This window comes from Desulfohalobium retbaense DSM 5692 (genome assembly GCF_000024325.1).
In the GTDB taxonomy this organism is placed as follows: Bacteria; Desulfobacterota; Desulfovibrionia; order Desulfovibrionales; family Desulfohalobiaceae; genus Desulfohalobium; species Desulfohalobium retbaense.
The window spans coordinates 2,656,521-2,864,304 of sequence record NC_013223.1 but is presented as its reverse complement, the minus strand read 5'-3'; the positions used below and the strand labels follow the sequence as shown (position 1 = coordinate 2,864,304).

The window sequence follows — 207,784 nt, the reverse complement described above, 5'->3', positions numbered from 1 at the left end:
GTTTGTCTCAGGTTTGGGCCGCAGGGAAGCGGGACAGAGTCCGGGGCCAGTACGTGCGCTCGTAGCGTTCGAGATCCTTTCCCGAGGCCTGAAACACGGCTTTCCACGGACTCTGGTCAGCAACCGCCCTGCCCTTTAGCTTTTGACCCCATAATACGACATATACCAGCTGACAAAATTGGCGACCCCCTCTTCGATCGGGGTGTTGGGACGAAACCCGACATCGGCCATCAGATCATCCACATCAGCATACGTGGCCGGGACATCCCCGGGCTGGAGCGGAAGATAGTCCTTTTTGGCCTTTTTGCCGAGGCACGATTCGACGACCTCAATGAAGCGTTCCAGTTCGACACTGTTATTATTGCCTATGTTGTACAATTTATACGGTGCCGGACTGCTGCCGGGATCAGGACGCGCCCCGTCCCATTCGGGATTAGCCCGTGCCGGGCGATGCAAGACCCGGACAACCCCTTCAACGATATCATCTATATATGTGAAATCGCGCTGCATTTTGCCATGATTAAAAACCTTGATCGGCTTGCCGGACAAAATGGCCTCGGTGAACAGGAATAGGGCCATATCCGGTCGTCCCCACGGACCGTAGACAGTGAAAAATCGCAGCCCTGTGGTCGGAAGCCCATACAGATAGCTGTAGGTATGGGCCATGAGCTCATTCGATTTTTTGCTGGCCGCGTAGAGACTGATAGGGTGGTCCACATTGTCATGGACACTAAAGGGCATGGCCGTGTTCAACCCGTAGACGGAACTCGAGGAGGCAAAGACCAGATGGTGGATGGAATGGTGACGGCAACACTCGAGAAGATGCGCAAATCCATTGATATTGCTATCGATGTAGGCTTTGGGATTTTCAAGACTGTATCTGACGCCAGCCTGAGCGGCCAAATTCACCACATGGGTAAAACCGTATTCGGCAAAGACGCGATCGAGTTCCGCGTCCTCGATCAGATCGAGCATGACAAAATCGAAATTCTCGTACTCCCGGAGCAGATTCAACCGCGCTTCTTTGAGTTCGGGAGAGTAGTAGTCGTTGAGATTGTCCAACCCAACCACCACATGGCCGTCATCAAGAAGTCGGCGACTGAGGTGAGAGCCAATAAACCCGGCCGCTCCGGTGACCAAAACACGCATTCAAGATACTCCTTGTCCACAAATGGGAGTTGCAACGCGACGCCTTCGCCGCCACGTCAGACTGTTTTGCCAATACACATTCTTGCCTAGAGGGGGCCACAGGAGCGGCTCACCCATTCAGGGCCGGCAGACGCTGTGAAAGGGACTGCAACCAACCCCAAACCAGGGCCTTGGCCCGTCTGTTATCCGGAAGCATGTCCTGGGCACCGGGCAGGGCCAAAACCGGTACGTTGGCGATGGATTCGTAAAGGCCGTAATCAAAAGCCGTACCAGGGTACAAGGCCTCAAAAGCACGCTGCCCGAAACAGACCACCATGCTGGGCCGGATCACGGCCAGACCGTTATGGAAATGGGAAGTTGCAGGCACGATACGGCCGTTGTCCATTGCGGACATGGGCCAAAAGGCGACGGAACCTTGAGGCCAGTCGCAATTGGCAAGGATCTTGGCCCACAACGTGCGCCGAAGGGGGTCGGGATTCGGGCCGAGATCGCAGGCCAGACGCCAATAGGTCCAGACAAGCGGCACCGGGGGGTGGAGTCCGGTCAAAATGCGGGACCACGGTTCGGGAAATTCCCCGTCTGCAGCAGAAGGGGAAGCCACATGGGTTTCTTGGGCTTCCTGGGAGGGTTCGGGGCGAAAAAGGTGACGCAGACCAAGGCGGTACCATGTCCCCCACGGTTCGCCCAGATTCACATCGCCAAAATCCAATCCCATATCCTCCAGGCTATATCGCCCTTGTCCATAAGGGGCCACTGTTCATGTCGACCATGTGCGTCAACCGCCACGACATGGTTCGTGGCCGAGGCAAAGCCAGCATCCGTCCGGTCGATCCGGTTGGCCAGAATCAGGTCAAGCTGCTTGCGGCGGAGTTTTTCCTCGGCGATTGACTGGATCGCGTCGCTGGTTTCGGCTGCGAAACCAATAAGCCGTTGCTGGGGGGTCTTGCGTGAACCAAGGGTCTGCAAAATATCCGGATTGGGAGCAAAAGCGATGTCCAGTCCTTGCTCCCCTGCTTCTTTTTTGAATTTCTGCTGCCGCTGGTTGTGGGGACGAAAATCGCACACCGCAGCGGTCAAGCAGGCCATATCCATGGACGGCCACAGGGAGAGACTCCGCTCATACATCTCCTGGGCCGATGTCACACTATCGACCTGTATCCCGGGAGGAAGCCAGGCAGGGCACGGACCTTGAACCACATGGACTTGGGCCCCGCGCAACCAGGCGGCCGTCGCTACGGCAGCGCCCATGCGCCCAGTGGACGGGTTAGACCAGAAACGGACCGGATCCCAGAATTCGCGAGTCGGACCGAGGGTGACCAGGATCTTGCGTCCGGCCAGATCCTGAGGAGCAAGGGCTTTAAGGATAGATGAGGTGATGGCCAGCGGATCAGCGAGTTTGCCGGTGCCCTCTTCGCCACAGGCCACGAGACCCGTGTCCGGCGGGACGATCGATACGCCGCGATCGCGCAAGCGAGTGATATTCTCCTGCGTAGCCGGGGCGTTCCACAACTTGGGGTTCATGGCTGGGGCGAGGACAAAAGGACCGGGAAAGGAAAGGGCTTGGCAGGAGAACATATCATCGGCCAGGCCGTGAGCCAGTTTCGCCAAAGCATTGGCCGTGGCCGGAGCGACGACAAAGACATCACCGTTTTGCCCCGGCTCCAGATGGCCATATAACGCTTCCTGCCCCACAAACAGGTCGCTGTAGACAGGATGGGCGTCCAGGGCTTCAAATGACAACGGAGTGATAAAGTGACGCGCCGCTGCTGTGAGCGTCACACCAACATGCAGACCCATGCGGCGCCACAGGCGCAACAGATCGAGGGCCTTATAGGCGGCGATACTTCCACAGACCGCCAGATGGAGCCTTCTGTGGCGGCTCAAAGAAAATTGGTACGGAAAATCCATGTACTGGCGCCCCTGGCGCCCCTGGTCTAGTTTTGCAGGATCATTTCATTATTGCGCATGCCGCCGCTGGATTTGGCCCCGGCGGTGGCACGCGGCGTCACCCAGATCTGGAGTTTGGTGGACAACGAAGATTCCGTCAAACTGATAATGCAGTCCTTGCCAGGTTTCTCATAGACCATAATGTACCGGCCATACTTGAAATAGCTGCGCAACTGCCAATTATCCTTCGGCATATTGGCCATGAAGAAATCAAACAGGGAAACGGGATCGACACGTCCCTTGAAAACCAGAACCCCGATTTTGACCGCCGGCGTCTCAAAGAGTAAAGATTCATCAGGGACAAGTTCCATTTCCTTGGGTACAAGGACATCCTCGAAATCGTAATAGAAATTCGATTGTTCTTCTGCCTCCCCTTGACCGAAGGAAAAAGGGCCGCTGCCAGGTTCACCGGGGGAAGCGCCTTCCGGTGTGCTGGCACATCCGGCCAGTGCCATAACCATCACCATCATCACGAGCAGTCGTTTCATCGTCGTTCTCCCGCCGCAGTCGGCCTCTTGTCTCTTGTGCTGGCGCACTGTGTTTCCAGTTTTGTAGCGAAAGGATTTTTCGAGTGCAACATAATCCGGCCGGCAAAGTCCTCCGAAGCTCGGAAAAATTGCGGCCAAATGCCCCGCGTCAAACACGGGTCATCAAACGCCAAAGGAGTACACGCCATGTCCCTTCCCGACACCAAGACCCTGGCTGCAGCCGCAACTGCCATCAGGGATTCCCGTTGTACGGTTGCCTTTACCGGGGCCGGGATTTCCGTGCCCAGCGGCATCCCGGATTTCAGGAGTCCAGGAGGGTTGTGGTCACGGTATGATCCGGAACAGGTCTGCTCGGAATGGGCCCTGCGAAAAAATCCAGTCGGGGTCTGGGAATTTCTGCGCGACGCATTGGAACTCTTTGACACGGCAACGCCGAACCAGGCCCATATCGCCCTGGCCGAACTGGAACAGCAGGGGCTTCTCTCCGCGGTGATTACCCAAAATATCGACAATCTCCATCAAGAGGCCGGATCACAGGAGGTCATCGAATATCACGGCAATTGCCGCCGGTACTACTGCCATGGCTGTGCTGCTTCATACCCCTCCGATCAGATTGCCGCCCAGGTCAGAAGGAAAATCCCTGTTTTGTGCGCCTCGTGTGAAGCGGTCATCCGGCCCGACGTCGTCTTTTTCGGGGAAGCCATCCCCCAGGAGGCCTTGTTCCGCAGCGCCGCGCTGGCCAGAGAGGCCGATGTGATGATCGTTGTCGGGACCTCCGGAACAGTGGCCCCGGCCAATATCATCCCCCAGGAAGTCGCCGCCCGGGGAGGAACCGTGATCGAGTGTAATATCGGTCCGACAGCCTATGCTGACGTGACCTCCATCCGATTTGACGGAGCCGCGGAAGAAATCCTCCCCCTCCTCGCTCAGCAACTCCTCGGTAGACAATGAGTTGCCCCGGTTTCCTGTCAGGACCGTTTGGAGGCCCGCAAACGCTGTAATCTCGTGAGCAGGCCCGTGGTGGAAGCGTCGTGATCCTGCAGCGGTGCTGCACCGGTGAGTTCGGGCAAAATCGTTTTGGCCAGCTGTTTACCGAGTTCCACACCCATCTGATCGAAAGAGTTGATATTCCAGATCGCTCCCTGAACAAAAACCTTGTGTTCATACAGGGCGATCAAAGCCCCCAGGGTTACGGGAGTCAATTGTTCGAAAATCAAAGCATTGGAGGGGATATTCCCCGGGAAGGTCTTGTGCAGCGCCAATTCAGCCGCACGCTCAGCGGCCAATCCCTGGGCCTCGAGTTGCGACTGCGCCTCGGCCACTGTGCGCCCGACCATGAGGGCTTCAGGCTGGGCGAGAAAATTGGCGAGCAGGATCTGGTGATGGTCATCCCAGCCATGATGGGAGCGGGCCGGTGCGATAAAATCGCACGGCACAAGGTGTGTTCCCTGGTGGATCAGCTGGTAGAAGGCGTGCTGGCCGTCGGTACCCGCTTCTCCCCAGACAATGGGACCGGTGGAATACTCGACCACCTCCCCGTCCACAGTGACCCGCTTGCCGTTGCTTTCCATGTCCAATTGCTGGAGATAGCGCGGCAAAAGCGACAAGGACTGGTCATAGGGCAACACGGCCTGGGTGCCCGCGCCAAAAAAATCGGTATACCAAATGCCCAACAAGGCCATGATAACGGGCATATTTCCGGCAAGCGGCGCCTGGCGAAAATGGCGGTCCATGCGCTGGGCGCCGTGGAGCAGATCATGGAAACGCTCCATGCCGATAAACAGAGCGATGGACAAGCCGATGGCCGACCACAGTGAATACCGCCCTCCGACCCAGTCCCAAAAGGCGAACATGTTCTGCGTTGCAATGCCGAATTCTCGGACCGCTTCCGTGTTCGTTGATAAGGCCACAAAATGATGCGCCACGGCCGCGTGGTCCCCGTAGTGATCGACAAGCCACCGCCGGGCAGAGGCGGCATTGACCAGCGTTTCCTGGGTCGTAAAGCTTTTTGAGGCCACAATGAACAGAGTCGTCTCTGGATCCAGCCCCTCCAGCGTGGTCTGCAGGTGAGTGCCGTCGACGTTGGAAACAAAATGGACCTTCAAACGCTCGTGTCCATAGGGACGCAAGGCTTGGCAAACCATTCGCGGACCGAGATCAGAACCGCCGATGCCGAGATTGACCACATTGTGGACGGGTTTCCCCGTGTACCCGGTCCATTGGCCCTGTCGAACCGCGTCAACAAAAACGGCCATCTTCTCCAGTTCTCCGTCCACATCACGGGTCACATCCTCCCCATCCACCAGGTACGCTTCGCCCGGTGCATGGCGCAGGGCGGGATGGAGAACCGCCCGGTCCTCGGTCACATTTATGCGTGATCCGGCGAAAAGGGCATCTCGCTTTTCGCGGACCCCGGCTTCCCGGGCCAAGGACACGAGCAAGTTCCGAGTGGATTCGGTCAAACGGTTTTTCGAATAGTCGAGAAAAAGATCTCCGGCCTGCACTGTAAATCGCGGAAAACGGTCCGGGTCTTCAGCGAACAGGTGCCGCATGTGTACATGCCGCATGTCCTCAAAATGGGCACTGAGCTGATGCCAGGCAGAAAGAGCGCTTGCTTTGGCCATGTAAGTCCTCCTGTGTCGGGCACCGTGACCACGGCCCCCTGTTCGAACTCGCAAACACATACATCGGTGACCGTCGCCGCAAGGGCCCAAAAAAAGCGCCCACGGTAGCGGTGCCACGAGGAGATCGGAAAAACAGATTTCTCTTTCCAGCTCTGCCCTTTGGCGAAGGTGACGTCAACAGAACCTGCCTCAGCCTCCACTGCATCGCCGGCGGCGTTCAGGCATCACCAATTTGCTGGACAATACAAGACCAAAAAAGCCCGGAGTCCAGACCTCCGGGCTTCCAATCGGTCTCTCACGTAACGGGTGCGTCCGCCGTCTACCGTACTGGCCAAAAGAATCGCCGGACTGTGCGCAGCCAATCAGGCCCAATAGTCGAGCACCCGGCGCTCAGCGACAACATCCTTGATAAACGCCACGCACTTCTGGTGTTCGGGATGGACCTGATAGGCGTCCAGGTCCTCCTGAGAATCAAATTCCGTATACAAAACACAATCACAGCCCGGGTCGGCCTGGGCGATACGGGTACTGACTTCAAGGTGGCGGATTTCCGGAATCAGCCCGGGCAGAGCCTGGAGCATATCGGTCATAACCTTGGCGTTGGCTGCCGCGCTCTGGCCATTAGCCTCTTCCTTGAGTGTCCACATTACAAGATGTTTCATCATACAGGTGCTCCTGGTCTAAAGGATTTGGCTCAAAAACAATTTCGTCCTCGGGTGCTGGGGATTCTGGAAAAAATGTTCCGGCGTCCCCTCTTCCACGATCCGGCCCTCGTCCATGAACAAGACCCGATCGGCCACTTCCCGGGCAAACCCCATTTCATGGGTCACGACGACCATAGTCATACCCTCTTTGGCAAGGGTTTTCATGACATCAAGCACCTCACCGATCATCTCCGGATCCAGGGCCGACGTGGGTTCGTCAAAGAGCATAGCCTTGGGATTCATGGCCAGGGAGCGTGCGATGGCCACGCGCTGCTGCTGACCGCCGGACAATTGTTCCGGGTGGGAACTGTGCTTGGCTTGAATCCCGACCTTGTCCAACAAAGCCATCCCCACCTGCTCGGCCTCTTTTTTGGGCCGTTTGCGAACGGTCATCTGAGCCATGGTCAGATTTTCCAAAACCGTCTTGTGCGGAAAGAGATGAAAATGCTGGAAAACCATGCCCACCTCGGCCCGAATGCGGTTGATATCGCATTTCGGTGCGAGGATATCCTTGCCGTCGATGCGGATCGATCCGGTATCAGCGTATTCCAAACGGTTCAGACAGCGCAAAAACGTCGATTTCCCGGATCCGGAGGGGCCGATGACCACGACCACCTCTCCGGCGGCCACAGTGCAAGAAACCTGAGATAAGGCCTGGACCTCTTCAGGGATATAAAAAAATTTATCGATGGAATGGACCTCAATCATGGCAACTACACCGCCTTGCGTTCAATGTACTGCACGACAAGCGACAAGGTAAACGTCAGCAGCAAATAGAGCACCGCACAGGTGATCCAGAGTTCAAAGGGTTGCAGCGAAGACGTCACCACTTCCCGAGTCGCTTTCGTAAGTTCCCGGACAGAGATGACCCCGAGCAGCGACGAATCCTTGATCAGGCTGATGAATTGTCCGGCCAGTGCCGGCAGGATGCGCTTGAAGGCCTGGGGCAGGATCACCTTGCGCATGGATTGGGTGTAGGTCATCCCGAGGGAGCGCGCGGCCTCCATCTGCCCCCTGCTGACCGACTGGATACCGGCCCGGACAATCTCCGCCACGTACGCGCCGGTGAAGACGGCCAGGGAAATAATCCCGAACCACAGCGGCGAAATCTGGCCCAGCCCGTTTTGGGCCAAAATCGAATTGACCAGAGTTCCAATCACAAAATACCAGAGAAAAATCTGCACCAGCAGGGGCGAACCACGGATGATCTCGATATAGGTGATGGCAGACCAGCGCAGGGCCGGGTTGGAGGATATGCGGGACAGGCCGGTCAAGACCCCGAGGACAATCCCCAGAATAATGGCGACCACCGATACTTTGAGCGTGATCCAGAGCCCCTGGAGCAAAATGCCCGGTTTGCCCTCCTGATAGGTCCCGAGCGTATCCCCCGGATAGATATAGTCCCCTTCATAAATCAGGACCTCACCACCAGGCACCGGATAGCGTTCTGTCTCCCCGGACAATCCCTCCAGCACGACCACAGGTTCCTTCTCCGTCGAGGTGATGGTCTCGACGGTGCCTTCAATCTCGGCATCGACCTGGACGTCGTCCTGAAAATAAAAATATTGGGGAACCCGATACCAACGCCACGTATACTCCACGGAGCTCGAGGCGAAATAAACGATACCGAGGACGCCGAGAACCAGGATAACGAAGGCGATTTGCCAAAAACGGGTGTTCATTTGACTGCGGGGTGAATCCAAACCTGTCTTCAAGGCCATAGCGGGTGTTCCTGCTGCACGTTCATGATCAGTGTCCTCTATCCGTGGCGCAAAAGGCCTTCACAGCACAGCTTCCCAAGAAACTGGGGGGCTTTGGCCGCTGTCACAAGCCGGAGCCCATCGCAGCCCGCCTGAACGAATCTCGTTTCATGTCCCAAAGGATCTTTTCGGGACGGCGCCGGCAACGTGACCGCGGCTTTGCTGCGCTTTGCCAAGCAAAACGCCCCCGGTACCGGGGGCGTTTTGAGCGCTCTCAGCTTACTGGACCGTATCGAGCCAGTCGTCGCTGTTGAACCATTTGTCGTAAATGCGGTCGTAGCGACCGTCGTTTTTGATCTGGCGCAAGAAATTGTTCAACCAGTTCAAGAAGTCGGGATCACCTTTGCGGATGCCAAAGGCCAACGGTTCATACGTGAAAGGCTCGTCCAGAAAGGCGACCTTCCCCTTGCCCTGCTGGGCATTGAAAATGGCGTTGAAGGGCAGGTCGTAGACAAAGGCGTCCACTTGACCGTTGAGCACTTCCAGGGCCCCGTCTGCTTCCTTTTCATACGATTTGTAATCAGCCTTGGGCATATACCGTTTGGCGGCCATTTCCCCGGTGGTGCCCAGACGTGAGGCAACAGTATACTGACCGTCATTGAGGTCGCGGTAGGACTCCACTTCCTCTTCCAGACCCTTGCGCAACAAAATCGTCTGTCCCACGACAATGTAGGGATCGGAAAAATTGATCTGCAGATTGCGTTCCTGGGTCACGGTGATCCCGGAGATGATGATATCAAACTTTTTCGTCAGCAAGGCGGGAATAATTCCGTCAAAATCCGTATTGACCGGGACGAATTTGACTCCCATGGACTTGGCCATCTCTTTGGCCAGAGCGATATCAAAGCCCACATAACGCCCCTTGGTGTCAGTCATCTCAAAGGGCATATATCCAGGATCAAACCCAACGCGGAGTTCGCCGGACTTCAAAATACGCTCCAGGGTCGATTTTTGTGCCAACTCAATATCCGCTGCCTGGGCAGACAATCCGCCAAGACATACAAAAACCACCACCAGTGCTGCCAACCATTGCTTCGCCATACACGCGTCTCCTTTTGTGTTCTACTCTGTTTTCCTCTTATTTTTTGCAGCGCGCTACACAGCCATGCCAGCGCTCCAGGCCTGGAGTCTGCTCCTGCAAAGGCTTGTTCTTCGTTGGGAGCACCGGACCGCGTCTCAGCAGCGTGGGCAAAAACACCGTGTGCGCTCTGTGGCCGTTTCCCTGGAAGATTTTGCTCCCATTGAGAAATGGGCACCGCCTGCTGGAACGATCCACCACGTGTTCACAAAAACTGTTCTCCAAATGTCTTTGCCCGCGATTGCAGCAAACACAGCGCAAAGAACGATTTGGGGAGCAGGTACCGCCTGCTAATATTTCCCTTCGGTGAGAACTTCTTTAATAACCATAGGTATTCGACAATACTCACATTTTGGTATTTCTTCCTCTGGAAGGGAAATCACCCGCGATCGCCTGCACTTCGGACATTCGACCTCAACAAATTCCCGCTTATACCGGTCTTTAAATGAGGAACGGTGCATATTCCTTCCTCCCGCACCCCAAGAGATGCTTCTGGTGTGACGAATTGGCGTACTTTGGTCCATGTCCGGGGAAAAATCAAGACACGATCAGTCCTGAGCGCGGGTTGGCGGAGGGGTCAGCGCTGCTCGACAGATTCTTGCAAATCCGAAGAAAAATCCATTCCTGCGGCAAACCAGTACAACTCGCCGTCAGGGCGGACTAGGGTGGCGGGCAGGCGGGGATCTGGCCTGGAGTGCAGAACTTCGGTGGTGATCGCGGCCTTGCGCTCTCCAGAGACAAGGAAGGCGATATTTTTGGCTTTGTTCAAAACCGGCAAGCTCAGACTCAGGCGCGGCAGATTGGGCACCGCGGCCACGGAAGGCGGTACGGTCACGACCCAATGGTTTTGTTCCTGCAAAAGCGGGGAATGGGGAAAAAGCGAGGCCGTGTGTCCGTCGTGGCCCAATCCGAGCAGGAGGCAGTCGAACACCGGCAGCGGCCCAGGACCGAAAAACCGCTCCAAAACAGCGGCATAGGCCTGGGTATCGGCTGCCGGATGACAGCCGCTGACTGGCATGGGGTACATGCCGGCCGGACCGTGGGGGGCTTGATTCAGAAAACGGCGCCTGAACTGACCGAAATTGCTGTCCTCCCGGCCATAGGCAACCCACCGCTCATCGACCCAAAAGAGCGCCATCTTGTCCCACGGCAACCGCGGATGCCATTGCGGTTGAGCCAAAAGGGAGAAAAGCTCCAAAGGAGTGCTTCCTCCAGAAATGCCAAGGACAAACGCACCGTGGTCCTCGACGGCCTCAAAAGCGCGCTGGATCAAAAATTCAGCAACGCTGGGAGCCAAATCAGCGGCGCGGGGGAAATGGCACAACCAGGTCGCGCTGTCCCGTTCCGGAAGGACAAGAGGCGTACAATCGGACATCAAGCCTCCTTCACATTCGCAGTTCCACGCCGAAAGCCAAAAGGGTCTCTGGTGACAGCGGCTCCGAGACTGGGCCCCGACCCGGGAATCCTCCCGGCGCCTGTGCAGGCCTTACGACCCTGCGCAGACAGGGAGGTTTCACATGAAACATCCGGGAGAGCTCACCTTTTTTCCCAAGGGGGCAAAAACCCCTCGGCTGCCTCAGGACCCCAGGATCCTGCGGTATAGAGGTGGGGCTGCTTGCCGGGATCGTTTTCACACCCTTGCAGAATCGGGTCCAGGAATCCCCAGCAGAGTTCCACCCCGTCCTGACGCCAGAACAAGGTCTGATCCCCGAGCAGGCAATCCAGCAAGACCTTTTCATAGGCCTCGAGGACTGGGCCGGCCGTGCCGTGGTGGTAGTCGAAATGCATCTGGACCGGTCGCAGACACATCTTGGCCCCGGGGCTTTTGGTCTGAAACTCGAGACTGACCTCCTCCCGGGGCTGGATGCCAAGGACCAGACTGTTCGCAGCAATATCCTCGCTCAAGACACCTCGAAACAACGAGTACGGCACATGTTTGAACTGGATCCGGATCTCGGTGCGCTTGGCTGCCAGCCGTTTGCCCGAGACAAGATAAAACGGCACTCCCTGCCAGCGCCAGTTGTCGATATACAGCCGCATTGCGGCAAAAGTGGGGGTCTGGGAGTCCTTGGCGACGCCGCGTTCCGTACGATAGGCAGGTACCGCTGCTCCGTCGATTTCGCCGGCCGCATATTGCCCGAGAACAAGATCCGACTGGACACGCTGCGGATGAAACGGACGAAGGCTCCGGTATATCTTGGTCTTTTCGTCGCGCACCCGGTCGGCCTCGAAATGCGATGGCGGTTCCATGGCGCACAGGGACAAAAGCTGCATCATATGGTTTTGAAACATGTCCCGTAAGACGCCGAAACTATCATAATAGCCAGCCCGGTGGCCCACACCGATGGACTCGGCGGCCAGGATCTGAACCGAATCGACATAGCGGCGGTTCCAGACCGGTTCGAAAATCGTGTTCGCAAACCGGAGCATGAGGATGTTCTGCACCGTTTCCTTGGCCAGATAGTGGTCGATACGGAAAATCTGGTGCTCCGCAAAATGGGTGTGCAGACTCGCATCAAGCGACTCGGCCGAAGCCAGGTCCCGGCCAAAGGGTTTTTCAACCACAAACCGGCTCCATCCGTGGTCTTCAGCCGCCAAACCGCTTGCCCCGAGGCCGTCGGCTATAGGGATGTACACCGTGGGGGGCACAGCGAGATAGAACAGCCGGTTGCCCTCGAGTCCGAGCTCGGCATCGATTTCTTCGAGGCGCTGTGCCAATGGGGCATAGTCGCCGGTATACTCCTGTTGGATGTACCGCAGACGCGGGGCCAATGTCTCCCAGGCAGCAGCGGAATAGGATGCGTTTCCGGCGACCTGGTTGTGCATATGCTCGCGAAATGCAGCGTCTGACCAGGACGAGCGGCCAACACCGATAATGGCCAGCCGTTGGGGCAGGACCTCTCCGGCAAAAAGGGAAAACAGAGCAGGAAAAAGTTTGCGGGAGGTCAGGTCCCCGGTGGCACCGAAAATGACGATGGCCACAGGTTCCTGGAGCGGATCCGGTCGGCAGGACATATGGGCCGTGGTTGCAGAGCGTATTTCGGTCTGGGGAGGGGGAATCTCTGGCATACGGCCTCCGTCTCAGGGGTGTTGGACTCCAATTGCGGTGCTCAAGAGGCACTCCGGCGGACAGCATGGCCGCCGAATTGTTCCCGCAAAGCGGCCAGCAATTTGTCCGCAAAACCGGCGTCGTCGCGGGACCGGAAACGTTCCATCACAGCGAGGGTCAAAACCGGAGCGCTGGTGGAGGAGCGCAAGGCTTCCTCTACGCACCACCGCCCTTCACCGGAGTCTTCGACATAGGGCTTGATATCGCTGAGTTTGGGACTTTCGGTAAACGCCCGCCCCGCTAATTCCAAAAGCCAAGAGCGGATAACGCTGCCGTGTTGCCAGACCCGACTGATGGCGGCATGGTCCAGTTCAGAGCCGTAATCAGAATGCTCAAGCAAGGCAAACCCTTCGGCATAGGCCTGCATCATGCCGTATTCAATCCCGTTGTGGACCATCTTCACAAAATGGCCCGCCCCACTTGGCCCACAATAGAGGAATCCGTTTTCCGGAGCCAGGGAACGCAACAACGGCACAATATGTTCATAGGCCCGCGGCGGTCCGCCGACCATGAGGCAGAAACCCTTCTCCAGCCCCCAGACGCCACCACTGACACCGGCATCAAGAAAATCGATCCCCCGGGCTGCGAACCGTTCGTGATGGGCCGGAGCATCGCGGTAGTTGCTGTTGCCCCCGTCAATCACGATGTCGCCCGATTCGGTCAATTCCGCCAAGCGGGACACATACTCGCCAAGAACCCCTCCAGCCGGGAGCATACACCAGATCACCCGCGGCGGTTCGAGCCGCTGCACACACTCCTCAAGGCTCTCGCAGGGCACCGCGCCGTAAGCAGCGAGTTCCTGACTACGGGCAACAGTGCGGTTGTAGGCCACCACCTGGTGCCCGGCTTGGAGCAGCCGGCGGCTCATATTCCACCCCATCCGACCAAGTCCGATCATGCCAACGTGCATAGCGCCTCCGGTGCCGTCGTTCAAAGTTCAAAGGTCATGCGTCGTTATCATATGTACGTGTTTGAACTGTGTGTTGCGTTGCGGCCAGGGGAACAATGGGTGGGGCGAGTTTCACTCCTCTTCCACTACAGCAAGTCCCTGGGTCAGAGTATACAGACACTCCCAGACCGCGTCGCGTTTGGCAAGCGGACACTTGAGCCGCCACTCGAGGTCGACGCCGAAATGTTCATCGACGATGTCCACCCCCAGGACCCCAAGGCGGTGGCGCAAGACTCCCGCACAATGGTGTGGGACGAGTACATGCCACAGGACACCGGGCACGTAATGGTGCAGGCCAAGCCCCCGCAAACCGAGCTGGACCAGGGAGGTGTAAGCCCGAACCAATCCCCCGGTGCCCAACTTTGTGCCGCCAAAGTACCGGCTGACCACCATGGTGAGCTCCCCCACCCCGCTGCAAAGAAGGGTCTGCAACATGGGGGCTCCGGCCGTCCCCGCTGGTTCGCCGTCGTCACTGGCACCGACGAAACGGCTGTCGCCTGCGGGCCCAGCCACGAACGCCCAGCAATTGTGCGTGGCGTGAGGATGGTCCTGTTGGACAAAGGACACAAATTCCCGGGCGGCCTCCGGATCCGGGGTGTGCCCGGCAGTGACCACAAACCGGCTGTCGCTGATCCGCTTTTCAGCACAATGTTTGGAAACCGCCGGAATGCAATAGCTTTGGCTCATTGCCGTTCTTCCTTGTTCCCTGGGGCTAAAAGCCAGGCGACCATTCCCCCGTGCAAGGAAAAAGCGTTCTCAAATCCGGCCCGACGCAGACGCCACGCCACAACCGGCGATCGGTGTCCGGTCAGACAGACCACCACAACGGGGCGGTCTTTGGGTAACGGCAGGGCACGGCTGCCCCAGAGAAGGTCTGGTCGGTGAATCGCTCCGGGGATATGGCGCCAGGAAAATTCCGGTCCGGTCCGCACGTCGAGAAGGAACACCCTGCCGTTTTGGCGCCATCTCCTGAGATGGCTCACGGAGACAGAGCCGCCACCTAGCAAAGACCACAAGGGTTCCCAGGCCAGGAACACTCCTGCAATACCCAGGGTCCACATCATCCACACCGGCACGATCCGCTCCAGGGTAAACAGTGTCCCGTCTTGAGCCTCGGTCCCAGCTCAGCGGACATTGGCTTGGCATTCATCAACGGGGTCCACGCCCCTTGAAAAGGCTTGGCACACAGCTCCATCGGCCTACGGCAGCGGTAACACCCGTTCGTCATAGAGATAGACCATGCCCTTCACCACTCTGTAGATCAGCCAGACTGTGGCAGCAAAGAGAATTGGGATGCCGATGAAGACCACAGCGGTAATCGACCCCAGGCTGATCCAAAGAAGTCCCCACCAGAAGGTCCGGATCTGCCAACGGAAATGGCTTTCTAGCCAAGTCCCTTTGACATCATCTTTTTTAATATAATTCAAAACGATAGCAACAATCGCCGTAATACCGAAAACCGGGGAGGCCGCGTAGAGAATATACGTCAACCAGGTCAGTTTTCGGGAAGTCTGCAGTGCCGCTCCCCTGTCAGGAATCGTTTCCCAACGTCCGCCGGAAAAAGCCATATCGTGTCTCCTCGTTCTCTGCCTCGGATACAGGTCGAATATGTACATTGCCGGGGAGGTGGCCACAAGGTCAAGATCGATCCGCTGCATAGCGCCGCGAACCAGACTTGGGCACCAAAAACCACAGCGCCTTGCCCCCGTTTGGACTTCGCGCTAGACAGGAAACTATCCTCGGACCAAGAGCAGGACCTGGCCCATGTATCCCTTGCGCTGCCTTCTTGCCCATCCGGTTTCTGAGATCCGGCAGACGCTGCGCGACCATTGTCAGCGCGTGGCCTGGCTCCGTGTCGTCGGGGAGGCTGCCCGGGCCAACGAGGCCCTGGAACTCGCCCAGAACATGGCCTACAACGCCCTATTCCTTGCCCCCGGACCTATGGGGGAGTGTACCGGACTGGAACTCGCGCGTCTTCTGAAGACCATGCCCTTGCCGCCGGCCCTGCTCTTTGTCGCCACGACCCAGGATCAGGCCTTGGAAGCCTTTGAGCTCGGTGCCCTGGACTACTTCCTCTGGCCCGCTTCAACCGAACGACTGGACCAGTGCCTGGAAAAAATACGCCGCATACCTCCGCCTCCCCACGCTGTCCAGAACACGACTGCAGGAAACAACGCGCCGCGCCCCGCGCATAAGCGCGAAACACTGCGACTCGATCTCGGTGATGACGACGAAGAGCACTTTGTTGAAGCCCTCAAGGCGACCTGGAGCGAACCGCTGGCCACGTCTGCGCAGAGGCCGGACAAACTTCCGGTCCAAAGCGCGGGCAAAACCCTGCTCATTCCCTATGTGCATATAATCTTTATTGCTGCCGAAGACGACTACTGCTTCGTCCACACCAGTTCAGGCAAATACTTGAACGCCTCCCGGCTCAAAAATCTGGAAGAACGTCTTGCCCAGCACCGTTTTTTCCGAATCCACAGAAAATACCTGGTCAATCTTGATATGGTCACAGAGGTCGCCAGCATGCCCGGAGCGAACCTCATGCTCCGCACAGCAGGCACGCCGCGAATCGAACTCCCGGTGAGCCGGCGGCGCATCCAGGAATTGAAATCGCTTTTGGGGCTTTAACCCAGCCGGAAACACAGGCTCAGTGCCCTGGAGAGCCCTGGTCGTTTGTCCAGGAACCGACAACCCCGAGGAAGTCCATGTCTGAACAGCACGCCCCGGAAGAACATCTTTTTCGCCCCGCGGCTCCCGTGCGCATGGGAGCGAATCTCTCGGCCCAGGAGATCGAGCAGGCCAGGGCCTGGTTCGCCGACAACCCGGAGGGGTTCTGGGAACAGGCGGCCAAGGAATTGCAATGGAACGAGCCGTGGCACACGGTGTGCGACGACGGGGACCCGCCGACCTGGTTTGCCGGTGCCAAGTGCAATATCGTCCACAATTGTCTCGACCGCCACGTCCACTCCGCCAACCGCAATAAATTGGCCCTTGTGTGGGAAAGTGAAGCCGGGGAAACCCGGAAATGGACCTATTTTGAATTGTCCCGAGAGGTGAACCGCCTCGCAGCGGGCTTGCGCCGGCTGGGGTTCCAAGCAGGATCGGTTTTCGTCCTTTGCCTCCCCCCGTTGCCGGAAACCGTGGCCCTGAGTCTGGCCATCGCGAAAATCGGGGCCGTACAGAGTCATGTCTTTGTCGGGTATGCGGCCAAGGTCTTGCGGGCCAGGATCGCCGCCCTGCAGGCCGAATGCGTCGTCTGTGCCGACGGTTTCGCCCGCAATGGAAGTGTTGTGGGCCTCAAAGAGATCGTGGACACCGCCTTGGACAGCCCGGAAGGCGACAGCGTCGAACTGACCATCGTCGTCCCGCGCCTGGGCATCAAACAAAGCCTGCGCACTGACCGCGACCTCGCCTACGATGATGTCCTCCATCCGGTCCACGGGAACGAGCCCACCACCGCTCTGGACAGCGACCACATCCTCTTCGTCCAGTACACCTCCGGGACGACCGGGACGCCCAAAGGGGTGGTCCATACCCACGGCGGATACATGGTCGCCTTGAATCGGACCATGAACTGGGTTCTGGATATCAAGGCCACGGACATCCTCTGGTGTCAGGCGGATCTGGGCTGGATCACCGGGCAGAGCTACGCCCTGTGGGGACCGTTATTGGCGGGCTCGACCACAATGCTCTACGAGGGACACCCTCTGTACCCCAAAGCCGACAGGATCTGGCGGATTGTCGAAAAGGCCGGTGTAAGTATCCTCTACACCACGCCGACGCTGATGCGCATGGTCAAACGCTACGGGCCGGGCTTCCCCGCCCAGCATGATCTGAGCGCACTCCGCCTCTTGGCCGCGGTGGGCGAACCCCTGGCGCCGGAGGTCTGGCTCTGGTGGCATGAACACATCGGTCAGGGGCAATGCCCCCTGCTCAACACCTGGTGGCAGACCGAAACCGGCGCCATCGTCATTTCCCCCTTGCCCGCCAATACCCTCAAACCCGGCTCTGTAGGACGCCCCCTGCCGGGCATCCAGGCGGCCGTAGTCGATCCCGAAGGGACCCCTGTGCCGGCCAACACCACGGGGCATCTCGTGCTCTACGGGTCGTGGCCCGGCTTCTTCAACGGCTTATTCCGCGAACACGACCAGAGCTTTGCCGGCTATTGGAGTCCCTCGCAAAAAACCTATTGGACAGGTGATCTGGCGCGGCAGGATGCGGACGGCCATCTCTGGATACTCGGCCGCCAAGACGAGGTCCTGAATATCGCCGGACACATTCTGGGAGCCACTGAAATTGAAAACGGTCTGCTCGTCCATCCGGGCGTCCACGAAGTCGCCGTGGTCCCTGTACCTGATAAGATCCGCGGTCAGGCGGCCAAGGCCTATGTGGTCCTCAAGGAGCCCCATCAGGCAGGAGACGCCTTGAAAACGGCCTTGACCGAACTGGTGCGCCAGGAACTCGGTCCCGTGGTCCGAATCAAGGACATCGTCTTTGTCGAGACGCTTCCCAAAACCGGGTCCGGGAAAATCCTGCGCCGTGCCCTGCGTGACAGCCCACCAGCCTGAATGTTTGCAATGTCGTTTGCCATCGTCCTGAAACCGGACTCGTCCCCTGCCCCTACCAGCGGGATTTTGCCCCAAGTCTGAACCCCACCTGATACGAGAGTCATCCTCTCCGCGCATGGCCTGAAAAGACGGCTCTGCGCAGGCGAATGGCACCGGTCTGTTTTTTCCCCCTTACCGCTTACCGCTCAAAGCGACCGCTTACCGAAAAAAAGCTGCCTTCTTGAAAACATCCGGGCATCTTCAATGCAAGAATCGTCCTCCGGCGTTCCGATGCCACTTTTCACCCTCAGGAGGCCACCATGAACACCGCTACCCTGTATTGGCGACAGAATCTGCGCCTGATGGCCGGACTTTTATCGGTCTGGGCCCTAGTTTCGTATGGCTGCGGCATTTTTTTCGTCGTTCCCCTGAACACCATCCGACTTGGAGGCTTTCCTCTGGGCTTCTGGTTCGCCCAGCAGGGATCAATCCTGGTCTTTGTGGTCCTCATTTTTGTCTACGCCTGGCGGATGAATCATCTCGACCGCAAATACGACGTCCATGAATAACCTGCCTGGGTGGTGCCCCAAGGCGCGAGACCTTGTATTCCGCTGGACCGGGACCTGATCAGAAGCACGCTTTACCAAGGGGAATTATGATGGATTCAGTCAAAATGTGGACCTTCATCATGGTCTTTTGCACCTTTGGACTCTACCTGTATATCGCCTGGCGTTCGCGGGTCAAAGACACCAAAGGATTTTATGTTGCCGGAGGAGGCGTTCCGGCGCTGGCCAACGGCATGGCTACGGGGGCCGACTGGATGAGTGCGGCCTCGTTCATCTCCATGGCCGGCCTGATTTCCTTCATGGGCTATGAGGGGTGCATCTATTTGATGGGCTGGACAGGAGGATATGTGCTTCTGGCCCTCTTTTTGGCCCCCTATTTACGGAAATTCGGTAAATTCACCGTACCCGATTTTGTCGGCGACCGGTATTATTCGACCACAGCCCGAGTTGTGGCCCTGATCTGCGCCATTTTTGCCTCCCTGACCTATGTCGCAGGGCAAATGCGCGGCGTGGGCATCGTTTTCAGCCGTTTTTTGGAAGTCGACGTAACCACAGGGGTGGTCATCGGCATGGCCATTGTCTTTTTCTACGCCAGTCTCGGGGGCATGAAAGGCATCACCTGGACCCAGGTCGCCCAGTATTGCGTGATGATCGTGGCCTTTCTGATCCCGGCGATCGCCATTTCCCTGAAAATAACCGGACAGGCGGTTCCGCAACTCGGCTTCGGCGGGACCATCGCCTCGGGAAGCAACGCTGGTCAGTACCTGCTGCAGACCTTGGACCAGATCAGCACGGATCTCGGATTTCGGGAATACACCTCGGCCTTTGGCGCAGGGAACAAATCGATGCTCGATGTGACCGCTATCGCCCTGGCCCTCATGGTCGGTACCGCCGGTTTGCCCCACGTCATCGTCCGCTTCTACACCGTGCCTTCGGTCCGTGCCGCACGGCTGTCCGCCGGATACGCCCTGCTGTTTATCGCCATCTTGTACACCACCGCCCCAGCCGTAGCTGGTTTTGCCCGCTACAACATGATCAACGCCTTAAACGAGACCCCGTACGCCGAAGCCCCGGCTTGGTTCGCCAATTGGGAGGACTCCGGGCTGGTCGCTTGGCTGGACAAAAACGACGACGGCCGGATCCAATACCGGGCCGGAGCCGCCTTTTCCGGCAAACCCGAATTTCGGGAAGCCAGAGGCTCCCATGGCCAGCGCCTGCTGAACAATCCCCCGGGCCCGACATCCAATGAACTCTATGTCGACCGGGACATCATGGTCCTGGCCAATCCGGAGATCGCTGATCTGCCGCCCTGGGTAGTAGCCCTGGTCGTGGCCGGAGGGTTGGCAGCTGCTCTGTCCACCGCTTCCGGGCTCCTGCTGGTCATCGCCTCCTCGATCTCTCACGACCTGTATTACCGGATCCTCAACAGGCAAGCCACGGAAAAACAGCGGCTGCGGCTGGGACGGATCATGATCGGCATTGCTGTCATCGTGGCCGGCTATTTCGGGATCAACCCACCAGGATTTGTGGCTCAGGTGGTCGCCCTGGCCTTTGGCTTGGCCTGTTCCTCATTTTTTCCGGTCCTGGTTTTGGGGATCTTCTCCAAGCGTGTTACCAAGCAAGGAGCCATCGCAGGCATGATCACCGGGATTGGGTTCACCATTCTCTATATTGTCCAAACCAAATTCCTGGGTATGGATCCCTGGCTGCTGGGCATCAGCCCGGAAGGGATCGGCAGTGTGGGCATGATCCTGAATTTCACGGTGACTCTGGGAGTTTCTGCGGTCACTCCCCCGCCGCCGCCAGAAATCCAGGAATTGGTCGAGCATGTGCGCACGCCTCGCGGCGCCGGAATGGCCATCGACCACTAACCAGACACAAACGGCCTGCGGGAAGGATGGCCCGCAGGCCGTTGCCGGGAGCGGAGCATGCCACGACACCACCGCCACAATTCCCTGGAAGCCCAGTCCATAGTCGACTTTTTGAGCCAGACCCTGCCCTTTGCCGATCTGCCGCGCGACACGGTGGCTGATTTGGCCCGGCAGTGTGAAATCGATTTCGCCCCGAACAAGACCTTGCTCTTTCGGGAAAATGTAACCGTTATCAACGCCCTGCTTATCATCCAAAAAGGCGGAGTCCGGCTCTTTATGCGCGATCAGAGCGGCATCCCCATCCTGACCGATTACAGAGGGGAGGGGGACACCCTCGGCGGCCTGGGGCTGCTGCGCGGCAGTAAAGCGACCATGAATGCGGAGACCGTTGAAGATACCTTTTTCCTCCGCCTGCCAGCGAAATACTTCCACCAGGTCCTCAACGCCTATCCGGCCGTGGCCAAGCATTTTCTGGACAAATTTTCCGGGGACTTTTTGAACCGGGCCCTGGACAGTCTGCGCCAAAGCACGCTGCATTCCGAAACCACCGCCCCCCTGCCCCTGTTCACCACCCGCGTCGAGGAATTGATCGCTCGGCCACTGGTCAGCATGCCGAGTCACATGCCCTTGTGGCAGGCCGCGGAAAAAATGAGCCGGGAAGGGGTCGGTGCTCTTTTGGTGTACTCAGAGGAAGGGATCCCAGCAGGGATCGTGACTGACAAAGATTTCAGGGACAAGGTGGTGGCCCAGAAACGGGACGGCAACGAGCCCCTCAGCGCGATCATGAGTGCGCCGGTTGAGACGGTCTCGGGGCAGACAACGAGCATCAACGCCTTACTCCAGATGATGGAAAAACATTTCCACCATCTGGTGGTCGAAGACAGTGCCCATACCCCTTGCGGCATGATTTCTTCGCACGATTTCATGCTCCTGCAGGGCCAATCCCCGTTTTCCCTGTTCAAGGAACTCCAACGAGCAACCCATCTCCATCAACTCCACGGGTTCGCGGCCAAACAGACCCGGCTTATGGCCAGCCTGTTCGGTCACGGCGCCACCACCACCCACTTGGGACACCTCAATGCAGCCTTATACGACCTTTTGACCGAACGGCTGGTGACCCTTTTGCAGGAGCATTTCGGACCGCCTCCGGCTCCCTTGTGCTGGATGTGCATGGGCAGTGAGGGACGACGGGAACAGGTTCTGCCGACAGATCAGGACAATTGCCTGGTCACGGCCGAATTGCCTCCGGAGCAACGCCAGGCCGGCAGAACATATTTTCGCCACTTCGGCGAAGCCATGGTCGAAGAGTTGATCGCCTGTGGCTTCCCGCCCTGCCCGGGCGAAATGACCGCGGCGAGCCCTCATTGGAACCAGAGCATCACCAAATGGGAGACCACCTTTTCCCATTGGCTCCGGGAACCGGATTCCAAAGAGATCATGTTGGCCACGATATTCTTCGATATCCGGTCGGTCACTGGACACCCGGGGCTTGGGGAACACCTGCGCGATCTGATCCAGAACAAAGTTCCCCGGGAGGATATCTTCCTGCGCCACATGGCTATGGACTGCTTGACCTCCCGCCCTCCCCTGACCCTGTTCAAACAATTCGTCATGGAAAAGGACGGGGCTTCTAAAAACCGCCTGGACCTCAAAGGACGCGGCCTGATGCCGTTGATCGACGGGGTTCGTATCCTGGCCCTGGCCGCAGGCATCCGGGCCACGGGAACCTTGGAACGGCTTGAAGCCCTCCGTCTCCAGGCTGAAATTTCGGATGAATTGTGCTCGGAACTCAGTGAGGCCTTTGAATTTATCAGCCATCTGCGCACAGCGCACCAATTACACCAATGGAAAAACGACCAGGCCCCGGACAATCTGCTTGCCCCGGAAACCTTGACCTCCTTGGAAAAACGGACCCTGAAGGAAGCATTTGCCGTCATCAGGCGCGAGCAGCAGTTCATCCGCGACCGCTTTCGGCTCCATATCTAGCTCGTCCTGTGGAAAAGGAGATTGCCAAGGCAAATGGCCAGGGGCGGGGAATACGAGGCAGGGACAAAGGGATTGAGGGATCCATGAAACGGTATACGATGGCCCAATTCGAGGCGGGCGAGAGGCTCAAGGCCCACAAAAAGGTCTTTCAGGGACTGGACCCGACCAAGCCGCTGTCAGAGTTCTCCTTTTGTGTCCTGGACACGGAACTGACCGGACTCCGGCGGCGCCACGAAATTATCTCTATCGGCGCTGTGCGGATCGAACATCTGGCCTTAAAACCCCTGGACCGGTTTTATACCGAAGTCTGTCCCAAGGCTTGGACCAAAACAGGAACCCTGATCCACCGCATTTCGCCCCAGCAATGCCAGGATGCCCCAAAGATCGGGAAGGTCCTGCCCGAGTTGATCGCCTATCTCGGCACCTCGCTGCTTATCGGGCACAATATCGCTTTGGACCTCCAATTTCTCCAAAAGGCATGTAAAAAACACCTCGGCCACCCACTGGTGCATCCTTGTATCGACACCCTGCGCTTGGCCCGGGTCTATGAGGAATCCCGTTGGGAATCGTATTATGACCGCTTCACCCTCCGGGTGTCCTACCAACTTCAGGAGTTGGCCCAGGCCTATGGCCTGCCCTGCTTCCCGGCCCACAACGCGGCTTCAGACGCCCTGCAGACCGCCTATCTCTTTGTGTATCTGGTCCATAAACTCCGGGAAACTCATCCGCTGGTGACCCTGGAGGAACTGTACCGCTGCGGTCGCGGCTGGAGGTGGTATTTCTGAGTTCCGCGCCACGGCCGGAGCGCTAGGGAACCTGGAGGTCCGTCTTCCACGCGGCTCAAGATCAAGTGATATGGAAGAACTTGGTGTTCAAAACGACCAGGACAAGAGCGGCCACCAGCCAGGCCAGGACGCCCCAGAAAAGCGCCCAGGTCACGGGCAGACGCTGCTGGAGAAAATAAAAGGCGAGCAGAAAGGCGATAGGGGTCGGCACAGCGTAAATGCTGAACAAAGCAACCTTGCCCACTGTTTCGCTCCCAGCGCTTTGACCGAGAAAATAAAAGCTGACCAGGGTCACTGCCGGAAAAAGCACGAACAGGCCTGATATCAGTTCGTATTTCAGACGACCCAGGGCGGAAATCAGCACGACTGCTGTTCCGCCGGCGATAAAACGTAAAAGAATTTCTTGCATCGACATACGATCCCTTCTCAGTATTCTGAGTCCGGTTGGCAATCACCATGAGCACCTGGATCCGTGCCTCTGATTTTCAAACCACAGCCCCGGTTGCGGCCTCCAGTCTGGGACCACGCTTTGCTACCGGTGACGGTGAAAACCCACTGCACACGAAAGCCAAATCTCACGCTTTGAGATTCGCACCTGGAATAAACAATTTTTCGTCACAACCCGTTTACCAGACCATGTTTTCTACATGATGTCGGGCCTTTTCTGTTGGTAGTGCCCGAATCTGATTGAACACCTCCCGACACGCTGCATACTCCAGCCCTTTGACCAAGCCAACAGCCCTGACCTCATCCACGGCATGAGGATATTCACCCGCGACGGTTTCGAGTTCCTCTTTGGCCACAATCTTGTTGTAGACCAGGGCCTGAGCCGCGAGACGGTCCAGATGGTTCCCTTGGGCCCGGGGATGGAAAAGATACCACCAGGTCAATATGTCTCCAGGGGCTAGGGCCTGGCGACGGCCACAGAGGCGACGGTAGACCGGTTCGAGAACAAAGCGGATTCGCGGACGTACCCCGCGGCGAAGCAATTCGTTGACCAGGCTGAAATGGATATACCCGGCCTCAACATACACCGATTTCCCGCTCACCGCTTTTTCGCAGATCACTGCGGCGCGCATGGTGTCGCGCAGACGCCCCCGGGCGGCATCAGCCCGGGCAAAGGACTGCACTGTAGCCACAATGCGATCGAATTCAGCCTGGGCACTGGCCTGATAAAAGGCGAGGAGCCGGCGGGTCCACTCCCGCTCCGCCTCATACACCGCCAGCGTTGGCTCATCCTGGATCTGCTCTGGAGTGCCACCGGAGGCGAAAAATTCATGGATACGCACCAGTTCGTCCATGAACGGGTCCACTTGGCTCACAGCAACCCCTTTGCCCGCCAGACGGCGCAGCAGCCGGCAATGATCCTGTGCATACTGCGCAAAGCCATAGTCCGTGAGCTGAAGGTAGGTGTCTATGTCCAGTTCACCGGACAGCATTTCGGAAAATCCTGGGGTCTGAGGCTCTTCCAGCCACACGCTGTCCGATTCGACCATACGGGCTTCCGTCAAAGGGATGGCTTCCGGACGATAGGTTGTCAAACCCAGAGTGATCATAGCGTAAGTCCTTTGCTGTTGACCCGGGGGGAGGCCGAGCCTACCGTTGCGGTCAATACATAGGTCGTCTTGGAGCAGGGGCAAGCCCTGTGAAGGATTTTTTTTCGGATAGCCTAACTTTTTTCCTGCTCACCACTACCGCCAGCGAGAGAGAAAATCATATGGGGGAAATAGTTGTTGCGGCGGCCACCTTGGCTGCTCTGGGCGCGGGATTGGGAGGACTGATCGCTTGCGCGGCCAAAATCTTTTACGTCCCGACCGACGAACGGGTCACAGCGGTCGAAGAGGCTTTGGCCGGGCTCAATTGCGGCATGTGCGGCTACGGGAGTTGTTATGCGTACGCTGAAGCCATTGTTCACGCTGGTGATGCTGTCGACAAATGTGTCCCCGGCGGAGCGGCCTCAGCCCACACGATCGCTCAGGTCATGGGCTACCCCGAGCCGGAACCCGGTGCCCGGCGCTGGACGCCACAAGTCCATTGCCGCGGGGGTGCCCACGCCGCGGCGCGCCAGTTTCACTACGGAGGCGTCGCCGATTGCCGGGCGGCAGCCCTGTACCACGGCGGTCCCAAACAATGTCGTTATGGTTGTCTGGGCCTTGGTTCCTGTGTCCGGGTCTGCCCGGTGGAGGCCATCGATTTCGACGGCAGTGATCTGGTCTGGGTGGATCAGGCGGCTTGTATCGGATGCGGGCGTTGCGTAGGCATTTGCCCTACCGGCGTCATGCGCTGGATTCCAGCGGACGCGGAGGTTATGGTCGCTTGCAATTCCCTGCATAAGGGACCGGTGGTCCAGAAACAATGCCGTGTGGGGTGTATCGGGTGCAAAAAATGCGAAAAGGCTTCCCCTGACGGCGGGTTTCGGGTCTCGAACTTTCTCTCCCGGATCGATTACGACACCGACGGCGACCGACGCCGCGCCGCTGAAACCTGTCCCACCGGCTGCATCCTGTCTCTTGCAGCCCGCTATTAGCCGTTCCTGCCTGGATTTCCTCGAAATCCGAGGCTTTTTCCAGAGCCAGACAGGACAGCCGGCGTCCGGGTATCCGGGCGCCGGCTGTCAAAAGGCCGTATCAGGTCGGTATCTCCCAATACCAGCGCAAGCTGCAATACGTTCAACCGGTTACGGAGAAATACGTGGCGGCGACCTTGAACTTTGTCTCGCCGTCCCTTGGGATTTTTAAACGACCTGCATTATGAGGACTTGTTCACCAGCCAGTTCTACGCACGACCAGTATCAGGAAGAAAGCGCCTCTTCACTGACAATGCGGTCAAAGCAGACCACGGTGGCCTCGCTGTCCAAAGAGACCAATTTGACTCCCTGCGTTGCCCGCCCGCAGATACGGATATCCGCGGTACCGATGCGCAGCATCTTGTGCATAGAAGTCAGCATGATCAGTTCGTCGGTTTCGTCGACCATCATCGCCCCCAAGACCCCGCCGGTCTTCGAGGTCAGGCGCATATTGATGATCCCTTTGCCGCCCCGCGATTGCTGCCGGTAATAGTCGATGGCCGTCCGTTTGCCATAGCCTTGTTCAGAAACAGTCAACAACTGATCCCGCCCGTCACCGTTGATGATCACACAAGAAACGACAGCATCCTCCTGGCGCAGGGCAATCCCTTTGACCCCGGCAGCGCCGCGGCCCATGGACCGCACCTCAGAGCAGGCAAAGCGGATAGCCACACCGTGATGGGTAATCAAAAAGATCTCCGATTCCTCGTCGACCTCGCGCACAGCGATAAGCTCATCACCGTCACGCAGATTGACGGCGATAAGGCCATGGGGCCGGTAATTGCGATACAAATGGACTGCAGAACGTTTGACCATGCCCTTTTTGGTCGCAAACAAAAAGGAGTGGTTGGCGTCAAAGTCCTTCATGCACAGGACGGTGGCCACATATTCTTCTTTGTCCAAAGGCAGGAGATTGGCGATGTGGGTCCCACGCGCCGTGCGCCGGCCTTCCGGGATCTGATAGACCTTCAACTGGTGCATGCGCCCCTTGTTGGTGAACAGCAACAGGTACTGGTGGTTGGTCCCAGTCATCAGATCGGTCACGAAATCCTTCTGAGCGACATTCGCCCCAGAAACCCCTTTCCCACCGCGTTTTTGCTGCTGGTAGGCCGACAGGGGGGTCCGTTTGATATACCCATTGCGGGTCAGGGTGATGACCACCTCTTCATCCGGAATCAAATCCTCGATATCGATCTCGTTGGGATCGCTTTCCAGGATCTCAGTACGCCGGGGTGAGGCGAAGGTCTTTCGCAACTCCTGAAGTTCATCGCGGACCACCCCGCGCAGGACTTCACTTTGTTCAATGATACTTTTGAGATATTCGATACGCTCCAGGACAGCCCGGTATTCCTCGAGCAGTTTGTCCCGCTCCAGGTTGGTCAACCGGTGTAAGCGCATGTCCAAAATGGCCTGACTCTGGACCTCGCTGAGCTCAAACCGCTGCATGAGCCCGGCCTTGGCTTCGGCCGGCGTGGCCGAGGCCCGGATCAAGCGCACGACCTCGTCGATATTATCCAGGGCGATACGCAGGCCTTCCAGGATGTGGGCCCGTTTTTCAGCCTTGTCGAGGTCATAGCGGGAACGGCGGAGGATAACCTCTTTGCGGTGTTCAAGGAAAAGTTCCAGGATCTGTTTCAGGCTCAACAATTGGGGCCGGTTATTGACCACCGCCAATAGATTGATGCCGTAGGAGGTTTCCAGGGCCGTATACTTGTACAAGGTGTTGATGACGATATCCGACAGGGTGTTCCGTTTGAGATCGATCACGATCCGGATGCCGTTACGATCGGATTCGTCGCGCAGATCGCTGATCCCTTCGAGTTTGCCCTCATTGACGAGCTGGGCGATTTTTTCGACCAGTGACGCCTTGTTCAGGGCAAACGGAATCTCGGTGATAACGATCGATTCACGCCCTTTCTTGGATTCCTCGACATGGAGACGGCTGCGGAGCTTGATGCTGCCGCGGCCGGTGGCGTAAGCCTGCCGCATCCCTTGCCGGCCGTACATCAACGCCGCGGTCGGAAAATCCGGCCCCTTGATATAGTGCAAGAGTTGGTCAAGCCCGAGGGAGGGGTCGTCCAGCAGGGCCAGCAAGGCATCGGTCACTTCGCCCAGATTGTGCGGCGGAATATTGGTGGCCATGCCCACAGCGATCCCCGACGCCCCGTTGACCAGCAGATTGGGGACCTTGGTTGGCAGGACTTCGGGCTCGTGCAAGGTATTGTCGTAATTCGCGCGGAAATTGACGGTCTGCTTGTCGATGTCCGCCAAAAACTCCCCAGAAATACGGGCCATTCTGGATTCAGTGTACCGCATGGCCGCCGGGGCGTCACCGTCCAGGGAACCGAAGTTGCCCTGCCCGTCGACCAGCGGATGGCGCATATTGAAGTCCTGAGCCATGCGCACCAGGGCGTCATAGACTGCCGCGTCGCCATGGGGATGGTATTTCCCGATGACGTCACCGACGATCCGGGCCGATTTTTTATACGGGCGGTTGTAAGTATTACCGAGGTCATGCATGGCGTACAGAATACGCCGATGTACCGGCTTGAGCCCATCGCGTACATCCGGCAAGGCCCGCCCAATGATCACACTGAGCGAGTATTCCAGATAGGACTTCTTGATTTCTTCTTCGATATGGATTGATTGCAACACGATTAATTCATCCTCCCGCTTGGGGCGTCAGTAGCGATAGCGTATTCACGCCGGCTAGATATCCAATTCATCGACACTCAAGGCATTGCGCTCGATGAAATCCCGGCGGGGTTCGACTTTATCTCCCATCAATTTACTGAAAATACTGTCGGCTTCCGCGGCATCTTCAATATCGACTTGAAGCAGCATGCGGTCATCGGGCTCCATCGTGGTCTCCCACAATTGTTTGGGGTTCATTTCCCCTAACCCTTTATACCGCTGGACATTTATGCCCTTGTCCGCTTCCGCAAGGACATGCTCCAGAAGGCCAAATGGGGAGTCGATATCCAGACTTGTACTCTTGCTGGTGACCGTGAAAATGAGTTCGGGACTGTGCGATTTGAGCTCATCAAGAATTTGGTAGGCAATTTTATAGAGCTTTGAGTTGAAGAACTCGATACCGAGATGGACCCGGTGGTCATTGCGATCGATAATATTCAAATACCAACGGCTTTCTTCTTCCTCTTCTTCTTCCTCAACCTCAAGATCGTAGCCGAGCTGCTCCATATATTCAAAAAACGGTGTATAGAGTTCCGAATCGCGCAACGTCTCTGGACGCAAGCGCTGTCCGTATTGGAGTATATCCCAAAACAGATCCTCTTGAACGCCGAAGTTGGCCACATCCCGCATTTTATCTTGCAAAGCGACAATAGAATCCAGCAATTGCACTAGGGCTTGCCCTTCAAAGGCGTGCTCAGAAGGTGTCGTGACCTTTAATTCATCGCTGATGCGTTGCATGAGGTATTGTTTGAGTTCGTTTTCCGTGGAAAGAAAACGTTCGAAATTTCCCTTATGCACCCGGTACAACGGAGGTTGCGCGATATACAGATAGCCATGCTCGATCAATTGCGGGTATTGCCGGAAAAAGAAGGTCAACAGCAGGGTCCGGATGTGAGCCCCGTCAACATCGGCGTCGGTCATAATGATGACTTTGTGATACCGCAGTTTCTCGAGGTTGATTTCCTCTTCACCGATTCCGGCCCCCATGGCGGTGATAAGATGCTTGATCTCTTTATTTTCAAGCATTTTGTCAAAACGGGTCTTTTCGACATTCAAAATCTTGCCCCGCAGAGGCAAAATGGCCTGGAATTTCGGGTCCCGTCCCTGCTTGGCCGAACCACCTGCCGAATCGCCCTCAACGATAAAGAGTTCACTCTCCTTGGGGTCCTTGCTCTGACAGTCGGCGAGTTTTCCAGGCAGGGCGTTGTCGCCCAAGGCGGATTTGCGGCGGACCAGGTCTTTGGCCTTGCGCGCTGCATCCCTGGCTCGGGCGGCATCAACGATCTTTTCGACGATTGCTTTGGCGTCCTTGGGGTTTTCTTCCAGATAGGTGCCTAGATGGGAGGAGATTACAGAGGCCACATGGCCGGCGACTTCGCTGTTACCGAGTTTGGTCTTGGTCTGCCCCTCAAACTGGGGCATGGGGAGTTTCACGGAGACCACGGCCGTCAGCCCCTCACGGACATCGTCGCCGGTAATCTTGGTCTTGAATTTCTTGGGAAGATCAGCGTGAAGAAGGTAGGTATTGATATTCCGGGTCAGCGCCGTCTTAAAACCTGAGAGGTGCGAGCCGCCCTCCTTGGTCCGGATATTGTTGGCAAAGGAATGGACATTTTCTTTGAACCCGCCGTTGTATTGCAGGGCGAATTCGATGGCCACATTCTCGACCTCCCCGTGCCCGTAAACGATCGAATGCAAAGCCCCTTCATCGGCGTTGAGATTTTCGATAAAGGACCGGATTCCCCCGTCGTATTTAAAACGTTGGCTTTCCTGGGTTCGTTCGTCGAAAAACGCGATTTCCAGACCACTGTTGAGATAGGCCAATTCTTCGAACCGCTTGGTCAAGGTTGCGGCGGTGAAATTGAGGTCGGCGAATATTTCTTCGTCAGGACGAAAACGGATGGTGGTCCCGGTACGGTGGGTCGGGCCGCGCTCTTCGAGTTCGCTTTTGGGCAGACCGCGTTCATAGCGCTGGTGGTATTTGGTTCCCGAGCGCTGGATAGTCACTTCGAGGTATTCGGACAAGGCATTGACCACAGACACACCTACGCCGTGCAATCCACCGGAAACCTTGTATGTTTCGTTATCAAACTTCCCACCGGCGTGCAGAACGGTCATAACGACCTCAACCGCCGGCTTGTTTTGTTTGGGGTGCATATCCACAGGAATTCCGCGGCCGTCATCGGAGATGGTCACGCTGTTGTCGAGGTGAATGGTCACCTTGACCCGGTTGCAATACCCGGCCATGGCCTCATCGATGGCGTTGTCGACCACTTCATAGACCAGGTGGTGCAACCCTTGCAGATCCGTGGATCCGATGTACATGGCTGGGCGCTTGCGGACCGCGGAAAGGCCCTCGAGAATCGTGATGCTGTCTGCGGTGTATTGATTTTTTTCCATAGGTTAGTCGTTTTCCGTTTCTTCTTCGACGTAATAGGTTTCCTCGGCGACATGCATGGGCATGACCACCACGAGATAGCCTGAATCCTCTTTCCCAGTGATCTTACAAGGGCCTTCAACCCCGGTGAATTCGAAGGTGATCATTTCGGATTGGAAATGAGAGAGGACTTCGATCAGAGTGGTTGTGGGAAAAGCGATTTTCTTGAGATCCCCGCTGTACTCAACGCCCAAGGATTCCGTCGCTTCCCCTGTTTCCTGCCCCTGACTATACACGATCATTTCGGTGGAATCAAAAACGAAGTAGGAGCAGCGCTGATTTTCGGTGTTAAACAGGGCCACCCGCTCAAGGGCATCCAGGATCTCGTCGCGCCCGATGTTCAGCTTCGAGGTTTCGTTCTGGAAATTTGATAAGAAAGTTTCATACTTGGGAAATTTATACGTACTCAGCGGGAGACTGAAAATTTCGTTTTTCTTGCCGTTGGTGAAAAAAAGGCGCTTTTGATCGATGGTGAAATAGATCTCATCGCTGCTGAGCCATTTTTTGAGTTCCAGGAGGTAGTTTTTCGCGATGAGAATGCCGCTGTCCTCCCCCTCATCGTCTTGAGGCAAGATAGCATGGATATCGGGATTTAAAAAGCGCATCAGCGCGAATTGGTGCCCATTGAGACCACAGGCCTCCACAGCCTCGCTGTTGGGCCAAGGGGTGATCTTGAGGCAATTCATGCCGTTCATGCTTTCGTCGTCCGCTACGCAATACGTGATACGGTTGATGATTTCCTTGAGGAAATCCCCGGACCACAGCACCGCCTCATCCTCGGGAAAGGCGGAAAAAGGTTGAAACCATGAGGCGTCGTTGGTCGGGAGTTTGTATTTGCGCCTTCCCTGCTCCAAAAGGACGTGGTCCTCGCTGTCCGCTGCATGCAGGGTGATCTCGCCGGGAGGAAGTTTCCGGAACAGGTCGTAGAATTTTTTCCCTGGGACTCCGATCAAGCCGGGAGTTTCGACCTGGGCCGGATAACTGCCGCTGAATTCGAGTTTGGAGTCCGTGGACATGATCGTGAGGTGGTTGTCTTTGGCCTCAAGCCAAATGGTGCGCAAAAAAGCCGCTCCAGTTTTCATGGGGATGATGCCGGCTGCCTTTTGAAATCCAGAGAGAACTTGTTCTTTACTGATTCTTACTAACATAGTTCTTCCTTTAGTCGTTGTAATTAGGGGCGGTTTCTTTGTGCATTTCTTATTTAAGTTCCTAAAAATATTTATTTTTTTCTTGTAAAAGATGTGAACAGTATGGTGACATATCGCACACCGGGCAAGGGGTCAGGGGTGTTGTTCAGCCAAACTGTGACATTGGTGTTTCAAAGTGTTGAAAAGTGTGTTCGTTTCATGGTTAATTTTCTGTAATTTTTGTACTTTTTTTATACCGTGCATGACGGTGGTGTGGTCGCGACCCCCAAAGAGTCGCCCAATCTGGGGGTAGGACAGCCCCAGTTCCGAACGACACAGGGCCATGGCTATTTGCCGGGCAAAAACAATGCTCCGCAGACGCCTTGCCCCGCGCAGGTCCTGGTAGGTGATCCCAAAATGGGTGGCGACGATGGTGAAGATGTGTTCGGGAGACACGGCTGTTGGTTTGCTGGAATCCAGGCTGCCGATGATCTGAAACAGCGCCTCGTCGTTGAGTTCAGGGGAAATGAGTTCCTTATAGGCGCAGAGCTTTGTTATTACACCTTGTAAGTACCTAAAATCTTTAAAGTGTTGCCCGAGGAGCAAGATGTGCCTCCGGCTGAGGCCGAGGCGCTTTTTTTGGTTAGCGGTGTGCAGATATTGGACGCGGAGCTCCAGGTCCGGGGTCTTGAGATGGACCATCAGCCCCCATTCCAGACGGGAAAGCAACGTTGGTTCCAAAAAACCGCATTCCGGGAGTTTGCCGCGGCAGGCAAAGGCGAGTTGGCCGCTTTGTTCGTATTGGGCGTTGAAAATGAGCAGCAATTCGGTTTGCAGGTAGTTGTACAACTGCAGCGACTGCAGGTCATCGATCAGCAAGAGGTGGGAGGCGATCAGGGAACTCCGGGCCATATCCCCACCGGCCTCTTTGTAAAAGGTGTGCAGATCGTCGACCGTAAAATAGAGAATTTTTTGTTCCGGAAACCGATCGCGAAAGGCCTGGGCCATCGCTTTTAAGAGATGGGTTTTGCCGGTTCCGGAGCCGCCGCTCAGGACGAGGGGGTTGTATTTTTTCCCCGGCGCAGCGATGGCCTCACGGGCCGAGGCGTAGGGAAAGTAATTTTTTTTATTTGTTAGAAAATTTTCAAAAGTGTAGCTGTCTGAACCATTGGTGGGAGGCGTGTGCTTGCGCGGGGCCACCAAAGAGACGTGCTGGGCCGTGGTGCTTCCTCCTGGTTGCGGGCAGGCGTAGCGCAGTGCCGTGGCGCTTCCCAACGTGTCGGCCACCGCCTGCTCGAAATCGGTCTGGAAGGCTGCAATGAAAGGGTCGTGGAAAAAGGCGTGGGGAAAGCCGATAACAAGGGTGAACGGTTGTGAACGGACGGTGAAATCGAGCGGGTCAAACCAGCGCCTGATTTCAGTTTCAGAGCGGGTTTGCGCCAGATGGGAACGCACGATGGATTTCAGTTCATGTGCAGGAAGATGCCAAACCGGTTTGTTTGCAGACATGAGTGCTTGATTGCTTCCTGGCCTGAATTGGGATAATTTGCCACGTTCCGCAAGGGGCACAGCGCTTTTTGCAGGCGCACGTCGCAGGCGGTCATGTAGACTTTATGAACAATGACGGGCTGTTTCATCCGAGAAGCAGCCCAGATTCGGTGTATAAGAGAATGTGTGGAGGAATCAGATGGCGACGCAAGTGACCAAAACGTTGCAAGAAATCAACGCGCGAATCGAGAAGGGCAAGGCTGTAGTGCTCAATGCCCGGGAAATGAGCAAACTAGTCCGGAGTGAGGGGAAGGTCAAGGCAGCCAAAGAGGTTGACGTGGTCACTACCGGAACATTTTCGCCGATGTGTTCTTCTGGCATGGTCTTTAATATCGGGCAGCAACCGCCGACGATGAAGGTTTCCCGGATGTGGCTCAACGGCGTGCCTGTCCATTGCGGCCTGGCGGCAGTAGACGCCTTTCTCGGCGCCACTGAACCAGCCGAGGACGACCCACTCAACAAAGTGTATCCCGGGCAATTCAAGTACGGCGGTGGCCATGTCATCGAGGATTTGATCCGTGGCAAGACTGTTCATATGAAGGCCGAAGCCTATGGAACGGACTGCTATCCCCGCACAGCGCTGGAAAAGGATGTCACCCTCTCGAGTTTCAAAAATTGCTGGATGTTCAACCCGCGCAACGCCTATCAAAACTACAATTGTGCCGTGAATCTGACCAGCCGGACCAAGTACACCTACATGGGACCCTTGAAGCCGAATCTGGGCAATGCAAACTTTGCCACAGCCGGAGAACTCAGTCCCCTGTTCAACGATCCCTACTTCAGGACCATTGGGCTGGGGACCAGGATATTTCTCGGGGGCTCGGTGGGCTATGTCCTTGGTTCAGGGACCCAGCACAATCCAAAGCCGTCGCGCAATGAGCGCGGTATTCCCCTGACCCCGTCCGGAACCCTTATGGTCAAGGGCGAAATGGCGGGCATGGATCCCCGTTTTGCCCGTGGTGTGAGTATTGTCGGTTATGGGTGCTCCCTGTCGGTCGGCCTCGGAATTCCTATTCCCGTGCTCAATGAGGATATTGCCTGGTATACCGGGGTATCGAACAGTGAGATCCACATGCCGATCGTTGATTACGGCCACGATTATCCCCAGGGCGTGGGCCGGATTCTGCAGCACGCCAGCTTTGAGGAATTGTTAGGGGGGGAAATTCAAGTCAACGGCAAGAGTGTTCCCACCGTCCCTGTCACCAGCGCCACGTATTCGCTGGAAGTGGCCGATACCTTGAAGTCGTGGATTGAAAAGGGCGAGTTCCTGTTGACTGAGCCCCAGGAGAAGATCTGCTCTGAGTGATGCTGCGGATGCAAACAGGATCCACGCCCTGCGTGACAGAATGCGGGGGCTGCAGCCCGGTGTCATAGCCGTTTCCGGCGGGATCGACAGCCGGTTCTTGTGGGCCGCCGCCTGCCGCTTCGAACTGGATTTCCAGCCGGTGTTTCTCGTCGGTCCGCACATGACCGCTTCAGAAACCGAGTGGGCCAAGGGGGTTTTGGGCCGGGCGGGGCACGTCCTGACGGTGGATCCTTTGGCCCATCCGGCTGTACGGCAGACCCAGATCTCACGCTGTTTTCACTGCAAGTACGAGAGCTTTGCCAAACTTCGGGCCTGGGGGCTGGCCCACGGCAGACCCTGGGTGCTCGAGGGCAGCCAAGAGTCCGATGGCCAGGCCTTTCGGCCAGGGCGTCGGGCCTTGCGTTTCCTTGGGATCAAGAGTCCCTTGGCTGATGTCGGATTGAGTAAAACCGAGGTGCGCGAAATCGCTCGTGACTGGGCGCTTGACTGGCCGGACCAGCCGTCGCGTCCCTGTTTGCTGACGCGCTTTGCCTACGAAACAGTGGTCACGTGTTCAGCATTGCGCCGAGTGGAGGCCATTGAAGACCGTCTTTTTCGGATCGGCCTGCGGTATTTCCGGGTCCGTGTGGTTCCAGAAGCTCCCTGGATCCTGCAAATCACCGCCGAGGAGACCGAGGTGTTTGAGCACAACCGCACCGCCATTGCCGATGTCTTTGCGGCACACGGGAATAGTCCGTGGCGTTTGGAACGCACGGCAACCCTTTCCGGGTATTTTGATCAACCATGACTGCTTCCGTGTATTTCTGGAATCTCAGAACGTCGCGCAAGGCGCCATATGACGTTCGATTGCGGCGGCTTTTGAAACGCGTTGGCCTCAACAGCTGTTTTGAGCCAGGCCACTTCGTTGCCGTGAAGGTCCATTTCGGGGAAAAGGGGGCCACCGGCTTCCTGTCCCCTCTATGGCTGAAGCCGTTTTCCAGATTCATCACCAAGGCCGGAGGGCGTGCCTTTTTCACCGACACCAATACCCTCTACGTCGGGCAACGCGGCGAGGCGGTTTCCCATAGCCTGCTGGCCGCCGAACACGGCTTCGATCCCAATATCCTCGGAGCGCCGGTTCTCATCGCCGACGGTCTGCGCAGCTCCCACGAGCAAGCGGTCCCTTTTTACGGCCGTCACATCCAGACCGCTTACATTGCCGGAGATATAGCCGCTGCTGACACTATGCTGGTTGCCAGTCACTTCAAGGGGCACGACCTGGCCGGTTTTGGTGGAGCGCTGAAAAATATCGCCATGGGCTGCGCCTCGCGTCGGGGAAAACTCCAGCAACACAGCGGATTGGCTCCTCGGGTCAATCACCATCTTTGCACAGGCTGCGGCCAATGCCTTCCGGTGTGTCCTGCTGGTGCTTTGACGATTGACAGCCAATCGAAGACTCTTTTATTGGACACGGCGCAATGTATCGGCTGTGCGGCTTGTATCCTGGCCTGCCGGCATAACGCGCTCCAGGTCGATTGGACGAGTTCGGTCACCGCTTTTCAGGAGCGTATGGCCGAATATGCTGCTGCTGTCGTGGGCTGTTTCAGCCAACCGCTGGTCTACGTCAACTTTGTCACCCAGGTCACGCCAGGGTGTGACTGCATCGGACACAGCGATGCCCCGATCTGTCCCGATATCGGGATCTTGGCCTCCAGGGACCCGGTAGCGCTGGACCAGGCGAGCTGCGATTTGGTGAACCAGTCCCCGGCCCTGACGTCGAGTGCCTTACCGGAATCCTGCGGTCCCGGAGACGATAAATTTCAGGCTGTGCACCCGGAGACCAATGGTGGCCATCTGCTTGCCTACGCGGCCGAACTCGGTCTGGGGACCCGGGGCTATGATCTGCATGTCGTTTCCTGATTCTGTCACGAAAAGCTCCTGGTGTTTTAAAGAGATATTGTTGAGGGGCAGGGATTTGGGGAGTATTGTGGACCCTGGTTGGGGTCACACCGTTAGGGACTGGACAAAAGACACCATTTCGGGATAAAAGACACTCTTATTTTTTGGAAAGGAGGAACTATGTCGCGCCATAAGAAAATCGAACGGAAACGAGAAATCGACCGCCGTCGCCAACGGCGCAAGAAACGCATGAAAATGCGGATCAAGGAAGCGAAGGCTGCCGCTGGCAAGGCTTAAGTCTTGACATCCGTTCCCTGTTGCTTATCTATGCGCACGTAGGGAAATTTTGTTCGAGGATGTGGAGGTAAGCCCAATGCCCATCTATGAATATTGTTGCGAGGACTGTCAGCAAGTCTTTGAGGAATGGCAAAAGGATTTTGAAGAGCGGCAGATGCCGTGCCCTGTTTGCGGAGGGAATTCGAAGCGATTGATTTCGAACACCTCTTTTATCCTCAAGGGCGGTGGATGGTATGTCACGGACTACGGTCAGGGGACAGCCAGCGCCAACGGCAACGGGAGCAAGCCGAGCGAATCCACGAGCGACTCCAGCACGGCGTCCACTGAGACATCGTCCAGTTCGAATACCTCGTCGGGAACGAGTTCGTCATCCGCGCCCGAATCCAGTTCTTCGTAACATCCCATACGTACCGCCAAAGGCAGCCACCGGCTGCCTTTTTTTTGCCCCCCTGTCGGATTGTTCATATTTTGGAGGCATCGCCCGATGATTGATCGCTATTCCCGTCCGGAAATGACCCGGCTGTGGAGTTTGGAGAACAAATTTCGTGTCTGGCTTGAGGTCGAGCTGGCTGTCTGTGAGGCGTGGCATGAACTCGGGATCATTCCCAGTGAGGAGATGCAACAGATACGCCAACGGGCGGATTTTGATCTCGAACGTATCCTGACGATCGAGAAAGAAACCAAACACGATGTGATCGCCTTTCTCACGGCTGTGGAGGAGAAAGTCGGCCCTGCGTCACGCTATATCCATCTCGGGTGCACCTCCTCGGATATTGTCGATACGGCCAATGGGGTTTTGCTCAGCCGTGCCGGACATATGGTTCTGCAGGCGTTGGATGAATATCTCAAGGCCTTGAAAACACTGCTTCAAAAGCATCGAGGACGGGTGGTCATGGGGCGCACCCACGGTGTTCATGCGGAACCGACCAGCCTGGCCTTGAAACTGGCAGGATTCTATGCCGAGGGCGTTCGGCACAAAAAACGGTGGCAGCGGGCCCTGAAAGGGATCGAAGTCGGCAAGATTTCCGGGGCCGTGGGGACGTATGCCCATCTTGGGCCCCAGGTGGAAGCCATTGCCTGCCGCCATTTAGGTCTCCGGGTGGATCCGATTTCGACCCAGATCATTCAGCGCGACCGGCACGCCGAGTATTTCAGCACCCTGGCACTTATGGCCGGGGGCATCGAACGTTTCTGTGTCGAGCTGCGCCATCTGCAACGCACCGAAGTCCGGGAAATCGAAGAGGGGTTCAGCAAAGGGCAGAAAGGGTCCTCGGCCATGCCCCATAAAAAGAATCCGATTTCAGCGGAAAATTTATCCGGCCTGGCCCGCCTGGTACGTACGAACGCCTTGGCCTCGATGGAGAATATGGCCCTGTGGCACGAGCGGGATATCAGTCATTCCTCGGTCGAACGGGTGATCATGCCTGATTCGACCACCGTGATGGACTATATGCTGCACCGGCTGACGGGCATGCTCCAACGGCTTCAAACCTTGCCGGAGAATATGGACCGCAATCTGGATCTTTCCCATGGGTTGTTTTTTTCGCAGCGGGTGCTCCTGGCACTGGTTGAAAGCGGATTGGAACGGCAAAAGGCGTATGAAATGGTCCAGCGCGTGGCCATGGCCTCCTGGGAGGCGGGCACGTCGTTTCCGGAACTGGTCCGGGGTGATGCGGAAATCACCGCCCACCTGACGCCGCAAACCCTCGATGAACTCTTTGATACCGGCTATTATTTACGGTACGAGTCCCTTATCCTTGATCGGGTCTTTGCCACTGAAGCGAGCGACGAGATTGAGTGACAGGACCGGCAGCATCGCGGTTTGCCACTGAGGCATCTTTCGACTCGCGATGTTCCCCCGGGAAGCGAAGTGGGGCGGAGGGCCTCTGAAGAAGCACAATGTTCGCCCTTGATTTTTTGGGGCCGAATCACGACGAGAGGAAAGGATTCCATAATGCACAACCCCAAGCAGCGTCTGGCGCAATTACTGCTCGAGAAATCGTACATCGAAGGGGAAGTGACCCTCACCTCGGGACGCAAAAGCGATTACTATTTCGATTGCAAACAAACCGCCCTGCACGCCGAAGGCGGCTATTTGCTGGGAACTCTCTTCCTGGATCTGTTACCCCTTGATGTTCAGGGGGTGGCCGGGATGACTCTGGGCGCCGACCCCTTGGTCAGCGCAGTGAGCGTCTTGTCGCATATCCAAGGACGTGGACTGCCAGCCTGTATTGTTCGCAAAAAGGCCAAAGGGCATGGGACCAATCAGTTTCTGGAGGGGATGGCCAATTTTTCCGATGGGATGCGCGTTGCAGTACTCGAAGATGTGGTCACCACCGGCGGGAGCCTGTTGACCGCCTGCGAGCGGGTTGCAGCGGCCGGGTTGGAGATTACCGGGGTCTATTGTGTCCTTGATCGACTTGAAGGCGGGCGGGAGCGGTTGCGTGATGCTGGCTATTCCCTGACGGCACTGTTTACCAGGGATGAATTGCTCCGCGCTGGCCGGGGGGAAGATGTATGAAGTGGAGCACTGCTCAATGCTGGGGAGGCATTGTCCTGATCCTCGTCCTTTTTTCAGCATGTACCTGGCGGCAGGCGGAACAGACCCTGTGGCCGGATGTGAGCCATTCGCATGCTGCAACCACGGCCGAGTGGACCAGGATGGGGCAGATCTATTCCGGGCTCCAGACCCGGATCCGCATCCGGGCAACGTATAAAAGTGAGCCGTGGAGGGATTCCTTTGTCCGCCGCTGGGAAGCGGAGTACGGCCTTTCTCCTCAGGAATCGGCGGCCATGCAGGACGCGCAGAGCCAGGAATACCGCCAGGGAGCGACCTTTGTCGTTGCTTTGTCGAGTAGTGATTCGAAGCTGGCCCAGCTGGATTGGTCTGACGGGTTATGGCGCTTGCAGCTGGTTCATTCCGGCAACCGGATCGACCCGGTGGACCTGCGCCCCCTGGAGTGGCCGCATCCCAAACTGGAAACCTTCTTTCCCTATGCCAAGCCCTGGCTCCAATTTTACGAAGTCCGCTTCCCTGTTGTCGTGGAGGACGGGCCGTTCCAACTTTTGCTTGGCGGACCGGGGGGGCCGATACGTCTGCAATGGGACACCGCTTCGCCCTCCTAGCCGGCGCTTGGACCACTTTTATCCTTTGTTTTTTTCCGTCACCAGCCCCTGGCTGGGAGGTGCCCCCCGTTTCGCCGGAGCATGGCCCGGCCTGTTTTTTGGTGGTCGAAAAAGCCGAGCAGCGGCTGGTGTGGACAAACGCCACATCAACGCAGTTGGTTTGGCAATGCTCCACCGGCAGCAGCGGCGGGGACAAATGGCGCGAAGGAGATCTCGCCACCCCGGAAGGGGTGTATTTCATGACCCGTCGTCAAACAGGACTGCCCGAAAAACTCTACGGCAACCTCGCCTTTCCTTTGAATTACCCCAATCCGGTCGACCGGTTGCGCGGGAAAACCGGGTACGGCATTTGGCTGCACGGTCGGGGAAAACCTCTTGTTCCCCGTGACACCCGGGGATGCATCGCCCTGCGGACCCCGATGCTCAAGCGACTTTCCTCCCTGTTCGCTCTGCAGCGCACGCCCGTGTTCATCGGTGAGACAGCCGCCTCCGAGTTCTCTGTGGCTGAGGCCAGCACCGAAAACGAGCTTGTCCGTCAGGTGCAGGCTTGGGCCGAGGCTTGGGAAGCACGCTCCGACACGTTTTTTTCCTTTTATGCCCCCTCGAAATTCAGCCGAGCCCACGATGCGCCTTTTGAACGCTTCCAGCGCCGCAAAGAGGACCTCTTTGAGCGCTATGACTGGATCGAACTCGAAATTGGGCCTGTTCAGGTGCTTCCCGGCCCAGGGTATTGGGTCACCGTCTTTGAGCAGCATTTCCGTAGCCCGAGCTATTCGGATATTGGGGTGAAACGGCTGTACTGGCAACATTCCTCGCAATGGAAGATCGTCGGAGAGGAATGGGTGCCGGGGACGTGGGAGCCCCCCAAGTGCAAAAATCCCCTGCCTTGAACTGACCAGATCCTTTTGTGTCCATTACGGCTCTGGCTTTGCGCAGCCTATGGGCATGACCAAGCTCTCCTCCTTTTCTGATTTTTTCCAACGCTCCGGAAATCTGGCGTCATGCAATGTTCTGCCGCTCTCCACGAACTGGCCCAGTACCGGCCCTGTCCCGGGCGGAAGGCAGCTACCATTTTGTCATTCGCGTATAAGTGTTTAGCTTTTTTTATTTTTTATTCAGGATCCAAACTTAACATTTATGCCACTTTTCGCTACAGAACGAATGGGGGACACAAAAAACGACAGGGCGTCTTTGACGCTGATGAAAAGGGGGGACTGTGGGGACCTATTTCGTGAACCTTCCCTTGCGGTATATACAAAGTCATCCAAAATACTTGGATTTTTTTATCGAGAACGGTCTGGCCCCGGAAATCGGGCTGGACACGGTCTCGTTGCAGTACGACCTCTCGTGGCACGCGGAGGTTGCCGATCAATTGGCCGCTGCCGGTCTCTCCTGTGCCGTCCATTTACCGTTCGTCGATCTCCAGCCCGGAAGTCTGGACCCGCTTATTCTGGAGGCTACCCGGACCAGGTTGCGTCAAGCCCTCGAAGTAACAGCTGTTTACAATCCTGAGCATCTCATTGGCCACGCCCACTTCACCCCGATGTATGAGGAGCATTTTTCTCAATGGCTGGGACGTTCGGTGGTGACCTGGACCCAATTTCTGGACGGCTGGCCGGATCATCCTCCGTTGTTTTTGGAAAACACCTGTGAGCAGGACCCGGGGTTGTTAAATGACCTCTTGATCGAACTCAGCGCCCACGATGTCGGATTCTGCTTGGATATCGGGCATTGGCACTGCTTTGGAGGGGGATGTCGCCGCAGCGATCTCGGACATTGGCTCCAATCCCTGAGCGCTTTTTTGCAACATGTCCATCTGCATGACAACGAAGGGGAGATGGACACCCATCTTGGTCTGGGTGACGGAGGGGTTCCTTGGGAGGAATTCTTCGACGGGCTCCAGTACCTTGAATTGGCCCCGGGCGTGACCCTGGAGCCGCATTGCCTGGAAGATCTCCAGCGCAGCCAGCGTTTTATGCAGGAAAATCCCTCCTGGTTCTCTCGTCTTGGAGTGACCGTCCCGGCCTGATGCGAGCGTGCAGGGCACTGGACGCGCAGCATTTCGTTTTGTGTTGAAACACCTTCTCTCCCTGCCCGTTTAAAAAGACAAGGGACCCTGCGAGCGCGCCAACCTCGCACTCGTGGCTTGAAAGAGTATTTTTCTGGGCCGCCTCCGGGAACGGGAGGGGGCCGTTGTCCGCTTTGTTGTCGAGCGGGGGATCGGCACCAGAGGGTTATACCAACGCCACATCCGCCGCAGTAACAGCGTACTCACCGTGCCAAGGTGGGAGATGGGTCCAGAGTGCCTCTGAGTACCCCAACCGCCAGGCATGGAGCATAAGTCCTGTTTTTTGCGAAGTCTGCCCGTATTTCCGGTCGCCGACCACAGGCAGTCCCCGGTTGGCCGATTGCACCCGTATTTGGTGCTTGCGACCGGTTTCCAACTGGATCGCCACCAAGATTTCCCCGAGACTGTTGCGGCGCAGAGGCCGCAGATGCAGGATTGCCTCCTTACCCCCTTCCGTACAGCACATTTTCTCACCGCGGTCGGTGTGACAAATCTCAATTCGGTCACGCCAGGTATGCCACCCCGGACCCACGTCATCTCCAGGAGCCAACCAGGCCAGATAGTCTTTCTGGACCTCGCCGCGCTGCCAGGCCTGTTGTATGATTTGAAAGACATCGGCGCGCTTTGCGACCAGAATGATTCCTGAGGTGTCTTTATCCAGGCGGTGGACCGGTTGGGGCGGCCAAGGGGTTTCTGGATATGCTTTGGCAAGTTCGCGCACCAGACTGGCGCCGTGTTTGCTGCCCGGTTGGACGGGAAGTCCGGCCGGTTTAGCGAGGACCAAAAGCGTCTCGGTTTCCGCGATCCGCTCGAGTTTGAGAGCGGGCGGGGGCCCAGGAGAGGATGCGGATTTGAGCGTCGCCTGGGGCGGTAGGCGGAGAATCTGGCCCGGCTGCACCCGGTCGAAGGGCTTGGTCCGCTTTTTATCGACCCGAACCTGTCCGGTGCGAATCCATTTCATGAGCGCACTGCGAGGGACCTGGCCGTCGAGGCGGTTTTGCAGCACAGACAGGACCTTGCTGTTGGCTTCTTCAGGAGTGATTTCGAGAAATTGGGGCGGACTCATGGGAAATGATGCCGTTTGAATCGTCTTTAGGGCTAAAAACTGTTCGGGAGATACAGGGCCAGACTCGGGAAAAGGGCAAGAATGGTGAGACAGAGGAAAAAAGCCGGGGCAAAAAGGGCTGTTCCCTTGTACACATTGCCAAGCGGTGTCTGACCCACAGAACTGATGATAAAGGCGTTGACCCCTACGGGAGGGGTGATGGCCCCCAAAGTGGTGACCATAGTGACCAGGACAGCGAACCAGAGAGGATCAAAACCCAACGTTTGCGCAGCCGGGAAAAAGATGGGCAGTGTGATCAGCAGCAGGGCCAGAGCGTCCATCAAGGCCCCCCCGATGACATAGATCCCCAGAATGCACAACAAGATGCTCGCCGCGGGCAGTTCCAATCCCGTGACCCACTGAGCCAGGGCAAAGGGGAGGCGGGTAACGGCCAGAAAACGACCGAAAATAACCGCCCCGATCACGATGGTCAGGATCATACAGGAGATCTTGAGCGTGTCCTGGACTGCCGCCAGAAAATCAGGCCATTTCAGGCGGCGCGTGAGGCAGCTCAAGGCCAGTGCCCCGCCTGCTCCGGCAGCTCCGGCTTCGCTCGGAGTGAACCACCCCCAGAACAGCCCCCCCATGACCAGTCCGAACAGGATGAGCATTTCGATTGAACCCGGTAAGCTCGCCCCTTTTTCGCGCCAGGTGGTCGGCGGACCGGCCGGGGCCATGTCAGGCCGGACGCGACAGGCGATCACAACCGTGACCAGAAACAGCAAGGTCAACAACGCCCCGGGGATCAGTGCGGCCCAGAACAGCTTGCCGATGGGCTGCCCGGTCTGCAGACCAATTACGATAAGGATCACACTGGGCGGAATAACGACTCCCAGGGTGGAGCCTGCGGCCACCGTGCCGCTGCCCAGGACCGGGTGGTACTTGTATTTATCCATCTCAGGCAGGGCCACCGTACTCATGGTCGCCGCGGTGGCGGTATTCGAGCCCGAAATGGCGGCAAAGCCGGCGCAGGCCAGGACTGTGGCCACTCCGAGGCCGCCACGTATAGGCCCGAACCAGGTGAAGGCGGTGTGGTAGAGGCGCTTATTGACCCCACTGTGAAAACAGATCTGTCCCATGAAAATAAACAGGGGAATCACCGTAAAGCCGTAGGAAGAAAAGATTTGCCAGGTTTCGGTGCCAGCCATGCCAAGCGCTGCCCGGAGGTTGATGGCCATCCAGAAGCCGGCAAACCCTACGAGGGCCAGCGCAAAGCCGACCGGCAAGCGCAGGACAAAAAGGAGGGCCAGCAGGGCCACGATGCCGCAGAAGGCCAGAGCCAGAGGGGACATCAGCGTTGCTCACGAAGTATTGCGGTTTCAAAGAGCAGGACCAGAGCGAGGCATGCTGTTCCAAGGGACACGGCCAGGGGGAAAATGGCGTAATTCAGGCGCAGTGTCTCCGAGACCTGGCCGCTATGCCACAAGGAGAAGGCCAAGAGCCCGCATTGCCAGCTGATGGCGCCAAAGAGCATAGCGGAGCAGAAAAGGCCGAGTCTGTCGAGAAGGCCACTGAGCCGCCTGGGCAGCCACCGGGCCAGGAAACCGATTCGGATGTGCCCTTTTTCAATCTGGGTGATGGCCAGAGCAAGGGAACCGGCCACAGCACCGAAATAGCCCATGAGTTCATAGGTGCCTTTGAGGGGGATTCCCACGGCGCGACCCAAGATATTGGCACAGCCGATGCCGACCATGAGCAGCAGGGCGCCACCGGCTATGACCATCAGGGCCGAGGAAATCCTGTTCAGCAAAGAGCCGTTCATAGCGGCTATTCCCCTTTCGCCTCAGCTTTGTCCAGACGGGCGCTGATATCGCGCAAAACCGCTTTGGCAGGAAGTCCTTTGGCCGAGGCGTCCTGGACCCATTCCTCAATGAGTTTGTCGAGCTTGGGTTGGACGGCTTCCAATGCAGTTGCCGACAAGGCGTGGGTGGTCAGACCGTGTTCCTTTTGGGCCCAGGCGAGCGCTTTCTGGACGTGATTGTCCATATACCGGCCGGTCCAGGCCGCCTGTTCCGGTCCAAGCTCGTTCAAAATCTTCTTGGTTGACTCGGGCAAATCCTCCCAAACCCGTTTGTTCATGATCACGGCAAAGGGATAGACCTGGAGATCGGTACGGGTCACGTGCTGGCAATAGGCGGCGAAATTGAGGTCTTTAAGGACTTCCAGCGAGGAGAAAAGGCCCTGGACAACACCTTTTTGCAAGGCCTGAGGGGTGTCCGGCATGGGCATGGAGACCGGGGTGGCCCCCAGGGCCTCGAGGATGCGGGACGCGGTACCGGAGCCACGCAATTCCACGCCCTGGAGGCTGGCCAGGTCGGGAAGCGGTTTTTTGCTCATGATATTAGAGGGGGCTGAGGTGAACATGGTCAGGACTTTGACCTTGTCGAACTCTTCGGGGGAATAGCTGGTAAAGAGATCCCACATGAGGGTACTCGCGGTTTCAGCTGAAGGAAGCCCGAGTGGCAGTTCCATAACGGACATCAAAGGAAAAAGACCCGGCTGGTAGGCCAGGCTGATGCAGCCGATGTCGGCCTGACCGTATTGGACGCCACGCCAGATCTGTTTGGCCCCGAGCAGGGTGCCACCGGGGAAAGTCTCGATGGTCAATGCCCCGTCGGTGCGTTTTTCGACTTCATCGGCCCAGCGCTCCATCTGAACGCAGGGAAATGTGGGGGCGGGAGGAAAATTGGCATAGGTCAATGTGGTGGCTGAGGTAGAGACGGCAGTGGTCCCCAGGAAAACCATGAGGAGCATCAGTGACAAGGCGATACGGCGTTGCATATGGGTTCCCCTCGTGTTGCAGGTCAAAAAAAGGCCGCAGGAAACGGTTTCCTGCGGCCCAGAGAAGCGATGGATTCCTACAATATCAGCGGCAGATTCCAGCCAGGCCACAGGATACACGCCACCATTGCCACCACCAAGCAGTGGATACGGGAGCGAGAAACGTGTGGCTGAATTGAGTCCTGCGCATGCTTTATGCCTAGTGGATGGTCTCTTGGTTTGTCAAGCGGGAAAGGGGATTGGTCGGCCTCTTGCAGGCGGTGTTCGCACGGGAGCGGACACTGGACAGGCCTTTTGACACCGTGGCCAGGGAGGTATAACAGCCCCAATCAACATGAACGCCCCTGGGGTGCGGCCCCTGTCCCGGTTTTTTTACGTTGCATGAGAGCCAAGGATCGTTTTGTGTCTGTGCCTGTGCGGTATTTTCGTCTGGTTTGCACACCGGAAGAGCAGCAATATGTGGACGGTATGCTGGCGGCAGAGAGATTTGCCGCCTTGCAGGAACCGGTGTTTTCTCTGGCCCGCCGTTTGTCGGAGGGCCCCTATGCCCTGGGCCGCTGTGTGGCGGCCAGATTCGGCCGGGTCTATATCCAGGACAAGTCGTCGATGGTGCCTCCGCTCTGTCTGGCCCCGGAACCCGGGGACACGGTCCTGGATTTGTGCGCCAGTCCGGGGAGCAAGACCGGGCTTCTGGCCCAGCTTGTCGGACCGCAAGGGGTCGTCCTGGCCAATGAACCCAACACGAGCCGGCTGGAAACGTTGCGGGCCAATATGCGCCATCTTGCCCTGCCCAATGTCCTCACGGTCTCGGAACGCGGTGAGGACTTGCCCCTCGCGCCTGAGACCTTTTCGCATATCCTGGTCGACGCCCCGTGCAGTGGCTGGGGGACCGCGGCCAAAAATCCCAATGTGCGCCAAGTCTGGCATGACGGCAATGTCCACGGCCTGGTCGAACTGCAGCGAAACCTTCTGCACAGAGCTGCCCATCTGGCAGTGCCGGGCGGTCGGATCGTCTACTCCACCTGCACCACCAATCCCCGGGAAAATGAAGAACAGATCGCCTGGGCTGTTGAGCACCTGGATCTTGTTGTGGACCCGTTATCGCCACTGCCCTCGGTGAGTTGCGCCCCGCAGGGCCTCAAGCAGGGGGTGTTACAGGTTCAGGAGGAGGCCTCGGAGAGCCAGGGATTTTTTGTGGCCCTGCTGCGAAAGAAAACTGCCGGCCAGCACTCCTTCCAAGAAACGGCTGCCTGGTCGGAGCTCGCTCCCAAAGGCGAGGAGGTCACGGCTGAAGTCCTCCGCCATCTTCCCAGTGAGTCGGCAGAGCATCTTCGCTATGGACGGGTTTTCGCCTTTGGGGAGAAATTGATCTATGCTTCAGACAAGGCGCGTTCGGTTCTCGCCCCGGGCCTGCGGTGGCAAGGGGCGTACGTCGGGCGGCGCAAGAAGGGGGGGATCCTGCTCGATCCCCGGGCCAGATGGCTCCTGCCTGCGGCTCCCGGCCCCCTGGGCGTGGATGTCGACACCCTCGCTCCGCTGGAGGCGCTTTTGAGGGGGCAGCGGCTGCCGCATGCCGAAGGGGGGAAACGGGTCGGTCTGTACTGGCGCGGCTTGCCCCTGGGCTGGGGGACAGTCAAAGGACGGCAGGTCTTGTGGACAGAGCGCTGAACAGGCGAGTTTGAACGTTTTGCAGCTTTGCTGCCATTGAAAGCATTTCCCACCCTGTTAGGCCCAGCAGATTTTGAACACTAGGTGAAGAATGCCGTCCTGACACGAAAGAGGAGTGTGGCTATGGCTGGTCTGCAACGCCGGTTTCGCCGGCTTTTCCATGCCCACAGTGGGCGCACGGTTCTTGTCCCTCTCGATCACGGGCTGACTGAAGGTCTGTTGCCGGGCTTGGAGCATACGTCGGCTTTTGTGGATCATGTGGCCCGCCATGCAGCAGTCCAGGGGGTCGTCCTGCATCAGGGAGCGGCCGAGGTTTGGGGCGCTCCGCGGCTGGCCCTGGACCAACGTCTTGTGGTCCATCTCTCAGGCGGGACGCGCTATGCCGAGCCTTCGTACCGCAAAACCGGGGTCTGCTCTGTGGATCAGGCGCTTCGCAGCGGAGCGGACGCTGTTTCCGTCCATGTGAATATCGGCAACCGCTTTGAGGGAGAGATGTTGTCGGATTTGGCCGCCGTGCGGGAGCGGGCGCATTCTCTTGGCATACCAGTGCTGGCGATGCTGTATGCCCGCGGACCGGCTGTGGCGGACGATCAGGATCCGGAATTGATCGGGCATTGTATCCGTGTCGGCGTCGAATTGGGGGCTGATGTGGTCAAGGTTGGATTTGGGAAGGATCCGCACGCCTTTGCTGCGCATGTCCGGGCGTGCCCTGTGCCTGTGGTTATTGCCGGAGGACCGGCCCAGCCAAACTGGTCAGCGTTTCTCGATATGGTCGCAACAGCTTTGGACTGCGGCGCGGCTGGCGTTAGCATCGGACGCAATCTTTTTCAGCATCCTGCCCCTGGACAGGCCATCGGGGATCTCTGTCAAATGGTCCACGGGCAAGCAGGGAACGACTGCCATGGCTAAACCTCCACTGTTTGCGCCGCGCTGTATAGGGACCTGCCGGTAGTTCTTACCCTTCTTTGCTTGTCGGTCTTCTCCCCTTAACGCTCTGAGTTGCCTTGGCGTTTCATCTTCGCCAGTTCATTGTTGTAAAAAGCGATCACTTCCCGCCGTCTGAGCATGCCGAGAAGATGGTTCGGGTTTTGGACATCGACGACGGGCAGACAGTCGAGGTTCTTTTTGGTGAATTTGGTCATCACCGTGCCCAGGTCCTCATCCGGGTTGGTGGTGATCAGGTCTGTCGTGGCAATGTCCTTGACCACAACCAGGTCGTCGACCTCCGGAGCAAAAAGGATAGTTCGGATATCGCGGTTGGTGAAAATGCCGCTGAGTTCATTGCGGGTATTGACCACAGGAAAGTAATCCTGGGTGGTGTCGGAGAAGAATTCTTTGAACTTGGCAAACGACATGCCCTCGGGAACGGTCACGAACTTGCGGATTTGACCGAGCAGATCGCGAACGCGGAAGGATTGGAGGACGTCCACGAAAAACTCGCCCGCATGGGCCGGAGACTGGAGCTTGTTGGCGTATTGTTCGACATAGATGGTCACCTTCTGCGCCAGGATCTGGCACAGGAAACAGACCAGGAGGCTGGGCAGAAGCAGGTGGTAGGACCCGGTCATCTCGCTGACGAAGATGATTGTCGAGACCGGGGTGTTGGACACCGCGGTGAAGAAACCGGCCATGCCAACGATGATGAAGGCGCCGGGGTCGATCAGGCCCGGAAGGAGCGCGTCCACTGTTTGCCCCACTCCGCCGCCCAACGCGCCGCCAATGACCACGGATGGTCCGAAGACGCCGCCACTGCCGCCGGAGCTGATGGTGAAGGACGTGGTCAGGATTTTGCCCAGGGCTACGCCGAGCAGGAGGGCAATGCCGAGTTCTCCATTGATCGCCTGTTGGACGACCCCGTAGCCGAAAGCCAGGGTCTGGGGCAGGAAAAAGCCGATGCCCCCGGTGAGCAGACCGCCAATGGCCGGCTTGAAGTGGTTTTTGATAGGGATTTTGGCAAACAGCGCGTGAACGCCGTGGAAGCATTTGACGTACACGAAGCCCCCGGCCGTCAGAACAAGGGCCAAAAGAGCGTACGGCCCTAGTTCAAGGGGATTGGTGAACGTGAAATTCGGGGCGTGGAAGAGGGAGCCCCAGCCGTAGACAAGGCAGAAAATACAATAGGCCACCGCCGAAGCGATGCCAGCGGGAATGATGACCTCCGACTCGAATTCCGGTTCACGGTAGAGCACTTCAGCCGCAAACAGCGCCCCGGCCATGGGGGCGCGAAAGATACTCCCGACACCGGCCGCTACCCCTGCGGCGAGCATGATCCGGCGCTCGCGTTCGGACAAGCCGAGCTGATTGCCCAGAAATGAGCCAAATCCGGCCCCGATTTGGGCGATCGGGCCTTCCCGCCCTCCGGAGCCACCAGTGGTCAAGGTAATGGCCGAGGCCACGGTCTTGATGATCGGTACCCGGCCCCGGATCTGTCCGCCTTTGTTGTGGTAGGCGTCGATGGCGCTGTCGGTACCGTGGCCTTCAGCTTCCGGGGCGTAGGTGTAAACCAGCCAGCCACTGACCAGTCCGCCCAGGGCCGGGAGGAAAAGTAAAATCCAGCGGGAAAAGGGGGTGTCTGTCGGGGGCAGCAAGGCATGCTCGCCAGCCGGAACAGGTGGACGATATCCGGCCAGGCCGTCCAGAAAAAAGTGCATGCCCAATTCGCAAAGCGTGTGGAACAGGATGGAACCCAGTCCGGCAATGACTCCGATCAGGATGTACACCAGGAGCCATTTTCCAGTGCGTTTCAGAGGCGAGGTTTCAGTAGTAAAGGTCAGGGTTTCACGCACGGTCCGGAGTATATCCATGGGCCGCTCACAATTCTTTTATGGCTTGAAGAGCCTTTTTATAGGCCATAAAGACATCCTCCCTGGCCAACAGCCCGAGAATGCGTCTGGGGTCCTCTGGAGAAACGACGGGAATCTGCCCCATATCCGTGTCCACGAATTTGAGCAGGGCGGTGTAGAGATCGTCTTCAGGATGCAGAAGAACCGGATTTCGCGCAACATCTTTCGCAAGCAACAGTTCGCAGAGACAATCCTCGAACAGGACCCGGCGCAAATCCTGAACCGCAACAATTCCGGTAACGAGCCCCTTCTGATTGCAGACCGGGAAATAGAGCTCGTTGGAGTTGGTGATCATTTCAGTAATTTCTTTGAAGGTGGTCGACTCTTCCATGGTCGTGACCTGGCCGCGTTGGTAATAGTCCTTGACCTGCAACCCTTCGAGGACATTGATAGTCGCGTCGTCGATGTGGGCCGGAGAGTCGAATTTATTATCGACCTGGTTTTCATACAAAGAGATATTGCGGTTGACGACCAGGCAGACGGCAGAAGCGAGCATGAGCGGGGCCAAAAGCCCATAGCCCTGGGTCAGTTCGCAGACCATGATCAGTGGGCCGATGGGGGCATTGGCCACGCCGGCGAAAAAGGCGGCCATGCCGACCAGGACATACCCTCCGGGCTGGCTGACGATCCCGGGATAGAAATTGTGGGCCGTGTAACCGACCATCCCCCCGCTCATACCGCCCACAAAGAGGGCTGGAGCGAACATCCCGCCGCTCATCCCCGAACCGAGGGTGATGGAAGTCGCCAACGTTTTGCCGACGAGAATGGCCCCCATGAAGCCGACCGACAATTGGCCGACCATAGCCATTTCCAGCCAGCCATAGCCACCGCTTAAGAGTTGGGGAAACTGCATCCCCAAAAGGCCCATGAGCAATCCGCCAAGGGTCGTGGTCCAGACCAGTCCGACCTTTTTCTTGATCTGTTCGAAAACGGAGTATTTGATGGCAAAGAAGGTGCGTACGTAAAACCAGCCGGTCAGGGAACAGACCAGGGCCAGGGCCGCATAGAAGAGCAGTTCACGAGGATCGTTGAAGGAAAAGCGGGGGATGCCGAAAATGGGGTCGGTGCCAAAGACCAGGGTGAACAGGGTATAGGAGACGACGGAGGAGATAACCGCGGGGAGCAGGGCTTCCGTTTCAAAGTCTTCGCGGTAGATGACTTCAATGGCTGTCAGGGCGCCGCCCAGAGGGGCGCGGAAGATGGCGCCCAGTCCGCCGGCAGCCCCGGAGAGCAGGAGGATGCGGCGCTCTTTGGCTGTCAGCCCCATTCTGGTCGACAGCCAGGAGCCGAAGCCAGCTCCCATCTGGGAGATGGGCCCTTCCCGGCCTGCTGAGCCGCCCGAGGCGATGGTCAGAATTGCTGTGCCGCTTTTGATGAGGGGAACAACCGGCTTGATCAGTCCGCCCAATCGGTGAAAGGACTTGATCATGGAGTCGGTGCCGTCGGTCCCGTTGGCGTGGGTGTCGGGAATCCATTTGTAGACCAGCAGCCCGGTGATGAGCCCCACGCCCGTAGTGAAGACGGGAATCAACCAGGGCCGACTGGGGCCGGCATGACCGTGGAAAAGTTCTTCGCCTGCCGGAGCCGGCAGGGACATCCCGGCCAGTTTGGTCAATAAGAGGAAGCGAATACCTTCTACACCGGCAAAAAAGACAATGGCACCAGCTCCGGAAAGCACGCCAACCACGATACCGAGTAAAAGAAGGCGGACCGTGTTCACGGTCCGATACGTTTTTATGGCCTCATGCCAGAGACGGCAAAATGGGCGCATGAGTATCACGGGATATCTCCGTTGCTGTGGACAACAGCTGCAAAGCAAAGAGCGGGTTCATAGGTTGCTGCGTCTTCGCGTCCGAAGGACACGAAAAGGGGACCCAAGTCCAAAAACACAAGCCAGACCAAGCAGGCAGGCTACAAAGCGTTGGCCGGACGATCAAGAAGTTCCCGCCCGGACGCGATATCCTGGTAGATTTGTTCCATCAATGCGTCCAAGGAGTCGAATTTGCGCTCAGATCTGAGGCGCTCGACAAAATGGACCCGCAATTCGCTACCGTAGATGTCCTTGTTGAAATCCATGATATGGACCTCAACCGACAAGGCGTCATTGCCAAAGGTCGGGTTGTAGCCGATGTTGGCCACTGCTTTATGGATTTGGCCCTGGAATTCGGCCCATACGGCGTAGACTCCTGGCTGTGGGGCCAATTCATCAATCAGTTTGAGATTTGCTGTGGGGAACCCAAGAAGACGCCCACCACGGTTGCGCCCCTCAACGACACTGCCAACGACCCGGTACCATCGGCCGAGAAGGGGGCGGGCTTCGTGGACGCGTCCTTGTTCAACCAGTTCCCGGATCCGGGTCGAACTGATGGTATCCCCGTTTTTTTGGACCGGACCGATTTGTTCGGCTGTAAATCCGTATTTGGTCCCCAATTCCTGGAGCAACGAGAAGTCCCCGCGACGTTTTTTGCCGAAGGCGTAGTCGTAGCCGATAACAAGGTGTTTGAGGTTGAGTCCTTTGATAAGGAAGGTGAGGACAAATTGCTCCGGCTCCATCCCCGCCATTTCACGGGTAAATGGGAGACAGAGCAGGTAATCCAACCCCAACTTGTCCATGATCTCAATTTTTTGGTCCGTAAGAGTGATAAACGGGGGGGTCTTGCCCAGGATAACCCGCAAGGGGTGTGGGTCAAAGGTGACGGCCACACTGGGCAAACGGCTGTTCCGCGCGCTGTCCATGACCCGTCTGAGCAGGGCCTGATGACCGAGGTGAACCCCGTCAAAGTTGCCGATGGTGGCGCAGGACCCTTGGGCCACATGGGGTTGGATGTCGGTCAGACTTCGAAAAATATGCATATATATCGTCCACTTGGTCTCTGTTATACAGCCCGTGGCAATGTGTTCAGTGGCAATCAGCGCCGAAACCCATTTCCGCGTGTTCGGAAAAAAGACCCGCTTCAACCCTGGGCGATTCGCCCGCCGTTTGTCTGGGGCATTGAGGCCCAGCGGGAGGGGAGGTTGCTCTTTCGGCGTGAAGGCATTCCGTCCTGAAAAGAGCCCTTTTACGTATCCCAAAACGAAGCGCGTCGCAAGAACGGGCCTTCTGGGAAATTAATAAAACATTTCAGATCGTTAAATGTACATATCGAGTTATAAGATCCAAAAAATTGGTGGAAGTCTGAAAAAAGGGGTTGCCAACCGGGCCTGATTTGGATACATCTTTCTCCCGCTGCCGAAGTGGTGGAATTGGTAGACACGCTAGGTTCAGGGTCTAGTGGGCACCAGCCCGTGGGAGTTCGAATCTCCCCTTCGGCACCATCCCGCTTTCGTACGGGAAAGCGCTTCCATGCGCCGAGGTAGCTCAGTCGGTAGAGCAGGGGACTGAAAATCCCCGTGTCAGCGGTTCGATTCCGTTCCTCGGCACCATGAATGCAAAGGGGTTACAGCTTAAGCTGTAACCCCTTTTTGCGTTAGTCTCCGCGGTCATTTTCGGTTGCTACACCGGCGACCTGTGAGATGAAACGCTTGGCAATACTCCCCAGTCGGCTCGCCGTTTGAGAGCGACTCCCTCTCCTGTCCCTATTCCACCCGTCTTGGCCCTTGATTCAAAGCGGTGCTTCTCCTTATCCGTCCAGCCCGAAGAGAATAGGCATACTCACCTGGAGGGTGACGTCCGGTGCGTCCTCGGAAAGCCCGGTGCCCAGGGAAACGCTGATACTGCGCTGCGGTGAGAGGGCGTAATTGGCGCCAAAATAGAGAGTGCTGACATTGAGATCGCTTCCGTCTATCCCTTCCCCATTTTGTTTGGTTTTGTCATAAATACGCTGCTGGTAAAAGATGCTGCTGGAGAGTCGTTCATTTAAAGCGTAGGCGAGGCCAAAGCCGTATTCTATGCTATCCCCTGGTTCTATTTCGCCAATGTCATCGCCAATATCTCGCTTTATATTATAGTAATAATTTAAAGAGGCAAAAAGGAGAGCAGGGTCGCTGCTTTTCGAGGCTGTTAATCCCCATGACACTCCCCAATGACCACTTCCTGTGGGAAGTTCTGTGGGATCATCGTCATCGTCTGTTTCCAGGTCATACGGATCTTGGCCGGTTCTGCTTTTGACTCTGGTGTTTATGATTAAATCCGGAATCGCGCCCCGTTCACGAAGAACCTGGGTATAAAGCGCAGCTTCTATATCTCCGAGGTTCGCGTCAGTTATGATTTTTTCGTCGTCATCATTGCTATCTGAAGTGATACGGTCACGTCTATATAAAAATGGAACTTTAATATCAAGTTGGAGATTCTTTAAAAGTCCTGCTTTGAAGTTCATATACGGCATGATGACATCTTTTTTTGAGTCTTCAGTTTGAATTCTTCCTAAGACAATAGCCTCAAAGATCGTGAAACCACTGATGGAAAGTCGTGTCCGTGATGTATGGGAGTACTGTATGCCGGGCTCCCAAATAAATTGACCAGGATCCAGGAGGGCTCCTCCCTGTTCGATTTCTGTTGTTTCATCCTTGGGAGAGGTTGTGGAGTTGGATTGTCCATAGACAGGGGAGATCGATGTCCAGAAAAAAAGGAAGCAGGCGATGTAAATGGTTGGTTTTATAACACGCAACATACCAAGCCCTCCATAGGTTGAAGTCCAGAATGGTCAAAATCACTTTTGAGAAATCAAGGCGGAGTTGTATTCTTGAATAACTTCTTCTGTGATATCGGTAGATTCTGGATAAACAACTATTCCGCACCCATTGGTTTCGAAGACAAAGGTCAACTTCATCTGTTGCGCTATGCGGTGAACGATGCCCTGTACGTCACGATTTATTGAGTTTGTCAATGCGGCATCTCTTTTTTGGAGTTCGCTGCGGTATTGCGAGCTGAGGCTTCGGTACTCATCAATCTGTTCATTTAATTGCTGTTGCAGTTTTTTCCGCTCACCATTGTTTTTTGGGGCATCTTGCAGCGCTTTTTGGGCCTTTTCGATGTTGTCACGCTTAGATCGCAGGAGGGCGTGCTGGGATTCAACAAACTGGCGCAATTCTTGTTGGGACTGCTTGCCAGCCTCAGAACTGCGAATGATTTCCTGCAGATCAAAAAAACCAATTTTTGCCTGTGCCAGAGCCAGTTGAGGGGCGAAGCATAGAACAAGCAAAAAAGCGGGGAGACATTTTTTCAGCATAGAACCACCCTCCTATCAGGTCGCTCAAGCCTTCCCAATGGCAACAAAACTGCAATATGTTCCAACACGTACCTTTGCATGTATACGCTGTGATCTGGAACGTTGTGTCGCCAACTCTGTGGGTTTTGTGAACAACCTGTGTTAAAAGGAATTTTTCAACAGTCAGCCCTCATAGAAGTCCGTACTCCCGTGTCAGTTTGTACAATGTCGGTCTGCTTATGCATAACCTTTTGGCAGCCAGGCTTTTGTTCCAACTGCATGCATCCAGCGTTTCAAGGAGGGTCGCTTTGTCAATTTTCTTTTTCCGTCCCTCATTTTGGGCGCCCAATGACGTGGGTTGGGATGTATGGAGCCCCAGATCTTCCGTGCTAATAGTATGCGAGTCGGCTATGACGACTGCCTTGCGGATTTTATTGATCATTTCACGGATATTGCCGGGCCAGGCATAGTCGTTGATGGCCCCAATCGCCGTGCTGGAAAAGACCATGGGGCGACCGGAATTGTATTTTTGACTGAATTTGTTGAGGAAAAATTTGGCGAGGATGGTCTTGTCGGCGCCGCGGTCCCGCAGGGCGGGAAGGGTAATGGTGAAGGCGCTCAACCGGTGGTAGAGGTCAAGTCGGAAGGTGCCGTTGTGGACTTTGCTTTCAAGGTCCTGGTTGGTGGCTGCCAGGATGCGGATATCAAGTTGTCGGGGGGTATTGGAGCCGAGGCGTTCAATGGTCCCTTCTTCAAGAAAGCGCAGGAGCTTCGCTTGAAGGGATTGGGGGAGGTCTCCGACTTCATCCAAAAGGATTGTGCCTTCGTCAGCGTGCTCAAATTTGCCGTGGCGGGTCGTGTGCGCGCCAGTGAACGCGCCGCGTTCGTACCCAAAAAGTTCAGCCTCGAGCAAAGTTTCGGGAATGGCTGCACAGTTGATGACGATAAATGGTTTCGATTTGCGGTCACTTCGTTCGAATATAGCTTTGCTAGCGAGCTCTTTACCGGTTCCGCTTTCGCCAAGAATGAGAACGGGGAGGTCGGTGGCGGCGACTTTGCGGATTTGTGAAAAGAGATTCAACATGGCTGGAGAGGTCCCTACGATCTCCAATTGTGCGGTTGTGGGCTGCACACTGAGTAATTGTTTGTCGAGGGAAGAGAGAATAGACCAGGCTTTGTCGCAATCAACATTGTGCAATCGCCAACTGATGCGTTTGAGGAGCGTTCGACAGACGTGGTCATTGAGGTAGGCGGGGTCGTAAATGTTCAAGCTTAACTGGGTATGAGGGCAGAAAAGACTTCCACTGGCGTGGGTTTGGCCGCAATAGGGACAGTAATTGTGGTTTTTGTGTTCGTAGTGTTTTCGTACTATCTCAATTATTTTTTGCGCATTTTCGACTGAGTCGTAATAAAAAACAACTATAGCCTGATTTTCTTTTTTAAATTTTACATAAGCCACAATTTCAATATTTGGAAAGTCTTCAAGCTTGAGAGTAAAATAGTCATTATTGAATGGGAGGGTGTTGAATACTAGTTTGGCCCCTCCCAAGCTTATATCGATTATCTTCACCGGGTAACGGCTTTCACAATCATCGCAATGGGGTGGCGAGAATGCTTGAGCAGCTAAATTGCATTCACAGCGAATGTCAATTCTATGCATCAGATTTCGCTCCGTGCTCTGCTTCTGATTTAATATGTTGATATGTATGGAATAAAAAACGGAGAGGACTATTTATGTCTCTTTTACAACGAAAATACGGTCTTTTCAACCAGGTTTTGTCATAAAGCACAAAAAAATGGAAGAGCAGCAAAAAAACAGGTAGCACGTTGAAAGCATTAGGTATCCGCTTCCCGTACTACCTGTCGTCAAAAGGGGAATTGAGTCTAGCCGGTGTCCTTCAAGTTCATTGTCGATCTTGTGAACGACTAGAATTGGAGAAAATCCTGAAGGACGCTTTGCATTTGCCCTATTTGTGATTCTTGGAGTGTAAAGATGGCTATATCAAGAACCAGACTGTTATTCACCAGATTATTGTTTCCAGGAACTTGGTTTATTTGGAAAATACCGCTTCCGCCCTGAAAATCGCCTATGACGGCGGTGCTCGTTCCCAAGGGGTTGTTGAGCTGGACCGAGGAATCCCCCGGAGCACGGACGAGATCCGTATTCGCCCCACCGGCCGCATCATTCAGGGCAAATTGGTTGCCGCTCGTATCCCAATACATGGAATAGTTCATGGAAAAATAGAACCCCATGAACTTTCCCCGTATCTCCTCAAGTTGTGTATCCGCGAGAGCCTGCGCCTGAATACTCTCGGGCAGGATCCCGGAACTCTGGGCCGGTTGGGCTGCGCCCAGAAAGACGAATACAAAGAAGAGGACAACGATGCTTTGTTTATATGTCCACATGTATTTTCCCCTTTTCGTGCAACATCAGTTACAATTCATTTCAAAAGGGCGAGTCATAAAGTGAAGCGGGAGAGCTGTCTGACGAAGACTCCAGGCATCTTTTTGAGAGACATTGAGTTGGTGGAGTTTATACAGATCTTTGTCCGGATTGGTGCCGAGAACGGCTAAAAAGATGTTGTTCCAGGATTTGGAAAATTCTTCCAACTTGACAACACGATGGCCATAGGCCGGATCGCCAAGATACACCTTATTGTTTTTGACTCCTTTGAGTACCACAAAGTGTTTATAATTTTTGACTTCCATCAGAACGATGATTGGAATACTCAGCTGCGACAATTGATCCGCTTCTATTTTGTACCCTTCAGCCCTGAAGCCTTGCCGTTCCGCGTATTGTTTGAGATCAAGCAATGAAAATCCTTTGTCTTTTATCCGCGCATCGTCCCCTTTTTCAAGGATATCTTTGACGATGTCCTGTTCAGTCAGCTTTTTTCGGCCGTAGTAGTATTTGATGATCGTCGCCAGGGCGGCTGAACCGCAACTGTAGTCCAGACCCTGCCTGACAATGTTTTTGTAGCGAAGCTCTTTGACGCTTTGGATTTCTTTGCGCATGAAACACCCGTTTGGCCCCACCTTGAGTTGCAACGTGCCTGAAAAGCCCGGGCTCGCCAGGCTTAGAGCAAAGAAGAGCAGGAGGGTACTTGCCAGTCCGAAATGCCATCTGCTTCTTTTCATGCGCGCTCCCCTGATATGGGTGAGGAGACAGCCGTTTTGACACGGCCGCCTCCTCTTTGTTTACAGGTCCATTTCCACTAGCGGTTATTGTTCCCCGCCGCCTCCATTGCCAGGAGTGGGGATATTGCCGTTCGCAGCCGGGACATAACTCACAGAGAGCGAATTGGCTTGCAGGTTGTTGGTGCCGGCAGCCACATTGACACCGACATTGCCCTCGGCGTTCATGAGTACTCGGTTGCTCAGGGTCGCGGTGTTGGTGGCGCCCACATAGCGGGTTACGACGACAGGGATATCACCGGTGACAGTGCCGGTCAGCTGGATTTGCTGGGAGCCGATGCCGCCCATGAACATACCGGATTCAGTGCCTTCGTAGTCGCCTTCAACCGTGCCTTCGTTGTCAAAGGCCATTCCGCCGACGCCCTCGCGGTTCGGGTTGTCGATGGCGCCTTGTGTGGCGGCGTCGAAGTCAACATGGCCCAGATGCTCTGGCGAATTGGGGTGTTGCTCGTCGATCGGGAAGTTCGGGTTGCGGGCCCAAACATCGGGGTAGAAGTTGCTGGCCTGGTAGCTCATGCCCGAGGTCTCGCCATTAAAGCTGCCCTGGGTATCACCTCCGTAGAATCCGATTTGGTTGGTGGATCCAGCGGTGCCGCCAGCATTAAGTCCCAGGTTAACAGGGACATTTTCGACGTATTCTTCTACAAGGGGCATGTTTCCCACGGTGTTGTGCATGTTTTTCTGTTGCACATAGGCGGTGGCCACCGAGACCCGGGATGGGGCCACTGTCGCCGCAAACATATTCGTCTGCCCGTTGTGGTTCCCAGCGGCGATATTCAATCCGATGTTGCCGCTGACGCCCATGAGCGCATCGCCCTTGGCCAAGGCTTTGTTGGTCACCCCTTCGTTGCAGGCGCTGTTGAACATTGCCTTTTGGACACTGAAGGATTTGGCTTCAGCCATACTCCGTTCCTGTTCGGAAGCGGCAACCGCGACGACCTGGCTTTGGGCATTGAAATCGCCAGCAGCGATATTGACACCAATATTGCCGGCAGCACCCTTCAACACTTCGCCGGAGACCGTAGCGGTGTTATCAACTTCGTAATTGTTCACCGAATTGATCATCAGGAATTGATCATTCTTCGCCAAACTGCGGGTGACCCCGTCGACATCGATATCGCCGTCGATTGCGACATCTGCGTCGACCATGGCGAAATAAACGCCGATGTTGGCTTCGGCCATCAGCTGCAGGGTCAGATCGAGATTGCCGCTGAGTTCCGCGTCAGCGACGAGGCCTGCGATGATGGCCGGATGGCCTTGAGCATTGGCTGAGGTGCCGAAGCACAACAGCATTGCACAACCGAGTACGACACTCATAAACCGTTTCATGGGAGAACCTCCTCTGGTTACACGTTGGGTTAGGGTGTGACGTCCATAAATCCCATGTCCATAAGAACACGATTGGACACACCATTGCCCGAGCCCGCGGACTGGTTGACCTGGACCACACCGCTGGCCCCGGAGAATGCCTGTCCGTCTATAATATCCGCCCGCTGACTTCCCACGTTGGGTCGTGAGGCAGTGGCGGAACCCACCGTCTGACGCAGATTGCTGGCCGAAACCGGTCTGGCGTTTGTGGCCATGCCGATTCCGATACAGACCTGGTTGCTCTCGGCGGACCCGCTCCCAGCGGCCTGGTTCACGCTCAGAAGTCCCGAGACCCCTTGGAAGGCGTTGTCTGTAATGCGGTCGATACTCAATTCTGGAGGCGTGCCGATGGAAAGGGTGGTCTGGTCAACATGTCCAAAATCTGCGGTTGTCCCGACACCAATACTCCATTGGTTCGCCTGGACGTGGTTGTCGCCGGCAGCTGTATTGACCCCGATCACGCCGGTGCTACCCGCCAGGGCGTTATCCTCGATGATGTTGACATTCACTCCGCCTTGCGGCGGTTGAGCAGCGACTGCCGTGGCCAACAGGATCCCGAGGACTGTTCCAAGTAGGCTTTTACAGAGATGGTGTGCGGAGCGGGATGGATGTCCAAGCATGGCTGTCCCCGTGGTGGTCTTAATGGTCGAAATGGGTCTGTGTCCGTTGGATACTGATATTGGTGCCCGAAGAGGAGCTGTGGGCAGCTTCACGGGAACTTCCCTTGGCCTCGTCCCACAAAATGATATCCCCTGGGGGATTCGGCATAGCGGCTGTGCTGGTCGCCGGAGAAAACCGCCCAAAAACCGCGTAGAGTTGGTCATCCTGCACACTTTGCCATGCCGTGGCCGACTGGGAGGTCTTCTCCTGAGGGCAAAGTGGTCCAGCGCTCAGCGGGCCTGGACCACTGAGGCTGGCAAGAAGGAACAAAAGGGAGGCAAGGGCGGCAGATGGCGTCTTCATGCGAGAGATACAAGCAAGAGGCGTGCCGATAAATAATTACCCGAAATGCAAGACTTTATTTAGGCAGGATGTAAAGCTTTCAGCGTAGGGAACGTAAAAAGCGAAGGAAATGGGGGGGAAGACAGTCTTTACAGCAATTAACGGATGGTCGCGAGGCCGTGGGCCCAACTGACTGTTCAAAAATCCTAAGGGACGGCGCAAAAAAGTTCGGTTCTTTGACGGATCCAGTGGATTTTTGGAGTTTGCCGTCTCTTCTGTGTGCCCACTTTCGGCCCGGTATTTTCTCAATCCCGCCAAAGGGGGATCCTTGCCCCCTCCGGACTCTCAAGTGGAACAGAACTCTAGGTGTCGAAGATGGCCCTTGTTGCACCGGAATCCGCCTGGGAGCATTCAGTTCGCGGTCCGGTTTCCCCCTTTTGGCGGGACCAAGAAAATGTGTGGGCCTTTCGCTCGAAGCACACAGAAGAGACGGCAAACTTTTGCGTCTGAAATTCCATGCCCTGTGACGAAGAGCCAAAAGTTCGCGGTCCTAGCGCGCGTATTCGTAGGTCCGAGTTTGAACGTCTCGCAGTTTTGCTGCCATTGGGGGCTTTTCAAGCACCTGCCAACTCCGGCAGCGTTGCGCGCAAAGGACCTTTACGAATGCAGGGGGGCTTCTGGATCTGGTGGCAGGGGTTGATCTGGCAAGAGAGAGGTGTGCTGGATGGCCACTTTTTTGTTCAGATCAGGGCCCAGCTTAGGCCGAGGGGCACGGTGATCAGTGAGGCTAGGGTGGTGGCCACGACCGTACTGGCGGCAAGCTGGGGGTCGCCACCAAAGCGGTGGGTCAAGATGGTCGAAATGGCCGCAGCTGGCATGAAGGCGTTGACGACAGCCATATTGTAGACGTCGTCCACGATGGGCAATTGACGCAGGATGAGGGTCAGCAAGACCGGGATACCAATGATGCGCAAGCAGGAGGTCAAGAGGACAAGCCGCCGGGGAGAGAAATCCGGCAGGGGATAGAGGCTGGCTCCCACGAGAAAGAGGACCAGCGGGATGGCGGCCGAACCGACAAAGGCGGTGGTCTGGGCCACTATGGTTGGTATCGCTTCGGTCGCTCCCAGAAGACACAGGGTGAGTGCCATGAGCAGGGCGAGGTGGGTCGGTGTGAGCAGATGGCGAACGCCATCGCGCCAGGAACCGCCGCCGAGCAGGACGACGCCGATACTCCAGAGCCCGAGTGCCGCTCCGAGGCTGAAGAAAAAGAGATTGGCTACCGCGGCGTCTCCCCACAGGTTTTCTACGAGAATCACCGGGAGAAAAACGGCGTTGTTCACCGCGCAGAGGTGGTGGACCGTCCTGCGTTGCGCCACTGTCCGTTTTTTGAGCAAAAGCCGTGCCCCAGCCCCCACACAGGTCCCAAAGACCACGATGGCGAAAGCGATGACCGGCAGGGGCCAGAGTTCGTGCAAGCGCTCGGTGGCAAAATGTTCGGTGGTGGCCGAAAAAACAAGGCAGGGCATCAGGAAATCGATGGCCAACCGGCTGAAACGCCCGATATCCATGCCTTGAAGGTAATTGAGATGCCTAGCCAGCCAGCCAAGGCCAAAGACGCAAAATATCTGGACCACCGCCCAGACGATATCAGTGACCAAAAAAGCCTCCTCTGCGATGCATGGTGTTATTCCCGAGGGGTCGGCACAAGGGGCTGTTGGTCGAGCAATTGCGGAAGCGCTTCCTTCTCAAGGGGGTAACTGAAGAGAAATCCCTGCGCGTACCGGCATCCCATCGCTGCTATCAGGGCGGCCTGTTCCTGCGTTTCAATGCCCTCAGCGACAACAGTTTTGTTCAAGGATTGGGCCATATCAATAATGGCCTGGGTGATGGCTTTGCTGTGCTCGTTGGTCAAAACGCTTTGGACAAAACTCAAATCGATTTTCAAGGTGTTGATCGAAAAACGGTGCAGATAGCTCAACGAGGAATATCCGGTTCCGAAGTCATCCACCGCCACTCCGATGCCGATCTCCTGGAGTTGGCCGAGGAAATTCTGGACCTGGGCGGCGTTCTCCATGAGCACGGTCTCAGTGAGTTCCAAACGCAGGGTCTGGGCAGGCAGGTTGTGAATCAGGAGCAGTTCATTGATTTCGCGAACAAAATCGTGCTGTTCCAATTGGCGGGCGGACACATTGACGTTGACATGCATGTGGTCAACTGCATTGGGGTCATTCGCCCGCAATGCGGCCAGTGCCGCACAGGCCGAATCCAGGACCCATTTGCCAAGCGGCTGGATCAATCCGCTTTGTTCAGCCACGGGAATAAAGCGATTGGGCGGAATGACCGTTCCGTCGGCCAGCCTCCAGCGGATCAAGGCCTCGAATCCCGCAATCTCACCGCTGCCCAGGTCGACGATGGGCTGGAAGGCCAGAAAGAGTTCCTGTTGAGCCGGGTCTCGGAGGTTTTTTCGAAGCTGATTCTCCAGGGACAGGGCTTCAAAAGCTTGGGTGTGCAGGGCTTTTTTGAACGCGGCGATCTGGTCGCCGCCCTGGAGTTTGGCCTGGCGCATCGCTGTGGCGGCATCGCGCAGAATATATTCCGGATTGTTGTAAGGATTGGCGTCGAAACAGGTCACCACCCCTATACTGGCCGTGATATTGATGTCATGCGGAGAGAGGTGCATCGGGGTTTTCAGGACCTCGAGAATATGGTGGGCGCTTCTCAGGACCTGGTCCTGGTCGTTGCTGGCCTGGAGCAGGATGCCGAATTCATCGGCACTCAGCCGGGCCAGGGAATCCGCTGGAGAGAGAAAGTTGGCCAATCGGCGGCTGGCTTCCTGCAATACAGCGTCGCCCACCCAGTGTCCGAGGCTGTCGTTGATTCGGCTGAAGCGGTCGATGTCCAAAAGCAGGACGGCAAAGGAGCAGTGCCCCAGGCGGCGCTGGGTTTGGAAAAGCTGTTCCAGGCGCTTGAGAAAGAAGGAACGGTTGAGCAGGCCGGTGAGACCGTCCCATTCGCTTTTATAGGCGAGTTCTTGCTCTGCCTGTTTGCGTTGGGTGATATCGCGGATGATGCCGCGCAAGTGCTGGGGCTTGTTCGTCGTGAGGTCGCGTTCCACCTCGCCCACGGCAAAAAACCACCGCGTATTGGCGCCCCGTTGCCAGCGAAATTCCAAGTGGAGTTCCTGGTCGCGCAGCAAGCTTTCCTGGACCGCTCGTTCAAAGTTCGGAATGTCTTCGGGATGAATGTGCCGGAGCACATCTTGATAGGTCCGGGGCAAAGGGGAGGTGCCGTCCCCTTCGGTTAGAAAACTGGAGACGTCGCCGGCCCAGGTGAAACGGTCTGCTTCGATATCCCAGTCCCAACTGCAGGCTTTGGCTGCGCGCTGGGTGAGACGGTTGTGCCGCTCTTTTTGGCGCAGACTTTCCGCATATCCCCGGATCAGGACGTAGAGCAAAATGCCGGTACCGGCGACAAAGAAAAGGCCTTTCAGGCTTTGGAGGGTCGTGCGCCAATGGCTTGATGGCGCTAATTGGGCGACAATGGAATCAGAAAAGACGATCCAGACTCCGGCGACAAGCACATAGATCAGGACGATCATCGCTGGTTGAAAGAAGCGCTTGTTCAGATTGCGTTGCATGCCTCTCCTTAGCAGATTGAAAGTCTCTCCCCTGTCCGCGTTGGTGGTCGGGGCAGGAGGAGATCGGGGAGCATCATGTCGAAGATGAGGAGGTGTTCAGGGGCAATCCCGTGGTCGTCAATGCCGGGCGCAAAAGCCCCATGGCGTTAAAAAGCTGGGCCATGGCCTGTTGATAGTCGGCCATCGCGGTCGTCAAACGGCCTCGGCTTTGCGTCAGTCTGGCCTGGGCGTTGAGGACGTCGGTATTGGTGCCGACCTGGTTGGCATACCGTTCCTGAGCAATACGGTACCCCTCTTCAGCCTCCTGGATCGCCTTGCGAGCGACACGGATCTGTTTTTGGGCCTGCTCCAGACGAAGGAATGCGGCTTTGACTTCGTATTGTGCTTCTGTATCCGCATTGCGCGCTTCTGCTTGCAATCCCTGGACCTGTTCCCGGGCCTGGGCAATTTGATACGTTGTGTTTCCAGAGTTGAAGATTTCCCATTGCATGCGGGCGGAAAGCCGCCACTCGCTCGGGTCCTGATATTCGTTGCCGTCAACGGCCGGGGTGTCCCCGGCTCGGTAATAATCGTAATTGGCACTGATCTGAGGGTACCTGGCACTGGCGATTTCTCGCACGGCTTTCTCCCCGATTTGAACGCTTTTCTGGGCCAGAGCGAGGTCGGGGCGGTGTTTTTTGGCGATGGCCATGCAGGTCTTCAAGGGCAGGGGAAAGGGGGTAAAATCCAGGCTGCCGGTATAGGTGACCTCGCTTTGAGCTGGACGGCCGAGAAGGGTGTTCAGGCGGGCCTTCTGGGTCTGTACTCTGTTTTGAGCCGCCAGCAGGTCCTGTTCGGCGCCGGCCACATCCACTTCAGCCTGAAGGACGTCGAGTTTGGGTTTGACGCCCACCTCGTAAAAGGATTGGGCCACATCGCGTTGGGCCCGGAGTTGTCTCAGCGCATCCTGGGCAATGGTCACATTTTCCCGGGCCTTGATCAGGTCCAGAAAGGCGGTTTGGACCTGTAGGGCGACAGTAAGCCTGAGGTCCTGGAGTTCGAGTCGGGCTCGGTCCGACTCGAGTTGCGCTTTCTGGTAGCCGCTTAACAGCCACAGGCCGGTGAAAAGGGGCTGACTGACATTCAAGTGGGCGTCCCACTGGTTCTGCTCCCCAGACTGGATTCCAAAGGCGGTCGGTTCCTCATCAAGTCGGGTATAGCCGTAATCGACCTTCGCTGAGGGACCCAAAGAGCCGCGTTTTGCCTTGACCCCGGCCTGAGCGCCGCGGACCCGGGCTCCGGCGGCCTCCAGGCGGTGGTTGTCCTCTAGAGCGGTTTGCACGGCCTGTCCCAGCGTCAACGCCGCATCGGTCGCGGCCATCGAAAGTGAGGGAAAGACGGACACACTGCCCAGAATGAGGACAAGAGAGACAAATGTATTCAATACGGCGGTCATGACCTCAATCCTTTCACGTTAGCAGCCCATCGGGAATCTCAAGGGGCACAAGGCGACAAGGACTTCGCACGGGTGTGTCTACTCGATACACTGCGGCTCTGAATGCGTTGCGCCATGCTTGCGAGATTTTTTGAACGGGATGCGGGGTACAGAATTTTCCAACAGTCAGCGGGATTCGCAAAAGCAATAACCTGCCCCCACACCCGCATCCTGTCAATGCCAGCCCTGAGGCGCAGACCGCCTCTGCAGCGGGCCGCAAAATACCCTTCGCCGTTATTCTTTATCCTTTATGAAGTCGATCCGTTCAGCACTTTTTCGCCGTGCCGTGCTTTTGGCTTGGGGGGTGCTCATAAGGCCAGTCGGAAGAAGGACGTTCACCCCTTGCGACCTCTGGTTTCTACAGTGACAGATTGTTGATCGTCTCCTCAGATTGGTGTCTTTTCAGAATTTTGCAAAAGCGCGCCAAAAGAGTCGGAGAGCTGGTCGTCTGGGCGAGTGGTAACGAGGGGCCACGAAACCAGCCTCATTATGTCGCCGGGAAAAAGGCTGACTGAAAAGAGGGGGGGGCAGCGGTGTGTTCCATATGGGCCAGAGCGGGGTCGTCTTGTGCCATATGGGACAGACCCTCTTCGGAATCCTTGTCCCTTTTGGGACAACTCCGAAATCCTTTTCTTTTTAGTTTTTTGAAATAATTCATTTTTATGTTTTGGAACATGTTTTGCTTAGGGGAGGCTAAACACCGACAGGTATCGGTGTCGTGTGGGAACGAGGTACTTCCAGTCCCGGGGTACCACCAAGCGGCCACTGGGCCGGAAGTTGAACATCATCTGATGAGAGTGAAGGAGAGGATGACCATGCACAGACAGTTTGCACGTGCCATGACCGCTGCGGCGGTACTCGCCTTGTCCCTGTTTCTCTGCGGCCCGCTCTGGGCCCAAAACGGGGTACAAGCCAGCCTTGAGTCCAAGGATCTCCAGGTTGGAGAGACCGTGACCATTAAGGGCAAGATCCAGCCGGGAAAGGACCTTTTTGTTACTGTGGCCTCCCAGGACAAGTTCGCGCCGCAAGACACGGACGGGGTCAATGAGAAGAAGTCTTTTGCCCGTGATGTTCAGGACAACGCCTTTGAAATGGATACCGAGGTGCCGGTTCTGTATTATGTCCTGACCAACAAGCCCGAAGAATTGGGGAATATCACCAAGAAACGTTTCGGCGGCCCTTCCTTTGCCAAGGGGATCTATGAAACGACCATGTTCAGGCTTGGTGATTATGACCAGCTCAACACTGAGCTCAAGCAATACCTCGGCCCGATCGATACCCAGCAGGAGTGGGATTTCTACCGCTATACCCACGAGACCTCTTACGGAATCAATACGGTGACCAAAGAGCGCACCCAGATCGGAAAGGTCACCATTTTCGCCCGTTCTGTCCTGGGCGACTATGAACAAACCGGCAATTACTGGGACGAAGGGACCTCCATTGAGCTGGACAAGGCCACTGGTGAATTCACCGCCAGCTTCAAGACCTTCCGTCACTCCCCGCCGGACACGAATTTCGACGTCTTTGTCAACGGCAAGGAAATCGGCTCCTATACCCTGGAAGGCAAAGGATTCTGGCTCTCCCTGGGCGGCCGGTACATGAACCCCTTGTGGATCATTCTGGGCGCGATTCTTGTCGGGGCCTTCTTTTCGCTGATCGGGGCCGCCGGCGGCATGCTCATGGCCGCCTACCAGGTCATGGTTGTCAATACCATGGGGCCGGTGGGGATCAACGCGGCCAACGTCCTGCGGCCTTCCAACGTCGCCTTGACCCTGTTCTCGCCCCTGGGGTCGTTTTACCGCTATGCGATCAAGGAACGCCGCGTGGCCTGGCCGGTCGGCCTCTCTTTTGGCGTGGGGATTTTGATCGGTTCTATCTGGCTCGGGAAATATGTCACCGAATTCCTGCCGCTGGCCTCGTACAAGGAATGGCTGGCCGTGCTCGTGGTCCTCATGGGCGCCCGGACCTTGTATGAATTGACTCCGAAGGTCATGGAAAAGCGGAAAAACATCAAGGCCATGACCCAGAAGTTCAATGAAGAAGTCCGCAAGGCCAAAGAAGAGGGCCGCGCCGCACAAATGGGCTCCATTGAACCTGTGAGCACCGGGCTGACCAACTTCCGCTTCAAGTTCTGGGGCGAAGAATTCAAGATCAACCCCTTGCTCTTTGGCATCATTGGCCTTGGTATCGGTATCGTGGCTCGCTGCTTCGGTATCGGTGGTGGCTTCCTGCTCGTGCCCATCATGACCATGGTCGGCGCCCTGCCCATGTACGTGGCTGTGCCGGTTGGTCTGGTCGGGACCTGTTTCTCCTCTATCGGGTCCTTTATTGGCTACCTGATGAATGGGTACCTCCCCGACTTCTGGATCGCCCTGGCGATCATCATCGGCGGCTTCGTCGGTGGCACGATCGGCAGCCGGATGCAGAAACTGTTTACTGAAAAGCAATTGAAGTGGATCTTGGCCGTTGTGCTCTTTTTCCTCTTCTTCCGCTTTTTCAAGATCGAGATCTGGCTCTAAGACTCGGTGCCCCTGGCCGGCGCTATAAAGCGCCGGTCAGGGGAATTTCCCTGCGTCTTGAGGTGGCTGCTCCAGCACGAGGGAGCCGACACCTCGAGACGTCGGGATCCTTCGAAAACCACCCCATCACGGGAGGAATGATATGCTCGACACAATCTGGATGAAGATCGTGGCCGTCCTGCAGGCCGTTCAGGGAGGCATGGATCAGCTTCTGGCCCCCGTGGACGCCACGGCTGGCCCGGCTGTCTCCATCTTTCTTCTTGCCGTCGGCGTTGTCTTGCTGACCTCCTGGTTCGGCCGGTTCAAGACCCGCCGCTACCGGGAATTGGAAGGCGAATTCTGGCATTGGTTTCATGTCCGTCAGGCGGCCCTGGAGGCCGGCGACGGGCAGGACGACCAAAAAAGCGCCCTGGCCAAGAACATCGACAAGGCCAAGCTCAATGAAGTCTATTATAATTATTTTTTCGAGGGCCTGCTCAACAATCTGTTGACCCGCTATATCCCGATCATGCTCGTGGCTGGGTATATCAACACCGCCTACCGTCCTGAGGCTCTTATGGCCTCCACAGGTCAAAAGGCACTATTTGCCCTGCCCTTGGGCAGCGACCCCGTAACCGTAGGCGGCGTCTTCTGGTATGTTTGCTGCCTTGGCCTTGCGGCTCTGCTTCGAGTGGGGCTCAAGCGGGCCCGTCGCCGTGGGAATGCCCCAGTGGGGGAGGTTGAGCATGCTGTCTCTCATTGAGCAGATTTCCGACTGGATCGAGGCGCGGTGGCCTGAACTCCTGCCTTGGATTGCAGGTCTGGCGACCTCTCTGCTGGGATTAGGGGCCCTGGTCATTTTGACCGTCGGGCTGGCCCCCGCCAAATTGGTTTCGCTCATGCCCCTGTGGCTCTGCCTGGTTGCGGCCAGCGGAGGGTATTCCCTGTGGCAGAAACGGCGCCAGGGGAGTTCAAGGTCGCTGCCAATTCTTACAGCGGGCCTGGCGCTTGTTCTCGCCGCGACTGGAGTGGGCGTGCAATACGGTGTGGAGCGTGTCTTTTTTCAGGCCCAATTGCGGCCGACATTGATGATTGTTTTTGCTGCCGCGGCTATCTTCGGAGCTGCTCTCGGAGGGTGGTTGCGGGTGCGTTACGAAAATGCGTGTACGACTGGGCAGTAGCTTGAGGGCTCACTATAAAGACTTGATTGGAAATAAGGAGCACATGCAATGGCCGGAATGAGTTATAAGGAAATGCAGGATGTCCTGATGGAAGAACTGCGGCTGTATCACTATCCGATAGCCGTTAAATTTTTCTTCAAGGACGAAGAGATCGAAGAATTCAAGGATAAAGCGGAGTTCTATCTTCCGGTGAAGCCGATGACGTTTTGCCAATGGGAGATTGCGGCGCGGATGAAAGGGCAAACCGTGCTCGCCGAGGAAGAAGGTCTGGGATGCAACAACGCCAAATGCGCCTTTGGTTGGAAGCCCATCGATGAGAATGAAATCAAGAGCCATTTGAAGTATGTACGGGATGAAAAGCAGGCCGAGAGCTTTGTTCGCACCAAGCCCCGCCTGCCCGAAGGAACATTGAAGGCCGTTGCCGTAAGCCCCCTGGCTGACACTGTCTTTGAGCCGAGCACCGTGCATTTTTATTGTGACAATATGCAGGCCTACCACTTGGCGGTGGATTGGATGGCCGCTTTGGACACCCATCCTTTACGGACCAACATCACGATCAACTCTTCGGCATGTGCCGGAAACGTCTTCTCCTACCTGGAAAAATCGGCCAACATGCTGCCAGCCTGCAGCGGCAGCTACAATGCCGGTAAAACCGAACGCGGTGAAATCAATTTCATCACCCCGGGCGACCATATCGGACTGGTGGTTCAGCGGTTGCTTGACCGCAAGGCTGAGCGGGGCAGCAGTTCGGTGACCCGTCCCGGGGACAATTTTCCCGGGGCTGACGTTTGTAAAAACTGTCCGCTTATTGTTTTCAAAAAGGACGGGAAAAAATAGTCTCACTCCTCCCCCGCGTTTGCCATACTGCCGCACGACACCCCCGGTCTCCCCGGGGGTGTCGTGTTTGCAGGGCCTTAGGCTTAATTGGGCATAAAAAAGGGGCAATCCCATTTCCTATTTTCAGGCCGTCACTGAGTTCCTGGCTCGGGAAGAGTTCCGGCCTGCCAACCCCAAGGAGGGCGCCATGCACAACAAAACCACCCGTGATCACATCCTGATTTTTCGCTTTTTTTCACAGATCTTGCGCGATGAAGTCCCGTCGACCTTGTTGGCCGCCATGCAGGCCCCCGCGGTGGCAGATCGCTTGCGCGATGTGCTGGAGCACAGCCACCTCCTGGAGGTCGAGCAGGCCGGCAAAGAATTCGTGGATTTCCTTGTCTCAGCCCCGGCGGCACAATTGGCGCATGGGCTTCGTTTTGACTACGCCGAACTCTTTCTCAATGTCGGCGCCAATCCGGTTTTCCCTTACGAATCCTGCCATATGACCGGACAGCCGGTGGTACGGCAGAAGAATATATTCGCCCTGCGCTCGGCCTACCGGGAAGCCGGGCTGCGCCCCGCCGGAGACTATTTTGATCTGGATGAACACATCGCGGTCGAGCTCGATTTTCTGGCGGCGTTACTCCAAAGGGGCCGGGAGGACCAATTCCAGGTCTTTTTTACCGATCATTTCTCCCCCTGGGCGCTTTGTTTTTGCGAGCAATTGGCAAGCGCCGCCGCATCGGTGTTTTATCGCGACGTGGGCATGATTCTGCGCGGCATCCTGCGGTGTACCCTGGGCTGTTTGGGCCAATCGGAAGGTCTGGCAGCGGACAAAGCCGCAGCCCAATGCCGCCAATTGGCGGAAGTCATTGAGCAACTCGGTCTCCAGGAAACGCCCGATCTGGTTGTCCCTGGAGAGGATGTTCCTTCAGAGACACAGGAAATTCCCACCCATTGTTACACCTGTGGGGCGCTGTGCGGTATGCGGGCCAAGGTCCAGGACGGAGTGCTCGTCTCGGTCAGTGGCTTGCCCGGCGACCCCAAAGGCGGCGGGCGTTTGTGTCCCAAAGGCGGGGCGGCTCCGAAGCACCTCTATTCGGCCTACCGCCTCAAAACGCCTTTGGTAAAGGAAGACGGCCGCTTCCGGAAGGCGAGCTGGGACGAGGCCTTGGACCGTGTGGTCCAAGGCATCCGCGAAACGCCGCAGGGTCAGTTGGGCTATTTTCGCGGCAATGATTTCTGCAATTGGATCCACGAAGCCTTGTTCGATCATCTGGGGTGCCCGAAAGGGACCCACCGGACCATGTGTGATAACGCCAACCGGATGTGGACCGAGCATTGCGTGAACGACAAGCGGCCGTGGCTCAATTACGAAGAGGCCGATTATATCCTCCATTTCGGTATGAACGAACTGGCGACCTCCTACGGGCAGCGGAAGACTGCGGAACTCAAACAGGCCCTGAAACGCGGCGCCAAACTTGTGGTCTTTGACCCTCGCAAATCCGACACCGCGGCCAAGGCGAACGAATGGATTCCGATCAAGCCAGGGACCGACGGCGCCGTGGCCATGGCCATGGCCCATGTCCTGCTGAGTGAAGCGTTGTACGATCAGGAATTTGTCCAGGAATGGACCTACGGCTTCGAGGCGTTCAAAGCCCGGGTCCTTGGACAGGAAGACGGTGTAGCGCGGACCCCGCAATGGGCCGAAAGCATCAGCGGCGTGCCGGCCGAGACCATTGCCCGCATCGCCCGGGAATTCGCCGCAGCCAAGGCCAAAGGGGCTTTGTCCTGGACCGGGCTGGCCCAGGTGCCCAACGGCTACTGGTCCACCGGCGCTGTCCAGGCCCTGAATGCGCTGTGCGGGACATACGATGCCCCGGGAGGGCCTTCATTGCCATTTAAGCGCAAGCTCAAACCGGCCTGGGGCGAGGGACAGACCAAGCCCCCGAAGACCGACGCGCCGAAACTGGACAGTTTCAGCATGTGGTCAGGATGGTCGCCCGCGGTTTTCGAACAGGATATCGATGCCGGCCGTCTGACCGGGATGGTCGGATACTGGGGAGATCCGGTGCTGTCCTGGGGCAATTCGGAATCGGTCCGCCGCGGATTGGACAAAATGGCCTTCAAGGCCATGATCGAGGCGTTCATGTGCGACACCGCTTTGCAATGTGACGTGATTCTCCCGGACGCCACCTGGTTGGAACAAAGCCAAGTCAAGCCGGATTGGCTGTATGAGGCCTTTATCGGCTATTTTGCCGAGGTCGTCCCACCGATGTACGACACCAAGCCGATGTGGCGGATCACCCAGCTCTTGGCCCAGCGGCTTGGATTAGGGCACTACTTCCCATGGAATGATGTGGAGGAAGCCTTCGCCAATATGTTCGCCGGGACGCCGTGGTCTTTTGAGGAGCTCAAGGCCAAGGGATTTCTCCTCACCGACCAGGCGGCGTACTACAAGTACAAGGAATGGGGTGGCTGCAATCCTCCTGAAGGATATGGTTCGTCTGGCACGAGCAAGACGGGGAAATTCAACCTGAAAAATCCGGTAGCCGAGGAGAAAGGGGTTGATGCTTTACCGGATTACAAGGCCCCCGCAGCCGAATTGACGGCAGATGAAAAGTATCCCTTTATCTTTGGCAATTTCCGTCTCTTCCAGCACGAACATTGTTCGACGTTCAACAATTTTCAGCTCATGAAATTGCAAGGGACCAATACGTTGTGGATCAATGACAGCGATGCCCAGGGGCTGCAGATCGTTCAGGGGGACCAAGTCCGGGTCCAATCGCCCTGGGGCGAGGTGGTCATGCAGGCCAATCCCACGGCGGACATTGCCCCCGGGGTTTTGGCGGCCGCTGGTGGGTTCGGGCACAAGCGGGGTCTGGAAGGCGATCCCAAATTCCCTCATGTTGGGGGCGTTAATGCCACCGGTGAACTCCAGAAGCCGAATACACCGGAAGCCGTTGGCGGGACGCCGCTTTTAAAATATATCAAGACACGAGTCGAAAAAGTCTGAGCGCTATCGGCCCGCCATTCGGGGGCCTGAGCATCTCCACATGACAACACCCCCGGCACAGCCGGGGGTGTTGTCATGTGGAGCCCGGCGCAGGATGGGTTGACTGATCAACCCCAACCCATTGCACTTTTTCCGGCCAAGGCCTAGACTTCCCCTGGATCATCACGTCGCACCCTGCCGGAGAGAAAAACTATGACCAAGATTACGGAATTCATGCGCACTGATGTGCACAGCGTGCACGAGAACACGAGTTTTGAGACCCTGATGTGCCAGGATATCTGTAACATTGCCGACCATGTCTATGTCCTGGATAGGGACAACCATCCAGTGGGGTTGATTACCACCCTGGAGTTGCTCAAGGCTTTGGTGCCGCCGTATCTCAATAGCCATTTGGCGCAGATGCTCCCGGAAGACCAGCGCTTAAACGAGAAGTGCTACGAACATGCCCGCCATTTGACGGCCAGGGATGTCATGTCCACCGATCTGCCCCTGATCAGTATCCACGACAGTTTTCTGCGCGCCAGCACCATGGTTCTGGACACGGCAGCCAATGCCCTGCCCGTGGTCGACGAACATGGGCGTCTGCTGGGAGAAATGACCCGCTGTGATCTGGTGCGCTATCTGGGGAGCAATTTCTGTCCGCTGCCCGATCTGCGCGGTACGGAAGGCGAACAGGACGGCCAGGCTCGCGTCCATTGATATCCGGTGGCGTGATTTTGGGACTTGGCATTCGCCCCGGAGGCTTCAAGACTAGGCATGGCCAGGGAGGTGGTCCCCATGGCAGATGGCCGAGAATGCCTGACTTGCGGCGTCGAAACGGGAGCGACATTGGAGAGCCAACATTGTGAAAAAGAACGTACTTGATTTTGAGGTCTTAGGAGGCTCTGGAGAGATTTCTTTTTTAACTGCCCAGTATGATTTGAAAATAAAATTTTCCGCTGCGGCGTGTCTCCGGGTTGACAGGAAAGGGGTGGCCCGGTAGGTGCCCTTACACCGCCTCCGGACGGAAGCGGTGTTTTTTTGATTTTGATATTGACTGCCTGTTCAAACAATACTCTGTGTTCCGTTTTTCCTGGGGAGGACGCCTGTCATGTGGACTGTGACCAAGTATATGAACACCAAAATCAAATCGGTCTACCCGGACACCCTTTTTGAAACCTTGTTTTGCAGTACCTTGTGTCCTGAGCCGGACCATGTCTACGTCACGGACCAGGAGGGGATTCTCATGGGCATGTTGACGACCTACGACATCTTGAAAGGACTGGTGCCCTCCTATCTCACGTCCCATCTGACCCGGGCCCTGGCCGATGATTTGAGTCTGAGCCAGAAAGCGTACACCAAAAGCAAGGATCTCACGGCGGCGGACATCATGACCTCGAATGTCATCTCCCTGCGCGAACAGGACAATCTGCTCAAGGCAGTGACCATCATCCTCGAGACAGGGATCAAGGCCCTGCCGGTTATCGATGGTCAGTCCCGGATTCTCGGGGAAGTGACCCGCTGCGATGCGGTCCGGTATCTCGGTCAGAACTTTTGTTCGCTCCACGAGACCCATTTGCAGGACCACCTCTTCCGCCAGGCCCAGAAGGCTTCGTAATCCCTCCACGTCTGTTCCGATCCCATCGGGAGCTGACCTGGTCAACGAAAGCCCCTGCAGGGGATGAGAGACACGTATGTATTGGGTATCCATTGCCATTTTTGTTCTCGCCTACGGCTTGATCGTCTCAGAGCAAATCGACAAGACCAAGGTTGCCTTGGCCGGTGCGGCCGCGGTCTTGTTGACCAAGGTTCTGGTCCAGGAAGAGGCCTTCCACGATCTCCATCTCGGTGTCGACTGGAACGTGGTCTTTTTGCTGATCGGAATGATGATCATCGTCAATATCCTGGCCAAAACAGGGGTTTTCCAATATCTGGCCGTACGGACCGCTAAACGGGCCAAGGGGGAGCCGTTTGCGATTATGGTCCTGCTGGCCCTGCTCACAGCCGTGGGCTCCGCCTTTCTGGATAATGTCACCACCATCCTGCTGATCGCTCCGGTGACCATGCTGATCGCCAACCAGCTCGATCTGGACCCGGTGCCGTTTATCATCACCGAGATCTTCGCTTCCAATATCGGAGGCACGGCTACGCTGATCGGCGATCCACCGAATATCCTCATCGGCTCCAAGGCCGGGCTGACGTACATGGATTTTTTAATCAATATGGCCCCTGCCGTGGTGGTCATCTTTGGTGCCTGGATCCTGGGCTGGAAGTGGCTTTACAAAAAACGGCTGACGGTTTGTCCCGAGGCCAAGGCCCGACTCATGGCCATGGACGAGAACCGCTTGATCAGCGATCACGGTCTGCTTCGCCGTTCCCTGGTCGTGTTGGCATTGACCATCGTGGGGTTCATGCTCCACGGCGTTTTCCATTACGAGCCAGCGACTGTGGCCTTGGGCGGCGCGGCAGTCATGCTCCTGATCTCCGGCCTGGAACCGGAAGGCATTCTGCGTGAGGTGGAATGGGAGACACTGTTTTTCTTTATCGGCCTTTTCATCATGATCGGGGGCCTGATCAAGACCGGGGTCATCAAGGATTTGTCCATCGGCATGATCGGGCTGACGGATCCGAGCCAACATTCCATGCAGGTTTTGTCTCTGGTCATGGTCTGGTTCTCCGGGATCTGTTCAGCCATTGTCGACAATATCCCCTTTGTGGCCACCATGAATCCGCTGCTGGTCGATGTGGCCCATGAAATTTTTCCGGGACAGGGCGGGGAAGTGTTGCGCCATCCGGTGATGTTGCCGGTGTGGTGGTCGCTGGCCCTGGGCGCCTGCCTGGGCGGCAATGGGACGGCCATCGGCGCTTCGGCCAATGTTATCGCTTTGGGGCTGGTGGAAAAATCCGGCTTTAAAGTCAGCTTTGTCCGTTTCCTGCGTTTCGGGGTGCCGGTCATGCTCGGTTCCCTGGCGCTCTCTATGGTTTACGTCTATCTGCGTTATTACCTCTTGGGCTAATCGAGGGTACGAGACAGGACCTTAGCGCAACGCAAAAGGCCCCGACCAGTTTGGTCGGGGCCTTTTGCGTTAGAAAGATAAAAACGGCCTGAATCAGTCCAGGCGGACCACCCGCTGGGCTTTGCCCTGGGTCTGGGGCAGAGAGTTGTGCTGAACGAGTTCCACTTTTGGTGTGATCAGGATTTCGTTGCGCAGCAAAGAGGCGATCCGCCGCTGCAGGGCTTGCAGGGCGCGCATGTCCTCCACGAAATACTCGTCCCGGATCTCGACCTTGATCCGCATCTGGTCCATTTCCCGGTCCTGGAAAATTTCAATAACGTAATTCTGTCCCACTTCCCGGATGTTCATAAGGACCTGTTCGATCTGCATGGGGTAGATATTGACGCCCTTGATGATCAGCATGTCATCGGCTCGTCCTTTGATGCGGTCGATGCGCCGGTGGGTGCGTCCGCAAGGACAGCGCCCGGGTATAAAGCGGGTCAGATCCCGGGTCCGGTAGCGCACAAGAGGCATCCCTTCCCGGGTCAAGGTCGTCATGACCAATTCGCCGATTTCGCCCTCATCCACCGGTTCCAGGGTTTCGGGGTTCAGGATTTCAGCCACAAAGGCGTCCTCCCAGACATGCATCCCGTTTTGTTCCTCGCACTCAAAGGCCACACCGGGACCGTTCATTTCAGACAGTCCATAGGAATTGAAGGCCTTGAGGCCCAAAAGAGATTCCACTTTGCTCCGCACCGCCTCAGTGTGCGGTTCGGCGCCGATAACCGCCCGAGAGATGGGCAATTCGCGGGGATCGATTCCTTCCTGGACCAGGACCGATCCCATATACAGGGCATAGGAGGGGATGATGTGTACCACACTGACCTGGAAATCGCGGATGAGTTTGAGCTGCCGTTTGGTATTGCCGGAACCGGCGGGGATGGTCAGGCAACCCAGCATTTCAGCCCCGTAATGGATGCCGAGGCCTCCAGTGAAAAGGCCGTATCCGGAGGTGTTCTGAAAGACGTCCTCGGGTCGAACCCCAGCGGCATACAAGCTCCGGGCCATCAGCGAAGCCCAGTTCTGGATGTCGTTTTTGGTATACAAAATCGCCGTGGGGGTGCCAGTCGTGCCGGAAGAGGCGTGGAGACGGATGAGTTCGCGGCTTGGCACACTGCACATGCCCATGGGGTAGGCGCTGCGCAGGTCGTCTTTGGTGGTCAGCGGCAGGCGCCGGATGTCCTCAGGGGAACGGATGGTTTCCGGAGAGACGCCGGCCTCGGCCAGCCGTGCATGGTAAAAGGGCGACTTGGCGGCCTGCTTCAAGGTTTCGCGCAGGCGGCTGACCTGCGTTGCGCCCAAGGCGTCTTGGGACCAGCCTTCTTTGGGGCTGTAGAACATGATCTGCGGCTCCTTGGCAAAAACACGGGGAAACGAGCGTCTGTGACGGGTGCGGCCTGTCACCAGGTCGCGAAGCGTAAGGACTGTATGCGGGAAAATCAAGATTTCCTTCTGTTCTTGGTCGCCTTGCCGCTTCTTCCTGCGCAGAAGCCACCGAGATCTGGAAAAGTGGCGCTGACTCGGGTATCCTGGCCAAGCAAGAACGCACCATTTCGGCCTATTGCGCAGCCTGGAAAACGCGAACCGGTTCGCGGGCGCGATTATCGCAGATTCAACAAAGCAGAAATACAGGGAGTATTCATGCATGAGATCAGTTTGGGCCACACCTTGACCGACTACTTAAGCGGTCAGGAGATCGAGGCCACGACCTATGAGGATATCCGGCAGGCTATTGTCCGGATGCTTGTCGAGGACAAAGGGTACCCGGCCTCGAATCTCCAGACCAAGGTCCGGATCGCGTTTGTCGTGGACGGACAGGAGTTTGAGCATTGGGTGGACACGGTCGTGAGTGATCCCTCCGGGGCGCCGTTGGCCGTGGTCGCCTTTTGCGCCGGTGATGTGACCAGCTATGTCCGGGAGACAGTGGCTGCCGCCCGGCTGCTGCCCCAGGGACCAGCCCCCCTGGCCCTGATCACCGATACCCAGTCCGCAATGTGCGTCTGTGTCGGTGACGGCAGCGTGGTCTATGAAGGTGGTTACCACGCCCTGCCCCATTGGCAGGGGCTTTTGGACCTTCTCCCCTCCTGCCCGGCTGTGGATCTGTCCGAGGGCAAGCGGGCCAAAGAGGAGCGATTGCTGTACACCTTCCGTTCCTTAACCGGGTGCTGTTCCGATGCCTGCCAAACCAGTTGACCGGGTGATGGTTGGGCTTGGGCGATGAACTGCCAGCAGGGGGATCGATCGTGGTTCGTGCTCTAGCACGGCGCTGGGCCCGCTTCACGGACGCCGGACGGGGCGTGCGTCTTTTTTTCGCCTCGGGGTTCCATCCTCGGGTGCACGGGTGCGCGGCTGCACTAGTCGTTGCGGCCGGATTTGTCCTGGACGTCTCCCGAAGTGAATGGATCGCTCTCGTGCTTGCAATGACGGCGGTCCTCGTCGCTGAGGCGGCGAATACGGCCCTGGAGGTCCTGGCCGACGCCGTGACACAGGAGTTCCATCCCCTGATCGGTCGGGCCAAGGATCTTGGCGCCGGCATGGTCCTCCTGGCCGTTGCTGGAGCCGTTGCCGTGGGGATATTGGTTTTTGCGCCGCATGTCTTTGGATAGCCGGCCCTGGCACGGCTCAGGAGGAGAGATATGGATCGAGAGGCCCTGATTGAACAATTGGATGCGGTGGCCACCTGGGATGTGCTCGTCATCGGCGGCGGCGCCACCGGGTTGGGCGTCGGCCTCGACGCTGCGGCCCGGGGATATCAGGCCGTCGTTCTTGAACAAGGGGATTTCGCGCAGGCAACCTCGAGCCGGAGCACCAAACTCATCCACGGCGGTGTGCGCTATTTACAACAGGGCAATGTGGCCCTGGTCATGGAGGCCCTGCATGAGCGGGGCAGGCTGCTGCATAACGCACCACATCTGGTGTACAACCAGGCCTTTGTCGTCCCCGATTACAAATGGTGGGAGCGTCCGTTTTACGGGGTCGGCCTCAAACTCTACGACATGCTGGCTGGCAAGCTCGGGTTTGGCCGCTCCAGGATGCTCAGCCGCAGCCAGACCCTGGAGTATATTCCCCAATTGCGACAGGACGGTCTGCGGGGCGGGGTCATCTACCACGACGGGCAGTTCGATGATACCCGGCTGGCTGTGACCTTGGCTCAGACTATGGTCGATCAGGGCGGGTGCGCTCTGAACCATGTGCAGGTGACGGAGGTGTGCAAGGATGCTGAAGGAGTGGTCCAGGGCGTTGTATGCCAAGACCGCATCAGCGGCCGGGAGTACCGGCTCAACGCCAAGGTGGTGGTCAACGCCGCAGGGATTTTTGTCGACGAGATCCGGCGTATGGATGTGCCAGACTGTACCCCGTTGATTGCCCCGAGCCAGGGCGTCCATCTTGTGCTCGATAACCGGTTCGATCCCGGGGAGACAGCGATCATGGTCCCCCATACAGATGACGGCCGGATCATTTTCATGGTTCCTTGGCATGGCCGCGTGCTTGTCGGGACCACGGAAACGTCGCTGGAGAGTGTGGCCCTCGAACCGCGCCCCTTGCCTGAAGAAATCGAGTTTCTGCTCTCCCATGCCAGCCGCTATCTGGACCAGCCGGTGCACCGGGAGGATATCCTTTCGGTGTTTGCTGGCATCCGTCCCCTTATCGCTGGCGAGGAAGCGGCCAAAACGTCTTCCCTGTCTCGAGGCCACCATCTGACCGTTTCCCATTCCGGTCTGGTGACCATCGGCGGCGGCAAGTGGACGACCTACCGCAAAATGGCCGAGGACACTGTGGACACCGCGGCCCAGTTCGCCGGCCTGGAGGAAAGGCCGTGCCCTACGCAGCACATGCGGTTGCACGGCTGGACCGCCGAAGCGGATTCCAACGATTTTTTGTCCCTGTACGGCACGGACAGGGCGGCCATAGAATCGCTGATGCGCACCGATCCGGACCTGGCGGATCGGATCCATCCACGTCTGCCCTATCGCAAAGCCGAAGTGGTCTGGGGCACCCGGCAGGAAAGCGCTCGTACAGTGGCCGATATCCTTGCCCACCGCACCCGCGCCCTGCTTCTGGACGCCAGGGCGAGCATGGAAGCCGCTCCTGAAGTCGCCCGGCTCATGGCCCGAGAGTTGAGCCGGGACGAAGAGTGGCAGGCTGCGGAAATCGCCCGGTACTGCGACAAGGCGGCCTTTTTTTACCCCGAATAACAGGGTCAGTCTGCGGTTGAAGCGAATTCGAGTCGCAGGGTCTGGGTTTTCTTGGTGTCCGTCTGTACGACCTGCAGCCGCAACGCCTTGGCGGCAACCGCTTCCTGTGGAAAAAACAGGAATCCCCTGGCAAGATCCCCGGGCTGGATCGTTGTATTGCGCAGATTCTTCTGGGCCAGGTCCTCGGAGATCTGCCGCGTCGCCTCGTTCGAGGTTCCCCCTTGGGCCCCGCCGAGAATTGCCCCGCCGGCCGCCCCGACTGCAGCGCCTTTGCCCAGGGCGGTTCCGAAATCCTCCCCTCCCAAAATGCCGATAGCCGCCCCGACGATAGCCCCGCCAGCGGCGCCCAGGAAGCCGGATTTTCCGGCACCTTTGGCGATCCGGGCGAACTCATCGCTTTTCTCCAGCCGGGCATAGGCCTTGTCCTGGGACAGCAAACTCCAGTATTGCTCCTTGGTATCGATCAGGAAGGTCTGTTCCGGGACCACCCGCAGGCCGTGAGGACTCTGGTTGTCGACGACCACCTGCACCGGCAGCAGACCGGCCTGGAGGATATCGAAGCCGAAGGCCTCCTTGGCCTGGGTGGAGGTGTCATAGGCCTGGGCCGCCAGAGCGGCCTCGGCGACCGTTGCCATGTTCGTATAGGCCTGGGGTGGCCGGAACGGGGTTTCTTGGCTCTTGTAGGGAGTGCATCCAAGACTGGTACAAAGAAGCGAGGTCAGGATGAGCCAGACGGCGGTGGTGTAGCGCATGGTTATGCCTCCTTGGCGCTTCTGCGGGGCGCCTGGATATGAAAGAACACTGCATAGAGTACCGGACACAGGACCAGGGTCAAGAGTGTCGAAAAGGCCAGGCCGAAGATGATGGTGTTGGCCATCGGGCGCCAGAGTTCCCCGCCTTGCAGGGACAAGGGGACCAGCCCGAGAATGGTTGTGCAAGCGGTCATAAAGATGGGGCGCAAACGTTTCTGGCAGGCCGTGACCAGAGCCGTTGCGGCGTCGTTGTGCCGGACGCGCTCCAACTCGATCTGGTCCAGAAGCATGATGCCGTTGTTGGCCAGGATGCCCACCAGAGAGATGAGGCCCAGCATGGCCATGAACCCGAAGGGCGCCTGGGTGATGATCAGGCCGGCCGTGACCCCGACGCTCATGGGTGGGATGGTCAAGACAATGATGCCCACTCGGCGCAGGGAGTTGAACTGGAGCATCAGGACTAAAAGCAACAGTCCGGCAGCCAGGGGAATATTGACCAGGATAGACCAGTTGGCCTCTGCGGACTGTTCGAATTCGCCGCCATATTCGAGAGTGAAGTCGGTGGGAAAGATCGCTGACCGGCGCAACGTGTCCAACTCGGGTTTGAGCTTTTCCAGGATCTGGCTGGCGAATGCGCTGTCCGTGATGTCGGCCTTGATGGTCATGGTCCGTTCGGTGTCCCGGCGCCGGATATTGCTCGGTTGCCAGGTCAGTTCCGGATTCGCCAGTTGGGCCAAAGGGACCGACCCTTGTCCCGAACGGGCATAGACATTGATATCTTCGAGGCGGTGGAGATTGTCGCGGATATCGTACTGCGAGCGGAGCACGATGGGGATGACCTCATCACCTTCGCGATATTGGGTGGCCTCGATGCCGGACATTTGGGCCAGCAGCGAGGTGGCGATGTCCCTGGAAGTGAACCCGGCCTTCTTGGCTCGTTCCTGGTCAACCTCGACGGCGATTTTTTTGGCCCATTCCCCCCAATCGTCCCAGACCGTGGTGATTTCTGGAACACGATGCAGGATTTTCACGATCCGGTCTCGGATCGTATAGACCCGTTCGATATTCTGACCGCTGAGCCGGATCTGGATGGGAGCGCCCACAGGGGGACCGTATTCGAGTCGGCGCAAAGAGAAGCGGGTGTCCGGAAAACGTCGTTGTAAGACCTCTTCCAGGCGGTTTTTGGCGGCAGCGGTTGTTTCGGTGTCCACAGTTTTGATGACGAAGAAAGCGTAGTTCGGATTGTCCTGCTTGATATCCAGGGAGAGATACCAACGCGGCCCGCCGCTCCCGATAAACGTCCCGACGGTTTCGATGGCGGGGTCGTTGTTCATCCATTGGGCCAGGGCGTCGGCCCGTTCGGCGGTGTTCCGGATGTCCGTGCCGTAAGGCTGCCAGAAATCCAGGGTTAGGACTTCGCGTTCGTTCGGAGGGAAAAAGACCGTGGGCACAAAACGAAATCCCCAGACGGCCGCAGCAACAAGGAGCACAACCACCGCGACGCTGAGTAAACGGTGGCGCAGGGCCGTATTCAGCAATGCACGATATCCTTGGTAAAACCGGTTGTGGAAGCGTTGCTCTTTTTTCTGGGGGTGCAGGAAATAGTACGCGCTCAGGGGAACGAAACTCAGGGACAGCAGCCAGGAGGCGAGCAAGGTCAGCGAGACCACAACAAACAGCGAAAAGGTGTATTCCCCGGTGTCCGATTGGGCCAGGGGGATCGGTAAGAAGGCGAAGATGGTGGTCAGCGAGGCGACCAGCAAGGGCAGCCAGAGCCGGGAGACGGTTTCCTTGACCGCTTCCAGCCGGTCCTGCCCCTGACGTAACCGTACCAGAAGATTTTCGCTGACCACGACCCCGTTGTCGACAAGGATGCCAAGGGAAATGATCAAGGCGGCAATAGAGATCTGCTGGAGTTTGACGTCAAAAAGGGGCAGCAGAAAGATACAGGAGAGCATGGCCAGAGGCACGAGCATCGCCGCGATGAGGCCGGTTCGCAGTCCGGTGAAGAAAAACATGACCACGACCACGAACACGAAAGCCTCCAGGAGGTTGAACGTAAAGTCGGTGATCGAGCGCTGGACGTATTTGGACTGGAACATGAGTTTGTGGACATCGAGTCCCAGGGGCAGGAAACGTTCGCTTTGGGCCAAAAGCGCATCCACTTTGTCGCCCAGTTCAACGATATTCCCGGATTCGGTCATGCTGACGGCCACAACAAGCGCCGGGCGACCGTTGTAACGGGTCAGCGAGGCGGGAGGGTCAGCATAGCCCCGGTGTACGGTGGCGATATCCTCCAGGGCGATGGATTCAGAGGCCCCCGGCAGCCGGATGGCGGTGCGGCGAAGATCAGCAACGCTCTGGAATTCGCCGCTGGTCTCCAGGATGACTCGTTCGGGACCGAGGCGGCTGCTACCGCTGGGTTGGACGCTGTTTTGCGCCTCCAGCAGAGTCAAAAGCTGATACGGGGAAAGCCCCAGGCGAGCCAAGCGGCTGTTGGAAAATTCGATGTAGATCCGCTCCTCCTGCACACCGTGGATCTCGACTTTGGCGACCTGAGGGAGTTGGCGCAGGGCGTCGCGCAGGGTCTCGGCATGGGTCTCCAATTCCCGGGGGGAATATTCCGAACCGGTCAGGGCGAGGAGTATGCCGTAGACATCCCCAAATTCGTCGTTGACCACCGGCGGGAGCGCCCCATCCGGCAGTGCAGGGCGGGCATCGCGGACCTTGTTGCGCAATCGCTGCCAGATGGGGTCCATATTCGAATATTTGTCTTGGAACTCTACATGGATGATCGAGACATTGGACATGGATTGCGAGGTGATGGTTTTGACCTCTTCCATGTCCCGGATCTCCTGCTCAAGTTTGTCGGTGACCAGGGATTCGACCTTGTACGGGGTCGCGCCGGGAAAGCGGGTCATGACCACGGCGGTGCGGATGGTGAATTCAGGATTTTCCAATTTGGGAATGGTCCAATAGGTCCATATCCCAGCGAAAATAAGAAAAAACAGGATGGCGGTAGCCGTGCGGCTGTTGCGGATGCAGGCCAGTCCGAGATTCATGCGTCTTCCTTTAGTCCCGGTCAAAAGCGGTGGTGTGCTTATTGAGAGAGGGGGCGGACCGCAACGCCGTCGCGAAGACGGTGCACGCCACGCGTGACGATCGTTTCACCGGGCGACACTCCTTTGAAGATCTGGAGGCCTGCTGCCACGAGTTCTCCTGTGACCACCGGTCGTTCTTCCACCTGCCCTGTATCGCGGTGGTAGACAAAGATCGTAGGCTGGTTTTCCTGTCCCCGGACTGCCTGCGGGGGAACAGCGATGTATGGGCGTTTCAAGGCGGCGACGAAGGTGACGCTGGCGGCCATTCCGGAGCGCAGGCCAGGGGCGGGCTGGTCCAAACGGACGGTGACCGGAAAAGCGGTTGTCGGCCCGGCCTGGATGCCGACTTCTGTCACCGTAGCCGAGTACACCGATTCAGGCTGGGCGTCGAAGCGGACGTTGGCCTTGTCCCCGCGATGCAGCCGGGAAAGAAAGGACTCGGGCACGCCAAGTTCGACCTCCAGCGGCCCCTGACTGGCAAGAACGACGACGGGGTGGCCTGCAGCCACATTCTGGTGGATCTCGACCGGGATACGCACGACTTCGGCCGCAATCGGGGCCTCCAGACGGCAATAGCCAACCCGCTTTTGGGCGAATGCCACCGCCTTTTCAGCCTTCTGGAGCTGGGCCTGGGCCGTTTCGAAGGCCGCTTTGGCGTCGTCCAACTCCTGGGTGCTAACATTTCCGGCCTCGTACAGGGAACGGACCCGGAAATAGGATGCCCGGGCCTGGTCCAGGCCAGCCTTGGCCTGGGCGAGATCCGCGCTTCGCTGCTGACGCTGCAGCCGGTAATCTGTTGCGTCCAACACAGCGACCACAGATCCGGCCTGGACTCTCTGGCCGGCGCTGACCGGCAAGCGAGTGATCTCCCCTTCGACACGAAAGCTCAGTGGAGTTTGCACCCCGGCCTGGGCCGTGCCAGCAAAGCTGCGCCTGGAAGCGTTGGTCCAGACCGGGGTTTCTTCGACGACCACCGCCTGAGGCGCGGTAGCGTTCGCATTGCCGGCGGCCCCGACAGGAGTTTCAGAGCATCCTCCGAGCATCAGGCCGAGGATAAAAAGCAGTGCCGCTGGGCCCCGGTATCTGGCCGCGTTCATGAGTGCTCTCCTGTGGGGTCAAAAGATCCCCCGGACAACCAATTCAGGGAATAGAGGTCAAGGCGTCTGTTTTTCATGTTCTGGACCGAGCCCTGGTGCCGCAGGTCCTTGAGCAGGTCGAGATCCAGATCGGCAATCAGGGTCATTTCCGTATTCGGGGTCGCCTCGTCGGCCACAGCGTCGTGGGGGAAGGCGAAGTCCGAGGGCGAAAAAATCGCGGCCTGCGAATACTGGATGTCCATGTTTTCGACCCGGGGGATGTTCCCGACACTGCCGGAGATAGCCACATAGCATTCGTTTTCGATGGCCCGGGCCTGGGCGCAGCGGCGTACCCGGAGATAGGCGTTTTTGGTGTCCGTCCAGAAAGGAACCAGCAGAATTTCCACTCCTTGAGCGGTCATGAGCCGCGGGAGTTCCGGAAATTCAACATCGTAGCAGATGAGGATGCCGATACGGCCGACGTCGGTATCGAAGACCTTGATCTGATTGCCCCCGCGCAGCCCCCAACTCGAGGTTTCTTCGGGGGTGATGTGGAGTTTGTACTGGGTGTCCCAGGTCCCATCGCGGCGGCACAAAAAAGAGACATTGAAGAGTTTGTTGTCCCGGTATTCCGGAACTGATCCGGAGACGATGTTGATGTTGTACCCCAGGGCCATGCGCATGAGTTCCTCGCGCAGCGGTTCGGTATATTCGGCCAGCGAGCGCATGGCATCGGCGGCGTCTTCCTGGTCGAAACGGGCCATGAGCGGGGCATTGAAGAGTTCGGGAAATAAAATCAGATCGCCCTGGTAGCGGGCCACAGTGTCCACAAAAAATTCGACCTGTTGCAGAAAATCGTCAAAGGAGCCGAACAGCCGCATCTGCCACTGGACTACCCCGAGACGGACGTAACTTTTGCGTTGGCTCAGGATTTCCGGCTGTTCCTCATAGTAGATATTGTTCCACTCAAGCAGGACCGCATAGCCGTGGGAGCGCTCGTCGATGGGCAGATAGCCCTTGATCAACTTCTTGATGTGGAAATCATTGGCCAATTGGAAGGAGAGCACCGGATCGTGCAACTCCTTGTTTTTGACCTGGGTCACGTATTCCTGGGGCGACATCTCGTGGCTGTACCGGCCGTAACCGGGGATGCGCCCGCCAACGAGAATGCCTTTTAAATTGAGTTGTTCGCATAACCCCTTGCGGCCGTCATACAAACGGCGGCCGAGACGCATGCCCTGGTAGTCCGGATGGACAAAGACCTCGATACCATAGAGGTAATCCCCATTGGGGTCGTGGTTGCGGAGATACCCTTCACCGATGATGTCCTGGTAGGTATGTGTGCTGCCGTACTTGGCGTAATCGATGATCAGGCTCAGCGCTACGGCCACAACCTTGCCGTTGTCTTCGATGCACAATTGGCCCTCGGGAAAACGGGTGATCATGGAGCGGATCTCGTCGCGCTCCCAGATCTCGTCCATGGCCCGGTAAGCGCGATCCATAATTTCCGTCAGGTCCGCATAATCCTCGATGCGCAGATTGCGCAGACTCAATTTGTGTTCAAAGATTTCCGGACTTTCTTCCATTGTTGTGTTTCCTTTGCGGTTCGCTTTCTCTGCAGGGGTCTGTGCACCCCTGATCAGGGTTGCAGCGGGGAGGCCGAGCGGGACTGCGAGGCGGGCGCTGCCGTTTTCGAGGCCCGGCGTTGCAGGGTTCGCAGCCATTGCTGTGCGCTCTGTTGCGGGGCGGTCCAGGCAAACCAGGACATGGCCCGTTGCAGGGCGACAAGGTCCTCGAAATACGCGTACAGGGCGAGATCCGCCTTTTTTTGCTGGGTGACAGCGTTGTGCTGTGCGTCGAGCAGGGCGACCAGAGAGGCCGTGCCTCGGGCATATTTTGCCTGCACAACGTGGAGATTCTTGTCCGCGCGGTCGGCGGCCCGCCGGGCCAGATGGATGCGGGGCCGGGAGCTTTCCAGGGCGTAGACCGCCCTGCGGACCTCCTCCTGGATCTGTTGGCGTATGCCCCGGCGCCGGGCTGCAAGGCGGGCGAGCACAGCCCGGGCCTCGGCCAGGGCATGGCCGCGCTCTCCCCCGGTGATCAGCGGCACCCTGGCCCTCAGGGCCAGGGTCCAATCGTCCTTGTTGGCCTGCGGCAGGTCCAGCCGCATCCCCTGCGGGGGATCCCAACTTTCGGACTCACTGGTCAATTCGTGCTCAAACTCAAAAGAAGCCGTGATTTCAGGGGCAAAAAAAGCCCGTTTTTTTTGGTCCCGCCGCAGTCGTCCCGCATGCAGCAGGGCTTCCAGGGCGTTCAGGGAGGGGGATTGCTCCAAGGCCGTGTCCTCGGCCTGGGCGATCAAGGCCTGCAAGGTCTGGGGCACGGCCCCGTCTGCCGGGAAGAAGGGGGCCAGAAAATGGAGTCTGTCCTGTAGACTGAGGTCGGCCGCGGTCCACGATGTCTGCGGCGGCTGGCCGAGGGCCCTGTTCAATGCCAACCGGGCCTGAGCAACTCCGGTCCGGGCTTTGAGCACCGCACTTTGCTGTTCGGCCTCCTGGGCCTCCCAGCGGTAGATGTCCTGCGGACCGGAGGCCCCTGCCCGCCGTCGGGCCCGGGCGAGTTCAAGGTGGTCCAGGGTAAGGGCGTGGTTGCGCTTGGCGCTCTCCAGTACTGCTTGGGCCCGCAAGACATTCAGATAGGCCCGTCCGGTCGCAGCAAGCACATCCAGTCGCGCCCGGGACTGTTCCTGTTTCCTGGCCTTGACGGTTTGCTCCGCTGCTGCCGCCTGGGTGAACAGGGGATCATTGAAGATGTTCTGGCGAACGGTGAATCCGGCCGAGGCCCTGCGCCACGGCTGCATCCCGAGGGAGGCCTCTGAACGGTCCTGGTCGATATGCGTTGTTTGCCAATACCCGGAAACCTGGGGCAGGAAAGCGGCCCTGGCTTGACCGGACTGGCCTCGGGCCCCTGCGACGCGGGCCGTTTGTTCCATGAGTTGCGGGTTGTGGCGCGCTGCCAGGTTGAGGGCCTGCGGCAGGGTCAACCGCGGCACGTCTGAGGAAGGCGGGTCGTGCAGGATCTCTGCGGACAGGGCCGCGGCCCGGGAAACTGGAATGCCAAGGTGCCGGGCTGTGGAGGCATTGACGCACAGCCGGCCGTGGGCGCCCAATTCCCTGGGCAGTTCACCCGGCAGCTCGCCCTGGAGCACTGCCTGGATGTTCAAGGCCATCCGGCGGGCGATGCGGGCCGGAGCGGGGCCGGCGTGCGCCGCCAAGGCCCCAGCGACAACGTCCTTGCGACCCCCGCCGGAAACGACCGGCCAGTGTTGGACGGTGCAAGCGCGAAAAAAAACGGCGCGGTCTTGCGCTCCCCATTGCGGTGTGGAGCCGAGATAGAGCGCGCCCGGGGCTGCGTCTCGAAGCTCCTGGATTGTTGCGTTCGGTGAATCCGCAACCGGGATGACCTTGATCTGGAGATCAAGCTCCCGGCCGAGGGCTCTAAGGTGTGGAGCAAATCCGGGGACCGCACGGAGCAGGGCCGCGTCGAACAGGCAGGTGATGGCGGAGGTGTGGCCGAGCCGGCGCAAAGCAGTCAGATCACGTTGCAGCTTCCCGGTGGGGGCGATACAATTCAGGTTGCCTCGGTCCGACACGCCAGGATTTTTCTGAGAGAGGCCGTACAGGCTGGAAGCAACCTCCAGCAGGCCCAAAACCGGTTTGGCCAAGTGTTCCCGGGCGCGGGCGGCCGCAAGAGTTCCCAGCGGTCCGCTGGTGACCACGATGTCCGTGCCTGGGGCGCCCAATGCGCGATTCAGGGCGTGCTGGATCGCCTCCGGGCTCGAGGCGGAGGCCGGTTCAGTCCTCCACTCCAGAGAGATTTCCGGAGCAAGCAGCTTGGCGGTTTCCTGTTTCAATTGCGAGGCAAAGGCCGTTTCGCCGTGTCCCGGCCCGTCATGGACAAGGGTCACGGCCAATTGTTCCGGCGCCCCACGGGCCGAGGTACAGCACAGGACCAGAATAACGCTGGCGAGCAGCAGGCAGAGAAACGGCCTATTCGTCCTTGAGTTCGCGACCCATGAGTTCACTGACACCCTCGGAGGGATTCTTTTCTTCATAGAGAATGCGGTACACCTGTTCGGTGATGGGCAGTTCGACATTGAGTCGTTGGCCCAGGCGGAAGACCGCCTCCGTAGTTTTGACGCCTTCGGCCACCATGCGCATGTCACTGAGAATGTCCATCAAGGAAAGGCCGTGGGCCAGCTTGAGTCCCACTTGCCGATTGCGCGACAGATCACCAGTGCAGGTCAGAACAAGGTCGCCCATGCCGGAGAGCCCCATAAAGGTTTGGGCCCGGCCGCCCATGGCCTGGCCCAAGCGTGACATCTCAGCCAGGCCGCGGGTGATCAGGGCCGCTCTGGCGTCGCTTCCGAACCCGAGCCCGTCGCTGATCCCGGCGGCAATGGCGATGATATTCTTGATGGCTCCGCCGAGTTCCACGCCGCGGACGTCAGAGTTGGTATAGACCCGGAACGCCTCGGTACTCAACGCTGCCTGGGCCATTTTCCCCCGTTTGGTGTCGGCACAGCCGAGACTGACGGCCGTGGGCAATTCACGAGCGACTTCCCGGGCGAACGAGGGGCCGGAGAGCATGGCGTAGGTCGGGTGCAATTCATGCAATGCCTCGGCGACCACCTCGGACATCGGTTTGAGGGTCTCGAGCTCGATCCCTTTGCTGGCACAGATGACAAACGGTTTTTTGGGCAACAAAGGGCGTGCCTCGTTCAGTACGCCGCGCAGAAACTGGCACGGGACCGCCACAACAATAAGCTCCGCGGATTTCAGCACCGTCTCCAGGTCCGGGTGGGCCTGGATTTCCGGGCTCAGGGCAATGTCCGGCAGATAGACCGGATTTTGGTGTTGCGTTCGTATAGTTGCGGCGAGCTTCGGCTCCCTGACCCAAAGCGAGGTCGATTCGCCTTTGCGGGCAAAGACGTTGGCCAATGTCGTGCCCCAGCTGCCTGCTCCGAGAACAGCGATGTGCATAGAAAACTCCTTGTGCAAAAGTGGCCGGTCCTTTGCGCCACGGCTGCGCTGTTGTGGTGGTAAGCCGGCCCTGACATAGTCGTGAACGGTTCGGCGATCTGCCTCTGCAGCCCCGTCTTCGATCTGCGGCATGTCGCGCAGGCAGCAGGCGACGTATGCCTGCCGCAATCACCGTGCAAACCTGCTGACGCGGGCCTCGAATTGTCATTTTTCTTGCCTGGCTAGAGAGGTATAGCGTTTTGCGCCCCTTCAGACAAGACAAAGGCCGTCGGCCCCTGTGTCTGCAGCGGTTGCAAGCTGAGCGCGAAAACGGTAACAGCTCTGAATTCCGAGAGACAGGGGGAACCATGAGTACAGTGTATGAAGAGTTGACGGCGAAAGACAAGGCTATTTTGCGTATCGTCCAGGGAACATTGCCGGATTCGGCAACCCCTTTTGCTGATATCGCCCGGGAAGTCGGGGTCGACGAAGAGGTCGTGCTCGAGCTGTTGCGCCGTTTGCAAGCCAACGGCAGTATCAGACGCTTCGGGGCTACCTTGCGCCACCAACAGGCCGGATACGGGCACAACGCCATGGTGGCCTGGTATGTGGAAGACGACCGCGATGTAGAGCAGGTCGGCAGACGCATGGCCGAGCGCACGGAGATCACCCATTGTTATCAGCGCCGCAATTGTCTGGACTGGCCGTATAATATGTATACCATGATCCATGGGCGCAGTCTGGAGGATTGCTTGCGCGTGGTCCATGAACTCCAGGCTGAGACCGGAGTAGAGCAATATGAGGTCCTGTTTAGCGACCAGGAACTGAAAAAAACCTCCATGCGGTATTTCTAACCCCTGCCGTGGCGTTTCTCGCGGGGCAAAAAAGCGTGGCGTCCGTCCAGCCGCCGCTGCCAAACCTCTTGCTTCTGGGCGGGCAGTGAAAAAGGCGCTCAGAGGGTGGCTGGAAGCGGGGCGTAACGAAAAAGGAGTAGCAGTATGCATGATTCCAAGGAACTCTTTCAAAAGGCCAGAGCGGTTATCCCTGGAGGCGTGAACAGTCCGGTGCGGGCCTGCCAAAGCGTGGGAATGGATCCGCTGTTCATTGCCAAGGGCAAGGGGAGCCATATTTTTTCCGAGGAAGGCAATCGCTACATTGACTATGTCTTGTCCTGGGGGCCGATGCTGCTCGGCCATGCCCATCCCGAAGTGACCGACGCCGTCCACCGCGCCGTGGACAACGGCTCAAGTTTTGGTGCCCCCTGCGTGCAGGAGATCGAGCTGGCTGAGGCTATTGTCGACGCGTTTCCGGGCATGGATATGGTGCGCATGGTCAATTCCGGGACGGAGGCGACCATGAGCGCGCTCCGGGTGGCTCGGGCGCATACCGGCCGAAACAAGATTCTCAAATTCGAGGGCAATTACCACGGCCATGTCGACGCTCTGCTGGCCAGCGCCGGCTCCGGGGTGGCGACATTGTCCATCCCTGGCACCCCCGGCGTGCCCGAACACACTGTGCAGGACACGATTATCGTCCCCTACAACGATCTGGAAGCCGCCCGAGCCGTCTTTGAACAGCAAGGCGATGAGATTGCCGCCATCATTCTGGAGCCGGTCGCCGGGAATATGGGCCTTGTACCGCCCCAATCCGGTTTCCTCCAGGGACTGCGTGAGTTGGCAGACAGCTACGGCAGTGTGCTTATTTTCGATGAGGTCATCACCGGGTTCAGGATGGATTATGGCGGGGCCCAGACCTTGTTCGGCGTGACCCCTGATCTGACCTGCCTGGGCAAGATCATCGGCGGCGGATTTCCGGTCGGTGCCTATGGGGGCAAGAAAGAACTCATGGAGCGTATTGCCCCTTGCGGTTCGGTTTACCAGGCTGGGACCCTGGCCGGGAATCCCGTGGCCATGGCTGCCGGGGTTGCGACACTACGGCTTTTGGCCAAGAGCAATTATACTGCCCTGGCCGAGCAGACCAGAAAATTGGCCGAACAGATGCAGCAGGTGCTCACGGACAAGGGCGTGCCTGTTTCCCTGAACGTCCTGGGCTCCGCGTTTACCCTGTTTTTCAGCTCTGAAGCGGTCACTGATTTCGCCAGCGCCCAGAAACAGGATCAGGATCTTTTCCGGGCCTACTATGCCCAGATGTTGGAGCAGGGAATCTATATCGCTCCTTCGGGATTCGAGTGCACATTTGTCTCCTTTGCCCATGAAAAGGCGGACTTCGAACAGACCCTGGAGGCCGTCCAGGCTGTCAAGTTCTAGGGATTATTCCCAAAAGCAGCGCTGGTTTTCCGCCGCCCCGCTTGACATAAGCTGTTGTTCTCCCGTAGTGGGAAATGAGCTAGTGCATTTTGTAACAACTTGGTAAGGAGGTGTAGCGGAATGAGGAAATCACTGTTTGTCGCTCTGGTGTGCTCCGCTTTGGTCTGCGCGTTTGTGCTGCCGAATCTGAGTGCAATGGAAGCCCCCGGGGACATGGTCCTGAAGGCTCCCGAAGGCGTGAAAGCCCGGTTCAGCCCGGTGGAGTTCTCCCACGATGCGCACAGCGCTCTGGATTGTGAGTCCTGCCACCATATGCTGGCTGAGAACCCCGACAACTACAACTGCATGACTGAAGGGTGCCACGATCTCTTCAACCCCACCAGCGTTGAAGAGAAAAAGGACATCGCCTATTTCTACAATGCATTCCATGACCGCCGCAGCGAACACAGCTGCCTGGGCTGCCACATGGCCAAGAAAAAAGCCGGCGAAACCACCGGTCCTTTGGCCTGCACGCAGTGCCACCCGAAATAAGCGACATCGCTTAGGGCCGCCTTCGGGCGGCCTTTTTTTTTTGCCCTTCCTTTCTTGCCCTTCTCCCTCTTTCCTTGCCCGGCGCGAGTTGACGGGATTCAGATCAGGTGCCAAAACCATTTCTGAGTCTGTGGCGAGGCCTGTGAACAGCCCGGGCCGTTGTCTTCTTTGGTTCGGCTCTTTTCGAGGACCTGACCTGTAAACACATGCGAGGCGTTATGTCCGACGACAAAAAGATGACCCCCAACACCGAGGATGTTTTGGATCTGACGGAGATCGTCAAAGAAGGCGATCCCGGCAAGCGGTTGCCGAGCGAGGAGGAGAGCGCCTCTTCCCAGAATGAGGGCATGGCGGATCTTGATGTGCTCTTTGGCGAGGACGGTAAGGAGACACCGGCCGCGGAAGACCGTGACCTGCAATCCCTGTTTGAGGAACTCGAAAGCGGTGGCGCGGCAGAGCAGGAGAGGCCTGCCGATACCACTGATCAACTCGACGATTTTTTCCTCTCGGCCGAGGAGGAGAGAGCACCCTCGTTTGATCAGGACCAGGCCCGCAATGAGGCTGCCGAATTGGACGCCTTCATCCATGGCCTGTCCTTTGAGCACGACGAAACGGAACCGGAACAGCTCACGGAAAATGTCCGCGAAAGCCTGGAAACGATCCTGACCCAGGATGGCCTGCCGGAAAGCTGGATCAGCGGCATCGCCAATCAGGTCAGCGAGCATCTGTGGCCGCAGCTTGAATCCCGGTTGCAGGCCGAGCAGACACCTGGTGGCGAAGCCGAAGAAGGCGCGGTTGAGGACGAACTGGCCGCCCTGCGCCGCCGTCTGGAGAGGCTTGAAAAACAATTCAGTGATGAGCAGGTCCTCCAGGAACAGGGCAAGGACCAGGCGGATCAATGGCGGCAAGAACTGGCCAGTTTTGAAAAACGGCTCTCGGAGCTTGAACAGCAGATGGTCAATCAAGATGAAATCAGCGAACTTGCCCAGAATCTGCGCCATGAAATGCGCGAAGTCGTGGCTCGTGAGGCGCCCCAGCTTGCCGCACAGGCGATCCGGGCTGAAATCCAGGCCTTGTCGGGTCAGGAATAGAGGGATGATGTCGTTTGAGCTGACCGCTGAGTGGGGAGAGGGTTTGGGAGACGTTGCGGTGCCCCCGGGGGAGAGCCGGTTCCCGGGCTCGACTCCGGATCGGGGGCGTGCTATAGGCCCATCGTAAAAAACGGGGGGTGGTTCCTCGCTTTCTCCCGCTTTTTCCCGTCCGGCGTTTTCCGGTACCCGGTCAAAACCATTTCCCCCCGGACGGGTTTTTTTATTTCTGGACGCCAAAGGAGGGCAACGTGACACAAGAAGAAAAACAGGCCCTGCAAATCACGAAAGAGATCGTCGTCAAGTTTATTGAAATCGGGAGGATCTCGCCCGGCACTTTTTCGGAATATTTTGCCTCCATTTATAGTGAAGTCTTGCGGACCATATCCTCCAATTCTCGTCCCCCTTCTGCTCATGACGCGGAGCAATGATGCCTTGTTCGAGGGGCACTCCCGCCGCGTGGCGTCCATGTTCGGCCGGATCGCTGGCTGGTATGATTTTCTCAACCATTTTCTCAGCCTCGGCCTGGACATGTATTGGCGGTACCGTCTGGTCCGCTTTGTTCGCACGGGCGACACCGGGCGGGTTCTCGACCTTGCTGCGGGAACGCTTGATGTGGCTCGGGAGATCCGGCGTCAAAAACCGGATGGAGCCGTCCTCGGGCTCGATCTGACACTCCCCATGCTCCGTCGGGGGCTGGGCAAGCTCCAGCGTCACGGTGAGACGCAAATTCTTCCTGTCGGCGGTGACGCCACAACCTTGCCCTTGCCCGAACGCAGCGTGGACTGCATCACCATCGCCTTCGGCATCCGCAATATCCAGCCCCGATCAGACGCCTACGCTGAGATGCACCGGGTCCTTGCCCCCGGAGGGCGAGTGTGCATCCTCGAATTTGGTTCCGGGCGCAACAGGATCTGGAAAGGGCTGTACAATGTGTATCTCAAGACCATTTTGCCCCTGACAGGGCGCCTTATTTCCAGAGATGCGGAGGCCTATGCCTATCTGGCCGAGACGATTCAAGCCTTTCCCGAGGCGCGGGAATTGGCGGGAGAATTGCTTGAGGCCGGCTTTACCCGGGTCGGGTATCTGCCGCTGCAATCCGGGATTGTCTATCTCCATGTGGCTGAAAAGGCGGCGGAGGAAAAAGGAACTCCACCCGACTGCTGAAGCGAAGGGGCGTGGAAGAGAGGCTTGGCCTTGAACGCGGCCGGGCGATTGAACAGCAATACCGGCGCAAGGGTCGTGCCGCAGCCCCCCGGTTACACCAGGGAGCGTCCGAAGGCGATAAGCGCCAGGCCGGCCAAAAGGGCAAAAAAACCGTAGCGACGCAAACGTCCCGAGGGTTGTTCCGCGAGCAGGGCCAGGACTGTGGGCATGCGTTCGGCCCAGATAAAATAGGGGAGGCCTTCAAGAATAAAGGCCAATCCGAGGGCGGTGAGGAAAAAGGTCACGTCAAATTGCATGGCCGGAAGTCTGCCACGCTCTATGCCCCTTGTCTAGCACACCGCCGCACGAAGACCCCCATCGAAACTGACGCCAGAAAGGATCAGAAAAATGCAATCACAGCTGCACCAGCTGCCAGAGTTGCGCTTGCTTCAGGACAAGAAGCAGGCTGTGGCCGTTGTGGGCCTCGGGTATGTGGGGCTCCCTCTGGCTGTGGCCCTGGCCCGCCATTTTCGGGTTATCGGATTTGATATCGCCCGGGAGCGGGTGGATGAACTTCAGGCTGGCCGGGATTCAACGGGTGAGATTGATCCCGCAGTGCTGGGAGAAGTGGACCTCGAATTGACCTGTGATCCAGAAATATTGGCTCAGGCCACGGTGTTTATCGTTGCCGTGCCCACCCCCATCGATGCCAACCGGCGCCCTGATCTCGGGCCGACCCGCGGTGCGACGCGGACCGTGGCCGGCGCCATGGGCCCGGGCAGTGTGGTGGTCTTTGAATCCACCGTCTACCCGGGGGTGACCGAAGAGGTCTGCGTGCCGCTTTTGGAAGAGGTCTCCGGTCTGCAATGCGGGCGTGATTTCCGGGTCGGGTATTCCCCGGAGCGGATCAATCCTGGGGACAAGGACAACCGGCTGGAAAACATTATCAAGGTTGTTGCCGGTCAGGACCAGGCGACCACCGACCTGCTGAGCGATCTCTACGGCAGTGTCGTGCACGCCGGAATCCACAAGGCCCCGACCATCAAGGTCGCGGAAGCAGCCAAGGTGATTGAAAATACCCAGCGCGATCTGAATATCGCCCTGATGAACGAATTGGCCCAGATGTTCCACAAAATGGATATCGACACCCAGGATGTCCTGGCCGCTGCGGGGACGAAATGGAATTTTCTGCCCTTTCGCCCCGGCCTTGTCGGGGGGCATTGCATAGGCGTCGATCCCTATTATCTGACGTTCAAGGCCGAGGCCCTTGGGCTGCACCCGCAGATCATCCTTGCCGGCCGGCGTATCAACGACGGCATGGGCGCTTATGTGGCCCAGACGGCGGTCAAATCCCTTGTGCAAAACGGCTCGCCTGTCCACGGTGCACGCGTGGCGGTTTTAGGGGTGGCCTTCAAGGAAAATGTGCCCGATCTGCGCAATACCCGGGTGGTCGACATTGTCCACGAGTTGCAGGACTATCAGATTGAAGTGCTGGTGCACGATCCCCTCGTTTCCGCTGACGAAGCTCGGGAGGAATACGGCCTGGAACTCGTCGACTGGGATGCCTTGAGCGATCTCGACGGACTTATCCTGGCTGTGGGGCATCGCCCCTACACTGCATTGTCCCCTCAGCGCATTGCCGAGATGTTCGCCTCCGGACAGGGATTGGTCATGGATGTCAAAGCGGCCCTGGACGGGGAGATGCTCCGGGAGCAGGGCCTGACCTATTGGCGGCTGTAGGATGCCCAGAAGTGATCCAGGCGAACGGGGAAGACCCGACCGCCACCTCGTCCTGGTCACGGCCACGGCCATGGAGATGCGGGCCTGTCTGGAGGGATGGCCTGGCGCGATTATTCCCGAGGAGGGGCAATGGTGCGAACAGCCGTTTGCCGAACAGACCATGGTCACGCTTGTCACCGGGGTGGGGCCAGTCAACGCCGCCTTGTCTCTGGGCCGATTGCTGGGAACGTTTCGGCCCCGTGGTGTCTGCAATCTCGGCGTGGCCGGCAGTTTTGACCTCCAGGCCCTTCGCCTTGAGACCGTGTGCTGTGTGACTGCAGAGAGCTGGCCTGAATTCGGCCTCAGAAAAACCGAGGGTATTGATCCTTGCGGGCTGGGGCTGGCCCACGGCAAGATCGGCGGGCAGGTCTACCGCGATCGCGTCCCACTCGATCCCGAAGGGGGGGCTCGGGCTATGGGGGTGTGTTTACCAGCCTGCTGCCGGGTCAAAAGCCTAAGCGTCGCGGGTGTTTCCGGGACCCTTGAGCAGGCCGCCTGCTACCGTCACCGTTACGACGCGGATATCGAAAACATGGAAGGATTTGCCCTGGCCTGGGCCTGTCTCACGCAAGAGGTGCCTTTTTTGGAACTGCGCACAATTTCCAACCGCGTCGGCTCCCGTGCCGCCGGAGATTGGAACCTTAAGGCCGCGCTTGCACGCCTGGGACCCGTTACGCAGGCCCTGTGGCCGGGGCGCGGCGACCGGAGGACGGACCAATGAGCAGCCTCTGCTCTACTGAGACATCCGCTCAAGCGGGGCCCCCGTGGCGGGTGGCGGTCTCGCCGTGCCCCAATGACACTTTTATTTTTGCGGCCTGGATGCTGGGGCTCACCGTCCCGGATTCTGGCCGTCCGGCCCGTTTTTTCTGGGCCGATGTCCAGGATCTGAATCAACAGGCCGCTGCCGGAAAACGTGATGTGGTCAAAGTGTCGGCCGTTCAGGGGCTAGCCCTGCGGCAGGAGTATGGCATTTTGCCTTGCGGCGGCGCGTTCGGACTCCAGGCTGGGCCCAAGGTGGTCAAACGTCCCGGCCGGCACCCTGTCCGGCGCGTCGGGGTTCCCGGTTTACAGACCACGGCTTATGCCCTGCTCCGCGGGGCCTGGGGGCCGGATTTCGAACCGATTCCCTTGCGCTACGACCGTATCCCGAAGGCGGTCCAGGACGGTGCAGTCGATGCCGGGTTGCTGATCCACGAGTCCGCCCTCGTCTTTGCCCGCTACGGACTGGAATGCGCCTTGGACCTGGGAGCGTGGTGGACGGCCCACAGCGGCGGCCTCCCCTTACCCCTTGGGGTCATCCTGGTCCACCACCGTTTGGGCGAAGCCGCCCAAGAGGCGATCGCGGCCGTGATCCAGGCCAGTCTGCGCCGGGCCCGAACGACCCCCGAGGCGGTCTGGCCCCTTGTGCAAGCCCTGGCGCAGGAGATGGACCAAGCGACCCTGCAGGCCCATATCGACGCCTATGTGAATGAATTCAGCCTTGATCATACCTCCAATGGGGGGGACGACGCCCTCGAATTGCTGGGACAACTTGTCGCGCCCCCGGAAGCGGCTGCACAGGAGCCGTTTCGTCCCTGATCGCGGACAAAACGGATTTGAACATCAGTCAGTGAGCTCTCATGGAAGCATTACACACCTATTTCGGTCTTCATCGACCGGCCATAGAAGACCATATTCAATCGGTTCTCGGGGAGCTTGATCCCCTTATCGTCCCGGTGGCCAGCCATGTGCTGGGGGCTGGGGGCAAACGGTTGCGGCCCATTTTATGCGTTTTGACCGCTGAAGCCTTCGGGTATCGGGATAAGGAGGTCTACCCCCTGGCCACGGCCCTGGAATTGCTCCACTCAGCGACCCTGATCCACGACGATATCCTTGACGGGGCGGCGCTGCGCCGGGGGCAACCCTCGGCCCATCTCGCTTTCGGGGTCCAGGAAACTGTTCTTGCCGGCGACGCCCTGTTGGCCATGGCCAATAAATGCATCGCCGGATACGGGCAGCCGGAATTGATGCGTATCGCCTCCGAGGCGATCATGGCCACCGCAAACGGGGAGATCATGGAAATCGCTCAACTCCGGGAGCCCAGGCTGTCTGAAGAGGATTATTTTCAGATCATTACCGGCAAAACCGCTGTCCTCATCCAGGCCTCCTGTGAATGCGGCGCGGTGCTGGCCGGGGCTAAGGGCCCGCAGCGCCAGGCGGCTCAGGACCTTGGTCGGAATCTGGGCATCGCCTTTCAACTTGTCGACGACGCCCTGGATTACACCAGTGCTGTAGAAGATTCCGGCAAGCCCATCGGGGGCGATCTGCGGGAAGGAAAGCTGACCCTGCCGCTTCTTTTCTACCTCAAGAGTCTGCCCCAAGAGGAGGCGGAACGGGTGTTGGCGGCTATCAAGCACGGGACCCTGGACGAAGTCGAACAATCGGCCATTATTACGGCTATCGGCCAGGCCCACCTGGCGGAAGCGACCCGGGAGGTCGCGGCCGGGTATCTCGAGCAGGCCCGAAAGGCTTTGCAGTTTTTCCCCGCAGGCCCGTGCCAAACGTTGTTGGGAAGTATCCTGGAATATGTCCAGTACCGCAATACATAGACGATCCGTACCGCAAGGAGTCGGCCCATGATCGCCCGATTGAGTGTGGGCATGCGCGAGCATGTCCAGGATGTGCAGGGAGCGAAGATCGCTCGTGAGATTCAGGAAACCTGCGGGATCACGGTCGAAGCCGTGTCCCTGGTCCAGATGTATACCCTCCAGGGACTGAGCGCTGAGGAGTGCCGGCAGATCCAGGACCAGGAAGTGCTCCACGACCCGGTATTGCACGAGATCCGGGAGACGCCGTGGCCGGCCCAGGGGGACTGGATCGTCGAAGTCGGCTTCAAACCGGGCGTGACCGACAATCCCGGACGGGTCGCCCTGCAGACCGTGCGCACGGTGCTCGACCTGCCGGCCGAACGCGCCGCCCGGGTCTACACATCGCAGGAGTATCATATCCGCGGGGCCCTTACCCGTGAGGATGTGGAGCGCATTGGCCGTGATCTTCTGGCCAATGAACTCATCCATCGTCTGCGGATCAAGGACCGCACCGCCTGGGAGGCCGATCCCGGCTTTCCCGCCGACCCCCCGGAGGTCACCGGACAGGCGACCGATATCGTGGAGACAGTTTCCTTGTCCGGCCTGGACGAGCCCGCCCTGCAGCAGCTCAGTCAGGATCGGGTCCTGGCCCTGAGCCCCAAGGAGATGCGGGCCATCAAGGCGTACTATCGCCGCGAAGATGTCCGGGCTTCCCGGGCCGGGTTGGGGTTGCCGACAGAGCCCACGGATGCCGAACTGGAATGCCTGGCCCAGACCTGGTCTGAGCACTGCAAACATAAGATTTTCAACGCCCGCATCGACTACACCAACCGGGAGACCGGGCAGAAGCGGATTGAGGACTCTCTGTTCGGGACCTATATCCAGGGCAGTACGAAAACCCTCCGGCGTCGCCTCGGTGCGGCCGATTTCTGTCTCTCGGTCTTCAAGGACAATGCCGGGGTGATCCGTTTTAATGACGATTACAGCGTGTGCATCAAGGTCGAGACGCACAATTCCCCTTCGGCTTTGGATCCTTACGGCGGGGCTCTGACCGGGATCGTCGGCGTCAATCGTGACCCGATGGGCACGGGCATGGGCGCCAATCTGACCTGCAACACCGATGTCTTTTGTTTTGCCTCCCCCTTTTACGATCAGCCGTTGCCGCCACGCCTGCTCCATCCGCGGCGGGTTCTGGAAGGGGTCCGCGAAGGTGTGGAGCACGGGGGGAACCAGTCCGGGATTCCGACGGTCAACGGCGGCCTCGTTTTTGACGAACGCTACCTCGGCAAGCCCCTGGTCTTCTGTGGCACGGTCGGGACCATGCCGGCCAAGGTCAAGGGACGGCCGAGCCATGAGAAAAAAGCCCTTCCCGGTGACGCGGTGGTCATGGTCGGCGGCCGGATTGGCAAGGATGGGATCCACGGGGCCACCTTTTCTTCGGAAGAACTCCACGCCGGTTCCCCGGCAACGGCGGTCCAGATAGGAGATCCCATCACCCAGCGCAAGCTCTATGATTTTCTGATGCGCGCCCGGGATCTGGGGATGTACAACGCCCTGACTGACAATGGGGCCGGCGGGCTCTCGTCCTCGGTGGGCGAGATGGCCGAAGACAGCGGCGGCTGTGAACTCGACCTGGCCCTGGCGCCCTTGAAATACGACGGGCTGGCTCCCTGGGAAATCCTGCTCTCCGAGGCCCAGGAGCGGATGACGGTGGCTGTGCCCCCGGACCAGCTCGAGGCCTTTTTGGCCTTGTCCCGGGAGATGGATGTCGAATCCACTGCATTGGGGCACTTCACCGACAGCGGCTATTTCCACGTCCGTTACAGCCAGGCCACGGTGGCTTTTCTGGAGATGGAATTTCTGCACAACGGTTTGCCGCAGATGGAGTTGGAGGCGGTCTGGGAACGCCCGGCACTCGCGGAGACCTCCGTCACCTTGCCCGGCGAGGAACAGGCCGAAACACTGCTCGTGGACCTGCTCGGACGATTGAATATTTGTAGTCGGGAATACGTCATCCGGCAGTATGACCATGAGGTTCAGGGCGGCAGCGTGGTCAAACCCCTTGTCGGCCAGTTCGCGGACGGCCCCGGTGACGCCGCGGTTATTCGCCCGGTGCTCGAGAGCCGTAAAGGGCTGGTGGTCTCCAATGGAATCGCCCCCAAGTACAGCGATTTGGACACCTATTGGATGGCCGCCAATTGTATCGACGAGGCCATTCGCAATGCCGTGGCCGTGGGGGGACGTCTCGATCATATGGCGGGGATCGACAATTTTTGCTGGTGCGATCCGGTCCAATCGGAAAAGACCCCGGACGGGCGGTACAAATTGGCCCAGCTGGTCCGGGCGAATCAAGCCCTGGCCCAGTACTGCCTTGCCTTCGGTGTGCCGTGCATTTCAGGCAAAGATTCCATGAAAAACGATTACTACGGCGGGGGGCGGAAAATCTCCATCCCGCCGACGCTTCTTTTTTCTGTCATCTCGGTCATGCCTGATGTCCAACACAGCCTGACGTCGGATCTCAAGCAGGCTGGAGACGGCCTGTATCTGTTGGGACGAACCCGAGCTGAGTTCGGCGGCAGTGAAATCGCTCAAATGCTTGGGCAATCAGGCGGGGCGGTGCCGGAAGTTGATGCGTTGGCGGCCAGGAAGCGGTACCAGACCTTCAACGAGGCCACGAGCGCGGGGCTGGTCAATGCCTGCCACGACCTTTCCGACGGTGGCCTTGGTGTGGCCGCAGCGGAAATGGCCATTGGGGGGCGCCTGGGAGTGCGTATTGATGTCGCTACCGCGCCTTGTGCCCCGGCGGATCTGACCCCGCTGGAACGGTTGTTCAGTGAGTCGGCGAGTCGATTGCTGGTCAGTGTGCCAGCCGAACGGCAGGAGACCTTTGAGGCCCTGTTTGCCGGCCAGGCCTGCGCTCGTATCGGTGAGGTGACAGCCGCACCGGAGATCGTCTTTACCTCAAGCGAGACGGCGTTGTGCCGGCTCAACGTTGAGCAGTGCGCTGAGGCCTGGAAGGCGACGCTGAACTGGTAGCCCTTGTTTTTCGTTGGGGGAAGCCGGTTCTGGAATTGCGCCCTCGGCCTGGAAAAAGAGCGTGGGCGGTGTCCCTGGGGTGACGCGGGTGCGATCCAGTCTGGTCTTTGGTGCCAGGCTGCGGCTCCTGGTGCGCTCAAGGCAGCTTCCAGGCCGGTTTCACAATCCCAGAACCGGTTCGGCGGCACCCAGGTTCTGTGTTCGCCCGGTTCTGGAATTGCGCTCCCGGCCTGAAAAAAGAGCGTGGGCGGTGTTCCTGGGGTGACGCGGGTGCGATCCAGTCTGGTCTTTGGTGCCAGGCTGCGGCTCCTGGTGCGCTCAAGGCAGCTTCCAGGCCGGTTTCACAATCCCAGAACCGGTTCGGCGGCAGCCAGGTTCTGTGTTCGCCCGGTTCTGGAATTGCGCCCTCGGCCTGGAAAAAGAGCGTGGGCGGTGTTCCTGGGGTGACGCGGGTGCGATCCAGTCTGGTCTTTGGTGCCAGGCTGCGGCTCCTGGTGCGCTCAAGGCAGCTTCCAGGCCGGCTTCGCAATCCCAGAACCGGTTCGGCGGCAATCCCGCGCTTGATTGCGGTGAGCAAACGCCATTTTTCACCGGCTGCCGTGTGGCGGCCGTTTTTTGTGGAACTCAGTCGTTGAGCAGGCCGCGATCAGGAGCCTGCATCGCGCAGGATGCGGTGGTGGGGGTCGGTGAACACGGTCAGGCGGTGTTCGCGGACAAAGCCGACCAGGGTCAGCCCGGCCTGCTGCGCTTTGTCCACGGCAAGCGTGGTCACAGCGGATTGACTGACGAGGATGGGGAATCCGGCGCGGACCGCCTTTTCAACCAGGGAAGCTGTGGCCCTGGCCGTGACCATCAGCACGGTGGTTCGGAGATTGACGTTTTCCGTAAGGGACCAGCCGGCAAGCCGGTCGAGGCAATTGTGACGACCGATATCCTCGGTGGTGGTCAGGAACCGGTGTTCCTGTGGATCATAGACCCCGGCGCGGTGGAAGCAGCCGGTGTGGTCCCATTTGCCGGGGCGGCGCATGAAGTCGTTGCGCAAGGCGAGGGTGGCTTCCGGAGTGAGTTGCGGCTCGGGGGCGTGCAAATCGAGGTCTTTACGGGCGTTGCGGACTGAAAGGTAAAAGGATTCCCCCTGCTGCGCGTCGAGGCCGGGAGTCTCGCCGGGGCGGCAGAGTTCGAGCCAGGCATGGCCGAGACAAAGAGAGGACAGCCCGGAGGGGAAAGCCAGCAGGGCAGCGGCGAGTTGGTCATGCCAATACAGGGAAACCTCCTGTTCCGGAGCGATAGTGTCCTGGATAGAGTGCCAATCCTCCTGGCGGTATTGCCAGCAGGCGATATTCTCCAAGGCGTGTGCGGCGCTTGACATGACGTTTCTCCTGGATGTCTGAGCCGTTTTTGTGATTGTGGCCACAATCCCGGCCCCGGATTTTGGCAGGGAGCTTTCCAACTTCAAGGCTACTTTGGATTTGTGTTTCCCTCCCTGTCAGCCCAGATACCATTGCAGAAGTGATGGGCCGAAGAGGATTGTCAGCATCCCGCCCAGGCTCAAAAATGGGCCGAAGGGGATGGCGGTCTGCATACCTTGGCTGCGGTCCCGGACAAGGTAGACCACGCTGACGCCCAGACCACTCAGGGCGCCGAGAAAGACCACCAGGGGCAGGGATTGCCAGCCGAGCAGTCCACCGAGCAGGAACATGAGTTTGATGTCCCCGGTGCCCAGTCCTTCGACCCCGCGCAGGAGTTTGTACCCCTGTTGCAGGATCCAGAAGGTGCCCGCTCCGGCCACGGCCCCGATGGCTGCCGAACTCCAGGACAGCCCCAGCAGCGTCGGTGCCGCGATCAGGGCCAGGAGCCCGCCGGGCAGCGTCAGACGGTCGGGGAGGATGAAGCTGTCCAGATCAATGAAACTGGCCACAATGAGCAGTCCGCCGAAGCCCATATACACCAGCCAGGCGGTGCCGGGACCGAATTGCCAGGCCAGGGCCAGGGCCCAGAGTCCGGAAAGGCCCTCGACCAGGGGATAGCGCCAGCTGATCGGGGTGCGGCAGGCACGGCAGCGTCCGCGCAAAACGAGAAAACTCACGAGCGGAATATTTTCCCACCAGCTCAGCCTGTGACCGCATTGCGGGCAATGCGAGCCGGGCCAGACAATGGATGTTTGGCTCAGGTAGCGGTGGATGCAGACGTTATAGAAGCTGCCCAGCACCAGGCCGAGAAAGAGCGCAAGCAGAGGAAAAAAAACCGAGGCAAGGTCCATGGGATGTCCCTTTTCTTGACAAATTCTGAATCAACCGCCCATAGTGCCGTTCGCACACCTGAGGAGACGACCATGACGCATGCATATTTTCCCCGGTTCAGCGCCGAGGAATTGCGGGCCCACCAGGAAGCGGGTCTGCGCTGGACTGTGGCCCATGCCTATAACGGCAACGAGCGGTACCGCAAGCGATTGCAGGATTCGGGGGTGACGCCCGAGGCTGTCCGCGGCCTCGATGATTTGCGCCACCTGCCGGTGACCACTGTGGACGATCTGCGGGCTGAGTATCCGTTGCCCCTGCTCAGTGTCCCGGAGGACGAGGTCGTCCGGGTCCACGCTTCATCAGGCACGACCGGAAAACGGAAAATTCTGGCCTACACCCAGAAGGACATCGAGACCTGGAAATCCATGATGGCTCGATGCTATGCCCTGGCCGGACTCACGCCCCGTGACCGGGTCCAGATCGCTGTCGGCTACGGGCTTTGGACGGCCGGTGTCGGCTTCCAACTCGGGTGTGAACATTTTGGGGCCATGGCCTTGCCCATTGGCCCGGGCAATCTGGACATCCATCTCCAGTTTCTGCTCGACATGCAGAGCACCTGCCTGTGTTCTACGGCTTCGATGGCCCTGCTCTTGGCCGAGGAGGTCGAGAAACAGCGCCTCCAGGACAGGATCCATCTCAAACGGATCATCTTCGGCGCTGAGCCCCATACGCCCAAGATGCGCCAACGGGTCGAAGAGGTCTTCGGCCTGGAAGGGTGCTACGACATCCCGGGGATGACCGAACTTTACGGTCCAGGCACCGGTCTCGAATGCGACGCCCACGACGGATTGCACTACTGGGCGGACCAATTCATCCTCGAAATTCTCAATCCGGTGACCCTGGAGCCGGTGGCCCCGGGCGAGATTGGCGAAATGGTCGTCACTACGCTGTCCAAGGAGGCCTCGCCGCTGATCCGTTACCGGACCCGGGACCTTTCCCGCCTTTTGCCCGATCCCTGCCCCTGCGGACTGGAACTCCCCCGCCACGACCGCATCCTCGGCCGCTCCGACGACATGATCATTTTCCGCGGCGTCAACATCTATCCGGGACAGATCGCCGAAGTCCTGGAGACCTTCCCCGAACTCAGCTCGGAATACCAGATCCGGCTGACCCGTCAGCACGGCGTCGATGTCATGGTCCTGCGTGTCGAACGCCACCCAGGGGCCCGTAAGGACGCGGACGGGAATCTCTCCGAGGCGGTCAGCACCTGCCTGCGCCGCCGGCTCATGGTCCGCTGCGCCGTGCACATCCTCGATCCGGGGGATCTTCCCCGGACCTTTGCCAAGTCCAAACGGGTTCTTGACGAGCGCGACAGCGAGTGAAGCGGCCTGGAGGGCCGGCCGCTACAGGAAGCACCGGCCCGACTCAAGGCATCATTGGCGGCAGATCCAGACCGGTGCACGGCTCCAGGCCGAGCATGCGGTTGGCGTTGGCTATGGCCTGACCGGAAGCGCCGCGGCAGAGATTGTCCACGGCGGTGACGACGAGCAATCGGTCCGTCCGCCGGTCGACCACCAGGCCGATGTCGCAAAACATGGTTCCCCGGACCCAGCGAGTCTCCGGAAGGGTCCCCTCGGGCAGCACACGCACCCACGGGGCGTCGGCGTAGCATGAGGTGTACAGGGCATGGACTTCTTCCAGGGACAGCGGTTGCTGCATGCGCCCGTAGCTTGTCGCCAGAATGCCCCGGTTCATGGGCACCAGATGGGGGCTGAAGGAGATGGTCACCGGCGAGTCGGCAGCCACGGCAAGTTCCTGCTCGATCTCCGGGGTGTGGCGGTGCGTGCCCAGGCCATAGGCGCGCAGGGTGTCGCTGACCTCGCAATACAGGGTGCCCGTGGACGGTTTGCGCCCGGCCCCGCTCGCGCCGGATTTGGCATCGGCGACAATGTCCCGGCTGCTGATGACCCCTTCGCGCAGGGCCGGCACCAGCCCGAGGATGATCCCCGAGGGATAGCAGCCGGGGTTGGCGACCAGTCTGGTCGCCTCGGTGACCTTGTGGCCGTAAAGTTCTGGCAGGCCGTAGACGGCTTCTTCCAGCAGGGCGCGCTGCTGATGGGGCAGCCCGTACCACTTTGCATAGACCTCCGGGTCCCTGAGGCGAAAATCAGCGCTCAAGTCGACGACCTTGGTGCCGGCCTTGAGCAATTGCGCGCTGACCTCCATGGCCGCCCCGTGGGGAACGGCGAGAAAGACCAGCCGACATGCGGCGGCGAGTGTCGCGGAATCCGGGGATTGGACCACGATTTTTGCCTCCGGACGTCCGTGCAGAAAGGGGTAGAGCTGGCCCAGCGGAGTTCCGGCGTGCTGGCGTGAGGTGGCTTGAACCAGTTCAAGATCAGGGTGTCCCGCCAAGAGCCGGACCAATTCCATGCCGGCGTAGCCGGTAACACCGACCAGGCCTACGGGGATACGGGCCATTGCTGTCTCCTTACTGCGATTTCTGGACGTATTTCATCCGGAGTTCAAACAGGATATCCTTGAATTGGCGCTCTTCCTCGGGCGTCAGATTTCCCGCCGTCTTTTCTTCGAGCATGCCCAGGATATTGATGGTGTGCCGGGCCATATCGAGGTTGATACCCTTTTGTCCGGACTCGGGGTCCGGGACTTCGCCAAGCTGTGCCAGGACAGAAGAAGAAAGGGACATGATGAAGGTCGTCCAGTCGACCTGGGGCATCATGGTTTCCTGACCGTCTTTGCTGGCCTGCGAATCATAGGCCTCTTTGGCTTCATGTCGGGATGGGTTCGTGGTCTCGTCGGTCATGGCGTACCTCTCTTGCGTCTGGTTGGTGCAGACCGTCCGCCGTACGACGGCAGTCAGGCCGCCGGTCTCAAGGGGCCAGCGGCTGGGTATGGTTTTCAAGAGTAAATGTGCTCAATTCATGTTCATAGGCGGCCAGCCCGGCGGCCAGCCCGGCCTGGAGGTCGATGGTCGCGCCGAGGCGCTGGCAGCTCCGTCCCAGGGCTGAAAGACCGGCCAGGACGTCGCCCCAATCGACATAGCCCATGTGCCCCAGGCGGACGATGCGTCCTTTGAGGTGGTCCTGTCCTCCGGCCAGGACGGCGCCGTATTCCGAGGCCGCCAGGGAGAGGACTTCCTGTCCGTCGATGTCTTCCGGCAGGCGGACACTGGTCAGCCCCCATGTGTAGCAATCTCGGACGAGCAGGGACAACCCCATGGCTTCGATGCCGGCACGGGCCATGTGCGTCAGGGCCCATTGGCTCCGGTACAAGCTTTCCAGCCCGGATTCGAGAACAAGCTCCAGGCAGGCTTCAAGGCCGAAAATATGGGACACCGGCGAGGTGTAGAGGGTCTGGTTCCCGGCGTTGCGCTGCCGCTCGCCGAGCAGATTGAAATAAAACGGCGGGCGGGGGTTGGCCTCCACGCGGCGCCAGGCCCGCTGGCTGAGGCTGAGCAAGGCCATGCCGGGCGGCAGCATGAGGCCTTTTTGGGAGCCGGTCAAAAGGCAATCGATCCCCCAGGCGTCCATAGGGCAGGGCGAAACCCCAACGGCGGAAATGCCATCGACAACGAGCAGGGTCTCATGGCCTTGGAGGGCCTGTGCCAGGTCCCGGATCGGGTGGAGCACCCCGGTCGAGGTTTCCGAGGCCTGGACCAGAAGACCCTGAAACGGGCCGTCGGCGGAGAGGCGCTTTGCCACTGCGGCTGGATCGGCACCGCATCCCCACTCGACCTGGAGCGGTTCGACCTCCAGGCCATACCGCTCACAAATTTGTCTCCAACGTTGACCGAATTTTCCCCCCTCCACGACCAGGACCCGATCGCCGGGTTGGAACAGGTTGGTTACCGCCGCTTCCATGGCGCCGCTGCCGGAACAGGTCAGGGGCAGGACCGGTTCACTGGTCCAGAACAATTCTTTGAGACCGGTCTGAACGCGTTGCATATGGCCCTGAAAGGCCGCTTTGCGGTGGTGGATCATATCCTGGGCCAGGGCCAGGCGGACTTTCTCCGGCAACGGGGTCGGTCCGGGAGTCAGAAGTCTGGTCTTTGGGTTCATGGTCACTCACACGGTTGAAGGTGCACAAAAGAAGAGTCCATCTCGGCTCCATGAATTCGGTGCCGGTGCGAATTCGCACCTACACGGCAACGGCGAGGGGTGGTTGATCAGGCCGTGGTTCAGTGCGCTTCAGCCCAATTGGTCCCCACTCCCCAGTCTACAGCCAGCGGCACGTCCATGTCCGCCACCGAGGCCATGATTGCGGCCAGGCGCTTTCCTGCTGTTTCGGCTGCCTCACGGGGCACTTCGAGCAACAATTCGTCGTGGACTTGCAGGGTCAGGCGGGCGCCGGCATCAGCAAGCTCCGTGTCGCCGTCGGCCTCGATCATGGCCATTTTGATGATGTCAGCCGCACTGCCCTGGACGACGGTATTCACAGCCATCCGCCGCGCCTGCTGGGCCAGGTTGGCATTGCGGGAATTGATATCCGGCAGCAGCCGTCTGCGGCCGGCCCAGGTGGTGACATACCCGTGCTGTTTGGCCGCGTCTTCGATGCGTTCATAAAAGGCGCTGACCCCTTGCAGGCGATCGAAATACCGTTGAATGAAGGTTTTGGCCTCATTGAGGGAGATACCGAGTTCCCGGGAGAGTTTTTGGGGCCCCATGCCGTAAAGAAGGCCGAAATTGATGGTCTTGGCCTGACGACGGGCTTCGCTGTCGACGTGTTCGTCGGCGATGTCCATGATCACGGCGGCTGTGCGGCTGTGGATGTCTTCGCCTTGGGTGAAGGCCTCCAGGAGGGTGGGGTCCTGGGAGAGGTGGGCCAGGACCCGGAGTTCGATTTGGGAGTAGTCGGCCGCCACCAGCCGGCTGCCCTCCGGGGCCACAAAACATTGCCGCATGCGGGGGCCGAATTCGCCGCGGATGGGGATGTTCTGGAGGTTCGGGCCGCTGCTCGACAACCGGCCGGTGGCCGTGGCCAGCTGGTTGAAGTGGGTGTGCAGCCGGGAGGTATCGTCCACTTTCTGGGGCAGGGGCTCCAGATAGGTGGACCGCAATTTCTCCAAGGTCCGAAAGCGCAGGATCTTGGGAATAATGGGGTGCACATTGCGCAACCCTTCCAGGACCTGACTGGAGGTGGACGGCACACCGCCGGGGGTTTTGCGTCCTGTCGGCAGTTCCAGGTCCCCGAACAGGACCTGGGCCATCTGCTGGCTGGAGCGGAGGTTGAATTCCTGGCCCGCCAGATCATAGATCTCGTGGGTCAGACCGTCGAGTTCCTCCTGGACCTCGTCCAGGAAGCGACGGAAGGCTTCCAGATCGATGGCCAACCCACGTTTCTCCATGCGGACCAGCACGCCGACCAGGGGGAGCTCGATATCCTGCATCAGCGAGAGCAACTCGCTGTTGGCCAGTTCGCGGCGCAAAATCCTGCCGGTTTCCATAATCGAGAGGGCGTTGTTGTCCGGATGGGTCTCGAGCTGGTTCTGGTGGCGTTGCCGGATTTTGTCCCAGGAATAGGAGCGCTGTTCAGGATCCAGAAGATAGGCGCCAAGGCTGAGATCAAAACAGCGGGCATAGGGCAGCCCTTCCCAGGCGCTGTCGGCGACCAGAAGGTCTTTCAGGGAAGGCAGATAGACCCGCTCGGCCCGGGACAGGTGGTCCACCCAGTGCTCGATGTCCCAGTCGGGGCGGTATTCCTTCCCTGCCAGCGCCAGGACAAAGCTCTCGCCATCCGGATACAGGCCAACTTCGCACGCGGCGAGCGAGTCAGGGTCGATCTCTGTTGTGCTCGCCGCGATCCGGGCGTTGGTTTCCTGTTTCGCAGCTCCCTCCTCCCGGAAATGGTCCCGGAGCAGCGAGCGGAATTCGTATTCCTGGAGAAAGCTGCGCAAGGCGCCGGTGTCCTGACCCTGGACGGCAAAACCATCCAGGTCCCGCTCCGCACAGCAATCGGTGCGCAGGCGTGTCAGTTGGCGGTAGGTGAAAATATCGTCCAGATGGGGAACGAGTTTCTCCTGCTCCTTGACCGAGAGTCGTTCGCGGTTGTCGCGCAGTGTTTCAAGGCCAGGGAACCGCTTGAGCCATTTTTCGGCCGTTTTCGGTCCGACGCCGGGCACGCCAGGGATGTTGTCGCTGGAATCTCCCACCAGGGCTTGATAATCGGGCCAGATAGTCGGCGCGAACCCGAATTGTTTTGCAAAAGAGTCGGCCGTGACCAGCTTTTCCTGTTTGCCACTCGGGTCCCAGACGCAGACCTGCGGCGCCAGACATTGGTTGAGGTCCTTGTCGCCGCCGATGATGACAATGGGCCGCTGGTCCCGGAAGCGGCGGCTCAGGCAGGCGATCATGTCGTCGGCTTCGAGGCCTTCGGGGACCTCGTTCGGCAGCCCCAGGGCGTCGAGCAGGGTCTTCAGCGGACCGATCTGGGCGGCGAGATCCTCGGGCATGCGGGGGCGGTGGCCTTTATAGCTCGGCAGCAGCTCGTGGCGGAAAGTTGGGCCTTTGCCGTCCAGGAAAAAAGCGGCGTACACCGGTTGCTCTTCCTGGAGCAGTTTCAGAAGCAGGCGGGTCAGGATGTACAGGGCGTTGGTTGGGAACCCGTCGGAGCGCTGGAGATCGGGGTAGGCGTAAAAGGCCTTGTAGAGATAGGCGCTTCCGTCAATGAGGTACAGCGGTTCCGTGTCCCAGCCCATTCTGGATTTTACGGGGGTCATGCGTCTGCCTACTTTGGGTTGCGTGAGGATGATGAAGATGTCGGGGGTTGGGTCACCCGGCGCATCTTGTCCGATTGGGTGCCGCCATTGGACTCTTGCTTTCCCGCCCCTGCGGGAGAAGCTTTTTTGGCCTTTTTGCTATTTTCCAAACGCTCCCAGATGAATTGCTGGGGATGCTGGTTATCCAGCTTGTCCAGGGGGATTTCGGCCCGGGCCATGGATTTGTGCCCACCGGCCGAGCCGACGTCGCCAAACAGCTGTTGGGCCATCTTCCCCACGTCCCGGCGCAGCCCGTCGCCACGGAAGACATTGATCAATTTATCATCGCTGACGCCGCTGACGATCGTCCAGGAAATGCCGTGCACCCGAAGGAAGAAATCGGCCAGGATGACCAGGATGTCCGAGGAATCCACCTCGCCCATGTAGGCGGTCAACCCTTCGCCCATGACCCGCATCTTGCGAAAGGCCTGGGAGAAATACTTCAGCCACTCGATACGGAACTCGCTGCGCACGATTTTGCGCAAAAGAAGATGGTTGGCGTATTTGCTCAAGTAGCGGAAGGCCTTGACATCCGCGTCGTGGAAATTGCGTTCGAAGCTCTGGGTGTCGGTCTTGATGCCGTAGAGCAAGGCGGTGGCCAGGAGTTTTCCGGGTTTGACCCCGGCGTTGTAGAGAAATTCGGTCATCAGGGTCGAATTCGAACCGTATTGGGGCCGGATTTCTTGAAAGTCGGCCTGGACTGGATACTCGGGGCTTTCGGGATGGTGGTCGATGACCAGGGAAAATTTGAAATCAGCAAAGGCCGGACTATGGTGGGGCTGAGAGTCCACCAGGGCGAATTTGTCGTATTGGGCGGCCATCAACGGCGTGACCCGTTGTACAGGGATCCGGAGGTATTTGACCATGGCCAGGTTGTCGGGGCGGGAGATCTCATTGATCATGCCCAGGCCGACTGCCTGGACCCTGTTGGCCAAAAGCCGTTTCAAGGCCATGGCTGAGGCCAGAGCGTCCGGATCGGCCACGCAGAGGATGAGCCAGCGATCATTTTTCTTGAGCTGGTCCATCAGGGCCTGAACCCGTTCGTCAAGACGTCGGAAGTATGACATGCCACCTCGATAGCCGCTTCTGCTGTTTCGGCAGAAACGACGTTTTTACATCAGCGTCAATTGGGTGCTTCTCTGCTTCGTCCTGGCGACCACGGTTTTGGTCTGCACCAGAGACGGTGGCAGCGATTGCAGAAAACGGCTCGGCCGTCCGGCGAGCGTTTGACCGTAGAGGCGTCGTTCCTGGCTATGACTGAGATAGAGATAGCGTTTGGCTCGGGTCAAGCCGACGTAGAAAAGTCTTTTTTCCTCCGCCAGACGGTCCGCCGTCAAGGCCGTATTTTCCTCGTTTGAACCGAAGTCGCCTGCGCCATACGGGAGCAGTCCTTCTTCGAGGGCTGGGAGGAAAACCGCAGTGAATTCGAGCCCCTTACTGGCATGCAATGTCATGAGGCGGACTTTTTCCACCCGATGCCGGACCGTATCAAGGGTGTCTTGTCGAGCCAACCAAGTCAGCAGGGCCTCCCAATCCCCCTGGTCGGCAAAGGCCTGCTGCAATTGCTGAAAGGCGCGGCTTTGCCAGAAAAGCGGATCGACGGGCCCCGATTGGGCCCAATACGCGGCCATACCCGCCGGCCCTTGCCCGAGAACGGCCTCAGGACAATCCCACGGCGGGGTGACGGCCCTGTCGAAGGCCGCGCGCACCGTTTCCAGGAGGTCCTGGACCCGGTTGTCGCGCCAGAACGGCTCTTCCTCGGGCACCGAACACGGCACTCCGGCCTGGTCCAGTTTTTCCGCCAGCGGCCGCAGCAAGGCTCTGGTGCGTACGAGCACGGCGATGTCCCCGGGGGAGGTCTCGCCGGTGTCGCCACTATCGGCCTGGCTGTGGGCTGTGGCCCCGATCAGAGTCCGGGCCTGGGTGGCGATCCAGGAGGCTTCTCGCCAGGCGCTGGGTGTTTCACAGACAATGATCTGTCCTTGGACTGAACGTTGGGGGCGTAGCGGCGGCCGTTCAGGGAAAACCGTTCCGGCGGCTTGGACCAGGGGCGCGGCGGCGCGGTAATTGCGCTGCAGGGAGAGGGGTGTCAGTTCGGGCCAGGTCCGGCTGAGCCACTCGGCGGTGGTGCTGACCGCCCCGCGGAAGCCATAAATGGATTGATCCGGGTCGCCGATACCGAAGAAACCGTGGCCCTGGGGCGGGCAAAGGGCCTGGACCAGGTTCAGCTGGAGCCCGGTCAGGTCCTGAATTTCATCGATCAGGACCTGGGTCCACTCCGGCCGAGCCCCGTTCGTGAGTCCCTGGAGCCATTTTTGGAGCAGGTCGGTGAAATCGACGACACCGCGCCGGGCCTTGGCCTCCTGGTACTCGGCCTCTCCGGGGGCGGGTACCCGGGAGGGGATACCGGATTCCCGTGCCAACTGGCAGCGGGTCCACATCTGTTGGCCCTCGTGGCGATCGGCGGCCACAGCTTTCACAAAGAGGCTCCTGGCGTCTTCTTCGGAGAGAAGGACCGGGTCCCGGCCGTGGTGCTGGACAAAATGGGCATAGGCCAAGCTGTGCAGGGTCCCGGCCTGGATTTCGGCGGCAGCCGACGTTTCCAGCTGGAGGCGGTTTCGGAGTTCCTCGGCCGTGGCCCGGGTGAAGGTCAGAAGCAAAATCTCCTTGGCTGGCGTTCCCTGCTCGAGCAGCCGGCGAACCCGGGCCAGAAGGGTTCTGGTTTTTCCGGTGCCCGGTCCGGCCTGGACGAGCACTGGCTCCGGTCCGGCCTGGACAGCGGCTTCCTGTTCGGGGTTCGGGGTCGGGTGCTTTTCGACATCGCCTTCTTCCCTCCCGGCCCCAGCGCCACCAGGGGCGGTCTGGGCGGTGCAGGACGGGTGGTCCAGATCTGTGGGCAGGACCAGGCTCGGGCCGTGGCGCCACTCGCGGCGTTCCCGGTCGCTGAAGACGCGGATGACCCCGTATTGCCCGTCAAACCCGGGCTGACGCTGGACGCGGCCCGAGCGCATGCGACCGATAGCCTCGCCGAGAAGGGACCAATGCTGGCGGAGTTCCTCAACTGGGGTGTGGCGCAGGATGGTCAGTTCTGGGCCGAATTGGGCCAGGAGGCGGCAATAGCGGCGTTGCACGGTCTTGCTTTTGGGCCCGACGCTCAGCAGTTCCGAGAGCAGTTCCGGAAGGGGGACCAGGGAGACAAAATCGGGGTGGTCCGGAGGCCGGAGGGGCTCTTTGCGGTCGGCCAGTTCCAGGATGCGGTTCAATACCCCGACTGTCACCGGACGTCCGCAGACCGGACAGATACCGCCGTGGTCCTCGGTCTGCCGCGGGTCCCAGGAGAGGCCGCATTTACGGTGGCCGTCGTGGTGGTATTTCCCTTCTTCGGGGAAAAACTCCAAGGTGCCCTGAAACGTCCCTGTACTGCGGTCGCGCAGTCCTTCGCGAATCGTGGCGAAATCCATGGTGCCGCTGAACAGGGTCGCCTCCCGGGCGAGGTTGGCCCCGGAATGGGCGTCGGAATTGGAGACCAGGGTCAGGTGGTCCAGGGCGGACCAGTGCCAATTCATGGCCGGGTCCGAGGACAACCCGGTTTCGGCGGCAAAGATATGCTGGGAAAGGCTCCCGAAACACTCCTCAAGAGCGTTGAAGCCGGATTTGGAGCCGAACAGGGAAAACCAGGGCGTCCAGATATGGGCGGGGATGACGAAACCGAGGGGATCGGTCTCCAGGACCATTTCCAAAAGGTGCTCTGAATCGAGGCCCAGGATGGGGCGGCCATCGGCCTCAAGATTGCCGACCTGGTCCAGGCGTTCGTTGAAGCGGCGGACGGCGTCGAAGTTCGGGAGATAGACCAGGTTGTGGACTTTGCGCACCACGCCGCCGCGCTTGTAGATGGAGCTGATCTCCGTACCGAGCATGAACCGCGGCGCTTTCGGTACCGGAGTTTCCAGCCAGGGCAGTTCCTGTTCCAGGCGAGTTGGCTCTTTGAGACGTAACAGGCCGCGGCCGTCCTCCTCGAGTTGTTCCTGGAGCAAGGCCAACCAGGCCGGGTGCGTGAAATCCCCGGTGGCCAGGAGGTCGATCCCTTTGACCCAGCCCCAGGCGGCGAGATGGCGCGGGGTGAGTTGTCTGCTGGTCGCCCGGGAATATTTGGAATGGATGTGCAGGTCCGCGTAATACAATTGTGTCTCAGACATGGTCGCCGGCCTCTTGGTCCAGGGCTTCGAGGCGTTTGAGCAGCGGAGGGTGGGAAGCGTACAAGGCCACATGCCAGGGATGGGGGGTGAGGTTGGCCATATTGTGGGCGGCCAACCGCTTCAAGGCCGAGATAAGGTCCTGGGGCGCCTCGGTCAACCGGGCCGCATAGCGGTCGGCCTCGAATTCGTAGCGCCGGGCACGGGTATTGTGCCAGGCTCCAAGCAGGAGTCCCACCGGGGTCAGTACAAGGAAAAAGACGGTCAACCCGGCGTGGAGGCTGGCCTCTTCGAAACCGGCGCCCTGGATCAATCCCTGGTGGTCCTTGAGCAAAGCGAACAAAGCGAGAAAAAGACCGATTTTGAGTACCGTACCACCGATCAGGCGGGGAATATGCCCCAAGACATTGTGCCCGATTTCATGGGCCAGCACCGCGGCGACTTCCCGGGGAGTCAAGGTCTGCACCAGGGTGTCGAACAGCGCGATACGCTTCGTTTTGCCCAGGCCGGCGAAAAAGGCGTTGGCCTTGGTCGAGCGTTTGGAGCCGTCCATGACCGCAATGGAGGCCAGGCGGAAGCCTGCCGCATGGGCCAAGTCGGTCAACTGCTGCCGCAAGGGACCCTCCTCAAGGGGGGTGAACCGGTTGAACAGGGGCAGGATCCAGCGTGGCGTCACGACCTGAAGCAGAAGCACCACCAGGCTGATGCTCAGCCAAGCCCAGAGCCAGCCTGTACGGGGAAAGGCCTGGAAAAAGAGCAGGACGGTGCTGAGCAGGACCCCTGCGAGGAGTGCGGTCAGGACAAGGGTTTTGAGCTGATCGGCCCAGAACACCCCGGCGGTGGTGGTGTTGAAACCGTAGCGCTGCTCGATGCGAAAGGTGGCGTAGATGTGTACAGGGAGATGGACGAGATACAATCCCAGGCCCAGGGCGGCGAAAAAGACCAGCCCGGAGACTGTCTCTCCCAAGCCGGCGGCACCGATCCAGGCGTCGAGATCCCCGAGCACGCCGCTGCCCAAAAGGAGCAGCCACACTCCGAGGTCCAGGCTGGCGGTTGTGATGTCCAAACGGGTGCGGGAGGTGGTATAGGCCTGCGATCTGGCATACGTCGACGCGTCGATGGTGTCTTGGACCGCCACTGGCACGGCTGTGGACAGAGAACGCAGGTTGAGCCATTCCACACCGCAATGGATACAATAATGGAGAAGGAGCAGGCCCATGAGGCCCAAAAGCCAGAAAGACATACGCAACGTTCCCGTTGAGGTGTTTTTTGGCGGTGATCTGCCTCGTTTCGTCCCCCGGAGCACTCCAGGGGGAGAGGTTCAATACACCCTCGGGCGCCGGGCATCAATCAAAGATGCCATTGAGGCCCTGGGGGTGCCGCATACCGAGATCGGATCGCTGACCCTCAATGGTCAGTGGACCGGATTTGAGGCCTTGCTCCGCCCGGGGGATCGGGTCCTTGTCCTGCCGCCGTTGCCGCCGGTCGATGTGAGCGCGGCTTCGGTCCTGCACCCTGTGCCCGCTGCAGGTCTGCGGTTCCTTGTCGACGTCAATGTGGCCAAATTGGCGCGGATGCTGCGGATGCTCGGATTTGATGCCCTGGACGATCCGGACGCGGATGATGGCGCGCTTGCCGCCCGCGCGGCGGTCGAACAGCGTGTGGTCCTCTCCAAGGACGGCGGCTTGTTGAAGCGCAGGTCCGTTGTCTGGGCCCGCTATCTCCGGGCCGACCACCCGGGGGAGCAACTGCGGGAAGTGGTCCGGTTCTTCGGGCTGAGCAGGTACAGCACCCCCTTCAGCCGCTGCCTGCGGTGCAATGAACCGTTGGTCCCTGTGGCCAAGGCCGATATCGTCCATCGCCTGCTGCCCAAGACCAAACGGTATTACCAGGATTTTTCACGCTGTCCGCGCTGCGATCGGCTGTATTGGCGCGGTTCGCACCACGCCCATATGCAGCGCTGGCTCCAGGAGCTTTGCGAGGAGCCCTGCTTTGGAGCGCGGGGTCGCCTGTTTTCCGGCTCAACCACTTTTTCAGGCAATAGCGCGATTGCAGCCAAGACCCGGTAGTTACGGCTGCAGTTGGTAACGTATCCCAGCCAGGATCGACCAGTCGGTGTCGGTCTCCCAGGTGTGCTTTTTGTCCCCGTCCGGACCGTACACGGTGTAATCCGTTCCAAAATGGTAGCGGGGCGAGCAGGTCAGCCGCCACCCCTTTTCTCCTTGCCATCCGAGCACCGGCCCCAGCGACCAGTCCTCGATCTCCGCATAGCCGCTTGGGACAAGCTCGTTGTCGTCGGCCAGCCGCGAGAACCGGTTGTGCCGCTGGAGGTCTGCGCCCAGAGACCAGCCAGCGTTCCAGCGGTAGGTGATTGCCGTCCGGGGCACTCCGATCCGGGCGGTCCATCCAGAAGTGCTTTGCGGGCGGAAGTTCAGGCTGGCAAGGGGCAGGACGCGCCAACGCAGCGGGTGGACGACGGTCCCGGCACCGAAGCTCAGGCTCCACTGGCTGGAGAAGGCGTAGTTCAGGCCGCCCCCGGCGCTGCCCTGCACACTGCGGTCGATCTCCTCTTCAAAGGAGGCCGTGGCCCCCAGACGGGCGAACCAGCCCCAGCGGTCGTTGAAACGCTCCCGGTGCGACCAGTCTGCCCCCAGCGTGTGCAGTCGTTGCCACGGCGTCTGGGTGTCGCTGACAAGCTGGTCGGCTTCGTCCCAGGTGAAGTGATCCTCCGTGTATTGCAGCCGCCAGTTGCGGAAAAAAAAGGCCACCCCGGCGCTGTGGCGCGTCACCGCTGCCTCGCTGTCCTGAACCTCCCGAGAGGCGCCCGCCAACCCGCGGAGTTCAAAACCCGCGTCAACGGATTGGGCCCACAGGGGGCCCGCGGCCATAAACACGATAAGCCCCCAAGACACAACTACACGAGCGAGCATGGTCCTCCTCCCTGATTGGCCTGAAAGTGTTCCCTGCTGCACTGTTTGGGGCTTGTGGCCCTGTGCGCCGGGTTCTGACGTGTCCTTCAGTCGTCTGAAAAAAGAGCGTAAGCGTACTGGGCAACTTCCTAACGTGTTGAAAAATATCCTGCCGGTGAGCCTCTGAGTCCGCGATACCTTCCTGCTCGGGGGAGTGCAAGCAAGGGGAACCTTTTCTGCTCAAAAAAGCATGGACATGGCGTACTGTGTATTGTAAAGCATCACAAAGTCAGAATGGTTTGAGGGACGCACCATCATTGTAACCTTTGGGAGGGAAACTATGCGTAAAGTCCTGCTTGTACTTGCTGTTGTCTGTCTGTCACTTGGGTTGGCCGCGAACGCCACTGCCCAGGACAAGGTCCTGAAGATGTCCACGACCACCTCGACGCAGGCATCGGGGTTGCTGGATGTTTTGCTGCCGGCCTTTAAAAAGGACACCGGCATTTCGGTCAAGGTCATCGCCAAGGGCACAGGCGCCGCAATCCGCGACGGCCAGGACGGCAACGTGGATGTGATTTTTGTTCACGCCAAGAACCGTGAACAGGCCTTTGTCGAAGAAGGCTACGGGACAAAGCGGTATGCGGTCATGCACAACGATTTCGTGATTATCGGTCCCAATGGCGATCCAGCCGGAATCAAGGGCATGAGCGACGCGCAAAAGGCGTTGGAAAACATCGCCGACGCCGGCGCTCCATTCATCTCCCGTGGTGACGACAGCGGGACGCACACCAAGGAACAGATCCTGTGGAAAAGCAGCGACGTGGCTTTGGAAGAAATCACCAAGACCATTGTCAAAAAAGGGTCAAAAACAGAATTGACTTTTGTCCAGCCGGCGCAGGAAGGCGACACCTGGTACTTCTCCATCGGCCAGGGCATGGGCAAGACCATCACCTTTGCCGAGGAAAAACAGGCTTACACGATGGCCGACCGTGGCACCTATCTCAAGTACAAGCTTGGACGCGATGCCGGGCTTGACCTGACCGTACTCTGCGAGGGCGACGAAGACCTGTACAACCCCTACGGCGTGATCCCGGTCAATCCGGACCGTTACCCCCACGTCCAATATGATCTGGCCAAGCAGTTTGCCCAATGGCTGGTCTCCGAGCGCGGCCAGTCCCTGATCGCGAACTACAAGCTGCTCGGCAAGCAGCTCTTTTATCCGGATGCGATGCCGAACGTGAACTAGCTGTGCGTCCGACATGATGCGTTTGCAAGGCCCCGGGTGTTCTCGGGGCCTTGCTTTCTCCCCCTGCAACCGGACAGGCGCCAGGTATGCAATTTTTTCTCGACAGTTTGCGCTCGGCCTTTTTGCTCATTCGGGAGATGGACCCCGAATTGCTGACTATTGTCGGCGTCTCCTTGAAGGTCAGCATGAGTTCTACCGCCTTGGCGGCACTGTTCGGGATCCCGGTCGGGTTTGCAGTAGCCATGGCCCGTTTTCCGGGGCGCCGGGGCGTGATAACCGTTTTCAACACCCTCCTGGCTGTGCCCACGGTGGTCATCGGCCTTTTTGTCTACACCTTCATTTCCCGCCGCGGCATTCTCGGCTCCCTCGATCTGCTCTACACCCAAAAAGCGATCATTATCGGGCAGACGTTGCTCGTCCTGCCGATTGTGGCCACATTTACCATTTCTGCTCTGAGCCGCATCGATACGCGATATCGCAAGGCCGCCCTGACCCTGGGAGCCAATACCTGGCAGACGGCCGTGTTGGTCCTGCGGGAAGCCCGCTACGGGATCGGAGCTGCCGTGGTCGCTGCCTTCGGTCGGGCGATCGCCGAAATCGGCGTGGCCATGATGCTTGGCGGCAATGCCCGTGGCTTTACCAGGACCATGACCACGGCCATGGCCCTGGAGTACGATAAAGGGGAGTTTGTCCTGGCCGTAGCCCTGGGCGTGGTCCTGCTCAGCATCAGTCTGGCGGTGAATATCATCCTCAACCTTTGTCAGGGGCGGCTGGAGAAATAAATGCTTTTTGTCGGGCGCCATATTCGCAAAACTTTCGGCCAAAGGCGGGTCCTGGATCTCGAGCGCTTTGCCCTTGAGCCGGGACGGATTCATGGCCTGCTCGGCCCCAATGGGGCGGGGAAAACAACCCTTTTGCACATTTTGAGTTTTCTGGACCGCCCTACGAGCGGAACCCTGTTCTACGACGGGCAACCGGTAGACTTTCAGTCCCAGAACCAGTTGCGCCGTTTGCGGCGCGAAGTCATTCTCGTGGACCAGCATCCCATTTTGTTTACCACCTCGGTGGAGGCCAATGTCGGCTACGGCCTCAAAGTTCGGGGCGTGCCGAAAACCAAGCGCCGCCGCCTTGTAGAACAGAGCCTGGAGTTGGTGGGCATGCGCAAATTTCTGCAGGCCAGGGCGTGGCGCCTGTCCGGTGGGGAAACCCAGCGGGTGGCCCTGGCACGGGCACTGGCCTGCTCGCCCAGGGTGCTCTGTCTGGATGAACCCACCGCCAGTGTGGACGTGGAACACCAGATCGCCCTGGAGCGGATCGTCCAGGACATCCATGCTGAGACCGGGATGACCATCATTCTCTGCACGCACGATCAGCGGCTGGCGGCCAAGCTGGTCCAGAACACGCTCTACCTCTTTGACGGCCGCGCTAGCCGCAGTCTGTATGAAAATGTTTTTTCCGGCCAGGTCCTGACCGGAGAGGACGGCGTCTCCCAGTGCCAGCTCGGGGCGAATCTCTCACTCCCGGTTTCCTGCGACGATGCCACACACCTCAAGATTTCTTTGAATCCTAAGGCACTTGAATTACTGGAAGGAGCTGCCGAACCCCATCCCGATAGCCGGTATTGGCCCGGGCGAATCACGCAGATCAGCGACGCGGGAAAACATATCAGGTTCCAAGTGGATGTCGGTCTGCCCATCAATGTCCTGTACAAAAAGGCAACTCCGGAACTGGACAAATGGTGGATCGGCCGTGAGACGGTTCTCAGAATTCCCTCTCGTGCGGTCCATATCCTCTAGTTGATGGGGCATTTTTGTCTCGCAAGCCGTTTAAACATCCCAATGACTTCTGTTTCGCTTGTGCACACCTGTTGCCCCCTGCTATAGGCATACCTGTGTCAGGAAAAAAAGTACTGTCTTGTACCGGGGGACCAGGAGGGCTGTGGACTGGCTGGAGCAGAACGGACCAGAGCAAAGGAGCGACGCAATGGCAGGGATGATTTTCTACAAACAGCGGCACAAGGTCGGAACCGGAGAAAAGAAACCCCGGTTCCGGGTTGTCGGTGTGGCAGGCTGCGATCTGCGGCTCTACGCCAGACATCTGCGGTACAGCGAGCTACAGGCCATCGCCACGCGGACCGGGGCCGAGTTGGTCTTGCTTCCGGCAGGTGGCGAACAGGAAACGGACAAGGGGGACGTATGAGTCTGGTGCGGGACAGGGATGGAAAGCGATTGCATGTCAAAAGTCGCTTGATGGGGGAAAGCCTGGTCAGCAAAGAATTTTTGGACAATCTGGAGGTCGCCCCACAACAACGGCTCTATCCGGAGGTCAAGCTTTTCAAGATCGGTGGGCAGTCCATTTGCGACCGCGGAGCCCAGGCCCTGCCGGCCCTGCTCAAAGAAGTCGTGGCCTGCCGCCAGGACCACAAAATGGTCATCGTCACTGGGGGCGGAACCCGGAGCCGGCATATCTACAATATTGGCCTGGAGATGGGCATGCCCACAGGAATTATTGCCAAATTCGGGAGCATGATCTCTGAGCAAAACGCTTTGATGATCGCCACGCTGCTCTCGCCCTGGGGCGGCATCCGCATCAGTCACAGCGATATCGTCAAATTGCCGGCCTATTTTGCTGAAGGGATCATCCCGGTCATGCACGGTATGCCGCCGTACGATTATTTCGCTATCCGTCCGGAAAAGGGACGCATACCCGTGCACCGCACGGACGTCGGTCTTGTTGTGCTCGGTGATCTGCTGGGCACGGAGTCAGTGCTTTTCGTCAAGGACGAAGAAGGGCTGTATACAGCTGATCCCAAAAAGGATCCCGATGCCGAATTCATCCCGGAAATCACTGCCAGCGATTTGCTCGAGCGCGACTTCGATGATTTGGTCATTGAACGACCGTGCCTGGAGATCCTGCAGCACAGCGAGGTCCTGGACCATGTCCAGATCGTCAACGGCATGGTGGAGGGCAACGTGACCCGAGCCCTGTCCGGCGAGCATGTCGGGACCATCATCCGCAAAGGGTAAGCCTGGATCGTCGGCAGCGATTCCCTGAGCCTGTGGTTTGACACAGCCCCCTGTCTGCTCCGTTGCTGGAGGCCGGACAGGGGGCTGTGTCGTGGTGATCTCCAGATAACAAAGCCCGGGGCGCTGCTGCGCCCCGGGCCGAGGAAGGGAGGAGAGGGGTCTGGAAGACCCGGGTGTTACACGATTTTGTGGCAGAACCACCAATCGTAACAATCGGATTGCGCTTTGCGCTCTTTGGCTGTTTTGTGGTCGGTGGCCGGGGGAATGATGACCCGATCGCCGAGGATCTCGTTGTTCGGCCAGCCGGCGGGGCAGGCCACGCCGTTGGTGTCCGACATCTGCAGGGCCTTCACGGTCCGCAGAATCTCGTCCATGTTCCGTCCCACTTCCTGGGGGTAGTAGAGCATGGTCCGTAGCGCTCCCTGCGGATCGACGATGAAGACGGCACGGACCGTATTGGTTCCTTTGCCGGGATGGACCATGCCCAACTGGGCAGCAACCTTGCCCATGTCGTCGGCAATGACCGGAAATTCGATGTCCACGTCAAAGGTTTCCTTGATCCAGTCGATCCACTTGATGTGCGAGAAAACCTGGTCAATGGACAGGCCGATGAGTTCGCAGCCGATGTCCTTGAATTCCTGGCTGCGCTGCTGGAAGGCGACAAATTCGGTGGTGCACACAGGCGTGTAGTCGGCCGGGTGGCTGAAAAGGACAAACCATTTTCCAGAGTAGTCGCCCGGGAGGTTGATCGTACCGTGGGTGGTGGTCACTTCGAGCTGGGGCATTTTTTCACCGAGCAGGGGAATTCTGTTTTCCATGGGGAACCTCCGTTGTGTTTTTAAGAATGATAATTGTTATCAAGTTCGTTGAAGTCCTTTAAACATACCTTTGCGAGGGTTGTAAACCCCTTTTGAGAACAAAAAAGCAAATTTCCTGCTCCACGTCCGCTCCCTCCCAAAAAACGGCTCGAGAAGGCTCACTGCTCGATCCGTGAGCCGGTGTGGGGGTCAGTCCGAGTTTCAGGGTTCTTTGACGGATCCTGTGGATTTTTGGAGTTTGCCGTCTCTTCTGTGTGCCCACTTTCGGCCCGGTATTTTCTCAATCCCGCCAAAGGGGGATCCTTGCCCCCTCCGGACTCTCAAGTAAAGCAGAACTCCAGGTGTCGAAGATGGCCCTTGTTGCATCAAAATCCGCCTGGGAGCATTCAGTTCGCGGTCCGGTTTCCCCCTTTTGGCGGGACCAAGAAAATGTGCGGGCCTTCCGCTCGAAGCACACAGAAGAGACGGCAAACTTTTGCGTCTGAAATTCCATGCCCTGTGACGAAGAGCCAGTTTCAGGCTTTGTCCTTGAGATACCAGGAGCAGGTCTTTTGAGGCAAGCAAAGATGGGTTCAGGAGTGCGATTGGAGAGCGAGGGAACAGGAGGATTTCAAAAACAAGCCAGGACATGAGGACGGCAAATGATGGTGGCCGCCTTTTCGGGCTCAGACCGTCCAGAGAGGTTGCGGCATCCCGGCATCGGGTTCGCCCGCCGGGATGCCGCTTTACTTCAAGCTCAGCGTGAGGTCAGTCCGTATTTGCGCAGCTTGTACTGCAGCGTTCGGCGGCTGATCCCCAGGGCCTGGGCCGTCCGTTCCCGGTGCTGGCCGTTGCTTTCCAGGGCTTGGATGATGGCCTGTTTTTCGGCAGCGTCCAGGGAGATGCCATTGCCGCCGGCTGCGACCGGCTCGGCGGGACCTGCGGGGGAGTGGTCCAGGATCTGGGGCGGCAGGTCCTCAGGTGTCAGAGTGCTTGCCGTGGACAGGATCAGGGCCCGTTCCAGGACATTTTCCAACTCCCTCACGTTGCCCGGCCAGGTATAGCCCTGCAGAGCGTGGAGGAAGGCCGGGGTCGCCCGGGGCGGACGACGCTTGTTCTTCTCGGCCAATTTTTCCAGCAGATGGCCTACCAGAAGGGGGATGTCCTCACTGCGTTCCCGCAGCGGGGGCAGGCGGACTTCAAGGACGTTGAGGCGGTAATACAGATCCTGACGGAAGCGGTGTTCCTCGACGGCCTGCTCCAGGTGGAGGTTGGTGGCCGCAATGACGCGGACATCGACTTCCTGGGGCCGGACACCGCCCAAGGGCTCGATGAGGCGTTCCTGCAGGGCTCGGAGCAATTTTGCCTGGAGCGGCAACGCCATTTCCCCAACTTCGTCCAGAAACAGGGTCCCTTTGTGGGCGAGTTGGAATCGGCCGGGCTTGTCCTTGGCCGCTCCGGTGAAGGCGCCTTTGGCGTAACCGAAAAGTTCGCTCTCCAGGAGGTTTTCCGGCAGGGCCGCGCAGTTGACTTTGACCAGAGGGCCTGAAGCGCGGTGGCTTGCCGCATGCAGAGCCTCGGCCACTAGCTCTTTGCCGGTCCCTGATTCCCCCTGGATAAGCACTGTGGCCTCGCTGGGACCGACCTGGCGGATGAATTCAAAAACGGTGCGCATGGCTGCGCTGTCGCCGACCAATTGACTGCCCTCGACCGGGGGCTGGGCCTCCGGCCCCTCCCGACGCAGGTAACGGCTGTATTCCAGGGCCCGGTCGAGCACCGAGATGATCTCCTCGTTGTCCGCCGGTTTGGCCAGAAAGTCGAAAGCGCCGAGTTTCATGGCCTCCACGGCCGTGTCCACGGTCCCGTAAGCGGTGAGCATGATCACAGGGATGTGGCGGTAGTCGGCCTGGAGCCGCCCCAGGACCTCAAGCCCGCTGATCCCAGGCATACGGATGTCGAGAACGATGACCTGCGGCTCCAGGGCAGTGACCCGGTGCAACGCTTTCTCGCCATTGGCGGCCTCATCCACCTCCCAGCCCTGCTCCTCAAGAACGGCGCGGAGCATCAGTCGCAAGGCTTCTTCGTCATCAACCACCAGAACGCGGGGAGTGTCGGGGGATTCGGTTTTCTGCACGCTCGTTCTCCTTGAGAGGCATTTGCTGAGACGGCCGCGCCGTGCCGCATTGCGGGCAATGCGCAGGCTATTGCGCTTCGGTTGGGGCGCGGTCGGGGCCGGGAAAAAACAGGGCCACTTCAGTGCCCGCGTCAGGAGCAGTCCGGATTTCCAGGCTGCCGCCGTGGTCGCGGACAATGCGGTGGACCAGGGCCAGGCCGAGGCCGGTTCCCCGGTCTTTGGTGGTGAAAAACGGCTCCAAAGCCTGTTCCCTGGTCGCTTCGTCCATGCCCTGTCCGGTGTCGCGAACCAGGATCCAGATACCGGTCCCGGAGGACTGCGTCGCAAGGGTAATGTGTCCCCCGGCTTCCGGGAGAGCGCTTAAACTGTTGAGCAGCAGATTGAGCAGAATGCGGCGCAGCCCCTCCTCATCGGCCCAGACATGGTCCGTTTCCAGATCCAGGGCAAAGGTGGTGCTGTGCTGTTTGAGATCGAATCCCAGGAGGCGTTCGAGATCTTCTGCCAGGGCCCGTAAAGAGAGGGACTGGGGATGCGGCGGCTGGGGACGGGCCATGTAGAGCAGATCGGTGACCACCCGGTTCAGCCTGTCGGCTTCGCGGACCATGGTCTGGGCGTAGGTATGGGCCTGTTCCTCAGGTGCGAATTTTCCAGCGAAATATTGAGCGAACCCTCTCAGGGCGCTCAAGGGATTGCGGATCTCATGGGCCAGGCCCGCAGCGAGACGGCCGATGGTCGCCAGCTTCCGGGTTTCTTCGAGATCCTTTTCAAGCTCGGCCAGTTCAGTGCGGTCGCGAAGCAACAGCAGCGTGGCAGCGTCCGCATCCGGCGCCTCCAGGGGCACGCTAACGGCTTCAACCTCCTTGGTCCCGAAATGGACTTTGGTCCATTTGCGAGGCAATTCGGTGTCCGGTGCCTCGGCAGCGCCAAAAAGGGGCAAGGCCTCGCGCCACGGCTTGCCGACAATCGCCGCGGCCGGACTGGCGAATAATTGGGTGGCTCCGCGGTTGACGCTTTGGATGCGGCCCTTGGCATCCAGGGTCAAGAGGGCTTCGGGCATGGTGTCGAGCAGGGCGGTCTGGAAGGTTTCCAGAACATCGACGCGTCGTCCCTGTTGTCGCCGGCGGAGATAGGCCAGAGCCAGTCCCCACAGGGCCAGGGCAACCACGAGCACATAGCCGGATTGGAGAACGGCGTTGCGGCGGTAGCGCGAATACAGGGCCAAGTGGTCTTCCATGTCCAGGCCGAGAACGAGAAACGGGGGGGTCTGCGGGGAACACTGGGCACTCTGGCCTTCGGAGCACAAGGGGGCCAGATGGGGGCGCGTCGGGGCCAGGAAAAGCAGTGTCCGTTTGCTCCGCCAGTCGATCTGGGCGTTCCAGGTCCGGCCCTGGCGAATGGCCTGGCGGGCGCCCGCCGGGATATCCACGGTTTGGGACATGGGCGAGGTCAGGGCGACGCTGCCGTCCGGGTTCCGGAGTTGGAGGAAAACAAGGTCGCCGTTTTGGACCAAGTCCTGCAAAAGCATGTCCGCCGCGGGGCGCAAGGTCGGGAGTTCCTGGGAGTTGCCCCGCATTTGGTGCATGCGCATGGTGCGCATGCCGCGGAAAAGATTGGCCTGGACACCGCGAGCGATGGACCGGGCGGCCAGCGCAACGTGGCGGTCGATGGCTTGGCGTTGTTGGCGGAGGTTCTGCCAGGTGAGGATACTCAGGCTCAGGCCGAGGACGATAAGGACGACAATGGAAAACAAGACCGTCTGTTTCCAGGAGAAGCGATTGAGTATCTGCATAGTGGTCCTTGTTCAGCTGGCCTGAGAACGCTCAAGGTGGAATGCTGGAGTGATCCTAACTGAGAAGAGCCCCGCAGACCAGAAGCGGTCTGCGGGGCAACGGCAGGAGGAAGGGAGGCGGAGATTAGCGCCAGCAGGCGCCCGGCCCGAAACCACGTTGACCGTGGAAGGACCCTTTTCCAGCTCTCTGGCCGAAGGCGGGCAGGCCGGTTTCCTGTTGGAGTTTTCTTTGAAAGGCGGTGCGTTCGCTCAACAGCTTGCCTCGGGCGTCGTTGACCGCTTCGACCGCCGTATCAATCGCGTTCTGGGTGCTGTCGGGATCAGCGATGAGACCGCGCAGGGTGGCTCGCTTGCTGATCAGGTCCTGGCGCAGGACAAAGGCTTTTTGCTGATGGGTCTCGAGGATGCCCTGGACTGCGGCGTGCTGTTCCGGCGGAATCTGGGCGAAGATCCCGGGGCCGCCTTGCTGGGAACCAGCCAGGCAGGGCGGGGTGCCCTGGCGGCCTTTGAAGCCGTGACCCGGACCGGCCCAGGCTGAACCAGCCACGACGAGCAGAAGCAAGGAAGCCAGGAGGGTGAAAGACTTACGGTTCATAAACAAACTCCTTATACAAGAGCGCAAGAGGTTGAGGAAAATCACTGTGGCTTAAGATAATGCATTGGGCGTGCCAAAATATTTTATCTTACATTTCGGGTGGTTGAGTTGAGAGGCCTCAGGCTCGCACAGGATTGTGCAATGCGCTGCACAGCCGTGGCCGGGCATGTGCAATCCAGGAAGGCGAAAGATTGCACTCCGGCACGAGGGGATTGGTTTCGCAGTTTGGCACGCAGTGAGGCATCTCGCTGGAAGGCAGCGGTCGATGCCAGTCTGCCATGCAAGAGGCGTAAACTGAGGGCCTCAGGATGTGGCCCGAAAAGGGGGTTCTTTGACGGATCCTGTGGATTTTTGGAGTTTGCCGTCTCTTCTGTGTGTCCACTTTCGGCCCGGTATTTTCTCAATCCCGCCAAAGGGGGATCCTTGCCCCCTCCGGACTCTCAAGTAAAGCAGAACTCCAGGTGTCGAAGATGGCCCTTGTTGCATCAAAATCCGCCAGGGAGCATTCAGTTCGCGGTCCGGTTTCCCCCTTTTGGCGGGACCAAGAAAATCTGCGGGCCTTTCGCTCGAAGCACACAGAAGAGACGGCAAACTTTTGCGTCTGAAATTCCATGCTCTGTGACGAAGAGCCGAAAAGGATCGGGGTTTGGAATCGGTTGAAGGCACCATTGCCGGGAACAGACACAAACCTCCCAGTGGACTGTGGCGAATTAGGCAGGGCATCTGTCGGGAAGGCTGCCAGTGCGGCAGGACGAGCGGCTAGGGAGGGGATCGGAAAAGCGGCTTGCGTCAGCACCAGGCAAGGGGTATGCTGAGAGCAGTTTTTCGTTTTTGTCAATATTGGATCTTTGCAAGATTGTGTTTTGACAAAAATGAAAACACTTGCAACCGGGCTTTGCCCCGGTTGCAAGTGTTAATACCCTGAAATGCAAAGAAAAGTTCGCAATTTGGCACAGCTTTGCTTACAGTGAAGAGAAACCCAACCACGACCCAGGAGGGACACAATGAACGAAACCCCGATTTTCAATTGCAAGAATGCCGACGACGTCCTCAAGGCCGTCAGGGAAAACGACATCAGCTTTATCCAGTTCTGGTTTACTGATGTGCTGGGCACCTTGAAAAGTTTTCAGGTCACGCCGAGCGAACTCGAAGAGGCCTTTGAAGAGGGCATGGGCTTTGATGGTTCCTCTATTGAAGGATTTTCCCGCATCCACGAAAGCGATATGGTCGCCTTCCCTGACCCGACTTCGTTCCAGGCCGTCTCTTGGCGTCCTACCGACCGCCCGGTGGCTCGGATGTTCTGCGATATCAAGCGCCCCGACGGAACCCCGTACGAAGGCGATGGCCGGTATGTGCTGAAAAAGCTCATCAACAAGGCCGCTGAAAAGGGCTACTCCTATTATGTCGGCCCGGAACTGGAGTTCTTCCTCTTCGAGAATTCCCGTGAGCCGAAAACCCTGGATTTTGGCGGCTATTTCGACGCTCCGCCCCTGGATCTGGCCAACGACATCCGCCGGGACATCATTTTTTCTTTGAACAAGATGGGCATCCAGGTTGAGTACAGCCACCACGAAGTGGCCCCCAGCCAGCACGAGATCGACTTGCGCTATCAGGAAGCCCTGAAAATGGCCGACACCGCTGTGACCTACAAGGTCATCGTCAAGGAAGTCGCCCGCAAGCACGGCGTCTACGCCACCTTCATGCCCAAGCCGATCTTTGGTGAAAACGGCAGCGGTATGCACGTCCACCAGTCCCTGTTCAAAAACGGCAAAAACGCCTTTTTCGACACCAAGGACGAATACGGCCTGAGCGAAACCGGTAAGCAGTATATCGCCGGCCTGCTCCGCCACGCTCCCGAGCTCACTGCGGTGACCAACCAGTGGGTCAACTCCTACAAGCGTCTCGTGCCCGGCTACGAAGCCCCGGTATATGGGGCCTGGGCCCGCCGCAACCGCTCTGCCCTGTTGCGCGTGCCGATGTACAAACCCGGCAAGGAAGCCGCGACCCGTGTCGAACTGCGTTCGCCGGACCCGGCCTGCAATCCCTATCTCGCCTTTGCGGTCATGCTCGCCGCCGGCCTGAAGGGCATTGAGGAAGGCTACACCCTGGAAGATCCGGTCGAAGCCGACATCTTTGAAATGAACGATCAGGAACGCGCCGACCGTGGGATCGAGAACCTCCCCGGCAGCCTGCATGAAGCCGTTGCCGCCATGGAAGACAGCGAACTGCTCAAGGAAGCCCTGGGCGAACATATCTTCACCAAGTTCATTGAGAACAAGAAGATCGAATGGGACAACTACCGCACCCAGGTCACCAATTACGAAATCGAAAAGTATTTGCCGGTCCTGTAAGTCCGGTTCCCCTCACCTCCATGCTCGAATACGCCGCAGGCCGCCGGGAAATCCCGGCGGCCTGCGGCGTTTGTGTTGAGAGACTCGAAAAACTCGTTTTTCACCCCATTCTGCGCTTTCCCGGCAATTGGCCAGGATGGGCCGCGAGGGCGCACTTAGAGCCCACAGCCGTCTCTCCAGTCCTGACGTGGGAATACAGCGGGACTTTTTTCGATGACGCGTCCGAGGACCGCAGTCTTATTGTGACGACCGCCCGTGTCCCCGTCCTCTGCCGCGTCCGCGGCCTTGGGAATCGCCGCGGCGTGTGGCGTTGATATTGCCGGTTTCTTCCCGCCACCGTTGACGACGTTTCTCCCAGCTTGCATTGCCCTCGCCGTTTTTGCGCAGCCACTCCGGCCAGGATTCGGTTTCACTCTCCCATTCCCGCTCATGGCGCTCCCGCTCCCGGATTTCCCGTTGTTCACGCTGCTGGTCCCACTTCTCCCGCAAGCGTTTATCGACCTGGGGATCGCGTTGACTGGCGCCGCGTTCCTGGGCTGCTTCCCGCTGTTCCCAGCCGGGAGGCGTTTCCGTAGCGTTCGGCCGCTGGGCCCAAAGGGAGGGCAAAAACGTGCAAAAGACAAAGGTTGCTGCCAGACAGGCGACGAGAATGTGCTGGATACGCATAGGACCTCCTTACAAGCGCAAGGGGTGGCCATTTGGATCCGTGAGGCCTGCCGAATGGGCCCGATGCCGGAATTGTGTTCAAGACGCGGCATCGGTTTCACGGATTGTGGGCACCCGAACCAAGAAACTCGATCGTGGTTTCCTTCTCCTTCTATGCGCCAAAGCAGCGATGCTGGCAAGGGGGAGACAACTCCGGGAACATTATCTCTGGCGCCGGGCCGTACGTTCCAGGAATGTCGACTGCGCCAGGGCGACACCGGCCAGGACCAGAATCGATGCTGCGATCTGCGAGGTTGAGAGGACCTCGTCAAGAAAGAGGGCGCCCAGCACGGCCGCGGTTACCGGAACCAGATTGACGAAGGTGGCGGCTCGACCGGCCGGGACCCGGGCGATTCCCCAATTATACAGATTAAAGGCCCCGAGAGTGACCAGGGCCCCAAGATACAACAACAGGAGATAGGGCCATACTGTTTCCGGCCAACCGCCGCTTGGCCCCTGCATGCCACCGGGCAGGAAAAACAGGACGCCCAGTGAAAATTGCAGCCCGGTCAACAACCAACTGCTGTAGCGCCCGGCCAGGCGTCGGACTGTGAGCATATATCCGGCGGCACTGAGCATGGCTGCAAATTCAAGGGTGTTTCCCAAAAATGGATTGGGGGCGGTGGCTGAAGGTGAGGAGGCCAACGTGAGCCAGACAACGCCCAGGCAGGAGAGGCCGCCACCGATCCAGATGCCCGGCCCGCTGGTCTCTTTGAGCACGAGGTGAGCCCCTGCGGCCACAAGAAGGGGCAGGACCGCGGAGACCATCCCGGCTTGGGCCGAAGTGGTGTAGTGGACCGCAAACCCTTCACACAGAAAATAGAGGCAGGGTTGAAAGATGGCGACCAGGAGAATCCAGCCCCAGTCGCGGCCAGGCCCGCCATTTTTGAGCAGTTTCCAACTCAACGGCACAAACAGGGCCGTGGAGATACACATCCGGGACCAGACGGTAAAAAGGGGACCAAAAGCGGCAACGGCAACTTTCATGGCCGAAAAAGAGCTTCCCCAGAGAAAAACGGCACCGAGAAGAGCCAAGGTGGGGAGCACAGAAGGGGAGAACGTCGTTTTCTGCATGGGCTCGGATTATCCTCTTGAAGGGGTTGCCCGGAGACGGCGGATACCTGTAGTATTGCGAAATAAATCCTTGTCAGATCAAGGATGGCCCGACCAAAACCCGGCACTGTAGGGGCGGCCGCTTCGTCGCGCAAGTCTCTCTTTTGTTTTGGGCCCCGTTGGCAATGGCGGTTATGGAAAAAAAATGTGTTTTTGACTCAGGTCAAAGGAGAGATGTCCCTTTTGGCGTAGCAACTGGACACATCGACACGGTCCCACATGGCCCGCCGGCCGTTCCGGCCCGGGCCTGAACATCCATAGGAGGGAGATCTATGAATTTAGACATGTTTTGTTTCCAATGCGAGCAAACGGCCCACGGCACTGGCTGTACGAAAAAAGGGGTCTGCGGCAAGGACGCGGACACCGCAGCCGTGCAGGATCTTTTGATTTACGCCACTAAAGGGCTGTCCCAGGTCGCCCATGCCGCGCGTGAGCAAGGCATTACAGACAACGCAGCCGACCGTTTCGTCTGCGAAGGGACGTTTTCGACATTGACCAATGTCAATTTCGACGCCGAGCGTTTTGTTCCTCTGGTCCGCCGGGCTGTGGAACTGCGCGACGATCTCAAGTCCCGGCTCAACCAGGCCGCCGAAGGCGATGCTGGCCTGTGGGCCAAGATCAAAAAAGCCGTCGGGTTGGCCGAAGACAGTGCCATCTCGTTTCCTGAGGGACCGGCGACGTTCCAGCCGGCCGCTGATCTTGAAGGGATGATCCGGCAGGGCCACGAGCACGGCATTCCGGACGACCCAGAGGCCAACGAGGACATCAAATCCCTCAAGGAAACCGTCATTTACGGTCTCAAGGGGGCCTGCGCCTATGCCGATCATGCTGCCATTCTGGGGCAGGAGAGCGAGGTGTTCTATGCGGAGATGCACCGGCTGCTGGCCGCGACCCTGCGCCAGGATCTCGGTCTTGAGGACTGGGTCCAACTGACCATGGACTGCGGCCAGGCGAACATGAAGGCCATGGAGCTCCTGGATGCTGGCAATACCGGCAAATACGGCCACCCCACCCCGACGGAGGTCCCGTTGGGGGCCAAAAAAGGGCCGGCCATTTGTGTCTCCGGGCACGACCTGCATGATCTCGAACTGCTGCTCAAGCAGACTGAGGGTCAGGGTATTCAGATCTACACCCACGGGGAGATGCTGCCCTGCCACGGCTACCCGGAACTCAAAAAATATCCCCATTTCTATGGGCACTTCGGTACCGCCTGGCAGAATCAGCAACAGGAATTCAAGGAATTCCCCGGGCCGATCCTGATGACCACGAACTGCATCCAGAAGCCGCGCGAGGAGTATGCAGACCGGATCTACACCACCGGTCTTGTCGGCTGGCCGGGGACCACGCATATCGGCGCGGACAAGGATTTTACCCCACTGATCGAAAAAGCTCTGGAAATGGGCGGTTTTCCTGAAGACACCGACAACGGGTCGGTCATGGTCGGCTTTGCCCGCAACGCCGTACTTGGCGTCGCCGACAAGGTCGTGGACCTGGTCAAACGGGGCAAGATCCGGCATTTCTTTCTCGTCGGTGGCTGCGATGGGGCCAAACCTGGACGGAGTTACTACGAGGATTTCGTGGATCAGGTCCCCGAGGACTGCGTGGTCCTGACCTTGGCCTGCGGCAAATTCCGGTTCTTCGACAAGGACCTGGGCAGCATTGAAGGCCTCCCCCGTCTGCTGGATGTCGGACAGTGCAACGACGCGTTTTCGGCCATCCAGATCGCCGTGGCTTTGGCCCAGGCCTTTGACTGCGAGGTCAACGAACTCCCGCTGTCAATGGTCTTGTCCTGGTACGAGCAAAAGGCGGTGGCCATCCTGCTGACCCTGTTGTCTCTGGGGATCAAGGACATCCGTCTCGGTCCGACGCTGCCGGCTTTCGTCAGCGAGAACGTACTCAATTATCTGGTCGAAAACTTCGACATCAAACCCATCTCCACTCCGGAGGAAGATCTCAAGGCCATCCTTGGATAAAACACGGGGCCCCGGCTTGCCTTTGCGGTAAGCCGGGGCTGTCTCGATAGGTCACCATGAACGCTGAGATCACTTCCTGTTGGCACGATGAGGGCGCCGCCAGAGAACTGCTCGGACACCGTTGCTGGCCGGACGGGATCGTCTGTCTGCGGTGCGGCAACGAGGTCGCCGGGCTGGCTGATGGCCGCTGGCGGTGTCGTTCCTGCCGCTACACTTTCGGCCTGTTCACGGGCCGCTGGCTGGCCCGGAGCGGCTTTTCAGCCCGGAAGTGGCTGTGTCTGACCGATCTGTTCGCCAGGGAATACCCCTTGAGGAAGATCAGCTCCCGGCTCAATGTGGCCTACAATACCGCGTATAAGGGCGTCAGCATCATCCGCCAGGCGCTGTCTGCTGCCCCTCCCTGCCCCTTGGATCCCTCTTTTTTGGCAGCCCGCCCCGTTGAGACGACCCGGCCCCCGGTGTTCGGGATACAGATCTCGCCAGGCGGCTACCATTGTGTCCCCGTCCCGGATTTGCCGGTGCAAAGCATGTGGGAGATGGGGCTTGCCTGTTCCCGATGCGGCAATGTGGTTATCACCTCCGCTTTTCAGCAATACACGCATCTCGTGTTCTGCGCCACGCCAGCCCTGTGCCGGATGTGCGAACACCGTCTGGAGGACATCCCTGTATACAATTGGGGAAGCTCTCCGTTCTGGGATTTTGTTTGTCCGCGTCTGGCCCGATTTCACGGCATCACTCCGGAGCGCTTCCCATTGTATCTCAAAGAGATGGAGTGGCGCTGGAATACCGGGATCGTGCAGCGGTTTTTTGACCGGGCGCTCGCTGCCCTGTGCCGACGCGTGAAGGGACCGCGCTAGCGGCCCTGAACGATTGTCCCGCCTTGCCTGTTGCAGAATTCCCCTTTCTCTTCTCTGAACATCGTTGTCTGTTTTCCCGTGTCGAACCGGGGCCTGAGTATTTTGGTTCTTTGACGGATTCTGTGGATTTTTGGAGTTTGCCGTCTGAAATTCCATGCCCTGTGACGAAGAGCCAGTATTTCTGTGTGCGCGCAACCGCAGGATTTTGCAGGTGATCCGTCTCCGTATTGGTTCAAACTTTGCGCAAGGTCCTCAAGGGTTGCCATCTGATCCGAGAGCGGTATGTTGCAATTGCCCTCCTCGGGGTGTCTGTGCCGAATCTGAGCAAGAAGGGGGATCTATGCGACGCCTGTTCAAACCGGCCCTGTTTGTAGCGCTCGGCCTGGTCCTGGCGTTTCCGCTTTTCAGCATGGCCTATTATACAATGGTCAGGACCTCGACGCCGCAGTTCTGCGCCTCCTGCCATGAGATCGAATACGCCTACAACACCTGGAAGACGTCGACCCATGCCAACAATCCCAAGGGGTTTGTGGCCGATTGCATGGATTGTCACCTTCCAGCCCCCCACGACACGTTCGATTTTTTCTACGCCAAGACCTACCACGGTATTAAGGACGTGGTGAAACACTTCACCATGGATACCTCCAAATACGATCACGAGAAGAACCGGGAACGGGCCTATGAGGACATCGATAACGCCCAATGCCAGAAATGCCACCGGAATCTTCTCGAGATGCCCTATAAGCGCGGGGCGATGCTGGCCCACAAAGCGGTGCTCTATCCCCGGCCGGGGTATGAAAAAAAATGCGTCGATTGTCACGACGATCTGGTCCATTTTCCGAAGGACAATTACGCCTATGACCCGGAAGTCCAGGACCGGAACAGCGGTTCGTTGTGATGTACATATGTAGTGCAAGGCAAAGGAGGAGAGGGATGTTCAGGAAATTACGGTTTGTCAGCCTCATTGTGACGGGCATATGTCTGGCCGGAGGTTTGGCAGTCCAGGCCCAGCAGGGCAACGGGACGGTCCCGGCGGGGAAGAATATGCTCAAGGAAAAAGAGTTCCGCATCGAGCGGTCCATGTCCAAACAGGCCCAGGCGTGTATCCAATGCCACAAGCAGGAGACACCGGCTATTTTCAGTGATTGGGCCAAGAGTCGTCACGCTTCGGCGAATATCACCTGTCTGGACTGCCACCAGGCGGAGGAACACGAACCGGGTGTCTCCAAGAGCCACTACGAACAATACAAGCGCTCGGACATCAAGTGGGGGACCAAGGAATACCGTGTCCCTGTCGCGGCCATGGCCACGCCCAAGGATTGCTCCCGTTGTCACCCCGACGAGGTCAAGCAGTACAGCAAGAGCAAGCACGCCAACACCCTGGAGATCATCTGGAAGATCGACCCCTGGCTCAACGACGGGATGAACTCCGATTGGGAGCGTTCCTCCGGTTGTTTTTATTGCCACGGGACCGTGCTCAAGAAAGGGCCGGAAGGCAAACTCGATCCCCAGACCTGGCCCAACGTCGGCGTGGGCCGGATCAATCTCGACGGCAGCAAGGGCAGTTGCACCAGCTGTCACACCCGGCACCGCTTTTCAGTCATGGAGGCTCGCAAACCTGAAGCCTGCGGGCAGTGCCACCTCGGTCCGGACCACCCGCAGATCGAGATCTATATGGAGTCCAAACACGGTGATATCTACACCGCCTTCGGCGACGAGTACGAATGGAAGTCCGCTCCCGGGACCTGGACACCGGGTGTTGACTACCGGGCCCCGACCTGTGCCTCCTGTCACATGTCCGGTGCGGGAGAGGTCATGACCACCCACGACGTCACTGAACGGCTCTCCTGGGAAACCCAGGCCCCGCTGACGGTGCGTCCGGAAAACTTCAAGCCTTTCCCGGCCGACACCAACTGGAAGGTCGAGCGGGAAAAGATGCAGGAAATCTGCATGCAATGCCACGGCGAGACCTGGGTCAAGGACCACTACGCCAAACTGGACAAGAGTGTTGAAGAGTACAACGAGGTCTATTTCAAACCAGCCAAGGCAATGCTGGACAAGCTCTATGCCGAAGGACTGCTCGACGACAGCAAGTTCTTCGACGAAAAGCTCGAGGTGGATTTCTACGAACTCTGGCACCACGAAGGCCGCCGGGCCCGGATGGGTACGGCCATGATGGCCCCGGACTACTCCTGGTGGCACGGGTTTTACGAGTGCAAGCACAGTTTCAACGAGTTCATGGCCGAGGCCCAGCATCTCCTGGATACCGGGCAAAAGGCCCATAAGTATGAAAACTTCCCCAATGCCAACGGGGATACGACGCGCCCCGAGGTCCTGTTCGGCGACAAGGACTAGCGTGGGAAAAATATGGATGCGATCAAGAAAGCCGGGCTCAAGGCCCGGCTTTCTTGATCTGGACGGGCGTAATCACGGCTTTTGGCACGACATCAATTTGTGGCGGGTCCGTTTCTTTTGATGCAGGTCAAAGTCTTTGGCGGCCGGAAAGGGCATTGTGCAATTGCCAGGCCGGGAACCCGGCCGCGCACAAACGTATCCCTCAGACATGGAGGTTGGTATGCACCACACACATCTGTACGACAATCCGATGGGCGAGAAAGCCCCCAAAAATGTCCTGGTTCACGATTCCCCCTATTTCAAGATCATCAATTTCAATCTCAAAGCTGGCCAGGAAGTCCCCGTGCACAGCCACGACATCGAAGGTCAGCTTTCCGTGACGGTCATCGAGGGCAACGGCGCATTCCTGGGTGCGGACAATGCGACCCTGCCGGCCCGCGCCGGGGACGTTCTGGTGGCGGACATCAGCGAGCCCCACGGCTTTCGCGCCGAGACCGACATGCGGGTCCTGGTGACCATCGCGCCGCCGATCTAATCCAGAAGGATATCCTTTGCCCCTCTCCTCCTCTCCCCTGCCGGACCACCCGGCGGGGGATTTTTTTGAAGCGGCATTTGTGAGAATCCAGAGAAACGCAGTGCACCCAGATTTTTTGGTTCTTTGACGGATCCTGTGGATTTTTGGAGTTTGCCGGCTCTTCAGCCCAGGGCCCTCAGCAATGCGGACTTGTCTTCACGACGGAATCGTTCCAAACTCCAGGGCTCCTTACTCAGCTGAGCGCCCAGGTGCCGGGGGACGATGTAGGCCCAGGCAGCGGCGGTCGAGCCGCCAACTGTGCTCACGGTGACCGGGCGGAGCTCGTAGAGCGGTCCCTCGAATTCGTCCAGCCGGTGCCAGAGCGCGCCTGGCAGGTCGGGCAGCACCACCCCCTCAACCTGGCCGCCGGGGCACGGGAGTATGCCGGGATAGGTTGCCTGGCGCACCCGGTAGCGGGCAAATCCCCGGAGCAGGGCCTTTTCAGCCTCAGGGGGTGCTGTGCCGGTGACGGCGAAAAAGACTTCGGCGTCCATCAACGTGCCGTAAACAAACAAACTGGCCATGGGATTTCCTTGTTCTGGAGCTCGGGGGCGCGATCCCGGGAAGCCATTGAAAAGTACCGGTTCCCTTCCCTGGTTCTAGGGTTGGCATTCGTGCGGCAACGCAGGCCTTGCCGCTGGATTGCCCGGTGACAGAAGCATGCGCTGTGCAGAGCGAATTGGGCCTGACAATGACGGGAAAAACGCTGCAGGTGTCGGCCATCGAAATTGTCCCCCCCCCAATGAGCGGATATTCCGAAAAAATGAAAGGGGAGCCCCCCTTTGACAATCTCCCCGGCAAAGCCCATTTTGTGGAAAATTTCCGGCGTTGGGGCACGGTTTGCGCCAGCTTCTCTGGGCGAATCGCTCAGCCCCTTCCCGTGCAAGTCGCGGTCAATTTTTCCCCAGGCGGGGGAGCATCGTCTGCTCAATCGCAGCGGAGTGTTGTGACAGGCGAACGCCTCCGAACACATGCTGCGCTTCGCCGCCCGGGGCATTGCCGCAGTCTTTTTAACAGGATGATCTTCCATGCAACGGTGTCTATTTCTGGTTGGTGTCGCAAGCATTGTTTTGACCGGCTGTATGCCGTTTCATCCTCCTGCGCGCAATTCCACTGCGCCGGTGCCCATGCCCGAGACCTTTGACAGCGAGGCGCAAGAGCAGGCTGTACCGGCGCCGTGGTGGAAAGCCCTGGACAGTCCTGAGCTCAATCGTCTGGTCCAAACCGCTCTGGAACACAATTTCAGCATCCGTTCGGCCTGGGCTCGTCTGCGCCAGGCCCGGGCCCAACTGGACCGGGCCGAGGCAAGCCTGTGGCCCAGCCTTGAGGGCTCGGGCACGGGGGAGCGGACCCGGTCCTACCGGGAACAGACGGATATGACCACTTCCGCGAACGAGATGTCCTACGGGGTGAGCGCTTCCTACGAACTCGATCTCTGGGGCCGGGCGCGCTCGGCGCGGCAGGCCCAGGTCCTGAGTTCCAGCGCCAGCCGGCAGGATGTCGAAGCGGCAGCAGCGAGTGTCGTGGGACAGATTACGGCCACCTGGCTCGAGACGCTCTCGCTGCGTGAGCAGGTCCTGCGCTTGCGCCGCCAGATCGCGGCCGAAAAAAAGGTCCTGCGCTTGCAGCGCATCCGTTATGAAAACGGGGCCATTGACGGCCCGACCCTGACCCGACAACGGCGGCAAGTCGCGGCCACCGAAGGCAGTCTGCCGGATTTGCAGGCCCGGCTGGGCCGGGCGCGAAACGCCCTGGCCACCCTTGTCGGCGTCTCGGGACCTGACGCGCTCTGCCTGGAGCAGGAGCGGTTTCCTGATCTGCTCCCCCTCCCTGAAGCCGGCCTTCCAGCCCGCCTTATGGCCGAACGTCCGGATATTCAGGCCGCCTGGCTCAAACTCCGGGCCGCGGACTGGGAGGTGGCCGTGGCCCAGGCGGACATGCTCCCCAGTCTTTCCCTGTCCGCGGGCCGGACCTACACCAACGACATGTTCAGTCTGGATTGGACGAGCTGGATCTCACGATTGACCGGCAATCTGACTGCGCCGCTGTTTTCCGGCGGGCGCCGACTGGCCGAGGTCGAACGGACCCGGGCGGTGGTTGAGCAACGCGTTGCCGATTACGGCGAGGTCGTGTTGGAAGCATTTCAGGATGTCCGTGACGCACTGGTCAACGAAGAGACGCAGCGCAGGGCTGTGGCCCAGACCCGGCGGCAGCTGCAAGCCGCCCGTCAGGCGCTGTCTCAGGCTCGCTTGCGGTATGCCAACGGTCAGAGCGGCTATGTGGATGTGGTTGCCGAACAGGCCAGCGTGGCCCAGTTCGAACGGCAGCTGGTCCAGCAACGGGCACAACTCCTGACGGAGCGCGTCGGCGTCTACCGTGCCCTGGGCAATGCCTGGACCGATTCCCTGAGCGCTTCCGGGAAAAGCGTCTCGAGAGCTGGTTTTCAGAAAGGACATATGGAGCAAGAGCAATGAGCCGTTTCCCACGCCTGAAAGTGGTTTTTAAAGGACTGGTGACGCTGGTGATTTTGGCCGTGGGTGCTGCGGTGGCCCTGTATTTTGTCCAAAACCGCCCCCACGTCGAGCGGGGCGAACGGCCCACTCCTCCACCGGTGGTGGTGGAAACCATTCCCCTTCGGCCGACCACGGTCCAAGCCTCGATCACGGCCATGGGGACGGTGCAGCCAGCGCAAAAGACCGTGGTCCGGGCCCAGGTGGGCGGGACGGTCACCGCGGTCCATCCCCAATGGGGACCGGGAGGCCGTGTGACCGAGGGCGAGACCCTGGTGCGCATTGATCCTGCCGACTACAGGCTGGCCGTAAAGCGCAAGGAAAGCGCTCTGGCCCAGGCCGAAGCGGATCTGGCTCTGGAACAGGGACAGCAGGAGATCGCCCGTCAGGAATGGGATATGGCCCGCAGAGCGGACAATGCGACGCTGAACAAGACTTCCCTCGCCCTGCGAAAGCCCCAGCTCAAAAAGGCCCGGGCCCAGGTCCAAAGTGCCCAGGCTGATCTGGAGCAGGCCCGGCTGGATTTGCGCCGGACCACCGTCACGGCCCCCTATGACGGCCTCATCCTCGAGCGCCATGTCGACCGCGGCACTGCGGTTTCCGCCCAGGGGCAATTGGCGACACTGGTCGGAACCGGGAGCTATTGGATCGCGGCCCAGGTCCCCGTGGACCGGCTGGTGGCCATGTGTATTCCGCCGGGACAGGCCGCGGGAACAGAGGTCACGGTCCGCTCCCAGACCGGCAGTGCGACCTGGGAGGGCCGGGTCCTGCGCTGTACGGGCAGTCTCAGCGGCCAGGCCCGGATGGCGGAGATCCTGATTTCCGTCTCCGATCCGCTGGGTATCGAGACCACCCAGGAAGCGGGGCTGCTTCTGGGGGATTATGTGGAGGTGGTCATCACCGGGCGGAGCTTTGAAGAGGTGGCCCGGGTGCCGCGGTCGGCCCTGCATCAGGGCAATCAGATCTGGCTTTACCGGCAGGGCCGTTTGCGGGTCAAACCTGTTGAAGTGCTCTGGAAGAGCGCCACGGATGTGATCGTGCCCTTCGACTTTGCAGAGGGCAGCCGCCTGATCGTTTCGGATCTGACGACACCGGTGGAGGGCATGAGCCTGCGCCGGGCGGGTCTTCTCGGAGAGGGCGAGGCCGCCAACGCCACGCAGACCAGAGCTGAGAACGCCGGAGGCGATTCATGAACGAATCGGCGAGTCCGAAGCGCGGCCCTCTGGCCTGGATGGCCGGCAACACCGTGGCCGCGAACCTGCTCATGCTGGTCCTGCTGGTCGGTGGCTTGATCATCGGCCAGAACGTGACCCAGGAGGTCTTTCCGGAATTCTCCCTGGACACGGTATCCATCTCCGTGCCCTACCCCGGCGCGAGCCCCGAGGAGGTCGAATCCGGGATCATTCTGGCCCTGGAAGAGGCGGTCCAGGGAGTCGAGGGGATCAAAGAAGTCCGCTCCACAGCCTCCGAAGGCGTCGGCCGGGTGACCGTCGAGGCCCAGGAAAGCGCGGATCTCGACCGTTTGTGGCAGGATGTCAAAGCTGAAGTCGATCGCATCAATACGTTCCCGGACGAAGCCGAAGAACCGAGTGTGACCATCGCTTCCCGGCAGCGGGAAGTCATTTCCTTCGTTCTCTACGGCAGTCAGGACCAGCATGTGCTGCGCAACGCCGCGGAACAGACCCGGGATGCGCTGTTAAACGATCCGGGCATCACTCAGGTCGATCTGGTCGGGACCCGGGATCTGGAAATCAAGATCGAGGTCCCGCAGGAGCAGCTCCGGCGTTACGGCCTGACCCTCGGGGACATCTCCAGCGAAGTCCGCAATACCTCCCTGGAGGTCGGGGCCGGGACCCTGGAGACGCCGGGTGGGGATATCCTCGTCCGGGTCAAGGATCTGCGGGAAACAGCGCGGGAGTACCGGCAACTCCCGATTCTCAACGATACCAACGGCAGCCGGATTCTGCTTGAGGATATCGGCAGTGTGACCGATGGCTTTGCCGACACCGACGCCTGGGCCAGCTACAACGGCCAAAAAGCGCTCATGATCGAGGTCTACCGCGTCGGCGACCAGACCCCGGTCGGGGTGGCCACTGCGGCCAGAAAGGTGGTCGAAGCGTTCAATGAGGAACTGCCGGAACCGTTACAGATCTCGGTGGTCCGTGATCTCTCCGAAATCTTCAATCAACGCGCCGAGCTTCTGCTCAAAAACGCCTTTCTCGGCCTGGGTCTGGTCTTTGTCCTGTTGGCCATTTTTCTGGAAATGCGGTTGGCCTTCTGGGTCAGTCTGGGCATCCCCATTTCTTTTCTGGGCGCCTTTTTGTTCCTGCCGTTGACCAGTTTCAGCATCAACATGGTGACCATGTTCGCCTTTATCGTGACCCTGGGGATCGTGGTCGACGACGCCATCGTCGTCGGAGAGAATATCTACGCCCAGCGAAGACAGGGGCAGCCCCTGTTTCAGGCCGCGGTGGCCGGGGTCCGTGAAGTGGCCATGCCGGTGACCTTCAGCGTGTTGACTAATATGCTGGCCTTTTTGCCGTTGTTTTTTGTCCCCGGCATGATGGGCAAGATTTTCCGTTCTATCCCCATCGTCGTCGTCTGTGTTTTTCTGGTGTCCCTGATCGAGAGTCTGCTGGTTCTCCCCGCCCACCTCGGCCACCAGCGCCCTGGATGGCGTGCAGGTCCCCTGGCGCCGCTGGCCCGGTTGCAGGCGGCGTTCAGCGACCGCTTCGAGCGTTTCGTGGCCGCTGTCTACGGCCCCTTTCTCCGTTTTGTTCTGCGCAACCGCTATAGTGTCCTGGCCGTGGCCCTTGCGGGGCTCATGGCCACCGTGGGCTATATCCAGTCCGGTCGGATGGGCCTGGTACTCTTTCCCACCGTGGAATCCGACTTCGCCTATGTTGAGGCTGTCTTGCCCTACGGAACGGCGGCCGAGCGGGTGCGGCAGGTCGAGACGCGCCTGGTCCAGGCCGGTCAAGAGGTGGTGGAGGCAAACGGAGAGGAACAACTCGGTGAAGGGATCTTTTCCCGGGTCAGTGAGAACACGATCACCATCCGGCTTTTTTTGACCGACGCCCAAACCCGCCCCCTGAGCACCTCGGAAGTAACCCGGGCGTGGCGTGAGCAGATCGGTCCACTGCCCGGGCTGGAGTCCCTTGAATTCCAGGCTGACCGTGGCGGGCCGGGATCGGGGAAGGCACTCACGGTGCGTTTGAGTCACCGCAATCAGGAGACGCTGGAAACCGCCGGCCAGTCTCTGGCTGAGACCCTTGAGGACTATACCGGGGTCAGCGACATCGACGACGGCTCGGCCCAGGGCAAACGGCAATACGATATCCACCTCCTCCCGGCCGGACGCCGGGCCGGACTCAGTTCCCGTGAAGTGGCCAATCAGGTCCGCTACGCCCTGTACGGCGCCGAAGCGGTCAAGCTGCAGCGGGGCCGGAACGAGGTCACGGTCCGCATCCGCCTGCCGCAGGACCAGCGCCGCCGCGAAGCGACGCTGGAGAATCTCGTTCTCCAGTCTCCCCGGGGCGAAATCCCGCTGCGTGATGCGGCGCGTTTGGTTCCCGGCCGGGCCTACACCGCCATTTCCAGAACGGAGGGGCGGCGGGTTATCGCGGTGACCGCCAATGTCCAACCGCGTTCCAGAACCGAACGGCTGGTCCAGGAACTCAAGGCCGAGGTCCTGCCCCAACTGGCTTCGCGGTACAAAGGGTTGTCCTTCAGTTTCCAGGGGCGTCAGGCGGATATCCGCGAGAGCGTCTCCGCGCTGATTTACGGGCTGCTTTTGGCCCTGCTCGGGATTTACGCCATGCTGGCCATCCCGTTTAAAAGTTATCTCCAACCGCTGATCATCATGATCTGCATCCCCTTTGGCCTGGTGGGCGCGGTCTTGGGGCACCTGATCATGGGCTATTCCTTGAGTGTCATGAGTCTGTTCGGGGTCGTGGCCCTGGCCGGGGTTGTGGTCAACGACTCCCTGGTGCTCATCGATTTCGCCAACCGGCGCCGCCGTGCGGGAACCTGCACGGTGCAGGCCGTGATCAACGCCGCCAAACAGCGCTTCCGCCCCATTTTATTGACCACCTTGACGACATTTGGGGGGCTGGCGCCGATGATCTGGGAGACCTCCATGCAGGCTCGGTTTCTGATCCCCATGGCCATTTCCCTGGGGTACGGCATTGTCTTTGCTACCACGATTACCCTGCTTTTGGTCCCCTGCCTGTATCTCATCCTGGAGGACGGCAAACGGCTGGCGGGGCTGCCCTCGTCCGTGGCCGCGGAGGATTTGCAGTGTTGAGGGGGTTGGTGAATTTAGGAATTTAGGGATTGAAGGATTCAGGAATTGAAGAATTGAGCATTGAAGCATTGAAGAATGTGAGGCGTAACGGTTGCGCTCCATCCAAATCGGTATCGGGATCGGTATCGAAATCGATCCGTTTTTGCCCCCGAAGCCGACAGCAATTTCTCTGTTCCCGTGGCTCGGGTCTTCCCGCGTCACGGCCGTGTTTTTTTTCAGGCCCAAGACCAGCAAACTGTGAGGCCAGCCATGCTGCGCAATTTTCTTTTTCCAGTGTATGCGAAAAGTCCTGTGAATACGGTTCTGGCCCAGGCGGAATTCATCCGTTCCTTTGAACCGGAAAAGGTCTACCTGCTCTATGTGGCCTCCGGAAACAGTTCGCGCCCGATCAAGCGGATCGACCGGATCGAAAAGGGCATGCGCGAACTCGGGCTGCCGGTGGAGCGCCTGGTGCGCTACGGTCATGTGCCCAGCCAGGTCGTGACGACGGCTGAGGCAACGCAGAGCATCATCTGTTTTACCAAAAAATGGAAAAATCCGATCAAAAAGGCCGTGGCCGGGAGCGTCATCAGCGATGTGGTCCGCATGAGCGACGAGCCGATCATGATCTACAAAAGGGGCTTGTCCGCTCATACCGGGGGAGTGCTGCACAGCAGCATGTACGCCACGGATTTCAAGCACTCGGACAAGACCTGTATCCAGTATATTCGGCACAAGGCCTTCAAGGCCCAGCGACTGATCTTACTCCATGTGGGACAACGGGCGCCGGATCCGGAGACGGAAAAGAAACGACTGGAGAATGTTTACGCCAATCTGGCCCGGCTGGCCTCTGAATGCCAGAACGGTTTTGAAAAAATCGAGAAACGAGAGGTGCTGGGGCTGGGCGTGGAGCGCAAGATCCTGCGCCAGGCCAAAAAGGAGGAGATCGATCTCCTGGTCATCGGCAAGATCGACGCTCGGGGCATCATGAGCCGGTTCACTGGCTCCACGGCGGAAGCGATTTATAACCGGGCTCCCTGTTCAGTGCTCGTTATTCCCAGCAAGAGGTAAATCATGCGCGGGTTTGTCAAGAAAAACGTGGTCTTCTTCACGGCCTGGACGATTTCCCTGGCCATTATCGGCATCGGTGTCTTTGATCCCGATGTGCTGGACTCTGTCTCGGCGCTGCTTCATGCCTATATCATTGATAACTTCGGTTGGGGCTATCTCCTGGGCTCCCTGTTTTTTCTCGTCTTCAGCGTCGTTCTTGCCAGTAGCCGCTTCGGCCGGCTCAAACTCGGCCACGATCACGAGAAACCGCAGTACAGCTATTTCGGTTGGTTCAGCATGCTCTTTGCCGCGGGTATGGGCATCGGCCTCATTTTTTGGGGAGTCGCCGAACCATTGAGCCACTTCGCTCACCCTCCGGGGTATATCGAGCCCCAATCCGGGGATGCGGCCGCCTTTGCCATGCGCCACAGCTTCTTCCACTGGGGTTTGCACCCGTGGGCGGTGTACATCGTCATGAGTTTGTCCGTGGCCTATTTTTCGTTTCGCCGCGGCATGCCGCCGCTGATCTCCAGTTGTTTTTATCCGCTTCTTGGCGAGCGGATCTATGGGCCGCTGGGGCATCTCATCGACATTCTCTCGGTCCTGGCGACAGTCTTCGGTATCGTGACCTCCTTGGGGCTGGGCGCCTTGCAGATCACCAGCGGGCTGGCCAGCGTCACCCCTCTGCCGGACGCCTTTTCGACCACATTGGGGGTCATCGGCATCGTCACCGTGCTCTTTATGATCTCGAGCATGACCGGCCTGGACAAGGGCATCCAGATCCTGAGCAAGACGAATATATTGCTGGCGTTGATGCTGTTGGCGTTCATGCTCATTGTGGGCCCGACAGCCTATATCTTCAATGTGCTGACCACCACCTTGGGCGGCTATTTCAGTGCCCTTCTGGATATGAGCCTCTCCAGTAATCCCTTCCAGGGGTATGAATGGACCAAGTCCTGGACCCTTTTCTACTGGGCGTGGTGGATTTCCTGGGCCCCGTTCGTGGGGCTGTTCGTGGCCAGTATCTCCCGCGGGCGGACGGTCCGGGAGTTCATCCTCGGGGCCATGCTCGTGCCGACCCTGCTGACCTTCATCTGGTTCAGCGTCTTCGGCGGAGCAGGCCTCCATCTTCAGATTGAGGGCCAGATCGATATCGCTGGCAAGGTGGCCGAGAATGTCTCCGTGGCCCTGTTCCAGCTCTTCTCCTATTACCCCTTGAGCGGGGTCCTGACCATGATTGCGGTTTTGCTGCTGATGGTCTTTTTTATCACCTCCGCCGATTCCGCGACCTACGTCCTGGCCATGATGACGTCCGGCGGGGCGCTGCGCCCTTCGAACTGGAAGAAGATCAGCTGGGGCGTAACCGTTTCGGCCACCGCCTGCATCCTCCTGTTTTCCGGGGGCCTGGAGGCATTGCAGCGCATGTCCATCACGGCGGCCCTGCCGTTTACGATCATCATGCTCGTTTTGTGTTATTGTCTGTGGCTGGGCATGCGCTATGAATGGCGCCAGCCGCATACCAAGACCATGGATCTGGACGAGGAGGGCTGAGCCGCCCGGGGCCAGAGATATGCCACATGGTGGAATAGCTCAGAAGACGGAAGCCTGTAGAGGGAAAGAGAAGAGGCGCTGTTGGCCATCGGTATCGGTATCGAAACCGATGCTGTTTTAGCCTGCGCAGGCAGCACGACGAGGCGCTGGCCACCAGTAAATGAAGAGCACCCTCTTCCCATGAAATCAGGCCACAACCCAGACCGTGCAGTCCCGGGCGCAGTGGATGATCTTGCTCGAGACACTGCCGAACAGGAATTCCTCAGCCTTGGACACCCCGCGCCGGCCGACCACGGCTGTGCCGTACTCCCCCGCCTGGAGATAGCGCATGATCTCCTGGGCGATGCTCGTGCCCCGGCTGCATGCCGCCCCTTCGGAAAGAAACGGCGAACTGCAGCTGTCCAGGTATTGGACATCCACAGCGGACTCGGGAAGCCCTTTGTCCTTGAGGAGCTGCCCCGCCTGGGCCAGAAAATCGCGCATATCTCGGCGGTGGGCCTCGCAACTCGTTTTCCAGGCCCCCTCATCCGCATAATAATCCCGGTCCGGGAGCCGTTCGATGTACAGCAGGGTTACCCTGAACGGGACCTCGCCGCTTGAGGACAGCAGCGCCCCCAGGACATCCCCGGTGTAGGTCACGGCTCGCAGGGCGTTGTCCGACGCGTCCACAGCGATCAGGAATTTTGTGGTGTCCATGGCTCCTCCTTTCCTGGCCTTGCGGCCGTATTCCCTGGAGGGGTGTTTTCTATGCAGGTAGCAGCGGTTCAGGCTGCCGCCACTGCGAACCGGTTATCGATGTCTCGGCCCTTGGCTCAGGGCTGTCCAAAGCCGTTATCCGGGCTGTTCCTGTCCCTCGTTGGAGAGGGGTGTTGCCCGGATATCCTCCATCAGTTCCTCGACTGAATCGTAAAAAACCTCCGAGGCCTGGGAAAAACGCATCAAAATCCTGTTCAGCGCCGGCGGGATATACGGAAACAGCTTGCCCAGATTGACCAGCCGGGTTCGGAAAACAAGGGAGAAGTCATCCGCTGTAAACCGCGTTTCCGGGGCCAGGTCGTTGGCCATGTAGACCCCTTTACCGACCAGAAAGAGCAGGATGTTGCCGAGACCGAAGATGTCCAGGCCGAAGGGGTTTTCGTGGAAGGCGTAGTCGTAGTCGAAGTCGATCCAGCGGTAGGCGTCGCTCCGTCGTTCAACCCAGATGTGGTCGCTGCGGATGTCGCCGTGCCGTTCCCCGTGACCGTGGAGAAACGCGATGGCCTCACAGCAGCCGAGAAATTTTTCCAGGAGTTGCGGGAGATACGCGGTAAAATACTCCTTGTGTGGCACTTCGATGGCGTCGACCCATTCGTCGAGACGCCGTCCGCGGATAATCTCCAGGATGCGGACGATATTGCCCCGGCTGTCCCGGGCGGCCACCCCCTGCATGAACCGCGGATCGTCCCTGACGAGATCGAGGATTCGGGCTTCCTTGCGTCCGCTGCGGTAACTGTGGACCCGAACGCTGCCGATGCGTTCCTCGAAACGTTCGTGGAAGACGAGTTTCAGGATCCTGGAGTCGCCGCCCTCCAACCAGCGGCACCGTTTGACCCAGAATTTGGGATCTTCGAGTCCGAATTTGCGTTCTGCCTCGTTGTTGAGCACCAGGTAGTGCTGTCCTTCGAGAACGATAACATCACCGTAGTCGATTCCAGCGAAATTACTGGTGTCGGTCACCAACCGCCGGCAGTACCGGCGCGGGAATTGCGGATAGTAGTTCGCGACCAGATTGTGGACAGATTCGGCCATGGGCGACCTCCGCTGGGTCACAAGCCCGACTGGTGGTTTTTCGGAGTCACCTGAGCCATATCACGGCATAGCTTCGCTGTCCGCCGTAATTTTTCTTTTTTGCCATCGATTCCGTAGGGGCAAAACAGTTCGAAGAAAGAAGACCGTGTACGGATGACGAAAGACGCTACAGGCGCCATTCGGACCGTCATTGCCCGGCCCGGGAGGTGCAGTGCAGCACAGGCGAGGCTTACCGGGCAATCCAGTAGCGCTGTCTCAGTTGCCGCAGGCTTCGGACATCGTGGCGGTCTAGGGCAGAAGAGCGATCCCGATCCCGATAGCGATTTGGATGGGTACCGTAGCTGCTTTTCTTTTCGTCTCCAGTCTTCTGTCCTCCGTCCACTGCCATCCGTCCTCTGTCTTTCGTAAGAATCCCTTGCCGCCCTCTGTCCTCCGTCACCCGCCCGTCACCTGCGGCCCACAATTCCGACCAATCAGGGCTGTAAAAGGTTTGACAGGAGGTTCACTCTTGACTATGAGAACAGTTATTGTTCGCAATAGTGTGCAATATAACGAGAAAAAACCATGGGGCTGTTTTTGAGCTGCTGGAGCAGCTTCCTGCCAGTGCCCGCGATTACGGATGCAAAGGAGATACTTTTTCATGTTCAATCGGATAAAAAGTCTTCAAGGCAAGATCATGGGCCTGTCGCTCTTGGCCGTGGTGACCACGATGACGGTCGTGTTGGGGGTGTTATTTTTTCAGCACCACGCGCTGGAAAAGGACCTCCACAGCGAAGTCCGAAGGACCGCTGAGCGGGAATTGGAGAATGTGGCCGAGGGCCTGCAGGCTATGGTCAAGTCGCAGGACGAGGCGGTGCGCCAGAAAGTCCAGGCCGATCTCAATGTGGCTCAGGAACTTTTACGCCGCGAGGGCGGCGTCGCCCTCAGCGAGACAAACGTCACCTGGTCGGCGGTCAACCAGTATTCCGGGGACAGCAACCAGGTCGATTTGCCGCAGATGGAACTCGGCGGGCAATGGCTGGGCCAAGTCCAATCCTTCAGTCGGAACGTTCCGCTGGTGGACCAGGTTCAAAATCTCGTTGGCGGAACCTGTACGGTGTTTCAGCGCATGAATGAAAGCGGGGATATGCTTCGGGTTGCCACGAATGTGGAAAAGAACGACGGCAACCGGGCCATCGGCACCTTCATCCCGGCCACCAATCCTGATGGCCGAGCCAATCCTGTGGTGCAGACCGTTTTGCGCGGGGAGACCTTTTACGGACGGGCCTATGTGGTCAACGACTGGTATCTCACGGCCTATTCGCCTTTGACCGACAGCACAGGGCGCGTCATCGGCATCCTGTATACCGGTGTGTTGCAAGAAAATATCAAATCCCTGCGTAAGGGGATCATGAATGTCGATTTGGGTGAAGAAGGGTACGCCTTCGTGCTCGGGGGAAGCGGAGAACAAAAAGGCGAATACCTTATTTCCAAAGGGGGCAAACGGGATGGGGAGAATATTCTCGACGCCACTGATGATAATGGCACCCCGTTTGTCCGCGAAATGATTGAAAAAGCCAAGGCTGCCGATGGGGACGTGGTCTATTACCGCTATCCCTGGAAAAACGCCGCCGATACGGTGGCCCGGGAAAAAGTGGCCGCCTTGGTCTATTACGAGCCCTGGGACTGGGTCATCGGAGCGAGCGTCTACCAGGATTTTTATGAACAGATCAAAAACCGTCTCGACGGATCTGTGGAAAACATGGTCCGGATCATGCTCCTCAGTGGCCTTGTTCTGGCGGTGGTTCTGATCGCCCTGTCGTACTGGCTTTCCAGGTCGCTGGCCAAACCGATCAAGCGAATCGTCGCTGGGCTCTCCAGCGGGGCCGAGCAGACCGCTTCCGCTTCGACACAGGTTTCCTCCTCGAGCCAGAGCATCGCCGAAGGCGCGAACGAGCAGGCGTCGAGCCTGGAAGAAACCTCGTCCAGCCTCGAGGAACTCTCCTCCCAGACGCAGCAAAACGCCAGCAACGCCGCTCAGGCCGAGCAAGCCATGGATGAGGCCGGAACTGTGGTGAGCGAAGGTGTCCAGGCCATGCAGCGGATGAGCACGACCATCGGAGCCATCAAGGAGTCTTCGGAAGAGACCTCGAAGATCATGAAGACCATTGACGATATCGCCTTTCAGACCAACCTGCTGGCTTTGAACGCGGCCGTGGAGGCGGCCCGGGCCGGTGAGGCCGGCAAGGGATTTGCCGTGGTGGCCGAAGAAGTGCGCAGCCTGGCTCAACGTTCGGCCGAGGCGGCGCAGAATACGGCAGCCTTGATTGAGCAGGCCCAGGGGAACGCCGAGGACGGCGTTCAGGTCGCCGGCGAAGTGTCCACCTCATTGGAAAAGATCCAGACCAGCGCCGGACGGGTCGGTACCCTGGTTGCCGAGATCGCGGCTGCGAGCAAGGAACAGTCCCAGGGGATTGAACAGATCAACACCGCGGTTTCCGAGATGGACAAAGTGGTCCAGAAAAACGCGGCCGACTCCGAGGAGACGGCGAGCGCCTCTGAGGAACTCGCTTCTCAAGCCGAGGAATTGCAGCGCGCTGTCGAGGATTTGGTCGGTGTGGTCGAAGGCCGGGCGCGCCGTGAGCAAATGGCGAGGAGTGCAACATCTGCTCCCTCCGGACCAGCGCTCAGAAGCGGGCAAGGCCGGGAGCGTTGGAACCAGGGGCATTCTCCCTCCGCCGCACGTCCCACACAACGCGGTTCCAGAGCGGATCAGGTCATTCCGTTGGATGCGGATGAGAGCTTCAAGGATTTCTAGAAATCTGGCCTCTTGAAGTCGCTTTGCACCAGGCCCGGCAGAGAGTGTTGTGCCGGGCCTGGTGCGTTTAGGGTGCTGGGTTCGATCGTTGCGGCCCGACGCCAATGCCACGACTGGGACCCCACCCCTGCCCCTCCCCTTTGCAAGGGGAGGGGAGCAAAGGCCAGTGCTGACGGTTGGATCTGGTGCCCTTCTTCAATGCAGGCCAACAAAGTCAGTGGACAAAGTTCTGACCTCTACCCACGAGGCCAACACCTCTAGTCGTGAATCGGGTGTGAACGAAGCAGTCTTTACCGTGGCAACAGTCCGAAGAAAGAAGACAGTGGACGGACGACGGAAGACGCCAGAGACGTTAGTCGGACCGTCATTGCCCGGCCCGGGACGTGCAGTGCAGCACAGGCGAGGCTCACCGGGCAACCCAGCAGCGCTGTCTCAGTTGCCGCAGGCATCGGACATCGTGGAGGTCGAGGGCAGAAGATCGATTTCGATCCCGATCCCGATAGCGATTTGGAGAGGCGACGCCGCTACTCTGCTTGCCGCCCCCTGTCCATTGCCCTCCGTCCTCTATCCACAGTCGGAGATGATGCCTTGTGCACCGGTCCAGATCGGAGTAAACTGTGTTTTTTTCTGATCAGGAGAGTGTTGCCCCTGCCCAGGATTTTCTCAATGTTGCTGCGCCCTGCCCTGAAGGTTTCTCCCTTGTCCCTGTTTTTCGGTTCGGCGCGCACTCCTTTTGGGGGAGTGGCAGGCGGTGTGTCCTTGGAACCTTAACCAGAAGTCGATGCCGTATGACCTTAGAAAATTTGACCATAGAAACCATGACCCATTGCGAGGCCGAAGTCGTCAGCAAAGAATTGCAAGGTGAAGACAGTGTCAGCCAGGTCCTCAGTCTGTTGGAACGGCTGCGCCACAACCGATTCCAGGCTGTGGTCTGGGACCAGGACAACTATGTTGGCGGAATCTGGTATAATCCGATTTACAAGCAGTGGACGGCGGAATTTCTTGATGTGGAATGGCGGGATGCTGATGAAGCCGCCTCGGTCCAGGCGCAACTGCTCCAGGAGACCGCCGTTCGAGAGTAAATTTGTCCTGTTCTGACACGGCGCCAAGAAGCGGCGCCTCGTAGATCTTTCGAAGCCCTTGGCGTCAGTCAGGGGCTTTTTTTGTTTTCACGAAGGGAAGAAAGGGATTTGGGAAAATTGAGGAATTGAAGGATTGAGGCATTGAAGAATTCGAAGAAGCCGGATGGCGGAGGACGGAGGACTGTTGACAGCAAGACGGCGAGACTGCGGAGCGTCACAGAAAGACAGCGCCAGGCCGGCGCCTGGCGTGCTGAAGACCGGGCTCAGTGCTTCAGATTGCACCGCTCTTCTTCGAAGTCGGCGTAAAGCAGCGCGATGTCCCGGAATTGGTCCTGGAGGGCGGTAAAGGCGGCCACCAGATCCGGGTCGAAGTGGGCGCCGCTTTCAGATTCGATGACAGCCACGGCCTGATCGTGCGGCAATGGATCCTTGTAGACCCGTTTGCTGATCAGGGCGTCGTAGACGTCGGCCAAGGCCATGAGCCGGCCAGCGAGGGGGATGTTTTTGCCGCGGAGCCCTCTGGGGTAACCCGAACCGTCCCATTTCTCGTGGTGGGTGTAGACGATATCCTGGGCCACTTCGAGAAAGGAGTTGAAGCCGAGCCGTTCAGAGGCCCGGCGCAAGGCTTCATACCCGTAGACCGGATGGAGTTTGATGATTTCGAATTCCTGGGGCGTCAACCGACCGGGCTTGAGCAGGATGTCGTCAGGGATGCCGACCTTGCCGATATCGTGCAGTGGCGCGGACTTGCAGAGCAAGGCAATGTAGCTGGGGGTCAGGATCTCGTGGAACCTGGGGTGGTCGGCCAGGTGCTCCGCCAGGAGCCGGAGATAATTTTTGGTCCGCTGGAGGTGCCCCCCGGTTTCCGGGTCGCGGTATTCGGCCAGGGTGGCCAGACTCTCAATGGTCACGTCCTGTGTCAGAACGAGTTCTCTGGTCCGGCGGTGGACTTCATTCTCCAGCCGTTTGTTCTGGTCATGCAGGGCGGCTCGGGCCTGCTTGAGCTCGAGGTGGTTGTGGACCCGTGCCTTGACGATGGCCGGGGTCAGCGGTTTGCTCAGAAAGTCCACTCCACCGAGTTTCAGTCCGTGGATTTCGCTTCGCGGGTCGCCCAGGGCGGTGACAAAGACAATGGGGATGTCCTTTGTGGCTTCGGTCGCCTTGAGCTGGCGGCAGACCTCGAACCCATCCATGCCGGGCATCATGATGTCCAAAAGGATCAGGTCCGGCAGGGCGGCAAAGGCGAATTCCAGGGCGCTCGGCCCGTCCGTGGCAACAGCCACGTCGTAGTCGTTGCCCAGGATGTCGACCAGGATGTCGACGTTGGCTTCAGCGTCGTCAACAACCAGCACAGTGCTCTCGGAAAGGTCAGGCACGCGGAGTTCCTTGCAGTTTTGACTTGGCGGTCTCCAGTTGGCGCAGGGCGTCCTCAAATCTATAGCGGTCCAGGGCCGATTTCAAGGTACGCATGTCTGCGGCCAAGTGGTGCGGCCAGATGTGGTTTCGCAGATCCTGCCAGGCCGACTTGTATTGCTTGGGTTTGCGCGAGGACACCGCCTGCTGCAGAGTTTCCAGCGCTTCCACAAGCGTGCGGGGGGTGTCGGGGTTTTCTGTAAACTGGAGTGACGCTTCGCCGCGGCCCTTGTCAGCCGAAGAAGGGGCACTTCCTTTTTCCTGGGGAGCCAGGGCAGGAAGCCACCGCTGCAAGGTGGCGAACAATTGGTCGATCCGAAACGGCTTGGCAATGAAGTCGTCCATGCCCGCGGCCAGGCACCTGTTCTGGTCGCTCTTCATGGCGTGACCGGTCATGGCGATGACCGGAAGGTTCTGCAAAAAATGCTTGCCCGTTTTGTCAGCCATGCGGCGCAGTTCCTGTGTTGTCTGGAGTCCGTCCATACCCGGCATCTGGATGTCCATAAGGACGACATCGAAAGCATGTTCAGCGGCGAGTTCCAAAGCCCGTTCCCCGGTATCGGCCAGGGTGACCGCCATGCCAGCCTGTTCGAGGATTTCCTGGGCCACCTCCTGATTCAACAGGTTGTCCTCGACGACCAGAACGTGGGGCTGGTGGTGGGAATTGGCAGCGGGGTCCACGGCCGGTTCGGATTGGGTTTCGGTGGCACTCTCGACCAGGCCAAGCGCCTTGGCCAAGGTGTTTGCCAATGAGGACGGAAAAATTGGCAGCGTCACGTTCAGCGGTGCGTCTTCGGTCCAAGTGGTGTCATTCTGGATGCGGATAACAGGGGCCGAACCGACCGCGGGGTGGATCAGCAAGGGGGTCAAACTCGCCCCGCTCTCGGCAGTGTCCACGAGCAGGACGTCGACATTGGGACAGGCGCCGTCGTCCAACTCCGTCCGCGCCGCATCGGAGTTCGAAGCTTCCAGGCAGGACCACCCCCAGGCGCGAAGAATGTGCCCGATGGTTTTGGTCACCAAAGGCTCGGGCGAGACCGCTACGGCAGTGGCGTCCATCCCGACCACCGGCCCGCATCGGAGCAGAGGCGGTGTGTGCGGCGGCACATCCAAAACAACGCGAAACGTGAAACGGCTTCCCTGGCCGGGGGTGCTCTGCAAGCCTATTTCCCCGCCCATCATTTCCACCAACCGCTTGCTGATGGCCAGTCCCAGGCCGGTTCCCCCGAATTCCCGGGTGGTGCTTGCGTCGGCCTGACTGAAGGCCTGAAAGAGCAGTTCCTGTTGTCCCGGGGCAATGCCTGGTCCGGTGTCTTCGACCTCGAAAATACATTCTGCCTGGGCCTCGACCCACTGCGTCAGGCGTTGGGTGACCTGGATATGGCCGTGCTCGGTAAATTTGATGGCGTTGCCCACCAGGTTGATCAGGACCTGGCGCAATCGCATGGCATCGCCGACGAATCGTTCCGGAGCATTCAGGTCCAGATCGAAGTTGAGCACAATGCCTTTTTGCTGGGCCTCCAGCCCCAACAATTCCGCCACGGTCCGCATCTCGGTTTCGATATCGAATTCGGTCTGCTCCAATTGGAGCTTGCCGGATTCGATTTTGGAGAAGTCGAGGATGTCGTTGATGATGTTGAGTAAGGCCTCGGTTGAGGTATGGACCTTGTCCATATAATTGGCCTGCTTTGCAGACAGATGCGTTTGTTTGATCAAGTGGAGCATGCCCAGAATGGCGTTCATGGGCGTCCGGATTTCGTGGCTCATATTGGCCAAAAAGGCGGATTTGGTCCGGTTGGCCACCTCGGCGGCGTCTTTGGCTTCTTCCAGGGCGGTGTTGGCCTTTTCCAGATCAGTGGTCCGGGCCCGGACCCGCTCCTCAAGTTCAGCATTGAAGGCGTGCAGAGCCTGATCGGCCTTTTTGCGCTGCAGGGCTTCGGCCAGGGCGACGGAGAGATCCTCCGCAGTGGTGCGATCGGTTTCGGTGAACCCTTCGGAAGCGTTGGCCAGGGCGATCAAGCCAATGGTCACCCCTCCTTGCTGCAGCGGCACTCCGAGGAAGTTTTGCAGCGGGATGTGGTTTTCAGGCAGTCCTTCGAAACGAGGATGCTTTTGCGGAGCATTGGTCAACAATGAGGCACCCTGCTGGATAACCGCTCCCCACAGGCCCTGCATGTGCAATCCCTGGAGCTGGTGCGGTCCCTTGTGAGGCGTCCCCTCAGAACCGCTCCACTGCAAGGCCAGGGTATTCACCTTGCCCTCCGGAGTTCGAATCCCGACCCATCCACCGCTGCTGCCGGTCAATTTCAGGGCGGCCTCCAAACCGCTTTCGGCGATTTTGGCCTCGGTATCGCAATACAGGGCGTCATGGAGGATGGTATTGATGGAGGCGAGCAGGTTTTTCTGGCGCCAGATCTCGTCGCGGGCCTGAACCCGCTCGGTGGCGTCGTGGACAATGGAATAGAGCAGGTTACGGCCATAGAGATGGACCGGCCCGCTGTAGACCTCGACAAAGCGGACGCTGCCATCGGCGCGCCGGTGCTGGAATTCGAAATAGGTTCGCCGCTGCCGACGGGCGTTTTGCATTTCCTCTTGGACTTCTCGCTCGGTCAGGGTGTTGATCTCAGCGACATTCATGGACAGCAAAGTAGCTCGGTCCCAGCCATAAAAGGTCTCTGCCGCCGGATTGGCGTCCTCGATTTGGCCGTTTGCAGGATCGATGATGAACATCACGGTATGGTGATTGTTGAAAATGTTTCGGTAGCGGGCTTCGCTTTCCTGAAGCTGGATTTCCAGGGCCCGCCGTTCCGAGATATTGAGCCAGGCCCCGATGATCTCTTGCGGCTGGCCCTGGTTGTCGCGGATGAGCTTGATGCGGTCCTGGACCCAGACCCAGTGCCCTTTTTTATGGCGGATGCGGTATTCGTGAGCCACGCTGCCGGTAGCGAAGAGGTCGGCATTGGCCTCAAACGCCGCGTGTTTGTCCTCGGGATGGAGGTGGTCGCGCCACCAGGACGGAGCCAGCGTTTCCTGAATAGTGTAGCCCAGCAGTTCGCTGACATAGGGCGTTACGTCCAGGACCTGCCAGGAGTCTGGATCGAGGCGGTAGATGACCGCCGGCGCCAATTGGAAAAAATCCCGGAGACGCTGCTGAGCGGCCAACTCCCGCTTTTCAGCCTGGAGCCGTTCGGTGATGTCCTGAAAAATGCCCTGGGTGGCGATTACTTCACCGTTTTGCAGACGGGGGAAGAGATGGGCTTCGGTCTGGATAATCCGTCCAGCCTTGGTGAGCATCGGGACGCGAATGTCGCGAAATTCCCGGCCCTGCAGCAATCCTTGAAAACGATTCCGGCAATGGGAGCGGTGTTCCGGGGCGATGATGTCCTCAAAGAACATCTGCAGTGCTTCATCCTGCGAGTACCCCAGTGTCTCTTCCCAGGCCGGGTTGACGAACTGAAACAGTCCGTCTGGCCCCACGGATTGGATCAGCAGCGGGGCGTTGGTCACCAGGGTTTGATAGCGGTGCTCCGCATCGGTGGTATCCCGGCCCGGAAGCGGGTGGGAACTGGGCAGGTCCAGCCCCACAGCCAGAAGGCGGGGCGTTTCGGTGTCACCGGCGAAAAGCCGACTGTTGGCCGTTATACCGCGATCGAGTTCGAGATCGGTGAAGACCGGGAAACGGTGCAGATGGGCACATAACTTTGCGAGCCACGGCTGCCCTTGCCCGGCAAAATCAGGCAGTTTTTGTCCCGGGAGAAGGTCGGCCGATGTCTGGAGCAAAGCCGCCGCGCTGGTGTTGGCGGCAATGATGCAAAGCGTGTGGTCCAAAACCAGAAACGGCGCACGGGAGGCCTCGGCACAATGGCGGGCGAGACGGCGTTCAGACGGAGTCGGGGCTGAGGGCATCGGCAATCGTCCTTGTCTGCGGCAAAAGGCTTGGTGGTCTGAAGGTGCGTGAGGTGTGACCCCGATCTTTTGGATGGGTGCTTTTGGTAGCGCCCGAGTCCTGCAAGCTGTACCCTAAGCTGTTCCGTCGGTCTATCCCCGGGGGAGGGAGGTCAGAAGACGGTAAGGAAAGCAGCGGCGACGCTCCATCCAAATCAGGATCGGGATCGGTATCGAAATCGATCTTCTGCCCTCGTCCTCCACGATCTCCAAAGCCTGCGGCAACGCAGACAGGGCAGCTGGATTGCTCCATAAGCATCGGCAACAGCGCGTTTTCAGTAAATACGTACGTCGGCTCCGGCGGAGCCGAAGCCGACACAACATGTGCTTGCTGAGCGCCATGAACGCGGTTCTTTGATCATCACCAGCAATCTCGGCTTTGGGGACTGGACCCAGGTTTTTGGCGACGCCAACCTGACAGCGACCCTTCTGGACCGGCTCACCCACAAGGCCCACATCATTGAGTGTTCTTGGCAGAGCTACCGGCTACAGGAGGCACTGCAAGGCCAGGCAAGTAACTAAGACCGGCCGCTTCCCCACCCCCTGGGGTGGGGAAGGCTACCCTGAATCAATCCCAGGGGGGGTCAGATTTGCGTTATCACGCCTGGTCAATTTTGGGTTGTCACTAGGAGGGTTACAATTTGCGGTGATTACGCCTGGGCAGGGGGCCAAACCCTGCCTTTAGACCGTACGGGGCCAGACGTTGTAGGGCCGCCATTTTGGGGGCAAAATGGGCGTTCTAAGCTTCATAATGGGGTGTTGGGAGGGCGTTTTTTCTTTGAGCGCAGGGGGTTGCGTAGGCCCGACCCCAGTGCGTCCGGCTCATGTGACCCCGGTGCTCACGACCCCAGTGCTCACCATTTGCGGCTGGCGCGACGTTCGTTCGTGGGAAGAGGCAAAACTCACGGATGCAAGGGGTGTTGCTGATTTGGCGTGGCGTCTCCTTCCAAGCGCCAGGGAAAGGTGCCGACCGCATATAATGGAATATTGAGGATCCGGTCGTCTTTTTTCAAATTGGCCAGGGAGGTGCGGCCGAGATAGGGGGGATGGAATTTGGCATCAAACGCCTGGAGGCTTTTGCTTCTCGTATTAATCCCTGCTTTCACCTCTAGGGGGAGCACTTGCTCGGAAGTTTCGACCACAAAATCAACCTCTGCCCGCCCCTCACTTTCCCAATAGTACATACGGCAATTCCGAGAAGCCTTGAGTTCCTGGAGCACATAATTTTCGACCAAAGCGCCCTTGAATTCGCGAAAAATGTCCTCTCCCTGGACCGTCAATTTGGCCGGAAGGCCGGCAAGGGCTCCCAAAAGGCCGACGTCCAGGCAATAGAGTTTAAAAATGTTTTCCCTGCGATAGGCATGAAGCGGACGCTGTACTGTACTGATCCGAAAAACACGATGGATAAGCCCTGCATTTTCCAGCCATTGCAAGGCATTCTCAAAATCCCGCATCCGTGCGCTCTGTTTGAGGGCTTTGAAGACGAATTTTTTATTTTCTTTCGACAATTGACCGGGTATCGAATCCCAGATCATGCGTAATTTGGGGATGTCTGGTCCAGCAGCGTATTTGGAAAAATCGAAAGCATAGGCGTTGAGTATCTCGTTTTGGACCTCTCGGACTTCGTCCAGGTCATTGTTTTGGGCATACACGGCGACAACCTCAGGCATGCCGCCAGTGAAATAGTAAAAGCGCAGGTAGTGTAACAGTTGTTTGTGCAGCGGTTGCGGGTAAGGTTGGGGTGGACCGGCGCGAAGCACGAGGTCTTTGAGTGCACTTTGTCCTAGGGCGTCAAGAAATTCGAAAAACGTCAGTGGGTAGAGATCCAAAAAGTTGACTTTGCCTACCGGAAACGAGTCCGGCCCAGAGAGGGCGATGCCCAACAGCGAGCCAGCTGCGACAATATGGTACTCCGGAAGCTGTTCATGGAAATATTTGAGGGCGTTGAGCGCCCTATTCGACGCCTGTATTTCGTCAAAAAAGATCAGATCTCTTCCCGGGCGTATGTGTTGGCCGGTGTATATGGCGAGGTTTTGCACAAGTTGTCTGGCGTCCAGGGTTTCCGTAAAAAAATCGGCAACAGATCTGTCGCGCTCAAAATTGATAGTAATGAGGTTGTCGTATTCCGTGCGGCCGAATTGCGTAATCAGGTGGGTCTTACCGGTTTGCCGTGCGCCTCGGAGCAAAAGCGGTTTCCTCCGTGCCGAGTGCTTCCAGTTGACGAGGTTGGTGTAGAGCGCGCGCTTCATATAGACTCCCTGAAACGATGCCTGCACTGGTATGCAAGCAGTGTTGGATGCAGACTCCGGGGAGGTACCGGCGCTCCGGTTGCCCAGCGTTTTTTGCTGGTCGTGCCTGGGACGATTCGCGTGCTGCTCCCCAGTGAGGGAAGGCTACCAAAAATGGCGTGGCTGTCAATATGAGGTTGCTAAAATGTGCAAGCTTGCCATTTTTAGGATCGTTAAAAGTGCATAGCCGCCAGAGGGAGAATTTTCTTCGGGTTTGCAAGGCGGATCTGCCTTGGCCGGCGGGCCTGGCCTTGGCGGTGGGCAGTTTTGGGTGATCACGTCTGGGGAGAGGGGGCCAAGCCCTGCCTTTAGACCGTACGGGGCCAGACGTTGTAGGGCCGCCATTTTGGGGGCAAAATGGGCGTTTTAAACTTCATAATGGGGTGTTGGGAGAGTGTTTTTTCTTTGAGCGCAGGGGGTTGCGTAGGTCCGACCCCACGCGACACGCGATGGGCATCAGATCCGAGCGTCAGCACTGGCCCTTGCTCCCCTCCCCTTGCGAAGGGGAGGGGCAGGGGTGGGGTCCCTAGTCGTGGGCAGAGCCGTTGGACTGCTACGATCGAACCCAGCACCCCCTCCCCGACCCTCCCCCTTGGCAAGGGGGAGGGAGCCTGGACCCCAAGTTGTCGCAATTTTCGAGTGCCGATTGCCGAGGACACCCGCAGCCGTCCGCCTTTTCGTCGAGTGAGCGGCAGCGAACGGGCGGCCAGGCGTTCTTACGTAAGGCAGTGGACGGGGATGCAAGAAGAACAGCGGCGATGCCCCGTCCAAATCGGTATCGGTATCGGGATCGAAATCGCTGTTTGTGCGGAATTTTGCACGGATTGTTCCATAAGTCCGGCAACAGCAGCGTTTTCAGCAAATACGTAGGTCGGCTCCGGCGGAGCCGAAGCCGACAGAGGCTTTCTCCGCTGAGCCCGCAGATGGGCGCAGATCAAATGAAAATTCCATTGGGTATTGGCTGCTTGGTATCTGTTGGCGGGTGACGCATCTTGATGCTCAACAGACAAACCAGCCCATAAAAAACCGGGGCTGACCACAGTGGTCCGCCCCGGTTTTTTGGCAATGGCATAGAGAGAAACTACGAGCCGACAACGTTGATGGCCGGTGCGTCGTGCTGGGTTGTGCGGTAATAGGTCACTGCCGGATACCCGAAGGCCATAGCGTAGCCGATGGTGTGGTCTTCTGGGATGCCGAGGCGCTCCCGCAGATCTGGGGCGATGCGGGCAATGGCCCATTTGGCCAGGCCGTCCCAGACCGTGCCGAGCCCCATTGTCGCAGCGAGAAGTTCGAACTGGGACAAGGCGATGAGGCAGTCCGCGTCCGGAGAGGGGCCGTTGTGCGGACTGGAGACGATCAGCAGATGCGGCGCACCGCGGTAGAAGATGTCCACGCCCATCTTGTCCCCGGCAGCGACATACTTGCCCACGATTTCAAGCCCTTTGGGCAGCCCCGGATCTTCGATGACCTCTTTCACCCGGCGTAAGGTGGCCGCACGGACCTCGTTCATGACCTCGGGGTCGTCGACCACGGTGTACAAGGTCTGGCGTACATTCATGCCGGTTGGGGCGTGCCCGGTAATCTGCAGGAGGTGCCGGATGGTTTCTTTGGGAACCGGGTCGGGCTTGTAGCGCCGGACGCTGCGGCGGCCCATGAGCAAAGTCTCCATCTTTTCGGGAGCAGGCAGGCTGTCTTTGTGCAGCGGCCGGCTGTCGTCTGGATCTTTGTCCAGGATGGACAGGGCTGCCGTGGGGCAGACGGCCAGGCAGTGCTGACAGCGGATGCACCGTTTTTCGTGAATTTCGGGCAGCCCGTTGTCGAGGCTGATGCACATGGCCGGGCAGTCGGCGGCGCATTCGCCACATTGGATGCAGCGGTCTTCGTCGATACGGAAATTGAGCATAGTGGACTCCTTGCGAAGGGATCGATTCGGTTGAAGTCCGTTGTCTAGCACGATGGTATAAAAAAGAAAGTAGGCACTTCAAAGTGCCCTGGTTCCCTTGCTGTGGCTATTTTTGGGGGCTCACGGGAGCAATGTGTATCGGCCTGGAGACGGGCCGTCATGGCGAGCTTGCCGATGTGCCCGTCCAGCCGGGGATGGAGGCCGAACGGACACACCGCAAGAGTGGCAAGGGAGAAAGGAGGCGGAGCGCAAGATGCGCATAAAACGATATGAAGTATGTTTTAGGTGTGTATAGAATAATATTTTATGTGTCAATGCTTTGGTGTGTTTTGTTTTTAATGGCGTGTTTTGTTTGTTGAAGCAGGGTCTTGCGTGGGTCTGTGTCCAGTACCGAAGGTGTAACCACAGAGAGGGAATGGCGGCCGGGCATTCTTGCGCAAGGCGGTTGCCGGCGCGAAGCACGATGACGTTGCCCATCCAAATCGGTATCAGGATCGATGTCTTATCCACGATCTCCACGTTGCCCGAAGCCTGCGACAACGTAGCCAGGGCAGCTGGATTGTTCCATAAGTCCGGCAATAGCGGCGTTTTTAGCAACTACGTAGGTCGGCTCCGGCGGAGCCGAAGCCGACAGAAGCTGTTACTCCCTTAAGGCATGAAGAGCCAGGCCGGCGCCTGGCGGTCCCAGGAGGAAGATCGTTTGCCGCCCGCTCCCGTTTGCCGCCCGCTCCCGTTTGCCGCCCGCTCCCGTTTGCCGCCCGCTCCCGTTTGCCGCCCGCTCCCGTTTGCCGCCCGCTCCCGTTGGTCGCTCGACAGGCGGGACGAGAGTCATTTACCGCGGCGGACTGTTGCCGCGGTAAAGGGGCGCCTCGTTCACACCCGGTTCACGATCAGAGATGCTGGTTTCGTGGGAGCAGGTCAGAGCTTTGTCCGTCGACTATGTTGGACTGCATTGATGGTGGGCACCAGATCCAACCGGCAGCACTGGCCTTTGCTCCCCTCCCCTTGGGAAAGAAGAATTGCCCACGGAATGCACGGAAGGACACGGAATAAAGAGGCCAGGGGGGTATTGATCTTGATCAGCGCTGATAGAGGCACCATGCGTGAACTACGGTATTGGCCTTTGCTCCCCTCCCCTTTGGCAAGGGGGAGGGAGCCTGGAAACCGAGTTGTCGCTGCTTTTAAGTGCCACTTGCCGAGGACATCCACAGCCGTCCGCCTTTCCGTCGAGTGAGCGGCAGCGAACGGGCGGCAAAGAATTCTTACGTAAGGCAGTGGACGGCAAGAAGAGCAGCGACGACGCCTATCCAAATCGGTATCGGGATCGGTATCGAAATCGATCTGCTGCCCTCGACCGCCACGATGTCCGAAGCCTGCGGCAACGCAGACAGCGTTGCTGGATTGCCCGGTGAGTTTGGTCCGTGCTGCACTGCGGGTCCCGGGCCGGGCACTGACGATCCGACTGACGCCTGTGGCGTCTTCCGTCGTCCGTCCCCTGTCTTTTTTCTTCGGACTGTTGCCGCGGTAAAGGAACGCCCATAGTGCGGATTCCACGGGAAAATGGCCACCAAATCCACAGCATGATGGCCAGTGAAACCATGGGAAAGTGACCACCGATTCCACACGATGGTGGCCAGCCAGTACACGGGAAGGCTACCTTGAAACAACCCCAGGGGGGTGGTCAAATTTACGTTATCATGCCTGGTCAATTTTGGGTTGCCACTACGATCTTACAGTGGGGCTGTCTCCAAGTGACCGAAATGACATCGTTTCGCCGCCCAAAACGGCCTGGCCGGGGAAGCTCGGCGCAATATCTTTTTGTGCAGATTGCAGGCACAACCAGCACTCTGCACAACAAATGAACCCAGCGATCCGTGGCTTGTGGTCGTTGCAAGTCAAACGGGACTAGAGAAAAATCCGGTAATCCAGGTCCAGTACTTCAGCCAAACGCTTGGCCCGGTCCTTTCCGATTTCCAGCTTCCCATTCTCCATACTCGAAAGATGGCTCTGAGCGATCCCTGTCTTTTCGGAAAGCTCGATCTGAGTCAGGCCCGACCGGTTCCGGGCCGCGCGCAAAATGACGCTGTATTCGGGCTCGTCCTTCAACTCGGGGAAGAGTTCACGCCAAGGGGCACAATCGCTCGTGTCCACATAGCCATGCTTTTTGAGGTCCCGGAGCACTTCAGCCTTCTTTTCCGCGGGACCGGTGATCCGGATGTCCACGGTGTCAGTATGGGGCGTTTTCGTGCGTGTCTGCATACGTCACCTCGATAGTGTGCGGATTCGACCCGATGCCGCTAGGCGCTGATGGTTTCCAGATGCAGGGTGGGATCTTCGCGGGCCAGGTCGCGAAGCGCCGGGGTGAATCCGGATTGGCTGAAGAGCACATACTGGAGGGTAGCCTTTGGGGGCGTCGGCAGGAGCTGGGCTTTGCGCGTCAGTTGCAGATAGATCTCCGTTCCCACTGGGCGTGAGATGTATTTGCATTCCCCGACGACCACCTCGGCGGGATCCTCGCTCAAGCCGACAATATCGATTTCCGCGTTTTTGTCCCACCAGCGCCCGGCGTGGAGCAGAGACATGTCTGGGGCTTTGTTCAGGCCGTGGCGCAAAAGCCATTGTCGGCAGATATCCTCGTAAACAAAGCTCACATGGCTGGGCCGGAATTGTTCCCGTAGAAAGCGTAGTGCAGGGGCGGGGTTTTCAATTTCCAGGGAATTGCGAAACGGATGCACGAAACAAAACCAGAAGGCGAGGAAATGGTCTGTGATCCGGTAGAGCCCTTTTTTGCTTTTCTGGGGCTGGGTTTCGGTTACCGGGACGTCTCTGGCGATCAGGTCCAGATCCTGGAGCGTTTTGAGATAGCGGGTCAGATTGGACTGGCCGAGCCCCAGAGCGGAGGCGATCTTGCCCAATTTGCGATGGCCGGCGGCGATGGTTTTGAGCAAGGAAAAATAGGTCCCTGGCTCCCCGAATTCTTTGTCCAGGAGAAAGAGCGGTTCTTCGTACAGAAAACTTTGCTTGGAAAGGATAGTGTTTTCTATGGCCTGGAAGATGTCTGGTGTCGGCGGGAACAGCTCAACATATTTGGGGGCCCCGCCGGTGACGGCATAATGTTCTATGCGGTTGATCGTGGTCGAAGGAGGGAAAAAGGCGGTGTATTCCGAATAGGCAATCGGGCCGAGGCGGATTTGCCCGGTACGTCGACCGTATAACGGGCTGGAGTAGGCCAAGGTCTGCTCGACCATCATCCCCACGAGCGAGCCGCACAGGATGACCATGACATTGGCCTGCGCCAGCATCTGGTCCCAGATTTTTTGCAATACAGACGGGAAGGCGCTTTGGGTTTTGCCCAAGTATTGGAACTCGTCGAGGGCGATGACCATGCGGGTGTTGGGCTGGTGCTCGACCAGGACGGCGAAAATCTCCTCCCAGTCCAAAAGGATATCCTTTTGCAAAAACCAGTTTTCGGTGGCGGCCGCGACGGCCTGCTGGAAATTGCGCCGGTTTTCGCGTTCCGATTCCTCGGTAGCCACGAAGTACAGGGCCGGTTTGTCCTGAATAAAATGTTGGATAAGCGTGGTTTTTCCGATCCGGCGCCGGCCGTATAAAACGACAAGGGAGGCCCGGTCCTGGGCGAATTCCCCTTCAAGGAAACGCAATTCTTGTTGTCTATCTACAAAAGCGGTCATGCCGGAAACCGTAGCCCCGTATTCTACCACCGTCAACTTATAATACGCTGGCGTATAATAATTCAGTGTATCGTCTTGGGGTAAGCGCTTTGCCAGCAGCGTTTTTTAAAAAATGCCTGGCCTTTTGGGGGGAGGAAGTCGTGATTGGGTCTTACAGGGTGGATGTCTCCAACTATCTGGAATTGCCATGTTTTGTCGCCAAAAAGGCACTGACCGGGGAAACTCGGCCTTGGCGGTCGTGATTTTGTAAGATTTAACGTCAGAGGACACGGAGAGCACAGAGGGAGTGGTGGAGAAAGATTGATGTGTTTGCGAGGTGGCCTGCTTGGGCCGGGGTGTCTGGCCGTGGCCAGGATGGTGCCTGTTGTGGACATTGGCGGTGGGCAGTTTGGGGTGATCACGCCTGGGCAGGGGGGCAACACTGCCTTTAGACCGTACGGGGCCAGACGTTGCAGGGCCGCCATTTTGGGGGCAAAATGGGCGTTTTAAGCTTCATAATGTGGTGTTGGGAGAGCGTTTTTTCTTTGAGCGCAGGGAGTTGCGTAGGTCCGACCCCGGTGCAGGAGTTTGGCCCGTGCTGCACTGCGGGTCCCGGGCCGGGCACTGACGATCCGACTGACGCCTGTGGCGTCTTCCGTCGTCCGGCGCCTGTCTTCTTTCTTCGGACTGTTGCCGCGGTAAAGGGGCGCCCATAGTGCGGATTCCACGGGAAAATGGCCACCAAATTCACAGCATGATGGCCAGTGAAACCATGGGAAAGTGACCACCGATTGCACACGATGGTGGCCACTTCACCTCCAGAACAAGGCTCTTGTCTGACTGCGCTAATGAATCCATTGCATGGTCACGCTAATCCTGCCAGTAAGCAAAAGAGTCTATTTCCAGGGCTTTCATCTTTCTGTACAGGGTGCTCGGATTGATTCCGAGTGTCCTGGCGGAATTTTTCCTGTGCCCTTTGTTGATTTGCAACGCTCTGGTGATGAGAGCCCTCTCCATTTCCTTCAACGTCAAGCCCTGTTTATCGCCCAGCAAGTTTCTGGATTGGGTGTCCCGCAGTTCGCTGGGGAGATGGCGCATTTCTATCAATGCCCCCTGGCAAAAGACAAAAGCGCGTTCCACAATGTTTTCCAACTCCCGGACATTTCCCGGATAGTCGTATTCGGTCAGTCTGTTCATGACTGAATCGGTGACTCCGGCGATATCCTTGTCCTGAAGCTGGTTGAATTTGTTGATGAAGTGGTCGATCAATAACGGAATGTCGTCTCGCCTCTCGCGCAGGGGCGGAATTCTCAGCTTGATCACCCGAATGCGGTAATAAAGGTCCCTTCTGAATAGCCCCTGTTCAACCAGGTTTTTCAGATTCTGGTTGGTGGCCACGATCACCCGGACATCAATATTTCTACTCTTTTCACTGCCAAGCGGCTCTACTGACCGCTCCTGGAGCACCCGCAAAAGCCTCACCTGCAATGCCTGGGAGATGTCCCCGATTTCATCCAGGAAGATGGACCCACAGTGGGCCAATTCAAATCTGCCTGACCTGGAACGTTTGGCATCGGTAAAGGCCCCGGGTTCATATCCGAAAAACTCAGACTCAAGCAACGTATCCGGAAGAGCGGCACAATTGACCGGGACGAATTGCCCCCGACACCTGCGGGAGCGGTTGTGGAGAGTCCGGGCGAAAAGCTCCTTTCCCGTGCCGCTTTCTCCCTCTATGAGCACTGTGCTGTCACTTTTGGCGACCAAAGGCAACGTCTCGAATATATGTTGCATGGCCGGGCTACGGCCGACAATATCATCGAATGTATAGTGAGATTTGAGCTCTCTGCATAACTTTTCGACCTCGGACAGATCTTGAAAGGTTTCCACCCCGCCGATGGTCCTCCCCTCTGCATCGTGCAATACAGCCGTGGAAATGCGCACCGGGACGCACTCCTCTTTGGCGTTGAGTATATATGTCCTGCGGTTAACTACCGGTTCTCCAGTGGTCAGGGTTTGCCTGATTGGACAGTCCTCCCCGCACAGCCGGCTTTGAAAGAGGTCAAAGCATTTCCGGCCCCGGGCCCATTCCCGGGTTCTGCCGGTGATTTTTTCCGCAGCCGCATTCAGTCCTTGAAGGGTCCAGTTCAAATCAACCGTGAACACGCCCTCGTTAATCGAGTCCAGAACAATATTGTGGTGCACAGCTGGTATTCGTCCCGCCATAATCACCCCTCACGAGGTTTGAATGAGAATTCCTGTAAGCCTACATCTTTGTTGTTGCAATGTGCAAGGGTGAAAGCGGCAAAGGGATGCAAAATGCAAAGCCATCAATCTTTCTTTGATGAAAAAACCAGAAAAATCAAGCATATAAACAAGAATGCTTTCCGGCATGACTGTTGCTTCGTCCGGAGAAACGTTTTGTGTTTTCTCAAGACAAACCTCAAAGGAGAGGAACATGTCTCAGGACCAAAGCAGTGTTTCGCGCAGGAATTTTCTCACAGGTACGGGAGCGGCCCTGGCCGGGACCGCGGCCGGTCTTGTCGGCCACAGTCTGTTTTTTCGCCCCTCCTCGGCTGGCGCAGTCAAACAGGGATTTGAATGGCCTTGGCCCTATACCGAATTGGATCCGGAGAAAGTGCGCAAGAAAGGGCACGCCGGTTACTATGACGGAGACTGTGCCGAGGGAGCGCTGTATGCTCTTGTTTCGGAACTGCAAGAGAATGTGGGCGCCCCTTACACCTACCTGCCGGTCCAGATTATGGGGTTTGGCGGGGGTGGCGTGGCTGGCTGGTGCACCTTGTGCGGCGCTCTGAACGGAGCTTGTGCAGCCATCTCCCTGACCTCGAAGGATTTTTACAAACTCTCCAGTGAGTTGGTGGCCTGGTATTGTGAAACTCCTTTCCCAAGCCATACAAGTAATGAATTGGCCAAAAACGGAGAGTTTCTGGTCAACAAATCGAACAAGGTCTTCAAACAGACAGTGTCCAACTCTCCTTTGTGCCATGTCAGTGTGTGTAAATGGTGCAAGGAAAACGAATGCGGCTCCGGGTGCCCGGATCGGAGTGAACGCTGCGCCAGGATGGTCGGGGATGTCGTGGCTAAGACGGCTGAGATATTAAATGCGTATCATTTCGGTGAGTTCAGGGCTCAATGCTCGGAGTCCGATCTTGCCCACTCCTGTCAGGCCTGTCACAGCAAGGAAAGTCCATACGAAATGGGTGGCTGGAGTCGGGGCAAAATGGACTGCACAAGTTGCCATATAAAAGGCCATGCTTCTCTGGTCGATCCGCATCACCCAGGCAAGTGACTCTGAGCCGGGGGCCAGCTGCTCTCCTCCTTGATCGAAAGTCGGGGCGTATTTGAGCCCCGGCTTTTTTTATTGAAATCGCCACAGACCGGTGGGCGGAAGGCAGAAGATGGCAGGCCGGATGCCAGAAGACAGTGGGCGGTGGGTGAAAAAGATGGTGCAACCACGGGATGTCACGGAATGAAGAGCCAGGCCGGCGCCTGGCGGTCCGAAGAGGAAGATCATTTACCGTCCGCTCCCGGTGGTCGCTCGACAGGCGGGACGAGAGTCATTCACCGCGGCGGACTGTTGCCGCGGTAAAGGAGCGCCTCGTTCACACCCGGTTCACGACCAGAGGGCTGGTTTCGTGGGAGCAGGTCAGAGCTTTGTCCGTTGACTATGTTGGACTGCATTGATGGTGGGCACCAGATCCAAGTGTCAGCACTGGCCTTTGCTCCCCTCCCCTTGGGAAAAGAAGAATTGCCCACGGAATGCACGGAAGGACACGGAATAAAGAGGCCAGGGGGTATTGATCTTGATCAGCGCTGATAGAGGCACCATGCGTGAACTACGGTATTGGCCTTTGCTCCCCTCCCCTTGCGAAGGGGAGGGGCAGGGGTGGGGTCCCTAGTCGTGGGCAGAGCCGTCGGGCTGCAACGATAGAACCCAGCACCCCCTCCCCGACCCTCCCCCTTGGCAAGGGGGAGGGAGCCGGGAAAACCCGTTGTCGCTATTTTCGAGTGCCGATTGCCGGGGACACCCGCAGCCGTCCGCCTTTTTGTCGAGTGAGCGGTAGCGAACGAACGGCTAGGATTCTTACGAAAGACAGTGGGCAGAAGACGGCAAGAAGAGCAGCGAGGCTGCCCATCCAAATCGCTATCGGTATCGATCTTCTAATCGACCAAGGGCAAGGTTGCCCTCCACGTGCCCTGCGTGGTTTGGGGAATCTCGCTATTTGATTGCTTGCAATTGGAAGTCGACGTGCTCCAGGTCTTCCTGGAATTCTTCGCCGCATTCGAGGGCGGTATCGTTGTCTTCGTGGTATTTCCAAAACACTGTCACCGGGGCACCGCGTTCAGCGGCTTCCTCAAGCATATCGAAGAAGTTCATAAAGACTTTGGAACTGCTGCTGTTGAAATAGATGAGTTCGATATCGGCCTGAATGGGTCCGCTGCCCACCTGGTCCAGATAGGACTGCAGCCATTCCAGCATGGGAGAATAGAACTTCGCGGCATTTTCTGGATAGGACTCCCCTTGGATCCGCAAATATCCCTGCTCCGGATCGAGTTCGATCCAGGGTGTTGATTTGGTTTTTTCCCGCACGAAAGCTTCCATATGGTTCTCCCTGGAGGTCTCACCGCGTGAAGCGGTGTTCAGTGCATTCTGTGGGCACGCCGTGCCGATGGCCGGGACGAGTCAGGACACCCAAGGCACAATGTTTGCCCCGGTTTCGGTTCCTCGAGGCCGGCATTGCGGCAAATCTTGAAACGGCCCGCAAGGAAGGGTGTTTTTGACAGCTGGCTAAATGAGGGCGCTGACGACAAAAAAGAGGCGCTTTTCCGGGGTCTGGTGGATCTCGAAGGTGATCGGTTCCGAGGCCTTGCGGGCCATTTCGATGAACCCCAGTCCGGCACCCTTGCTGGTCGCTGCTTTCTCTTTGCGCCGCTGTTCTTTGTAGTACTTTTTGAGCTCGTCTTTATCCATGCCCTGGATTTTCGTTAATTGTTCCCTCAGCGGCGCTTCCTGACGTGTTTCTATGTAGTTCCCGCATTGGATATAGAAATTGTCGTTGGTCTTGCCGATAATCAGGACGCCAAAGCTGATATCCTGATCGGCCTCAGCGCCACTGAAGCGTTCAGCAGAGTAATTGATCACATTTTGCATGAGCTCCACAAAGATGGAGAATACTTTCTGCGTCACGCCCGTACTCGTTTCTTCCAGGCTCATTTTTTGACGCAACGTTTCCCCTATGCCTTCAAGAAGGCTCTGTGAAACAGGGCCGCTGAAGCTGAAGATAATGCCGTCTTTTTTGAGCTGTTCATAAAAGCCGTGGATCTCATGCATCATGGTCAAGAACCCTTCCTTGCATTTGGTTTCGTCCAGCCTCTTTGGCCGCATACAGTTGGGCATCCGCGGTTTGGATCAGATCCTGCGGCGTGCGCTCCGCGCCGGGGATTGTCACCGCCACCCCCACACTGGCAGTGACCACCTGCGCAATTGGTGAGAAGGCGTGCGGAATCTCGAGGTTTCTGATGTTGTCGAGCACCTTTTGGCCCACTGCAAAGGCCCCCTCCTGGTCCGTGTCGGGTAACAAAATCACGAACTCTTCTCCGCCATAGCGGGCGACAAGGTCGTTACACCGTTTGGCGGATTGCTGGAGCGCCTTGGCCACATCAATAAGACAGGTATCTCCCAGATTGTGCCCGTAATTGTCATTGTACTGTTTGAAATAATCGAGGTCCAAAAAGACCAGCGCCAGGGCCTGGTTGTTGCGAAGGCCCCGCTGCCACTCCGCCTCCACGGTTTCATTAAACCGCCTGCGGTTGGCGATGCCGGTCAGACCGTCGATGTAGGACATTTCCGAGAGAACGTCCTTATGCGCGTTGAGTTCTTCGTTTAATGTGTTGAGATTTTTCTGCATCCGGTCGCCCATGCGCACCAGGCGCCGTGTATGCCGGAAGAGCCGTTTGTATTCGTTTAATAATTCTGTGTAGGGGGGCAGAAGCGGGTTGTCGGCGTGACGGCTGTCGCGCGCAATCGCCTCGGCCTCCTGAATGACCTGCGTTTCTTGATCGAAAAGAGAGTCGTCCGACATGTTGGCCTCCTCAGAGCGGACTCGGACATGCACGCGTATCTCTTCACAGGGGCGAGCGCTCCCGTAAGGATTTGCCGAGGGTGTCCTGCCGGCATTAAAGTTGTTCCGCTCACTTCACTCCCAGGTGGGGTGTCTCAGCAAGGCCCGTACGCAGTGACCCAATCCAGGCCATTGGCGCGAGTCAACTGAGCTGAAAGCCCACCACGGTGATGTCATCGCGCTGGCATTCCCCGCCCTGGAAGGCGGCGAGCATGTCCAGCACGGCTTGGCGCTGTTCGACAAAGGAAAGCCCTTCCATGCGCTGTAATTGCGCTGTCAAGCGGCGTTTGCCCAAGGGGAGCCCTGTTTCTTCACCCACTTGGTCGATAAGCCCGTCGGTTGTCAGATAGAACCGTGTCGCAGGGAGCGCTTTCATCGCGTGGGTCTGAAAGGGATACATCGGGTCCGAGGAGGGGTACCCCAAACTCTCTCGGTCGCCCTTGACCTCCCGAATGCCGTCACCGTCGTCATAAAAGAGGCTGATTCGGCTGCCGGTGAAATACAGGGTTTGCGTCGAACGCGAATAGACGCACAGGCCCATGTCCAACCCGTCTTCAGAGGAACGTTCTGTGGCGTGATTGGCCAGCATTTCCTGAACCACCCGGCTCACCCCCTGCAAGACCCTCTGCGAATCGGCGACTCCGCTTGGGCTGACGACACGGTCCAGGGCCGAGACAGCGGCCATGGTCATGATCCCCCCGGGGACACCGTGTCCGGTGCAGTCGGCCACGGCGAGGGCGAAACCGTCATCAAAGGTTTTGCTCCAGATGATGTCGCCGCTGATGACGTCCTTGGGCTGCCAGATGGTGAAGCAGTCGCTGACAAGGCCTCGGAGTTGCTCCTCGGTGGTCAAGCTGGCCTGCTGAATGGTCTGGGCGTATTGGATGCTCTCAAGAATGTTGTGCAGGGCTTGAGCCTTGGCTGCATGGGCGCTTTCCGCCTGCTCCTTGGCCCGTTCCAGCAAAACCGATTTTTCTTTGAGTTCGCTGGTGCGCTCCCGGACCCGGGCTTCCAATTCCCTGGTGTGGCTTTTGACCTGTTCGATCATGACCCCGAAGGCGCGGGTCAGGTCCCCGATTTCGTCACCGGTGGCCGGCGGCAGGGAAACATCGTAGTCCCCTTCGGCCAGCACGGTGGCCGAGTGGTGGAGTTTGTTCAAGGGACGGAGGACAAGCTTGTCCATGCCGTAGCCGAAGACAAGGAGCATGGCCCCGAAAAGCCCGGCCACACCGGCAATCCCGGCCGCCACCCACTGCGTGCTCAGCACTTGCGCGGCGTGCAGGTCCACGGCGCTGACCACGTGCCATTCAAGTTCCGGCAGCCAGGTCAGGGCCACAAGCTGCCGCGTGTTGTCCAATTCGGCCCACAAGGTCTGCACACTGCCGGGGTCGCTGCGGGCGTTGTCCATCGCCCGGTTGAGCGCGTCGCCGCCATTGGCGAGCAGTGCCTGGAGCTTGATGTTTGTTTTGCTGGCGTTGGCTGCGGAACCCAGGGAGATGAGGTCCGGATTGGGATGGGCCTGGACCACGCCGCGTTCATCGACAATCATCGGCGTCACACCCGGTTCGTCCGGGCTCAAAAAATCTTTCAAGAAACCAGTCAATTCCATGCCGGTGCCGGCCATGCCGATTTTGCGGTCCTGGTCCCAGACGATGGCATCGATCCAGACCTGGGTTTTCTGGAGATGGGTGTCCACGTTGACGTTGAGAATCGTGGAGTTCACCGTCTTCATGGTATTGAAATACCAGAGATCATCGCTGCTTTTGGGTTGCAGATGGTAACGGGGGGATTCGCTGTAGGATTTGTCCTCGCCATTATAGTAGTAGGCAAGGGTTTCATCATTGATGACGAAGTAGTTCTCGCCGCGAAAATCTTCGCGAAACCCTTTGGCTTCCTCAAAGAAAAGCGCATTCGCCCGGGTGGCGTTCGGGGTGTGGAGCCATTGGCGCAGCAGGACCGAATCCGCGAACCGCTTGGCCAGGGCGATCTCTTTGGTAACCGGGTTTTCGATGCGTTGGGCGTTAAGCAGGGTGAAATTGACCGCGTATGCTTGGCCGAAATGCTCCCGTCCCCGCTCGACCATTTCCCAGCCGATCCACAAGGACGGCCCCAAGGCGATGAGGCAGGCCACACCCAAGGCCAGCAGGGATTTGGTCCGCAACTTTTTGTCCAATCCAAGCATATTCTTTCCTTTCCTGGGGAGGCCATTTCATCAACAAGGCAGTGTTCGGCCTGTGGAATTAGGCGGTTTCATGCCTGATATTATTGGGTCTGACAAGTTTTGCGGGGGTGGGTCTCGTTTTTGGCAGCTTTTTGTCCGCGAAAGTGTACGAAGTGTTTGGGGAAATTGGGGAATTGAAGCCAGAGTGCGGCAAGGCGGCACGAAGAACAGCGACAATGCCCATCCAAATCGGGATCGGTATCGAAATCGAAATCGGGATCGAAATCGAATTGGGTCCGCGAAGTCACGCGAATATGCGCGAAGTGAGGCAGATGCCTTTTGTCCGTCCAGGGAGAAGACCCTGGCCGGTCAAGGGGCCCCGTTCATTGCCATTCACGATCAGAGGTTCTGGTTCCTGGCGGAACCGGCAAGAGCCTTGTCCGCTGATCACGCTGATCTGCACTGATTGAGGCCATCATGCGTGAACTACGGAACTGGCCTTTGCTCCCCTCCCCTTGGGAAAAGAAGAATTGCCCACGGAATGCACGGAAGGACACGGAATAAAGAGGCCAGGGGGGTATTGATCTTGATCAGCGCTGATAGAGGCACCATGCGTGAACTACGGTATTGGCCTTTGCTCCCCTCCCCTTGGCAAGGGGGAGGGAGCCTGGAAATCCAGTTGTCGCTGCTTTTAAGTGCCACTTGCCGAGGACACCCGCAGCCGTCCGCCTTTTCGTCGAGTGAGCGGCAGCGAACGGGCGGCTAGGAATTCTTATGAAAGACAGTGGGCGGTGGGCAGAAGCGGATGCGCTCAGGTGGTGTCTTGGCGGCTGCGGACGAGAAGCGTCAGGGACAGCGGCAAAAGTGTCAGCCCACTGGCGATAAAAAAGGTGTGGTGCACTGTTCCGTTTTTGAGAAACAAGGCGAAAAAGAGAGGGGAGACGGTCTGGCCCAGGTAGATCAGCAGGGTGAACAGCGAGAGCACCCCGCCGCGCAATTCTGCAGAGACCAGGCCGGCCGCGGCCGCGTTCAGGGTGGGCATGAGTGCGCCAAAGCCGAGGCCCCAGAGCACGAAGCACAGGAGCATGGTTCCGTAGGTCGGGCTCAGCCCCAAGGCCAGCAGCGCGATCCCGGCGCAGAGAAAGCCGGTCAGGACCAGCGTCTCTTCACTGAAGCGGCGGCGGAGGCGTCCAGCCTGGGTGGCGACCAGGGAGTTGACACCGGCGCCCACAGACAGGGCCAGACCGGCGTGCAGTGTGGAGTGGCCGAGTTCGTTGACCACAAAAAGCGGCATGTAGACCACCAGGCAGTAGAGTAGAAAAAAGCCCATGAAATTGGAAAAGAAGAGCCAGAACGCCCGGAGGGTGAGAACCGCAGCCAGAGCCTGCGTGAGATAATTTGCCGAGGGGCGCGCCTGCACCGGTTCCTCGAGTTTCCAGGCCGCCAGGAGCCCGACTGCGATGGCCAGGGAATGGATATAAAAGGGAAGAAACCAGGCGATGGTCGCCAGTGCCCCTGAGAGAAAGGGAACGGCCGCATTGGTGAGTCCCTGGGCAGTGACGCGGTAGCCCATGGCCTGTTGGCGCTCGATGCCAGAATAGCGGTCGCCAATGGCCACGATGACCGAGTTCATCATCCCGCCGACACCGATGCCTTGCAGGGCCCGGTAGACAAGGACGAGCCAGAAGCTTTCGGTCAGGGTGATCAGCAGCCCTGCGATACCAAAGAGCAGAGTGGTGGGGACGATGATCCGTTTGCGGCCCACGCGGTCGGCCAGGACCCCAAAGATCGGCGTGGTGATGAGGGCTCCCAGGGTGTAGACGCTCAGGGCCAGGCCAACGGTTTGCTGGGTCGCGCCCAGCGGAGCGATCATTTCCGGGAGAATCGGGCCGACCAGGCTGCCGCCGGTTACGGCGAACATGACCACGAGCAGCAGGAGGCAGAGGTTGAGGTCGTGGAGCACGCGCATGGCAACGCCTTTTCAGGAGTGGAGCTTACAGGTGTCAGGTGGTGGCAAGGGGAGTCGCCTCCGGCCAGTGGTGTACATACATGGCTCGGTGGCCGTGGGCAAACGAGGACGGGAGGCGGAAGAGAGAAGACAGCGGCCGGTGGACTGAAGGCGGCACGAAGAACAGCGACAATGCCCATCCAAATCGGGATCGGTATCGAAATCGAAATCGGGATCGAAATCGAATTGGGTCCGCGAAGTCACGCGAAGGGGCACGAAGGAAGGCTGATGCCTTTTGTCCGTCCAGGAAGAAGAACCTGGCCGGCGCCTGGCGGTCCGAAGAGGAAGATCGTTTACCGCCCGCTCCCGTTGGTCGCTCGACAGGCGGGACGAGAGTCATTCACCGCGGCGGACTGTTGCCGCGGTGAAGATCGCCCATAGGGCCACGTTATATTCTTGGCTGCGGCTGCTCTCGTCATTTGTGGAAGTGATAGCCTTCAATCCAGGAGACCAGGCAAAAGCACTGCCCTTTAGCGGCTCTTGTGCCCCGCAACGGTCTGCGGGGCGCAAGCCCCGTCCGCCTTTTCGTCGAGTGAGCGGCAGCGAACGGGCGGCTAAATATTCTTACGAAAGACAGTAGGCAGAAGACGGCAAGAAGAGCAGCGAGGCTGCCCATCCAGATCGCTATCGGGATCGGTATCGAAATCGATCTTCTGCCCTCGACCGCCACGATGTCCGAAGCCTGCGGCAACTAAGACAGCGTTGCTGGATTGCCCGGTGAGCCTCGCCTGTGCTGCCCTGCACGTGCCGGGCCGGGCAATGACGGTCCGAATGGCGGATTTGGGGGCCGTGTCTTGAGTCCCCCTGTCCTCTGGGGTCCGCTTGCTACCCATCGCCCTTCCTCAACTGTTCTCCGTCCGCTGGTATCTGCTCTCGGTCCACTGTCCAGCCTCTACCTTTCCCCTTCTCCTGCACCTGTTTTTCGACGCATGGGATGTGCGCTGTTCGTTGCTTCCCGGGCGGGCATCGGCTATGCAACGCCTATTCAACGGGAGGAAATACATGGAGATACTGGTCTCGATCGGAGCGTACGTGGCAGCCATCCCGATCTGGTGTCTGGTCTGGGGCTCAGCCCACGGCTTTTCACTCATGCGCCGTAACCGCATGCTCTCGATTCCTTTTGCCCTCAGTCTGGCCTATTTGGTGGGCAATGTGATATTGTTGGCCGTTTATCACGGGCAGGTCAGCGGCGCGCAGTATGAGGAGGCGCGCATCGGAATCATTGTCAGCCGTTCGGGCATCGCTATCCAGGCCACAGCCAGCGTGGTTTTCATGGCCACCATCGTCTACGGCCTGAGTATCAAACGGGTGCCCCTGCACTTTGTGCGTTTCGTGGTCTACGCCTTTATTGCTATTTTGGCGATCATGGCGCCGATTCTCTGGATTCCGGCCCGGCAAAGCGAGCTGTTTTTCATCCTGCGTCATGTCCAGACCATTGCCCTGAATTTTGGGCTTTTTCTCTGCGTGGCCGGGATTATGGTCCTGTTGCAGGACCTGCTGAACCACGGCGACGCCAATGTCAGCCTGCTGGGCGGGGTGGGACGGGACGACATGGAGCGGTGACCACCTGATCGCGGGAATCTTCGCTGGCGCAGGGAGGCAGCAAACTGGTTCAACTTTTGTCAACGCAGTAAGATTGCCGAAAATCGAGAAATCCGTGTCCAAAAGATGGCTTTTCTAGGGAGAGGCAGAGCATGGAGCAAGGTGGAAACAGCTACGAAAGGTCCCCCATTCCAGAACATCCGGCCAAGCGAGTCCCTTGGGGGCTTCGAGAGGTGGGCCTGGGTATCGGGTGTCTGGGGGTCTGGATGGCGGTGGCCTTTGGCGCCGCTTTGGTGGTCCGGGCGCTTGAATGGCGCAGCGTGTTCGCGCCGCTCTTGGCAGCGTTGGAAGTGCTGCTTTTAGCCCCGGTGTGGTGGCTGGCGGTACGCCGATACGGAGCCCGGTTGGGGGATCTGGGATTGACGCGTTTCCGGTTGCGGGATCTGGGACTCGGTGTGGTCCTTCTCGTCCCGGCCTTGTGGCTCAGCGGGCTGTACCAGACCTGGCTGGCGGGCCAGGGACTGGAGATGCAGCCCGGCCTGGAGCAGGCCCTGCAACAGGCGCCGTGGCCGGTTGTTCTTATCACCACGGCCGTGGTGCTGGCACCGCTGGTTGAAGAGGTCTTTTTTCGCGGCTTTCTCTATGCCGGCTTTCGAACCCGGCTGCCCTGGGGGGTGAGCGCGGTGCTCAGCGCCGGGCTCTTCGCCTTGCTCCATCTTCAACCTCTGGCCGCGCCGGTGTTGTTCCTCCTCGGGCTGCTGTTCGCCTATCTCTACCACCGCAGTGGCTCCATCTGGCCGGCTATCGTTTTGCATTTGCTGGTCAATACGGTCGGTGTGCTCGGCGTGTATCTGGTGTAAGCGGCATCAGGCGGAAGAGGGGCGGCAATGGCCGGAAGACAGTGGTCGATGGACAGAAGACGGCACGAAGAACAGCGGCGATTCCTATCCAAATCGCTATCGAAATCGGGATCGAAATCGAATTGGGTCCGCGAAGTCACGCGAATATGCGCGAAGTGAGGCAGATGCCTTTTGTCCGTCCAGGGAGAAGAACCTGGCCGGTCAAAGGGCCCTCGTTCATTGCATTCACGATCAGAGGTTCTGGTTCCTGGCGGAACCGGCAAGAGCCTTGTCCGCTGATCACGCTGATCTGCACTGATTGAGGCCATCATGCGTGAACTACGGTACTGGCCTTTGCTCCCCTCCCCTTGGGAAAAGAAGAATTGCCCACGGAAAACACGGAATACCACGGAATGAAGAGCCAGGCCGGCGCTTGGTGGTCCGAAGAGGAAGATCATTTACCGCCCGCTCCTCAGCTCGTTCGACACGAGAGCTCCATATTTTGCCGCGAGTGGTGTTGACAGCTCAATATATTGATTTAGTTCATAAAAATGAAAGGAAAGGCCCGCGACCCAAGATGCAGAAATCTGATCAGGAGGTGATGACTATGTGGCTCACTCCCCGCATCAGAAATGAACATACCCCTCTGCGTGAAGGGCGTCGTTGGGATCCGATGCATGAAATGGTTCCGGCTCTGGCCGAGATGTTCAACAGCCCCGAACGGTGGCTGGACAATGAAATCGCCTTTGTACCCAGTCTGGACATGGAAGAGACCAATGACGCCTACATCCTGACGGCCGAAATGCCGGGTATCGAGCCGGAAAACATCGATGTGACGGTCCGCAACGGCGTTCTTGAACTCAAGGGCGAAAAGAAAGAAGAAAAAGAAAGCGGCGAGAAGGGGAACTCCTGGAAGGAGCGTCGCTACGGCGCCTTCCACCGCCGCATTCCCTTGGAACAGGACATCAATGAAGACGAGGTCAAGGGCACCTTCAAAGATGGCGTGTTGCGCATCGAAGTGCCCAAGGCCCAATCCGACGTCGGTGGCAAGACCGTTCCCATCGAAACCGCGTATTCCTCGTAAGACTTCCTCCCTTCTTCGACCCAGCCACCCCCGCTCCGGAACCCGGAGCGGGGGTTTTTTTACGCCATATGGATACTGGTCCGGGCAGGTTCTCCGGGTTGTTGGATTGCTCAGCGTACTAGTGCGTCATATCATGTGCATTTTTAGGGATTTTTTTTGCCCTGGCCGATTGATTGTTGTCGCATCATGCAATTGCCGCAACGCTTGACTTTTTTTGATGCCAATAGAAAGAACACAGGCACAAGTACCAGAAAATCTTTGGTATTCATGGTATTAGCAGGATTCTTTTCAATATTTTTTTTCAAAGTATTTAAAGGCAATATCGAAAAGGTTCAGCAGGTGGGGTGGTTCTGATCAATGGCCGTTGCCAACGATTCGATGACCTGAAATGGGTGTCAGGGACAATTTTTTTCGCGCATTGCAACGTCACGGGAAAGCCGAGGGAAGCAGGAGGATTTATGGCGCTGGGGTGGAAAACACTGTTGGGCAACGTTCTGGTACTGGTTATATTTAGTATTGTGTTGGCGGGCTGCGCATCGAAAGCATCGTATGTGCACCGTCATCTGTCTCCGGACGATGTACTGCCCCAGGGAAATGTCTTGAGTGACGAATATGGATATCTCTATATGACCCACGACAAGGTTCTCGGAAATCCGACACTGTCGCATCTGGTCATGGATAATTGCCGTTACGCCGGAACCTTTTATTCAGACACCTTTTTGCTGGTCAAGTTTGTGCCTGGGAAGCATTTTATTCGCCTCTATCGCCCCGCCAAGTCGTTTTACGATAAGAGCATTCAAGGGAATTTTGCCAGCCTTGATTTGAATATCAGCGGCGGTGAGATCCTTGTCTACGACAACCATATCGGCTGGAGTACCGGTATGGAGCTTGAACAAAAGGGGATTGACGTGCTCGACGGGCTTCCGGTGTCGAAAGGGTGTGTGGACTGCGAGAAGGACCCTGATCCTGAGCAGAGTCTGGATCTGGATTGCTTTCAATAGCCGTGGTTGGAACGTCCCGATGGGCGGAAAGCGGGCTGCAAATACGACTTTCAGTCAGCAATTCCCCAATGCCAACGGATAAAGGTGGAGCGTATGCGTGCGGGTATATTTGGATTCTGGGGTCTGGTCCTGGTTGCGGGGATGCTGCTTTTTACAGCCGCAGGGTGCAAAACCAGCGGGCCGGCAGCGCTCGGATCTTCGGCGGCAGATGCTTCGCCCTCGGTCGCCAGTGGTCCGTCCCTCTCCCAAACGCTTGCTTCGGGGTGGGACCATCTTCTCGATGAATCCTTTACAGACAACGCCCGCTCCTGGCCGGAGCAGGATACTGATCGTGTCCAAAGCAGGGTCGCCGGAGGGGTGTACACCGTGCAATTGGATGACCGTCTTGCCCATCTGCAAGCGTTGACCGATGTTCGGCTCAACGGACTTGCCGATTTCAGGGTTGCGGCGACGTTCAATTACAAAAGCAGGGACAAGAGTTATGTCGGGCTCCTCTTCGGTGCCGCGGATGTGCGGCATATGTTCCGTTTCCGTCTGGAGGCCAGCGGGCGGGTGTCACTGAGCCGTGTGGCGGCGGGCGAGTATACAACACTGGTGAAAAAACAGGTCCCGGACCTCCTGAACGCCCCGGGAGGCGAGTACCATCTGGCGGTGGTCCAGGAAGGCGACACTTGGCGGTGTGAAGTTAATGGGCGCGAAGTATTCCGTCTCCCGGCCGAACCAGTTTATGGAGGCCGTGTCGGACTGTATGCCTACGGCAAGCAGCGGTTGCGGGTTCACCGTCTGCAGGTGGCACGGGATGGCACGGGCCTGCAGGCAGTGCGGACCTGGACCGGGCTGGGCGATCGCTTCGGATTCGAGCAATACGCGTTCAGTGAAGACGGCCGGCGTTTGGCCACGTGGTCTGCTGTCGGCCCCCGGGGGCTGCTCGCCTTGTGGGATGTGACCAGTGTGGCCCGCCCTCTGGTGGGCTGGCGATTCGTGGACCATCCGGTGCGGCGACGCAAAGGCGCGGAACCGGTCCATTTTTTCAACACCAATGGGCAAAAGCGCTTCGCGGTCTCGGATGACGGCACCCTCGGAGCGGTGACTTTCTGGTTTGAAGGCGACACCTCCCGCTTGGTGCTGCAGGTCTTTCGCTGGGATGATCCCGCCACGCCCGTATTCCATATCCAAAAACGAGCCCCCGGCCGGGTGGTTCTGCCCCATGGCGTGGCCCTGCGGCCGGACAACGACATGGTCGCCTTGAACACCGCGGTCCAGGGCACCCAGGGGCAGGTCTTTGCCAGCGGAGAGGTGGTTTTTTTCCCTCTGTATGACGGCGGCACGCCCTCCAAATTCACACCGCCGGCCGATGGGGCTGTTTTTATGCAGCATCCGCGCTGGAGCGCCGGGGAAGGGTTTTTCGCCGAGGTGCTCTACCGGCCCCAGGGGAAGGCGGGTGAGATGTACTGGGTCGTCTATCCCTTTGGCGGCGGGGGCGATACCGGTCCGCAGGCCTTGCGGGCCAAGGGCGAGACCACAATCGCTTATCGCCGCGCCCGGAGTCTGGATGTCACCGCGGATGAGCGTCTGCTGAGCGTATTGGAGCAAGAGGGGGGCGTGCGCTGGTATCGCACCCATGATCTCACCACGCCCTGGGTGCGTGTGGACCTGGACGACCAGGCCTATCTGGGCGTTTTCGGCGGCCGGGACGAATGGGGGATGCTCACCACCAGTCTGTATTTTCAGCGCTTTGCGATCCAGGACGACCGTGTCGTGCCCCTGGGGCGTGAATGGTGTCCGTTTCTGGCCCAGGATATGATTTATTCTCCGGACCGTGGAGGATGGCTCGTCGCCGGGGCGAAGCAGGTACGATTGTATCCCGATTACGCTCAGGCGGAGCATGATGCCGCCCTGGCTCTGCATGAAGCCGAGGAATTACTCCAGGTGGGATTTGCTGAACAAGCCGAGGCCAAGCTGCAACAGGCCTTGGACCTGGATTACACCTTCCAGGCCAAGGATACTGAAGAGCTGTATCTGACCCTGTTGCCGCGGATGGCGGCCAGCGCCCGGGCCCGGCTGCCGGGACGACTGGCCCTGGAGCAATACCAGCGCGGCAGACAGGCGCCGAAAATCCCGGTGCTGGGCCTGCAGGTCCGAAGCCAGGATGGTGGAGTCGTGGTCCAGAACATCCATGACGGCACTCCAGCTGTCGCTTCCGGCCTGCGGACCGGGGACCACATCCTGCGTTTCCAGGATCGGGCGGAGACGGATGTGGCGAGCTTGGTGGAAGCGGTACGGGCCTGCACTCCGGGCCAGCGGGTCAATCTTCAGGTCCGTCGCGGGGATACGCTACAGACGGTCTCCCTGGACACCCTGGCCCGCTGGAAGGAGGACGCGGCTCTGGAGGCCACGGTGTACGGGTTGTTCAATTATGGGCTGTTTGCCGCCGAAGCGGGGCAACCGGCCCTGGTCAGTGCTGCGGCCGACGCATTCGACTCCCTGCTCCGGACACACCCCGGGGCCGTCAAACCTGAAAAGCTCAACGGCTTTGCCGCGATACTGCGCGCGCTCGCTCTGGCCGGGCAGGGGCAGCGTGATGAGGCGCTGGCAGCCTTACTCGGGGTCTCTCTGGATGCGCAGCAGCACAAGTATATCCTCAAGCGCACGGCGGCTTTTGCTCCATTGTACGGGGAACGGGACAAGCTGGCGTATGTGCTGGATGTCGATGCCAACGAGATTCCGCAGACTATAGCGCAAGCTGCCAAGCCCCAGCCGTACCCGGATTTGCAGGGACGGCTGGTTCGACCGCCCTCCGCACCGGAATTGCAGGCACCGCTCCACACCCCGGCAACAAGCGGCAGTTCAGCGACTCCGGATACCCCAGTAACGCAACCGCAATCCGGTCCGTCCTCTTCAGGCGGGGCCGTGATTTTGGAATAGCGAGGTCGGGATGCGTGAGGCCTTGATTTGCATAATTGCGTGTTGGCTGGTGTTGCCGGCGCCCTTGGCTGCCTCCGTTGCTGAACCCGCAACTGTCACGGAACTGCTCGACGACCTCACTGCGCGGGATCAGCGTTTGCATAAGGAGAGTGCCAAGCTGTTGCAGCGTTTGCAGCAGTTGCGCCGCCAGGAGTTGGACGCCATGCGCCGGGAGATTCTGGACAAGGTGCAGGACTGGGATTCCGGTCTGGTGACTCTGGATGGGGCGAGTCTGCAAACCACGCTGCGCCGGGCCAAGCGGCTGGCCGCGGCGAACGGGCTGGATGTGCAGCGCCTGGAGACCTTGTATGCGGCAACGCAGCGCATCATTAAGCGCTTTGAATTCGTTTCGCTGTGCGGCAGCGAGCAGGCGGTGCCAGACACGACAGGCAACGGTGCTTCAGACGCCAGCGGCGCGGAGCAGGTCTTAAAGTGGTTCGATTTCGCGGACCGGGAAGAGCAACGGCTGGCTTGCGCCCAGGAAAAGCGGGTCATGCTCTATACAAATACGGCCCGGGCGTTCGTCCGCGCCCTGGCTGCTCCGGACCCGGCTGCCGCAGCCGCTGGATTCCGCGAGTACGCCGAAGCGGTGCGGACGATCAATGATGCTGAAGCCTTGGCGATCACCGCGCAATGTGAACAACTCGCCGCCGAGCAGGAATTGGTGGCGCGCACGGCAGAATTGGTTCCCCTTGTCGGCGAAGCCATGGATATCCTGGCAGCGACACAGGGGCGGGATCTCAACGGCCAGGAGCTGACGACCTGGGACCGTTTGCTGCGCGGGATCATGCTCCTGACCCCGGAGGTCGTGGGGCAGGTTGGGCGGCGGTATCCCGAGGCGCTTCCGCATCTTATGAAGGGATTGCAAAGCCTTGCGGCGCCCGAAGGTGGGGCGGTGCAGCGGGCGATCGCCCGGACCGGGCAGGCGGCTGAAACAGTTGCCGGACAAGCCGCTTCGCTCTTGGCGGCCCTGCGTGGGAGCAAGGCTGCCGGTGCTGCCACACAGGTGGCGAAGCGGACGACCGATGCGACTGCGAAAGTGAGCCAAGCTGTGGCGGCCATCAAACATTTGCCCTTCTATGCCGCGGCCAAAACCAGTGAGGCGGCCACACAACATTTGCCCAGGCAATGGGCCAAGGCCCTCTCCACCACGGCCGCCAACCGCAAGGAGATTCTCCTCATCCGTCCAGTCAACAAGCACGCCAAGCCGTGGCTGGAAAAAGGTTTGGCTGTGGGCAAAGGGATGCACGTCAAGGCCAAGACTGCCAGCCAGGGGCCACTGGCCGGACTTATCCCGGTGGATCAGCGTTTGAGCAAGCTCTCAGACCCGGCGTATCGGGAAGAACTCGTTGGCGCGTATCGTAGCGAACTTCGTGAGCAAGCTCAGGCCGCTGGACGGGAGGTAAGCGCCGCAGCCCTGGAACGTCAGGCACAGGAGAAAGCCCGCGAGCAGGTGACCCGCGAGATGCAAAAGGCGCAGCAGGCCGCGGCCGAGGCCCGGGGTCAGGGGTACGCCACTGCGGTGCCTCTGGTGATTGAGGACAAGCAAGTCGTTCGGGCGCTGGATCAGAGCGGGAAGGGCCATACAGTATTGAAAACAACCGAGGGGCGTTATCTTGATCCGCAGACTGGGGCGCCGGTGGAACTGGCCCTGGATCCAGGTTCGGAGGTGCCAGTGGAAGTGCTGGCTGAGCCCGGCGCCGGGGGCAAATATTTCACAGCCGACGCCGATCTGCTGGGGGTGGGGACTTCCAGTCAGACCTCGGGGGTGGCCGCTCGGACCTCGCAGACCGGTTCGGGACCGGCCCTGGATCCGGACACGGACACGGCCGTGTGGGGCACGGCCACCGAAACCGAGGTGCGCACGGCGTTTGAGGTCAACGTGCAGGGCCGCTTGGGCGGCGAGGGCGAGCGTATCCTGCAGCACGGTCCCGCAGTGCGGTTTCCGGAAAAACCGGATTTTCCAATCACCATGTTCCTGCCGGACGCCTCGGTCGTCGAGATCAACAACCAGAGGCAGCTGCGAGAGGTCCTGGTTGCGGCCAAACGCCAGGGTGTGCAGGGCCTGGAGCCGCACCCGGCCTGGGGATGGGGGGCAAATTGGTGGCGCGACGGGCAATAATTTTTCTGGTCTTCCTGGCTCTGGGCAGCGGATGGGTTGCCCTGCCGCTGGGGGCTGCACCACGCTCAGCGCAGCGTATGGAGCAGTTGCAGCAATTGGCTGCGGACTACGAGCGGTTGGAGAACGAGTTGGCCGCCTGCCGCACGCGTGCCGCGGACCTGGCGACTGCGGGATACGGCGGTACGGTCCTGCGCCGGGACCTGGAAGTGGTGGCCGAGCGTGTGGCCGGCTTGCGTGAAGAGCTTGCCGGGTTGGGACGCCGTTTGCAGCAATTGAAACCCGGAGGCGGCCTTTCTCTGCCGTCTTTCAGCTTGCATGCGACGCGGCAGACCTATGCCGGGCCGCCGGTTTCCGGGCCCCTGCGCAACGGTGATATTTTGGCCCTGCAGGCCGAGGTCGGCTACCCTGAGGCCGCAGCACCAGTGGTTGGTTTTTTGACCTGGCAGCTTTTCAACGCCGAGGGCGAGGCGCTACCCCGCTATATGAAGCAGGAGCAGCGCCTGGGTCGGGACGAGACGCACAAGGTCCGCCTGCGCTACCGCCTCGACGGTCTGCCCAACGGCTCTTACACCGCGGCGCTGACCCATCAACTCGCAAACGACCCCGCGGTGCAGGTCCAGGCCAGTGTTGGCTTCGAGGTCTACGACCCGGTGCGTATCCACAAGCTCTGGGTCACCGACCGCCCCGGTGGGCGGGAACATCAAGCGAAGCTCATGAGCGGCGAGCTGCCGCATCTCTATCTCGCTTTTGCCCTGGCTGAGAGAGTGGAGACCGTGGATATGGTCCTGGAGGTCCGTAACCGGGATACCGGGGAAACCGTGTACGTGTTCGATGGGCCGTACACGCGCAAACCGGAGCAATCTTTGCAGCGACGGGGGCTGCGGCTGGGCGGTGAAATGGTTCAGGCCGGGGACCGGTTGCGGGTCAGCGCCCGGCTAAAAGCGTCGGGCGACCGGCCAGTGGAAGCCGTGGCTGATTTTCAGGTCCAGGCCTATCCCTTGGGCATTGAGGCGCCACAGACGCTCAAAGCGGGCACAAGCCGCCCATTTGCCCTGCAGCCGCCGCCGGAGTTTACGCCGCCGTTTACGGTACACGTGGACGCTTCCGGGCCGGTGTCCGCCGGATACAAAGCAGACCAGCTTACCGGCACGGTTTCGGCGATAAGCCGTGACAACGCGCAGGGCCGTCTCCGGGCCACGGTCGTTGACGCGCAGCAGCGCACCGCCACTGCGGAAGCCGCCATACGCGTCCAGGGCAAGGCCCAGGAAGCGCCCGCGGCGTCTCAAGCGTCGAAAAGCGAGGGGACAAGGCCTGCGACGAGCGCGAGCCGGTCCCACGCCCCTCGCGCCCAGCCCCCCAACGAGGACGACAGATTTACCGTTGCACCGGCCGAAGCGCGCCAGCAGCGCCAACGGGAGTATCAGGCCGAGGCCGAGGCGTTTCGCCAGCGGTGGCACGAGGCCTGGCAAGCAGCCGACGAGGTGTTGGGGCGGGTCCATGCCCAAATTGAGACTTATCTGCAGCAAATCAAGACGGTGCGCCGTAAGGGCGCGGGGCGGATCCAGCGGGCCACAGCCAGCCCGTACAGCTGCTCCGTTCAGGATTCGCAATTGAGGCGGCGGCTCAAAGCCCAACTCCCGAGCCGCTTTGAGATTTGGGACACCTTGACCCCGTTTGTCCGCCAACTGCCGCCGGAGGCCCAATTTGGAGAATATGGGAACAGCGAGGGCCCGAAACGCTGGCTCCGGTTTAAGGGCCTGGACCCGGCGCACCGCCACCGGCAGCGGGATATGTGCCGCGCCGAGGATATGATCTATGCCGGGACCCGGTATATGCAGCATTTCACTGACTGGATCGATACCGCCTTGAAGCATGGCATGGAGCATCAGGAAGCCCAGGAGCATCAGCGCAAGGCCCGCGAGTACGCCGCCCAAGTGGAACAACTCGGCAATCGCTTCGGGGCCGCACGGACCCCGCCGCGGATTTTGCCCTTTGCGCAGTATTGGTCGCGTTATGAGTAAGAGACGGCGATGCCCCGACCCGGGGCCAACCCCGGGACCGGGCCGGTGGAGAGCCCATAACGGCAAGGCCCCAATAATGGGACATGGTGTTGAACCGCATTGGGAGAGAGAGGTATGGCAAGAAGAGGGCGACGATTCTGTGGCCTCGGGGGGGCGGCCGTGCTGGCCACCCTCGTACTGGTGGGGGCGAGTGCCGGTTTGGGGCAGGCCCTGACCCTGGACCCCCTGCGGGTCATCACGGCCCACGAGAAAAACATTTATGCCCTGGCCGTGGCCCCGGACGGGGAGACGGTGTACACCGGCAGTCGGGACAAGACCATCAAGGCCTGGTCCGTGCCGCAGGGAAAGCACCTGGCCACATTCAAGGGCCACCAGCGTCAGGTCAATGCCCTGGCCGCCTCCCCTGACGGCACCCGGTTGGTGTCCGCGGGGTACGACAGCATCCTGCGGTTGTGGCAGCTGCCCGAGGGAAAACAGGTTCGGGAAACCCGGATCAAAGGGGCGTATGATTTTGATCTCGACTTCGATCGCCGGGGACGATTCGTTTTGGTTCGGGCGGGTCGGGATCTGCAACTTTACTCCTCCCCTGATCTGGAACTGCAACGCAGCTTTGATTCAGACCAGGGACCTGAGGCGACGGTGCTAGGAGCAGACGGGACTTTGGCCGTGGCCGCGATGACGGGCAAGCGGCTCCATGCCTGGGACATCGAGACTGGCGCTTTGCGTCTGGATTCCGATGCCGCCCCAGGGCGGGCCGCTGCGGTGGCCGCCTCACCAGATGGGCGGTTGGTGGCCTGGGGGACCCAGGCGCATGTTCGGAGCCAGAAAAGGTCGCCCACAGTGTGGATCTGGGAACCGGGACAGGGCGAGACGGTGCGACCGTTGGAAGCCATGACCCTGACTGCCCAGGCCCTGGCCTTTACTCCGGATGGCAAGGCGGTGTTGGCGGGGTCCAACCGGCACGGCGATGGGGTGTTGCTCGCGGTGGACGGCTCCGGCGTTCTGGCTACCCTCACAGGGCGCGAGGATGACAATCTGGAGGATGTGGCAGTGACCCCGGACGGGCGCTACGCCCTGGCCGGTACCAAGAACGGGGCGCTTGTGATCTGGGACCTTGCCAGCGTGGATACGAGTGCCACCGGGGCGGCGGAAGCCGCGGCAGCCACACCCGTGGATCAGGGCGGCACCAAGCTGGAGGGCATGTTGCTTACCGGGTCGCTGTATCTGCGCTTTAGCAGCGAGGGCTGGCAGAGTATGGACCATGCCCGGGAATTGGAACTGCAAGGCGAAGGCGCGGTCCTGCCCGCCGGGGTCAACGAACTCACCGGCAAGGGCTGGCCGCGGATCAGCGCCTTGGTTTCGGACACGGTGCGGACCTACGCCGACAAGGCCGAGCGCGTGCGTATGGAAAACCGGATCGAGGCCGAGCATCGGGTCCGGGGCAAACAGGAATACGCCGCCGGCCTGGTGCCTTTGAATGGCAAAGAGACTATGTACCTGCGCTATTTCGACGGCAGCGACACGGTGTACAAATTTTTTCCCTATGCCCGGGGCCGGCTGACCACGCTGGTGCTGACTATCGCGGGGCGGGTGGAGCGCCTGCCCAACCAGGCCAAGGCCCTGGCGCGCTCGGCGATGGTGGGGCCGGAATAGGCCGGGCAACCCCCGGAAACGGGCTGTTGTTGGGGCTTAGAATGAGTATGCGCCCGATTCCGGGAATTGGGCCTTTGGGCCGGCAAAGGTGCGTGGTGTTGTTGTGCGGCGGTGTCTGGTTGGTGGGTTGGTGCGCCTGCAACGGGCAGCGATGCCATACGGGCGCAGGAGTGTTGCCGGCCTCCGGCCCAACCCCCGGAAACGGGCTGCTGTTGGGGCTTAGAATGAGTATGCGCCCGATTCCGGGAATTGGGCCTCTGGTCCGGCAAAGGCGCGTGGTGTTGTTGTGCGGCAGTGTCTGGTTGGTGGGTGGTGCGTCTGCAACGGGCAGCGATTCCATACGGGCGCAGGAGTGTTGCCGGCCTCCGGCCCAATCCCCGGAACCGGGGCTTTTAGAGCCGAGGGTATTGCCGAGGGGCGGAAGACCAGGACGACAGGGTGGACTATTTGACAGGAGGAACGATTATGTCCAGGCGATTGCGATTGTGGATTGGGATTGGGGTGTTGGGGCTCGCGCTGCTTAGCGCCGGGTGTGTGACCGACGGCATGGGCAATAAACAAGCGGGGGGCACGGCCATCGGCGCTTTGGCAGGAGGATTGGCGGGGAGCTTGTTCGGCTCGGGCCAGGGCAAGACAGTGGCCATTGTCGCCGGGGCACTGGCCGGTGCTGCGCTTGGAAATTATATCGGCTCCATTCTTGACGAGCGCGACCAGCAGGCCGTGGCGGCAGAATCCGCGCGGACCTTGAGTACGGCCCGGGACGGTCAAACCAATACCTGGTCGAATCCCGAGAGTGGCGCGTCGGCGGCCATTACGGTGGAGAAAACCGAACGGGTGACGCGCAAGGTGCCCATTGTCCGCGAAAAATATGTCGCTAGCCCGGGCGAACTGGTGCTGATCAACACGGCGCATGAGGCCCTGAAGACTTCCAATGTCCGCAGCGGTCCCGGGACCACATACAAGGCCGTCAATCTGCTCCAGCAAGGCGACGTGGTTACGGTTGTCGGGCAGGTTAAAGATCGGAACTGGTATATGGTTGGACGCGACGGGCGGTCCATCGGGTATGTCTACGCCTCGCTTCTGCGTGAGGTGCCCGAGTCAGCCGGTGCTCCGGAGGTCGTGCCGGTGCAGACGGCAAAGGCTTCGGCAGAGCCGGAGCAACAGCAGGCGTCCCAAGAGACAGCAGATCCGTCGCTGGCGAGTGCCCGGCAGGGCGTGTTGCGGACTGAAGCGTTGGATCTTGATGATATTGAGTCCTCCATGGATTTGGAGGGACAAGGGTTGGTCGCCGAAGAAGTGCAGGCTGAGACTGAAGTGCGGACCGTGACAGTGGCCGTGGAAAACGACAAGGGGCAGCAGGAGACGAATACCTTCCGCGCCAGCCGCGCCGGTGACGGGGCCTGGGAGGTGATTTAGGGGGAATTAGGGAATTTAGGGATTGAAGAATTAGGGAATTGAGATATTCAAGAAATTGAGCATCTTGGTGTGTTTTCGTTGTTTTGGGCTCTTGCCTCTTTTGGGGCCAATAAAGAGCGGCGGGAGCCGCACGGCCTTCGTGACGAGGCGGGAGCCTCGTCACGAAGGAAGAAGATGTCGGCTTCAGCTTCGCAGGAGCCGACCTACGTATTGCTAAGCTCTGGTGACGTTTGGATGTCGTGGGGGGGGGTCGGGATTGCTGGATCGGGAATCCGGCGCTGGCTGTGTCGACCAGCACGCTGGAGCGATTCGACACAGCAGGGGCGGTCACGTAGGTCGGCTGGAGCAAAGCGACAGCCGACGTCGGAGGAGATAGAGCCACGGCGGGCAGAGACAAGCTCTGCCCCTGTCGACCGGGACCCCACCGCCCTCCGTCATCCACTGGCCACTATCTTCCGCCTTCCGTCTTCTGCCCTCCTTCTTCCGTTCTCCTTTTCTATTTGCCCAGGGTGATACTGGCGGACATGAGTTGGCTCATGTCTTCGGTGACCTCGACCACGCTTTTGCCGCCGGTGATAAGCCGGATCTTGCGGTCGGCCTCCATGGGGCTCAGTTTCATGGCCCCCATATCCTCCATGACCTTGGAGACTTTGCTCCAATAGTTCTTGTGCTTCTCCCAGACCTTAAAACTCGGGGTGCCCTGTTTGGGCTTGTTGTTGTCCAGAAGCGGCAGCAGCTTGCGCTTGGCGTCCTTGGCCGTGCCCCGGGCGATCTCCACGTACTTTTCCGCCCGCCCCATCTTCGTGTTGGCCCGCAGGTCCCAGGCCTTAGCTTGGGAAACATCCCCGGTCTGCTGGGCCCAGCCCTTGTCTGCTGCCAGGACCCCGTTTTTTTCCAGAACCCGCAGATCGGCGTAGGCCTCGTGGTGTTTGGAGGTGGTCACGGTCTCAAAGGACCGGGTCGGGTCTTGGCCGGTTTCGGCGCGGAAAGCGGCGTTCCACTCCTGCTGGGCCTCGGCCTGCCAGGCGACGACCGGGGCGTTTTTGCCGTTTTTGGTCAGCCAGGGGTTGGGCTTACCGTTCTTGTCGAACCAGGGCTCCTCCTTGAGGGCGATGTCGTAGTCCATGTTTACGCTTTTGCCGCTGCGTTTGTTGCGGATGGGGACCATGTTCTGGGTCTTCCAGCCCTTCTTGGCCATATTGGTGTGGAAGCGTTTTTCTGTCCGGGTGTGCACCCGGTCCATGGCGTTGCAGTAGCGTTTGACCAGGTCCTTGTTTTTGGGACTGGATTGGAGGTTTTTCATCATGATCTTGGCCTGGGGCGAGCCGTGGATCTTGGCCGCACGGTCGTCGAGTTCGCCCAGCAGTTTCTTGATCTCCTTGGGCGGGGCCTTGGCTTTGCGCGCCTTTTGCAGCTTGGCGTAGGTCTTTTTGTAGGAGGTGACCCGGGTGCGGCCGTCAGCGACCTGGGCCCGGAAGTCTTTGATCTCCGTGTCCGTCAGGGGGCGGTTAAAATCCGCATTGGGGTCGCTGGGTTTGCGTTTGGCCCGGCCCAAAGCCTGAGTCGGCTGGTTGCCGGTCTTGGCCGTTTTGCCTGCGGCGGTTTTTTGAACGGTTGTGCCCGCGCTTTTGGGGGCTGTGGCAAAGCGCTGTGAAATCCGGTTGGCCGCGAATTGAGTGCCCTTGTTGATGGCCATGGCCTTGGTCATCTTCCAGGTGGCCCCGCCCATGGCCTCCAGTAAGTCGCCATCCGAGGCCTGATAGCCGCGGTAAAAATCCTCGGCCCAGCCGGTGGCCTCATTGTAGGAGCCGGCCACCCGCAGGAAAGCCTCCTTGAACCCGTCTTCCTCATAGCCGCGGTAGGCCGAAGCCACGGTGCCGGTGACCTTGTTGTAGGATCCGGCAACCCGCAACACCGCCTCCTTGGGCCCGCCCTCGATGTAGCCGGTGGCGCCCTGGTAGGCCATGTACACGGATTGGCCGCCGGCCATAGAAGCGTATTCCATGGCCTGGTCGGCGCGTCTTTTGACCGATTTGGCGGTTTGCAGGCCGGCATCGGCCCAGGCGGCGTCGGCGCCGGCCTTGTAGCGTTCCGCCTCCCAATGGCTTTGGGCCACGGAGGAGAGGGTGTTGATCACCTCGCGGGCTTGTTGTGCGTCCAGGCTGGCCATGAGTTCCGGGCCCAGGTGTTTGTCCGCGGCGGCGCGGACCTGGCGAGCCTTGTCTTCAGGTAGGCGCTCGGCCAGCTTGTAGGCGTTTTCCGTGGCCTTGGTGATGGTCTCCATTTTGCGCTGATCCCGGGCGATATTCTGGATAAAGCGGGACTTGGCGTAGTCATCAAAAGGTGAACGGGAGTGGACCAGGGTGCCGGTTTTGAGAGTGGCGATGCGATCGCGCTCGGACTGGATGTCGGATTCGCCGTGCAGGATGCGTTGTTGCAGGGCGTGGCGCCGGGTCGGATCTGTGGCCTCGGCCAGTTCTTCGCGGTCGCGTTCCAGATTGCGGCGGATGCTCTGGATATTGCGCTCGTGGAAGGCCACGGCTTCCTGATCGAGCTGGCGGCGTTCGTCCGCGGTCTTGTCGTCCACGAGATGCAGGGAGGCCGGGATTTCCGGGGCCGGGGGTTCGGGGACAGCGGTTGTTTCCTCGCCCTTGCTTTTTTCTTTCGTTTCAGCTTCTTGTGTGCGTTCTTCGTCGCGGTCCTCCTCGGGCGGAGGGGGTGTTTGCCCGCTGTATTGTTCCAGCAGGGCTTGCATGGTCTGGAGATCGCTCTCCACGCTGCCGCCCCAGCTTTGCTCGGATAAAAACTGTCGCGCGGCCTGGAGAAAATAGGGGCGCATGCGGTAGTGGAAGCGGGCATCCTCAATAGCGCCTTGGGTGAAGGCAACAGCAACCCCATGCCCGATAGCTTCTTTCCAATCCTTGATATTTTCTTTTTCTTCGGCCAGCGCGGCGAGTCGTTTTTGGGCTTCCTCCTCGTACACCTCGAGTTCGGCTCCAGGGAAGACCGGGATTTGATTATCGAGCTGGCGCTGGGCATAGATGGTCCAGGTGTCGTCTTCATCGTGGATTTCACCCTTGATCGTGTCCTGGGCCACAAAATCGAGGATGTTCCACTTGTCCAGGGGAATGCTGTCGACCCAGGCCGTGGGCGCGTCGTCATCGTTTTCCAAATTGATGGCCCGAAAGCGGGGGGCGTCCTGAGGCGGGGCCGTGTTGTAAGCTACGAATAAAATTGGATGTTTTTTGACGGTTTTCAGTCCAACAACGCCGGATTCGCTTTGATAGTATCCCACCCAAACGCCCTCCGGCCCGGTTTCGTCCCGACTCAGTGAGCGCACATAGTCCTTGGAACGCTGATAGCCCTGCTGGGCCTGTTGCATGAGCGCCTTGGCGTCCGGGGGATCGCCGAGGGCGGCGATGTCCTGAGCCACTGCGTCCATGCGATTTTGCAGGGAGTACAGAAAATCGCGATAGCGCGCGGCCAAAGCCAGGTACTGGCGGGTCAGGGTTTCGGCGTCCAATTCCGCGGCCCAGCCGGCCTCGATCATGGCCTGCTCCAATTGGCCGCTGGTGCGGTTGATGGCCGTGCGCAGGGCCAGAAATTCCCCGAGCAAAGGGTTGAGACCGTTGAGGTAGTCCACGCATTCCTGGGTGGGAAAGCCACGCATCGGGGCCCAGGCGGCAGCAAATTGTTTTTGTTCCTCCGGTGAAAGATCACCATAGAGCATGCCCACAGCCTGCTGGGCCGCGGTGACCGCCCCGTCCCACTGGCTCTGGGTCAGGGAATCGATTTCCAGAAAGGGCGCGGTCTGCACTGGTGGTAGCTGGAGCCGGACCTGCTGCATGGATTGCAGGCGTTCTTGGGCGGCTTCGGCCTCGGCTTGTTGCCAGGCGTCAGCGGTCTGCACCCGACCCAGGAAATAGGCCACGAACGGGGGCAGCTTTTGCCCGGCGGCAGCTGGGACGACCACATTGAGGTTGTAGTTTTCCCCCGTGCTGGGCGGGAAAAAAACAAAGTAACGCTTGTTCCCGCGTTGGTAGGTCAGACAGGGCGGTTGCTTCTGGCCCAGGACTGTGGCCGCGGACGCGGGGCGAACGGCGACGTTGCTGTAGGCCGGGTCGTTACCATAGGCGGCGCGGAGTTCTTCGAGCAGGGCCGTGGATGCGGCTGTGTTCGGCACCGTTTTGTCCAAAAGGGAGAGGGTGACCACCGCCAGGGTGCCGTCGGATTTGGCGGCGAACACAGCCATGTCCCCGCCGTCACCTTCTTGTTCCGGGACCCGGAACCAGCCCGGCGGGGTCTGCACGACCAACTCGCGCCAAGCAATTTGCTCGCCGCCCACGGGTTCGGCGGCTTGGCTGAGGAACGGTAGGAGGCAAAGCCAGACAAGGGGCACAAGCAGCAGGGACAAACGGGGCATGGAATAGTCCTTTTTTCTTCGTTCCCAGGCTCCGGCCGGGGAGCGGCTTTACCTAAGGCTCCTGCCATATTGGGGCACAGGTGCGAACGGCGAGAGCCGCATTATGAGGAAAAAGAAACGATTTCGAGAGCGATCCCGATCCCGATCCCGATTTGGATGCGCGTCACCGTTGCTTTCTCCGTCTCCTGTCCACTGTCTTCCGTCTTTCGCCGGAATCAGTCGTCGTCTCCTCCGCTGTCGGAGTCTCTGTCCTCAGGACCCTCCCCGCCGTGTTCAGTGTGATCCCGCTCAAGGTATTCGTAGCTGCGGCGGCGTTTTTTGGATTGGGATCTGCTGATGAGAACAACAAACGCGAGCATGACAAGCAGGCCGATTCCAATTTCTCCGTTCATGCGGGCCTCCGGGGGGATGGGGTGACAGGGATTTGATGATCGCGCAGGGCACGCGGGATACGCTCGAATCCAGGAAGATGGTTGGCCATGATGTTCAGACGCTCAGGAGCGCCGTCTGTATCCAGGTAATCGATGTGCACCCCGTGTTCGGGGGTCTTTGTCAGAGCCAGACCGAGCCCGAGGGCGGAAAAAGAGCCGCCGCCAAAGAGCAACAGTCGGCCCAATGTCCGTGAGGTGGTTTTTTCATAGTGGCCCCAGGAAAGCATTGAGGACCAGGGAATCCGTTTGGACCCACGCCAGGTGTGGATACGGAGTTCCTCGGGCAGGATACGGTACCCGAGCAGGCTGAAGCGAAGCCCGGTGCAAAGCAGCATGATCCCGCAGCCGACCAAAAGCCCGAAAATAATGTACAGCCAGAACCAGCCTCCTTGGGTCGGGGCGAAGACCGCTTCCGGGGCGGTATCGGCAACCACGGCCACCGGCAAGGCGAGAAAGAACGGGGTCATGAGCAGCCCCAGCAGGTCCGGGGCAATGACGGAGGCGCCCCTGGCATGACGCAGGGTCTCCAATGGCCATTTCCGCCGGGGCACCAGTATATACAGACCCAGCCCGGCGGCCATCAGACCCAGTCCTGTCCAGCGATAGGGGTAGAGGAATTGGTCAGGGAGCCCGTAGATGTCTTGCGGGTAGGCGCGGAGCAGGTTGAACTGGGCCCCGGTGGCGGGATCGGTCGCAGAGTGCAGGGTCCGGGCGCGGAACCCGCTCAACGCAGGGGTTGTCGCGGGAAAAACGTAGCGCGGCGGTTGCGTCTCCCAGCGTCGGGAAGCCAGGTCGGGGTCCTCCGCTTGTATACGCGCTACCAATTGGGACCAGGCCGGGACGGGGAGGGAAGCAGCAGGGTGGCGTGCTGGCGTGCGGCCGGCTGGATTGATGCTGGAAGACGTACGTTGGTGCACAGTGTCGGCGGGTTTGACGACAATAACCGGAAATCCTGGCCAGACAAGGAAAAAGGCCCCAACACAGAGCAGGATCAAAGAAGTCAGGCGGCGAAGCAATTCCAACCAGACCATGTAGTGCTCCTGGTCGAAGGGATATGACTCCGGTGGAGGAGAAAGGCGGAAGTCAGACGAAAAGTGGGCGATACATAGAGCACACGGAGCGCGGACTGATGGGGGGCTGCGCAACTCGCCCTGTTGGAGATCCAAAATTCGAGGCAGAGGCCTTAGAGCAAAAGGCATGCATCCATATTGCCTGTTTTTGGAAGTAACCGCGCCTCTGCCTGATGGGGCAAAACCGCATCGGGAGCTCTTGTATTCGGTAAGAGACAGGCAGTGTTCTTTTTGCTTAGCGGCAGGAGAGAACAGGTGTCAATGGGCAAAGTGCGGGGAGTTGAAGCGGAAGACGTGACAAAGCAGGGGCTTCGTCACGAAGGCGGTGCTGGTCGGGTAAGGAAAAGACAGGGCTGATTCCAGGGCGGGATCAGTGGGTGCGTTGCCATATGGTATGGTGGACCAGGCCGTATTGGGCGAAGATTCGGGCGATACGCAAACCACAGGCGGTCTTGGCAGGCGAAAGGGACGCTTCCTCCCACCCCAGGTGGATACTGATTTCGTTTTCGACTTCCAGATTTTGATAGCCGGCGCACCAAACCGGCCTGGGCGCATCGGAGTCGTCAGGCAAGGCGGACATGTCGTGTAAGAGCTTTTTGCATTGTTCTGCTTGCGAGGTGCGTACGCTGATCGCTTCTATCCACATTGGTGTCTCCCTTGGCGAGGCCCTGAAAAACGCGCAAAAAGATTTGGCAAACAATGCTTTTGAACGCGCGATGGAGATGTGCCCCTGGAGAAAAAACGCCGGCCGGCAGAGGCTCCGAGGCCGTCTTGCCGACCGGTCTAATCCTATTTCGCCCTTTCGGAGCTTTGTTGCGTGGAGGTTTTGTCGGCTACGGCCGTTTCTGCAAGCTTCCAGCCTCCGCCCAGGGCCTTGTAGAGCCGGGCCAGATTGGAAGCGACCGCGCCCTGCGACTGGAGGAGTTCGTCCTGCAGGGAGAGCAGCGAGCGCTGGGCGTCGAGGACGTTGTAAAAGTCGACGAGTCCTGCCGCATATTGGTCCCTGGCCACCGCTTCGGCGCGCTTGGCAGCTTGAACAGCTTTTTGCAGGGAGTTGTGCCGGATTTGCTCTTTGGCATAGGCGGTCAAGGCGGTCTCGATTTCGCTCTGGGCCTGGAGGATGGTTGCTTTGTAGGCGAGCAGGGCCTGATGCTGCTGTTCGGTTTGCAGGTCGATGTTCAGTCGCAATTCCCGGCCACGGAAGATGTTCCAGGAAACGCCGGGGCCGATATTCCAGAACATGCTCTGGGAAGTGAGAAAGTCGCTCCCGGAAAGCAATGCTTCCAGACCGATAGTGCCCAAGAGGTGGAATTGGGGATAGAGTTGCGCAGTGGCCACTCCGATTCGGGCCGTTTGTGCGGCGAGTTCCCGTTCGGCCCGCTGGATGTCCGGGCGGCGGCGCATGGCCTCGGCCGGAATGCCCACGGCTACTTGTGCCGGGACCTCCGGCATGGGGCGAACGGGCGTAAGCAGAGCCGACAAAGAGCCCGGTGACTGGCCAAGGAGGACGGCCAGGCGGTTTTTGGCCGCTTGAAGCCCGTTTTCCAGTCGGGCTACTTGGGCCCGGGTCCGCTCGAGATTGCGCAGGGCCTGTTGTACGGCCAATTCATTGATCAGCCCGGCTTCATAGCGTGAGGAGTTCAACTCGTACGTCTTTTCCTGTGTAGCGATGTTGGCCTTGGTGATGGACAACCGGTGCTGGTAGGTCCGGACTTCAATATAATTCAGGGCCACTTCGGCCAGCAGGCTCGTCAGGACATCGTTGACATCGGCGCGGTTGGCTTCGAGCTCGGCCTGGGCGGCCTCGACCGAGCGGCGGATGCCACCGAAGATATCCAATTCCCAGCCGGCGTCGAACTGGGCGTTGTAGTAGTCCACCTCGTCGCCGCCGTTGGGAGGGCCGGCGTTTTCGCGGATGTGTTGGCGCTGGAATTGGCCGTTGCCGCTGAGCGTCGGGTAACGGCCTGCGCTTGAGATGCCGCGTTTGAGGCGCGCTTGCCTGAGACGGGAGACAGCGCTTTTCAGATCCAGGTTCCCGGAAACAGCTTTTTGGGCAACTTGGTTGAGAACAGGATCGTCGAAGGTCTTCCACCAGGTGCTCAACGTCGTGTCCTGGGGCCGGGTGGCCTGGAGCCCTTTTTCCATTTCAGCGTTCCACCCTTGGGGAGCTTCGAGGGAAGCCCCTTTGTAATCTGGGCCTACCGCGGCACATCCGCAGAGCAGGGCCGACAGGGCGATTGTCAGCCCCATGAGCAGTGGCCCAGAAAAGGGGCGTCGGGAGGAGAAGTCTATAGACATAAAAGGCCTCGCCTTGTGCTTACGCGGAGTCCGCTCCGCGTTGGGGTCAGAAGTGGAGGGCACTACTATGGAGTGCCTCATGTTTTCAGCTCGGTGCAGTTCCGACGGTTACGTATTGGAACGCAGAGCGTCCCGCCAGGCTTTGCCCTTTTCCCGTATGCGCTGGAAGAAATAGTACAGGGACGGGATGAGCAGAATACCCAGGGTGGTTGCCGCGACCATGCCGGAAAAGACTACGATGCCGATATGGCGCCGACTGGCTGCACCAGCTCCGGTGGCCCAGACCAGAGGTGCGACCCCCAGAATAAAGGTCAGGGCAGTCATGAGTACCGGGCGGAAGCGCACGCCTGCGGCTTCAATGGCAGCTTTGTACGTTGTGGCCCCTTCTGTTTTGCTACTGCGGGCGAATTCCACGATCAAAATCGCGTTTTTCGCCGCCAGTCCGACCAGCAGCACCAGCCCGATCTGGGCGTAGATGGACAGAGAGTAGGAAGTGACCCAGAGCCCGACAAAACTGCCCAGGGTGGCCACGACCACAGAGAGCACGATGGACAAGGGCAGGTTCCAGGACTCGTAAAGAGCGACCAGGAAGAGATAGGCGAAGACAATGGCCAGGGCATAGAGGTAGATCACGGTGCCGCTGGCTTTTTGTTCCTGATAGGACATGGAGGACCATTCAAAGGCGTAGCCGTCGGGCAGGGTCCTGTCCGCCAGTTGTTGCATGGCCGCCATGGCCTGCCCAGAGGAGTACCCCGGTGCGGCCTGGCCTTTGATCGCCGCGCTGGAGAACTGATTGTACCGGTTGACCGTCTTGGCCCCGATAGTTGTGGACAGGTCGACGAAGTTCTCCACGGGCACGTTCTGGCCTCGGTCGTTGACCACGTGCAGGTCCAGGATGTCTTGCCGGCTTTGGCGGTATTCGGCCTGGGAGCGCATTTTGACCTGATAGGTGCGGCCGTAGAGATTGAAATCGTTCACATACTGGGCGCCGAGTTGCTGGTTCAATGTCCCGAACAGGCGGCTCACCTGCACCCCGAGCTGTCCCATCTGGGAGCGGTCTAGTTCGAGGTTGATTTGGGGGGTGTTGGCCGAAAAGGTCGTGTACACCCGGGTGAGCTTGGGATCCTGGTTGGCACGGCCGGCCAGCCCGCGGGCCACCTCGGCCAGCTCCGTGGGCGGTTGCCCCTGGGTGGCCTGCAGGCGGAAGTCGAAGCCGCCGGTCAGGCCCAGACCCTGGATGGGCGGCGGGACAAAGGACCGGATGGTCGCGGTGGTGATGGCGTTGAGCTTTTTGTTTGTCTTGTCCACCAGGGCATTGATGTGCAGTTCCGGATCCTGACGCTCTTGCCAGGGGTCGAGGTCCGCGATGAGGAAACCGACGTTTTCCGCGCTGCCGGTCATCAGGCTGAAGCCGTTGATGGCCAGGACATTTTCCACGCCTTCGAGTTCCTGAAGCAATTTGGTGGCCCGCTCGGTAACCGTTTCCGTGCGCTGCAGGGTAGCCCCTTCCGGGAGTTGGACGTCGATGAGAAAGCCGCCTTTGTCCTCTTGAGGCAGGAAACTGGTGGGCAACGTGCCGTAGAAGTACCAGGAGCCGCCGAGCACAAGCAGGAAAAGGCCCAGGGCAACGGCAAGATGGCGGATCATCCAGCCGACCACGCTGGTATAGCCAAAGCGGGTTTTGCCCAAGAGGGAGTTGAACCAGCCGAAGGGGCCGCGGTTGTGGGGCTTGGGTTTGGAAAGCAGCACGGTGCACAGGGCCGGGCTCAGGGTCAGGGCGCAAAACGAGGAAATGATGATGGACACGCACAGGGTGAGTCCGAATTGCTTATATAAAAGGCCTGTGATTCCAGGCATAAAGGCGACGGGGATAAAGATAGCCAGCAGAACCAGCGAAGTCGCTACGATCGGTGCTGACACTTGCTCCATGGCCTTGATGGACGCCTGTTTGGGGCTCAGGTCCTCTTCTTCCATGATGCGGTGCACGTTTTCGACCACGACAATGGCGTCGTCGACCACCAGTCCGATGGCCAGGATCAGGGCAAAAAGGGTGATGGTGTTCAGGTTGAAGCCTATGGCCAGCAAAAAGGCGAAGGTGCCGATGATGGACACGGGCACGGCGGCCGCCGGAATGAGTGTGGCCCGGAAGTTTTGCAAAAAGATGAATATGACCAAGACCACCAGGATGAAGACCAGGGCCAGGGTGGTGACGATTTCATCAATGGTGGCCTGGATGTATTTGGTGGTGTCGTAGGGGATGGTGTAGGTCATGCCCTCGGGCAGAAGCTCTGCCTGGCGCTCGAGTTCCGCCCGGGCCGCCTCCATGGTCTCCATGGCGTTGGCTTCCGAGGAGCGGTACAGGGCGACATTGACCGCGGCCTGGTTGTTGAAGTTCCCGGCGGCGCTGTAGGTTTTGTTGCCCAGTTCGACCTCGGCCACGTCCTTGACCCGGACCTGACCGCCCTGGTCGTTGCTGCGGATGATGATGTTTTCGAATTCTTCGGCGCTCTTGAGCCGCCCCTGGGCTTTGAGGGTGTATTGGAGTTTCTGCCCGGGAACCGTGGGGGCGGTCCCGATGGAGCCCAGCGTGGCCTGGACACTTTGTTCCCGGATGGCCTGGATGACCTCGTTGCCATTCATGTCCAGGGCGGTGAGCTTGTCCGGGTCGACCCAGATACGCATGCTGTATTCGGCCTCGCCGAAGATGAAGACGTCGCTGACCCCGTCGACGCGCTGCACAGCGTCGGAGATGGTCCGGCTGATATAGTTGCTCATGAACAACCGGTCACGGGAGCCGTCCGGGGAGGTGAAAGAGACCACCCCGAGCATATCCGAGGAGCGACGTCGTACGTCGATACCCTGATCCAAAACCGCCTGCGGCAGGCTGGACTCGGCCAGCTGGAGTCGGTTCTGGACATTGACCTGGTCGATGTCCGGGTCAGAATCTACGGAAAAGGTTACTTCCAGGGAGTAGCGGCCGTCGTCGGTGGATTCGGACTGCATGTAGAGCATGTCCTCCACGCCGTTCATCTGTTTTTCGATGGGCGCGGCAATGGTGTCCCGGACCACTTCGGAACTGGCCCCGGGATAGACGGCGCTGACCCGGATCACCGGGGGAGTGATGTCCGGGTGTTCAGCCACGGGCAGGGAATAGACAGCGATCATTCCAGCCAGGGTGATAAGGATCGCGAGAACGACCGCGAACCTGGGGCGTTCGATGAATATTTTGGAAAACATGGATTAATTGTCCTTTTGTTCCGCATTGCGGATTGTAACCCGCTTCCCGGGAGCCACTTTCTGGATGCCCTCGGTCACCACGCGCTCACCGGTGCTGAGGCCGGAAGTGACGATAAACGTGTCAGCGACACTTTCTCCGATAGTAATCTGACGCTTGCGGACTGTGTTCTTCGCATCGACGACAAAGACAAAGGCACCGTCGCCGTCACGCTGTACTGCCACCTGGGGCACCGAAGGGCGCTGTTGCGGCGGGCCGGAAGGCACCACAACATTGACGTATTCTCCGGGAATGAGTCGGCCCTCGGGATTGGCGAAAGAGGCCCAGGCGGCAATGGTCCCGGTGTCAGGGTCCATTTTGTTGTCCATGAATTCCATTGTGCCGTTGTGGGGGTAGGTGGTCTTGTCCGTGAACTGCAGGCGCAACGGCGCTGTGCCGGTTTTCGTTTTGTCGCCGGTGGATTTCACGGCCTGATGCAGAGCCCCGACTTCGCGCTCGTTGACGGAAAATTGCACCCGGATGGGGTCCATGCTGACGACTTCGGCCAGGGGACCCGAGGAGGGGGCGACGAGGTCGCCTTCTTTAAAAAAACTTTTCCCGACCCTCCCGCTTATAGGAGCTTCAATGGTGGTGTAGTTCAGGTTTATGCGAACGGTCTGGAGATTGGCCTTGGCTTCCTGAAGCCGCGCCTTGGCCATGTCCACTGCGGCCTTGGCGTCGTCCATGTCGGTTTGCGGCACGCTCTGGCTCTGAGCGGCCTGGAGGCGTTTCAGGCGGGTTTGGGATTTGAACACATCGGCTTCGGCCTGGGCCACCTTGGCTTGGGCAGAATCGACGCGGGCCTGGTAGGGACCCTGTTCGATTGTATATAAAAGCTGCCCTTTTTCGACGTAGGCGCCTTCCTTGAAGTTGACTTGGGCCAGGTAGCCGTCGACGCGGGCCCGGAGACTGACGGATGTTCGTGCCTCGACATGGCCAACATACCTGTTGGGTGTATTGGCGTTGCGTAGCTGGACCGGAGTGACTTTGACCATCGGCGGCGGAGCGTTCTTCCCCTGGGGCTGGGTGAAGCCTGTGGCCGGCAAGAGGAGGCTGGCGAGTAAAGCAATAGCGATAGCGGTTCTCATTCCTTGTGTCCTTTCTCTTCTAGGTGTCCGGTGCAATCCGGTTGGCGTGATATTTTTCGCTCTGCCCGCTGGCAAACAGGAGTTGGGGGAGCGTGAGCAAATGAAGGTGCTAGCAGGTGCTGTGCCAAGGCGGTGATGTGCTTGTCGTCCGGGGGGTTGTCCCTTGGCCTGGATATGTGATTTACATCATGATGTAAATTCATTACGCCATGACGTGAATGAGGAACCTGTTTACACAATACCGTGAGTACCCATGCCATTTTCACACGAATCTTTTTTTCGGGAAGCGGTCCTGCGTATCTGCAGCAGCCTGGACATCGACAAGGCCCTGGAGCGATGCCTGGAGTATGTCAAACAATTTATCCCTGCTGACTCCATGCATTTATCGGTTTATTTGCCGGATGTGCAGATGTTGCAGTTTGTGGCTGTGGCTGGTGAGGGGTATGAAGTCACCAATGCCGATGCGATCTCAGTCCCGGCCATTGATTGGGAGGCGCCGGAAAATCAGCGGCCGGGGATGCCTTTTGTCCATGTGGTCAACGATCCCGCCAACGAACCGGAGGTGGAGACGGTTCTGCACCAACTGAACCTCTCTTCTGATTTTTCGGTGATGGTCATGCATCTGTATCTGGATGGCAGTTCCATCGGTGAAGTCGCTGTCCGGAGCCAGGGAACGCACAAGTATACGGAGGAACACGGTCGGCTGTTCGTCCTGCTCCGCGAGCCCCTGTCCATCGCGCTGGCCAATGCCTTGAAGCACAGGGAGGTTGTCCGGCTCAATGAATTGTTGGCCGACGACAGCCGGTATTTCCAGCAGGAACTGCGGGCCAAACAAGGCCAAGAAGTGGTTGGGGCGGAATTCGGATTGCGCGGGGTCATGGAGCAGGCGCAGCAAGTCGCGCAATTGGACAATCCGGTGCTGTTGCTCGGGGAAACGGGCTGCGGCAAGGGGATGATCGCCGATACTATCCACAAACTTTCGCGCCGTGCTCAGGGGCCTATGATCACGGTGAATTGTGGAGCTATTCCTGCTTCGTTACTGGAAAGTGAATTGTTCGGCCATGAAAAAGGGGCGTTTACCGGGGCGGAACGGCAGAAAAGAGGGCGGTTTGAACGCGCCCAGGGCGGCACGGTCTTTTTGGACGAAATCGGGGAACTGCCTCTTGAATCCCAGGTCAAGTTGCTTCACGTGCTGCAACACAAGGAGATTGAACGTGTGGGAGGCAGCCAGACCATTGCTTTGGATATCCGGATCATTGCCGCCACGAATCGGGACTTGGCGGGCATGGTCAGCAGCGGGCAGTTTCGGGAGGATCTCTGGTACCGTTTGAATGTCTTTCCGGTCATGGTGCCGCCGCTGCGGCAGCGCAAAGAAGATATTCCGGCCCTGGTCCGGTACTTTTTGCAGCACAAAGCCGTGGAATTGAAACTCCCGTCCCGTCCGAAACTCCCGAGCGGAGCGCTGGACAAGCTCATGGCCTACCATTGGCCCGGCAATGTCCGCGAGTTGGAGAATTTTATTGAACGCGCCCTTATCCAAACCCCCGGGGGGGAATTGGAAATCGATTCCCTTTTGGACAATCTGCTCCAGACGGATGGGACCAGGGGGAGTTGGGAACCGGAAGTCAACAGCAACCAGCTCCCCTCACTGGAGACGGTATGCGCCGAACATATCCGAAAGGCCCTCCGGCGGGCAGGCGGCAAAATCAGTGGGCCCGGCGGAGCTGCGGAAATGCTTGGGGTCCACCCGAATACGCTCAGACAGCGCATGGACAAAATGGGCATTGCGTATAAACGGCGTTTACGAAACCGCTTTTGATACGAAAGGCAGTGGACAGTGGCAGAAGGCGGAGGACGAAAAGAGCAGCAACGATACCTATCCAAATCGCTATCGAAATCGGGATCGAAATCGAATTGGGTCCGCGAAGTCACGCGAATATGCGCGAAGTGAGGCAGAAGCCTTTTGTCCGTCCAGGGAGAAAACCCTGGCCGGTCAAGGGGCCCCGTTCATTGCCATTCACGATCAGAGGTTCTGGTTCCTGGCGGAACCGGTAAGAGCCTTGTCCGCTGATCACGCTGATTTGCGCTGATAGAGGCACCATGCGTGAACTGCAGCACTGGCCTTTGCTCCCCTCCCCTTGGCAGAGGCTCTCGCACACACTTAACACCTTGGGGCTACAAGGTTTCAGGGCCATCATCCCAACCACCCCTGGCCCCTCCTTGCCAAGGAGGGGAATGAAGAAAACCGAGGCTATTTGTGCAATGCAGCATTGAAAACCGTCCTGTAAGCCAAGGACTGGAATCGAATATTGAGCGCCAAATCAGACGCTTACGATTCCCCTCCTTAGCAAGGAGGGGCCAGGGGTGGTTGAATATTGACAATTACCTTAGCCCACGGTGGCAGGTGTGTATAAAGACCAACCCTTGGCAAGGGGGAGGGGGCCTGGAAACC

At 58.7% G+C, this 207,784-nt stretch carries 157 protein-coding genes, 2 tRNA genes and 1 pseudogene; 75 read left to right on the top strand and 85 right to left on the bottom strand.

What is annotated here, in order from left to right:
* Positions 1-135: 135 nt before the first annotated feature.
* The 4 genes from DRET_RS12520 to DRET_RS13180 all read right to left on the bottom strand — a co-directional run bounded on the left by DRET_RS12520 (position 136) and on the right by DRET_RS13180 (position 3,584).
* Positions 136-1,149, bottom strand: a complete 1,014-nt coding sequence (locus DRET_RS12520; RefSeq protein ID WP_015752915.1) for an NAD-dependent epimerase — start codon at positions 1,147-1,149, stop codon at positions 136-138.
* A 109-nt stretch (positions 1,150-1,258) separates the two neighbouring features.
* A complete protein-coding gene (locus DRET_RS12515) occupies positions 1,259-1,864 on the bottom strand; it encodes a hypothetical protein (RefSeq protein ID WP_052293314.1) in 606 nt (201 codons plus the stop codon).
* Positions 1,840-3,057 (bottom strand): bifunctional phosphopantothenoylcysteine decarboxylase/phosphopantothenate--cysteine ligase CoaBC, encoded by a 1,218-nt coding sequence (gene coaBC / locus DRET_RS12510; RefSeq protein WP_015752913.1) that lies wholly within the window; start codon positions 3,055-3,057, stop codon positions 1,840-1,842. The genes DRET_RS12515 and coaBC overlap by 25 nt, the downstream gene beginning before the upstream one ends.
* A 26-nt stretch (positions 3,058-3,083) precedes the next feature.
* Positions 3,084-3,584 carry a putative lipoprotein gene (locus tag DRET_RS13180; RefSeq protein ID WP_015752912.1) on the bottom strand — a complete coding sequence of 167 codons (501 nt, stop codon included), beginning with the start codon at positions 3,582-3,584 and terminating at the stop codon, positions 3,084-3,086.
* Positions 3,585-3,770: 186 nt separating this feature from the next.
* Between DRET_RS13180 and DRET_RS12500 the strand changes: the two genes are divergently transcribed.
* On the top strand, positions 3,771-4,535 hold the full coding sequence (locus DRET_RS12500) for an SIR2 family NAD-dependent protein deacylase (protein WP_015752911.1): 765 nt from the start codon (positions 3,771-3,773) through the stop codon (positions 4,533-4,535).
* A 17-nt stretch (positions 4,536-4,552) separates the two neighbouring features.
* Here the strand turns inward: DRET_RS12500 and pgi are convergent, their stop codons facing one another.
* The 11 genes from pgi to DRET_RS12445 form a co-directional block, all read right to left on the bottom strand.
* Positions 4,553-6,208 (bottom strand): glucose-6-phosphate isomerase, encoded by a 1,656-nt coding sequence (gene pgi, locus DRET_RS12495; protein WP_015752910.1) that lies wholly within the window; start codon positions 6,206-6,208, stop codon positions 4,553-4,555.
* 362 nt (positions 6,209-6,570) lie between these two features.
* Positions 6,571-6,873: a Dabb family protein gene (locus DRET_RS12490; protein WP_015752909.1), complete on the bottom strand. Its 303-nt coding sequence runs from the start codon at positions 6,871-6,873 to the stop codon at positions 6,571-6,573.
* A gap of 15 nt (positions 6,874-6,888) precedes the next feature.
* Complete coding sequence (locus DRET_RS12485) at positions 6,889-7,620, bottom strand: amino acid ABC transporter ATP-binding protein (protein ID WP_015752908.1); 732 nt, start codon at positions 7,618-7,620, stop codon at positions 6,889-6,891.
* A 5-nt stretch (positions 7,621-7,625) separates the two neighbouring features.
* Positions 7,626-8,633: an amino acid ABC transporter permease gene (locus tag DRET_RS12480; RefSeq protein ID WP_015752907.1), complete on the bottom strand. Its 1,008-nt coding sequence runs from the start codon at positions 8,631-8,633 to the stop codon at positions 7,626-7,628.
* A gap of 258 nt (positions 8,634-8,891) precedes the next feature.
* Entirely contained in the window at positions 8,892-9,713 is an 822-nt protein-coding gene (locus DRET_RS12475; RefSeq protein ID WP_015752906.1) for a transporter substrate-binding domain-containing protein, read from the bottom strand.
* Between the two features lie 614 nt (positions 9,714-10,327).
* Entirely contained in the window at positions 10,328-11,125 is a 798-nt protein-coding gene (gene pgl, locus DRET_RS12470; protein ID WP_015752904.1) for a 6-phosphogluconolactonase, read from the bottom strand.
* A 161-nt stretch (positions 11,126-11,286) separates the two neighbouring features.
* A complete protein-coding gene (gene zwf / locus DRET_RS12465; protein WP_015752903.1) occupies positions 11,287-12,819 on the bottom strand; it encodes a glucose-6-phosphate dehydrogenase in 1,533 nt (510 codons plus the stop codon).
* 41 nt (positions 12,820-12,860) lie between these two features.
* On the bottom strand, positions 12,861-13,769 hold the full coding sequence (gnd, locus tag DRET_RS12460; RefSeq protein WP_015752902.1) for a phosphogluconate dehydrogenase (NAD(+)-dependent, decarboxylating): 909 nt from the start codon (positions 13,767-13,769) through the stop codon (positions 12,861-12,863).
* A 111-nt stretch (positions 13,770-13,880) separates the two neighbouring features.
* Entirely contained in the window at positions 13,881-14,495 is a 615-nt protein-coding gene (locus tag DRET_RS12455) for an IMPACT family protein (protein WP_015752901.1), read from the bottom strand.
* The gene (locus DRET_RS14070) at positions 14,492-14,869 is read right to left on the bottom strand and encodes a rhodanese-like domain-containing protein (protein ID WP_167317812.1); all 378 of its coding nucleotides are present in this window, start codon (positions 14,867-14,869) and stop codon (positions 14,492-14,494) included. The genes DRET_RS12455 and DRET_RS14070 overlap by 4 nt, the downstream gene beginning before the upstream one ends.
* Positions 14,870-15,007: 138 nt before the next feature.
* Positions 15,008-15,376, bottom strand: coding sequence for a DUF4870 family protein (locus DRET_RS12445; RefSeq protein ID WP_015752899.1), 369 nt, complete (start codon positions 15,374-15,376; stop codon positions 15,008-15,010).
* Positions 15,377-15,572: 196 nt separating this feature from the next.
* Here DRET_RS12445 and DRET_RS12440 point away from each other — a divergent pair, with 196 nt between their 5' ends.
* The 6 genes from DRET_RS12440 (at position 15,573) to DRET_RS12415 (ending at position 23,566) form a co-directional block, all read left to right on the top strand.
* On the top strand, positions 15,573-16,439 hold the full coding sequence (locus tag DRET_RS12440; RefSeq protein ID WP_015752898.1) for a LytR/AlgR family response regulator transcription factor: 867 nt from the start codon (positions 15,573-15,575) through the stop codon (positions 16,437-16,439).
* A gap of 77 nt (positions 16,440-16,516) precedes the next feature.
* Positions 16,517-18,379, top strand: a complete 1,863-nt coding sequence (locus DRET_RS12435; protein ID WP_015752897.1) for an acetate--CoA ligase — start codon at positions 16,517-16,519, stop codon at positions 18,377-18,379.
* 299 nt (positions 18,380-18,678) lie between these two features.
* A complete protein-coding gene (locus DRET_RS12430; RefSeq protein ID WP_015752896.1) occupies positions 18,679-18,927 on the top strand; it encodes a DUF4212 domain-containing protein in 249 nt (82 codons plus the stop codon).
* Between the two features lie 86 nt (positions 18,928-19,013).
* Positions 19,014-20,795 carry a sodium:solute symporter family protein gene (locus DRET_RS12425; protein ID WP_015752895.1) on the top strand — a complete coding sequence of 594 codons (1,782 nt, stop codon included), beginning with the start codon at positions 19,014-19,016 and terminating at the stop codon, positions 20,793-20,795.
* Positions 20,796-20,852: 57 nt separating this feature from the next.
* Positions 20,853-22,781 carry a putative nucleotidyltransferase substrate binding domain-containing protein gene (locus tag DRET_RS12420; protein ID WP_015752894.1) on the top strand — a complete coding sequence of 643 codons (1,929 nt, stop codon included), beginning with the start codon at positions 20,853-20,855 and terminating at the stop codon, positions 22,779-22,781.
* 83 nt (positions 22,782-22,864) lie between these two features.
* Complete coding sequence (locus DRET_RS12415; protein ID WP_015752893.1) at positions 22,865-23,566, top strand: 3'-5' exonuclease; 702 nt, start codon at positions 22,865-22,867, stop codon at positions 23,564-23,566.
* A 61-nt stretch (positions 23,567-23,627) separates the two neighbouring features.
* Here the strand turns inward: DRET_RS12415 and DRET_RS12410 are convergent, their stop codons facing one another.
* Together DRET_RS12410 and DRET_RS12405 are read right to left on the bottom strand one after the other, a co-directional pair.
* Positions 23,628-23,981: a GlpM family protein gene (locus tag DRET_RS12410; RefSeq protein WP_015752892.1), complete on the bottom strand. Its 354-nt coding sequence runs from the start codon at positions 23,979-23,981 to the stop codon at positions 23,628-23,630.
* Between the two features lie 211 nt (positions 23,982-24,192).
* Complete coding sequence (locus DRET_RS12405; protein ID WP_015752891.1) at positions 24,193-25,122, bottom strand: hypothetical protein; 930 nt, start codon at positions 25,120-25,122, stop codon at positions 24,193-24,195.
* Positions 25,123-25,283: 161 nt separating this feature from the next.
* Between DRET_RS12405 and DRET_RS12400 the strand changes: the two genes are divergently transcribed.
* Positions 25,284-26,093 (top strand): RnfABCDGE type electron transport complex subunit B, encoded by an 810-nt coding sequence (locus DRET_RS12400; RefSeq protein ID WP_015752890.1) that lies wholly within the window; start codon positions 25,284-25,286, stop codon positions 26,091-26,093.
* A gap of 264 nt (positions 26,094-26,357) precedes the next feature.
* Here the strand turns inward: DRET_RS12400 and gyrA are convergent, their stop codons facing one another.
* From gyrA to DRET_RS12380, 4 genes are all read right to left on the bottom strand, one after another.
* Entirely contained in the window at positions 26,358-28,787 is a 2,430-nt protein-coding gene (gene gyrA, locus DRET_RS12395) for a DNA gyrase subunit A (RefSeq protein WP_015752889.1), read from the bottom strand.
* 54 nt (positions 28,788-28,841) lie between these two features.
* A complete protein-coding gene (gene gyrB / locus DRET_RS12390; RefSeq protein WP_015752888.1) occupies positions 28,842-31,226 on the bottom strand; it encodes a DNA topoisomerase (ATP-hydrolyzing) subunit B in 2,385 nt (794 codons plus the stop codon).
* Between the two features lie 3 nt (positions 31,227-31,229).
* Complete coding sequence (gene dnaN / locus DRET_RS12385) at positions 31,230-32,411, bottom strand: DNA polymerase III subunit beta (protein WP_015752887.1); 1,182 nt, start codon at positions 32,409-32,411, stop codon at positions 31,230-31,232.
* A gap of 132 nt (positions 32,412-32,543) precedes the next feature.
* Positions 32,544-33,899, bottom strand: coding sequence for a DnaA ATPase domain-containing protein (locus DRET_RS12380; protein WP_015752886.1), 1,356 nt, complete (start codon positions 33,897-33,899; stop codon positions 32,544-32,546).
* Between the two features lie 178 nt (positions 33,900-34,077).
* Here DRET_RS12380 and DRET_RS12375 point away from each other — a divergent pair, with 178 nt between their 5' ends.
* The 4 genes and pseudogenes from DRET_RS12375 to DRET_RS13985 all read left to right on the top strand — a co-directional run.
* On the top strand, positions 34,078-35,244 hold the full coding sequence (locus tag DRET_RS12375) for a homocysteine biosynthesis protein (RefSeq protein WP_015752885.1): 1,167 nt from the start codon (positions 34,078-34,080) through the stop codon (positions 35,242-35,244).
* Positions 35,213-36,031, top strand: coding sequence for an ATP-dependent sacrificial sulfur transferase LarE (gene larE / locus DRET_RS12370; RefSeq protein ID WP_482156192.1), 819 nt, complete (start codon positions 35,213-35,215; stop codon positions 36,029-36,031). Before DRET_RS12375 ends, larE begins: the two co-directional genes overlap by 32 nt.
* Positions 36,028-37,143 (top strand): DUF362 domain-containing protein, encoded by a 1,116-nt coding sequence (locus tag DRET_RS12365; RefSeq protein ID WP_015752883.1) that lies wholly within the window; start codon positions 36,028-36,030, stop codon positions 37,141-37,143. The genes larE and DRET_RS12365 overlap by 4 nt, the downstream gene beginning before the upstream one ends.
* Positions 37,144-37,495: 352 nt before the next feature.
* Positions 37,496-37,588 (top strand): annotated as a pseudogene (locus DRET_RS13985) (FmdB family zinc ribbon protein); the annotation flags it as partial.
* Between the two features lie 80 nt (positions 37,589-37,668).
* Here the strand turns inward: DRET_RS13985 and DRET_RS13980 are convergent.
* Entirely contained in the window at positions 37,669-37,824 is a 156-nt protein-coding gene (locus tag DRET_RS13980; protein ID WP_244147944.1) for a hypothetical protein, read from the bottom strand.
* Between the two features lie 79 nt (positions 37,825-37,903).
* On the opposite strand from DRET_RS13980, the gene purB reads away from it, so the two are divergent.
* The 5 genes from purB to DRET_RS12335 all read left to right on the top strand — a co-directional run bounded on the left by purB (position 37,904) and on the right by DRET_RS12335 (position 42,574).
* On the top strand, positions 37,904-39,220 hold the full coding sequence (gene purB / locus DRET_RS12355) for an adenylosuccinate lyase (protein WP_015752880.1): 1,317 nt from the start codon (positions 37,904-37,906) through the stop codon (positions 39,218-39,220).
* 153 nt (positions 39,221-39,373) lie between these two features.
* Positions 39,374-39,940, top strand: a complete 567-nt coding sequence (gene pyrE, locus DRET_RS12350) for an orotate phosphoribosyltransferase (protein WP_015752879.1) — start codon at positions 39,374-39,376, stop codon at positions 39,938-39,940.
* Positions 39,937-40,545 carry a hypothetical protein gene (locus DRET_RS13845; protein WP_015752878.1) on the top strand — a complete coding sequence of 203 codons (609 nt, stop codon included), beginning with the start codon at positions 39,937-39,939 and terminating at the stop codon, positions 40,543-40,545. Before pyrE ends, DRET_RS13845 begins: the two co-directional genes overlap by 4 nt.
* Before the next feature lie 59 nt (positions 40,546-40,604).
* A complete protein-coding gene (locus DRET_RS12340) occupies positions 40,605-41,435 on the top strand; it encodes a L,D-transpeptidase family protein (RefSeq protein ID WP_167317809.1) in 831 nt (276 codons plus the stop codon).
* Between the two features lie 326 nt (positions 41,436-41,761).
* The gene (locus tag DRET_RS12335) at positions 41,762-42,574 is read left to right on the top strand and encodes a sugar phosphate isomerase/epimerase family protein (RefSeq protein WP_015752876.1); all 813 of its coding nucleotides are present in this window, start codon (positions 41,762-41,764) and stop codon (positions 42,572-42,574) included.
* Positions 42,575-42,779: 205 nt separating this feature from the next.
* Here DRET_RS12335 and DRET_RS12330 read toward each other — a convergent pair whose 3' ends face one another.
* The 4 genes from DRET_RS12330 to DRET_RS12315 are packed head-to-tail and all read right to left on the bottom strand — an operon-like array spanning position 42,780 to position 46,499.
* Positions 42,780-43,679, bottom strand: a complete 900-nt coding sequence (locus tag DRET_RS12330) for an RluA family pseudouridine synthase (RefSeq protein WP_015752875.1) — start codon at positions 43,677-43,679, stop codon at positions 42,780-42,782.
* Positions 43,680-43,711: 32 nt separating this feature from the next.
* On the bottom strand, positions 43,712-45,010 hold the full coding sequence (locus DRET_RS12325; protein WP_015752874.1) for a TRAP transporter large permease: 1,299 nt from the start codon (positions 45,008-45,010) through the stop codon (positions 43,712-43,714).
* Positions 45,010-45,480: a TRAP transporter small permease gene (locus DRET_RS12320; RefSeq protein WP_015752873.1), complete on the bottom strand. Its 471-nt coding sequence runs from the start codon at positions 45,478-45,480 to the stop codon at positions 45,010-45,012. The genes DRET_RS12325 and DRET_RS12320 overlap by 1 nt, the downstream gene beginning before the upstream one ends.
* A 5-nt stretch (positions 45,481-45,485) precedes the next feature.
* Positions 45,486-46,499 (bottom strand): TRAP transporter substrate-binding protein, encoded by a 1,014-nt coding sequence (locus DRET_RS12315; RefSeq protein WP_015752872.1) that lies wholly within the window; start codon positions 46,497-46,499, stop codon positions 45,486-45,488.
* A 402-nt stretch (positions 46,500-46,901) separates the two neighbouring features.
* Here DRET_RS12315 and DRET_RS12310 point away from each other — a divergent pair, with 402 nt between their 5' ends.
* Both DRET_RS12310 and DRET_RS12305 read left to right on the top strand, forming a co-directional pair.
* The gene (locus DRET_RS12310) at positions 46,902-48,167 is read left to right on the top strand and encodes an RsmB/NOP family class I SAM-dependent RNA methyltransferase (RefSeq protein ID WP_015752871.1); all 1,266 of its coding nucleotides are present in this window, start codon (positions 46,902-46,904) and stop codon (positions 48,165-48,167) included.
* Between the two features lie 123 nt (positions 48,168-48,290).
* On the top strand, positions 48,291-49,076 hold the full coding sequence (locus DRET_RS12305; RefSeq protein WP_015752870.1) for a class I fructose-bisphosphate aldolase: 786 nt from the start codon (positions 48,291-48,293) through the stop codon (positions 49,074-49,076).
* 77 nt (positions 49,077-49,153) lie between these two features.
* Here DRET_RS12305 and DRET_RS12300 read toward each other — a convergent pair whose 3' ends face one another.
* From DRET_RS12300 to DRET_RS12290, 3 genes are all read right to left on the bottom strand, one after another.
* Complete coding sequence (locus DRET_RS12300; RefSeq protein ID WP_015752869.1) at positions 49,154-50,971, bottom strand: chloride channel protein; 1,818 nt, start codon at positions 50,969-50,971, stop codon at positions 49,154-49,156.
* 7 nt (positions 50,972-50,978) lie between these two features.
* Complete coding sequence (locus tag DRET_RS12295; RefSeq protein WP_041282062.1) at positions 50,979-52,781, bottom strand: chloride channel protein; 1,803 nt, start codon at positions 52,779-52,781, stop codon at positions 50,979-50,981.
* Positions 52,782-52,921: 140 nt separating this feature from the next.
* A complete protein-coding gene (locus DRET_RS12290; RefSeq protein WP_015752867.1) occupies positions 52,922-53,863 on the bottom strand; it encodes a bifunctional riboflavin kinase/FAD synthetase in 942 nt (313 codons plus the stop codon).
* Positions 53,864-54,238: 375 nt separating this feature from the next.
* On the opposite strand from DRET_RS12290, the gene DRET_RS12285 reads away from it, so the two are divergent.
* Positions 54,239-54,325, top strand: a tRNA-Leu gene (locus DRET_RS12285).
* A gap of 32 nt (positions 54,326-54,357) precedes the next feature.
* Positions 54,358-54,433, top strand: a tRNA-Phe gene (locus DRET_RS12280).
* Between the two features lie 197 nt (positions 54,434-54,630).
* Here the strand turns inward: DRET_RS12280 and DRET_RS12275 are convergent.
* The 10 genes from DRET_RS12275 to DRET_RS12220 all read right to left on the bottom strand — a co-directional run bounded on the left by DRET_RS12275 (position 54,631) and on the right by DRET_RS12220 (position 66,734).
* Positions 54,631-55,620 carry a transporter gene (locus tag DRET_RS12275; RefSeq protein WP_015752866.1) on the bottom strand — a complete coding sequence of 330 codons (990 nt, stop codon included), beginning with the start codon at positions 55,618-55,620 and terminating at the stop codon, positions 54,631-54,633.
* 39 nt (positions 55,621-55,659) lie between these two features.
* On the bottom strand, positions 55,660-56,178 hold the full coding sequence (locus tag DRET_RS12270) for an OmpH/Skp family outer membrane protein (RefSeq protein ID WP_015752865.1): 519 nt from the start codon (positions 56,176-56,178) through the stop codon (positions 55,660-55,662).
* 169 nt (positions 56,179-56,347) lie between these two features.
* Positions 56,348-57,817, bottom strand: coding sequence for a sigma 54-interacting transcriptional regulator (locus DRET_RS12265; protein ID WP_015752864.1), 1,470 nt, complete (start codon positions 57,815-57,817; stop codon positions 56,348-56,350).
* A gap of 266 nt (positions 57,818-58,083) precedes the next feature.
* The gene (locus tag DRET_RS12260; protein WP_015752863.1) at positions 58,084-58,563 is read right to left on the bottom strand and encodes a hypothetical protein; all 480 of its coding nucleotides are present in this window, start codon (positions 58,561-58,563) and stop codon (positions 58,084-58,086) included.
* A gap of 24 nt (positions 58,564-58,587) precedes the next feature.
* Positions 58,588-59,172, bottom strand: a complete 585-nt coding sequence (locus DRET_RS12255) for a C39 family peptidase (protein WP_167317808.1) — start codon at positions 59,170-59,172, stop codon at positions 58,588-58,590.
* Positions 59,173-59,379: 207 nt separating this feature from the next.
* On the bottom strand, positions 59,380-60,681 hold the full coding sequence (locus tag DRET_RS13175) for a hypothetical protein (RefSeq protein ID WP_015752861.1): 1,302 nt from the start codon (positions 60,679-60,681) through the stop codon (positions 59,380-59,382).
* 29 nt (positions 60,682-60,710) lie between these two features.
* Entirely contained in the window at positions 60,711-61,340 is a 630-nt protein-coding gene (locus DRET_RS12240; RefSeq protein ID WP_015752860.1) for a hypothetical protein, read from the bottom strand.
* A gap of 1,062 nt (positions 61,341-62,402) precedes the next feature.
* Positions 62,403-63,320, bottom strand: a complete 918-nt coding sequence (locus tag DRET_RS12230; RefSeq protein ID WP_015752859.1) for an AEC family transporter — start codon at positions 63,318-63,320, stop codon at positions 62,403-62,405.
* Positions 63,321-63,346: 26 nt separating this feature from the next.
* Positions 63,347-65,299: a putative bifunctional diguanylate cyclase/phosphodiesterase gene (locus DRET_RS12225; protein ID WP_015752858.1), complete on the bottom strand. Its 1,953-nt coding sequence runs from the start codon at positions 65,297-65,299 to the stop codon at positions 63,347-63,349.
* A 73-nt stretch (positions 65,300-65,372) separates the two neighbouring features.
* Entirely contained in the window at positions 65,373-66,734 is a 1,362-nt protein-coding gene (locus DRET_RS12220; RefSeq protein WP_015752857.1) for a TolC family protein, read from the bottom strand.
* An 854-nt stretch (positions 66,735-67,588) separates the two neighbouring features.
* Between DRET_RS12220 and DRET_RS12210 the strand changes: the two genes are divergently transcribed.
* The 8 genes from DRET_RS12210 (at position 67,589) to DRET_RS12175 (ending at position 77,283) form a co-directional block, all read left to right on the top strand.
* Positions 67,589-69,292: a sulfite exporter TauE/SafE family protein gene (locus DRET_RS12210; protein ID WP_015752856.1), complete on the top strand. Its 1,704-nt coding sequence runs from the start codon at positions 67,589-67,591 to the stop codon at positions 69,290-69,292.
* A 142-nt stretch (positions 69,293-69,434) separates the two neighbouring features.
* Positions 69,435-70,034 carry a hypothetical protein gene (locus DRET_RS12205; RefSeq protein ID WP_015752855.1) on the top strand — a complete coding sequence of 200 codons (600 nt, stop codon included), beginning with the start codon at positions 69,435-69,437 and terminating at the stop codon, positions 70,032-70,034.
* Positions 70,018-70,452 carry a hypothetical protein gene (locus DRET_RS12200; RefSeq protein WP_015752854.1) on the top strand — a complete coding sequence of 145 codons (435 nt, stop codon included), beginning with the start codon at positions 70,018-70,020 and terminating at the stop codon, positions 70,450-70,452. Before DRET_RS12205 ends, DRET_RS12200 begins: the two co-directional genes overlap by 17 nt.
* A gap of 48 nt (positions 70,453-70,500) precedes the next feature.
* A complete protein-coding gene (locus DRET_RS12195; protein WP_015752853.1) occupies positions 70,501-71,289 on the top strand; it encodes a DUF169 domain-containing protein in 789 nt (262 codons plus the stop codon).
* A 187-nt stretch (positions 71,290-71,476) separates the two neighbouring features.
* Positions 71,477-74,287 (top strand): molybdopterin-dependent oxidoreductase, encoded by a 2,811-nt coding sequence (locus DRET_RS12190; protein ID WP_015752852.1) that lies wholly within the window; start codon positions 71,477-71,479, stop codon positions 74,285-74,287.
* A gap of 192 nt (positions 74,288-74,479) precedes the next feature.
* The gene (locus DRET_RS12185; RefSeq protein WP_015752851.1) at positions 74,480-74,986 is read left to right on the top strand and encodes a CBS domain-containing protein; all 507 of its coding nucleotides are present in this window, start codon (positions 74,480-74,482) and stop codon (positions 74,984-74,986) included.
* 391 nt (positions 74,987-75,377) lie between these two features.
* Positions 75,378-75,884 carry a CBS domain-containing protein gene (locus DRET_RS12180; protein ID WP_015752850.1) on the top strand — a complete coding sequence of 169 codons (507 nt, stop codon included), beginning with the start codon at positions 75,378-75,380 and terminating at the stop codon, positions 75,882-75,884.
* Positions 75,885-75,960: 76 nt separating this feature from the next.
* The gene (locus tag DRET_RS12175) at positions 75,961-77,283 is read left to right on the top strand and encodes an ArsB/NhaD family transporter (RefSeq protein ID WP_015752849.1); all 1,323 of its coding nucleotides are present in this window, start codon (positions 75,961-75,963) and stop codon (positions 77,281-77,283) included.
* A gap of 93 nt (positions 77,284-77,376) precedes the next feature.
* Here the strand turns inward: DRET_RS12175 and DRET_RS12170 are convergent, their stop codons facing one another.
* Positions 77,377-78,663, bottom strand: a complete 1,287-nt coding sequence (locus tag DRET_RS12170; RefSeq protein WP_015752848.1) for a phenylacetate--CoA ligase family protein — start codon at positions 78,661-78,663, stop codon at positions 77,377-77,379.
* A 300-nt stretch (positions 78,664-78,963) separates the two neighbouring features.
* On the opposite strand from DRET_RS12170, the gene DRET_RS13840 reads away from it, so the two are divergent.
* Genes DRET_RS13840 through DRET_RS12155 form a run of 3 tightly spaced genes read left to right on the top strand, consistent with a single transcriptional unit; the run spans position 78,964 to position 81,518 of the window.
* Positions 78,964-79,515, top strand: a complete 552-nt coding sequence (locus DRET_RS13840; protein WP_015752847.1) for a type I restriction enzyme HsdR N-terminal domain-containing protein — start codon at positions 78,964-78,966, stop codon at positions 79,513-79,515.
* A 50-nt stretch (positions 79,516-79,565) separates the two neighbouring features.
* Entirely contained in the window at positions 79,566-79,928 is a 363-nt protein-coding gene (locus tag DRET_RS13525) for a diacylglycerol kinase family protein (protein WP_015752846.1), read from the top strand.
* A 30-nt stretch (positions 79,929-79,958) separates the two neighbouring features.
* Positions 79,959-81,518: a glycerol-3-phosphate dehydrogenase/oxidase gene (locus tag DRET_RS12155; protein WP_015752845.1), complete on the top strand. Its 1,560-nt coding sequence runs from the start codon at positions 79,959-79,961 to the stop codon at positions 81,516-81,518.
* Between the two features lie 5 nt (positions 81,519-81,523).
* Here DRET_RS12155 and DRET_RS12150 read toward each other — a convergent pair whose 3' ends face one another.
* From DRET_RS12150 to DRET_RS12125, 6 genes are read right to left on the bottom strand one after another with little or no spacing between them, the layout of a single operon-like run.
* A complete protein-coding gene (locus DRET_RS12150; RefSeq protein ID WP_015752844.1) occupies positions 81,524-82,270 on the bottom strand; it encodes a hypothetical protein in 747 nt (248 codons plus the stop codon).
* A 2-nt stretch (positions 82,271-82,272) separates the two neighbouring features.
* Positions 82,273-85,332 (bottom strand): efflux RND transporter permease subunit, encoded by a 3,060-nt coding sequence (locus tag DRET_RS12145; protein ID WP_015752843.1) that lies wholly within the window; start codon positions 85,330-85,332, stop codon positions 82,273-82,275.
* Positions 85,333-85,370: 38 nt separating this feature from the next.
* Positions 85,371-86,468 carry an efflux RND transporter periplasmic adaptor subunit gene (locus DRET_RS12140; RefSeq protein ID WP_015752842.1) on the bottom strand — a complete coding sequence of 366 codons (1,098 nt, stop codon included), beginning with the start codon at positions 86,466-86,468 and terminating at the stop codon, positions 85,371-85,373.
* Positions 86,465-88,033, bottom strand: a complete 1,569-nt coding sequence (locus tag DRET_RS12135) for a carbon-nitrogen hydrolase family protein (RefSeq protein WP_015752841.1) — start codon at positions 88,031-88,033, stop codon at positions 86,465-86,467. Before DRET_RS12135 ends, DRET_RS12140 begins: the two co-directional genes overlap by 4 nt.
* A gap of 53 nt (positions 88,034-88,086) precedes the next feature.
* The gene (locus DRET_RS12130) at positions 88,087-90,537 is read right to left on the bottom strand and encodes a TolC family protein (protein WP_167317807.1); all 2,451 of its coding nucleotides are present in this window, start codon (positions 90,535-90,537) and stop codon (positions 88,087-88,089) included.
* Complete coding sequence (locus DRET_RS12125; protein WP_015752839.1) at positions 90,497-91,489, bottom strand: NAD(P)H-dependent glycerol-3-phosphate dehydrogenase; 993 nt, start codon at positions 91,487-91,489, stop codon at positions 90,497-90,499. The genes DRET_RS12130 and DRET_RS12125 overlap by 41 nt, the downstream gene beginning before the upstream one ends.
* A gap of 347 nt (positions 91,490-91,836) precedes the next feature.
* Between DRET_RS12125 and ahbB the strand changes: the two genes are divergently transcribed.
* The 6 genes from ahbB (at position 91,837) to DRET_RS12095 (ending at position 96,521) form a co-directional block, all read left to right on the top strand.
* Positions 91,837-92,322: a siroheme decarboxylase subunit beta gene (ahbB, locus tag DRET_RS12120; protein WP_015752838.1), complete on the top strand. Its 486-nt coding sequence runs from the start codon at positions 91,837-91,839 to the stop codon at positions 92,320-92,322.
* 144 nt (positions 92,323-92,466) lie between these two features.
* Complete coding sequence (hemL, locus tag DRET_RS12115) at positions 92,467-93,735, top strand: glutamate-1-semialdehyde 2,1-aminomutase (RefSeq protein ID WP_015752837.1); 1,269 nt, start codon at positions 92,467-92,469, stop codon at positions 93,733-93,735.
* Between the two features lie 120 nt (positions 93,736-93,855).
* A complete protein-coding gene (locus tag DRET_RS12110; protein WP_015752836.1) occupies positions 93,856-94,266 on the top strand; it encodes a cytochrome c3 family protein in 411 nt (136 codons plus the stop codon).
* A gap of 218 nt (positions 94,267-94,484) precedes the next feature.
* On the top strand, positions 94,485-95,357 hold the full coding sequence (locus tag DRET_RS12105) for a hypothetical protein (protein ID WP_015752835.1): 873 nt from the start codon (positions 94,485-94,487) through the stop codon (positions 95,355-95,357).
* A gap of 248 nt (positions 95,358-95,605) precedes the next feature.
* Positions 95,606-95,785: a hypothetical protein gene (locus DRET_RS12100; protein WP_015752834.1), complete on the top strand. Its 180-nt coding sequence runs from the start codon at positions 95,606-95,608 to the stop codon at positions 95,783-95,785.
* Positions 95,786-95,789: 4 nt separating this feature from the next.
* On the top strand, positions 95,790-96,521 hold the full coding sequence (locus tag DRET_RS12095; RefSeq protein WP_244147914.1) for a ubiquinone/menaquinone biosynthesis methyltransferase: 732 nt from the start codon (positions 95,790-95,792) through the stop codon (positions 96,519-96,521).
* A gap of 92 nt (positions 96,522-96,613) precedes the next feature.
* Here the strand turns inward: DRET_RS12095 and DRET_RS12090 are convergent, their stop codons facing one another.
* Entirely contained in the window at positions 96,614-96,817 is a 204-nt protein-coding gene (locus DRET_RS12090) for a DUF2065 domain-containing protein (protein WP_015752832.1), read from the bottom strand.
* A 91-nt stretch (positions 96,818-96,908) separates the two neighbouring features.
* Here DRET_RS12090 and DRET_RS12085 point away from each other — a divergent pair, with 91 nt between their 5' ends.
* The 5 genes from DRET_RS12085 to DRET_RS12065 are packed head-to-tail and all read left to right on the top strand — an operon-like array spanning position 96,909 to position 103,882.
* Positions 96,909-98,240 carry a nucleotide sugar dehydrogenase gene (locus DRET_RS12085; protein ID WP_015752831.1) on the top strand — a complete coding sequence of 444 codons (1,332 nt, stop codon included), beginning with the start codon at positions 96,909-96,911 and terminating at the stop codon, positions 98,238-98,240.
* 1 nt (position 98,241) lies between these two features.
* Positions 98,242-99,000, top strand: a complete 759-nt coding sequence (mqnB, locus tag DRET_RS12080) for a futalosine hydrolase (protein WP_015752830.1) — start codon at positions 98,242-98,244, stop codon at positions 98,998-99,000.
* Positions 98,997-99,857 (top strand): 1,4-dihydroxy-6-naphtoate synthase, encoded by an 861-nt coding sequence (locus DRET_RS12075; protein ID WP_015752829.1) that lies wholly within the window; start codon positions 98,997-98,999, stop codon positions 99,855-99,857. Before mqnB ends, DRET_RS12075 begins: the two co-directional genes overlap by 4 nt.
* Positions 99,858-99,898: 41 nt before the next feature.
* The gene (locus DRET_RS12070; protein ID WP_015752828.1) at positions 99,899-100,867 is read left to right on the top strand and encodes a polyprenyl synthetase family protein; all 969 of its coding nucleotides are present in this window, start codon (positions 99,899-99,901) and stop codon (positions 100,865-100,867) included.
* 27 nt (positions 100,868-100,894) lie between these two features.
* A complete protein-coding gene (locus DRET_RS12065) occupies positions 100,895-103,882 on the top strand; it encodes an AIR synthase-related protein (protein ID WP_015752827.1) in 2,988 nt (995 codons plus the stop codon).
* Between the two features lie 646 nt (positions 103,883-104,528).
* Here DRET_RS12065 and DRET_RS12060 read toward each other — a convergent pair.
* Positions 104,529-105,251 carry a formate dehydrogenase accessory sulfurtransferase FdhD gene (locus DRET_RS12060; RefSeq protein WP_015752826.1) on the bottom strand — a complete coding sequence of 241 codons (723 nt, stop codon included), beginning with the start codon at positions 105,249-105,251 and terminating at the stop codon, positions 104,529-104,531.
* A gap of 117 nt (positions 105,252-105,368) precedes the next feature.
* Complete coding sequence (locus DRET_RS12055; protein WP_015752825.1) at positions 105,369-106,142, bottom strand: prepilin peptidase; 774 nt, start codon at positions 106,140-106,142, stop codon at positions 105,369-105,371.
* Positions 106,143-106,214: 72 nt separating this feature from the next.
* On the opposite strand from DRET_RS12055, the gene DRET_RS12050 reads away from it, so the two are divergent.
* Positions 106,215-107,504, top strand: a complete 1,290-nt coding sequence (locus tag DRET_RS12050) for a phenylacetate--CoA ligase family protein (RefSeq protein WP_015752824.1) — start codon at positions 106,215-106,217, stop codon at positions 107,502-107,504.
* Between the two features lie 43 nt (positions 107,505-107,547).
* Here the strand turns inward: DRET_RS12050 and argC are convergent, their stop codons facing one another.
* The 7 genes from argC to DRET_RS12015 all read right to left on the bottom strand — a co-directional run bounded on the left by argC (position 107,548) and on the right by DRET_RS12015 (position 118,333).
* On the bottom strand, positions 107,548-108,603 hold the full coding sequence (gene argC, locus DRET_RS12045; protein WP_015752823.1) for an N-acetyl-gamma-glutamyl-phosphate reductase: 1,056 nt from the start codon (positions 108,601-108,603) through the stop codon (positions 107,548-107,550).
* Between the two features lie 10 nt (positions 108,604-108,613).
* Positions 108,614-108,946 carry a DUF1844 domain-containing protein gene (locus DRET_RS12040; RefSeq protein WP_015752822.1) on the bottom strand — a complete coding sequence of 111 codons (333 nt, stop codon included), beginning with the start codon at positions 108,944-108,946 and terminating at the stop codon, positions 108,614-108,616.
* A gap of 67 nt (positions 108,947-109,013) precedes the next feature.
* Complete coding sequence (locus DRET_RS12035; protein WP_015752821.1) at positions 109,014-110,201, bottom strand: pyridoxal-phosphate-dependent aminotransferase family protein; 1,188 nt, start codon at positions 110,199-110,201, stop codon at positions 109,014-109,016.
* 119 nt (positions 110,202-110,320) lie between these two features.
* On the bottom strand, positions 110,321-112,858 hold the full coding sequence (polA, locus tag DRET_RS12030; RefSeq protein ID WP_015752820.1) for a DNA polymerase I: 2,538 nt from the start codon (positions 112,856-112,858) through the stop codon (positions 110,321-110,323).
* Positions 112,859-112,866: 8 nt separating this feature from the next.
* Positions 112,867-113,964: a DHH family phosphoesterase gene (locus tag DRET_RS12025; RefSeq protein WP_015752819.1), complete on the bottom strand. Its 1,098-nt coding sequence runs from the start codon at positions 113,962-113,964 to the stop codon at positions 112,867-112,869.
* Positions 113,965-114,009: 45 nt separating this feature from the next.
* On the bottom strand, positions 114,010-117,093 hold the full coding sequence (locus DRET_RS12020) for a UvrD-helicase domain-containing protein (protein ID WP_015752818.1): 3,084 nt from the start codon (positions 117,091-117,093) through the stop codon (positions 114,010-114,012).
* Positions 117,086-118,333, bottom strand: a complete 1,248-nt coding sequence (locus tag DRET_RS12015; protein WP_015752817.1) for a M48 family metallopeptidase — start codon at positions 118,331-118,333, stop codon at positions 117,086-117,088. Before DRET_RS12015 ends, DRET_RS12020 begins: the two co-directional genes overlap by 8 nt.
* Here DRET_RS12015 and DRET_RS12010 point away from each other — a divergent pair.
* Positions 118,308-119,159 carry a Mut7-C RNAse domain-containing protein gene (locus DRET_RS12010; protein WP_083777243.1) on the top strand — a complete coding sequence of 284 codons (852 nt, stop codon included), beginning with the start codon at positions 118,308-118,310 and terminating at the stop codon, positions 119,157-119,159. The genes DRET_RS12015 and DRET_RS12010 overlap by 26 nt on opposite strands.
* Here DRET_RS12010 and DRET_RS12005 read toward each other — a convergent pair whose 3' ends face one another.
* Complete coding sequence (locus DRET_RS12005) at positions 119,160-120,020, bottom strand: hypothetical protein (RefSeq protein ID WP_015752815.1); 861 nt, start codon at positions 120,018-120,020, stop codon at positions 119,160-119,162.
* Positions 120,021-120,339: 319 nt separating this feature from the next.
* Between DRET_RS12005 and DRET_RS12000 the strand changes: the two genes are divergently transcribed.
* The 5 genes from DRET_RS12000 to DRET_RS11980 all read left to right on the top strand — a co-directional run bounded on the left by DRET_RS12000 (position 120,340) and on the right by DRET_RS11980 (position 124,271).
* Positions 120,340-121,245, top strand: coding sequence for an ABC transporter substrate-binding protein (locus tag DRET_RS12000; RefSeq protein ID WP_015752814.1), 906 nt, complete (start codon positions 120,340-120,342; stop codon positions 121,243-121,245).
* An 86-nt stretch (positions 121,246-121,331) separates the two neighbouring features.
* The gene (locus DRET_RS11995; RefSeq protein ID WP_015752813.1) at positions 121,332-122,027 is read left to right on the top strand and encodes an ABC transporter permease; all 696 of its coding nucleotides are present in this window, start codon (positions 121,332-121,334) and stop codon (positions 122,025-122,027) included.
* Entirely contained in the window at positions 122,028-123,041 is a 1,014-nt protein-coding gene (locus DRET_RS11990) for an ABC transporter ATP-binding protein (protein WP_015752812.1), read from the top strand. It abuts the gene before it with no gap.
* A gap of 187 nt (positions 123,042-123,228) precedes the next feature.
* On the top strand, positions 123,229-123,444 hold the full coding sequence (locus DRET_RS11985; RefSeq protein WP_015752811.1) for a hypothetical protein: 216 nt from the start codon (positions 123,229-123,231) through the stop codon (positions 123,442-123,444).
* A complete protein-coding gene (locus tag DRET_RS11980) occupies positions 123,441-124,271 on the top strand; it encodes an amino acid kinase family protein (protein WP_015752810.1) in 831 nt (276 codons plus the stop codon). Before DRET_RS11985 ends, DRET_RS11980 begins: the two co-directional genes overlap by 4 nt.
* 176 nt (positions 124,272-124,447) lie before the next feature.
* Here the strand turns inward: DRET_RS11980 and DRET_RS11975 are convergent, their stop codons facing one another.
* The 4 genes from DRET_RS11975 to DRET_RS11960 form a co-directional block, all read right to left on the bottom strand.
* A complete protein-coding gene (locus DRET_RS11975; RefSeq protein ID WP_015752809.1) occupies positions 124,448-125,089 on the bottom strand; it encodes a peroxiredoxin in 642 nt (213 codons plus the stop codon).
* 736 nt (positions 125,090-125,825) lie between these two features.
* Positions 125,826-127,202 carry a sigma-54-dependent transcriptional regulator gene (locus DRET_RS11970; protein ID WP_015752808.1) on the bottom strand — a complete coding sequence of 459 codons (1,377 nt, stop codon included), beginning with the start codon at positions 127,200-127,202 and terminating at the stop codon, positions 125,826-125,828.
* Between the two features lie 67 nt (positions 127,203-127,269).
* On the bottom strand, positions 127,270-128,991 hold the full coding sequence (locus DRET_RS11965; RefSeq protein ID WP_015752807.1) for a two-component system sensor histidine kinase NtrB: 1,722 nt from the start codon (positions 128,989-128,991) through the stop codon (positions 127,270-127,272).
* A 124-nt stretch (positions 128,992-129,115) separates the two neighbouring features.
* A complete protein-coding gene (locus DRET_RS11960) occupies positions 129,116-129,586 on the bottom strand; it encodes a periplasmic heavy metal sensor (RefSeq protein ID WP_015752806.1) in 471 nt (156 codons plus the stop codon).
* A 1,004-nt stretch (positions 129,587-130,590) separates the two neighbouring features.
* On the opposite strand from DRET_RS11960, the gene DRET_RS11955 reads away from it, so the two are divergent.
* Entirely contained in the window at positions 130,591-131,937 is a 1,347-nt protein-coding gene (locus tag DRET_RS11955) for a glutamine synthetase family protein (RefSeq protein WP_015752805.1), read from the top strand.
* A gap of 237 nt (positions 131,938-132,174) precedes the next feature.
* Here the strand turns inward: DRET_RS11955 and DRET_RS11950 are convergent, their stop codons facing one another.
* Positions 132,175-132,603: a hypothetical protein gene (locus tag DRET_RS11950; RefSeq protein WP_015752804.1), complete on the bottom strand. Its 429-nt coding sequence runs from the start codon at positions 132,601-132,603 to the stop codon at positions 132,175-132,177.
* A 201-nt stretch (positions 132,604-132,804) separates the two neighbouring features.
* On the bottom strand, positions 132,805-133,716 hold the full coding sequence (locus DRET_RS11945) for a DMT family transporter (RefSeq protein ID WP_015752803.1): 912 nt from the start codon (positions 133,714-133,716) through the stop codon (positions 132,805-132,807).
* A gap of 323 nt (positions 133,717-134,039) precedes the next feature.
* Between DRET_RS11945 and hcp the strand changes: the two genes are divergently transcribed.
* The 5 genes from hcp (at position 134,040) to DRET_RS11920 (ending at position 139,475) form a co-directional block, all read left to right on the top strand.
* Positions 134,040-135,728, top strand: a complete 1,689-nt coding sequence (hcp, locus tag DRET_RS11940) for a hydroxylamine reductase (protein WP_041282659.1) — start codon at positions 134,040-134,042, stop codon at positions 135,726-135,728.
* 56 nt (positions 135,729-135,784) lie between these two features.
* Entirely contained in the window at positions 135,785-136,585 is an 801-nt protein-coding gene (locus DRET_RS11935) for a transposase (RefSeq protein WP_015752801.1), read from the top strand.
* Positions 136,586-136,925: 340 nt separating this feature from the next.
* Positions 136,926-137,483: a cytochrome c3 family protein gene (locus tag DRET_RS11930; protein WP_015752800.1), complete on the top strand. Its 558-nt coding sequence runs from the start codon at positions 136,926-136,928 to the stop codon at positions 137,481-137,483.
* A gap of 35 nt (positions 137,484-137,518) precedes the next feature.
* The gene (locus DRET_RS11925; RefSeq protein ID WP_015752799.1) at positions 137,519-138,940 is read left to right on the top strand and encodes a multiheme c-type cytochrome; all 1,422 of its coding nucleotides are present in this window, start codon (positions 137,519-137,521) and stop codon (positions 138,938-138,940) included.
* 220 nt (positions 138,941-139,160) lie between these two features.
* Complete coding sequence (locus tag DRET_RS11920; protein WP_015752798.1) at positions 139,161-139,475, top strand: cupin domain-containing protein; 315 nt, start codon at positions 139,161-139,163, stop codon at positions 139,473-139,475.
* Positions 139,476-139,636: 161 nt separating this feature from the next.
* Here DRET_RS11920 and DRET_RS13170 read toward each other — a convergent pair whose 3' ends face one another.
* On the bottom strand, positions 139,637-140,038 hold the full coding sequence (locus DRET_RS13170) for a gamma-glutamylcyclotransferase family protein (protein ID WP_015752797.1): 402 nt from the start codon (positions 140,036-140,038) through the stop codon (positions 139,637-139,639).
* A 504-nt stretch (positions 140,039-140,542) separates the two neighbouring features.
* Between DRET_RS13170 and DRET_RS11910 the strand changes: the two genes are divergently transcribed.
* The 5 genes from DRET_RS11910 to DRET_RS11890 all read left to right on the top strand — a co-directional run bounded on the left by DRET_RS11910 (position 140,543) and on the right by DRET_RS11890 (position 148,910).
* Complete coding sequence (locus DRET_RS11910; protein ID WP_015752796.1) at positions 140,543-141,988, top strand: efflux transporter outer membrane subunit; 1,446 nt, start codon at positions 140,543-140,545, stop codon at positions 141,986-141,988.
* Positions 141,985-143,217 (top strand): efflux RND transporter periplasmic adaptor subunit, encoded by a 1,233-nt coding sequence (locus DRET_RS11905; RefSeq protein ID WP_015752795.1) that lies wholly within the window; start codon positions 141,985-141,987, stop codon positions 143,215-143,217. The genes DRET_RS11910 and DRET_RS11905 overlap by 4 nt, the downstream gene beginning before the upstream one ends.
* Complete coding sequence (locus tag DRET_RS11900) at positions 143,214-146,330, top strand: efflux RND transporter permease subunit (RefSeq protein WP_015752794.1); 3,117 nt, start codon at positions 143,214-143,216, stop codon at positions 146,328-146,330. Before DRET_RS11905 ends, DRET_RS11900 begins: the two co-directional genes overlap by 4 nt.
* A gap of 249 nt (positions 146,331-146,579) precedes the next feature.
* The gene (locus DRET_RS11895) at positions 146,580-147,380 is read left to right on the top strand and encodes a universal stress protein (protein WP_015752793.1); all 801 of its coding nucleotides are present in this window, start codon (positions 146,580-146,582) and stop codon (positions 147,378-147,380) included.
* A 3-nt stretch (positions 147,381-147,383) separates the two neighbouring features.
* Complete coding sequence (locus tag DRET_RS11890; protein WP_015752792.1) at positions 147,384-148,910, top strand: BCCT family transporter; 1,527 nt, start codon at positions 147,384-147,386, stop codon at positions 148,908-148,910.
* A 186-nt stretch (positions 148,911-149,096) separates the two neighbouring features.
* Here DRET_RS11890 and DRET_RS11885 read toward each other — a convergent pair whose 3' ends face one another.
* Both DRET_RS11885 and DRET_RS11880 read right to left on the bottom strand, forming a co-directional pair.
* Positions 149,097-149,606, bottom strand: coding sequence for a universal stress protein (locus DRET_RS11885; protein ID WP_015752791.1), 510 nt, complete (start codon positions 149,604-149,606; stop codon positions 149,097-149,099).
* A gap of 135 nt (positions 149,607-149,741) precedes the next feature.
* Complete coding sequence (locus DRET_RS11880) at positions 149,742-150,698, bottom strand: protein kinase family protein (RefSeq protein WP_015752790.1); 957 nt, start codon at positions 150,696-150,698, stop codon at positions 149,742-149,744.
* A 640-nt stretch (positions 150,699-151,338) separates the two neighbouring features.
* Here DRET_RS11880 and DRET_RS11875 point away from each other — a divergent pair.
* Both DRET_RS11875 and DRET_RS11870 read left to right on the top strand, forming a co-directional pair.
* Positions 151,339-153,495, top strand: a complete 2,157-nt coding sequence (locus DRET_RS11875) for a methyl-accepting chemotaxis protein (RefSeq protein ID WP_015752789.1) — start codon at positions 151,339-151,341, stop codon at positions 153,493-153,495.
* 788 nt (positions 153,496-154,283) lie between these two features.
* Complete coding sequence (locus tag DRET_RS11870) at positions 154,284-154,577, top strand: hypothetical protein (protein ID WP_015752787.1); 294 nt, start codon at positions 154,284-154,286, stop codon at positions 154,575-154,577.
* Between the two features lie 263 nt (positions 154,578-154,840).
* On the opposite strand, the gene DRET_RS11865 is transcribed toward DRET_RS11870, so the two are convergent.
* Together DRET_RS11865 and DRET_RS13165 are read right to left on the bottom strand one after the other, a co-directional pair.
* Positions 154,841-155,953 carry a response regulator gene (locus tag DRET_RS11865; RefSeq protein ID WP_015752786.1) on the bottom strand — a complete coding sequence of 371 codons (1,113 nt, stop codon included), beginning with the start codon at positions 155,951-155,953 and terminating at the stop codon, positions 154,841-154,843.
* On the bottom strand, positions 155,946-159,896 hold the full coding sequence (locus DRET_RS13165; protein WP_015752785.1) for a PAS domain S-box protein: 3,951 nt from the start codon (positions 159,894-159,896) through the stop codon (positions 155,946-155,948). Before DRET_RS13165 ends, DRET_RS11865 begins: the two co-directional genes overlap by 8 nt.
* Before the next feature lie 363 nt (positions 159,897-160,259).
* Between DRET_RS13165 and DRET_RS11855 the strand changes: the two genes are divergently transcribed.
* A complete protein-coding gene (locus tag DRET_RS11855) occupies positions 160,260-160,457 on the top strand; it encodes an ATP-binding protein (RefSeq protein ID WP_041282048.1) in 198 nt (65 codons plus the stop codon).
* Between the two features lie 380 nt (positions 160,458-160,837).
* Here the strand turns inward: DRET_RS11855 and DRET_RS11850 are convergent, their stop codons facing one another.
* The 5 genes from DRET_RS11850 to DRET_RS11825 form a co-directional block, all read right to left on the bottom strand.
* Positions 160,838-162,184, bottom strand: coding sequence for an ATP-binding protein (locus DRET_RS11850; RefSeq protein ID WP_015752784.1), 1,347 nt, complete (start codon positions 162,182-162,184; stop codon positions 160,838-160,840).
* Between the two features lie 1,120 nt (positions 162,185-163,304).
* Positions 163,305-164,126, bottom strand: coding sequence for a nitroreductase family protein (locus DRET_RS11845; protein ID WP_015752782.1), 822 nt, complete (start codon positions 164,124-164,126; stop codon positions 163,305-163,307).
* Between the two features lie 1,905 nt (positions 164,127-166,031).
* Positions 166,032-166,385: a helix-turn-helix domain-containing protein gene (locus tag DRET_RS11840; protein WP_015752780.1), complete on the bottom strand. Its 354-nt coding sequence runs from the start codon at positions 166,383-166,385 to the stop codon at positions 166,032-166,034.
* 38 nt (positions 166,386-166,423) lie between these two features.
* The gene (locus tag DRET_RS11835) at positions 166,424-167,818 is read right to left on the bottom strand and encodes an ATP-binding protein (RefSeq protein ID WP_015752779.1); all 1,395 of its coding nucleotides are present in this window, start codon (positions 167,816-167,818) and stop codon (positions 166,424-166,426) included.
* Positions 167,819-168,667: 849 nt separating this feature from the next.
* Positions 168,668-170,020: a sigma-54 interaction domain-containing protein gene (locus DRET_RS11825; protein ID WP_015752778.1), complete on the bottom strand. Its 1,353-nt coding sequence runs from the start codon at positions 170,018-170,020 to the stop codon at positions 168,668-168,670.
* Between the two features lie 232 nt (positions 170,021-170,252).
* Between DRET_RS11825 and DRET_RS11820 the strand changes: the two genes are divergently transcribed.
* Positions 170,253-171,104, top strand: coding sequence for a C-GCAxxG-C-C family protein (locus DRET_RS11820; protein WP_015752777.1), 852 nt, complete (start codon positions 170,253-170,255; stop codon positions 171,102-171,104).
* Positions 171,105-172,034: 930 nt separating this feature from the next.
* Here the strand turns inward: DRET_RS11820 and DRET_RS11815 are convergent.
* The 5 genes from DRET_RS11815 to DRET_RS11795 form a co-directional block, all read right to left on the bottom strand.
* Entirely contained in the window at positions 172,035-172,418 is a 384-nt protein-coding gene (locus DRET_RS11815; protein ID WP_015752776.1) for a DUF1987 domain-containing protein, read from the bottom strand.
* A 186-nt stretch (positions 172,419-172,604) separates the two neighbouring features.
* Positions 172,605-173,150 (bottom strand): SiaB family protein kinase, encoded by a 546-nt coding sequence (locus DRET_RS11810; protein WP_015752775.1) that lies wholly within the window; start codon positions 173,148-173,150, stop codon positions 172,605-172,607.
* A complete protein-coding gene (locus DRET_RS11805; protein WP_015752774.1) occupies positions 173,140-173,898 on the bottom strand; it encodes a diguanylate cyclase in 759 nt (252 codons plus the stop codon). Before DRET_RS11805 ends, DRET_RS11810 begins: the two co-directional genes overlap by 11 nt.
* 181 nt (positions 173,899-174,079) lie before the next feature.
* Positions 174,080-176,119, bottom strand: coding sequence for a SpoIIE family protein phosphatase (locus tag DRET_RS11800; RefSeq protein WP_015752773.1), 2,040 nt, complete (start codon positions 176,117-176,119; stop codon positions 174,080-174,082).
* A gap of 790 nt (positions 176,120-176,909) precedes the next feature.
* A complete protein-coding gene (locus tag DRET_RS11795; protein WP_015752772.1) occupies positions 176,910-178,067 on the bottom strand; it encodes an MFS transporter in 1,158 nt (385 codons plus the stop codon).
* Between the two features lie 1,041 nt (positions 178,068-179,108).
* Between DRET_RS11795 and DRET_RS13705 the strand changes: the two genes are divergently transcribed.
* The 9 genes from DRET_RS13705 (at position 179,109) to DRET_RS11740 (ending at position 192,748) form a co-directional block, all read left to right on the top strand.
* Positions 179,109-179,669 carry a hypothetical protein gene (locus DRET_RS13705; RefSeq protein ID WP_015752770.1) on the top strand — a complete coding sequence of 187 codons (561 nt, stop codon included), beginning with the start codon at positions 179,109-179,111 and terminating at the stop codon, positions 179,667-179,669.
* Positions 179,670-179,800: 131 nt separating this feature from the next.
* Positions 179,801-180,508 carry a CPBP family intramembrane glutamic endopeptidase gene (locus DRET_RS13160; RefSeq protein ID WP_015752769.1) on the top strand — a complete coding sequence of 236 codons (708 nt, stop codon included), beginning with the start codon at positions 179,801-179,803 and terminating at the stop codon, positions 180,506-180,508.
* Positions 180,509-181,094: 586 nt separating this feature from the next.
* A complete protein-coding gene (locus DRET_RS11775; protein ID WP_015752768.1) occupies positions 181,095-181,571 on the top strand; it encodes an Hsp20/alpha crystallin family protein in 477 nt (158 codons plus the stop codon).
* A gap of 458 nt (positions 181,572-182,029) precedes the next feature.
* Positions 182,030-182,572: a hypothetical protein gene (locus DRET_RS11770; protein WP_015752767.1), complete on the top strand. Its 543-nt coding sequence runs from the start codon at positions 182,030-182,032 to the stop codon at positions 182,570-182,572.
* Positions 182,573-182,665: 93 nt separating this feature from the next.
* Entirely contained in the window at positions 182,666-185,497 is a 2,832-nt protein-coding gene (locus DRET_RS11765; RefSeq protein ID WP_015752766.1) for a PDZ domain-containing protein, read from the top strand.
* A gap of 136 nt (positions 185,498-185,633) precedes the next feature.
* The gene (locus DRET_RS11760; protein ID WP_148214059.1) at positions 185,634-187,658 is read left to right on the top strand and encodes a pre-toxin TG domain-containing protein; all 2,025 of its coding nucleotides are present in this window, start codon (positions 185,634-185,636) and stop codon (positions 187,656-187,658) included.
* Complete coding sequence (locus DRET_RS11755) at positions 187,640-189,679, top strand: hypothetical protein (RefSeq protein WP_148214058.1); 2,040 nt, start codon at positions 187,640-187,642, stop codon at positions 189,677-189,679. Before DRET_RS11760 ends, DRET_RS11755 begins: the two co-directional genes overlap by 19 nt.
* A gap of 114 nt (positions 189,680-189,793) precedes the next feature.
* Entirely contained in the window at positions 189,794-191,332 is a 1,539-nt protein-coding gene (locus DRET_RS13155; RefSeq protein WP_015752763.1) for a WD40 repeat domain-containing protein, read from the top strand.
* A gap of 465 nt (positions 191,333-191,797) precedes the next feature.
* Positions 191,798-192,748 (top strand): SH3 domain-containing protein, encoded by a 951-nt coding sequence (locus DRET_RS11740; protein WP_015752762.1) that lies wholly within the window; start codon positions 191,798-191,800, stop codon positions 192,746-192,748.
* 496 nt (positions 192,749-193,244) lie between these two features.
* On the opposite strand, the gene DRET_RS11735 is transcribed toward DRET_RS11740, so the two are convergent.
* The 7 genes from DRET_RS11735 to DRET_RS11710 form a co-directional block, all read right to left on the bottom strand.
* Entirely contained in the window at positions 193,245-197,171 is a 3,927-nt protein-coding gene (locus DRET_RS11735; RefSeq protein ID WP_015752761.1) for a hypothetical protein, read from the bottom strand.
* A 215-nt stretch (positions 197,172-197,386) separates the two neighbouring features.
* Entirely contained in the window at positions 197,387-197,563 is a 177-nt protein-coding gene (locus DRET_RS13770) for a hypothetical protein (protein ID WP_015752760.1), read from the bottom strand.
* Complete coding sequence (locus tag DRET_RS11730) at positions 197,560-198,633, bottom strand: hypothetical protein (RefSeq protein ID WP_015752759.1); 1,074 nt, start codon at positions 198,631-198,633, stop codon at positions 197,560-197,562. The genes DRET_RS13770 and DRET_RS11730 overlap by 4 nt, the downstream gene beginning before the upstream one ends.
* Positions 198,634-199,042: 409 nt before the next feature.
* Entirely contained in the window at positions 199,043-199,318 is a 276-nt protein-coding gene (locus DRET_RS11725) for a hypothetical protein (protein ID WP_015752758.1), read from the bottom strand.
* Positions 199,319-199,461: 143 nt separating this feature from the next.
* Positions 199,462-200,970, bottom strand: coding sequence for an efflux transporter outer membrane subunit (locus tag DRET_RS11720; protein WP_015752757.1), 1,509 nt, complete (start codon positions 200,968-200,970; stop codon positions 199,462-199,464).
* Positions 200,971-201,078: 108 nt separating this feature from the next.
* Positions 201,079-204,207, bottom strand: a complete 3,129-nt coding sequence (locus DRET_RS11715; protein WP_015752756.1) for an efflux RND transporter permease subunit — start codon at positions 204,205-204,207, stop codon at positions 201,079-201,081.
* A 3-nt stretch (positions 204,208-204,210) separates the two neighbouring features.
* Positions 204,211-205,332, bottom strand: a complete 1,122-nt coding sequence (locus tag DRET_RS11710) for an efflux RND transporter periplasmic adaptor subunit (RefSeq protein ID WP_015752755.1) — start codon at positions 205,330-205,332, stop codon at positions 204,211-204,213.
* Between the two features lie 253 nt (positions 205,333-205,585).
* On the opposite strand from DRET_RS11710, the gene DRET_RS11705 reads away from it, so the two are divergent.
* Entirely contained in the window at positions 205,586-207,151 is a 1,566-nt protein-coding gene (locus DRET_RS11705; RefSeq protein WP_015752754.1) for a sigma-54 interaction domain-containing protein, read from the top strand.
* The last annotated feature ends 633 nt before the right edge of the window (positions 207,152-207,784 follow it).

Coding starts and splice junctions, on each gene's coding strand:
- DRET_RS12520 (WP_015752915.1), bottom strand. CDS start 1,149: ATGCGTGTTTTGGTCACCGGAGCGGCCGGGTTTATTGGCTCTCACCTC.
- DRET_RS12515 (WP_052293314.1), bottom strand. CDS start 1,864: ATGGGATTGGATTTTGGCGATGTGAATCTGGGCGAACCGTGGGGGACA.
- coaBC (WP_015752913.1), bottom strand. CDS start 3,057: ATGGATTTTCCGTACCAATTTTCTTTGAGCCGCCACAGAAGGCTCCAT.
- DRET_RS13180 (WP_015752912.1), bottom strand. CDS start 3,584: ATGAAACGACTGCTCGTGATGATGGTGATGGTTATGGCACTGGCCGGA.
- DRET_RS12500 (WP_015752911.1), top strand. CDS start 3,771: ATGTCCCTTCCCGACACCAAGACCCTGGCTGCAGCCGCAACTGCCATC.
- pgi (WP_015752910.1), bottom strand. CDS start 6,208: ATGGCCAAAGCAAGCGCTCTTTCTGCCTGGCATCAGCTCAGTGCCCAT.
- DRET_RS12490 (WP_015752909.1), bottom strand. CDS start 6,873: ATGATGAAACATCTTGTAATGTGGACACTCAAGGAAGAGGCTAATGGC.
- DRET_RS12485 (WP_015752908.1), bottom strand. CDS start 7,620: ATGATTGAGGTCCATTCCATCGATAAATTTTTTTATATCCCTGAAGAG.
- DRET_RS12480 (WP_015752907.1), bottom strand. CDS start 8,633: ATGGCCTTGAAGACAGGTTTGGATTCACCCCGCAGTCAAATGAACACC.
- DRET_RS12475 (WP_015752906.1), bottom strand. CDS start 9,713: ATGGCGAAGCAATGGTTGGCAGCACTGGTGGTGGTTTTTGTATGTCTT.
- pgl (WP_015752904.1), bottom strand. CDS start 11,125: ATGTCCGATTGTACGCCTCTTGTCCTTCCGGAACGGGACAGCGCGACC.
- zwf (WP_015752903.1), bottom strand. CDS start 12,819: ATGCCAGAGATTCCCCCTCCCCAGACCGAAATACGCTCTGCAACCACG.
- gnd (WP_015752902.1), bottom strand. CDS start 13,769: ATGCACGTTGGCATGATCGGACTTGGTCGGATGGGGTGGAATATGAGC.
- DRET_RS12455 (WP_015752901.1), bottom strand. CDS start 14,495: ATGAGCCAAAGCTATTGCATTCCGGCGGTTTCCAAACATTGTGCTGAA.
- DRET_RS14070 (WP_167317812.1), bottom strand. CDS start 14,869: ATGTGGACCCTGGGTATTGCAGGAGTGTTCCTGGCCTGGGAACCCTTG.
- DRET_RS12445 (WP_015752899.1), bottom strand. CDS start 15,376: ATGGCTTTTTCCGGCGGACGTTGGGAAACGATTCCTGACAGGGGAGCG.
- DRET_RS12440 (WP_015752898.1), top strand. CDS start 15,573: ATGTATCCCTTGCGCTGCCTTCTTGCCCATCCGGTTTCTGAGATCCGG.
- DRET_RS12435 (WP_015752897.1), top strand. CDS start 16,517: ATGTCTGAACAGCACGCCCCGGAAGAACATCTTTTTCGCCCCGCGGCT.
- DRET_RS12430 (WP_015752896.1), top strand. CDS start 18,679: ATGAACACCGCTACCCTGTATTGGCGACAGAATCTGCGCCTGATGGCC.
- DRET_RS12425 (WP_015752895.1), top strand. CDS start 19,014: ATGATGGATTCAGTCAAAATGTGGACCTTCATCATGGTCTTTTGCACC.
- DRET_RS12420 (WP_015752894.1), top strand. CDS start 20,853: ATGCCACGACACCACCGCCACAATTCCCTGGAAGCCCAGTCCATAGTC.
- DRET_RS12415 (WP_015752893.1), top strand. CDS start 22,865: ATGAAACGGTATACGATGGCCCAATTCGAGGCGGGCGAGAGGCTCAAG.
- DRET_RS12410 (WP_015752892.1), bottom strand. CDS start 23,981: ATGTCGATGCAAGAAATTCTTTTACGTTTTATCGCCGGCGGAACAGCA.
- DRET_RS12405 (WP_015752891.1), bottom strand. CDS start 25,122: ATGATCACTCTGGGTTTGACAACCTATCGTCCGGAAGCCATCCCTTTG.
- DRET_RS12400 (WP_015752890.1), top strand. CDS start 25,284: ATGGGGGAAATAGTTGTTGCGGCGGCCACCTTGGCTGCTCTGGGCGCG.
- gyrB (WP_015752888.1), bottom strand. CDS start 31,226: ATGGAAAAAAATCAATACACCGCAGACAGCATCACGATTCTCGAGGGC.
- dnaN (WP_015752887.1), bottom strand. CDS start 32,411: ATGTTAGTAAGAATCAGTAAAGAACAAGTTCTCTCTGGATTTCAAAAG.
- DRET_RS12380 (WP_015752886.1), bottom strand. CDS start 33,899: ATGTCTGCAAACAAACCGGTTTGGCATCTTCCTGCACATGAACTGAAA.
- DRET_RS12375 (WP_015752885.1), top strand. CDS start 34,078: ATGGCGACGCAAGTGACCAAAACGTTGCAAGAAATCAACGCGCGAATC.
- DRET_RS12365 (WP_015752883.1), top strand. CDS start 36,028: ATGACTGCTTCCGTGTATTTCTGGAATCTCAGAACGTCGCGCAAGGCG.
- DRET_RS13980 (WP_244147944.1), bottom strand. CDS start 37,824: ATGGGATGTTACGAAGAACTGGATTCGGGCGCGGATGACGAACTCGTT.
- purB (WP_015752880.1), top strand. CDS start 37,904: ATGATTGATCGCTATTCCCGTCCGGAAATGACCCGGCTGTGGAGTTTG.
- pyrE (WP_015752879.1), top strand. CDS start 39,374: ATGCACAACCCCAAGCAGCGTCTGGCGCAATTACTGCTCGAGAAATCG.
- DRET_RS13845 (WP_015752878.1), top strand. CDS start 39,937: ATGAAGTGGAGCACTGCTCAATGCTGGGGAGGCATTGTCCTGATCCTC.
- DRET_RS12330 (WP_015752875.1), bottom strand. CDS start 43,679: ATGAGTCCGCCCCAATTTCTCGAAATCACTCCTGAAGAAGCCAACAGC.
- DRET_RS12325 (WP_015752874.1), bottom strand. CDS start 45,010: ATGTCCCCTCTGGCTCTGGCCTTCTGCGGCATCGTGGCCCTGCTGGCC.
- DRET_RS12320 (WP_015752873.1), bottom strand. CDS start 45,480: ATGAACGGCTCTTTGCTGAACAGGATTTCCTCGGCCCTGATGGTCATA.
- DRET_RS12315 (WP_015752872.1), bottom strand. CDS start 46,499: ATGCAACGCCGTATCGCCTTGTCACTGATGCTCCTCATGGTTTTCCTG.
- DRET_RS12305 (WP_015752870.1), top strand. CDS start 48,291: ATGGCTGGTCTGCAACGCCGGTTTCGCCGGCTTTTCCATGCCCACAGT.
- DRET_RS12300 (WP_015752869.1), bottom strand. CDS start 50,971: ATGGATATACTCCGGACCGTGCGTGAAACCCTGACCTTTACTACTGAA.
- DRET_RS12295 (WP_041282062.1), bottom strand. CDS start 52,781: ATGCGCCCATTTTGCCGTCTCTGGCATGAGGCCATAAAAACGTATCGG.
- DRET_RS12290 (WP_015752867.1), bottom strand. CDS start 53,863: ATGCATATTTTTCGAAGTCTGACCGACATCCAACCCCATGTGGCCCAA.
- DRET_RS12275 (WP_015752866.1), bottom strand. CDS start 55,620: ATGTTGCGTGTTATAAAACCAACCATTTACATCGCCTGCTTCCTTTTT.
- DRET_RS12270 (WP_015752865.1), bottom strand. CDS start 56,178: ATGCTGAAAAAATGTCTCCCCGCTTTTTTGCTTGTTCTATGCTTCGCC.
- DRET_RS12265 (WP_015752864.1), bottom strand. CDS start 57,817: ATGCATAGAATTGACATTCGCTGTGAATGCAATTTAGCTGCTCAAGCA.
- DRET_RS12260 (WP_015752863.1), bottom strand. CDS start 58,563: ATGTGGACATATAAACAAAGCATCGTTGTCCTCTTCTTTGTATTCGTC.
- DRET_RS12255 (WP_167317808.1), bottom strand. CDS start 59,172: ATGCGCAAAGAAATCCAAAGCGTCAAAGAGCTTCGCTACAAAAACATT.
- DRET_RS13175 (WP_015752861.1), bottom strand. CDS start 60,681: ATGAAACGGTTTATGAGTGTCGTACTCGGTTGTGCAATGCTGTTGTGC.
- DRET_RS12240 (WP_015752860.1), bottom strand. CDS start 61,340: ATGCTTGGACATCCATCCCGCTCCGCACACCATCTCTGTAAAAGCCTA.
- DRET_RS12225 (WP_015752858.1), bottom strand. CDS start 65,299: ATGCAACGCAATCTGAACAAGCGCTTCTTTCAACCAGCGATGATCGTC.
- DRET_RS12220 (WP_015752857.1), bottom strand. CDS start 66,734: ATGACCGCCGTATTGAATACATTTGTCTCTCTTGTCCTCATTCTGGGC.
- DRET_RS12210 (WP_015752856.1), top strand. CDS start 67,589: ATGCACAGACAGTTTGCACGTGCCATGACCGCTGCGGCGGTACTCGCC.
- DRET_RS12205 (WP_015752855.1), top strand. CDS start 69,435: ATGCTCGACACAATCTGGATGAAGATCGTGGCCGTCCTGCAGGCCGTT.
- DRET_RS12200 (WP_015752854.1), top strand. CDS start 70,018: ATGCTGTCTCTCATTGAGCAGATTTCCGACTGGATCGAGGCGCGGTGG.
- DRET_RS12195 (WP_015752853.1), top strand. CDS start 70,501: ATGGCCGGAATGAGTTATAAGGAAATGCAGGATGTCCTGATGGAAGAA.
- DRET_RS12190 (WP_015752852.1), top strand. CDS start 71,477: ATGCACAACAAAACCACCCGTGATCACATCCTGATTTTTCGCTTTTTT.
- DRET_RS12185 (WP_015752851.1), top strand. CDS start 74,480: ATGACCAAGATTACGGAATTCATGCGCACTGATGTGCACAGCGTGCAC.
- DRET_RS12180 (WP_015752850.1), top strand. CDS start 75,378: ATGTGGACTGTGACCAAGTATATGAACACCAAAATCAAATCGGTCTAC.
- DRET_RS12175 (WP_015752849.1), top strand. CDS start 75,961: ATGTATTGGGTATCCATTGCCATTTTTGTTCTCGCCTACGGCTTGATC.
- DRET_RS12170 (WP_015752848.1), bottom strand. CDS start 78,663: ATGTTCTACAGCCCCAAAGAAGGCTGGTCCCAAGACGCCTTGGGCGCA.
- DRET_RS13840 (WP_015752847.1), top strand. CDS start 78,964: ATGCATGAGATCAGTTTGGGCCACACCTTGACCGACTACTTAAGCGGT.
- DRET_RS12155 (WP_015752845.1), top strand. CDS start 79,959: ATGGATCGAGAGGCCCTGATTGAACAATTGGATGCGGTGGCCACCTGG.
- DRET_RS12150 (WP_015752844.1), bottom strand. CDS start 82,270: ATGCGCTACACCACCGCCGTCTGGCTCATCCTGACCTCGCTTCTTTGT.
- DRET_RS12145 (WP_015752843.1), bottom strand. CDS start 85,332: ATGAATCTCGGACTGGCCTGCATCCGCAACAGCCGCACGGCTACCGCC.
- DRET_RS12140 (WP_015752842.1), bottom strand. CDS start 86,468: ATGAACGCGGCCAGATACCGGGGCCCAGCGGCACTGCTTTTTATCCTC.
- DRET_RS12135 (WP_015752841.1), bottom strand. CDS start 88,033: ATGGAAGAAAGTCCGGAAATCTTTGAACACAAATTGAGTCTGCGCAAT.
- DRET_RS12125 (WP_015752839.1), bottom strand. CDS start 91,489: ATGCACATCGCTGTTCTCGGAGCAGGCAGCTGGGGCACGACATTGGCC.
- ahbB (WP_015752838.1), top strand. CDS start 91,837: ATGAGTACAGTGTATGAAGAGTTGACGGCGAAAGACAAGGCTATTTTG.
- hemL (WP_015752837.1), top strand. CDS start 92,467: ATGCATGATTCCAAGGAACTCTTTCAAAAGGCCAGAGCGGTTATCCCT.
- DRET_RS12110 (WP_015752836.1), top strand. CDS start 93,856: ATGAGGAAATCACTGTTTGTCGCTCTGGTGTGCTCCGCTTTGGTCTGC.
- DRET_RS12105 (WP_015752835.1), top strand. CDS start 94,485: ATGTCCGACGACAAAAAGATGACCCCCAACACCGAGGATGTTTTGGAT.
- DRET_RS12090 (WP_015752832.1), bottom strand. CDS start 96,817: ATGCAATTTGACGTGACCTTTTTCCTCACCGCCCTCGGATTGGCCTTT.
- DRET_RS12085 (WP_015752831.1), top strand. CDS start 96,909: ATGCAATCACAGCTGCACCAGCTGCCAGAGTTGCGCTTGCTTCAGGAC.
- mqnB (WP_015752830.1), top strand. CDS start 98,242: ATGCCCAGAAGTGATCCAGGCGAACGGGGAAGACCCGACCGCCACCTC.
- DRET_RS12075 (WP_015752829.1), top strand. CDS start 98,997: ATGAGCAGCCTCTGCTCTACTGAGACATCCGCTCAAGCGGGGCCCCCG.
- DRET_RS12070 (WP_015752828.1), top strand. CDS start 99,899: ATGGAAGCATTACACACCTATTTCGGTCTTCATCGACCGGCCATAGAA.
- DRET_RS12065 (WP_015752827.1), top strand. CDS start 100,895: ATGATCGCCCGATTGAGTGTGGGCATGCGCGAGCATGTCCAGGATGTG.
- DRET_RS12060 (WP_015752826.1), bottom strand. CDS start 105,251: ATGTCAAGCGCCGCACACGCCTTGGAGAATATCGCCTGCTGGCAATAC.
- DRET_RS12055 (WP_015752825.1), bottom strand. CDS start 106,142: ATGGACCTTGCCTCGGTTTTTTTTCCTCTGCTTGCGCTCTTTCTCGGC.
- DRET_RS12050 (WP_015752824.1), top strand. CDS start 106,215: ATGACGCATGCATATTTTCCCCGGTTCAGCGCCGAGGAATTGCGGGCC.
- argC (WP_015752823.1), bottom strand. CDS start 108,603: ATGGCCCGTATCCCCGTAGGCCTGGTCGGTGTTACCGGCTACGCCGGC.
- DRET_RS12040 (WP_015752822.1), bottom strand. CDS start 108,946: ATGACCGACGAGACCACGAACCCATCCCGACATGAAGCCAAAGAGGCC.
- DRET_RS12035 (WP_015752821.1), bottom strand. CDS start 110,201: ATGAACCCAAAGACCAGACTTCTGACTCCCGGACCGACCCCGTTGCCG.
- polA (WP_015752820.1), bottom strand. CDS start 112,858: ATGACCCCCGTAAAATCCAGAATGGGCTGGGACACGGAACCGCTGTAC.
- DRET_RS12025 (WP_015752819.1), bottom strand. CDS start 113,964: ATGTCATACTTCCGACGTCTTGACGAACGGGTTCAGGCCCTGATGGAC.
- DRET_RS12020 (WP_015752818.1), bottom strand. CDS start 117,093: ATGTCTGAGACACAATTGTATTACGCGGACCTGCACATCCATTCCAAA.
- DRET_RS12010 (WP_083777243.1), top strand. CDS start 118,308: ATGAGGCCCAAAAGCCAGAAAGACATACGCAACGTTCCCGTTGAGGTG.
- DRET_RS12015 (WP_015752817.1), bottom strand. CDS start 118,333: ATGTCTTTCTGGCTTTTGGGCCTCATGGGCCTGCTCCTTCTCCATTAT.
- DRET_RS12005 (WP_015752815.1), bottom strand. CDS start 120,020: ATGCTCGCTCGTGTAGTTGTGTCTTGGGGGCTTATCGTGTTTATGGCC.
- DRET_RS12000 (WP_015752814.1), top strand. CDS start 120,340: ATGCGTAAAGTCCTGCTTGTACTTGCTGTTGTCTGTCTGTCACTTGGG.
- DRET_RS11995 (WP_015752813.1), top strand. CDS start 121,332: ATGCAATTTTTTCTCGACAGTTTGCGCTCGGCCTTTTTGCTCATTCGG.
- DRET_RS11990 (WP_015752812.1), top strand. CDS start 122,028: ATGCTTTTTGTCGGGCGCCATATTCGCAAAACTTTCGGCCAAAGGCGG.
- DRET_RS11985 (WP_015752811.1), top strand. CDS start 123,229: ATGGCAGGGATGATTTTCTACAAACAGCGGCACAAGGTCGGAACCGGA.
- DRET_RS11980 (WP_015752810.1), top strand. CDS start 123,441: ATGAGTCTGGTGCGGGACAGGGATGGAAAGCGATTGCATGTCAAAAGT.
- DRET_RS11975 (WP_015752809.1), bottom strand. CDS start 125,089: ATGGAAAACAGAATTCCCCTGCTCGGTGAAAAAATGCCCCAGCTCGAA.
- DRET_RS11965 (WP_015752807.1), bottom strand. CDS start 128,991: ATGCAGATACTCAATCGCTTCTCCTGGAAACAGACGGTCTTGTTTTCC.
- DRET_RS11960 (WP_015752806.1), bottom strand. CDS start 129,586: ATGAACCGTAAGTCTTTCACCCTCCTGGCTTCCTTGCTTCTGCTCGTC.
- DRET_RS11955 (WP_015752805.1), top strand. CDS start 130,591: ATGAACGAAACCCCGATTTTCAATTGCAAGAATGCCGACGACGTCCTC.
- DRET_RS11950 (WP_015752804.1), bottom strand. CDS start 132,603: ATGCGTATCCAGCACATTCTCGTCGCCTGTCTGGCAGCAACCTTTGTC.
- DRET_RS11945 (WP_015752803.1), bottom strand. CDS start 133,716: ATGCAGAAAACGACGTTCTCCCCTTCTGTGCTCCCCACCTTGGCTCTT.
- hcp (WP_041282659.1), top strand. CDS start 134,040: ATGTTTTGTTTCCAATGCGAGCAAACGGCCCACGGCACTGGCTGTACG.
- DRET_RS11935 (WP_015752801.1), top strand. CDS start 135,785: ATGAACGCTGAGATCACTTCCTGTTGGCACGATGAGGGCGCCGCCAGA.
- DRET_RS11930 (WP_015752800.1), top strand. CDS start 136,926: ATGCGACGCCTGTTCAAACCGGCCCTGTTTGTAGCGCTCGGCCTGGTC.
- DRET_RS11925 (WP_015752799.1), top strand. CDS start 137,519: ATGTTCAGGAAATTACGGTTTGTCAGCCTCATTGTGACGGGCATATGT.
- DRET_RS11920 (WP_015752798.1), top strand. CDS start 139,161: ATGCACCACACACATCTGTACGACAATCCGATGGGCGAGAAAGCCCCC.
- DRET_RS13170 (WP_015752797.1), bottom strand. CDS start 140,038: ATGGCCAGTTTGTTTGTTTACGGCACGTTGATGGACGCCGAAGTCTTT.
- DRET_RS11910 (WP_015752796.1), top strand. CDS start 140,543: ATGCAACGGTGTCTATTTCTGGTTGGTGTCGCAAGCATTGTTTTGACC.
- DRET_RS11905 (WP_015752795.1), top strand. CDS start 141,985: ATGAGCCGTTTCCCACGCCTGAAAGTGGTTTTTAAAGGACTGGTGACG.
- DRET_RS11900 (WP_015752794.1), top strand. CDS start 143,214: ATGAACGAATCGGCGAGTCCGAAGCGCGGCCCTCTGGCCTGGATGGCC.
- DRET_RS11895 (WP_015752793.1), top strand. CDS start 146,580: ATGCTGCGCAATTTTCTTTTTCCAGTGTATGCGAAAAGTCCTGTGAAT.
- DRET_RS11890 (WP_015752792.1), top strand. CDS start 147,384: ATGCGCGGGTTTGTCAAGAAAAACGTGGTCTTCTTCACGGCCTGGACG.
- DRET_RS11885 (WP_015752791.1), bottom strand. CDS start 149,606: ATGGACACCACAAAATTCCTGATCGCTGTGGACGCGTCGGACAACGCC.
- DRET_RS11880 (WP_015752790.1), bottom strand. CDS start 150,698: ATGGCCGAATCTGTCCACAATCTGGTCGCGAACTACTATCCGCAATTC.
- DRET_RS11875 (WP_015752789.1), top strand. CDS start 151,339: ATGTTCAATCGGATAAAAAGTCTTCAAGGCAAGATCATGGGCCTGTCG.
- DRET_RS11870 (WP_015752787.1), top strand. CDS start 154,284: ATGACCTTAGAAAATTTGACCATAGAAACCATGACCCATTGCGAGGCC.
- DRET_RS13165 (WP_015752785.1), bottom strand. CDS start 159,896: ATGCCCTCAGCCCCGACTCCGTCTGAACGCCGTCTCGCCCGCCATTGT.
- DRET_RS11850 (WP_015752784.1), bottom strand. CDS start 162,184: ATGAAGCGCGCGCTCTACACCAACCTCGTCAACTGGAAGCACTCGGCA.
- DRET_RS11845 (WP_015752782.1), bottom strand. CDS start 164,126: ATGCTCAATTTCCGTATCGACGAAGACCGCTGCATCCAATGTGGCGAA.
- DRET_RS11840 (WP_015752780.1), bottom strand. CDS start 166,385: ATGCAGACACGCACGAAAACGCCCCATACTGACACCGTGGACATCCGG.
- DRET_RS11835 (WP_015752779.1), bottom strand. CDS start 167,818: ATGACCGCTTTTGTAGATAGACAACAAGAATTGCGTTTCCTTGAAGGG.
- DRET_RS11825 (WP_015752778.1), bottom strand. CDS start 170,020: ATGGCGGGACGAATACCAGCTGTGCACCACAATATTGTTCTGGACTCG.
- DRET_RS11820 (WP_015752777.1), top strand. CDS start 170,253: ATGTCTCAGGACCAAAGCAGTGTTTCGCGCAGGAATTTTCTCACAGGT.
- DRET_RS11815 (WP_015752776.1), bottom strand. CDS start 172,418: ATGGAAGCTTTCGTGCGGGAAAAAACCAAATCAACACCCTGGATCGAA.
- DRET_RS11810 (WP_015752775.1), bottom strand. CDS start 173,150: ATGATGCATGAGATCCACGGCTTTTATGAACAGCTCAAAAAAGACGGC.
- DRET_RS11805 (WP_015752774.1), bottom strand. CDS start 173,898: ATGTCGGACGACTCTCTTTTCGATCAAGAAACGCAGGTCATTCAGGAG.
- DRET_RS11800 (WP_015752773.1), bottom strand. CDS start 176,119: ATGCTTGGATTGGACAAAAAGTTGCGGACCAAATCCCTGCTGGCCTTG.
- DRET_RS11795 (WP_015752772.1), bottom strand. CDS start 178,067: ATGCGCGTGCTCCACGACCTCAACCTCTGCCTCCTGCTGCTCGTGGTC.
- DRET_RS13705 (WP_015752770.1), top strand. CDS start 179,109: ATGGAGATACTGGTCTCGATCGGAGCGTACGTGGCAGCCATCCCGATC.
- DRET_RS13160 (WP_015752769.1), top strand. CDS start 179,801: ATGGAGCAAGGTGGAAACAGCTACGAAAGGTCCCCCATTCCAGAACAT.
- DRET_RS11775 (WP_015752768.1), top strand. CDS start 181,095: ATGTGGCTCACTCCCCGCATCAGAAATGAACATACCCCTCTGCGTGAA.
- DRET_RS11770 (WP_015752767.1), top strand. CDS start 182,030: ATGGCGCTGGGGTGGAAAACACTGTTGGGCAACGTTCTGGTACTGGTT.
- DRET_RS11765 (WP_015752766.1), top strand. CDS start 182,666: ATGCGTGCGGGTATATTTGGATTCTGGGGTCTGGTCCTGGTTGCGGGG.
- DRET_RS13155 (WP_015752763.1), top strand. CDS start 189,794: ATGGCAAGAAGAGGGCGACGATTCTGTGGCCTCGGGGGGGCGGCCGTG.
- DRET_RS11740 (WP_015752762.1), top strand. CDS start 191,798: ATGTCCAGGCGATTGCGATTGTGGATTGGGATTGGGGTGTTGGGGCTC.
- DRET_RS11735 (WP_015752761.1), bottom strand. CDS start 197,171: ATGCCCCGTTTGTCCCTGCTGCTTGTGCCCCTTGTCTGGCTTTGCCTC.
- DRET_RS13770 (WP_015752760.1), bottom strand. CDS start 197,563: ATGAACGGAGAAATTGGAATCGGCCTGCTTGTCATGCTCGCGTTTGTT.
- DRET_RS11730 (WP_015752759.1), bottom strand. CDS start 198,633: ATGGTCTGGTTGGAATTGCTTCGCCGCCTGACTTCTTTGATCCTGCTC.
- DRET_RS11725 (WP_015752758.1), bottom strand. CDS start 199,318: ATGTGGATAGAAGCGATCAGCGTACGCACCTCGCAAGCAGAACAATGC.
- DRET_RS11720 (WP_015752757.1), bottom strand. CDS start 200,970: ATGTCTATAGACTTCTCCTCCCGACGCCCCTTTTCTGGGCCACTGCTC.
- DRET_RS11715 (WP_015752756.1), bottom strand. CDS start 204,207: ATGTTTTCCAAAATATTCATCGAACGCCCCAGGTTCGCGGTCGTTCTC.
- DRET_RS11710 (WP_015752755.1), bottom strand. CDS start 205,332: ATGAGAACCGCTATCGCTATTGCTTTACTCGCCAGCCTCCTCTTGCCG.
- DRET_RS11705 (WP_015752754.1), top strand. CDS start 205,586: ATGCCATTTTCACACGAATCTTTTTTTCGGGAAGCGGTCCTGCGTATC.